The following is a 225,362-nucleotide window of genomic DNA, read 5'->3' as shown; positions in this document are numbered from 1 at the left end:
GAAGGATATCGATCAGACCATCCAGAACGTGTCGCAGATGGCAAACAAGTTGAACTCAGCCTCGACGCGTGTGGACGGCATTCTGATCAAGCTCGATGCACTGCTTGGAACTGACAACACGCAGTCACTCTTTGCGCAGGCGCGAGATACGCTTACCTCATTCAAGAAGGTTGCTGACAACCTGAATTCACGCATCGGTCCGATAGCGGACAATCTGCAGAGGTTTTCGAACGGCGGATTGCGCGATCTGCATTCGCTCATCGACGATACGCGCTCAACAGTTCAGAATCTCAACAGCGCGATCAGCGATTTCGACCGCAATCCGCAGCGGCTGATTTTCGGCGGGGACACGGTAAAGCAATATGACGGCCGGACGCGGCGATAAAAGAGATATTAGGGGAACGCATATGGCCGTATCGGATCTGTTGCAGCGTTGTTCGTGGCTATCCAGCACCGCGATCGCGCTGCCGCTATTGGTGGGCCTTGCTGGTTGCGGGACAGCCGCCAAGAACGATACGTTTGATCTATCGGGATCGGTGACCGGCACCGGGCCGGCGGCAAGAGGTCGTCAGATCCTCGTGCAGCAACCAACCGCGCTGAAGGCGCTCGACAGCGAACAGATCGTCGTACGGGTGGCTCCGTCGCAAATACAATACCTTTCGAGGGCGCAATGGGGCGACAAGCTCCCGCGTCTGGTTCAGTCGAAGCTCGTCGAAACCTATGAAAACTCCGGCAAGCTCGGCGGCGTCGGTGTCCCTGGCCAGGGGCTGGCCATCGACTATCAGCTCGTGACTGATATCCGTTCTTTCGAAATTGACACGAGCGGCGGCAGCCGCGCGGTTGTCGAGATTTCGGCAAAGATCGTCAATGATCGAAACGGTTCGGTACGGGCCCAGAAAGTGTTCCGACAAGTCGTTCCGGCCGGTGGATCGAATGAAGCCCTCGTCAAGGGGCTGGATCGTGCGTTCTCGAGCGTATCGGCCGAGATCGTCAACTGGACGCTGCAGACGATCTAATGCGCGATGCCGGGCAGGCGGTGTCTGAGGGGATCGCGCTGGCGATATCGCTTGGCACTACTCGGGCATTTTGAACGACGGCGCGTGCGCTTCCGCGATCGCCTTCTCGAGATCATCGATCGGCGTTGCATTCACCATCTTCTTGCCTTCCAACTCCTTCGGCATCTTCCAGCCGGGATCGATACCTTCCATGTTCGGAAGCTCGTGGGCGATGCCTTTGTGGCAGTCGATGCAGGTCGCCTGGCCCGACAGAAGATAGCGGGTATGTATCTCAGCGGCGCGCTGGGTCTGTTTCTGGAGATCCATCGCGACGGAAGAGTGGCAGTTGCGACATTCCAGGCTGTCGTTTGCCTTCATGCGGGCCCATTCATGCTGGGCAAGCTCCAGCCTCTTCTCCAGGAACTTTGATCGGGTATTGATGGTGCCGAATATCTTGCCCCAGACCTCCTTGGAAGCCTGCATCTTGCGGGCGATCTTGTCGGTCCATTGATGCGGCACATGGCAGTCGGGACAGGTCGCCCGTACGCCTGAGCGATTTGAGAAGTGGATAGTGCGTGAAAGCTCCTGGTACACGTTGTCGTGCATCTCGTGGCAGGACGTACAGAATTTTTCGGTATTGGTGATTTCAAGCGCGGTGTTGAACGCGCCCCAGAACATGACGCCGCCGATGAAGCCGCCGAGCGTCAGGACGCCGAGGCCGATGGTTGCCGCCGGCGTCGTCAATATCGACCATGCCCACAGAATCGCTTTCTTGGCCCATGCGATCATCGTCACTCGCTCCCGGCGGGTTTGAAGCCCAGCTCGCTCATATCCTTGAATTCACTGGGTACGAGCGGTGGAGTATCTGCCTGGGGAACATGGCAGGCAGTACAGAAGTAGCGACGCGGGGAGACGTCGGCGATCATCTGCCCGTCTCTGGTCATATAGTGCGTGACGCTGATCATTGGGGCGCCGCTGTCCTGCGTGAACTCACGCTTGTGGCAGGAGAGACAGCGGTTGGCGTTCACCGACAGCTCGTAGCCTTCGATGGAGTGCGGGATGATCGGCGGCTGGTCTGGATAGGCGCGCATCTTGCGCTTGTCGTCGACGATCCACTTTGGCAGGGGCATGGCGGCCCCTGTCTTCATCGAGGGTGTCGGTCCCTCCAGCTGAGGCACCGTCTGTTGTGCCATCTGAGCGAGGGAAGCTGTCGCGACAAATACCAGCAGACCTGCTGCGACTGCCTTCCATTCCGGTCGCCTTAGACGGCGGAAAGAATCTTGACCGCGCATTTTTTGAAATCCGTCTGTTTCGAGATGGGATCGGTTGCGTCGAGAGTGACCTTGTTGATCAATTGGCTGGCGTCGAACCACGGAACGAATATGACGCCGGCTGGCATACGGTTTCTGCCCCTGATGTCGACGCGGGAACGAATTTCACCGCGCCGCGAGACGATACGCACCTCGGCACCCTGATTGATGCCTCGCTTGCGGGCGTCTTCGGCGTTCATGAAACATCGCGCCCCGGGGAATGCTCGGTAGAGCTCTGGTACCCGCATGGTCATCGACCCGGAGTGCCAATGTTCGAGGACGCGGCCCGTTACCAGCCAGAAATCGAACTCGTCGTCGGGAGATTCGGCGGGCGGCTCGTAGGGGACTGCGAGGATGACAGCGCGCCCATCCGGCTGGCCGTAGAACTTGACGCCTTCGCCGGGCTTTACATAGGGGTCGTAGCCTTCGCGATAGCGCCAGCGCGTCTCCTGGCCGTTGACAACTGGCCAGCGCAGACCTCGAACCTCGTGATACATGTCGTACGGCGCGAGGTCGTGGCCATGACCCCGGCCGAAGGATGCATATTCTTCGAACAGACCTTTCTGGATGTAGAAGCCGAACTCCTTGGCTTCGACATTGTCATACTCGGCGTTGATTTCGCTCAGCGGAAAACGATCGACCTCGCCGTTCTTAAACAGCACGTCGAACAGGGTCTTGCCCCGATATTGCGGATTGGCGTCGAGAATCTCTTGCGGCCAGACCTCCTCGGTTGTGAACCGCTTGGAAAACTCGACGAGCTGCCAAAGGTCGGAACGTGCCTCGCCCTTTGCCTGGACCAGTTGGTGCCAGACGTGGGTTCGACGTTCCGCGTTTCCGTATGCGCCTTCCTTCTCGACCCACATGGCGGCCGGAAGAATGAGATCCGCGCTCATCGCCGTGATGGTCGGATAGGCGTCCGACACGACAATGAAGTTTTCTGGGTTCCGATAGCCTTGCCAAGTCTCGTTGCTCGTGTTGGGGCCGGCCTGAACGTTGTTATTGACCTGGACCCAATAGAAATTGAGCTTGCCATCCTTCAGCATGCGATCCTGCTGGACAGCATGAAAACCCGGCTTGTCCGGAATGATCCCGTGCGGAACGTGCCAGATTTCCTCGGCATGCTTGCGGTGCTCGGGGTTCGTCACGGTCATGTCGGCCGGGAGACGATGCGCGAAGGTGCCGACCTCGCGGGCGGTTCCGCAGGCAGAGGGCTGGCCGGTAAGCGAGAAGGGGCTGTTGCCCGGTTCGGATATCTTTCCTGTGAGCAGGTGGAGATTGTAGACCATCTGGTTCGCCCAGACGCCGCGGACGTGCTGGTTGAAACCCATCGTCCACAATGACATCACCTTGCGGTTCGGATCGGCATAGAGTTCTGCCAGCTGCTTCAGAAACGCCGGATCGACACCTGTCATTTTGGCCGTTTTTTCCAAGGTGTATTCGGCGACGAACTCCTTGAACGCGTTGAAATCCATCGGTTCGGTCTTGCCTGGATCCTTGGCGTTGGCAGCGTTGACTTCTACCGGATTGTCCGGACGCAGGCCGTAGCCGATATCGTCGACACCTTTTGCGAATTTCGTGTGATCCCGGACGAAGGCCTCGTTCACACGCCCAGTCTGGATGATGTGGTTCGCGATGTAGTTGAGGATCGCGAGATCGGTCCCCGGCTTGAATACAATCGGGATATCGGCGAGGTCCATGCTTCTATGCGTGAAGGTTGAAAGCACGGCGACGCGGACATGTGGCTGCCCGAGGCGACGGTCGGCGACGCGGGTCCACAGGATCGGATGCATTTCCGCCATGTTGGAACCCCAGAGCACGAAGGCATCGGCGTTCTCGAAGTCGTCGTAGCATCCCATCGGCTCATCCATACCGAAAGTCCGCATGAACCCGTAGGCGGCCGATGCCATGCAGTGCCGAGCGTTCGGGTCCAGGTTATTGGACCGGAAACCCGCGCGCATCAGCTTTGTGGCGGCGTAGCCTTCGAAGATCGTCCACTGACCGGAGCCGAACATGCCGACAGCGGTAGGACCCTTCTCCTTCAGAACCTTCTTGCATTGGGCGGCCATCACATCGAAGGCTTCGTCCCAGCTGACCGGCTCGAACTCGCCGTCCTTGGCATAGACGCCGTTTCGCTTGCGCAGCAGGGGGGTCTGCAGTCGATCTTCGCCGTACATGATCTTGGACAGGAAGTAGCCTTTGATGCAGTTCAGGCCGCGATTGACCTCTGCCTGCATGTCTCCATGTGTGGCAACGACCTGACCTTCCTTGACACCGACCATGACGCCACAGCCGGTTCCGCAAAATCGGCAGGGCGCCTTCGACCACTTGATTTCCAGTGCGCTGACACCCCCGGGCACCGGCTGTGCATTTACTGGAAGCGCGATCCCCGCTGCTGCGGCGGCAAATGCAGCGGCTTGCGCCTTGAGTACATCACGCCTCTTCACTTGCCCCGTCATGGTCCTGCATCTCCTCTTCGACATGCTCGAAAACCATGTTCGCCGCGATCACGCCATCGAGCAGCGAGATCTGCGACAGACGATCACCGAGCGCTCCTGTGCTCTGTCCTTCGATGACGACGACAATCTTGCCGCCGCCATGACCGTAGATTTCAACGTTCTCCATCCGCGCCAGTGCTTGAAGTACGGCCTCGGTGCTCGACGGGATGGTAGCGACAACTGCGCTTGAGACATGATAGTGCGATGGCGGTTCATGCATTGGCCATCTCCGTTGTGCGAGGAATCAGCGTGAGGGCGCCGACTGGGCAGATCGCAAGGCACGCGCCACAACCGCTGCAGACATCTCCGTTGAGATCTGGAACAAATGGACCGCCAATACGCGGGCGGAACCGAATTGCCTGCTCCGGGCACACCTCTCCACACGATTGGCAAGCAATGTTCTGCTTCGCGAGGCAGCCGTCGCTCACCGCCGCGATATGAGGAAATCGGTCAACGGGTTCTGACGCAAATACAGGTTCCGGGCATACGTTCTTGCATTCCCCGCAGAACGTGCACTCTCCCCGCATGAAATCCAGCGAGGGAAATCCGCCCGTCAGGCGGATTATGTTGGTCGGACATCGCTCCTCGCACCGTCCGCAGCCAGTGCAGGCCTCGATAAGCGCCTCGGCGGACGTTCCGGGCGGGCAAATCCCAGCGTAGCCCTCGGATCGATTGCCGGAAAGAAATTGGCGTCGAGAGAGGGATGGCTGGGACATGGCGATCCTCAATGCAGGGACGCAGGAGGCCCCGGAGGGCCGAAGACGATCTGGAACATCCATACGAGGAAGCCGTAGCCGCCGACGACACCGACAGCGACGAGTGGCCAGATCCCGAATGCCAGGATCAAAAAGGCAAGCAGCTCGATCCGTCGCCGCGAACGCGGATCATCACCCTTACGAGCATCGGCAAGCTCAGGCATGGTGGCCTCCCTTTGCAACCGACGATAACATAGCCACATCACCGTGGGTAGTGTGAGTTCGATTTAGCTGCAAAATGCGACGGCGAGAAAACGTGGCCGAAAAAATGAAAATGGCCGCCTTTCGGCAGCCATTTCGTTCTGTCTTAGCTCAGTCGTCCTGCGGCGTGAGCAAGCATCGTATAAACCTTGCCCGTATCGGAGGTCAGATAGGATTGCGTAATCGACTTGTCGCGATCGCCGCGTGAGACGTCTGCGAGCAACTTCTCGAAATCGGCGATGTAACGATCGACTGCGGTACGGAACTCCGGCTCGCGATCATACTTGCGCTTGATCTCGTCGAAGGTCTGCTGCCCCTTCAGGGTATAGAGACGGCGGGTAAACACATCCCGTTCGCCGCGCTGATAGCGGCGCCACAGGTCGACGGATGCATCGTGATCGATTGCGCGGGCGATATCGACCGAAAGCGAATTCAGCGACTCGACGACGTGGCGCGGGTTGCGGCTGTCTGCGGCGCGGGCAGGGGTCGGCGCGGCGGTCTCTGCGCGTGGTGCCGGTTGCCGTGCCGGTGCTTCTTCGGCGGCTTCCTCGCGCGATGCGCCACGCAGGAGGTCGCTGATCCAGCCGCCGCCTGCCGGCGTTGCCGGCGCGGCAACGGGCGCGCGCTGCGGTGCCGCGGCTGTAGGCGCGGACGAGCCCAGCGAGCCGCGCAGACCGACGTTTTCAATTGGCGCGGGCGTTATGGCGGTCGTCACTGAAGGAGCCGGTTGCGGCACTTGCTGGGTGACGGCCGGTTGGGCAGGACGAGGCGCAGGCTGGGGCTGCGGAATGGCCCGGGGTGCGGGCTCCGAAATCTCCAGCTGTTGCGTCGAGCGGCCGACGATGTGCGAGATGTCCTGCAGCGCCTTGATCTGCTCGGCGACGGCGCGGCGCATGGCGGCGGCGCTTTCCTTGGCCTCTTCGGGAAGATCGAATGCACCGCGCTTCAGCTCGCTGCGGGTCATATCGAGTTCCTTGCGGATGTCGCCAGCGGAGCGGCGGATCTCCTCGGTCGCGCCGGAGAAGCGGGCAACCGCCTCCTCGACTGCCTCGCGAAGCGACTCGCGCATTGTCTGGGCAGCGCCGTCCGATGCACGACCTGCCTCGCCCAACATACGCTCGACCTCCGACAGCGAAGCCGTCAGGCCGCCGCGCAGCCTGTTTGAAAGCTCGCTGGAGCGACGCTCGGCATTGCCGAATGCGCCGTCAATCGTCGCGTTGGCGTCTTCGCCGGCCTTGACGAGTGCGGCACGCATGGTCGCCGCTGCTTCTTCCGCACGCTTCTCGGTTTCGGTGAGAACCCGGCCGATATCGGAGAACGAGGACTGTACGCTCTCGCGGAGTGTACCGCTGACCTGGTTCGAACGCTGTTCAGCACGATCGAAGGCTGACTCAACCATGCCGCCCAGAGAACGCATGGTCTTTTCAATTTCCTCGGAGCGCTGCACGAGACCGACGGAAAGGTTCTGAAGCGCGGTTTCGCGATCTTCGAGCGTCGAGACGAGGTTCGACTGCGCCGCCGCAAGCAGGCCCGATGCCTGGCTCAGCACCTTGGAATGCTCGTCGAAGCGACCGATGATGCCGCCGACCTGAGCGAGCGTCTGACCCGAAATGTCGGACAGGCGATCGACCTTGCCTTCGAGCAGGCGCGTCGAGGCGGAAACCATTTCTGCGGCCTTGGATGCGGATTCCGTGAAGCGCGAGGTCGTGTCGCCGAGGCGGCCATCTACTGCCGCCAGATCCTCGGCCGCACGGCTCATCATCTGGCCCATCGCGGAGCTGTTGTCCGACAGACGCTCGATCAGCTTGTTGACGTTGGCAAGCAGGCTGCTCTCCATAGCGTCGACGGCCGAAGACGCACTCTCGGTGCGTGCGGCGATCGCATTGACGAGAGCCTCGTTCTCGCTGCGCAGCCGTTCGGTGCTGTGCGCGGTCGCTGCTGTAATGCGCGCGGCTGCTTCCTTGCCAGCCTCGGCGTAGCGGTCGATCAACGGGCGCGCGGTCTCGTCGAGGATGCGCGACAGTTCCGTATTGCGGCCCGCAAGCATCGAGTTGAGTTCGCGTGTGCGATCGTCAAGTGTCGCCCGAATGGCGCTGCCGCGCGCCTCGAGTGCCTTCTCCACATCGGTCAGAGTGGAGTCGATCTCGCGTGTGCGGTCCTCGAGGCTTGAGCGGATCGCGTCGCCACGAGCTTCGAGCGCACGTTCCACTTCCGCCATGGTCGAAGCGATTTCCTGGCTTGCATCGGAAATCGTTGTGCGGATGCCTGCACCATGGTTTTCGAAGGTAGTCTGGGCGTCGCCCAGCGCACGCGAAATGGCACCAACCTGCCCACTCACCAGAGTTTCGGCTTCGGCAACCTTCTTGACGATCGCGTTGCCAGCCTCGGAGAAGGTCTGAGCAACGGCCGCCGCCTGGCCAGCCAAGCGGTTCTGCGCTTCGGAGACGCGCCCGACGATCTGTTCGGAACGCTCTTCGATGGCGCGGTTGAACTCGGTGCTCTTGGCTTCGAGGTTTTCGGCAAACTGCTGTCCGGTGCGGCCCAGGTTCTCCGCAGCGCGGGTCGCTTCGTCGTCCATGCCCTGTGTCGTTTCGGCAACGGCGCTGCGCAGTGAGGCGGCGAGGCCGGCGGCCTTGCCTTCGATCGTGCGATTGACCGCATCGAGACCGACAGTGAGAGCCCGGTCCATTGTCGACAGGCGTTCTTCGATGCGGGCGCTGCCACGCTCCATCGCCTCGCCGATGCTTGCCGTGCGGGTGTCAATGCCCGAGGTCAGATCGGACGTCCGGCCGTCGATCGTTTCGGCAAACTTTGTAGCGCTTTCGTCAAGTGCTGCTGCAATGCGGCCTGTCGCTTCTTCGCCGAGCGTGCCAATGCGCGATATGCCATCGGACAATGTGTTGGAGAGGCGGCTGCCCGCGGCATCGACCTGCTCGGCCACGCCGCCGACGCCGTCGCGGATGCGGTTTTCAAGGGCGGTAAGACCGGCTTCGACACGAGAACCGGTTTCTGCAAAGCGGCCCGTCATGCCCTCGATCGACTGATCGAGCTGCGAGGAGAACGTCTCTGCCGAGCGCGAGATTTCGCCGGCAGCCTCCTGGAAGCGACCGGCAATATGGCCGGTGCTGTCGCGAAGGCGATCTTCCAGTGCCCGGCCGCTGTTGTCGATGGTCTGGCGGAGGGAGGCTTCGTGATCTTCGAGCGACATTTCCAGCATGCCGACGCTGGTCGCGATTGACGCTCCGATGGTCGTCGCCTGGTCGGACAGTGTATCACTGATACGTGTGTGAGCATCGGCAAGTGCGAGATTGATCGCCTGTTCGCGATCAGCCAGCGTCGAACGAATGCGTTCGTGAGCCGAATCCAGGCCGCCTTCGATGCGTGTGGCCGCATTGCCGGTTAGAGCTTCAAAGCGATCATGCGCCGCGGCAAGGCCACCTTCGATGCGCGATGCTGCATCGCCGTGCAATGTCTCCAGCCGCTCATGAGCGTTGCTCAGGCTGTATTCGATGCGGGAAGCCGCATTGCCGGTCAGTTGCTCGATACGGTCTCCACCACTGGCCAGCGTGCCGGCAAGCGTCGATGCGTGATCACTCAGCGAGCGCTCGAGGCGGTCCTGGCTCTCTGTGTAGGCGTTGCGGATTGCGTCGGACTTGTCGACGAGGGCGCCGGCGACGCGAGATTCCGCGCCGGCCACGGTATCGAGCAAGGCGTTCGTACGCGCCTCCAGCGCATCATCAAAGCGGCTCTGGCTTTCGCTGAAGGAAACAGCGAGCGCCATTGCCTTCTCGTCGAGCGTATCCGAAAGGCGGTCCTGGACCGTGGCAATCGAATTCGCGATCGTGTCCACACGTCGGCTGAGTGCGTCCTCGATCCGGCTATGACCCTCGTTCAGCGATACGGCGAGCGCCATGACGCGATCGTCCAGCGCCTCGTTGATCCGATCATGTCCGCCAGTGAGCGCGTTGCCGATCGCTTCGGAATGGTGACCGAGCGTGTCTTCAAGGCGAGTCTGGCTTTCGTTTAGGGAGATGGCGAGTGCCATGGCCCGGTCGTCGAGAGCTTCGGTGAGCTTGTCGTGGCCACCAGCGATCTGGCTCGCGATGGTTTCGACATGATGACCGAGCGTGTCGGCGAGACGAGACTGTCCCTCGCTAAGGGAAATAGCCAGCGCCATCGCCTTGTCATCGAGAACTTCGTTGAGTTTCTCATGCGTGCCGGCGAGCTGATTTGCAACCGCGTCGACATGAAGGCCGAGCGTATCGGAAAGGCGCGACTGGCTCTCGTTGAGGGAGATGGCAAGCGCCATCGCCTTGTCATCAAGCGTATCTGCCAGCTTGTCGTGGCCGTTGGCGATCGAGGCGGCAATCGCTTCGGCTCGCTTGGAAATCGTATCCTCAAAGCGGTTCTGGCTCTCATCGAGGGAAATGGCCAGCGTCATCGCCTTGTCGTCAAGCGTGTCGGCGAGCCGCTCATGGCTGCCGGAGACGGCGCTGATGATTGCCTCGGAGCGGCTTGCAAGCGTGCTCTCGAAGCGGTCCTGGCTGTCGGCGAGTGCAGCGGTGAGGGCGCCGCCGCGATCGGTCATTACCCCGTCGATCCGCTCATGCGCGGAATCGAGCGCCTGCGTGATATCGGCAGCGCGCCTGGAGATCATCGAGTTCAGTTCATCGGCACGGCCGAAGGCTGAGGTAATCTGCTCGGTTCCGGCGGAAACAGCAGAGCTCAAGTCAGATGTCGTCGACAGCAGCGTGTTGCGGAACTCGCTGGCCCGTGCAGAGAGATTGTTGTGGAGTTCCGACGTGCCAGATGCGAGCGCCAGCGACACTTCGGAGGTCGCATGGCTCAGCGCCGAGGTCATTTCCGCGGTGTGCGTATGGATCGCCTCCGTCACTTCGGACACCTTGCCCGCCAGCGAACTCTCCATCACTTCCTGGCTGGTGGCGAGTGCAGTGGCCAGTGCAAAGGACTGATCGGTCAGAGACGAGCCGATCCGTTCGATGCTCGAGCTCAGGATGCCGTTCAGCGAATCCGAGCCGCCGGTCAGCGTCTCGTTGATGCGGTTGAGGCTCTCGATAAGCTTTGTATCAAGCGAGCCGGCGCGCTGGTCGAAGGCATTTGCGAATTCCGCGACGCGCTCATCGAACGAGGTCGAGAGTTGCGCAACGGTCGCCTGCAGCCTTTCGTCAAAGAAGCCGGAGCGCAGATCGAGATCCATGATGGTGTCGTCGACGCTCGATTGCAGGCTATGGCGGAAGCTCGAGCCCTTTTCGTCGAGTGCGCTGTTCAGCTTCGAGAGAACGTCGTCCAGCGTGGTGCTGATGGTGCGTTCACCACCAGTCAGGCTCTCGTTGATTTCACGTGTGCGGGCGATCAGGATTTCGTTCAGCTGACGAGCCCGGTCGTTCAGGGCCGCATTCAGCTTCTCGGCGTTGCTGTCCATCGTCGAGGCGCGCGTCTCGAACTGCCGGAGGATCTGTTCCCCATGGTCGCTCAGGCTAGACGTGAGGGAATCAAGCCGCGTGTCGAACTCGTTGGTGAGCGCAAATCCAGAGGAAGTCAGCGTTTGCAGCAACGAATCCGTCTTGGCAGCAAGTAGCGTACCCAGCGACTGGATCGCCGATTCCGACTTCTCGGTGATGGCCGCAGCACGCGTGTCGATCATTGAGGCGAAAGCTTCGCCCGAAGTCGCCAGGCGCACGGCGATCTCTTCCGTCGCCAGCGAAAGGTCTTCCTTAAGCTGATCGTGGACGCCGGCAATCGAGGTGCGGATACGCTCGGCGTGATTGACGATCGCTTCGCGCTCGGAGCCGAGCTCGTGTACGAGACCACGCACTCGCAGTTCATTGTCGGCGTAGCTGCGCTCGAGCGCATTGACCTCGGAGTGGACGAGGGTTTCGAGTTCCGAAGCGCGCGCAATGGTACGCTCGATGCCTTCGTTCATCGCCGACACTTCACGACGAACGGCCTGGCCGACAGTCATGATGCGCTCGGAGGCAACGGTCTCCGGTTCGGAGAGGCGAAGTGCGACTTCCGCCATCGAGCGAGCTGCATTGCGCATGTCCTGGGCGCGGGCCATCATGACGGCGAAGGCATAGAACAGCAGCACCGGCACGATAATGCCAATGAAGCCGGCGATGACGCCCGGAAGCGCCAAAAGATCGGAAAGGGAGCGGATCTCCCAGATCTGGGGCGAATAGAGCAGGGCCATCAGGCCAAGCCCTGCGACGATCCAGAGAAGCGACACGATGGTTGCGTTGCGGATAGCTGATCGGCTGGATCCGTTCTCCAAGGACTTCAGCAGCGAAGCTGGAGATATCCGGTTAGCGTCGTTGGCGGCGAAGGACGGCGCGCGGGACGGCTGCTCGGGCTGGCGAGGCGTGTTGGCGGGGCGCGCGCGCTTGGCTTCCTTGGAGGTCTGTTGACCGCGGGCACTAGGTGTTTCAGGCAATTTGGCCTCCGGGGCGTCGGTCTTGCCGTTGCGAGACAGCGTATCGTCTTCTCCGAAGTCGATCTGGAGCGCTTCGTCCAATGCCTTGAACGCCTTGTCCTCGATCGACTCGTTGTACTTGTTGTTCGCCATTTACGTTACGCCTCGTTACATCCCAGCCGGTTCAACAACGCATCCGGGCCTTTCCGCCGAGCCCGAACAAAACCTTAGCCTCTGAGCCCGCCCGCCTACATTGCCGAAGGCGGATAAGCATATCATTTCAGAGTGGATAGCTGCTTTTTCATACAGACGGTATCAAAACATTACCATTATCCACTTGGCGAGCAAAGGCAGGTACCGGAGAGCTCGCCCAGTAGTACCGTAGTGACACATCCGGGACTGCTAGACAATTAACGCAACCGGTCAAATCCCCTGATATTAATGTCTTGTTAACATCATTTAATAAACGCTCGCCATTAAAAACCAAGGGGTTAACGACGTTTGGTGGATGTTAACCATATCTTGAGAAATCCGCCCTGAATGCGCCGGAATTTAACGCGATGCCCACCCGGTGCCCGCACGATGATGAAACGGCGGGATAGACGACGGGAGAATTGGCACATGGCAGCAGTCAGTATTGCGTTTGCGGCACCCGACAATTGCAAAGGACCACGCCCTTCGCAGGAGCGTCCGGTGGATCTGGTGCACCTTGCGAACCAGACAATGGGCGACAAAAGCCTGGAAATCGAAGTTCTGCAGATGTTTGCGCGGCAGGCGCGGGCTTGTCTTCAGGAGTTATCGTCCGGCGATGCCAAGGTAATTGAAGCTACGGCGCACCGTCTCAAAGGTGCAGCTGGGACCGTAGGCGCGTTTCGCGTTCATGCGGCCGCCGAAGCGCTTGAGTGCAATTGCGGCGACGCTGCCAGCATGGCGGCGGTCGGCATTGCGGTAATCGAAGCCGAGAACTTCATCCTCAAGCTTTGCCGCTGAGCGACAGGATTCCGGCTGGATACGAGGCCCGCTGGCCCATTTCGGGACGGCGGGTCTTTTTGTGACTGTCGGCATGGCGCATTTTGACAAGCGCGTCGCTTCTCAATCTGGAATTAAAAGCATGAAGCAGTCGATGTTGACTGCCTCACCGATTTGATGGAAGAAAAATCCACACCCTCCTATTGACGACTACCGGAAATCATCATGCCCAAACTGACCATTGTCGCCTTCGACGGCACGCGCTTCGATCTTGATGTCGATCAGGGGTCGACTGTTATGGAAAATGCCGTGCGCAATTCGGTGCCGGGCATCGAAGCCGAATGCGGCGGCGCATGCGCTTGCGCGACCTGTCATGTCTACATCGACGAAGAGTGGACGGAGCGCGTCGGTCCGCCTGAGGCCATGGAAGAAGACATGCTCGATTTCGCGTTTGACGTGCGTCCGACGTCGCGCCTCTCCTGTCAGATCAGGATGAAGGCAGCACTGGACGGTCTGACCGTCCACGTGCCCGAGCGGCAAGCCTGATCCTTGAACTCCCCAAAAAAAGCCTCGCTGGCCGTGAGACGAGCGAGGCGAGGTAGGCGCATTACCTACGGACGAGGGAGGATCATCCGCGGCTTCGCAACGCGCCAGGAGAACCCAGGAGCGAAAGTTCGGGCTTACGAACCTGAACTTTCGAATATTTGAATATTACCGCGTTGTGGTTGATTTAGCTAGACTGAGAAATAACCACTAAATCACTGGGGCGACTGCAGTTTCGCACAAGTTTTGTTACGCGGCTAAATTTCTGTGATCGTTTTTGAGGTGAGAATCGGCTATCTTGCGCCGCCCGATGCTTTGAACTTGTGGTCAAGCAATCTCATCATGCGATTCTGAAAATTGACGGCTTCGACTCGGTCGAATTGTGCTTGCAGCCGGTCATGCTCCTCGATGCCGCGAGTCGAAACCTCCGTGACCAATTCCTGCATGCGCTCGCAGCTATATTGGGGAGGAAGGGCGAGGATCTGCTTTTCCATCGCGCGTGCCTGGTTTCGGGCTATTTCGGCGTGGCGCTCCTCATGCCGCTTGATGTCGCTCGAGAGAGCATCCCAGATCATCGAGAGCTGCTTGCTGGCGCCCTTGCGATTGATCCAGCGCGGCAGGATGATTTGCGTGTGGACTGTGACCTTGGCGCTGCCAACCTTGCAGCGTCCTGCCGCCTGGATATAGGTGGCGTCGCCACCGAAACGTATCTTGGTCGCGCCGGGGTGGCGGGCGGATGAGCCATTGGCAGTCGGGCCGCGCGTACTCAACTGCTCATCGAGTTGATCTGCGGTTTTGCCCCTGATGGTGAAATAGGAGTAACTCTTCGTCGCGATGACGGCAGCGGAGACGGGATTGCCCGCCGAGATGGCTATGGAAAAGCCGAGGAGCAGGGGCATATAACGCGGTACGGAAGGCATTCTGCAGACACTCATGTTGAAGTTTGCCGGAGCTTGGGGCATAGCCACGGCCAGCGCAATATCGTTGGCGCTTTTTTCGATAGTTAGGATGAATGCCAGTGGCACAGCTTGAGAGCCGTTTCTGGCGCGTGGGGCATGGTCGTCAGATCGAGCTTGGCACACGCTCAGTGATCATGGCGATCGTCAACGTTACGCCGGACTCCTTCTCGGATGGCGGCCGATACCAGACGGTGGATGCTGCTGTGACGCAGGGGCTCAAGGCGGCCAGCGAGGGTGCCGCAATCATTGACGTTGGCGGTGAGTCCACGCGCCCGGGGGCGGACATCGTGAGCCCGTCGGAAGAGCAGGCCCGAGTGTTGCCTGTTATCGAGGCCTTGCGCGGGAGGACGGACGCGCTGATTTCCATAGACACCTACCGCGCCGAGACGGCGCGACTGGCCGTCAGCGTGGGAGCGCATATCATCAACGACGTCTTCGGCCTTCAGAAAGAGCCCGAGATTGCTGGAATTGCTGCCGAGACCGGCGCTGGGTTGTGCCTGATGCACACGGGGCGCGACCGGGACAAGCTTCCAGATGTAGTCGCCGACCAGGTCCTGTTCCTACAGCGTTCGCTCGAAATCGCTTCGGCAGCGGGCGTCTTGAGGGATCGCATCGTGCTTGATCCGGGCTTCGGGTTTGCCAAGGATACGGAAGAAAACATGGAACTGATGGCACGTTTCAGCGAGCTGCACCGGCTCGGACTGCCACTGCTTGCAGGTACTTCGCGCAAACGTTTCGTCGGTGCCATCACCGGCAGGGAGGCGCCTGACCGAGACGCCGGGACGGCCGCGACGAGCGCGTTGCTGCGCCTAGCGGGCGCGGTCATTTTTCGCGTACACGATGTCGCAATCAACAGGGACGCTCTAGCCATCGCCGATGCTATGCTCGCGGCGCGCTGCAGCTTCGAGCGGAGAGACTTGGCATGAGCACCACATACACCATCACACTTCAGAACTGTGCCTTCTTTGCCAGACACGGCGTTCACGATGAGGAGGAATTCCTCGGCCAGCGCTTCTTCGTGGATGCGGAACTCGATGTCGTCGCCGGTGATGCGCTGGAGAGCGATTCGATCGACGACACCGTCAACTATGGCATTGCTTTCACGGTGATCGAGGAGATCGTTACGGGCAAGCGTCGATATCTGATCGAGGCGCTTGCGCTGGATATTGCAAAGGGGCTCTGCCTGAAATTCCCGCAGATCAAGCGTGCAAAAATCACGGTTCGCAAGCCTAATGCGCCGGTTCCCGGTGTTCTTGATTTCGTTCAGGTGAGCGTCGAACACTTTGCCTGATCTCATTTTCAAGTCCGCAACGCTCGGCCTCGGGGGCAATCTCGGCGAGCCTGTTCATGCGATGGCCGTCGCGCTGAGGGCGCTTGACCAGCGGCCGGACTGCAGGGTTGTCGCGGTATCGCGTCTCTATCGTACGCCGCCCTGGGGGAAGACCGACCAGTCCTACTTCTTCAATGCTTGTGCTGCCGTCGAGACGACCCTTGCTCCGGAGGCTCTTCTCGATGTCTGCCTGGGGATTGAAAAGGGGATGAAACGCGAGCGTATCGAGAGATGGGGGCCGCGCACACTTGATATCGACATTCTGACCTATGCCGATGTCGTTCAGTCGGCACCACGCCTCGAGCTTCCGCACCCTCGCATGACGGATCGCGGCTTCGTGCTGATGCCGCTTGCCGATTTTGCCGCGGAATTGCTCGTCAATGGTGCGACCGTTCGCGAGTGGCTTGATAAGGCCGATGTTCAAGGCATTGAAGTGGCCGATCAGCGCGGCGACTGGTGGTGTAGGGCCTGAAGCACAGAGGCGGCAAAAATTCCGCCGCCCTGAAATCAGAGTGTTTGGTATCTATTCGACTGAACCGACTGTCATTTCGTCAACCTGACGCGTTAGCGTCAGACCGATGACCGGGATCATCTGGCTTTCGACCTTGACCGAGACGGTGACATTCATGGTCTTGTCGTCACGGACTCTCGCGATCATCGCGCCGTTGAGCTTTGCGCGGTTGAGGCCAACAACCACCGTATCCTGCGTGACTGCACCAGAGACCACGTCGAGGCCCTTGCCGTCGGCGCCATCGAGGAACTTGCCCTTGTAGGAGCTGCCCGACTGGGTGATCAGTGCAGTCATCGGCTGCTTGAAGACGCCGACCCTGCAGCTTCCATCGAGCTTGATACCGGTGCCGCCTGAGCTCACCGGCTCACCGACGAGGCTGCAGGTGAATTTCGTGCCCTTGTACTTCCCGGCGACGATCTCGCCGGGGCCTCTCCAGGTGCCGGCGACCGAGTCGAAAAAGGCCTTGTCGCGCGTCGCCGCTGTTGCGGACGGCGCCATGTCTGCGGCCGGTGACAGCGCCACTGCCGCGAGCCCGAAGAGAAGAAGAAACTTGCGCGAATACATGGATTTTCCCTGGCGACACCATCGCTTAACTAGGTCCAAGTTTTGCGGGAAAATGGTTAATGGTTGGTTTCTTGCGAGTTGAAAAGCACCGGGTCGCAGAGTTGCTTAGAACGACCTTTCACCGAACAAAGTCGCTTAGCGCTTTGAAATCACGGCAAGTATTTCGATCGTCTATTCATGCTTCTCGCGTACGGCAAAACTGCCAACTCCTAGGAATTTTTGTCGCGCGATCCCATGGATGGGGTGAGATCGCCAATGAAGTCACCGATTCCCGGACGCTTCAGAGCGCGGAAGGCAAGGGGACGGCAAAGGTCCATGGCAGCGATTCCGATGCGGGCGGTCATCAGACCGTTGATGACGCCCTCGCCAAGCCTCGCCGACAGCTTCGACGCCAATCCATGGCCGAGTACCTGCTGCACCAGGCTATCACCAACGGCGATCGAACCGGTAACGGCAAGATGCGCGAGAACGTCCCGCATGAGCCTGATCATGCCGAGTGTGCCTGGTCGGCCGCCGTAAAGCTCCGCCATTGCCCGCACGAGCCGGGCGGCCTCATAGAGTACGTACAACAGGTCGACGATCGCGCGCGGGCTGACGGCCGTTACGATTGAGACTCGTTTCGAGGCATTGACGATCAAAGCGCGAGCTTGCCGGTCAAGGGGCGCCAGGAGTTCTCGCTCAGCCAGAGCGATGAGATGGGGCGCGTCTATGATGTCGTTCTCTGCCGCCTCCAACGTCGCGCGCCCTTTTGCGGTCTCGGGCTTGCCGGAGAGCATGCCCTCGAGGCGCTTGACCAGTGCGCGCGCCTTGGCCGGCTTCGTTTCCACCAGGGCGTCCTCGGCCTCCGCCTTGATCGCCTGCACCGCTGCCAGTCGCATCATCCCGGCTGTTTCGCGCACGACGATGGCGATGACAGCCAGGATGCCAATTGCGAGTGCTGCGAGGGCGGTATAGCCAAGCCAGTCAGCTCGGGTGAAGAGGTCGCGTATAAGGCTATCGGTCCAAAGGCCGAAGGCCAGCGAAAAGAGCATGCCGAATGCCGCCGCTGCGATTTTTGCAAAGGACGTGCCGCGCTTGCGCGGGATGGCCACCGGCACGGCGGGAACATCCTTTTCAGGGTTGAGGAACGGATCATCCTCGTCGGCGGTCAGCACTATGTCGTCGCTGAAACTGCCCGGCTTTCGCTGAACGTGTCGGATTTCGGCAGCTGCTTGTGCCGGAACATCTTCCTCGAAGGCGAAGGCTGCTGGAGTGCGCTTCGGTTGTTCGGACGGTGGCTTGATCATGCGAGGCGATCTCCGAACAGGAACTGCATGGCGCGGTCGAGGCGAATATGCGGGACGGAGAGCTTTATGCCGCCACCTGTTTCTTCGAGGTGCGGCGGGCGAAAGCGCACAACGCTCACCTCAGGTAGCGAGACATCTTGATCTCCCGCTTCGATGCGTTCGAAGAGGCTTTCCGGATCCACCGGCAGGTCACCCGGGAATATGGCCGTCTTCTTCAAGCCGTCGAAACGCTCTCCGGCTATCGTTTCGCCTTCCATTGGTGTTCCGACGATGACGGGGAGGTCGTGACCATCGCGTTTGACCGTCGCTTCGCGTGTGGCGCGGACCGAAGCTAGTGCCATGACGTCGATGCCGGCGCCTGCCATGCCGATGCGATGTACTGCGCGATCGACGAGGCGGCGGGTGAGCGTATCGAGCCGGTCGTGGCTCTCGTGGTGCAGGTGGTCGGCCTTGGTCGCGGCCACAAGGACGCGGTCGATCCGGCGACCAAGCAAAGAGGAGAGCCAGGAGTTTGTTCCCGGACGGAAGCAGGCCAGTACGTCCGTGAGGGCTCGTTCGAGGTCCTGAACCGCTTCCGGTCCGCGGTTGATGGCCTGCAGCGCGTCGACGAGCACGATCTGCCTGTCGAGGCGCGCGAAGTGCTCACGAAAGAAAGGCTTCACGACGACCGATTTGTAGGCCTCGTACCTGCGTTCCATCATCGCCCATAGCGATCCCTTGTGCTGCCTGCCTTCCCTTGGAAGGGCCAGCGGGGCGAAGGTCAGCGCAGGTGAGCCTTCGAGATCGCCGGGCAGCAGAAAGCGACCAGGTGGAAGCGTGGACAACGAGCGTTCGTCCGCTTTGCAAGCCTTGAGGTAGTCTGCAAAGGAGTGCGCCAGATCGCGCGCGTGCATCTCGTCAGCGGGCGCATCGATGTCCGTGGCGTGGGTAAGGGCAAGCCATCGGCGCGAAAGCTCTGCACGGATGCCCGTGCCGGCCAGCGCGATCGTTTCCTCGCTGAAGGCACGAAAGTCTTTTCCGAGAAGCGGCAGGTCGAGAAGCCATTCACCGGGATAATCGACGATGTCGATCGACAGACGACCCGGCGAGAATAGCCGGTTCCAGCCGCTGGCACTTTGATAATCCAACGTGATGCGCAATTCGGAGATCGCCCGGGTGGAGTCCGGCCAAACACGATCCTTTACCAGGGAGCGGATGTGATCTTCGTACTGGAACCGGGGCACCGCGTCATCCGGCTGCTGCTCCAGCCGTACTTTCGAGACGCGACCGGACTGCACGGGCTCGAATAGCGGCAGTCGGCCGCCGTGCAAGAGATTGTGAACCAGCGAAGAGATGAAAACCGTCTTGCCGGAGCGCGAGAGGCCGGTGACGCCGAGGCGCACCGTAGGATTGATCAGACCCGATGCCCGGTCGGCAAGATTGTCCAGGGCAATGCGCGCGTCGTCGGAAATTGAGGTCAGGCTGGGCGGCAAGGCGGAATTCCGTTCTAGTCGTGGAAAGCCATATAGGAACCGCAGGTCTGCGCGAAAAGACGTTCCGCGAAAAGACCTTAGTCGATCACGAAATCCACGAGCCGCCAGCGGGCGGTGATTCTGTCATAGTCGAGAACCGCGAGGCCGGCGGTTGGAAAGCCGCCCGGAAGTGCCCGGCAAAGGGCGTCATGGCCAATCAGCGCTTCCAGTGTCTGTTCCATCGTCGGGTTGTGACCGACGAGCATAACCGAGTTGACGGCCTCTTGTGCGTCGATGATCTCAAGGTAGCTGTCCGCCGAGGCATTATAAAGTTCGTCGACGAATCGGACATCAAGCGTGGCACCCATCGCCCGGCGCAAGGCCTCAGCAGTATCTCGGCAGCGCACGGCAGTCGAACTTACAACGAGATCCGGCCGATAGCCCTTGTCGGCGGCCTTGTCGGCGACGATTTCGGCGTCGGCGTAGCCCTTGTCGTTCAAGGGACGATCGAAATCACGTTGCCCCGGTGTCGCCCAGGCAGCTTCGGCGTGCCGCAGCAGATAGATCCGGGAGGGCGGAGGCGTGATTGCGGCCATAGGAAAAATCCACATCGAAGAGACTTTTTCAGTAGCGGGTCGGCGGCCCGCACGTCAACCGTAGCTGCAGGTGTCACCCCAAATCCCAGGTAGGAAAGTGAGGGGTTACCGGCCGGCAAATGTGCGTAACGGGGAATAACGGTGAGAAAATAGCCTGTTAGCTTAAAAATGTGACAGATTTAAAAAACTGTTTACCTAGCGTATTTGGCTTGAATCAACCGTGGTGCTCGCGATATACACCCGCCAGATGAGATGTTCTTCAGGAGAATCGCGTTGAGTGAGAAGATCGATCTTAGCAACTACATACCCTCGGAAGAGGAAGAGTTCATGAACGGCAATCAGCGGGCTTACTTTAGAGCCAAGCTGGTCGCCTGGAAGAACGACATCCTCAGAGAGGCGCGTGAAACCCTCGACCACTTGGCCGAGGAAAGCGCAAATCACCCGGACCTTGCTGATAGGGCATCGTCCGAAACCGACCGGGCTATCGAACTGCGTGCCCGCGACCGCCAGAGAAAGCTGATTTCCAAGATCGACGCAGCACTGCAACGTATCGAAGACGGCACTTACGGCTATTGTGAAGAAACCGGTGAGCCGATTGGCCTGAAGCGCCTTGACGCCCGTCCGATTGCAACGCTTTCCATCGAAGCTCAAGAGCGACACGAGCGTCGGGAAAAGGTCTACCGGGACGAATAGTTTCGGCACTGTTGAAAACAAAGAAGGCACCGGGGAGACCGCGGTGCCTTCTTTTTTGCTCGTCAGGTGCTTACTTGTCGCGGTTGACGCTCATCTCACCGAAGATGCGTGCGACCTCGTTCTGCAGCGCTGCGTCGGCGCCAGTCAGCGGTGCCATTTCCGGGTCGCGGCGCGGCAGGCTGCCGGGCGTAGAAGCGGGCCTTGCGGCCGGTGCCTGCGGTCCGGGCACAATGCGCTCGGCTGCGAGCGTACTTGTCATCTCTTCCTCAAGAATACGTTGGAAGTCGCTCGGCTGCGCGGCGGGAGCGAGTGTGCCGACCTCGACAAATGCAGCCGCTGGCGGCTGTACGGGAACGGGTGCAACTGGTGGTGGGGCGACCTGCGGTTCGATTCGCTGTTGTGGCAGAACGCGCTGGCGGGCAGAATCGAGAATGTCAGCCGCCATCGAGGCCTCCATCGGAGCAGCGACGGGCCTCGGCTCTGGTCGTGCTTCGGGACGCGGTTCGAAAGAGGGTGCGGTGCGCGGTGCGCGCTCGCGCTCGGCTACAGCCGGTGCAGATGGCTGGGGAGCTGGGATAGCCGGCTCGGGCCGGGCTTCGATCGGTGCGCGCTGCGCGACCAGAACTTCCGCGGGAGTATGGCTTCGGGCAGGTGGCGCGCTCTGCGGTTCAGCCGGAATGGACCGAGCAGGGGGCGCCAGTGCCGGTGCTTCAGGCGTCGCCTCGATCTGCGGCGCGATCTCCGGTCGCGGCGCCGGAATCGGAGCCGGCTGATCCACGGCCTCGAGTGGTAGCGCTTTCCCGGCAGCTTCGCCAATTCGGCTTTCGATGACGATATCGGTCGGACCACCGATCATGATCAGGTGTTCGATGTCGTCTCGGCGGACGAGTACGAGGCGCCGGCGCGCATCGACAGCTGCCGCGTCAAGGACCTGTAGTCGCGGCTGGCGATTGCGACCACCCCGGACGAAAGGGGAAGGCGCGCGACTGCGCATGATCCACAGCACGACAACCAGCAGCAATAGGGCTAGGGCAACGCCGCCGGCAGCAATAAGGAAGCGACTCCCATAGGCTCCCATGAGATCATCGAACATGTTGACGTACTCCCTTCGCGGTTTTCAACCACATCGCGGCTTTTCCCACTTCGTAGACAAGTCGGGATGGGCTTGTCCAGTCGTCCCAACCCGAAGTGGAATTCGAACATGTTTTCTTAACAACGCATTTTAATGGCGAAATTGGCGCTCTTCGCTGTGAATTCAATCAGTCTTCACAGAGAGCGGTGTTTTTGCGGAGACTGCAAATTGCTAAGAAGGAAGCGACGCCTGATTCCTGCTTTGTCTCCCTGTTACGAGTGAAGCCCGGCAGGCCATACGAGGGAATAGATGACGAAACCGCGTCAGGCCGAGGATTTCAGCGAACCGCTCGTGGACCGTGGGGGCCGCACGGGGACGGCGTTACGCATCATCCTGCTCGCGCTTGTCCTGATCGGGGCGGCTGCCGCCTTTGTCGTTTTCAAGCGTTCGCTCGACAATGAAATGGTCCTGGGCGTGCTCGGCGTCCTGGCGATGGTTGGGATTTTCTTCCTGGTGTCGTCGGTAATCGGCTTCATCGAGGTGATGCCGCAGCGACAGTCCGACAGCTTGGCGCGCGCATTTCTGAACAGCCACCCGGATGGATCGCTCATCACCGACGAGAAGGGCCGTATCGTCTATGCGAATGCGGCCTATGGCGAGCTCACCGGCGCCCGCAAGTCGATGGAGGTTCAGACGCTCGAAGCGCTGCTGTCGCGCCATCGGGAATCGAACGAGGCGCTCTATCGTCTCTCGAATGGCCTGCGCGAGGGCCGGGAGGGCAGCGAGGAATTCCGTTTGCTGAGGTCGCTTGGTCCGACGACGAGCGGAGCGGGCGCGCGGTGGTATCGCCTGAAAGCGCGCACCCTGCAGAGCGAGGAGATGGGGCGCAAGCCGCTCCACATCTGGCAGATCAGTGATATCACGCTGGAGCGTGACGATCAGGAGCGTTTCTTCAAGGAATTGCAGAATGCGATCGACTATCTCGACCATGCGCCAGCCGGATTTTTTTCGGCCGGGCGCAAGGGAGAGATTTTCTACCTCAATGCCACGCTGGCGGAATGGCTGGGCATTGACCTGACCAAATTTGTTCCCGGTTCGGTCATGATTGGTGATCTGGTCGCAGGCGAGGGGCTCGCGCTTATCCAATCGGTCCAGGCCGACCCCGGACTGAAAAAAACCGTTACGCTTGATCTCGATCTGAAGAAAATGAACGGGCAGAGCCTGCCTGTTCAGATCGTCCACAGCGTTACGTCCATGCGTGACGGCGCGCCCGGCGAAAGCCGGACGATTGTGCTTGCTCGCCAGAAGAGCGGCGAGGCCGATCAGTCCGGTTCGGCCGCGGCAATGCGCTTCAATCGCTTCTTCAACAATACGCCGATGGCCATTGCCTCGGTGGACGGTGAAGGCCGTATCCTGCGCACCAATGCACCATTCCTCAAGCTGTTTGCAGGAATTGTATCGCGCAATGACCTAGAGAGCGGTGCGCTCCTTGAGGTCATCGTTCAGGACAGCGACAAGCCGAAGCTGCAGCACGCGCTTGAGGCGGCCAGGGATCGGCAGGGCGATATCCCACCGATCGACTCGCGCACGCCGACGGATGAGGCTCGCCACTTCCGGTTCTATGTCAATGCGGTGATCGATCAGAGCGACGAGGCGCCGGAAGAGGCGGCGATTGTCTACGCTGTCGAAGTGACAGAGCAAAAAGCTCTCGAAGCGCAGATGGCGCAAACGCAGAAGATGAACGCGGTCGGCACGCTGGCAGGCGGCATCGCGCACGATTTCAACAACGTGCTGACGGCGATCCTGCTGTCCTCCGACCATCTGCTGCTGCAGGCAAGGCCTGCCGATCCCGGTTTTGCCGACCTGATGGAGATCAAGCGCAACGCCAATCGCGCGGCGGTGCTCGTCCGCCAGTTGCTGGCATTCTCACGCAAGCAGACGATGCGACCGACGGTGCTCAATCTGACGGACGTGGTCGGCGACCTCAGGATGCTGGTCGATCGGTTGCTTTCCGGTACGAACGTCAAGCTCGATGTCGAGTATGGTCGCGATCTCTGGCCCGTGAAGACGGACCTGTCGCAGTTCGAGCAGGTGCTGATCAACCTTTGCGTCAACGCGCGCGATGCGATGCCTCAGGGTGGCAAGCTGACGCTGCGGACGAAGAACGTGACGGCAGAAGAGGTGGCGGCATTCAACTACTCCTTTATGCCGCATGAGGACATGGTTCTCGTCGAGGTCGCTGACAACGGCACCGGTATCGCGCCCGAAATCATGGACAAGATCTTCGAACCCTTTTTCACGACCAAGGAAGTCGGAAAGGGCACCGGGCTTGGCTTGGCCATGGTTTACGGCATCGTCAAGCAGTCGGGCGGCTACATTCAGCCGGAGTCGGAAGTCGGCAAGGGCACGACCTTCCGCGTCTTCCTGCCGCGCCACATCGTCGAGCCGGCACTTGTCGTGGAAGCGGACGCAGTCACGCCAGCGCTCGGAGCGCCGGTCGAACAGGCGCCCGCTCAGCCGGAGCCCCCCGAGGATCTGACGGGATCCGCCGTCATCCTGCTGGTCGAGGATGAGGAAGCGGTGCGCCGCGGCGGCAAGCGCATGCTCGAGACGCGCGGCTATACGGTGCATGAGGCCGGCTCAGGCGTCGAGGCTCTCGACATCATGGATGAGCTTGAAGGCAAGGTCGACATCGTCGTTTCGGACGTGGTGATGCCGGAGATGGATGGCCCGTCGCTGTTGCGCGAGTTGCGGAAGAAATATCCCGACCTGAAGTTCATTTTCGTTTCGGGATATGCCGAAGACGCGTTTGCGCGCAATCTTCCGCCGGAATCGAAATTCGGCTTCCTTCCGAAGCCGTTCTCGCTGAAACAGCTTGCTGTCGTCGTCAAGGAGACGCTGGACAGCTAAGGGGCGCCGATATGCAGCGCCCCATTTCCGTTTGATCATCCTGCCAGCGCGACGGCAATTTCCGCTGCCAGTCGGGCGTTGTTTTCCACCAGCGCGATGTTGGTCTTCAAGCTCCGGCCGTCCGTCAGGTCAAAGATGGTGCTGAGCAGGTACGGGGTCACTGCCTTGCCGCTGATTTCCTCGCGTTCGGCACTATCGAGCGCGCGCTCGATGTAGATTTCCATCTCCTCGCGTGGGATCTCGTCGGCTTCAGGCACGGGGTTGGCAATCAGCATGCCGCCGTCAATGCCGAGCTGCTCGCGCACCGTCTGGAAGTTGGCGATTGCGGCCGGGCTGTTCAGGGTCAACGGGCTGGGCAGTCCCGAGGCACGCGACCAGAAGGCGGGGAACTCTTCGCTCTCGTACGTAACGACTGGAACGCCCGCCGTTTCCAGAACTTCAAGAGTTTTCGGAATATCCAGAATTGCCTTGGCGCCGGCGCAGACGACGATAACGCCGGTGCGGCCGAGCTCCTCGAGGTCAGCGGAGATATCAAAGCTTTCCTCGGCGCCGCGGTGAACACCACCGATACCGCCGGTAGCAAAGACCTTGATGCCGGCGCGTTCCGCAGCAATCATCGTTGCTGCCACCGTTGTCGCACCATGACGGCGCTCGGCGATCGCAAAGGCGAGATCGGCACGCGAGACTTTCAGGACATCCTTTGCTTGCGCCAGCTGTTCCAGCTGTTCGGCTTCCAGCCCGATATGAAGCGTTCCGTGAATGATCGCGATCGTTGCCGGAACCGCACCCTGATCACGAATGATCGACTCGACGCTGCGCGCCATCTCGATGTTGCCGGGATAGGGCATGCCATGGGTGATGATGGTTGATTCCAGCGCAACGATCGGAGCGCCGCGCTGCTGGGCGCTTGCGACTTCCTTGGAGTAGGCGATCGGCAGAAGGGGGGAGATCGGTTTGGTCATTGTCTCTTCCATTTCATCGGGTATGGCTTCAATGTAGAATTCTCGCCGGTGGAACAAGGGCAAGCGTCTGCCTCACCAAATCCGGAGAGAGGTTTTCGTTTACTGCGTGCGGGGATTGTACAGTCAGCGCTGCTGCAGCAACGCCTTCGCGCGCCGCATCGGCAAGGGAAAGCCCGCGCATCAACGCGGAAATCACACCCGCGGCAAGAGAGTCACCGGCGCCCGTCACGTCAGCGACGTTTTCGACGTTGGCGGGCTCCAGGGCAACGACATGGCGATCCGCAAAGGCGATCAGGTCGCGCTGACCGCGCGTTACGACACCGCCACGAAGGCCGATGTCACCAAGTAGTGATGGCCAATGCGATGGATCGTTCGGCCGCTCGCCCGTCAGCGCGACAGCCTCTGCCTCATTGAGAAAGAGGTAGTCGATCCCGTCCAGGCACGCCTTGAGCTTGACGGCCTTTGCCGGCGAGATTGCGATCGCGCCCACCGGCTTGCCGAGGCCGCTGGCCCGTTCGACGATAGATGTCAGCGTTTCCGCCGGCAAATTGGCGTCCATTAGAATGAAGTCAGTCGCGGCAAACGCATCACGGACGGCGCGGATCGAGAGTCGGCGCGGTACGAACATGCGATATAGATCCATGTCCGCAAGCGCGATCACCAGATTTCCATCGTTTTCCAGGATCGCCGTATAGCTCGGCGTCTTCCGATCGAGGAAGACGAATGGGCGATCCTGAACGCCGGCAAAGTCAGCGGCTTCGCTCACCAGTTCTCCGGTGGGATCGCCGCCACGCGGCGAAATCATCGTCACATCGAAGCCAAGCCGCGCAAGGTTGCGCGCCGCGTTGAAGCCGCCTCCACCCGGCTCCTCGACCCATGTGCCCGGATTGCTGGCGCCTGCTACCGTGTCGCCCCAGATGCGTCCGCGCCTATCGATGTGCGCGCCGCCGAGGACAAGAATCTTCTGCTTCATTTCATCGTCCCGCGTAGGCGAAAGTTACGAATCGTGGCACCGCGCCTGTCTGTCCAGCGACAGGCGCGCTATCCCTAAGCCGTTGCTTTCCATCACTAAAACAAATGTAGAACACAGGGCGTTTTACCTTTTTCTTTCAATTATTTGTACGCATCTTGCGAAACGAGAACAAATCCGGTACAAAATCGACATCGGCGGCGACATTGCTTGAGCGGCTTCAATAACCTAAAGGTGGATCGAATGTCACAGAATACATTGCGGCTTGTAGAGGACAAATCGGTGGACAAAAGCAAGGCACTTGAAGCGGCACTCTCACAGATCGAGCGGTCGTTCGGCAAGGGCTCAATCATGAAGCTCGGCTCGAACGAGAATGTCGTCGAGATCGAAACGGTTTCGACGGGTTCTCTCGGGTTGGATATTGCGCTCGGCATTGGCGGCCTTCCGAAGGGTCGTATCATTGAAATTTACGGGCCGGAAAGCTCCGGCAAGACAACCTTGGCGCTGCAGACGATTGCGGAATCGCAGAAGAAGGGCGGCATCTGCGCCTTCGTCGATGCGGAGCACGCCCTTGATCCGGTTTACGCCCGCAAGCTCGGTGTTGATCTCCAGAACCTCCTGATTTCGCAGCCGGACACAGGTGAGCAGGCACTTGAGATCACCGATACGCTGGTGCGTTCCGGCGCCGTCGACGTTCTTGTTGTCGACTCGGTCGCTGCGCTGACGCCGCGTGCCGAAATCGAAGGCGAGATGGGCGACAATCTGCCCGGTCTCCAGGCACGCCTGATGAGCCAAGCGCTGCGCAAGCTGACTGCTTCGATCTCGAAGTCGAATACCATGGTCATCTTCATCAACCAGATCCGCATGAAGATCGGCGTCATGTTTGGTTCGCCGGAAACGACGACCGGCGGTAACGCGCTGAAGTTCTATGCTTCTGTTCGCCTGGACATTCGCCGCATCGGCGCCGTCAAGGAGCGCGAAGAAGTCATCGGCAACCAGACCCGCGTCAAGGTCGTCAAGAACAAGATGGCACCTCCCTTCAAGCAGGTCGAGTTCGACATCATGTACGGCGAGGGCGTTTCGAAGACGGGCGAGCTGGTCGATCTTGGCGTCAAGGCCGGGATCGTCGAGAAGTCGGGCGCCTGGTTCTCCTATAACAGTCAGCGCCTCGGACAGGGACGTGAGAATGCGAAGCTTTTCCTGCGCGACAACCCGGACCTCCTGCGCGAGATCGAGACGGCACTTCGTCAGAATGCCGGTCTGATCGCGGATCGCTTCCTGCAGAATGGCGGCCCTGATGCCAATGATGGCGACGAGGCAGCGGACGGCTAATTCGCCCGAAGGTTCAACAGTTCAAAACCGGCCGCATTCTTTGATGAGAATGCGGCCGGTTTTGTTTGTCTGCTGGACAGTGGTTAAGGCGAGCGATAAAAGCCACTGAATTTGAGATTTGACCTGCCTGCCGGCAGCATTGAAGGGCATAGCATGAGCGGTGTGAATGATATCCGGTCGACCTTCCTCGACTACTTCAAGAAGAACGGCCACGAAATCGTTCCGTCGAGCCCGTTGGTTCCCCGTAACGATCCGACACTGATGTTCACCAATGCTGGCATGGTGCAGTTCAAGAACGTCTTCACCGGCCTCGAGCAGCGTCCCTACAAGACAGCATCGACCGCGCAGAAGTGTGTGCGCGCCGGCGGCAAGCACAACGACCTCGATAATGTCGGCTATACGGCGCGCCACCATACCTTCTTCGAAATGCTCGGCAATTTCTCCTTTGGCGATTACTTCAAGGAGCAGGCGATCGAGCATGCCTGGACGCTGATCACCAAGGAATTCGGCCTCGACGCCAAGCGGCTGCTGGTCACCGTCTATCACACCGACGACGAAGCTTTTAATCTCTGGAAGAAGATCGCGGGCCTTTCCGACGACCGGATCATCCGCATCGCCACCAGCGACAATTTCTGGGCGATGGGCGATACCGGCCCATGCGGTCCCTGTTCGGAGATCTTCTACGACCACGGCGACCATATCTGGGGCGGCCCTCCCGGCTCTCCGGAAGAGGACGGCGATCGCTTCATCGAGATCTGGAACCTCGTCTTCATGCAGTACGAGCAGATCACGAAGGAAGAGCGCGTCGACCTGCCGCGTCCGTCGATCGATACTGGAATGGGTCTCGAGCGCGTCGCGGCGGTCCTGCAAGGCAAGCATGACAACTACGATATCGACCTTTTCCGCGCCCTGATCGAGGCCTCTGAAGAAGCAACCGGCGTCAAGGCCGAAGGTGAGCAGCGCGCGAGCCACCGGGTCATCGCCGACCATCTGCGCTCGTCGGCCTTCCTGATCGCCGACGGCGTTCTGCCGTCGGCCGAAGGTCGCGGTTATGTTCTGCGCCGCATCATGCGTCGCGCCATGCGTCATGCCGAACTGCTCGGAGCTCGCGAGCCGCTGATGTGGAAGCTCCTCCCGGCGCTGATCCAGCAGATGGGTCGCGCCTATCCCGAGCTCGTGCGCGCCGAAGCGCTGATTACCGAGACGTTGAAGCTTGAGGAAACGAAGTTCCGCACGACGCTGAAGCGCGGCCTGTCGCTGCTGTCGGACGCGACGACGACGCTCGGCAAGGGCGACATGCTCGACGGCGAAACAGCGTTCAAGCTCTACGACACCTATGGCTTCCCGCTCGACCTGACGCAGGACGCGCTGCGCGCCCGCGAGATCAGCGTCGACCTGGCCGGCTTCACCGATGCGATGGAGCGCCAGAAGGCGGAAGCCCGCTCACACTGGGCCGGCTCCGGCGACAAGGCCACAGAAACCATCTGGTTCGAGCTGCGGGACAAGCACGGCGCAACCGAATTCCTCGGCTATGACACCGAGACGGCCGAAGGCGTGGTGCAGGCAATTGTCAAGGATGGTGTTGCCGTCGATGCCGCCACCAAGGGCGATAAAGTGCAGATCGTCGTTAACCAGACCCCGTTCTACGGCGAGTCTGGCGGCCAGATGGGCGATACCGGCATCATTTCCTCCGACACCGCGAAGATCGAAATCTCCGATACGCAGAAGCGTGGCGAGGGCCTGTTCGTCCACACCGGCACTGTTGTCGAGGGCAGCGTCAAGGCCGGTGACGCGGTTGCCATGACCGTCGATCACGCCCGCCGTTCGCGCATCCGTGCCAACCACTCGGCGACGCACCTGCTGCATGAAGCGCTGCGCGAGGTTCTCGGCACGCACGTCGCGCAGAAGGGTTCGTTGGTCGCGCCCGAGCGCCTGCGTTTCGACGTCTCGCATCCGAAGCCGATGACGGCGGAAGAGCTGAAGCGCGTCGAGGACATGGCCAACGAGATCATCCTGCAGAATTCGCCTGTGACGACGCGCCTGATGAGCGTCGACGACGCGATCGCGGAGGGAGCGATGGCGCTGTTCGGCGAAAAGTACGGCGAGGAAGTGCGCGTGGTCTCGATGGGCCGCGGGCTGCATGGCGCCAAGGCGGGTAAGGCCTACTCGGTCGAGCTCTGCGGCGGTACGCATGTGTCGGCGACCGGTGACATCGGCCTCGTGCGCATTCTTGGCGACAGCGCGGTCAGCTCCGGCGTGCGCCGCCTCGAGGCGGTGACCGGCGAGCCGGCGCGTGCCTATCTGGCCGAGCAGGACGAACGCGTGAAGGCACTTGCCGGCGCGCTCAAGGTCCAGCCGGGCGAGGTGCTGTCGCGCGTCGAGGCGCTGATGGACGAGCGCCGCAAGCTCGAGAAGGAACTGGCCGATGCCAGGCGCAAGCTCGCCATGGGCGGCGGGCAGGGCGGCTCCGATGATGCGGTCCGCGAGGTCGGTGGCGTGAAATTCCTCGGCAAGGCGATCTCCGGTGTGGATCCCAAGGACCTCAAGGGTCTCGCGGATGACGGCAAGGCAAGCCTCGGGTCCGGCGTCGTCGCGCTTATTGGCGTGGCCGAGGACGGCAAGGCGAGCGCAGTCGTTGCAGTGACCCCGGACCTGACGGGTCGGTTCAGTGCTGTCGATCTGGTTCGTGTCGCTTCGGCTGCTCTTGGCGGCAAGGGTGGCGGCGGTCGTCCTGATATGGCTCAAGCCGGTGGCCCCGATGGGGCAAAAGCCGACGAGGCCATTGAGGCCGTCGCGGTCGCGCTGGCAAGCTAGCCAACGGGCACTGGCACGAAGGTTTTGGAAGGCGGGGCTGGGCCCCGCCTTTTTGTTTGCTCTTCGCTAAAGTCCGCAGGATTTGTCAAATCGCGGTATGGTTTTCTGCAGCCGATCGATTTGCGCGAGGTTCAGACATGAATGGCGAAACGGCTTGGGCACTCTACGAGAACCGTCTTCGGCGGGTATCCGCCTATATCCATGACCATCTCGATGAAGAGCTCGACATGGATAAGCTTGCCGAAATCGCCTGTATGTCGAGCTATCACTGGCACAGGGTCTATCGTGCGGTTCACGGCGAGACACTTGCGGCAACTGTGAAGCGGTTGCGGCTGCACCGCGCCGCGGGCGACATCGTCCGCACGGGCCTTTCTGTCGGGGAAATAGCAAAGCGATCCGGCTATCCCAACCTCCAGTCATTCAACCGTATTTTCAAATCGGTCTATGGCATGCCGCCAGGTCAATACCGGAAAGAGGGAAGTCACAAAGCCTTTGATCCTTCACCTAACGGAAAGACTGCAGCCATGTTTGAGGTGACCCTACGTAAGATTGAACCGATTCAATTGCTTGGCGTGCCTCATGTAGGCTCGTACATGCAGATCGGCCGGGCATTCGAGATGTTGTTCGGCACACTCCACGCACGTGGACTCGCCAAGTCAACGATGCGGATGATCGGTGTTTATCTTGATGATCCGGATATTGTGCCGGCCGAAAAGCTGCGCTCGATCGCCTGCGTGACCGTCGAAGGGGAGATTGCTGCGGCGCCTCCGTTCGAGCGCCACTCGGTGGATGGCGGCGAGTACGCAGTGCTGCGCCACAAAGGCCCTTATGCCGACATGCACAAGGCCTACCAGTGGCTTTATGCGGAATGGCTTCCCACCTCCGGCCGGCAGCTTCGCGACAGCGTGATGTTCGAGGAGTATCTCAACAACCCACGTGACGTGCCGCCGCCCGAACTCTTGACCGACATCTACATGCCGCTTGTCTGAGCTGGCCTGCTTTGGCTTGCCAGCCCACTCGTGGGTCACGCGGCCTGCATCGTTCTGGCCGCCTCGTCATCGATGACGTTCGCCCGCTTGTAGGCTTCGCGCTGGCTGATGCGGGCGAAGTAATCGACGAAGGCCTGGCGTTTTTCGATGCCGCCAAACCCGAGGCCCCAGCCGATATGCGAACCGACATAGACATCGGCGGCCGTGAAGCGGTCGCCGGCAATGTAGGGAGTGCGCGATACCGCCTTCTCCAACGTGCCCATGACGTCTCCGTAGCTTCCGCAGCCCGCCATTCGTAGCTGTTCGCTGGGAATCTCGAAGCCGAGTGCCTTCAGCGTTACACTTGCCTCGAGCGGGCCTGCTGCAAAGAACATCCAGCGGTAATAGTCGCCACGCTCACTTGCTTCCGGGGCAAGTCCAGCATCCGGAAATGTCTCTGCAAGATAGGCACAGATCGCAGCACATTCGGTGACAACAGTGCTGCCGTGCCGGATCGCCGGGACCTTGCCCATCGGATTGACCGTCAGGTAATCGGGCGCCTTCATGGTCTCGCCGAATGTCAGGAGTTCGGTTCGGTAGGGAACGCCGGTCTCCTCGAGCATCCAGCGAGCAATTCGTCCCCGCGACATCGGGTTCGTATAGAATACTAGGTCTTCAGCCATCATTACCTCCGGCATTTCCTGGGGAAGTAGAGCCCGAACTTCGCTCTTCCAGAGCGCCAGCAATGGGACGAAGCCTAGAGCGCCTTTCGGTACTGGATGAATCCGGAGCGTTCCGCGATACGGTCATATAGCCGGCGCGCAGTCGCATTTGTTTCGTGGGTCATCCAGTAGAGCCGGCCAGCACCATGCTCGCGGGCAAGGTCAGCAACGGCCTCGATCAGGGCCGCACCCGTGCCAAGGCCGCGCTGGGTGTCGTCGACATAGAGATCCTGCAGGTAGCATGTCCATTTGGGTAGCCACGTCGAACGGTGGAATATGGCATGGACGACACCGACAAGACGACCTTCGTCGTCGAAAGCGCCAAGTGCGTGCATGTCCTCGGCGGGATCGTGGAAACGACTCCAGGTCAGATCCGTCGTTTCGGGTGGAATGACAACTTCGTAGAAGCACTGATAGCCGGCCCAAAGCGGCTCCCAGGCAGCTCGGTCGGATGGCTGCAGCGGACGGATCGTTGTGGTCATTTTTCCTCCCTTGATGTCGCTGAAATGAAAACGGCGGGGAAATCCCCGCCGTCCACTCTGATATTTGCGTCTGGCTTATGCCATCGCCTTCTGAAGGTTCTGATCGATCTTGTCGAGGAAGGCGGTGGTGGAGAGCCACGGCTGATCCGGACCGATGAGCAGCGCCAGATCCTTTGTCATGAATCCGGATTCAACGGTGTCGACGCAAACCTTCTCCAACGTGGAAGCGAACTTTGCAAGTTCGGCATTGTCGTCGAGCTTGGCACGATGAGCGAGGCCACGGGTCCAGGCGAAGATCGAAGCGATCGAGTTCGTCGAAGTTTCCTGACCCTTCTGGTGCTGGCGGTAGTGACGGGTAACCGTGCCGTGTGCAGCTTCGGCTTCAACCGTCTTGCCATCCGGCGTCAAGAGAACCGAGGTCATCAGGCCGAGCGAGCCGAAGCCCTGAGCAACCGTGTCGGACTGAACGTCGCCGTCGTAGTTCTTGCACGCCCAGACGTAACCACCCGACCACTTCAGGGCGGAGGCGACCATGTCGTCGATCAGGCGGTGTTCGTAGGTGATGCCGAGTTCCTTGAACTGATCCTGGAATTCAGCTTCGTAGACTTCCTGGAAAATGTCCTTGAAGCGGCCGTCATAGGCCTTGAGGATGGTGTTCTTGGTCGACAGGTAGACCGGCCACTTGCGCATCAGGCCGTACATCATCGAGGCGCGCGCGAATTCGCGGATCGACTCGTCGAGGTTATACATGGCCATGGCCACGCCGGCGCCGGGAGCGTCGAAGACTTCCTTTTCGATGACCTGGCCGTCTTCACCGACGAACTTGATGGTCAGCTTGCCCTTGCCCGGGAACTTGAAATCGGTGGCGCGGTACTGGTCGCCGAAGGCGTGACGGCCGACGACGATCGGCTTGGTCCAGCCGGGAACAAGGCGCGGAACGTTCTGGCAGATGATCGGCTCGCGGAAGATGACGCCGCCGAGGATGTTGCGGATCGTGCCGTTCGGGCTCTTCCACATCTGCTTGAGGTTGAATTCCTTGACGCGATCTTCGTCGGGAGTGATCGTCGCGCACTTGATGCCGACGCCGTGCTTCTTGATGGCGTTGGCGGCATCAACAGTCACCTGGTCGTTGGTGGCGTCGCGGTTTTCGACGGAGAGGTCGAAGTAGTCGATGTCGAGGTCGAGATACGGATGGATCAGCTTATCCTTGATGAGCTGCCAAATGATGCGAGTCATTTCATCGCCGTCGAGATCGGCGACGGGATTGGCGACCTTGATCTTTTTCATGTATCTGCCTCGTTAAGCTTTTGAGGGACAGCTGTCCCGGGTGGGTGATGTCAAATCCCGTGCGCTATAGCATTGTGCGCCGGGAGTGCAAAGCCGGAAGGACAGCCGGATGGTCTTTTTGCCGCCATTGCCAAGCCGGTGAAAATGGCTAGTCTCCGCCGCGAAACCATTGCCCGGATGTTCGTCATGAAGAAGATTTCACTCGCCCTAGCGGTCCTTCTCGGCTCGACCGCGCCTATCCTTGCCGCCGACGTTACGGAACCGGTCAAGGAGGTCATGGATGCAACGATGAAGAACTGGTCCGGCGCGGACGGCGACTGGATCGATATTTTCGATCCGAGCAAGCTCTCACGGCTGTACAGCAAGGATTTTGTCGCGAAGTATCAGGCGGCAATCCAGAATCCGGCTGCCGACGAGGACGGCGTTTCGCCTTTCGCTTACGACGTTATCGTCAACGGCGAGGATGCCTGTCCTCTTGAGGATTTGACCTATTCGCCGAAGGCGGTCGCCGACGGAACCACGGAAGTGGTCGTCACGTTCAAGAAGGCGACATGCATGGACGACGGATCGGACAAACAGGCTTTGACGACCGTGAAGTTCGAGATGCTCGATGAGGGCGGCAAGCCTGTGATCGATGATATCGTCACAGAAGGCGATCCTGGGCAGCCACCGAATTCGCTAAAGAATACGATGGTACAGATCGCCAAGGGTCAGTGACGGCTGGTATCAGCGAGCCACGTTGTTGCGCTCCGGCTTGCACCGGAAGTGTTTTAGCGACGTAGTCGTCGAGGGATGGGTCACCGCCCTGCGGCTCGATCTGCCTCGGTCGATGGCTTCGAGGGCGAAAATGAGGGGCGAGGGCAGCTTGCTTTCCGGTTTTGACTTCCGTGACTGGTTACTCGCTCACGATCCGGCGCTGTCGCGTCTGCGGATGGCGTCTCGCGTCACGCTGACGATCGCGCTCTCGTTTGGGGCGCTGCTTGCAATTCACCACCTGCTGGTTCCGTTGCCTATGGCCGCCTATGGCCTTGGCATCGTTCTTTCGATTGAAGGCGGCGTCGCGGTCAAGGACAAGGGGAGCGCGCCGCAGCTTGTGACGCGGTTGCTTGCGTGTGCGGCAAGCGTTCTCGTTGTCGGACTTGCTGCGGTGCTTGAAGCAAATCGCTACGTGTCCGACGGCGTTTTCCTGCTCATTATCTTTCTTGCCACGGCTGGGCGGGTGTTCGGACCGCGAGGGCATGCGATCGGCATGTTCGCATTCACATCCTATTTCCTGGGGGCTTATTTCCGCCCTCCCATCACAGACCTTCCACTGATCGCGATCGGTCCCATTGCGCCGGCGTTTATCGGACATGTCGTGCGTTCACTTGTCCTTCCCGATGATTGGCGCCGTGATCTTCTTCGTTCTCTGGAGAGCGTCCGCGGCCGCATCAACCAGATCCTGTTCAAGATTGCCGCGCTCGCTTCCGCCGGGCAGGTGACTGAGAAGGATGCGCAGGAATTGCGCCAGCTGGAGGAGCGGTTGAAGGAAGTCGTGCTGATGGCAGAGAGCTTCATTCCGCGACCGCCGACGGGAATGTTCGACGCCGACGACGAGCCGGCTGCAGAGTTGGCGATCCGCTTGTTTGATGCTCACCTTGCCGCCGAGAGCGCGATCGTTCTCAGTTCGCAAAGCTTGCCGCCGTTTGCTCTCGTCCACGCAGTCATCGATGGTGCACCAGTACCCGAGGCGTTGGCAACGCTTGATGAATTGCAGGCCGAGACCAGGCAGGCCCTCATCCGCCTCGGTGAGGCCCGCGCGTTGCTCGACCGGACGATCGAGAAGGGCTACGCAACCGGATTCGCTGAAGTTGCAGCCGTCGAGGAAACGGCTTCTGTTCCCGCCAAGATCGACTTTTCGCTGGCCAATCCCCTGATCCGTACGGCGCTGCAGGTAACCCTGGCATCCACCATCGCAATGACGTTTGGCCTCATGCTGTCGCGTGAGCGCTGGTTCTGGGCCGTGCTCGCTTCGTTTCTCGTCTTCACCAACACCAATTCCCGTGGTGATACTGCGATCAAGGCGCTGCAGCGTTCGCTCGGCACGCTCCTTGGGATTGCGATGGGGCTAATCCTGGCGACGCTGCTTACAGCGCACATGGCGGCAGCGCTGGCGGTGGCGACGATTGCTATTTTCCTTGCCTTCTATTTCCTGCAGACGTCCTACGCGACGATGACTTTCTTCGTGTCAATCGCGCTCTGTATCGTCTACGGATTGATCGGGGCGTTGACGCCCGATCTCCTCAGATTGCGTATCGAGGAAACGATGCTTGGTGCGGCGGCGGGTACGCTGGTTGCATTTGTTGTCTTTCCTGCACGGACAAGGGGGGCGCTCGATGTCGCCCTTGGTAAGTGGTTCACTGCGCTGGAGGAGCTGCTTTCGGCTGCCTTCGCCAGGGAGCTCACACTGATCACTCGATCACAGAAGCTCGACGCCGCCTATCGCGACATAGCTGCAGCCGCCCGCCCTCTTGGTTCGTCGTGGTCCGTTGTCACCAGGCCGGGACACATCAGACAGACGCTGGCCATTTTCCTTGCTGCGACCTACTGGGCGCGGATCATGGCCAAGGACTACAATGGGACCACCTGCGATGCGGAGAGCATGAAGCTGATCGACACGGAGCGCCAACGGGTGGGGATTTTGATGGCCCGGCAGTCGGAGTGCTTTTTCGTCGACCGCAAGAGCAAAGGTGGACCCGGGCGACACTTGCCGCTGTCCCATGCCGACGCGCGCCTTGGCGTGGAAATGATTGCCTCGACGCTGGACAGACTCTACCCGAACGCTTGACCCTTGCCGTTTCGGCCCGGCTTGGCTATTCCGCCCATAACAAAAGGATCCAGCGTCATGGCAGGCACGAACAGCGAGCGGCAGCTTCTCAGAGAAGGCCCGGTTATCATTCTCGTCGAACCCCAGATGGGGGAAAACATCGGCATGGTGGCGCGCGCGATGGCCAATTTCGGCCTTGCGGAATTGCGGCTCGTCAATCCGCGTGACGGCTGGCCGAATGACAAGGCGCAGGCGGCCGCCTCGAAGGCGGATCATGTCATCGAAGGCACGAAGGTCTTTGAAACGCTGGAACAGGCGATCGCAGACCTGAACTTCGTCTACGCGACGACAGCGCGCGAGCGGGACGGTTTCAAGCCGGTTCGCTCGCCTGTGGTGGCGGCGAAGACGCTGCGGACAAAGTTCCGAGCGGGCGAGGGCACCGGCATCCTGTTCGGCCGCGAACGTTGGGGCTTGACGAACGAGGAAGTGGCGCTTGCCGACGAGATCGTGACGTTTCCGGTCAACCCGGCTTTCGCATCGCTGAATATCGCTCAGGCGGTATTGCTGATGTCCTATGAGTGGATGAAGTCGGGCATGGAGGATGTGGGAACGGTTCCTTTCCAGGCGATGTCGCAGACACAATCCACGAAGGAGCAGCTCTTCGGCCTCTACGATCAGTTGGAAGAAGCGCTCGAAGCTCGCAATTATTTCCATCCGCCCGCGAAAAAGCCGAAAATGGTAGACAACCTGCGGGCAGTCCTTTCCCGCCGCGCCTTCACGGAGCAGGAAATCAGCGTGTTGCGCGGCGTGATCTCCTCCCTGGACCGCTTCTCGCGGAAATATCCGCGCGGGAGCCGGCCACCCGTCGACGTCAAGGAACATCAGGAAGATGACAGCAGCGCAGAATGAGCTGAAACCGGTTCTGGTCTTCGATTCCGGCATCGGAGGGCTGACCGTGCTTCGCGAAGCGCGGGTGCTGATGCCGGAGCGCGGCTTCATCTATATTGCCGATGATGCCGGGTTTCCCTATGGCGGCTGGGAAGAGCAGGCGCTGAGGGAGCGGGTTATCGGCCTTTTCGCCAAGCTGCTTGCCGATCACGATCCTGAGGTCTGCATCATAGCCTGCAATACGGCGTTCACGCTTGTCGGCGCCGATCTGCGTGCAGCGTTTCCACAGATGACGTTCGTTGGCACTGTGCCGGCGATCAAGCCGGCGGCCGAGCGCACACGCTCGGGGCTCGTTTCGGTCCTGGCGACGCCGGGCACCGTGAAGCGCGCCTATACGCGCGACCTCATCCAATCCTTCGCACAGCAGTGCTATGTGCGCCTCGTCGGATCCGAAAACCTCGCCCGAATGGCGGAGGCTTACATCCGTGGCGATGTTGTCTCCGATGAGGCGGTGCTTTCCGAGATAAATCAGTGTTTCGTGGAAAAAGACGGTTCGAAAACCGATATCGTTGTCCTCGCCTGCACGCATTATCCCTTCATGGCCAACGTCTTTCGGCGGCTGGCACCCTGGCCGGTCGATTGGCTGGATCCGGCGGAAGCCATTGCGCGGCGTGCCCGCAGCCTCGTGCCGCAGGTCGCCGATGCGGTGCACCCGGATAATTTCGACTTCGCGGTCTTTACGTCGGGCAATCCCGACTTTGCCACGCGGCGGCTGATGCAGGGATTTGGGCTCAAGGCTTAGGCACGTTGGGCAGACATTTGCCGGCGGCTCAAATGCGTCGAGCATCGATGCGATAGGGACTATCGCAAAGCTTGATGACTGCGCAGACTGGGGTTGTGATTCGCATCCGTCCCGCCAGGCTTTCGCATGTCCTTCCAGAAACTTGTAATGGCTATTTTTTTCCTGCAGCCGATCGCGTTCGGCAGCTGGTTGCCGCGCATTCCGGAAATCCAGGCTCGCCTTGAGCTCGGGCCGGCCGATCTTGCGCTGGCCTTGCTCGGCATGCCCGTCGGAATTTTGACGACACTGCCTTTCGCCGGGCGCGTGGTGGCTCGCATCGGCGGCAAGACCACTGTTATCGCGGGGTTCTTTGTCTTCTCGGTGATCGTTTGCCTTCCGGCATTCTCGCGCACGCCGCTCGAACTTTTCATCGCACTCGCACTGCTTGGCGTTGCCATGTCGACGCTGGAACTCGGCCTGAATGTCGAAGCCGACCGCGCTGAAAAGGATACAGGCTCCGTCATCATGAACCGCTGCCATGGCTTCTGGAGCCTGGGTATCATGGCGGGCAGCCTGCTTGGTTCGGGCATGGTGGCGATTGCCGCGCCCGCCGAATGGGCAATCATGGCGGCTGCCTTCGTCGTTCTGCCGTTTGCTATTGCTGCAAGTCTCCGCTTGCCGCCCGATCGCGAGGCGGGTGCAGCGCCTCCACATATGCCGTTCAAGCTGCCAAGCAGCGCGCTCCTCGGCATTTGCGCCTTCGTCTTCGGGATCACCATGACCGAAGGCGCGATCGCCGACTGGTCTGCTGTCTATCTCAAGGACGTCTTTCAGACGGATGGCATGATGACCGGCATAGGCTACACGACCTTCGCCATGATGGTTGCAGCTGGCCGTTTCAGTGGGGATCATCTGAAACAACGTTTCGGGCCGATCCGGCTTGCACGTGGTTGTGGGGTGGCGGCTTTGGCCGGCATGCTCATCGTCGTCTTTGCCTGGCATAGTATGGTGACGCTGGCGGGGTTTGCGTTGCTTGGCATCGGCGTCTCGGTCGGTTTTCCGCTGGCTGTTACCGCGGCGGCAAGTCTCCGGGATCGACCGGCGGCCGCCAATGTCGCGATCCTGTCCTTCATGGCGCTCACCGGTTTTCTAGTCGGACCGCCTCTGATCGGCTTCATCGCCGAGGTGTCGGGGTTGCGCGTCGGGTTGGCGGTCTTGCTGGTTCCGCTCGCGATCAGCCTGGTGTTCACGCGGATGCTGAAGCCCAGATTTTGACGTTTTCTCTGTGGGTTTATGCGGGCGTGTTGCCAAAGACACGACCAAATCTGCTAGGACGCCGTGTTCGAATTGAAAGAGGAATGTGACATTGCAGGTTGGTATCGATATGGGAACGGCGTCGGGAGGTAATCCGGCCACGCTCGATATCGAGGAGCTTCTGGCTACCCGTCTTCTGGTGCAGGGGAATTCCGGGTCCGGCAAGTCGCATCTGCTTCGCCGCCTACTGGAGCAATCGGCCCAGTGGGTGCAGCAGATCATCATCGATCCTGAAGGCGATTTCGTAACTCTGTCTGACAAGTTCGGCCACGTCGTGGTCGACGGCGAGCGGACGGAAGCTGAATTGGCCGGCATTGCCAATCGTATCCGCCAGCACCGCGTCTCGTGCGTTCTGACGCTTGAGGGGCTCGATATCGAGCAGCAGATGCGCGCGGCCGCCGCGTTCCTCAACGGCATGTTCGATGCCGACCGCGAATACTGGTACCCGGTTCTCGTCGTGGTCGACGAGGCGCAGATGTTTGCGCCTTCTGTCGGCGGCGATGTTTCGGAAGATGCCCGCAAGATGTCGCTTGGCGCCATGACGAACCTGATGTGCCGAGGCCGTAAGCGTGGTCTTGCCGGCGTGATCGCGACCCAACGCCTGGCAAAGCTTGCCAAGAACGTCGCCGCGGAAGCCTCGAACTTCCTGATGGGGCGCACTTTCCTCGATATCGACATGGCGCGCGCTGCCGATCTCCTCGGGATGGATCGCCGCCAGGCGGAAATGTTCCGCGATCTGAAGCGCGGCAATTTCGTTGCGCTCGGGCCGGCGCTGTCGCGCCGCCCGCTGCCGATCCAGATCGGCAATGTGGAGACATCAGCGCGTTCTTCGAGCCCGAAGCTGATGCCGTTGCCGGATGCGCCTCAGGACGTCGAAGATCTGATCTTCACGCCTGATCCGGAGGAGTTCCAGCGTCCGATCATCCGTCGTGCCCCACCTGCGCCGCGGCCGACCACAGATATTCTGGCTGAACTGTCGCGATCGGCGCCTGCTGCCTCCGCTCCGCCCTCGGAGACGCGTGCGACGCAGCCCGAGCTATCTGCGGAGGAGCGAGAAGAGCGGCTGACGGCGGTGCTGAACGAGATCCTGGACGACCCGAGCTCCGGGTTTCGAACGGATTCGGTGTTGTATCAGGACTTCCTCGTGCGGCTTCGTATGCGCCGGGTTCCGGGCCCGCCAATGTCTCTGCCGGAGTTCCGGCGCCGCGTCGCGATATCACGCTCGGGTGTGGATGCCGCGACGGCCGAGACAGAAGCTTGGGCGACAGCTCTATCGCTCTCCACAGGTGTCACCGACGACCTTCAGGGTGTTTTCCTGATGATGGCGAAGGCCGCCGTCTGCGGTGAGCCGTGCCCATCGGACGCCCGGATTGCGCGCGCCTACGGCACCCATTCGGCACGGCGGGCACGGCGTCTACTCGGGTATTTCGAGGAGCAAGGGACCATCGTGGTGCATGCGGATTTCTCGGGTAAGCGTATCGTCGCCTTTCCCGATATGAACTGCCAAACGGCCCCTGGCGATGCAAACGCACCCGACGTCGATGACATCCGTCCCGCTGCGGAATAGCGGCGTAGCCTGTGATGAGACGTTCCGCCGGCTCCAGAACGAGCTGGTTTCACCTGCGGGTGTGGAATTGTGATTGACATTCCAGCAACTTCGCCCTAAAGACCGCGCCAGCACCGGGCAGAGATGTCCGGTGTTTCATTTGACATGTCCCGTGGATTTGTCCTGTTCGCGTAATGGGATGATCCTGTCGGATCCTCGAAAGAAGATCAAAGGAGGGCGTGTTTCCTTCACGCGGTTTGGCAACAAACCGTTTTAACTTTCTGAAAGGAAATACGATGAGCAAGCGCGAATCGTCCAAGTACAAGATTGACCGCCGTATGGGCGAGAACATCTGGGGCCGTCCGAAGTCCCCGGTGAACCGCCGCGAATACGGCCCGGGCCAGCATGGTCAGCGCCGCAAGGGTAAGCTCTCTGACTTCGGTGTGCAGCTGCGCGCCAAGCAGAAGCTGAAGGGTTACTACGGTGACCTGCGCGAAAAGCAGTTCCGTGCAATCTTCGCTGAAGCCGCACGCCGCAAGGGTGACACCTCCGAAAACCTGATCGGTCTTCTGGAGTCCCGTCTGGACGCAGTCGTTTATCGCGCCAAGTTCGTTCCGACCGTTTTCGCTGCCCGCCAGTTCGTGAACCACGGCCACGTGACCGTGAACGGCGTCCGCGTCAACATCGGTTCCTACCGTTGCAAGGCTGGCGATGTCATCGAAGTTCGTCAGAAGTCGAAGCAGCTGGTTACGGTTCTCGAAGCCGTCAGCCTGGCTGAACGCGACGTTCCGGACTACATCGAAGTCGACCATAACAAGATGGTTGCTACCTTCGCACGCGTTCCGGCGCTCGGCGACGTACCGTATCCGGTCGTCATGGAGCCGCATCTGGTGGTCGAATTCTATTCGCGTTAACGCATAACCCCGACAATCGAATTTCGATTGTCGGAAAGGCTTATGCGTCTCTCTAAGGGACTACTGCGTCCTTTACGCGTCTTCGACGCGCGGCGCAGTAGGACGCGAGGCGTTTTCGCATACGGAAAAGCCGCCTCTTGGGGCGGCTTTTTTGTTATCTGGGGAGATACGATGACGGACTTGCAGGCAGTTCTCAACAGCATCCACAAAGAGCTGGAACCCCGTATCGGCGAAGGGAAGGTTGCGGACTATATTCCGGAACTCGCCAAGGTCGATGCGAACCAATTCGGTTTGAGCGTGGTGACGGTAGACGGCAAGGTCTACAGCGTTGGCCATGCGGATGTCCCGTTCTCGATCCAGAGCATCTCGAAGGTCTTCATGCTGACGCTGGCGCTCGGCAAGGTCGGCGAGGGCCTGTGGAAGCGGGTCGGGCGCGAACCTTCGGGCTCTGCGTTCAATTCGATCGTCCAGCTCGAGCACGAGCAGGGCATTCCGCGTAATCCGTTCATCAATGCGGGCGCGATCGCTGTCACTGATGTCGTTATGGCCGGCCATGCGCCGCGCGAAGCTATTGGTGAGTTGCTGCGGTTTGTCCGCTATCTCGCGGATGACGAGTCGGTCACCATCGATGATCGCGTTGCAAAGTCCGAGACGCAGACGGGATACCGCAACTTTGCGCTCGCAAACTTCATGCGGGCCTATCGTAACCTCGACCATCCGGTTGATCACGTGCTCGGCGTCTATTTCCATCAATGCGCCTTGTCGATGACCTGCGAACAATTGGCGAGGGCCGGCCTGTTCCTGGCTGCTCGCGGCACCAATCCGATGACGGGCCACTCCGTTGTGTCGCCTAAGCGGGCGCGGCGTATCAACGCGCTAATGCTGACCTGCGGCCACTATGACGGCTCCGGCGACTTCGCTTATCACGTCGGTCTTCCCGGCAAGAGCGGTGTCGGTGGCGGTATTTTTGCAGTGGCGCCCGGCATTGCCTCTATTGCGGTATGGTCGCCTGGACTCAACGAGGTCGGCAACTCGCAGCTCGGTGCTGTCGCGCTGGAAATGCTGGCGGCCCGCACCGGCTGGTCTGTTTTCGGTGATTGATGCTGGGTTGTCGTGACGCTTTCTGCTAAGGCGGAAGCAGTGACTGATTGGACGAGAGAATGAACATCGCAGCCAACATTGCCGATGAGCTGGAGACGCCGAACGCGGATGGCGCCATTGCGCACGCGCTCTTTGCCGATGCTCCGAACTCGGTCTCGTTCAATAAGCTGCGCAAGCGGTTACTGCGGAACGTCAGGCAGGCATTCGACGATTTTGCGATGCTGAAGGGGCAGAAGCGTTGGCTGATTGGTCTCTCCGGCGGCAAGGACTCTTATGGGTTGCTCGCCCTTCTCCTCGAACTGCAGTGGCGTGGTCTTCTGCCGGTGGAGCTGATCGCCTGCAACCTCGACCAGGGCCAGCCGAACTTCCCAAAGCATATCCTGCCTGAGTATCTCACCAAGGTCGGCGTCAAGCACCGCATCGAGTATCGCGATACCTATTCGATCGTGAAGGAGAAGGTTCCGGAGGGAGCGACCTATTGCTCGCTCTGTTCGCGCCTGCGCCGCGGCAATCTCTACCGGATTGCCAGGGAGGAGGGCTGCGACGCATTGGTGCTCGGCCACCACCGCGAGGACATTCTCGAGACCTTCTTCATGAACTTCTTCCATGGCGGGCGTCTCGCCTCGATGCCGGCGAAGCTGCTCAATGACGAGGGCAACCTGATGGTGCTGCGGCCGCTCGCCTATTGCGCGGAAGATGATATGGCGAAGTTCGCGGCTGCCATGCAGTTTCCTATCATTCCATGCGATCTCTGCGGCTCCCAGGACGGGCTGCAGCGCAATGCAATGAAGGACATGCTCGCCGATATCGAGCGGCGCATGCCGGGCCGCAAGGATACGATGCTGAGGGCGCTTTCGCATGTGAACCCATCGCACCTGCTTGATCCAAAGCTTTTCGATTTCGCCGGCCTGATGGCCGGAGAGACCGCGCCGACGAGTGAATAGTCGGCGCTCACGCCAAAGAAGGAAAGTCCATGAGTTCCACGATAGATGTAACGTCGCTTGCCGATCTCCTGAGGCGGGCGGCGAAGGCAGAGATATTGCCGCGTTTCCGTCGACTTGGGAGCGATGACGTGCGCGCCAAGAGTGAGGCGACCGATCTGGTGACGGAAGCCGACCTGCAGGCGGAGCGGATGATCAAGGCGGAAGCCGCCGCGTTGTGGCCGGATGCGGTGTTCGTGGGAGAGGAGTCGGTCGCGGCGGATCCCGATCTCCTCGGCAAGATCGAGGGAGCGGATCTTGCCATCGTCGTGGACCCTGTCGACGGCACGTTCAACTTCGCCTCGGGCATTCCGGCCTTCGGCGTGATGGCCTCGGTTATATCCAAGGGGGAAACGGTTGCCGGCATCATCTACGACCCGATGGGCGACGACTGGGTGATCGGAGAGAAGGGCGGCGGCTCATGGCTTCGGCGTCCTGGCGGAGAAGCGGAGCGGCTATCGGTTGCGGCACCTGTCGCGCTTGAAGAGATGGTCGGCATGGCATCGACAGGTTTCCTGCCGAAGCCGAAGCGCAGCGAGATTCTTGCCAATCTGGCCAAGGTTCGGTTCCTTGCCAACTATCGCTGCGCAGCCCATGAGTACCGCGCCTTTGCTGGCGGTCACGTGCACTACCTGATGTATAACAAGCTCATGCCGTGGGATCATCTCGCCGGCACGCTGATCAGCATCGAGGCTGGCGCCCATGCGGCCCGTTTTGACGGCTCGCCTTACCTGCCTCATCACACCAGTGGCGGCTTGCTGATTGCGCCCGACAAGGACTGTTGGGACATTCTGCGGCGTGAAGTCTTCACGATCTGACACCTCTGCGCAACGCAGTGCGCACAGACGTACAATACGAGCAGGCACGCCAGTCGTAAATACTCTCTCATCTTTCGAAATGACGAGGAGGGAGAGATGGATACCTCGCAGGCGCTGGCATTCCTGCTGTTTGCATTTATCGCGGCGGTTACACCGGGACCCAGTAACACCATGATGCTGTCTACCGGTGCCGCTGTCGGCGCCTTGAGAGGCATCGGTTGTCCGCTCGGTGCGTCGCTGGGGATGGGCGTGATGATTGTTCTGAGCGCCCTCGGTGTCGGAGAAATAGTCGCTGCGGCGCCGGCCATCGTAGTAGCAACGAAGCTGGCGGGATCTCTGTTTCTGCTGTGGCTCGCCTGGAAGATCGCCAACTCAGGCGCGGTCGATGCTGGCGGACAGACGCAGGCGGTCGGATTTCGGCAGGCCTTTTTGTTCCAGTGGCTGAACCCGAAAGGCTGGCTGGTTGCGCTGAGTGCAGGCAGCACCTTTCTTGTGTCCTCGCATCACGCGGAGGCCAGCGGCGCGTTGTGGATGGGCGCGCTGTTTGCAGCTGCTGCGTTTCCGGCGGGATTTATCTGGCTTGTCCTGGGCGTTCTCGTTGCCCAGCTTCTGCGTACCCCGCGTTCGGCGAGGTTCTTCAATATCGGCATGGGGTTTGCGCTGGCTCTGTCGGTCGCCCTTGTGTGGCACTAGAGCCTTTCAGGGTTAAATTGAAGCGTTCTGCCGGAGCAGGTTTTCGTCAGGGCAAAGGCGATTGGCGAGGGGCATACCCCTTGGTACGTCCGAGCCGATCGCGTTTTGATCCTGGCGGAAAGATGCCCCGGCCCTTCGGGTTGGCTGAAACGGGCCGTCTGATCGACCGGCCGGCTTGGCCGTAGAACGTGGCTACGACGCGCGCCGGCCGGTCGACCATTCGACTCCGTTTGAGCCAACAGAACGCTTCAATTTAACCCTGAAAGGCTCTAACGCTGAAAAAGCTTCGCCCGCAACGATGTGTTGCGGGCGACAAGGAACGTCATGCAGGTGTACTAGAAATGCCCGGCGCCTGGATCGATCTGCGGGCTGTCACCCGGATGTGTGAACAGCTTGCCGCCTTCGGCCCAGAGCGTTGCCGCGATGCTGATTGCCCCGAACACCGCGAAGCCGCCGAAGAGCGGCTGCACAGTCCCGTTGAACAGTTGTCCGACGGTGCCGCCGAGGATCGCGCCGAACGTCGTCGATACGAAGCCGGTAATGGCTGTCGCGGTGCCCGCGAGGTTGCCCATGGGTTCCAGGCTGATTGCGGTAAAATTGGTGGCAATGACGGCAAACATCATCAACAGGATCGTGAACAGCGCATAGGCGAAGGCGAAATCCGGACGGCCGCCGAGAGCTTTGAGGAAACCGATCGCGGAGACGATCGTGAACAGGATCATGGCAACGTGCGAAATGCGGCGCATGCCGAACTTGCGGACGAAGAAGCCGTTGGCGAAGTTCGCCACCGCGATACCGCCTGCTGTTGCCGCAAATGCTATCGGCAGCCAATCGCCGAGGCCGTAGACCTCGCCGAAAACCTGCTGGACCGAGATCACATAGGCGCTGATGACGGCGGTGAACATGGTGAGGCCGATCATGTAGCCGCACGTTATCTTGTTGGTCAGAACGGTCTTGAAACCGTCGACAACGGAGCCGACCGACAGGGGGATACGCTCGTCCTTTGGCAGGGACTCCTTCAAACGCAGTGCTGCCCAGACGAACAGGATGGCTCCGACGATGCCAAGCAGGATGAAAATCCAGTGCCAGTTGGCGTAGGTGATGATCAACTGACCGACGGAAGGCGCCACGATCGGAACGATCATGAAGACGATCATCACATAGGACATGACGCGCGCCATCTCGCGGCCGCCGAAGCAGTCGCGAACGATCGCCATGGTGGTGATGCGAACAGCTGCACCGCCGAGGCCTTGGACGAAGCGCATGATCAGCAGCATTTCGAAGCTGCCGGTGGCGGCAGCAGCGAACATGGCGAGCACATAGACGGCAAGGCCGCCAAGCAGGATGTTCCGGCGGCCGAAGGTATCAGACAGGCTGCCGAAGATGATCTGCGACACGCCGAAGCCGAGGAAAAAGACGCCAATCACCAGCTGCGTATCGTTGGCGTTGGTGACACCGAGCGAATGACCGATCGCGGGCAGGGAGGGCAACATGCTGTCGATCGCCATCGCGACACTGGCGGTCATGATGGCGATGGTGATGACAAATTCAACGAAGCCCATGCCTATTCGGCGGGAGCCCTGATTCTCAACATGAGGTTTATGTGGTGGCGTCATAATGGAAATCCTGAAATACGAGGCGGGCGTCCCCTTCAGACCGCGGGATTATGCGGTTGGAAGAGGCGCCCTTTTTCTGCGATCAAAACGAAGATCAGACCGATGATCGAGACGGTGAAATAGCCTGCGACCATCGGGAGTGCGGTGCCGTTGAAGGCCTGTCCGATGCCGGCGCCGATCAGGGCGCCGCCGACGGTGCTCATGAAGCCGAGCACGGACGAGGCCGTTCCCGCAACATGACCGAGCGGCTCCATGGCAAGCGAATTGAAGTTCGAGCCGATCCAGCCGAACTGGAACATCGCCAGGCCGAAGAAACTGATAAAGAGGAAGAATGGCATCGGGTGCGGCCCGAGGAGGAGCGCTGTGAGCCAAATGGTGTTGACGGCGATGAAGCCGGTAAGTGCACCATGCGACAGGCGCCGCATCCCGAACTTGCCGACGAGCCGCGAGTTAAGGAACGACGACAGCGACATGAAGACGGCGACACCGGCGAAAGCGAGCGGAAAGTAGGCGCCGAGATCATAGATCCCTACGTAGATCTGCTGGGCCGAATTGATGAACCCGAACAGCGATCCGAAGATGAAGGTGGTCGCGATCGTGTAGCAGAGCGCGATGCGGTTCGTGAGAACTAGCTTGAAGCCGCCGATGACGGAGCGCGCCGTGAACGGCCGCACGTTCGAAGGATGCAATGTCTCGGGAAGGCGCATGTAGGCCCAACCCGAAATCAACGCTGCCATCACGGCGATAAAGACGAAGATCAGGTGCCAACTGCCGAAAAACATGATGATCTGACCGCTCCCCGGCGCGATGACGGGGACGATCATGAAGACCATCATGATAAGCGACATGACCTCTGCCATCTGGCGACCGCCGTAGACGTCTCGCACGATGGAGATGGTGATGACGCGTGTAGCTGCGGAACCAATACCCTGGATGAAGCGAAGCACGAGGAGACCGGTGAAAGTCGGCACGAGTGCGATCCCAAGGGCGGAACAGATATAAATCGCAAGGCCGATCAAAAGCGGCAGGCGGCGGCCGAAGCGATCGGAGAGGGGGCCGTAGAACAGTTGCGCCGAGCCAAAGCCGAGGAGATACGCAGAAACGACAAACTGGCGATGATTTTCACTCTCAACGCCAAGGCTCGCACCGATTTGCTGGAGCGCCGGAAGCATGATGTCGATCGCGAGCGAGTTGACCGCCATCAGAAAGGCGGCGAGCGCAATGAATTCCCCTTTGCCCATGGGCAATCGGCCCGCGTGCACGGCTTGTGATGAATCTGTCACAATGAAATTCCCATAAACGGGCCAAGGCGCTGTTCAGCACAGCGCCTCGGACTCAAAATACAAGATTTGGAAACCGGGCGAAGCGTCCGGTGACCGGGCAGGTCAGGCTGCGCCGCGAACGGTGACGCCGTGTTCCTGCAGGTGTTGCTGCAACTCGCCGGCCTGGAACATTTCCCGGACGATGTCGCAGCCGCCGATGAACTCGCCCTTCACGTAGAGCTGCGGGATCGTCGGCCAGTTGGAATAATCCTTGATGCCCTGGCGGATTTCAGAGTCAGCGAGCACGTTGATGCCCTTGTAGTCGACGCCGATGTAATCGAGAATCTGCACGACCTGGCCGGAGAATCCACACTGCGGAAACTGCGGCGTGCCCTTCATGAAGAGGACGACGTCGTTGCTCTTGATCTCGTTGTCGATGAATTCGTTGATACCGCTCATAGGGACCTAATCCTTTCCACAGGCGAGTTAAAGGCCCGCCGTTTCAATCGTTAAGCTTAGATAGCATGTGATCGACGGAATTCCAGCAGGGCAGGCCAAAAAAAGAGCACCCTATCGGTTTGCGAGTGACGGATTGTTGCGCTTGCGTTACGCCCTCTCCCAACTGACCCGACCGATCGCGAGTGAAGGCCGCGCAAGCGGAACCCACCCGGATTTCGCCACATTTCTTCGCGATTGCGGCGCAGCAATTATTCGCCGCGCCCGCGGCCAAGAAAGACAATAATGACATTGATTTCCAAAAGGGTCGTGCTCCATTTTCCGGGGTTCGAGCCACTTGATGGGCGTGCTCACAGAGCACGATACGAACGTTCGGCGAAGCAGAGCGCTGCCACCTGGAACTTCTCAGCACTGACAGGCGAGGCGGAACACAAGCCGGACTCAACGAGCTTTACGGTGCAGACGCGTGCGGATGGCTGGGAAGCCAGCAGCCACATACATGTCTTCGACCACAATACGCTTGTCGAAAAACTTAGAACGGGCAGCCGGACGACCCAGATTCTCTTAGGTTATTGGAGCGCACTGCAGATCATTGTCTATGGCGGGGCTGCCGGCTATTTCCGGCACGCTTGGCGGTTCGGACTTTTCTTCATCTTTCCGTTCCTGATGATGATTCTCGGCTTCGCGCTGAGTGCGACGATCGCCGCCATCCCGATCGGACTGGAGTTGCCCGCACTTCATCTTCTTTGGAGCGTGGCCATCGCGGCGTTCTTCTTTGTGTTGGTGTTCCTGCCGTTTGCCGAGCGTTTCTACACACTGCATCTCTTTGCGGACTGGCGCATGTCGATTGCTCTCGCCCGAATGAGTGATCCGGAGTTCAACCTATGGCTCGAGCGCTGCGTCGTGGCCGCGCGGACGGCATTGTCAGAGCCTGCGGACGAGTATGTGATTTCGTCTCACAGCATGGGCTCGAGCGTTGCCACCCATGTGGTCGGCATGCTCATCGAGCGGGATCCGGCGATATTCGAGGGTAAGCGGATTGTGTTTGCGACGCTCGGAGCGGCGATCCTGCAATGCGCGCTGCTGCGCCCTGCGCGGAAATTACGGTTACGTGTCGGCCTCATTGCCCGATGCCGCAACATCAGGTGGCTGGATGTCCAGTATCTGACGGACGCAATACACTTCTACAAGGTACCGGTAGTGGCAGTCTGCGGGCATAGGGACGCGCCGGCTGCCAAGATGATATTCATCCGCGTGAAGCAGATGCTGACCACCGAGCACTACCGGAAGATCAAGAAGGACTTTCTGCGCGTTCACAGGCAGTATGTGCTCGGACCCGACTTGCAGGCACCCTTCGATTTCACGCTTTTGACGGCTGGCCCATACCCTGCGTCGGTGCTCAGCGAAACCGGCTATAGCAAAATGCCCGGCTTATGACCGGGCATCTCGCGTTCGATATCAGTCGGGTGCCGATGTCTGCAGCGCCAGGGCATGCAATATGCCGCCCATGTTCCCCTTGAGTGCCTCATAGACCATCTGATGCTGCTGCACGCGGCTCTTGCCGCGAAACGCCTCCGCGACGACTTCAGCTGCATAGTGATCGCCGTCGCCCGCAAGATCGCGAATGGTCACCTTGGCACCGGGGATGCCGGCCTTGATCATGTCTTCGATGTCACCGGGTTTCATAGGCATGATCGTTTACTCCTTGCGCATTATTCCGTGGCAGCGAGCGTGCCATGGCCTTCCATGTAATCAGGGAACCATGATTCATGGGCGTCGCGCAATTGCTGAATCGGCAGCGACAGAAGATCGTCGACGACAAGGCTTTCGCCTTCGACCGTGCCGAGGCGACGGAACGGGACGCCGGCACCTTCGGCGTTGGCGCAGACGAAGTTCGCCACGTCAGCCGGCACCGTCAGGACATAACGGGCCTGATCTTCACCGAACAGCAGCGCGTGTGGGGCGCCCTTGCCTTCGCCGAGGCCAATCTTGAGGCCCTTGCCTGACGACATCGCCATTTCGGCAAGAGCAATCGCAAGACCACCGGACGAGATATCGTGGCAGGCCGTTGCCTGGCCGTTGCGAATGACCGAGCGGACGAAGTCGCCGTTGCGGCGTTCTGCAAAAAGGTCCACCTCGGGTGCCGGGCCATCGGTGTTGCCGACGATGTCACGCAGGTAGATCGACGAGCCGAGATGGCTGCCGTCCGTACCGATCATTATGACCTTGTCGCCATTCGAGGCGCCGCCAATGCGGGCCATGTGCTTCCAATCGGGCAGAAGGCCGACACCGGCGATCGTCGGCGTCGGCAGGATCGCGACACCGTTGGTTTCGTTGTAGAGAGAGACGTTGCCCGAGACGATCGGGAAATCGAGCGCCCGGCAAGCTTCGCCAATGCCTTTCACGGCCTGAACGAACTGCCCCATGATTTCGGGCTTCTCCGGATTGCCGAAGTTCAGGTTGTCGGTGGCCGCGAGCGGTTCCGCGCCGGTTGCGGTGATGTTGCGCCAGCACTCCGCGACCGCCTGCTTGCCGCCTTCGAACGGATCGGCCTCGACATAACGCGGCGTCACGTCGGACGAGAACGCAAGCGCCTTGGTCGGATGGTTTTCGACGCGAACGACGCCGGCATCACCGCCCGGGAGCTGGAGCGAATTGCCCTGGATCAGTGTATCGTACTGCTCGTAGACCCAACGGCGGCTGGATTGGTTCGGCGAACCCACGAGCTGGAGCAGTGCCTGACCATAGTCGGCCGGCGCAGCGACAAGGTTTGCCGGCAATGGAGCACGCTTGTCCGACTCGCGCCACGGACGATCATATTCCGGCGCCTGGTCGCCGAGATCCTTGATCGGCAGGTTGGCGACTTCTTCGCCCTGATGAATGATGCGGAAGCGCAGGTCGTCGGTCGTCTTGCCCACGATCGCAAAATCGAGGCCCCACTTGACGAAGATTGCCTTTGCGACGGCTTCCTTTTCCGGTTCAAGAACCATGAGCATGCGCTCCTGGCTCTCGGACAGCATCATTTCATAAGCCGTCATCTGCTCTTCACGCACAGGCACGGTATCGAGATCGAGCACGATTCCAAGGTCGCCCTTGGCGCCCATTTCGACCGCAGAGCAGGTGAGGCCGGCAGCTCCCATGTCCTGGATCGCGATGACGGCACCGGTCTGCATCAGTTCAAGGCAGGCTTCCAGCAGGCACTTTTCGGTGAAGGGGTCGCCGACCTGAACCGTCGGGCGCTTCTCTTCGATTGACTCATCGAATTCGGCCGAGGCCATCGTCGCACCGCCGACACCGTCGCGGCCGGTCTTTGCGCCGAGATAAACCACCGGCAGGCCGACGCCCTTGGCTTCCGAGAGGAAGATGGCGTTCGACTTGGCAAGACCTGCGGCAAAAGCGTTCACCAGAATGTTGCCATTGTAGCGGGCGTCGAACTCTACTTCGCCGCCGACCGTCGGTACGCCGAAGGAATTGCCGTAGCCACCGACGCCCGAGACAACGCCGGACACGAGGTGACGGGTTTTCGGATGGTCCGGCTCGCCAAAGCGGAGCGCATTCATAGCCGCAATCGGACGGGCGCCCATAGTGAAAACGTCGCGCAGAATACCGCCGACGCCCGTTGCCGCACCCTGATAGGGCTCAATGTAGGACGGGTGGTTGTGGCTCTCCATCTTGAAGACGACGCAATCACCGTCGTCGATGTCGACGACACCGGCATTCTCACCCGGTCCCTGAATGACGCGCGGGCCCTTGGTCGGCAGGGTGCGCAGCCACTTCTTGGAGGACTTGTAGGAGCAGTGCTCGTTCCACATGGCCGAAAAGATGCCGAGCTCCGTGAAGGTCGGCTCGCGACCGATCAGGTCCAATATCCGCTGATACTCGTCCGGCTTCAGGCCGTGGGCAGCGATGAGTTCGGAGGTGATCGGGCGGGTATTAGAAATGGTCATGAGCTCTCGGAAGTCCCTGCCGTTGCGCGATTGCGGTGTCTTTAGCCTAACTGAATGAAACGCGCGACAGGAAAATGCCGCCTTTTAACAGACGGCAGATATCGAAAGGCGACACTTGCAGCGAGTTAGAATTTGTAACCGACCTGCGGCTCTTCTGACGCAGTCTTAAATCTCGCCGTCGTAGCCCGCGCCGCCGCTTTCCAGCAGGCGTCGCAATGTCATCAATCCCGCAACCAAATCTTCGCGGTTGCGCGGCGAGGAGAATCCGGTCCGTACGCGATGATAGACTTTCTCAGCGCGAGCTGCCTTGAACTCATCCTCGTCGTCGATCAGGACGCCATCTCTGTATGCGGCGTTCTTGAAGGTTCCGGAGAGCCAGGGATCGGGCAGCTTCAGCCAGAGGAATGGCACATGCGGATGCGATACGAAGTCGTAGCCCTGCAATTGCTCCCTGGCGAGCCGTTCACGTAACGTGAGCTCCGCTGCACTTGCCTTGCGGATGTCGTGTGCCTGCCCGCTCAAAACGAGGCGGGCGCAAGCCTCGGCCAGGATGAAAGGCAGACCGCCAGTGATCATCTTGTGCGTCACCTTGATCCGCTGTGCAAAATGTGGCGGGCAGGCGACCCAGCCGCCGCGCACGCCGGCAGCCACCGACTTCGAAAGGCCGCTGATCAGGAACGTGCGATCGGGTGCGAGCGATGCAAGCAGGGGATTTTCGTCTCCGGTCATTCCGCCGTAGAGATCGTCCTCGATCAGCCAGACCCCGTGCCGGCGGGCAATTTCGGCAATTCGAGCCCGGCGTTCATAAGGCATGGTTGCCAGTGTCGGATTGTGCGCAGTCGGCATCAGGAACGCGAGTTTGGGATGCTGCTGAAGGCAGAGGCGTTCGAAGTCATCCGGCAGCACGCCGTTCTCGTCGGACTCCACTGTAATGGTGCGACGACCCAGAATACGCGCGCTGCGGCTGACCTGCGTATAGCTCAGGTCTTCGAAGACGATCTTGTCACCCGGCGATGACACGGCCGAGATGACGGACACAGCTGCCGCGTGAGCCCCGAGTGTCGGGACGATGTTTTCAGTTTCAGGCGTCCAATCATTTCTGGCCAGCCAACGCCGCCCGGCTTCGTACCAGTTTTGGGGGAACACTCGCGAATAGGACGAGATCTCGGAAAGCTGCTCCTCACCGATTGCAGCAAGGACGCTGCCGATGATCTTGCCTTGCCCAAGATCCGGGGCAGCAGTGGTATCGAAGCGAATCTTGCCGGCCGGCGCATCGATCGGGCGCGTGCCGCCGAGTGCAATGGTCAGCGGATCGGGCTGGTTACCAGGCGCCGTCTCGGCGCGATCCAGCACGTAGGTCCCGCGGCCGACTTCTCCCGCCACAAGGCCGCGCTCATGCACCAATGCATATGCTCGCCCGATTGTCCCGATTGTCACGCCGATATCGTAGGCGAGGTTTCGTTGTGGCGGCAATTTGCTGCCGGCGGGCAGCGTCCCACTGGCAATGGCTGATTCAATACTGTCCGCAATGCGGAGATACACCGGGCCGGAACCGCGGGAAACGTCTGGGAGCCAAGTTGTCATGATGACAATTCTCTATATTGTCACCCTATGGCTGTCAACATTATCTCCATTGCAGATACAATTCCGCTTGGAGAGTTACATGTCTGTTGTGTCAGATGACGAGCCTCGGATTGCACCTTTATCTTCTCAGGTGCAATCGATTCAATACCGTGCTTCGCAAAACTCACGCGCTACCCTCAACATCCAGACAATGCTGCGATCCGCTTGGGGACGGTTATCGCTGTGGCATCAGAAACGGGCGAGCCGCAGGGCCTTGCGCGATCTGACTGATGACGAATTGTTGGACATCGGCGTCACTCGCGCGGAAGCGCGCAAGGAGGCTGGTAAATCGTTCTTCTGGGACTGATTAGCCGCAGGCCTTGCCGCCGGAAGCCCAGCGGGTAACGTCCTTGGCGATCCGCGGCCCGGTTGGGCTCTGCATCATGGGGCCAAATGCGTCGAGCTTGGAGGGGTTGCCTTCGGCCTGAACGACCAGCAACGGACGGCTTTCGGGGCTTCCCTTGTGCACGACGAGAATGCGTGGACGACCGGAGAAGGAATTTAGTTCCAGCGCCAACTTGTAGGCCGCAAAAGCAGCGTCGCCCGATTTGAACCAGCAAGCATTCGCGCCAAGCGCAACGCGCTCCATTGTCGACAACGCACTGCGATCAGGACCCTTGACCGGCGTGTTCGATTGGCATGACGCGACCAGCGCCGCTGTCGCGGCAATGGCGAAAACACGTGTCGTCGAAAGGCGAGGGCGCATCAATCTTGCTCCAATGGACCGGATGAATGGCCTCTTACGTGCCGAAGGTTAAGCAGCGATTACCTCGAGAGCCGAAGCGAACAGGCCACGGCCGTCGGAACCGCCATGTGCTGCTTCGATGAGGTTTTCGGGATGCGGCATCATGCCGAGGACATTGCCCTTGTCGTTCATGACGGCGGCAATGTCATTCAACGAGCCGTTCGGATTGGTGCCTTCGGCGTAGCGGAAGACCACCTGGCCATTGCCTTCAATCTTCGTCAGGGTCTCGGCGTCGGCGAAATAGTTGCCGTCGTGATGAGCCACAGGGCTGCGAATGATCTGGCCCTTGGAATAGGCGCGGGTGAAATCCGTATCGGCGTTTATGACTTCGAGCTTGATCTCACGGCAGACAAACTTGAGCGAGGCATTGCGCATCAGCGCGCCGGGCAGCAGACCCGCTTCAAGCAGGATCTGAAAGCCGTTGCATACGCCCAGAACCTTGACGCCCTTGTTCGCCTTCTCGATGATCGCCTGCATGACCGGCATCCGCGCCGCGATCGCGCCGCAACGGAGGTAGTCGCCGTAGGAAAAGCCGCCGGGAATGACAATCAGGTCGACATCCGGAATATCAGTCTCCGTTTGCCAGATCGTCACCGGCGCGTGACCGGAAATTTTCGTCAGTGCTGCGATCATGTCTCGATCGCGATTGAGACCCGGAAGTTGAACGACGGCTGATTTCATGACTGCGGCTAAAACCTTGTTTGTGCTTCTGCAAGTTCTCTGAGTACGAGACGCTTTTCAATTCGCTCCAGCCGGCCTTCATGCCGACCGAGGACACCGTAGATACTGTGTATTTCCTGCTGCATCGAGGTCATCGTGTCGCGCATGCAATGCATTTCGCTCCTGATCTCACCCAGCGACGCATCCAGCGTATCGATGTGCTCGTGCATTTTCGTCAACAACTCAAGCATGAGCTCCTGCGTCAATTCAGCCATCGAGTGCGCTCCACGAGCAGATTAGTCGACGGAAATATTATAGTTCTCGATCACGGTATTTGCGAGGAGTTTCTCGCACATTGCCTTGAGGTCGCTCTCCGCTTTCGCCTTGTCGGCGCCTTCGAGTTCGACGTCAAACACCTTGCCCTGACGGACATGGCCGACGCCATCGAATCCGAGAGCACTGAGTGCGCCTTCGATTGCCTTGCCCTGCGGATCGAGAACGCCGTTTTTCAGCGTGACGGTTACACGAGCCTTAATCACTTTGTTTTCCCTGTCTTGCTTGGCCTGAAAGTTTACTTCACGAGTACCGGACCGGTGCCACGCACGGGTTCGTTCTCATTGATGATGCCGAGGCGACGCGCAACTTCCGAATAGGCTTCGAGAAGTCCACCCATGTCGCGGCGGAACCGGTCCTTGTCCATCTTCTCGCGAGTGTCGATATCCCACAGACGGCAGGAGTCCGGCGAAATCTCGTCGGCCAGGATGATGCGCATCATGTCGCCTTCATAGAGGCGACCGCACTCGATCTTGAAATCCACAAGCTGGATGCCGACGCCGAGGAAAAGACCAGTCATGAAGTCGTTGACGCGAATGGCGAGCGCCATGATGTCATCGAGCTCGGCGGGATTTGCCCAGCCGAATGCAGTGATGTGCTCTTCGGAAACCATAGGGTCGTCGAGCGCGTCGGACTTGTAGTAGAACTCGATGATCGAACGTGGCAGCACCACGCCTTCCTCAATGCCCAGGCGCTTGGACAGGGAACCCGCGGCAACGTTGCGGACAACGATCTCGAGCGGGATCATCTCCACTTCGCGGATCAGCTGCTCGCGCATGTTGAGACGGCGGATGAAGTGGGTCGGAATGCCGATCTTGTTCAGATGGCTGAAGATGTATTCCGAAATGCGGTTGTTCAGAACGCCTTTGCCATCGATGACTTCGTGCTTTTTCTTGTTGAAGGCGGTGGCATCGTCTTTGAAGAACTGGATCAGCGTGCCCGGCTCCGGGCCCTCATACAGAATCTTTGCCTTGCCCTCGTAAATACGGCGGCGACGGTTCATTGCAATTGTTCTCTATCGTTGGCGCTCTTGGGATAGCGCGAGTGGATCGATCTCGTGGCGTCCCCTTAAAGGAAAAGCGAGGGTTTCACAATCCGCCTGTCACTCCTTCCCCGGAATCCGGGAGTTCCGGAGTGCCGCTAAGAGAATCGAAGACTTTCTGGGAAGTAGTTTACAGGTTTTTCGCGGCTAACGGAATGTGACGCAACCCGAGTGGCTGCGTCATGCAAGCCTTTATCTGGCGCCCGACTTGCGCAGGTCATGCTGCAGGCTTCGTCCCTCCGCGCTGCGCCACGAGGCGGCGCGTACAAATGGAGGGATCTGCAGAGCTGGCATTGGACGGGCCAGGGCGTAGCCCTGAAGCATGTCGCAGCCCAGATCACCGAGGATGCGGACATGATCCATCGTCTCGACGCCCTCCGCGGTGACGAGGATGTTGAGTGAACGACCGATGTCGATGATGGAGCGAACCAGCTTTCGCTGCTCCGCAGAATGGGGCAGCATCCGGATGAGTTCGCGGTCGATCTTCAACGTCTTCGGGCTCAGCTTCAGCAGGCTGACGATGGACGCGTGACCGGTGCCGAAATCATCAATCTCAATGTCGATGCCAAGGCGGCGCAACTGCCTTAGGTTGCCGATGACGGCATCGTCACAGTCGTCGAGGGAGATCGATTCAAGCAGCTCGAACGAGATCGACCCTGGCTCGATCTTCAAGCTGCGAAGCTTTTTCGCGAGGTTTGGGTCACCAAGACGGCGTGCAGAGACATTGACGGCGATCTTCGGGATAAATAGCCCCTCCTTCTCCCATCGGGCGCGGTCGACCAGCGCCTGATCGAGAATAAGGCCGTCGATGGTGGACACCGCATCCAAGTCTTCTGCGATCGTCAGGAACCTGTCCGGCGCAAGCAGGCCGTGTTCCCGGTGCTGCCAACGCGCCAGCGTCTCGACGCCGGCCACGTCAAGCGTTTGGGCGTCGAACTGCAATTGGTAGAATGGGATGAATTCTCCCCGCTCGAGACCGAGCAAAATCTCGTCGGCCAGACGTTTGCTGGCAATGATCCGTCGGCGCTCATCGGTCGAGAAGAACTCGTGACGATTGCGTCCACCGCTCTTTGCGCGGTAGAGCGCGATATCGGCATTCAACAGGAGTTGCTTGGCGTCCAGCGCCGGACCGCTGTCCGTGGCGATCCCGATGCTCCCGCCAAAGCGGCAATCGTGACCTTCGTAGCGGATCGGCTTGCACAATTCACGTATGATGCGCTCTGCCAGATTCGAGATTTTCCTCGGCGTGACGTCTAGAGTGCACAAGACGACGAATTCGTCGCCGCCAATGCGAGCAACGAAATCGGTGGAGCGGACACTACCCCTCAAGACCTGGGCGGCGTGCTTGAGCATTGCGTCGCCAGCGCGGTGGCCGAGCGTGTCGTTGATCTGCTTGAAGCGGTCTAGATCGATGTGGAGGATGGCGAGAGAGAGCCCCGTTCGGCGGCACTCGGCAGAACATTCGTCCAGCTTGCGGTCCAGGTATCGGCGGTTTGGCAGCCCGGTGAGATAGTCATGCAGCGCCAGGTGCTCGATATTCTCCTTGGCGCTCTCGAGTTCCTTGTTCCGAGCCTCCGCAAGATCCTTGGCGCGCTGCAGTTCGTTATTGAGCCTCACTTCCGCGGTAACATCCCAATTCGCGCCAATGAGCTTGCGACGCCCGTCACTGTCGACAAAGAAGGCGGCCTTTGCGCGAATGACGCGCTCGATACCGTCCTGCCTGATAATGCGGAACTCATGCTGGAAGTCGGTGTTGGTGGCGACGCTCTCCTCGAGCGTTGCCAGGACGCGGTCCCGGTCGTCGGGATGGAGCGAAGCCTCCCAAGTGCTGCTCGTGTTGGCAGGCGAGGTGTCGGTCATGCCGTAGATTGCCAGAAGGCGGTCGTCCCAATCCACAGTACCGTTCTCAATATCAGCCTCGAAGACGCCGATATCGGAAATGTCGAGGGCGAGATCGAGCCGCCGGGACACATGCGCAAGCCGTTCGGCGGCCTCCTTCCGCTCGGTAATGTCGGTATCGGTGCCGACGAGCCGGGCAGGGGCGCCGTCCTCATCCCATTCCACGCAAGCGCCACGGCATTCGATCCAAATCCAATGACCGTTCCTATGTCGCTCGCGGTACTCGAAAATCTGATAGCCGGGATCGCCGGCGTTCTGCCGTTCGATGGCTTTTACAACGAAATCGCGATCGTCCGGGTGAATAAGTTCGATCCACGCGTCGTAGTCGCCGTCGGCTTCCTCGTCGGGAGCCATACCCCGCATGATCTTCCACGTATCGGAGTAGTAGCGCTTGCCCAGACGAAGATTGTGGTCCCAGACGCCAAGGCCGGATCCGACGAGGGCATAGTTCCAACGGCTTTCACGTTCCGAGAGATCGGCACCACTTAGGGTGGCCGCGTTACCGTCGTAGGGCTCGGCTCCGGACTTTGTTTTTGACCCGACCAATTTGTCCGGATTTACTTGCTTCAATCTGCATACTCGCTCTTTTAGCGTGTATGCATCTTGCCATTCATTGAATTAAACAGCCATTAACGGACGAAAAATAATAATCGTTAAAAAACAAACGCTTATACACATCAAGTACTTGAGATCACTGGCTTGCGCGACGTTATCCCCATATCGCGTTGATTGATTCTTGTGTCCGAGTGCCGGAGCGAGTTGCAGCAAATGTGTTGCAGCTGATAATTTTTCTGTAATGTGCATGCACTTTCTTGATGGCGCCCTATATCGCACCAATCGCGGAGGGAATGGGTCATGTCTCCAGAATGGCCGATGTTCATACTGCAATGCATCGTGCTCGTGGGCTTGGCGGGCGTCTTCTTCATTCGCGGAGAGGGCGACTAGGCACACTGATATCGACGGTAAAGGGCGGGAAACGTAGCACTGCTGTCGTCGCCGGCAGCGGTCGCCGAGGGTCAGGGTTTCAGACGGCTCAAGAACTGGGCAAACACCATGGTTCCCTCCGGCCAGGGTCCATGACCGGATTCGCTGTTGATGTGCCCGGATTCGCCTGCATCGATCAAAAGCGATCCCCAACTCGCCGCTATGTCATCGGCATGCTCGTAGCTGCCGAACGGATCGTTGCGGCTGGCGATCGTGATCGTCGGAAAGGGCAAGGGATCGCGCGGGTAGGGGCCGAACGTCATCAGGTGCTTCGGACGGATGGCCGGGTTGGCGACATCCGGGGGCGCGACGAAGAACGCGCCCGCTACCTTGTTGCGAAACAGGGGAATGGCGTGCACCGTCGACGGGATACCGAGCGAATGCGCGACCAATACAACTGGTCGCGTTGCCGCATTCACCTCTTCGGCGATGCGGGCTACCCAATCGTCACGAACCGGCTTCGACCATTCCGCCTGCTCGACACGGCGAGCAGTGCTGAGCTTTGCCTCCCAGCGGCTTTGCCAATGGTCGGGGCCGGAATTCGTATAGCCGGGAATGATGAGGATTTCTGCGTCTGAGGCTTTCATGATGGCGCGGATGTGAGAGAGCTTAGCGGTGATGTCAAGGGAGGGTGGGACAAGCCCGACGAAATTTGTTATGTTTTCGGCAGTGCCGGTTGCGTCTCGTATCGGCGTTTTCGCCGATGCCTTCGCTGCCGGTTATCTTGGCTGAGGAGGAGAAAGCCATGACGGCATTCCATGTTATGTCGGGTGCTAGCGACGTTTACACACGTCCGGTCGTCAACAAGATCAGCGTTGCGGATGTCTTCGATGCGCTTCGGCGCGGGCTCGACGATTTTCGAGAAAAACCATCCCACTATGTGTTTCTGTGTCTGATGTATCCGATTGCCGGCGTCTTTCTTGCTCTCGCGACCTCGAGTGCCAACCTTTTGCCGATGATCTTTCCACTGATCTCAGGCTTTGCGCTCATCGGCCCCATCGCCGCGATCGGACTCTATGAGATCAGCCGCAGGCGCGAAGCCGGTGAAGACACTTCCTGGAGGCATGCCCTGGATGTTACGAGATCGCCAGCTTTCCCCTCGATCATTGCAGGCGGGCTGCTCTTGTTCGGCTTCTTCGTCGTATGGCTCGTCGCCGCGCAGACGCTCTATACAGGCGTCTTCGGGGACGTTTTCCCACGATCGATTTCCGTATTTCTGTCCGAGATTTTCGGTACACCTGAGGGAGTGCAGCTGATCATCTGGGGACATGTGCTTGGTCTGGGGTTTGCAATAATCGTCCTTGCAACGACCGTCGTAACCTTCCCGCTGCTGCTCGATCGGGATGTCGGCCTCGTCTGCGCAATGGAAACATCGGTCAGAGCGACGGTCGCCAATCCGATCCCGGTTTTCTGCTGGGGACTGATCATTGCCGTCAGCCTTATCGTCGGCACGATTCCACTGTTTGTCGGACTTGCACTCGTCATGCCGATCCTCGGCCACGCAAGCTGGCATCTCTATCGGAAGATGGTTGCACCGCCCGTCGTCTGACGGAGCAAGGTTGGAACTACCTCACCTCCCTTGGAGTTTCGCTCGAACGAACGCCTGAGGGAGGTGATCATGGCCAAGCAACAACATCTGTTCACTCGCTTCGCCAGCACGACCTCAGAATGGGCAGGCAAACCGGTGACATTTGTACTGGCTGTGCTGCTCGTCGTGATATGGGCCGCAACAGGCCCGCTCTTCGGTTTCTCGGAGACTTGGCAGCTTGTTATCAATACAGGAACGACGATCATCACGTTTCTGATGGTCTTCGTGTTGCAGAACGCCCAAACAAGGGATGCGCGTGCTGTTCAGGCGAAACTCGACGAAATCATACTCACGAGCCACGCAGAAAACCGCTTCATCGGTATCGAACATCTCGACGAAGAGGATTTGAAACATTTGGATCGTATCGTCGCCAAGGCTGCGAGGGGCGTACATGAAGGCCGCGGCCCGAACCGATCGCAAGCTCCTGGCAAAACGGCCAGCGAGAGCGTTGGTAAAGAGAAACCGGCAAAGCCACGAAAGCCAAAACGGAAAACGGCGCCCCTGTAGGCGCCGTTCCGATGTTCAACTCATGCCGTGCCGAATACGCGCTTGAAGATCGTATCGACGTGCTTGGTATGATAGCCCAGATCGAACTTCTCGCGGATCGCCTCTTCGGGAAGCGCCGCACGGACTTCCGCGTCAGCCAGCAGTTCCTCGAGGAAGTCCTTGCCCTGTTCCCACACCTTCATCGCGTTGCGCTGGACGAGCCGATACGCGTCCTCTCGGGAAACGCCCGCCTGCGTCAGCGCCAGAAGCACGCGCTGCGAATGCACGAGACCACGGAACTTATCCAGGTTCTTCACCATGTTGTCGGGATAGACCACGAGCTTTTCGATGACGCCGGCCAGCCTGTTCAAAGCGAAGTCGAGCGTGATCGTCGTGTCGGGACCGATGGCACGCTCGACGCTCGAATGGCTGATGTCGCGCTCATGCCAGAGGGCGACGTTCTCCATCGCCGGAACGACCGACATGCGCACCAGGCGGGCAAGACCGGTCAGGTTCTCGGTCAGAACCGGATTGCGCTTGTGCGGCATGGCGGACGAGCCCTTCTGGCCAGGCGAGAAGTATTCCTCGGCTTCCAGTACTTCCGTGCGCTGCATGTGGCGGATTTCGATTGCGACGTTTTCGATCGAGGAGCCGATGACACCGAGGATGGCGAAGAACATGGCATGGCGATCGCGCGGAATGACCTGCGTCGAAACAGGCTCCGGCACCAGGCCGAGCTTGGCGCAAACGTGTTCCTCGACACGCGGGTCGATGTTGGCAAACGTACCGACAGCGCCGGAAATGGCGCCGGTTGCAATTTCTGCGCGCGCGGCCACAAGGCGCGCCCGGTTGCGGCTCATCTCGGCATAGAAGCGGGCCAGCGTCAGACCCATCGTCGTCGGCTCGGCGTGAATGCCATGACTGCGTCCGATGCGGACCGTGTCCTTGTGCTCGAAAGCGCGTGCCTTGAGCGCCGCAAGCAGGCGGTCCATATCGGCAAGGAGAATGTCTGCAGCACGGACGAGCTGTATGTTGAGCGTGGTGTCGAGAACGTCCGATGACGTCATGCCCTGGTGGACGAAACGTGCGTCGGGGCCGACGATTTCCGAAAGATGCGTCAGAAAGGCGATGACGTCGTGCTTGGTCACGGCCTCGATCTCATCGATGCGTGCGACGTCAAACGTCGCAGCGCCGCCGCGTTCCCAGATCGTCTTTGCAGCGGACTTCGGAATGACTCCAAGTTCGGCAAGGGCATCGCAGGCGTGAGCCTCGATTTCGAACCAGATGCGGAATTTGGTCTCGGGCGACCAGATGGCGACCATCTCAGGCCGGGAATAGCGCGGGATCATGGCTTCCTGCTTTCGTTCGTAAAAGGAATGCTGGCGCCCCTGTAGCAAAGACAGGCGGCAATCTCAACGCATGCGTTTTGCAAGCGCGATACTTGTTCCGAAAAGGCAGAGCAGCCCTAGCGGAAGGAAAAGACGGATGCCCAGCACGGCAAACTGATAGACGGCACTGGCGCCGGTAAAGAGGAACTGAAACACCCAGGTAAGGGAGCCGAAAGGAGCGTGCCAGGCGGAGTAGAACACCCGATAGTCCATCGCAAAGAGAAAGGCCGTCATGAGGATGGTCCCGCCGGCGAGCGCCGTGAAGAATGCAGCAAAGCGAGTTTCCAGGGATCTGCCATGCGCAAAGAAGCGCCCTAAAGGCAAGATGAACGGCCAGGCGAGCAGGCCGCCGGTAAAGTAGAGCAAAGCCAGATCGCGGACATGGGCCGTCTCCATCCCGTTTCGGAGATAGAGTGCTGCCATGGAGGATGCCAGCATCTGCGCGCCCCAGAGAACGGCGCCCAGGAGGAGGTCGGAAAGCGGCGGGCGGGCCGCCTTGAGCCGCTCGGAGATCAAGGACGGCCTACTTTCATCACGACTTCGATTTGCCTTCTGCAGCGCTACGCAGCGCGCTGATGGCTGCCTTGTAGGCGTCGACGGAGCCACCCTTGAATACGGCCGAACCGGCGACGAGGACGTTCCCGCCGGCCTTACCGATGATCGGTGCAGTCTCGACGGTCACTCCGCCATCGACTTCAAGGTCGATAGGTCTGTCACCGATGAGTGACCGAGCGGCCGCGATCTTGTCCGCCATCGCGGGAATGAATTTCTGGCCGCCAAAGCCGGGGTTCACCGACATGATGAGGATCAGGTCGATGTCATCGAGGACATTTTCGATAGCCGAGAGCGGCGTGGCGGGATTGATGGTGACGCCGACTTTCTTGCCGAGGCTGCGCACCGTCTGGAGCGAGCGGTGAAGATGTGGCCCGGCTTCGGCGTGGACTGTGATGCGGTCGCAGCCCGCCTTGGCGAAGGCCTCGAGATACGGGTCAACAGGCGCGATCATCAGGTGGCAATCGAACACGGCGTCCGTGTAGGATCGCAGTGACTTGATCACGTCAGGGCCAAAGGAAATGTTCGGAACAAAGTGACCGTCCATGACGTCGAGATGAATCCAATCGGCTCCGGCTGCCGTAACGTCACGCACTTCCTGCCCGAGTTTGGCGAAATCGGCCGCGAGGACGGATGGCGCGATGCGAATGGGCGTGGTCATTGAAGTCTCTCCGTAGAAGGCAGGCCGCAGCAGTGTCAAATCTATTCGACCGGAGTGCTTGGCGGCACAAACGAACCCGCATGCCACTGCAGCAGGCGGTAGGGGTTTTCGGCCAGTTCATGGCCGGCGTTGAAAGCGATCTTGCCAATTACCGTTTCGAAGGAGGTCCCGCCGATGTGCTGCGCGACTGGCCTGTCATCCGCACCTGCATCATGGGCTGCCTTCGTCGCTATTTCAGCCGCAGCGTAGGCGGGTAGGACATACCCCTCCGGTTCCACGCCCTTGGCCCGGAACGCATCGACCACCGGCTTTGCCTCAGGACGCGCAGCATCGTCGGGCAGGGCAACAGCGAGAACGCCGTCCGCGAGTGCAAGCGGTTGATTGGCAGCACGCATTGCATCGCCGCCGAGAATATCGAGCTGAACCTTTTCTGCAGCCGCGTCCCGCGCAATAACGGCGACATCGCTGCGATCCCCGCCGACGAAGACCTTTGTCGCCCCCGCTCTCTTCAACCTTCGCACGAGCGCGATCTGTTGCTCCTGGCCCGGTCGATAGGTGTCGGTGAAGACGGGTTTGAGGCCTTTTTCCTCAAGTGCATTGCGGATTGCTTCCGTAAGCTCGCGACCATGGATCGTGCCGTCCTCGATCAGAGCGATTGGCGCGGCTGTCCAATCGCGCAGGATCACATCGATGATCTTTTCGGCTTCGGCTCCATCGGCCGGCGCCAGACGATACAATGGCCAACCATTCTTGAGCGCGTCTTCCATGAGGATCCGAGAGCGCACCGAAACGGTGATCGCCGGGATGTTCGCGTCCTTCAGCTTCGGCAGCGCGCCTTCCAGCGTCTCGCTGCAGAGAAACCCTATGGCTACCTGAACATTGGCATTGATCAATGCGTCAGCGATCGCCGCGCCGCTATTTTCCGCGCAAGTTTCTCCGATGGTGACGATGGTGTCGCCGTCCTGCTGGATCTTTGCTGAGGCGCCCGCGATGATCTGCGCCCCAATTGGCGCAAGGTTACCTTCTTGTGGCGCAACGACACCAATCGTCAGGCCGGCGGCATGGCATTCTGCGGCCGCAAAGAGCAGCATCGGCAGAAGTGCTAGGCCACGCAAAGTACTCATTAAGACGAAGGTCCCTCTCGTTTATCCTGCTCTTTTATCCGTCCGACATCGATCGTCAAAGAAAAACGCGCAATCAGGAGGCCTTTCGCCTACGTTTTGTAGAAAATATGTAGGAAGCATGATTTCAATGGGTTAGGTTTTGGGAGTTTTAGGAACCGTCCCCTATGTTCTCATTGATCCGAGCTTTTGGGATCGGTTGCGTGGCCTTACAAGCGGTTGAATTCATAGGCATCCATAAGTGCTTGTAGAAAAGGTAACCGATCACCTTCATATTAGAGAAAACAGCAAGCCGGCGATGCCGGATGGAGAATGCCTTTGTTGAACAAGCAACCAATCGACCCGCGCCTTTACCGCGATGCGATGAGCCGCTTTGGAGGTCATGTGCAACTGGTGACGACGACGATTGGCGAAGAGCGTCGCGGCGTCACGATCACTGCGGCCTGCTCGGTATCCGATAGTCCAGCCACGGTTCTGGTCTGCCTGAACAACAGCAACCCAAAGAACGAAATCTTTTTCCGCAGCGGTGTGTTTGCTTTGAATACGCTGGCAGCGCATCACCAGACCCTTGCCGACGCTTTCTCCGGCCGCATACAACTCTCCAACGAGGAGCGTTTTGCGACCGGCCGTTTCGACAAGCTGGTCACAGGCGCGCCGGTCCTTCACGACGCGCTTGCTTCCTTTGATTGTCGGGTTATGGAAATCAAGGAAATGTCGACCCACCACATCATTTTCGGTGAGGTCGTGGCGGTACGCTACAATGAAGCGAAGCCCGCGCTTCTCTATATGAACCGCGACTATCATTCGCTATAACTTCCTGAAAAAGGGAGGAGATATGGCGGATCAAGTGCATCGACCGCTGCCATCGTCGATCGATGAGACGATCGCGATGCTGGGTGATCATGACTACCTGGCTGGGCGATCGCTTGGCACGGTGCTCTTCCTCGCACTGAAGATGAAGCGTCCTCTCTTCCTGGAGGGCGAGGCGGGTGTCGGGAAGACAGAGATTGCCAAGGTGCTCTCGAAGGCCCTTGGGCGGCCGCTGATCCGTCTTCAATGTTACGAGGGGCTGGACATCGCCTCGGCCGTCTACGAATGGAACTATCCGGCCCAGATGCTGGAAATCCGTCTGGCGGAGGCGTCCGGGCTTACAGACCGGGGCCGGATCGAGTCAGATATCTTCTCCGAGCGCTACTTGATCCGACGACCCGTGCTACAGTCGTTGTCTAGCACGGACGGGCGAGCCCCCGTCTTCCTCATCGATGAACTTGATCGTACGGACGAGGCGTTCGAAGCCTTCCTTCTGGAGGTTCTTTCCGATTTCCAGGTGACCATCCCTGAACTCGGCACGATTCGAGCGGCCGAACCGCCGATCGTCATCATCACCACGAACCGGACGCGCGAGGTTCATGACGCTCTCAAACGGCGCTGTCTCTATCACTGGGTCGATTATCCCGACGCACCGCAAGAACTCGAGATCATTCGCCGGAAAGTTCCTGGCTGCAACGCGGCACTATCGGCCCAGATCGTGGCCTACGTGCAGAGACTACGGACACTGGACCTTTTCAAGAACCCAGGCGTTGCCGAAACGATCGACTGGGCGACAGCGCTCACCGAGCTGGACCGACTGGCGCTCGATCCGGCAACGATCTCCGATACGATCGGAACCCTGCTGAAATACCAGGACGATATTGCACGCATCCAGAGCAGCGAGGGTGCCAAGGTGCTGGACGACGTGAAGAGCGAGTTGCAGGCGGCGGGGTAGCGCATGGACCCGACAACCGGACAGGGCGGGATCGTCGTTTCAGCTCCGTCGGCCGACGACGGTCGATTTGGCGACAATATCGTCTTTTTTGCCAGAACGTTACGCAAGGCCGGGATGAAGATCGGCCCCGGGGCGATCGTTGATGCGATCGAGGCTGTCGGGACGATAGGTGTCGGCTCGCGCGAGGAATTTCACGCCGCGCTGGTTGCCGTCTTCGTCAAGCGACATGAGGACAAGCCGGTCTTTGACGAGGCGTTCCGGCTTTTCTGGCGGTCCCGCGACCTTGTCGAAAAGATGATCGCGATGATGTCGCCGCGCGCGCCGGACACGCGCACGAGGGAAAAGGCAAAACCCGGCGAGAGCCGGGCTGCGGACGCTTTGCTCGGCAAGGACAACAAGCCTCCACGCGATGAACCCGATATAGAGATCGATGCCCGCTTCACCATGTCGGGCAATGAGGTCTTCCGGCGGATGGATTTTGCGCAGATGTCCGCCATGGAGATTGCCGCCGCCAAGAAGGCGCTTTCAAAGCTTCAACTGCCTCTCGACAAAGTACGCACCCGTCGCTTCCGGGCGTCGCATGTTCACAATCAGGTGGATCCCCGCGCAACGATGCGGGCGGCATTGCGCAGCGGGGCGGGACTGATCCTGCCACGCTACCGGGAGATCAAGGAGATGCAGCCGCCATTGGTCGTTCTTGCTGATATCTCGGGTTCAATGAGCCAGTACACGCGCATCTTCCTGCATTTCCTCCATGTGCTCTCCGAAAAGCGCCGTCGCGTCCACACCTTTCTGTTCGGAACGCGGCTCACCAATGTCACCCGCCAGATGCGGCACAAAGATCCCGACGAGGCGATGGATGAATGCGCCGCTGCAGTGAAGGACTGGTCGGGCGGTACGCGGATCGGCGAAACGCTGCAGGAGTTCAATCGCTTATGGGCTCGGCGCGTACTTGGGCAGGGCGCAGTCGTGCTTCTTATCACTGATGGCCTGGAGCGCGAGGGAACAGACTTGCTCGAAGCCGAGATGGATCGGCTGCACCGCTCCTGCCGACGACTGATCTGGCTCAATCCGCTGCTGCGCTTCGAGGGCTTCGAACCGCGGGCGCGTGGCGTGCGCGCAATGCTGCCCCATGTTGACGAATTCCGTCCGGTTCACAATCTATCATCCTTGAGCGACCTCGCAGAAGCACTCGGCGCCACCCGGTCCACAATGTACGACCCGCGCCGGTACATCGGAGCATTGAAAGGCATCGCATGACAGGGACATCCTATGACCTTGATCCGTTGATGACGGCCGAAGCCTGGAAGAAGGGCGGTCGAGACGTCGCCGTCGCCACTGTGATCGAGACTTGGGGATCGGCACCAAGACCGGTGGGGAGCCACCTGGTGATCGATCGGGACGGCAATTTCGAAGGATCCGTTTCGGGAGGCTGTGTCGAAGGTGCCGTTATAGCCGAAGCACTGGACGTGATTTCCGATGGCAAGACAAAGATGCTTGAGTTCGGTGTTGCCGATGAGACGGCGTGGCGCGTTGGGCTTTCCTGCGGCGGTCGCATTCGCGTCTACGTCGAAAGGCTCGATTGATGGATGCTGCAAATCTCGCGCGGCTTAACGACGCCCGGCGGGGCCGTAGAGCCGCCATACTGCTGACCGACCTCGATAGCGGCCGCGATATCGTCATTTTCGAAGGGGAGCCGCTCTCGCCGTCCTTACGCCCGGCTGTCGATGCTGCGTTTCGCTCGGGCAGGTCGACGTCCATCGATGCCGATGGGAAACGATGCTTTCTCAATGTCCATTTGCCGCCGGCGCAAATCGTGATCATCGGCGCGGTCCACATTAGCCAGGTTCTGGCTCAGATGGCGTCGCTTGTCGGCTTCGATGTTCGCATTATCGATCCGCGTACGGCATTCGCCACGTCCGAACGGTTCCTCGGCATCGATCTGATGGCTGATTGGCCTGTCGACGTCCTCAAGGATCGTCCACTTGACGCCTACACGGCGCTCGTTGCCGTTACGCACGATCCGAAGATCGACGACTTCCCAATCACCGAGGCATTGCGGATCGGCTGCTTCTATGTTGGTGCGCTCGGCAGCCGGAAGACGCACGCGGCGCGCCTGGAAAGATTGCGCACTGGCGGCATGGACGAGGCGGCGCTTGCTAGAATCAGTGCGCCGATCGGGCTTGATATCGGCGCGGCGAGCCCCGCAGAAATCGCGGTCGCCATTCTCGCTGAGATCGTCCAGACATTGCGGACGCGCGCCATATCTCCGGCTGGTGACAACAAATGAAGTTCGGGTCGTTTTCTATCGATGATGCTCAGGGCGTCATCCTCGCGCATGCAGTGAAAATGGCAGGCGGCAGCCTGCCGAAAGGACACAGGCTCGACGGCGTCGATGTCGACCGCCTGCGCGGCGAGGGCATCGAACAGGTCATTGCGGCGCGCCTGGAGCCCGGTGATATCGGCGAAGACGAGGCGGCTGGACGGCTTGCGCAGGCAATAGCGCCTGACCACCTGCGTTTCTCGGAGGCCTCCACCGGGCGTGTGAACGTGTATTCGGTTGTTGACGGGCTGTTCGTCGCAAATCGCAGCGCCGTCGACCGGCTGAACAGGATCGATCCTGCCATAACGCTTGCCTGCCTCAACGATCGTGTCCCTGTTCGCAAGGGCGATATGGTCGCCACATTCAAGATCATTCCGCTCGCTGTTCCCGGCGCCAAGCTCGACGTCGCGTGCGAATTGCTAGGGGCGACTTCCGCGTTCGAGGTGAAACCCTTTGCCAGCCACTCTGTGTCCTTGATTGCAACTGAGCTGCCTTCGCTAAAACAGGCTGTGATGGACAAGACGGCACGTGTACTTACCCGTCGGCTCGTTGCTTCAGGCAGTCATCTCGTTAGAGAAGCGCGTGTTGCCCATCGCGTGGAGCCTGTTGCGACGGCTCTCCGAGATGCAGCTGGCGTGCGGGATATCGGGCCAAAGTTGATCATCCTTTTCGGCGCGTCCGCGGTAATCGACGAAGCGGATGTCATTCCCGAGGCAATCCGGCAGGCCGGCGGAGAGGTGGTGCAGGTCGGTATGCCCGTCGATCCTGGAAACCTGCTCGTCCTCGGGCGAATCGGCGATATTCCAGTAATTGGAGCGCCAGGATGCGCGCGCAGTCCCAAGGAGAATGGCTTCGACTGGGTGCTCGATCGCATTCTCTCGGGCGAGCAGCCGGGCGCCATCGATATCAGCGGCATGGGCGTGGGAGGTCTCTTGATGGAAATCCAGGCACGCCCAAGCCTGCGTGAAGCAGAGGCTCAACCAACTCCTGCCGCGAGGGTCGTGACCGTGCTTCTTGCTGCGGGCAAGGCCAGCCGAATGGGCGAGGGCGGGCCACACAAGCTGCTCGCCGAATTTGAAGGCGTACCACTTGTCCGGCGATCGGTAGTGACGGCGATCGGCAGCCGGGCGTCATCGGTCATCGTCGTCACGGGACACCGCAAAGACGATATAGAAGCGACTTTGGCAGGGTTGAACGCGCTAACAGTTCACAATCCGGATTACGCTTCCGGCATGGCGTCGTCGCTCGCGACGGGTTTTTCCGTCGAGCAAGCGCGGGACGCCGATGGCATCCTTGTCATGCTGGCCGATATGCCGGGCGTTTCCAGTGGCGATCTCGATGCACTGATCGTAGCGTTCCGGCGATCGAACGGCCAGTCGATCATTCGCGCGGTATCACGTGGGAAGCGCGGCAATCCGGTGATCATACCAAAATCGTTGTACGATGCGGTGATGCGACTGGAGGGCGACGTCGGCGCGCGGCACATCATCGAAACATCGGGATTGCCTGTGGTAGATATCGACATCGGCGATGCGGCTCATCTGGACGTGGATACGCCCGAAGCCGTCGTTGCCGCAGGCGGAGTTTTGAAGGACTGAGGAATGGACGCGGCAGCGATCGAGGAAATGTTTCAGGGGCTTGGCCCCGTCACGATCAAACGCATGTTCGGCGGCAAAGGGATCTACCATATGGGCCGGATCGTTGCGGTCGAAGTGCGCGGTGAGATGCTGCTCAAGGCCGACGAGCGGAGTGCCCCTGAATTCGCCGCAGCCGGCGCGACGCAATGGGCCTACGAAGGTAAGAAGGGAAGCCCTGTGAAGATGCCTTACTGGTCGATCCCGGACGATGCATATGACGATCCCGACATCATGGCTCGATGGGTGCGGCTTGCCTATGAGGCAGCGCTTCGGGCGGAATGAACGCTCAGAGGAGTTCGTCCGCCTTCAGCCTCTCCATCGCGGCGGCCGCGAACTCGGAGAGGGGATGTGGAAGATCGGAACGGTTGAACCAGCCGAAGTCCGAGAGCTTGTTGGGTTCCGTAAGCTTCGGTTCGCCCTCAAATTCCGACGCTATATAGAGCAATGAGATCCAATGCTGCGCATCGGCGTCGCTAATGAGTTCCGTGGTGCCGAGGAGATTGACGCGACCGATCGATAGGCCGGTCTCCTCCTCTGCTTCGCGGCGAGCAGCCTGCTCGGCCGGCTCCATATGATCCACCTTGCCGCCCACGATGCTCCAGTGGCCGGCCTCAGGGGCGCGCATGCGCTTGTAGAGAAGGATCTTGCCGTCGCGCAAAATCACAAGGCCAACGCCGAGGCCCGGAAAATCGATACCCGGCGTTCCCATGCGCGTCAGATCTTGGCGTTAGCCGTGATCAGCATGAAGGCCGGAATTTCATCGCCGAAGCCAACGGGCGTCGGGCCGTCGTCGTGGTCGCGGTAGCGGCGGCGATCGCGATTGTCGTCGTTTGCCGGATAAGGACGAGCGGCGCGGGCATTGTGCTGCGGCTTCTGTTGTTCTGCTTTGCGCTCTTGCTTCACGCTTTCGACCTTTGCTGGTGCTACAGTTTCCATCGTCTCGACGTCATTATCCGTGACGGCGATATCAGATTTATGACCTCCACGGCCCTTGCCGCGGCCGCGATCCTTATCCCGGTCACGACCCTTTCGGCGCGAGCGATCGTCGTCGCGGCTAGGTTCGGGAGGAGGTAAGGCGGTAAGGTCGCCGTTCAACCACTCGACCTTCTCGCCGATCAGCTTTTCGATTGCGTCGGCATGTTTCTGGTCGTGGCGGGTGACGATGGTGAAGGCAGCGCCGGAACGGCCTGCGCGGCCGGTGCGGCCGATACGGTGCACATAATCCTCTGAATGGATCGGCACATCGAAATTGAAGACGTGGCTGACATCAGGAATGTCGAGTCCGCGAGCGGCGACATCGGAAGCCACCAGGAGCTGGAGGTTGCCATCCTTGAAGTTCTGTAGCATCGTCATGCGCGAACGCTGGTCCATGTCTCCGTGCAGTGCGCCGACCGAAAAGCCGTGGCGGTCAAGCGAGCGGAAGAGTTCGGAAACGTCCTTCTTGCGGTTGCAGAAGATGATCGCGTTCTTCAGCTCGTCCTGGGCCTTGATAAGATCACGAAGCACGGAGCGTTTTTCGTAATCCTTCCCGTGCGAGGCGACGAAGCGCTGGGTGATCGTCTTCGAGGCGGTTGCGGGCTTCGCAACTTCGACGCGTTCCGGGTTCTGAAGGAAGCGGTCTGCCAGCTTCTGGATCTCAGGCGGCATGGTCGCCGAGAAGAACAGTGTCTGACGTGTAAACGGAATGAGCTTTGCGATGCGTTCGATATCAGGGATGAAGCCCATGTCGAGCATACGGTCGGCTTCGTCGATGACGAAGATTTCGACGGCGCTCATCAGCAGCTTTCCGCGCTCGAAATGATCGAGCAGACGGCCGGGCGTGCAGATGAGAACATCGGCGCCACGCTCAAGCTTGCGATCCTGATCTTCGAAGGAGACGCCGCCGATCAACAGCGCGACGTTCAGCCGGTGATTCTTGCCGTACTTCTCGAAATTCTCGGCGACCTGCGCAGCCAATTCGCGGGTGGGTTCGAGGATCAGCGTGCGCGGCATTCGGGCGCGGGCACGCCCCTTCTCCAGAAGCGAAAGCATCGGCAGGACGAACGAGGCCGTCTTGCCCGTGCCAGTCTGGGCGATGCCGCAAATATCGCGGCGCTGAAGCGCAAAGGGAATGGCACCAGCCTGAATGGGGGTTGGTGTCGTGTAACCCGCATCGGTCACAGCGGAAAGCACTTTTTGGCTCAAGCCAAGATCAGCAAATGTCGTCAAAGGGAAAACTGTTTCCGTTCCGGTTCGGCCGCACTCTGGTTGAGTCGGCGTGATTGCATGCCGCAATGCAGCGCGACATAAGCCGAAACCGCCCTTAAGTCAAGGAATACAGGCTTTGCAGCTAGTGCAGAGGTAAAGACGTGGTTAGTGTACGTAGTTACTTTATGTAACCCGCAAGCTTCAAGCCTGCATTCATGAAATAAATCGGGTCGACGGCACGACCATCCTGCCGGACCTCATAGTGCAAATGCGTACCTGTGGACCGGCCGGTGCTGCCCGCAAGACCAATCACTTCACCGCGATCGACCTTGTCGCCGACCCGCACCAATATTTCCGACATGTGGCCATAGCGGGTGGAGATGCCGTTGCCGTGATCCACCTCGACCATGTTTCCATAGCCGCCTGTCCAGCCGGCCGCAATCACCTTGCCTGGCGCGGTCGGTCGAACCTTCTCGCCGGGCGCGAAACGGAAGTCGATCCCCGAGTGCAGTGCCAGACGACCGAGGAACGGATCGCGTCTGTTGCCGAACGAGCTGGTGATCTCCTTACCAACGGCAGGGTTTTGGAAGGGCAGGGATTCCGCTGTGTTTCGCACCGTTTCCAGGCGAGTGAGGGCATCATCAAGCTGCGAAAGCGAATTGTCGAAATCGTCAGCGCCTTCCGGTTCGACATAGGGGCCGCCGACCGCAGTGTCGTCCTGCTTTGTGCGCTCTGCCGGCACTGAAATTCGAAAGCGCGTCAGAACCTTGGATATGGCATCGGCTGCGCCACCTGCGTCGCTCGTCAGTTGGGCAATGCGGCTGCGCTGCTTCTGCTCGATATCCTTCAGGGAGAGAGTCACCTTCGAAAAGACCCGATCAGCACGATCGCCGACGGTTTCCTGGGCGGACGTATAGGCGGGGGTGGCGTTATCAGACGTCGCGTCGACCGGTTCTTCCGTTCCGGCGAGCTGATTTTCTATTGCCTGGACAGCACCTGAAAGCGAGGCGCGCTTGTCTTTCACCTCGGGAGCATAGGAATGGGCTGGTGTCGTTTCGTTGCCTCCCAGCCCGGAACTCTCGGCGCGGTCGAGAAGCGATCCGAGCTTGCCGTGGCGCGAGGTAAGCGCCAGTTGCTGTTCCATCAGCTTATCGACTTTGTCTTCAACCACTTGTTGATCGAGCAGTTGACGCGAGGTGACTCGGTCGACTTGGGCCCGCAGCGCCGCAATGCGATCTTCGTAGTCGTGTTGCATCCGCGCCTGCCTTGCCATCGTCGCGCCGATCAGGTCGTCGCGCAGGACGAGATAGGAGGTGGCAAGCAGGTAGCCGATCGCGAAGACACCGACGAAACAGAACGCCAGTGCCGCCATCCATGGTCTGACGGTAATGTGGCGAACCCGGTCTCCACTCGCCAGGATCAGGATATGCTCTTGTTTTCGCTGACCGAATACGCGGCTATGCTGTGCATGCGTCACGGAGAATCTCCCAATTGACGGCGAATGCCTCAATTGCCGCAATTACGCATGATTATGGTTAATATTTACTTAGGTCAGGGTTGCTGTCCCGATGGGATCAGGCATTGCTCGTCGACGTCAGCGACCTGTAGAAGGACGGCGTGAGCCCTGCCTCCGCACGCGCGAGGTCGTTGAAGGGAGGCTTTAGCGGGCCGCGGAAATTCGCGCGCACCAGTTCGTGAAATGTTCGTGCGGGGTCGCGCTTTTCCCTGGCGCAGAGAAAGCGGAACCATTTGGCGCCAATCGCAACATGTCCTTTCTCGTCATTGTAGATAACATCGAGAACGGCTGCACTTTCCAGATCGCCGGTTTCGCGCATCTTGGCCTGCAACGCAGGCGTCACGTCCAGGCCGCGTGCCTCAAGGATGAGCGGGACAACGGCGAGCCGCGCCGTCAGGTCGTTTCTGGTCGAATGAGCGGCCTGCCACAGGCCATCGTGGGCAGGCAAATCCCCATAGTCAGCGCCGAGATCCCTGAGGCGGGTGCGAACCATGCGGAAATGTTTCGCCTCCTCGAAAGCGACCTGCATCCAGCCGTCGAAGAAGGAGTTCGGAACGGGTTCGGTGGCGAATCGCGCCACGATATCGAGAGCTAGGTCGACTGCGTTGAGTTCGATGTGGGCGATGGCGTGTAGCAGCGCAACACGGCCCCTGACTGTATGCAGCGAGCGTTTCTCGACCTGAGTCGGCGGTATAAGTTCCGGCTTGTCAGGGCGACCCGGCCTGCTCGGCAAATGCGCGTCGAGCGGCGAACGCAGCGACAGCTTGCGAGCGAACCATCGCGTTGCCGTTTCCTGCGCGAGCGTGGTCTTCGCATCTAAGTCGGTCGCGCGGATAGCGTCGATCGCGCCGCCGCGCAGGGATGTAATGGTAGAGGCAGGGGTCATCGCGCCAGGTTCTGCACTGCCGCCAGAACCGTTTCCGCGTGGCCTGGCACCTTCACCTTGTGCCAGATCGTGCCGATCGTCCCGTCGTCGCGAATGAGGAAGGTCGTACGCTCGACGCCCATGAAGTTGCGGCCGTACATGGTCTTCTGCTTCCAGACGCCATAGGCCTGAAGCGTCGTCTTCTCCTCATCGGAAGCAAGGACGACGGAGAGACTGTGCTTTTTTATGAACTTGTCGTGGCATGTTACGGAATCCGGCGACATACCAACGACGCCAGTGCCCGCTTTCTCGAACTCGCTCGCGAGGGCTGTGAACGCAAGCGATTCGGCGGTGCAGCCTGTCGTGTCGTCCTTGGGGTAAAAGAAGAGCACCAACGGCTTGCCGCGAAAATCGGCTAGCGAAACGCGACCGCCGCCATCGCGGGGAAGATCGAAGTCCGGCGCCGTGTTTCCGATGCTGATATCCGCCATGGAGGGACCTTTCTTTTGCCGGGTTTATGGATAACAGGTGATTTGCCAGATATATATTGGACGAACAATCGTCCAGCCAGTCTGGTCCACGCACAAGTTACGGAGTTAGGCGAGGCGCATGTCGGCGATCCGCGGCGATAAGGTTACATTTCGCAAGAGAGATATCGTCGCACTGCATGAGCTACCCTCCGCGCAGGCCGAAGATCCCATCATCGTCGATTGCCCGCCGGGGCGTTCGCGCATGCGCAGAACCGCCGGCGTCACCGGCGGCTGTATCGCGATCATTCTGTTTGTGCTCGCGGCGATTGTCTTGACGGTGGAAGGGGGCGTGTTCGACGCGCCGCTTTCCCAGCGGGCGCAAGCGGCGCTCAACTCTGCCATCGGACCGCGCTACCGCGCCGAGGTCGGCTCCACGGTCATTCGCTTTACATCGAACATGCGCCTCGCGCTCGAGGCACGCAACGTCAGTATGATTGACGAAGAGAGCGGCCAACATCTGTCGACCACGCATGAGATGCGAATGGCGCTCGACCCGCTGCAGCTTTTTCGCGGACGGATAGCGATCGCACAGATCGAGGCTGAAGATATCGCGCTGGATACCGCGCTGCTGCCATCCGGCAAACCGCTCAAGCTCGATGATGTCAGGGTCGACGAAATCCCGGCTTCGATGGAGGCTGTATTCAACCAGCTAGACATTGTTGATCGTTTCGTCGAGCGTGGCGGCACACAGTCGGTCAAACTTTCGGGCATCGACATCAAGTTGGCCGACACTGCAAATGGGCCACTCTCGATTGTCGTTGACAGCCTGGCGTTCTCCAGGACGCAAGAAGGCGCCCTGGCGCTGGACGGCGAAGTCGCCATCAACGGCAAGCCGGCAACGCTCAGTGTCGTCACAGAAAGAGCCAATGGACGCACGTCGAAATTGACGGGGCAAGTGGCGGGGTTCGATTTCGCACCGTTCACGCTCAAGCGAAACGCCGAAGGTGAAATCCGGCAAGGCATCAACGGCTTTGGCGACCTGACGATTTCTGCGGTCCGCACCGGCGAGCAGGCCACACCCGCACTCGGCGCGTCAATCGAACTAAAGCCCGGGCAGCTTTATATGGATGGTGACCAGCAGGAGTTGAGCGGAGGACGCCTCAACCTTGCTTATGACTTCTCCAAGCAGACGCTCGAGATCGCAAAGTCACGCATTCAATTCGGCGCAACGTCAATCCCGCTCAACGGAGCTATCATCGACCTGGACAAGATCGATGCGTCGGCGGGAAAAGGGTTCGGGATCGATCTGCTCGTCAGTGGTGGTACGGCGGCCCCGGGAGGCTCCGGCGAGCAACCTCTCGCTTTCGACATCAAGGCGACGGGTCGGTATGTTGTCGCTGCGCGCGAGCTGCAATTCCCGAGCATGCAGGTCTCCAGCCCGGCGGGAGGACTATTTGGCTCCCTGCACGTGCGTTTCGCGGACATGTCTCCGGAGATCAGCTTCGCCGGTCAGTCGGAGCAGTTGCAGACAACGGCCGTCAAGCAATTGTGGCCATTCTGGATGGCGCCAAAGGCCCGCGAATGGGTTCTGCGCAGCCTTTTCGGTGGAACGGTTACAAACGCCTCGATCTCCGTTTTCATTCCTCAGGGACGCCTCGACCAAGCCGTCGGCAAGGGCTTGAGGCTCGACGAGAACCAGATCAAGATCGCCTTTGACGTTGCCGGTACCAGAATGAACGTCGCCGGCGACATCCCGCCCATCAGAGATACGAATGCGCATTTCGATCTGAGTGGCCCTCGGGCGACGATTTCGATCAAGAGCGCAACGTCTTTCTTTCCCTCGGGACGTTCGGTCAACGTCGGAGCAGGGACCTTCGTGCTACCGTCCACGTACGACAAGCCGCTTATGGCGGAACTTGACCTTCCCATTTCGGGGAATGCCGATGCGGTAGGCGAGTTGCTCACCTACAAGCCCATCCAGGTCCTGCAGAGGGCGGGCTTTGTGCCGGAAGATCTCAAGGGCAAGGTGTCGGCGAACGTTCAGGCACGATTTGGTCTGATCGCGTCGCAGAAACCGCCGCCAGCTGAATGGAAGGCTGTTCTTCAGTTGCAGGACCTTGATGTTGCCAGGCCGTTTTCGGGGCGGAAGATCACGGCCCTCAATGGGGTACTCAATGCGGACCCGAAGCAGATCCGCCTTGATGGAAAGGGCCAGATCGACGGCATTCGCGCTGGTATCAAGCTTGTCGAACCGACCGACAAAGCTTCCGACGTGCAGCCGCAGCAGACCGTTACCGCGACGCTTGATAGCGATCAGCGGGAAAAGCTGCTGCCCGGCCTCAACGACATTATCGACGGCAGCATCGATATCGAGCTCAATCGCATCGACCAGGATCGACAGGCGGTGTCGATCGATCTTGGAAAGGCCCGCCTGTCCTTCCCATGGATCGGCTGGTCGAAGGGAAGTGGTATCGCTGCGACCGCTACATTCGAAGCCTCCGGCCCTGCTGACAACACCCAATTGAAGAACTTTGCCCTCAAGGGTGACGGTTTTGGCGTGAACGGTGCTCTCGTCATCGGCAAGGGCAATCTCGTGAAGGCGGATTTCGACAGCGTCAAGCTGTCATCCCTGGATGATTTTGCGGTTTCGGTGAAACGCAGCAAGGGCGGGCTCGAGGTCACCGTATCCGGCGACAGCGCCGATGCCCGTCCGATCGTAGCGCGGTTGAAAGCCAACGGCGGCAGCGCGAGCGACTCCGACCGGAACGGCAGCGTTTCACTTCGCGCCAAGCTCGGTAGCGTTGTCGGCTTCAATGACGAGAAGATACGTAACGCCGAGGTGCTTTACGTTTCGGCAGATGGCAGGCTGCAGGCCTTGAACTTCAGCGGCGTGACCGACAGTGGTGAAGCCTTCGTTGCTCAGACCAAGGGCAATAACGTCATCAATGTCACGAGCGGAGACGCGGGCTCTGTATCTCGTTTCGCCGACCTCTACCGGCATATGATGGGGGGCTTGCTCAATATGCAAATCCGCCTCGGCGCGGGCGATAGCTGGGACGGCTCGATCGACATCCGCCGCTTTTCGCTGGTCAATGAACAGCGACTGCACTCGATCGTATCCACGCCGGTCGGAAGTGAGCAGCGAAGCCTCAACTCGGCAGTCAAGCGGAACATCGATACCTCGGCACAGCGCTTCCAGCGCGGCTTTGCACGCATTGTCTCTCAGAACGGCGTCATCGGCGTTGAGAATGGTGTCGTGCGTGGGGATCAGGTCGGCGCTGTATTTCAGGGCATCGTCCGCGACCAGCGCGGCAGGATGGACATGACGGGCACCTTCATGCCCGCCTACGGCCTCAACAGGCTGTTTGCCGAATTGCCCCTGATCGGAATCATCCTCGGCAACGGCACGGATCGCGGCCTGATCGGCATCACGTTCAAGCTGACGGGGAAGTTGGAAGCGCCCGATCTGATCATCAATCCGTTGTCGATCATTGCTCCCGGCGTCTTCCGGAACATCTTCGAATTTCAATGAAAAAAGCCGGCGCAAGGCCGGCTTTTCATCTCACGCCGTGACCGCGCTTATGCCGCGCGGCGGATCAGGATGTGCTTCTTCTTGCCGAGCGAGAGCTTGATGACGCCGTCGGCGGTGATCTCGCCACTGCCGATGACCTTGCGCTCGTCGCTGACGGCTTCGTCGTTGATGCGAACCGCACCGCCCTGAACGTGGCGGCGTGCTTCGCCGTTGGAGGCGGCGAGGCCGGCGCGGACGATCAGCGATAGCAGGCCGATACCGTCGTCGAGTTCGGCAGCCGGGACGTCGACCGACGGAAGGTTCTCGGCAAGGCCGCCTTCCTCGAAGGTCTTGCGGGCGGTTTCGGCTGCCTGTTCGGCGTTTTCCCGACCGTGCAGCATCGCGGTGACTTCAGTCGCGAGGATCTTCTTGACCTCGTTGATCTCCGAGCCGCCGAGCGCCGAAAGGCGGGCGATCTCGTCCATCGGCAGCGTCGTGTAGAGCTTCAGGAAGCGCGAGACATCGGCGTCCTCCGTGTTGCGCCAGTACTGCCAGAAGTCGTAGGCCGACAGCATGTCCGGGTTCAGCCAGACGGCACCGTTCAGCGACTTGCCCATCTTGGCGCCGGATGCGGTCGTTAACAGCGGCGAGGTCAGCGCGTAGAGCTGCTCTGTCCCCATGCGGTGACCGAGATCGATGCCGTTGACGATGTTGCCCCACTGGTCTGAACCACCCATCTGCAGGCGGCAGCCGTAGCGCTTGTTCAGTTCCACGAAATCGTAGGCCTGCAGGATCATGTAGTTGAATTCTAGGAAGGACAGCGACTGCTCGCGATCGAGGCGCGTCTTGACGCTGTCAAAGGAAAGCATGCGGTTGACCGAGAAGTGACGGCCGACGTCGCGCAGGAACTCGAGGTAATTGATCTCCCGCAGCCAATCGCCATTGTTGATCATCATCGCGTCCTTCGGACCCTCACCGTAGGAGAGGTAGTTGGCGAACACGCGCTTGATCGAGGCAATGTTGCTTTCGATGGTCTCGATGGTCATCAGCTGGCGGGCATCATCCTTAAAGGACGGGTCGCCGACCATGCCGGTCCCACCGCCCATCAGCGAGATCGGCCGGTGGCCGGTCTTTTGCATCCAGTGGAGCATCATGATCTGGATCAGGCCGCCCGCATGCAGCGAGGGCGCGGTCGGGTCGAAGCCGATATAGGCCGTTACCGTTTCCTTGGCGAAGAGTTCGTCGAGGCCCGATTCATCGGAAATCTGATGAATGAAGCCGCGCTCTTTCAGCGTGCGGAGGAAATCGGATTTGAACTCGGACATGACCTTTTGCTCTCGGGTGCGGATTTTCGGATTGGCTATTGTTGAAGTGACGCGGCGCGTTTAGCACTGTTTTGCCGAACAGTCACCATTTGGCAGGAATCTTCCAGCGAGGCTTGATGGAGAAGATCAGAACCGCGATCGGCTTGATGAGCGGAACATCGATGGATGGCATCGATGTGGCGCTGCTGCGCACGGATGGCCGTGCCGTTGTCGAGCGTGGACCATTTCTCGGGGTTCCCTATGAGCCAGCCTTTCGAGATCGGTTGAAGCTGGCGCTGGAGCAGGCAAAAGTCATCACGCAACGTGACCAGCGGCCCGGCGATTTGGCCTCGATCGAACGGGAATTGACGTTACGTCATGCAATTGCCGTTAGGGAATTTCTTGCTGCGAATGCGCTGGATATATCCTCGATCGACGTGATCGGCTTCCATGGGCAGACAGTGCTGCATCGACCGGACGCGGCACTGACCGTCCAGATCGGCGATGGAGCTCTCCTGGCACGCGAGACAGGCATTCCTGTTGCCTACGACCTTCGCGCCAACGATATGGTCCATGGTGGCCAGGGTGCCCCCTTGGTTCCGGTCTATCATGCCGCGCTTGCCGCCAACGTCACTGATGCGACCTTGCCGGTCTGCTTCGTGAACATCGGTGGGATTTCCAACCTGACCTATATCGGCGCGGATGGTGTCATCGTCGGCTACGATAGCGGACCCGGCAATACGTTGATCGACCAGTGGGTCGAGACGCATGCGGGTGTTCCGTTCGATCAAGGCGGCATGATCGCCTCGGAGGGGCGGGTTATCGGAGACCTCGCCGATCGCTATTTGAATAGCCCGTTCTTTTCGGCTGAGAAACGACGTTCGCTTGACCGCAACGACTTTCCTCCGCCATCGGGCGCAGATGCAGAACTTGCTGACGGTGCAAGGACGCTCGCCTATGTCGCAGCCGCCTCGATCATCAAATCCGCCAGTCACCTGCCAGTGACGCCGACGCTTTATGTTGTTTGCGGCGGCGGTCGGCTCAATCGCGTATTGATGCAGGATCTGGCGGATTTGGCAGGCAATCATCGCGCCCGAGTGATCTCGGCCGAGGAGGCGGGGTTCAACGGGGACTCCATGGAGGCAGAGGCCTGGGCTTATCTTGCTGTGCGATCGCTGGATGGCCTGCCGCTAACCTTTCCGGGAACTACGGGTGTGCGTGGGCCTGTGAGCGGGGGAGTTCTGGCGTCCTCCAATTCGTAAGGCGCCTTAATATTTTGTTCTCACAGTCGACATAGAGTTTGCTGGCGCAACTTTCGCTGTTTTTGTAATCCATCGCATTTTATTGATCCCTCATGTCTGCTGCCGTTTCCTTCCTGGTGGTGAATTTTTTTATCGGCTTATGCTTCAGCGCCGTGTTCGCTGTCGTATCGATTTACAGCCGATGGCGCTCTGCGGCTCTGCTGTTTTCTGCAGGTCTGTTCATCGCATCTCTGACGATGCTTTTTGAACTCGCTGTTGCTTACGCGAACAACCCAAGACCCTGGTCGATCGCGGTCTATGGTACCGTCCTCGCCGGATTGGTTCTTTTGCACAAGGGCATCTCAACGCTCTACGGCAAGCCGTTTCCGATCTGGCTCGCTGTTTCGACGTTTTTGGCTGGCATGGTGGTCTATATGATGGTGCGCGATATTCCGCGTTCCTGGTGGGGCTACGGTTTCTTCTACCAGGGCCCCTATGCGTTAGTGACCCTTTCCGCCGCCGCCAGTGTTTTCGCGTCCGAGCGTCGGGCGCCGATGGACAAGTCGCTCGCCGTTGTATTGGTGCTGAGCGGTTTGCATTTCTTTCTCAAAGCTGCGCTCGCAGCCGCCATGGGGCCGGGAGCAACACCGAGCACTTATATATCGACCAGTTACGCCGTTATGTCCCAGAGCATTACGGCTGTGCTGATCGTTGCCGTCGGGCTGATGCTGCTGGCCGTGCTGACGCTCGACATCATGGCCGTGGAGAGAGGACGGGCCGAGCGTGACAGTCTTTCGGGCCTTGCCAACCGACGAGGTTTCGAGAGAGCCGTGAAGAAGGCGGTCGCGAGGTCTGGCGAGCGTCAGCATGCGGTCATCCTGTGTGATCTCGACCATTTCAAAGCGATCAACGATACATACGGCCATCATGCCGGCGATATGGTGATCAGCGCTTTTGGAACAATGATCGAGGTTCAGGCGGGGGCAGGCACCATCGTCGGGCGGATCGGGGGCGAGGAGTTCGCGGTGTTTCTGCCCGATACGTCGCCGGCTATCGCGCTTGCGGTGGCCGAAACGCTCAGGGTCGGTGCCCGCAAGATGATGGTTCCCGGTTTGCCTGGAGGCTTTGTCGTGACGGCCAGCTTTGGTGTCGCGGCGCTACAGCCGAGGGGTGGCCTGGAATCGGCGCTGCGTCAGGCCGACGCGGCCCTGTACGATGCGAAGCGCCATGGTCGGGACTGCGTCCATCAAGCCCGCGTAGCGTGATCTTCGATTGGGCTATCGGATAGCCTGGAAAACAGTACGGCAGATATGCGAACGGCCGCCCGAGAGGCGGCCGTAGCGTTACTGGTCACGTTCGCCTAGCGGATGCGCTTGGCGGCCGGCTCAGGCACCAGTTCGCCGTTCAGGCGGCGATCGAGGTAATCCTCGCATTCGCCCATCAGCGTCTCGACCTGGCCGTTGAAGAAGTGGTTGGCGCCCGGCACCGTGCGGTGCGTGATCAGGATACCCTTCTGCGTCTTCAGCTTCTCGACGAGACCGTTGACGTCCTTTTCGGGCGCGACCTTGTCGGCTTCGCCATTGATGATGAGGCCGGAAGACGGGCATGGCGCAAGGAACGAGAAGTCGTAGGTGTTCGGCTGCGGCGCAATCGACATGAAGCCTTCGATCTCGGGGCGGCGCATCAGAAGCTGCATGCCGATCCAGGAGCCGAAGGAATATCCCGCAACCCAGCAGGTCTTCGAATCAGGATGCAGGCTCTGCACCCAGTCGAGGGCCGAGGCTGCATCGGAAAGCTCGCCGGCGCCGTGGTCGAATTCGCCCTGGCTACGACCGATTCCCCGGAAGTTGAAGCGCAATGTCGTGAACCCGCGCTTCTGGAACATGTAGAAGAGCTGGTAGACGATCTGGTTGTTCATCGTGCCGCCGAACTGGGGGTGCGGGTGCAAAATGAGGGCAATCGGCGCGCTTTTTTCCTTGGAGGGCTGGTAGCGGCCTTCAAGGCGGCCTGCGGGGCCGTTGAAAATGACTTCGGGCATCGGTACTCCGGCGTTTATTTCTTCGCGTTCACGCTGCGCAGACTTGACGGACGTTGTCAGCTTTTCTAAAACGCAGTTTAGAACAATTCGAAACTTGCATGGCGATCCACGCATTGTGGGATGTGTCATAAGGCAAGCCCGGCCGAAATTTCAAGGAAAATGAGCCGAGGCGTCATGCAAGGTTAAAGCGCAGGACAAAGATCATGGCGCCGCCACGCCTTTATCTCGACTGGAACGCGACTTCGCCGCTGCATCCGCACGCACGCGACGCAGTTCTGCGCGCTATGGATCTCTTCGGAAATCCGAACTCGGTGCATGGCGAAGGCCGGGCTGTGCGAGCTGCGATCGAGCAGGCTCGCCGGCAGGTCGCAACGCTTGTCGGTGCTGACCCTGCGCATGTGATCTTCACGAGCGGCGCAACCGAAGCAGCCAACATGGTCCTGACGCCTGATTTCAAGATGGGGCGGACACCACTTGCAATCGGCCAACTTTACTATTCTGCCGTCGAGCATCCGGCGGTGCGCGAGGGTGGCAGGTTCCTGAAGGAGCAGACGACGGAAATTCCGGTGACCGCGGCGGGCGTCATCGATCTCGATGCGCTTGGTACTTTGCTTGCGGATCATGACAAGTCGGCCGGGTTGCCGATGGTCGCAGTCATGCTGGTCAACAACGAGACGGGTATTGTTCAGCCGATCGCCGATATTGCGAAGATCGTGCAGGCGCAGGGCGGGCTGCTCGTCGTCGATGCCGTGCAGGCTGCGGGCCGGCTGAAGCTCGATATCAACGCGCTTGGCGCGGATTTCATGATCGTATCGTCGCACAAGATCGGCGGCCCCAAAGGCGCCGGCGCGCTGGTGACGCGCGGTGAAGTGCTGATGCCGCGGCCACTGATACGTGGCGGAGGCCAGGAAAAAGGTCACCGCTCGGGGACAGAGAACTCACTCGCGGTGATTGGCTTTGGCGCTGCCGCGGAAGCTGCTGTCGTGGAACTCGAGCCACGCAACGCGGCGATTTCGGCGCTGCGTGATCGGTTGGAAATCGGAATGCGAGGCGCGGCACCTGATGTCGTCGTGTACGGGGTCGAGGGTCAGCGCGTTTCGAACACGACTTTCTTTACCCTTCCGGGGCTGAAGGCCGAAACGGGCCAGATCGCCTTCGATCTCGAAGGCGTTGCGCTCTCCGCAGGGTCGGCGTGCTCATCGGGGAAGGTCGGCGAAAGCCATGTTCTAGTCGCCATGGGGCGCGACCCGAAGCTCGGTGCTTTGCGTATTTCGTTGGGCTTTGCCACGACCGAAGAAGAGATCGACAAGGCGATTTCCGTCTTCGCGAAAATAGCCGCTCGGCGCAAGCCGGCCGGAGAAGCGGCGTGACTGCTTCATAAATTTGCGGAAACGCAAATTTCCGCTTGCCATTCGGGCTGAAAAGTCCCTTTTGGCCACTTACATACGGGGCAAAAGAACTGCCCGAACGACAAGCTGCCGGACCTTTTCTCCGGCGAGATTGGAGACTGACATGCCCGCCGTCCAGGAAACGGTTGATCGCGTCCGCGAGATTGACGTCGATCAGTACAAATACGGTTTCGAGACCATCATCGAAATGGACAAGGCGCCCAAGGGCCTGTCCGAAGACATTATCCGTTTCATCTCCGCCAAGAAGCAGGAGCCGGAATGGATGCTCGAATGGCGTCTGGAAGCCTACAAGCGCTGGCTGACGCTGGAAGAGCCCACCTGGGCGCGCGTCGACTATCCCAAGATCGATTTCAACGACATCTACTACTATGCCGCGCCGAAAAGCACGCCCGGCCCGAAATCGCTTGACGAAGTCGATCCCGAAATCCTCAAGGTCTACGAGAAGCTCGGTATTCCGCTCAAGGAGCAGGAAATCCTGGCTGGCGTGGAGAAGCCGAAGATCGCCGTTGATGCCGTTTTCGACTCCGTCTCGGTCGTCACGACCTTCAAGGAAGAGCTGAAGAAGGCCGGCGTGATCTTCATGTCGATCTCGGAAGCAATCCGCGAGCATCCGGAACTGGTGCAGAAGTACCTCGGCTCCGTGGTTCCGACGTCCGACAACTACTATGCGACGCTGAACTCGGCTGTCTTCACCGATGGGTCGTTCGTGTTCGTTCCGAAGGGCGTTCGTTGCCCGATGGAGCTGTCCACCTACTTCCGCATCAATGAGAAGAACACCGGCCAGTTCGAGCGCACGCTGATCATCGCGGAAGAAGGCGCCTACGTCTCCTACCTCGAAGGCTGCACCGCGCCGCAGCGCGACGAAAACCAGCTGCATGCGGCTGTTGTTGAACTGGTCGCGCTCGACGATGCCGAGATCAAGTATTCGACTGTCCAGAACTGGTATCCCGGCGATGCACAGGGCAAGGGCGGCATCTACAACTTCGTCACCAAGCGCGGCGATTGCCGTGGCGACCGGTCGAAGATCTCCTGGACGCAGGTCGAAACCGGCTCGGCTATCACCTGGAAGTATCCGTCCTGCATCCTGCGCGGCGACGACTCCAGAGGCGAGTTCTACTCGATCGCCGTATCGAACGGTCACCAGCAGATCGACTCGGGCACCAAGATGATCCATCTCGGCAAGAACACGTCGAGCCGCATCGTCTCCAAGGGCATTGCCGCCGGCGTGTCGCAGAACACCTATCGCGGCCAGGTCTCGGCCCACCGCAAGGCGTCGAACGCGCGCAACTTCACGCAGTGTGACTCGCTGCTGATCGGCGACAAGTGCGGCGCGCATACGGTGCCTTACATCGAGGCGAAGAATTCGACGGCGCAGTTCGAGCACGAAGCCACGACCTCGAAAATTTCCGAGGACCAGCTGTTCTATTGCCTGCAGCGCGGCATCCCGACCGAAGCGGCGATCGCCCTGATCGTCAACGGCTTCGTCAAGGAAGTCCTGCAGGAACTGCCGATGGAATTTGCCGTCGAGGCGCAGAAGCTCATCAGCATCTCGCTCGAAGGCAGCGTCGGCTGACGCAACACGACATGAATGCGCGAGGGCGCGTAGATCGCGCCTTTCTCCGATTGCTTTTTATGGGACAAGACCATGCTTGAGATTAAGAACCTGCACGCCCGCATCGCCGAAGACGGCACCGAAATCATCCGCGGCCTGAACCTCACCGTGAAGGCCGGCGAAGTTGCTGCCATCATGGGCCCGAACGGCTCCGGCAAGTCGACGCTTTCCTACATCCTGTCGGGCCGCGAAGACTACGAAGTCACCGAAGGCGACATCCTCTATAACGGCGAGAGCATCCTGGAGCTCGACGCTGCCGAGCGCGCCGCCAAGGGCATCTTCCTGGCCTTCCAGTACCCCGTCGAAATTCCGGGCGTTGCCACCATGCAGTTCCTCAAGGTTGCGATGAACGAGCAGCGCAAGGCGCGCGGCGAGGAAGAACTGAAGACCCCTGACTTCATGCGCCTCGTCAAGGACGCTGCCGGCAAGCTGCAGATCAACACCGAAATGCTGAAGCGCCCGCTGAACGTCGGCTTCTCCGGTGGTGAGAAGAAGCGCGCCGAGATCCTGCAGATGGCACTGCTGCAGCCGCAGCTTTGCGTGCTCGACGAAACCGACTCCGGTCTCGACATCGACGCGCTGAAGATCGTTGCCGATGGCGTCAACGCGCTGCGTTCGCCGGATCGCGCCGTCATCGTCATCACGCACTACCAGCGCCTGCTCGACTACATTGTCCCGGATACGGTTCACGTTCTCTACAAGGGGCAGGTGATCAAGTCGGGCGACAAGACGCTGGCGCATGAGCTGGAAGCCAATGGCTACGCCGATATCATCGGTGCGGCAGCCTGATTACGGCGGAAAGGACGAGTCTCATGAACATGCAGACGACGAGCCGCCGGACCGCCGCGGAAGCGGCGCTCATCGAGGCTTTCAACAATCAGATCGGCGAACTGCCGGGCGACGGCTCGGTTATCGCCATCCGTGACCGCCTGCTTGACGACCTGAAGAAGGCCGGCTTGCCGACGCGTCGCGTCGAGGCCTGGCACTACACCGACCTCAAGACCCTGTTGCGCGCCATTCCGGAACAGGCTGGCGACGCCGGCTCCGAAGCGCGTGATCCGCTGGTCGAGGAATGCTCGGTTCTGTCGGTCATTCAGGGCGTTCCCGATCTCAAGCGCTCGGTCGATGGCCTTGATATTTCTGGCTATGCGGCTCAGCTCTCCAATGGCACGGCTGCCACGAGCCTCGGTGCGCTCGGCAGCGACGACGCGATTGGCCGCATCAACGGCAGCTTCGTTCGCGACGGATACGTCATCGACGTTGCCACTGATACGGCGCTTGAAGAACCGCTCGAGATCCAGTTCGTTCACGCTGGCGGCCAGGCGCATACGCGCCTGCCGGTCAGCTTCGGCGCCAACGTCAAGGCTGTTGTCATCGAGCGTCACCTGGCAGTGACGTCGGATGCCGCCTTCGTGTCGCATGTCAGTGACATCACGGTCGGAGAGGGCGCCGAGCTTACCTGGATCATCGTCCAGCAGCAGGGCGCCGAGGATACGCACCTCGGCCAGATCCGCGTCGACCTCGGCGCTGATGCCAAACTGAAGCTCTTCGTCATCAACGCCGGTGGCAAGCTGGTTCGCCAGGAACTGCACGTCAAGGTGACGGGCGAGGGTGCCGATCTGACGCTGCGCGGCATCAATCTGCTGGGCGCCGAAACGCATACCGACGTGACCATGGTCCTTGGCCACAATGTTCCGCATACGGGTTCCACGGAAGTGATCCGCAACGTGGTCTTCGACCGCGCCAAGGGTGTTTTCCAGGGGATGATCCGCGTTGCGCCTGATGCGCAGAAGACCGACGCGAAGATGGCGTGCAACACGCTGCTGATGTCCGACGACGCCGAATTCTCGGTGAAGCCGGAACTCGAAATCTTCGCTGACGACGTTCAGTGCGGCCACGGCGCGACTGTTGCCGACATCGACGACAACCATCTCTACTACCTGATGGCTCGTGGTATTCCTGAGAACAAGGCGCGCGCCATGCTCGTCAATGCCTTCGTTGCCGAGATCGTCGAAGAACTGGAAGACGAAGCCCTGGTCGAGTCGCTGGAAAGCGTCATCTCGGCCTGGCTCGAAAAGCACGCCTGATCGGATAGCGTCATGGACAAGATAGTTCCGGCCACAGCATACGACGTCGAAGCCATTCGCAAGGATTTCCCGATCCTTGCGAAGGAAGTCTATGGCAAGCCGCTGGTCTATCTCGACAACGGCGCCTCCGCTCAGAAGCCGCAGGTCGTGATCGATGCAATCTCGCATGCCTATTCGAACGAGTATGCGAACGTTCATCGCGGCCTGCATTTTCTCTCGAATGCGGCAACGGACGCCTATGAGGGCGCACGCGAGAAGGTGGGGCGCTTCCTCAATGCGCCCGATGTCAACGACATCATCTTCACGAAGTCTTCGACGGAAGCGATCAACACCGTCGCCTATGGCTGGGGCATGCCCAAGATCGGCGACGGCGACGAGATCGTCATCTCGATCATGGAGCATCACTCCAACATCGTGCCGTGGCATTTCATCCGCGAGCGGCAGGGCGCCAAGCTGGTCTGGGTACCTGTTGACGACGAGGGTGCGTTCCACATCGAGGATTTCGAAAAGAGCCTGACGGAGCGGACGAAGCTCGTCGCCATCACGCATATGTCGAATGCGCTTGGCACCGTGGTCCCGGTCAAGGAAATCTGCCGTATCGCCCATGAGCGCGGCATCCCGGTACTGGTCGATGGTTCGCAGGGCGCCGTCCACATGCCTGTCGACGTGCAGGATATCGATTGCGACTGGTACGTGATGACCGGCCACAAGCTCTACGGGCCGTCGGGCATCGGCGTGCTCTACGGTAAGAAGGATCGGCTTCGCGAGATGCGGCCCTTCCAGGGCGGCGGTGAGATGATCTTCGAGGTGACGGAGGATGCGGTGACCTACAATGATCCTCCGCATCGCTTCGAAGCCGGAACGCCGCCGATCGTACAGGCGATCGGGCTCGGCTATGCGCTTGACTACATGGAGAAGGTCGGCCGCGAGGCGATTGCACGCCATGAAGCTGATCTCGCTGCCTACGCGGCGGAGCGGCTGCAGGCGGTGAACTCGTTAAAAGTGTTCGGCACGGCGCCGGGCAAGGGCGGCATCTTCTCGTTCGAGCTTGCCGGTCTGCATGCTCATGACGTCTCGATGGTGATCGACCGCCAGGGTGTTGCTGTTCGCGCCGGCACACATTGCGCCATGCCGCTCTTGAAACGCTTCGGCGTCACCTCCACATGCCGCGCGTCCTTCGGGATGTATAATACACGGGCCGAGGTCGACGCCTTGGCTGATGCGCTTGATTATGCGCGCAAGTTCTTTGCCTAGAGCGATACGCTCTAGGTCATTGTTTTTACGCAATTCCGGACGGAAAACCGCTTCGCACTTTTCCTGGAATTGCTTTAAGGAGTGCTCAATATGAGCCTGGACGAAAGCGAACAGAAGATCGACGTGCGCGAAGGCATCGTGCATTCCAGCATTCCGGCCGATGAACTGGCGCGCCTCAGTGACGACGTGATTTCGGCGCTGAAGACGGTCTATGACCCTGAAATTCCGGCTGACATCTTCGAACTCGGGCTGGTCTACAAGATCGATATCGAAGACGATCGCATGGTGAAGATCATGATGACACTGACGGCGCCGGGCTGCCCGGTTGCCGGCGAGATGCCGGGCTGGGTCGAAAATGCCGTCGGCGCAGTCGAGGGTGTTTCTGGCGTCGAGGTCGAAATGACCTTCGATCCGCCGTGGACGCCTGACCGGATGTCCGAAGAGGCGCAGGTCGCCGTCGGCTGGTACTGATCCGATCATGTCGCGCGGCTGGTATTGATCGGTTAAGCTGCTGGCACTACATTGGAATCATGAAACGCCGGACCTTTAATCCGTGCGCGGAAGGAGAAGAGGCCGATGGGCTTTGCAATAATGAGCATGACGGAGGCCGCCGCGAACCGCGTGAAGGCGATCGTGGAGAACTCCGGACCAGAGGCCAAGGGCATCCGGGTCGGGATCAAGAAGGGCGGCTGCGCAGGGATGGAATACACCATCGACCTCGTCACCGCACCGAATGCGAAAGATGACTTGATCGAACGCGATGGCGCGAGGGTCTGGGTCGAGCCGTCGGCCGTGCTCTACCTTCTCGGGACTGAAATGGGATTTGAAAGCACGACGCTGCGTTCGGGCTTCATCTTCACCAACCCGAACCAGACCTCGGCCTGCGGCTGCGGCGAATCCGTCGAGCTGAAGCCGGCGGATCTGGCAGCGCTTGCCGCGCAGGGCAATGCCGTCGTGCCGGCGCACTGATTGTCGCAATCCCTCGAATTCTTGATGGAGCCGCCGGTTTTGGCGGCTTTTTTCATTTTACGTGCTGGCCGCTGCACTTTAAGGCCCGGTATCGAGAGACTGGAAACCGTGCCTGCGGAAGGGAAACGACGAAGAGATGCTACTGCTGTTCCTGAAAGGCGCTCTGCTGGGGGTCATCATCACCGCGCCACTCGGACCAATCGGGATGCTGTGCATCAACCGTACACTCGAGCGCGGCTTCCTGGCCGGTTTCTCTTGCGGGCTGGGGACGGCCGTCGGCGACGCCAGCTATGCGCTTGTCGCGGTGACCGGCATTGCTGTTTTCGAGGAGTTGATGTCGGCCGCTACCCTGCCATTGGCATTTGGTGGAGGACTGCTACTGCTCGGTCTCGGTTATCGCGGATTGGCCCACGATCCAGTTCAGGCGGCCGATGTGAGGGCAGGCGGGCTGATCGGTACGACGCTGGCGACCTTCTTGCTGACGATCTCCAACCCTGCGACCATTCTCTCCTTCGGTGCCTTGTTTGCCGGCTTTGGGCTAACCGAGGAGACACGGCGCTTCAGTTCGGCGGCGATCGTCGGAGGAGTGTTCTGCGGATCGCTCGCATGGTGGTTTTTTCTCAGCGGCGCGGTAAACCTTGCCAGGGAAAAGCTGCCCAGGGATTTCACAACCAAGGTCATGCGAGGAACGAGCTATCTGCTGATCCTCTTCGGCCTTGTCGCGCTCGCTTCCGCTGTCTATTCGCTCCTGTAGCATCGTTTCCGCGAGCTAGTCGCGCTTGATGCTTCCCAGAATTTCCCAGAGGTCGGCGCCGGTCTCGAAGACGGTGGCGTTGGCCTTGTAGATCTGCGCGACCTCGACGAGGTCCGTCAGTTGCGTACCCAGGTCGACATCGGTCGAAGCGGTTGCCACGATGGATGCATTGCCGTTCGCAATGTTTCCGGCGATTTCGGATAGTCGATTCGTTTGTTTCGACATTCCCGACAGGGCGGTATGAGTGATCCCTGAGATGTTCATTCAACTGTCCCTCGCGCTAGAACAGTGCCCTTTTATCGCCAAGGACTTAGAGAGTGGTGAAAGGCCGTGATTAGCGAGAGGTTGCCACAGATTGACACTGGTCGTTTGCTTGCTTCATTTCGATACAGCTGCTCGGCTATCCTGCGTGAACTCGCTGAAACCCAGGCAATGCCCTATGGTCGTGACTGGCAGGCATTGGGCACAGGTGGCGCGTCTGCGCCATTGCTTGCCTGAGCGCGTGCGCTCCTTAACCGACAGCGATGCTTGCGACCGCCTGCAGAGGCTCCCGCCAGGCGCCGGCGGCAATGACCACTCCCAGGCCGAAAATGCTCAGCACGCCGCTGGGACCGGTTGCTGGAGGGCGAACCCCGAGATCCTTCAGGTTATGCCGTATCGAATCGATGGTTTCGAACGTGCCCTTTTTCATAAGCTCGTCAGGGAATTCGATATCAAAGACCTCTTCGAGGCGCATCATGAGCTGGACGCACGCGAATGAGGTCATGCCGACATCGAACAAGTTCTGAGTGACCGAAACCGCTCCGGCGTCCACGTCAAGCTTCGCATGGGTGGCGAGAGCCTTACGAATCTTCTGTTCCATAGCAGCGATCTCCGACTAGATACAATCCGGGCAAACTTACCGGAAATGCTCCACGAATTTCAACTACGCAAAAAGTCGGACGCGGCTCTTGCACAAGGGCGCAAGCCCTGTTGCGGGCGAACGACAACGCCGAAATTGCGGCGTAAGTGACCATGCCGCCGGTTGAAGAACGGGGCGTCACGCGATAAGCGCGCAGGCTACAGAGGGACTGGTGCAAGCCACTATGAATAAACGTATTCTTGTTACCGGCGGGGCGGGATTCGTCGGCTCGAACATCTGCGCGCGCTTGCTCGAACAAGGGCATCACGTTGTCTGCATGGACAATTTTTCGACAGGGGCCGAGCAGAATGTTGCGGCCTTGCTCGACAACGCGCGTTTCAGCCTGCTGAGGCAGGACATTACCCAAGCGATCGCTGTTGATGTCGACCAAATTTACAATCTGGCCTGTCCAGCTTCGCCCATCCACTATCAGGCCGACCCGATCGGGACCCTCAAGACCAACGTCGTCGGAGCGCTGAACATCCTCGAACTATCCCGCCAGAGAAATATCCCGGTCCTGCAGGCTTCCACATCGGAGGTCTACGGCGATCCGCATGTCCATCCGCAGTCTGAGAGCTACTGGGGCAACGTTAACCCGATTGGTCCACGCGCCTGCTACGACGAAGGCAAGCGTAGTGCCGAGACCTTGTTTTTCGACTATCGACGCCAGTTCGGGCTGCCGGTGAAGGTGGCACGCATATTCAATACGTATGGTCCTCGCATGCATCCGAGCGATGGCCGCGTGGTCGCGAATTTCGTGGTTCAGGCGCTATCTGGCCGCGATCTGACAATCTATGGCGACGGCACGCAGACCCGGTCGTTCTGCTATGTGGATGATCTCGTAGCAGGCCTCATCGCCATGATGAACAGCGGGCCCGAGGTCACCGGCCCCCTCAATCTCGGCAATCCCGAAGAATTTACGATTCGCGAGCTGGCGGACATTGTTCTCGAACTGACAAATTCGAGTTCACGCATCGTCCATCAGCCATTGCCTACGGACGATCCGCGCCAGCGGTTGCCGGATATAGCCAAAGCAAGAAGGCTGTTGGGCTGGGCGCCGACGATACGGCTTCGCGAGGGGTTGGTTCGCACGATTGCCTATTTTGAAACGGTGGTTGCGAAGCAGTCGCTCGTGACGGCATACGTCAGCGATCCCAGTGTTCCTCGATAAGGCGAGCGGCACGCCGAGCCTGGCTCTCGAAAGTGAGTGTGCGCGATAGCGCCTGGCCGCGCTCGGCGATGGCTCTTGCTTCCGTGTCGTGGCTGCGCACCCATTCGATCTTCTCGTGCAGGTCCGACATGTCGGAAGCCACCGGTACATAGTGTTCGAAGGGCCTGAGTTCGTCGTAGTACCACTGGCGGAAGCCAAACTGCGATGAAACCTTGAGTACGCAGCATCCATAGAGCATGCGAACGAGTAGGTTCGACCAGGTGTTCGTATAGCCGTCGATGTCGACGGCGAACTTCCTCCCGAGCCAGGTCTCTGCAGCAACCGGCTGCCCCAGGAACCCTTCATTATGTGCAAACGTGCCGTAGTCGTCGGCAGTGGGGTGAAGATCGACGAAGCGGGCGTCGGTCTGCGCAACGCCCCTGAGCCGCTGGACCATCCGTATTCTTTGCATGACGGCGGGATTGTCGATGTCTTCAGGCGCGAAGCTTGCCCAACCGCAGCCATTCATGCCGCCACGCCAAACTATTTCGCTTGAGCGATCGTCCCAAGGCGGCGCCATCCTGCCACGCTCCACCTCTGCTGCGAATCCGTTGTTCTGGAAGAAATGAGGATCGGGCAACCCGACATGATGACGAAGCCGTACGGAGGCTGCGAATCGCGCGTTGGAAACCGTCTCGCCATCTGAGGCATTGACGGTGATCTGCCTGACCTCCGGCGAACTCAGGCTGAGCCAGTAGGCAAAGGCGCAGACCTTGTATCGCATGTAGCCGGAAAACCACCGCGTCGCAGCGCTCTCCAGAACGAGTGTCAACTGTTGTCCACGCCGCTCGATCAGGACATCTCGAGGAGGATTGCCGGCATCCGTGTAGCCGATGCGTACTCGCAGCGGTCTGGCGCCGACCCGTTTGAACTCTCGGCTGAAATAGGGGCCAACCCGACGCGTACTGTAGAGGCGAAATGGATTGAGAGTGTAAGAGTACGTCATCATATTTCCAGGCTTGGGGGATGGCACTCATGGGCATCGCTGACACGAACACGCGCCAATCAATATGGCGGCTTGAAGCCAAAAGCGAGATCGCGCGAAGCTTGCAGAAACGAGATGTTCGCTCGTTTTCGATTCCGTTATTGAAGCCTACGCTGGCAGCCGCAGGCCTTGCAGATGGGCGGCGATCCATTGCCTAGCGCGCCCTATACGTATGTCTAGGGCGTGGCCGATTGACCGGCAAGCGCATCATGATAGATTCCTCTGCAACGGTCGGTCTTGCAAAAAGACACTGCACGCCTGATGGCAACCAGCCGTTTGTAAGGCTCTCGGCGGCGAAGCCGGAGCAACAACTACAGCCACCTGAATTGAGTTTCGCAGGCCGCATGGATGCATGCGCAGCCACAGTTGACGCGCGCGATCCAAAGATTGTCCAACCTTCAGGGAGTATCGATTCATGATGATGACCCGACGCACCTTTTCAGCAGCGCTTGTTGCGGGCGCTGCTGCTTCCCTCATTACGACCCGTGGCATGGCCGCGCCGGCTGCGCCAGTGAAGGCGCGCAACGTCGTCCTCGCACATGGCTTATTTGCCGACGGCTCATGCTGGACCGAGGTCATCGCCCGCCTTCAGGCGGCTGGCCTTAATGCCACGGCGGTGCAGAACCCTCTGACGACACTGCCGGATGCCGTTGCCTCGGTAAAACGCGTCCTGGACCGGCAGGATGGTGCAACGGTTCTCGTTGGACACTCGTTCTCCGGCATGCTCGTCACGGAGGCTGGCTTGCACCCCAGCGTATCGGCGCTTGTCTATGTTGCCGCACGTGCGCCCGACGCTGGCGAGGACTACACCGCGCTTGCCAAGACATTTCCGACGCCGCCGGCTTCCGCAGGGATCGTCTTCGATGGGGACGAAGGAAGGCTGACGGAGGATGCATTCCTGCGGGATTTCGCTGGAGACTTGCCCGAGGCGAAGGCGAAGGTGCTCTATGCAGTGCAGGAGCCGTTCCAGAAGGCCTTGCTCGCCGGCAGGACCACAGTTGCCGCGTGGCGTTCGAAGCCGAGCTGGTATGCCGTTTCGACGGAAGACCGGACGATAAATCCCGACCTCGAGCGTTTCATGGCCAAGCGCATGGGCGCCAAGACGATCGAGCTGAAATCCAGCCATCTGTCGCTGATTTCCCACCCGGACGAGATTGCCGGGTTGATCCTCGATGCTGCTGGTCAGCACGGGGCATAGCGGCGCCGGCGAAAGCTGGATTTGGTATCAGGTGCGCTCAATCAGCGCTGAATGTCGATACCAGCTTCAACTGCGGCATCGATGAAGGCGCGGCGCGCCTCTTCATTCGTGCGCTTGCCCTTGACGACATCTGCGCAAATCAGCAGCGCACGGTCGAGTGCGGGACCATCTTCCGTCGGCCAATCCTCAATCATGGCCCAGGACGCAGCCTGCGTGGTTGCTATCGTCACGTATTGGCCGGGTTCCTCCAGTGCCAAGAGCACCGGCTCCGGCCATGGTATCTGAGTGAGATCGCCGTCGGATTTTGCCATGGAGTGGTCGCCTGTTCTCTTGAAAGGTTTTGCGTTCCTTAGCGACGGTACCCGTCTGCGACAAGCAGAAAGAACGTGCTCTCGCTCGTGGAGCGAGATGTGGCTGACGACGCTGGCGCTCTCGGACTGCGACACCACCCGGATCGCGCCTGCGGTGTCAGAGCTGGGGGAAGAGCCCGAGCTTGACCGCAGGAAGAAAAACGCCCGGACGCGGCCGGGCGTTTCATTACTTGATACTTACTCCGCAGCCTCGGCGTAGGCTTCGAGCGGCGGGCAGGTGCAGATCAGGTTGCGGTCGCCGAAGACGTTGTCAACGCGGTTGACCGGCGACCAGTACTTGTCGACGCGGAAGGCGCCGGGCGGGAAGCAGGCCTGTTCTCTGCTGTAGGGGCGGTCCCATTCGCCGACGAGGTCTTCGACCGTGTGCGGGGCATTCTTCAGCGGGTTGTTGGCCTTGTCCGAACGGCCTTCCTCGATGTCGCGGGCTTCCTGGCGGATCGCCAGCATGGCTTCGCAGAAGCGGTCGAGCTCGGCTTTGGTTTCCGATTCCGTCGGCTCGATCATCAGCGTGCCGGCAACCGGCCAGCTCATGGTCGGGGCGTGGAAGCCGCAGTCGATCAGGCGCTTGGCGACGTCATCGACGGTCACGCCTGAACTGTCGACCAGCGGGCGGGTGTCGATGATGCACTCGTGCGCGACGCGGCCGGCTTCGGACTTGTAGAGCACGTCATAGGCGCCCTTCAGGCGGGCGGCGATGTAGTTGGCGTTGAGGATCGCCACCTTGGTCGCCTGCGTCAGGCCTTCGCCGCCCATCATCAGGCAGTAGCTCCAGGAGATCGGCAGGATCGAGGCCGAGCCGAAGGCTGCCGCCGATACCGCGCCCGAGCGTCCGTCGCTCTCAGGATGGCCGGGGAGGAAGGGGGCGAGGTGCGCCTTGACGCCGATCGGACCCATGCCGGGACCGCCGCCGCCATGCGGGATGCAGAAGGTCTTGTGCAGGTTGAGGTGGGAGACGTCGGAGCCGATGTCACCGGGGCGGGACAGGCCGACCATGGCGTTCATGTTGGCGCCGTCGAGATAGACCTGACCGCCATGCGCGTGCACGAGATCGCAGATTTCCTTGACCGTTTCCTCGAACACGCCATGCGTCGACGGGTAGGTGATCATGCAGCAGGAGAGGTTGTCCGAATACTGCTCGGCCTTGGCGCGGAAATCGTCGAGGTCGATGTCGCCGTTCTCGCGAACCTTCACGACCACGACCTTCATGCCGACCATCTGTGCCGAGGCCGGGTTGGTACCGTGCGCTGATGTCGGGATCAGGCAGACGTCGCGGTGACCATTGCCGTTGGCGATATGGTAGTTGCGGATCGTCAGTAGGCCCGCATATTCGCCCTGCGCACCGGAGTTCGGCTGCATGGAGAAGGCGTCGTAGCCGGTCACGGCGCAGAGTTTTTCGGTGAGATCGTCGATCATCTCGCGATAGCCGAGTGCCTGGTCTGCCGGGACATACGGATGGATGTCCGAGAATTCCGGCCAGGTGATCGGCAGCATTTCGGCTGTGGCGTTCAGCTTCATGGTGCAGGAGCCGAGCGGGATCATGGAGCGGTCGAGCGCCAGATCGCGGTCCGAAAGACGGCGGATGTAGCGGGTCATCTCGCTCTCGGCGCGGTTCATGTGGAAGATCGGATGCGTCAGATACTCGCTCGTGCGCGCGAGGCCCTTCGGCAGGCGGTAGCCGGGCTCGAAGTCACCGACCTCGAAATTGCCGCCGAAGGCGCGCCAGACGGCTTCCAGCGTCGCCGGGCGGGTGCGCTCGTCGAGCGACATGCCGATCTTCGTAGCGCCGACCTTGCGCAGGTTGACGCCCTCGGCGACAGCGGCGCGCAGGATGACGCCCTGCATGTGGCCGACGTCGACGGTGATGGTGTCGAAGAAGGTCTCGGGCTCGATGGTGTAGCCGAGCTTTTCCAGCCCCTTGGCCATCAGCACGGCCTTCTGATGAACCTGCTGGGCGATCGCCTTGATGCCCTTCGGACCATGGAAGACGGCGTACATCGAGGCCATGACGGCGAGCAGCACCTGCGCGGTGCAGATGTTCGACGTCGCCTTCTCGCGGCGGATGTGCTGTTCTCGGGTCTGCAGCGACAGGCGGTAGGCGCGGTTGCCGCGGGCATCGACCGAGACGCCGACGAGGCGGCCAGGCATGGAGCGCTTGTGGGCGTCCTTGACCGACATGTAGGCCGCGTGCGGGCCGCCGTAACCAACAGGAACGCCGAAGCGCTGCGACGAGCCGATGGCGATGTCGGCGCCCATTTCTCCAGGCGACTTCAGCAGCGTCAGCGCCAGGATGTCGGCTGCGACGATGGCGACGGCGCCTGTCTGGTGGAGGCGCGAGATCAGGCCAGTGAAATCATGCACGTGGCCATGCGTGCCCGGATACTGGAAGATGGCGCCGAAGACGTCGACCGGATCCAGATCGGTGAAGGGGTTGCCGATGATGACACTCCAGCCGAGCGGCTCGGCGCGGGTCTTGATCAGCTCGATGGTCTGCGGATGGCAGGCGGCGTCGACGAAGAATGCCTTGGCCTTCGACTTGGAGACGCGCTCGGCCATCGCCATGCCTTCGGCGGCGGCGGTGGCTTCGTCGAGCAGCGAGGCGTTGGCGACGTCGAGGCCCGTCAGGTCGCAGATCATCGTCTGGTAGTTGAGGAGGGCTTCCAGACGACCCTGGGAGATTTCCGGCTGGTAGGGCGTGTAGGCCGTGTACCAGGCAGGGTTTTCCAGGATCGTGCGCTGGATGACCGGCGGCGTGATGGTGCCGTAATAGCCCTGGCCGATCAGCGAGGTCATGAGCTTGTTCTTGTTGGCGGTCTCGCGCAGCTTGTCGAGCGCTTCGCGCTCCGTCATCGGCGCGCCCCAGGCGAGCGGCGCCTTCTGGCGGATGGCGGGCGGCACAGTGGCGTCGATCAGAGCGTCAAGGCTCTTGTAGCCGATGACCTTCAACATATCCGCCATTTCGGCCGGTGAGGGGCCGATATGGCGACGGTTGGCGAAGTCGTAGGGCTGGTAGTCGGTAAACTGGAATTCTGTCGGCGTCGTCATTACGCGGTGAGCTCCTTGTAGGCCGCCTCGTCGAGCAGACCGTCTGCATCTGCGGCATTGGCGAGCTTCAGCTTGAAGAACCAGCCGGCGCCCTGAGGATCGGAATTGACGAGCGAGGGGTCGGCGACGATGGCCGGGTTCACTTCTGTGATCTCGCCATCCAGTGGACAATAGACGTCGGAAGCAGCCTTCACGGATTCAACTGTCGCGGCGTTGTCGTTCTTGGAGAAAGTGGCGCCAACTTCGGGCAATTCGACGAAGACGAGGTCGCCGAGCTGTTCAACGGCGTAGGTGGTAATACCGACCGTGGCAACGCCGCCTTCGATCTTCAGCCACTCGTGTTCTTCAGTAAACTTCAACATGATTGTTCTCTCCGGAAAATGGTTCAGCGTTTGTAGGTCGGTGTAATAAAGGGGAGGGCGCTGACGGTGACGGGCAGGAACTTGCCGCGCACTTCGGCGTAGACCTGCGTACCGACGGCCGCCTCTGCAACCGTGACGTAGCCCATTGCGACCGGATGCTCGACGGAGGGGCCAAAGCCACCCGATGTCACTTCACCGATCTCGGTCTTGCCCTCGGAATCCGCAAAAAGCTTGGAATGACCGCGAACCGGTGCCTTGCCCTCGGGCTTAAGGCCGACGCGACGGCGGACTGCACCCTTTTCAAGTTCTGCCAGGATGCGGTCGGCACCAGGGAACCCACCGGCGCGGGCACCACCTGTCTTGCGGGCCTTCTGCATGCCCCACTCGAGCGCAGCTTCGACCGGCGTCGTGGTCGTGTCGATGTCATTGCCGTAAAGGCAGAGACCGGCTTCCAGGCGCAGGCTGTCGCGAGCGCCGAGCCCGATCGGCTCAACGTCCGGATGCTCAAGCAACCGCTTGGTGACATCCTCCGCCTTGTCCGCCGGGATCGAGATTTCGAAGCCGTCTTCGCCGCTGTAGCCGGAGCGCGAGACAAGACAGGAAACGTCGTGCAGACGGCAGTGGCGCACGTCCATGAACTTCATCGCGGCAACGTCGGCCCAGAGTTCGGCCAGCACTTCTACTGCGCGCGGCCCCTGCAGTGCGATCAACGCGCGATCGAGAAGGGTGATATCGCAGGTGTCGCCCAGATGCTTCTGCAGGTGAGCAAGGTCGGCATCCTTGCAGGCAGCGTTGACGACGACGAACAGGTGATCGTCGAGGTGGGTAATCATCAGGTCGTCAAGGATGCCGCCGTTCTCGTCGGTGAAGAAACCGTAGCGCTGGCGACCTTCCGCGAGACCGAGAATATCAACCGGAACCAGACTTTCGAGCGCAAGTGCTGCGTCTTCATATTTACCGGACTTTGCCTTGATGATGACCTGGCCCATATGCGAGACGTCGAAGACGCCGGCGGATGTACGGGTCTGGATGTGCTCCTTCATGACGCCGGCCGGATATTGCACCGGCATGTCGTAGCCTGCGAACGGAACCATGCGGGCGCCAAGCGACAGATGCAGCGCGTGAAGCGGAGTTTTCTTGAGGGCAGCAGTATCGTCCAACGACGCCTCCGGGGTTTGCGCCTGGAATTCCATGCGCGGGCTCAAATCTTCAGACGCAGTTGCGCCTTGCATTTAGAGCCCCCTCTGTCCCTGTGCCTGAGATTGTTATCCCTTCGGCGAGCGTTTCGAGAACGCTTCTCTCCAGAGTTCCGTCTGCCCCTTGCTGGTCCTTTGGCCTGAGAGTTTCCGGGGCGGTTGCTCCTTCGGCACTGGTCGCGGACGACCAGCTTCTCCCAACAAGGTCGAGGGCAATTATCTGGCCAAGGCTGTACTTGGCAAGTGGGAATGTCGCCTCCGAACAAATTTTTGTCGCGTGGATTTGAATACGGTGCTGCGGGGAGAGGATGCGGCGATGCTCAACTATCGCTGTACAGCTCGAGCGCCTGCTTCAATCCGGCCTGTGGCTGCCGTTGTCCCATCGTCATCAGATCCAACGCGACTTCCGTCGACTGAATGATATTCGCTGGTTCTTCGACGTCCTGGCCGCTGGCAGCCCGGGTCTGGCGGTCTGCTGCGCGGCGCGCTTCCTTGGCAGCCGTACTCGCGGACACGCGCTGCGGAATCCGGAGCGTTTCAAACGCTGCGGCGGCCGTGCTCGCGGATATCGTGCCTACCAAGACTGTCATAGTGCCAGAATAACGTGCCCGACGTTCTTAACTGGCTAAATTAATCGCCGGCATTTTATGCATCTTGATCTTCGACAGAGATGGTTGGAATGTTCGGCGCGATAGAAAGAGACGACTCATGGTTCAAGCCCTCCTTGTCGCCGGCGGCGGCGCAATCGGTTCCCTTCTCAGATACTACGTCGGCCAGTGGGCTCTCAGGCTCGCCGGACCGGCTTTTCCGTGGGGAACGCTAACCGTCAACGTCGTTGGCTGCTTTGTCATTGGGGTGTTCGCGGAACTGATCATTCGGCGCTTCGATGCATCGCCGGAATTGCGCCTGCTGTTGATCACCGGCTTCCTTGGCGGCTTTACCACTTTCTCGGCATTCTCGCTCGATGCCATTTCGCTCTTCGAGCGCGGCGCTGCCGTTTCCGGCGCCGTCTACATTCTCGCCAGCGTCGGCCTGTCGATGGCCGCGGTCACCGCCGGCCTGGCTCTTATGCGCGCAATCTTGTGAGATTACGGTTTCCGTTTTCGGCAAAAATGCTCTAAAGCCAGCCGCAAAGGCCGCGCAGGGCGCGGAAGACCATTTTCCGAAAGAGCACGTATGGCTGGGATTGAACATATAACGGTGGGACCCGATGAGGCCGGCATGCGGCTGGATCGCTGGTTCAAGATCCACTACCCCGGACTCGGTTTTGGCCCGCTTCAGAAGCTCATGCGCTCCGGGCAAGTCCGTGTCGACGGCGGGCGCGTGAAAACGGATGCGCGGGTACAGCCGGGGCAGGTGGTACGCGTGCCGCCGCTCGATGTCGATGCCAAGTCAAAAAACACGCCAATCGCTGCCCACGATCTGAAACACGGGGGCGACTACGAGCTTCTGCAGCGCATGGTCCTGCATGAAGACGACAAGGTGATCGTCTTGAACAAGCCAGCCGGTCTTGCTGTGCAGGGTGGGTCCGGTGTGACACGGAACATCGACAAGATGCTCGAAGCGTGGACCAATCCGAAAGGCGAAAAGCCGCGGCTCGTGCATCGCCTTGACCGCGACACTTCAGGCGTTCTGGTCATCGCCCGTACCCGCGGCGCTGCACAAAAGCTGACGGCAGCGTTTCGCGAGCGCGATACCAAGAAGACCTATTGGTCGCTGGTGAAAGGCGTTCCGCGCAAGCATGAGGACAAGATCTCGACCTGGTTGGTCAAGGAAGCCACCCCCGATGGTGACCGGATGCGTGTCGCCAAACATGGCGAAGATGGTGCCGATCACGCGGTATCCTACTATCGCGTCTTGGAAACGGCGGCGCAGAACCTCGCGTGGCTTGAAATGGAGCCCTACACCGGACGAACGCACCAACTGCGCGTCCATGCGCTTCACATCGGCCACCCGATTATTGGCGACCCCAAATATTTCATCGAGGATCCGAACTGGGATTTTCCGGGCGGCATCCAAAAGCGGTTGCACCTGCATGCGCACAAGATCGACATCCCCCATCCCAATGGCGGTCGACTTCGCATAAGCGCGCCGTTGCCACCTCATATGGTGCAGACGTGGAACCTGCTTGGCCTCGATCTCGCATCCCAGGAGAGGGATGACGAAGAATGAGGCTCGCACTTTTCGATTGCGATGGGACGCTGGTCGACAGCGCCGCGCTGATCCATGAGGTGATGGCACGGACGTTCGTGCATTTCGGCTACGACAGGCCTGATGTTTCGTTGACGAAGTCGATCATTGGACTAACCTTGGATATCGCGATCGCGCGGATGCAGGGAAAGCCTCACGTTGATGATGAAGCGATCGCGATGACGGCGCACTATAAGGCGATCTATGCGGGAGTTCGCGACGAACCGGGAATGGATGTGCCGCTTTTCAACGGCATCAAGCCGCTGATCGATAAGTTGGCGCAGCATGATGACATCCTGATTGGCGCGGTAACCGGCAAATCGCGTCGCGGCCTTGTCCATATTCTCGATACGCATGGTTTTTCACCACATTTTATTGTGTCTCGCACAGCAGACGACTGCCCATCGAAGCCACATCCGGCTATGGTAATGGAGTGCTGCAGCGAGACTGGCATGGATCCCGTCGATGCAATTGTCATCGGCGATGCCATTTACGACATGCAGATGGCGAAGGCGGCCGGGGCTAAGGCGATAGGCGTTTCGTGGGGGTATGCCAGCGTCGACGACCTGATGGCTGCCGGAGCAGACAGCATTGTTCGCGACCCGAGTGACATTATGAAGCATTTCTCCTGAGGTGAAGCATGCGTGATCTGTTGAACGATCTATCCGACGGATTGAGTCATCCGGACCCGATCCGCCGTGCCCAGATCCAGATGAAGAAGCCGTTGCCGAAGCGCTTCTACAAGGATGTGACGATCGGAGAGCTCGACGAAGGCTTTGCTATCGAACTAGACGGCAAGGCGATCCGGACGCCGGCCCGCAAACTCCTCGTGGTCGCAACGAAGCCCTTGGCAGAACTGGTGGTGCGCGAATGGGAAGCGCAGACCGAACTGATCGATCCCGGCACCATGCCCGTCACGCGCCTCGTCAATACTGCCATCGATGGCGTGGCAACAGATAAAGAAGCCGTTTTCGAAGACATCCTGCGCTTTTCCTCGAGCGATCTCCTTTGCTACCGAGCGGATGGGCCGCAGGCGCTCGTAGAACGTCAGATCGAGCTTTGGGACCCCGTGCTTGACTGGGCCTCGAACTCACTTGGCGCCCGGTTCATCCTGATCGAGGGGGTGATGCATCACGATCAGCCGCCCGAAGCTATCTCGGCGTTTTCCACCGCGCTACGACGGCACGACCAGGCGACCGCGCTGGCGGCTCTACACACCATCACGACGTTGACGGGGTCCGCACTCCTGGCGCTCGCATTTGCCGAAGGAGTGCTGCCTGCAAAGAAGGTCTGGTCCCTTGCTCACCTCGATGAAGACTGGACAATCGAGCATTGGGGAAGTGACGAGGAGGCCGAAGAAAGACGTGAAAGGCGCTTCGAGGATTTCAAAGCTGCTACGGACGTTTTTTTGGCATTAAGAGGCTGATTCATATTGATTTGACGCCAATTATGGCGAAAATCTGCGACTCTATCGGGGACGGGTGCGGATTTTCTGAATGAACGGGCTCAAGTCGTGCTTTTTTTGGGTTGCGCTTATCTGCATGCCGCTCGCGGCATGCTCCATGTTTACGAAGCCGCAACCGAGCCCCATTTACGACGTTCGCAGCGCCGTCGTTGTCAGCCCGCAGAGGATACCAGCAACAATCCTTTCCGGCGTCGGCGACCGGGTAAACGCGGCTATCAACGCAACAGTGCGCACCGAAGTCTATCCGCGCGTCGTCCTGACGATCCGGATCCTTTACGTCGAGAAAGGGCAGGGCTTGGACAAGAGCCGGAACGTCGCCAAGGTCAGCATCGACGCGGCGTCCGTCGACGACGGATCGGTCATTGCCGTCACGTCGTTTGAAGTCACCAGCTTTTCCAGCAATCCCGCGACCGCCGACGAGATCATGGCAGAAGACATCGCCGCCCGCATTCGTTCCACTTTCTCGCTGCGCGCCGGACGCGCTTGAACCGGCCGCGGCGTCCGCGGTGGAGGAGTATCCATGAAGGAAATTCTCGAAGAGCTCGAACGTCGCCGCGGCATTGCACGCCTCGGTGGGGGTACGGCGCGCATCGATGCCCAGCACAAGCGTGGCAAGCTGACCGCGCGGGAGCGAATCGACCTATTTCTCGATGAGGACTCCTTCGAAGAATTCGACATGTTCGTCGAGCATCGGTCGAGCGATTTCGGAATGGAGAAGTCCCGGATCGCCGGCGACGGTGTCGTGACCGGCTGGGGGACGGTCAACGGGCGGACAGTCTTCGTCTTCGCCAAGGATTTCACGGTGTTCGGCGGCTCGCTTTCAGAGGCGCACGCCGAGAAGATCATGAAGGTGCAGGACATGGCGCTCAAGAACCGGGCGCCTATCGTCGGCATCTATGATGCCGGCGGTGCCCGCATCCAGGAGGGAGTTGCTGCCCTCGGTGGCTATGCCGAGGTATTCCAGCGCAATGTGCTGGCGTCCGGCGTCATTCCGCAAATCTCGGTCATCATGGGACCGTGCGCCGGTGGAGACGTCTATTCACCGGCCATGACGGACTTCATCTTCATGGTCCGCGACACATCCTACATGTTCGTCACAGGCCCTGACGTCGTGAAGACTGTGACGAACGAGACCGTGACGGCTGAAGAGCTTGGCGGAGCGTCTGTCCACACGACCAAATCGTCGATTGCTGACGGGGCCTACGACAATGATGTCGAAGCGCTGCTGCAGGTTCGCCGCCTGATCGATCTTCTGCCCCAGTCGAACACGTCGCCAGTGCCTGAGATCGAATGTTACCAGTCGGTGACGGATACAGACGCGTCACTGGATACGCTGGTGCCGGCAAATGCCAACAAGCCCTATGACATCAAGGAGTTGATCCTCAAGACGGTGGACGAGGGCGACTTCTTCGAGATTCAGGCTAGCTTCGCCAAGAATATCGTCTGTGGCTTCGGGCGGATCGAGGGATCTACGGTGGGATTCGTGGCGAACCAACCAATGGTGCTTGCCGGCGTCCTCGACAGCGACGCGTCGCGGAAGGCAGCGCGGTTCGTCCGGTTCTGCGACTGCTTCAATATTCCGGTCGTTACTTTCGTCGACGTGCCTGGTTTTCTGCCAGGCACTGCGCAAGAGTATGGCGGCCTGATCAAGCACGGCGCCAAACTACTCTTCGCGTACGCCGAGGCGACAGTCCCGAAGCTGACAGTAATTACCCGCAAGGCATTCGGCGGTGCCTATGATGTCATGGCATCGAAGCATCTGAGGGGCGATCTGAACTATGCCTGGCCGACGGCGCAGATCGCGGTCATGGGTGCCAAGGGGGCTGTCGAGATAATCTTCCGGAAGGATGTAGCCGATCCGGAGAAGATCGCCGCGCACACCAAGATGTACGAGGATCGATTCCTGTCGCCATTCGTGGCCGCCGAGCGCGGCTATGTGGACGAGGTGATCATGCCGCACTCCACCCGCAGGCGGCTCGCTCGAGGCCTGAAGATGCTTCGCAACAAAGATCTCAGCAATCCCTGGAAGAAACACGACAATATTCCGCTTTAAGGAGACTGAAGTGGGGAAAGCCAAGGAAAATCAAGAGGAAGTGATCGCCTGTCGGGCATCAGTGTCTTCAATCCTTTTGGAGAAGCAGCTAACGCTCCGCTGTCTTTACTCAAAAGGAGAGTCTACATGGAACGACTGAGCGCATTTCAGCCTTACGCACTTGCCGCTTTGCGGATCATTACAGCATTGCTGTTCATCGAGCATGGCACGATGAAGCTTTTCGCATTTCCAGCCGCGCAGATGGAGGGCCCGCTGCCGCCATTGTTGCTGGTTGCCGCCTTGCTTGAAGTTGTCGGCGGCCTTCTCGTGCTGATCGGCCTGTTCACGCGACCAGTCGCCTTCATCCTTTCCGGCCAGATGGCAGTCGCCTATTTCATGGCGCATGGATCGAAGGGCTTCTGGCCGGCCCTGAACGGAGGCGAGGCAGCAATCCTGTTCTGCTTCATCTTCCTGTTCATCTTCTTCGCGGGAGCCGGCGCCCTGTCGGTTGACCAGCGCAAGGCCGCTGCCTAGTAACAAAAAAACAGCCGTGGCCGGCTACACCGGCCGCGGCTGTGATTCATCCGTGACCTTCAGCAGCAGCAGCGCCATCGTTGGTCTCCACTCAGAGAGCAAAGGCTTTCCGTGCGCGGGAGACAGATCCCTGAGAACCGCTGCACCCGTTTCTTGCGCGCGTTAGGAAAGCCGCTCGGCATGCCACTTCAGGTGATCGTCCATGAAGGTCGAAATGAAGTAGTAGGAATGGTCATAGCGCTCGTGCAGCCGGAGCGTGAGCTTAATGTCGGTGTTCTTGACGGCCTCTTCGAAGAGCCAGGGGCGTAGGCCAGTTTCCAGGAAGCCATCCGCCTTTCCTTGGTCAACCAGGAATTCGGGGAAGCGCGCACCGTCGCTTACCAACGCGCAGGCATCGTAGTTACGCCAGGCTGCGCGGTCCGCACCAAGATATTTTTCCAGCGCCGGCGCCGACCAGTCTGCTGTCGACGGTTCGACGATCGGGGCAAAGGCCGAGCAACTCTTGAAACGATCAGGATTCTTGAGTGCGATGGTCATCGCTCCATGGCCGCCCATCGAGTGCCCGAAGATCCCTTGGCGGCTCATGTCCATGCGGAAGTGCTGGCTGACATAAGCTGGTAGCTCTTCAGTAATGTAAGTGTACATCTGGTAGTTTTCAGACCAGGGCTTTTCGGTCGCATCGAGGTAGAATCCCGCACCTTTGCCCATCTGCCAATTGGTGAGCTCATCAGGCACATCATTGCCGCGCGGGCTGGTGTCCGGGCAGACTATGATAAGCCCGAGCTCGGCGGCCATGCGTCGATACTCGCCCTTCTCCATAACATTCGCGTGCGTGCAGGTAAGCCCCGAGAGGTACCAGAGAACCGGGCAGGGCTCCTTGATTGCCTTCGGCGGCACGAACACTGCGAAGGTCATATCGCACTTGCAGGCCTCGGATTCATGCGTGAAAACACCCTGCATACCGCCAAAGGCAGTCGTCTGGGAAATGACGTTCATTCTTTGTCATCCGTTTGTGGAGCAAGCGCCTTGGCTCGACGGCACAGGCGATCGAAGGTTTCGAGGAAACGAGAGCGGTCTTTCGGACTGAAAGCGGCGTTGTAGCCCTTGCTTTCGCCAGTCTCCCGCAGGTGGGCACCGAGATCGCGCATGGCGCTTGCCATGCCGATATTCGTATCGTCGAAGACCCGACCTGTCGGGCCACTTACCAGCGCACCGGTCGCCACGCAGCGGACCGCGAGCGGGACATCGGCGGTGACGACAACGTCACCAGGCTCTGCGTGCTCGGCAATCCAATTGTCGGCGGCGTCAAACGAAGCGGAGACAATGACATTGTGCACCATCGGATCGCGCGACGGGCGCAGACCGGAATTCGCCACGAAGGTCACCTCGATGCCGTGTCGTTCGGCAACCTTGAGGATTTCCGGTTTTACGGGGCAGGCGTCTGCGTCGACATAAATCATGAACTTCAATCTGCTCTGGCTGAAACGCTGCGCGGCACTCCGGGCGCGCAGCGGCGTTTCGTTCCGGTCTCATAGTCCGACTGCTGCCACTCGTTCAAGACGTCAGGCTTCCTTCAGCGTGCCTGCCTTCTTCGCCACCCATGTTGCTATGACGTCCATCAGCGTCGGGTTGAGGCAGTCATAGGGCGTGAGGCCGAGTTCGTTCAGACGAGTGCGAACGCCTGTCATCGCCGAAGGTGGCGTGCCCGATTCGATGATCGACGAGACGAAAGCCGCAAATGTCGGCTCCGGCCAGCCACCTTCCTGAAAACGTTCAGGATGGATGAAGGCTAGTCCCTTGAACGCATGCTCACGCTCCACCGGTCCGTACATGTGAACACCGCACGCCTTGCAGGCATGTCGCTGGATCAGCGCATCAGGATCCACGACCTGCAGCTTGTCGCCATTCTCCAGCACGGTAATGTTTTCGCGCGGACTCACGGCGACCACCGAAAAAGCCGCTCCCTTCGGCTTCCAGCATTTTGTGCAACCGCAGGCATGATTGTGAGCGATGGTACCCTTGATCGCGACCTTCACAACGCGGTCCGCACAAGCACATACGAGCGTGCCGCCATTGAAATTTGTCTGGCCCTTCTTCACCCCGCCATCGAGGGCGGGGTGTATCGATACTTGACTTGGCATGTTCAGCTCCTCCTCCTCAGCTGCCCACGGCTCCCAAATCAGGATCAATTTGCGAAAAAGCCGAAGGCCATTTCAAAGTCGCGCCGCATTCCGTCGTCTACTCCTCAATAAACTACCACGCCGCGGATACTTTCGCCCGAGTGCATTAGCTCGAAACCCTTGTTGATGTCTTCGAGCGGCATGGTGTGGGTGATCATCGGATCGATCTGGATTTTTCCGTCCATATACCAGTCGACGATCTTCGGTACGTCGGTACGCCCGCGCGCGCCGCCGAAAGCCGTGCCCATCCAGTTGCGTCCGGTAACCAGCTGGAACGGACGGGTGGAGATTTCCTGGCCGGCTCCGGCAACGCCGATGATCACGGACTTGCCCCAGCCGCGGTGCGAGGATTCGAGCGCCTGGCGCATGACCTTGGTGTTGCCGGTGCAGTCGAAGGTGTAGTCAGCGCCGCCGATCAGATCGCCGTGGCGTTTCGTCATGTTGACGAGGTAGGGCACTATGTCGTCGCCGACTTCCTTCGGGTTGACGAAGTGTGTCATCCCGAACTTCTCGCCCCAGGCCTTGCGGTCCGGATTGATGTCAACGCCGATGATCATGTCGGCGCCGGCAAGGCGCAGGCCCTGCAGCACGTTGAGGCCGATGCCGCCGAGGCCGAAGACGATCGCCGTCGAGCCGATCTCTACCTTGGCAGTGTTGATGACAGCGCCGATGCCTGTGGTGACGCCACAGCCAATGTAGCAGATCTTGTCAAACGGGGCGTCGGGGTTGACCTTGGCGACCGCGATTTCAGGCAGCACGGTGAAGTTCGAAAACGTCGAGCAACCCATGTAGTGATGGATCTTGTCCTTGCCGATCGAGAAGCGGCTGGTGCCGTCAGGCATCAGGCCCTGGCCCTGGGTCGCGCGGATCGAGGTGCAAAGGTTGGTCTTGCGTGAGGTGCAGGAATAGCACTCGCGGCACTCCGGCGTATAGAGCGGAATGACATGGTCGCCCTTCTTCACCGAGGTGACACCCGGACCGACATCGACGACGATGCCGGCACCCTCATGGCCGAGGATGGCTGGGAACAGGCCTTCAGGATCGGCACCCGACAAGGTGAAGTCGTCGGTGTGGCAGATGCCGGTCGCCTTGACCTCGATCAGCACTTCGCCGGCCCGCGGCCCCTCCAACTGCACGGTCATCACTTCAAGCGGCTTGCCAGCTTGTACGGCAACGGCGGCGCGAACGTCCATCTCGGTCTCTCCTGCTGATTTGGTGTGCGCGGACCTTTGCACGCCCTGTGTCTGCGGCTCAAGGAAAAACCGCCCGACGGCGCGAATTTCCGCGCCTACAACACTGATTGCGCCAAGTGTTGTGCGGCTTGCGTCAAAAGAGCTTTTCGGTTGCGAAAATAATGGCATAGCCGTGCATGGCTAGAGCGGCGTAGAACCCAAAAGCGACCAGCATTCGTTCGCCGTCCTTCATTTCCTCGAGCATCTGGCGCGGCTTGGCCGAACCGCCACTGATGAAGCTTAAAAGTGTGAAGACGAGAAGGCCTGCCGTCAATATTTTCGCGGGGATCCCGACCTGAAATCCAATGCCGAGAATGCAGAGCGTTACCACGAAACTGGCTGCAATCTGCGAGCCCCGCGTGCGGAAAACCTGACGCAGGATCTGACCTCCGTCGAAGCGATGCATCGGCAACAAGTTCAGCAGGTTGAAGGCGCCAAGAATCAACATGAAAATGAGCAGAGGCTCGCGCGATGCCGAGGGCAGCCACTCCGCGTCCGCAAGCTGCGTGGCGACGGTGAAAATCGGTATCAGGAAGGCCGACATTCCCGCGCCCATCAGCGCGCAGGTCGCGACTTCGAACAGCGACCGATAGGGCCTGCCACCGATGGCGATGCCACCAAGCAGCGGCACGAAGATCATCCTGACATGTGCGTGCCCGAACATGCGATAGGCCGCCATATGTCCCAGCTCATGCAGTGCAATGACGAGCGTCAGGAAGGTCGAGAGCATCAAGCCGGCGGCATCGAAGCCAAGGAAGGGCCAGAGCAACAAGGTCGACAGAACCGCAAGTCCGCCTTGGACGAGCGGTCGCTCGAAGTGGCCCTGCGGCAAGGATTTCCCCGTCTTCAACCATCCGTCGAGCGCCTGCATTTCACGCCGCAGCACGAAGTAGCGGAATAGCAGGAAGGCCAGCCCGCGGTAGCGATCGGTCTGCTCGATCTCGAGCAATGCACTGTCGCCTGCCGGTCGAATGATACGCCGCTCGCGGTAGCTGCTCCAAAATGCGGGATCTAGCGCGCTGTCATCTATGATCCGCGATTGGAATCCGTGAGCGTTCCTTGCAACGTGTGGCGACGATTCGAGCGCCAAAAGACGGCGGCAGGGCGCGCCGTTCTTGTCCAGATGCCGATAGGTTTGCTCGATGAGGCCCTGGCGGTCGGCAACCGGCTGGCTGCTCAGGACTGAATGGTGCCAGGACGCGTCAGGACCGCCCGGATTTATCGCACTCCACAGGACGTCAGGTGAGCATGAGTAAGTTCGGCTGAGACGGATGGTTCTGCGCCCAAGTGGAGCTCGCATCAAAAGCCAGAGAAGGCCGAGATTTATGACGAGCAAGAGGATCGCTGATTGCAGCGTCGTCATGTGCTACCTCCACCAGGCATCCCGCCAGGCGGCTCAGCATAGGCGGGCGGCAGTTAACAAAACTTAACCGCCGCCGGTCGCCGTCAGGCAAACTCGATGATCACGGCATCGACGGCCAGGCTCTCTCCGGGCTTGGCATTTATCTTGCTGACGACGAGATCGCGTTCGGCGCGGAGCACGTTCTCCATCTTCATCGCCTCAACCACGGCAAGCGTTTCGCCCGCCTTGACTTCCTGTCCCTCGACCACAGCAATGGAGACGACCAAGCCCGGCATCGGGCAAAGGAGCAGCTTCGATGTATCCGGCGGGAGCTTGACCGGCATCAGCTTGTCAAGCGCGGCATGGCGCGGCGTCAACACCTTGGCTTTCAGGGATATTCCCTGCCAGTCCAGCCGAAGCCCGTTGAGAATAGGGCGGATCTGCGTGATCACGCTCTCGCCCGCGACCTTGCCGCGCCATACGGCATCGCCAGGTCTCCAGTCGGTGATGACGTTGAAACTCTTGCCGCCGATCTCGATGTCCATGTCGAAGGGGATCGTGACAAACCCCTCCAGCAAACGCGCACCCACATAGTCATCACCAAGCCGGATCGTCCACTCCTCCCGTGTCGCGCCGCCATTGGGGCGCAGTCGGTCAGCGAAGCGCTCCCGACGGTTGCCGTCGATGAGCGATACCGAGAGCGCGACTGCCGCGAGCACTGCCTGTTCTGCCGGAGCGGGGGCCATCGGTGCAAACCCGTCCGGATACTCCTCTGCTATGAACCCGGTCGACAGGCGACCTTCACGCCAGCGCCGGTGCTTCATCAGTGCGGCCAGGAAGGGGACGTTGTGTTCGATCCCATCGACAACGAAACCGTCGAGCGCCTGGCCCATCGCATCGATCGCCTCCAGACGAGTCGGCGCCCAGGTGCACAGTTTCGCAATCATCGGGTCGTAATACATCGAAATCTCGGCACCCTCGAAGACACCGGTGTCATTGCGGACAACGGCAACCCCGGACTTACCTTCAGACGGCGGTCGATACCGCGTCAGCCTCCCGATCGACGGCAGGAAGTTGCGGTAGGGATCCTCGGCATACAACCGGCTTTCGATCGCCCAGCCATTCAGCTTTACGTCGTTCTGCGCGAACGAAAGCCTTTCACCGGCAGCAACGCGGATCATCTGCTCGACGAGGTCGATACCGGTGATCAGTTCGGTAACCGGATGTTCGACCTGCAGCCGCGTGTTCATTTCCAGAAAATAGAAATTGCGGTCGCGATCGACGATGAATTCCACGGTTCCCGCGCTTTGGTAGTCCACAGCGCGGGCGAGCGCAACTGATTGCTCACCCATTGCAGCGCGCGTCTTCGCGTCGAGGAAAGGCGAGGGCGCCTCTTCGACGACCTTCTGGTTGCGGCGCTGGATCGAGCACTCACGTTCGCCGAGATAGACCACGTTGCCGTGTCCGTCCGCGAGCACCTGAATCTCGATGTGGCGGGGCTCAACGACATACTTCTCGATGAAGACGCGATCGTCGCCAAAGGAACTCTTCGCCTCGGAACGCGCCCGGTCGAAGCCATCGCGCACTTCCGATTCGTTCCAGGCGATGCGCATACCCTTTCCACCGCCACCGGCCGAGGCCTTGATCATGACGGGATAGCCGATCTCGGCGGCGATCTTTTCGGCGTGCGAGGCGTCCTCGATCACACCGAGATAGCCCGGGACGGTCGAGACATTGGCCGCGTTGGCGAATTTCTTCGACTCGATCTTGTCGCCCATGGCCATGATGGCTTTCGGCTTCGGACCGATGAATACAATCCCTTCCTTCTCGAGCGCTTCGCAAAATGAAGCACGCTCGGACAGGAAGCCATAGCCAGGATGGACAGCCTCAGCGCCTGTCTGTTTGCAGGCGGCGATGATCTTTTCGGCCACGAGGTAGCTCTCGGCAGCCGCTGCCGGACCAATATGAACGGCCTCATCAGCCATTTCGACGTGGAGTGCATCCCGATCCGCGTCCGAATAGACCGCTACCGTAGCAATTCCCATACGGCGCGCAGTCTTGATAACGCGGCAAGCGATCTCGCCGCGATTCGCGATCAGGATTTTCTTGAACATGAAGACTCCACCCAAAATATGCGTCCCGGAGTTTTACGCATAAACACCGGAACGCACAATCAGCCGAAAGAATATCGACGGGTGTCAGGCGACCGCAGTCTCGCTGTCTGGAGTGTCATCGACGATCCTCAGCCAGCGGCTGCGGCGCGACGGCGCGGCATATTCCACCAGCTGAAGGGCGCCAAGGATATCGGCCCATCGCGGATGATTCGCTGCGGGCAGCGTTTCCTCGGCGATCCGCATGAGGACGTTCCAGGTGAGGGGTGGTGCGTTGATCACGCCGGCATCGCTTACGCTGCGCAGAACACGCATTACATAGTCGATATCCTGGCGGGTGATGCCTTTTCGATCCACGGGGCGGCATGGCTTGTAGCCGCCGATGTTCTCGGTCAGCGCAAGCCGCAGCTGCTCGAGCGCAAAGGCGCGCAGATCGTCCGGTACGTTTGCTGAGATCTCGATGACATGCAGAACGAGTTCGAGCTCGAGCGCCGAATTGACGACGCCGTCGGTTGCGACCATCCGCATCAGCCAGGCGACATTTATCTCGTCGAGCGAGCCTTGTGGGTAGGTGTAGTTGACGATGAAATCGGCAAGGTGCTCCACGAAGAACGAGCTCCATTCCGGGCACTTTTCTGGGCAGGAATTATTCAGCGCAAGCATGACGACCACGTCGTCCGAGGTCCGGATACCTTCCGGGAAGGTATGCTTGCGCAACAGACCGATATCTTCGGCCGTCAGCCGATGCTTTCCGGCGATGACACATGCCGGAAAAGCGAGACGGAATTCGCTCATCTTTTATCTCCAGACCTCATCATGAGGCCGAAGGTCCTTCTAGCGCGAGCGAATTTATGATCCCTCAAGAAGCAGTGTTAACAGCGTACTCAGGCGGTCACGACGTTTTTAACGATCGGGCCTGTACGCGTTCCCGCCAGATGATGAAGAGACCGGAAGCAACGATGATCAGGATGCCGATCCACTTCGAGAAGTTCGGGAAATCGCCGAAAAGCGCGTAGCCGAGCACGGTTGCGGAAATGATCTCGAAATACTGGAAGGGCGCCAGCAGCGACAGCGGAGCCAGCCGGAATGCCCGGACGATGATCATATGCGCGTAACCGGAAATCGTCCCCAGGATCAGCAACAATATCAACCCCAGCGACGACGAGGGCAAAGAGGGATGGAAGTCGCTAATGCCGAGGCCGTTGCCGGCGACAAGGGCGACCGCCATGAACGCGGTGCCGCCGATGCCCGCCATGGTCTGCATCGTCAGCGGAGAGTCGGCATCGCCGATCGCCCGGTTGAGAAAGAGGTAGAGCGAGTAGAGGAAGGCGCAGAAGACGGGCAGGAGTGCCTTCAACCCAAAAATCTCGTAGCTTGGCTGGATGACGATCATTGCTCCGCCGAAGCCGACGGCAATCGCCGTCCATCTCCGCCAGCCGACCTTGTCGCCAAGGAAGAGCGCTGAGAGTGCCGTCAGCATGAACGGCTCGACGAAGTAGATCGCGAACACGTCAGCAAGCGGCATGTACTTAACGGCGACGAAGAAGAGCAGGCTGGCTGCCCCATGCAACGCCCCGCGCAGCAGGTTCATCCATGGGCGTTTGGCGCGAAGTGCATTGCGGCCGAAGATCGCAAAGAGGAACGGCAAAGTGCAGACGAGCTGGAAGAAAAATCGATAGAACGTCACCTGGCCGGGTGACATTCCCTCGAAGGTCGCCATGTACTTGGCGATCGCATCCATCGCAGGCAGCACGAACATTGCGCCTGCCATCAAGGCCATGCCCTGTAAGGGATTCTGGTGTTCCGGAGGATTGCGCATGGATGGGATTCGGTTTTCGGTTCAACGGCCTATACCGAAGATCACCCGTCTGGTGAAGAGGACAATCAGCCAAAGAGACGAATGACGTCGTGCACCTTGCCCGGTTTCGCGGGAGGGTCACCCTCTTGGTGGCAAGATGATAAAAAGAATCGCTGGCCCTGCCTGGAACTGAAGCGATCGCAACCGCAATCGGAGACAAGAAGTGACCCGGCGTGGACCTAGCGTGTCCCCTATCATGGACACCGATAGCGTACTCGTCCGAAAGCCCTAGAGTGATTTCTTCAACAAGAGGATGAGGAGACGATTTTATCTCTAAATGACCACTGTAGAGATGGTTGGTGCGGTCGAGAAGACTCGAACTTCCACGGGTTGCCCCACAGCGACCTCAACGCTGCGCGTCTACCAATTCCGCCACGACCGCATCGTGGTAGGTGCCGATTTGTGCCGGCGGGGCAGCATGTAGCAAAAGCGTTTCGGGTACACAAGTGCGATGTGACAGATTTTTTCAAAAGAAGTCACAGCATTTGAATCGCTCATAAAACGGGGCCATATAGGCCTACGCAATGCTGCCTCCCAAGCAGCGACAAGGAACGGCCATGCTACGCACAGATCTTCAATTATCCATGTTTCCCCGTGAAGGCTCGCGGCCGGTTCGATGGCGGATCGCCGACAGCCTCGTGCCCTATGAGGAGGCTGTGGAAAACATGGAGCGCGAGGTCGCGTCGATTGCGGACGGCGGCGACGAACTCGTCTGGCTCGTCGAGCATCCACCTCTCTATACGGCAGGAACCAGTGCAGACACCAAGGACCTGGTGCAGCCCGATCGCTTCCCCGTATTCGCAACGGGACGAGGCGGCGAATATACCTATCATGGCCCGGGTCAGCGCGTTGCCTATGTCATGCTGGATCTGAAGCGCAGGCGACAGGACGTACGGGCCTTCGTCGCAGCGCTCGAAGAGGTGATCATTCGGACGCTCGATTCGATGAATGTTCGCGGGGAACGCCGTGAGGACCGTGTTGGCGTTTGGGTGCGCAGGCCTGACAAGCCGCCTCTGCCTGATGGCACTATGGCTGAGGACAAGATCGCCGCACTCGGCATCCGGTTGCGAAAGTGGGTGACATTTCACGGTCTGTCGCTGAATGTCGAGCCCGATCTTGAGCACTTCAGCGGAATCGTTCCGTGCGGAATTTCCACTCATGGCGTTACGAGCCTGGTCGATCTCGGCCTTCCGGTGATGATGCCCGATGTCGACATACGACTTCGGCAGGCATTCGAAACAGTCTTTGGTGAAACAATCAGCGATAGCTGACAGCGATCACTCGAAGATTTGGAAGCAGAGGGTCGGGCAACCGGCCCTCTGCCTCAGATTCGCTATTTATCGCCGATGTCGCGGCAGGCGTCCGTATGGGAGGCCCCGCTGTCCCCACCGGCCGTATGCACCTTGGAGTTCGTCTTCATGTAATCGCAGTCGGGCAAGGGCTTGATACTGGCTGTCGTCGTCTTGTCGACCGGAGGCGACATGCGGACTGGAGCAAAACCGTCGCTGTCATTCGTATAGTCCGACGAGTACTCCGGAGCCTTCCGATGCGTGTAATGGATCGGCTTGGGCGGAGCCACTTGGACCGGTGCAAAGCCGTCGCTGTCATTGCTGTAGTCGTTCGAGTACTGCGGTTGAGCGAACGCCGTACCTGCAAGGCCGAGGGCAAGGATGGAGGCGGCGGCGGCAAATTTGAAGCGCATTGAGAATCTCCTCAATTCATCGTTGTAGCAACAACGAAACCAAACCCTCGGCGAAAGCAGTTTCGCGCTCGAATTGCGGCAGGAATGTGGGCGTACCATCACGTCCGATTGTCAATTTTTTCAAATGAAATCACGGTTCCGCGACCGAGATTTGACAGTTTTGTGATGGAACACTTCCGACACCCCATGACGGGGTGCGGCAGGAGACATGCAATCTTTGAGGGTGTTTAATGCCTCATTGAACAAGGGTTAATCGCGCAGCTTCTGCCAGCGCTTGACTAGCCGCTCCCGCTTCAACCGGGACAGTCTCTGAATCCAGAAGATACCATCAAGCTGGTCTATCTCGTGCTGTATGCAGACCGCCAGGAAGCCCTCCGCCACTTCCTCGTGCTCGGCGCCGGCCGTATCGCTGTAGCGAACACGAATCACATTTGGTCTTTCGACCTCGTCGGTCATGCCGGGCATCGAGACGCTACCCTCAACCTGGCGAATCGTCTCGTCTGAAGCAGAGATGATCTCAGGATTGACAAAGTAGCGCACTGGTTCGGCGCCGAGTTCGATCACGACGACCCGAAGGGCGACACCAATATGCGCAGCTGTGATACCAACTCCGGGGGCGGCCCGCATGGTGTCCAGCAAGTCGTCGGCAAGTTCGCGCAGCTTTTCATCGAAGACTTCGACAGGTTTGCAGACAGTTCTGAGGCCGACGTCGGGAAAGCGCAATATGGGGCGGATAGCCACGGTCCAGGCTCCTGATTCCAGATGCGGGGAAACTATCGTCACGCATGCGCATTGTCATCCATACGAGGCGTTTGCGGCTGGACGGACCTCGAGCTTTGAGCTAGCAGGAAACCATGCATTTCAGCGCTTAGTCGTTGAACTTCAAACGAGATGCGAGGGCGGCAGATCATGACGAACGATGCAGAAGAGCTCGTCCGCCCGCGGCCGGAGAGCGGTGACGCCGACATCTATGATGAGGACGGCAACGTTCGCGGCGATTTCCTTGCACTGGTGGGTGCCGCGATCGCGGATCGTGACACGATCTTCCTGCGTCAGCACGTCGCCCGCCTGCACGAATCGGAAATAGGCGACCTTCTCGAATCGCTGCAGCCAGACCAGCGGCTCGCCCTGGTGCATCTGCTCGGCGACCAGTTCGACATGACGGCGCTGACCGAGGTCGATGAAACGATTCGGCGCGAGATCGTCGACCAGCTGCCGAACGAGCAGATTGCCGCGGCAATCGGCGAACTCGATTCCGACGACGCCGTCTACATTCTTGAGGACCTCGACACCGAGGACCGGGAAGAAATCCTCGCGCAACTTCCGTTTACCGAGCGTGTACGACTGCGACGGGCGCTCGACTATCCCGAAAGCTCGGCTGGACGCCGCATGCAGACGGAATTCGTCGCAGTGCCGCCATTCTGGACGGTTGGTCAAACCATCGACTACATGCGTGACGAGGAAGACCTGCCGTATTCCTTCTCGCAGATTTTCGTCATCGACCCGACATTCCGGCTGTTGGGCGCCGTCGACCTGGACAAGATCCTGCGTACGAAGCGACAGACGAAGGTCGAATCGATCATGCGGGAGACGAACCATCCGATTCCCGCGGAGATGGACCAGGAAGAGGCCGCCCAGCTTTTCGAGCAATATGACCTTCTTTCAGCCGCCGTCGTCGACGAGAACGACAGGCTGGTGGGTGTCCTTACGATCGACGACGTCGTGGATGTCATTCACGAAGAAGCGGACGAGGACATCAAGCGCCTCGGCGGCGTCGGCGACGAAGAATTGTCCGACAATGTTTTCTCGACGGTGCGCTCGCGCTTTCTGTGGCTGCTGATCAATCTTGGAACAGCTTTGCTGTCAGCCAGCGTTATCGGCCTTTTCGACGAGTCGATCGAGAAGATGATCGCGCTCGCAGTGCTGATGCCTATCGTGGCATCCATGGGCGGTAACGCGGGCACGCAAACGATGACGGTTACCGTACGCGCGCTCGCAACCGGCGATATCGATATTTACAATGCCGGCCGCATCATCCGCAGAGAGGCTGGGGTTGGCATTGCCAATGGCGCGCTTTTCTCGGTCATCATGGGCGCGATTGCTGCGACATGGTTCCACGACTACCAACTGGGCTTCGTGATCGGCGCGGCCATGGTTATCAACCTGTTTGCCGCGGCACTTGCTGGAATCCTGCTGCCACTGCTATTGGACAAAGTCGGCGCGGATCCCGCGATTGCGTCCTCGGTCTTCGTCACGACGGTGACTGACTGCACAGGCTTTTTTGCTTTTCTTGGCATTGCCACCTGGTGGTTTGGAATTTAGCCGGCTCGAAAATTAGCTTGCACAAATTGACTATTACGTAAAAGTCAATATTATTGCTTCTCACAATGGTGGGGAGCCCATGCCGGTTAGCAAATACTATAGCATAACGGAGTTGACGCGCGAATTTGGCGTATCGACTCGTACGCTCAGGTTCTACGAAGACGAAGGGCTTATCCATCCGGAGCGGCGCGGACGCACGCGGCTGTTCCGGCCGGCGGATCGTCGTCTGATCCAGGAAATCCTGCGCGGTCGGCGCATCGGCTTCACCATCGCGGAAATCCGCGAGATTATCCAGGTCTACAAGGAACCGCCAGGCGAACTGGGCCAGTTGAAGCTCCTTATGAAGCGCGTTGACGAAAAGCGCGAAGATCTTCGTCAGAAGCGCAAGGATATCGACGACACCTTGGCCGAACTCGACAATATCGAAGAGGCTTGCCTCGGTCGTCTGGCCGACATCGGTGTCGGCACCTGACTATTGCGCGTTGACACTGCACTCGCTTGCCAACGCCAATATTCGCCCGTCATCCGGCTTGACGGCGCCAGACTGGAATTCAGTGAACAAGCCCTCAGTCTGCAGCTTGCCGAGCGTGCACTGGCAGAAGCTGCGGCATAGCGCTTCGCCTTCCTGCATCACGCACGAGGCGTTGCATTGCTTCAGGTAGGTTTCAACCGGATCCGGTTTCGCGGGTGGCATGAGCACGGATAGTCCGTAGGCAACAGCAATCAGCACTGGCTGGTGGATGAGGTAGAAAGCGAGGCTGTGTCTCCCGGCCTTTGTCAGCAGAGTTGAACCGGTGCCGAAAGCGGCAAGTCTGTCGAGTAGCGTCGTCCTCATGGCAAGAAGCGCAGCCGTCATGCCAAACAGGAACGGCACTGCCCAAGGGAAGATCGGGACGAAATCGTTCGATCGCGGCGGCATTTCGGCCAAACCGATCCAGGCCAGGTAGCGCGGATTGAAGACCGGCGCGCGCAGGAGATCCGGCGCAATCCAGGTGTCTACGACCCAAGCCGCGGTTACGACCGCCGTCACGATGATTGTCATCGGCAACGGCATGCGCAGGAAGACAAGGCCGAGCAGGCTGAGTACCGCGATGGAATGCAGGATACCAAAGAATATCCATCCGTCAGGAAAGACGAAGCGCGTAGCCACGGAGATCGCCAGCGCGGCCGCTGCGATCATGGCAAACCGCTTCCAGAACGACTGCCAGCGGATCTCCGGTTTGTTGGCAAGGACGAGACTGATTCCGACGATGAAGAGGAATGTGGACGCGATGGCGCGCGCATAGAGCTTCAGCCAACCGGTTTCGGCGGTTCCCGGGGCAAGGTAGCCCATAAACTCCATATCCCATGTGAAGTGGTAGGTCGCCATCGCCAGCAGTGCAACACCACGTGCGGTATCCAGCAGGCCAATGCGCGGGAGCTTGGCGCTCGCATATGTTCCCGTCGCCGGAGACATCATTCACAATCCCTCGGATGATTGATCACCATCGTTTGCTCTGCCGCGGGAAACAGGCGAAAGGTGGAGATTTGATGGCGGTTGAGTGTCCATGATTGCCAGCCGCGCCTCGGAGAAGAACTGCCGCCTCGTCAAGACAACGATAACGACTGTCGTCGTCAGCATGAAGACATAGGGGTTGATGAACCAACCAAGGTAGCCGATCGAGAGGAAGATGGCGCGTAGGCCTTCGTTGAAATGACCTGCAGCAATGATGTTCATGCGGATAACGCGCTCCGCGGCCCGCTCGGCGGCAATCACGTCCTGCTCAGTGTCGCGCATCATCGGGATCGAACCGAAGAGAATGGTGCAATAGTTGAAGAGGCGATACGACCAGCCGAACTTGAAGAAGGCATATCCAAAAAGCGCGGCAAGGCCGCCAACCTTCATCTCGAAGACGGCGTGTCCACTGTGAAGAACGAATGGGAGGTCAGCGAAAACCGCGTCCACCTTCTCAGTCGCGCCAAGCAAGGCAAAGCAACTGCCGACAGCAAAAATGGAAGTCGAGGCGAAAAAGGCCGTGCCGTTCTGCAGACCGGCCATGATCTGCGTATCGATCATCTTCAGATCGCGACGCAACGAATTGTATATCCACTCGCGCCGGCGCTCCCGCATCGCATGGGTGAGACTGGTCCGGCCGAAGAAGTTCGCCCCCTGCAACAGGCGCGCATAGCAGAACCAAGCCGCTGCAAAGAATCCGAGTGCAATGTAATCCGCTGTCGTCATCATTATATTGAATCAGTCCCATCGCCGCGCGCCACTCTACAGATGCAGGCGCACGCTGCAATGACTGGCAAGACGCCGCGCTTCGTTTTACTGATGTCGCACGCGTGAAATGCCATGTCGGTCCATCGCGGGAATCTTATTGGGCGTTGACGTAGCTTCAGGCAGCAACATTACAGGACGCAGTCATGTTCCTTTCCGTTTTCGACGTGTTCAAAATCGGGGTCGGTCCCTCAAGCTCGCATACCATGGGTCCGATGACCGCAGCCAATCGGTTTCTCGACCTCATCATGTCGAACGACTGGCCACGCCCGACGTCTGGCGCTGCAGTCGCCTCGATAAAGGTGAGCCTGCATGGGTCGCTGGCACACACCGGGATCGGCCATGGAACGGGCAGGGCGGTTATTCTCGGACTGATGGGTCAACAGCCCGACAGTGTCGATCCGGACGAGATGGACAGCATCATCGACAAGGTCGAGCGTAGCGGACGTATCTCACCGCCCGGCCACCCAGCTTATGGCTTCCAGCCGAAGAGCGACCTGATTTTCGACAAGAAGCAACCCTTGCCTGGCCACGCCAACGGCATGTCCTTTTCCGCCTTCGACAAGGATGGGCGGATGCTCATCAAGCGAATCTACTATTCCGTCGGCGGCGGCTTCGTCGTTACCGACACGGAACTCGAACAGATGCGCGCGAAGAAGAAAACATCTTCCGAGACGCTCAGGGTTCCGTATCCCTTCGCTTCAGCCAAGCAGATGCTTGACATGGCGGCGCGCTCCGGCCTCTCGATCGCGCAAATGAAGCGCGCCAATGAGGAGACACAACGCAGCCGTGAGGAGTTGGACGCCGGCCTCGATCGTATCTGGGAAGCCATGCGCTCCTGCATCGAGCGAGGCCTCAAGGTTGACGGTATCATGCCCGGCGGATTGAACGTCCGCCGTCGGGCCAGGGCGATCCACGACAAGCTTCAGGAAGAATGGCGCAGCAACCGGATAAACCCGCTTCTCGCGAACGACTGGCTCAGCGTCTACGCCATGGCCGTCAACGAGGAGAATGCAGCCGGCGGGCGCGTCGTCACGGCGCCGACAAACGGTGCGGCAGGGGTCATTCCAGCGACGATTCGCTACTACGAGCATTTTCACGACGACTGGGACCAGAACGGTATCCGCGATTACCTGCTTACCGCCGGGGCAATCGGCGGAATCATCAAGCACAATGCTTCGATCTCCGGTGCGGAGGTCGGCTGTCAGGGCGAGGTGGGATCTGCGGCTGCGATGGCAGCGGCGGGCCTCGCCGCGGTCATGGGCGGCACGCCCGAGCAGATCGAGAATGCCGCCGAAATTGCGCTTGAGCATCATCTCGGCATGAGCTGTGATCCTGTCGCCGGCCTGGTGCAAGTTCCATGCATCGAGCGAAACGCGCTGGGTGCAGTCAAGGCGGTGACGGCGGCTTCGCTCGCGATCAAGGGCGACGGCAAGCATTTCGTTCCGTTGGATGCCTGCATCGAGACCATGCGCCAGACCGGGAACGATATGAGCGACAAATATAAGGAGACATCCACAGGCGGGCTTGCCGTTAACGTCGTGGAATGTTGACTTTGTGGACATGCGACTTGCCGCTTGACGCTGCCTGATAAAAGGCATTCAACGGCGGCATGGCATTGCATCTCATCAAATTGTGCGTGGGCGCAGACTCCATCGACGATCTGCGCGAATGGGTCGCTGAACGTTCCTTACGCGCTATCGCCGCCGGTCACGAGCCGCATTCCGTGCATACGACGAGGATGGTACCCAAGCGCGTCGAGGACTTGCTCGACGGCGGTTCGCTCTATTGGGTTATCAAAGGGCAGGTGCAGGCGCGCCAGAAACTGCTCGACATCCAGACATTCACCGATGGCGAAGGGATCTCACGTTGCCATCTGGTCCTCGGTCCTGAGGTCATCGAGACCGCGGTGCAGCCAAAGCGAGCTTTCCAGGGATGGCGTTACTATCCGCAGGAAGACGTGCCGCGGGATTTGACGAGTCTGGGCGAGGGAATTGCAGAAATGCCCGCGGACCTTCGCCGCGAGCTTTCGGAACTTGGTTTGCTCTGATCAACGCAAACGCAGCGTAACCGGTGTCCGGCCTTCCGGGCAGGTGACGTGAAGATGGATGTTGGCCTCAGGCTGCGAGTAACGCCAGGCACGCGCGCCGTGGCTGAGCAACAGATTTATAAGATCTTTCGTCTTCGCAGATTTCGGCTTCTGCCGATGCAACCCTATTTCCGCCAGCCGCAACGCCGCCTCGTGAAGCGGGTGAAGCCCTGCTCGCGGATTTTTGCCGGTCACCCGGCCGTGTGCCGGAAACTCCGGAACATTCTCGTTGATCGCCATTCTCATCCCCGTACGCATTACAAACCGAGTCTCAGAATTCCGTCGGATCAAACACACCGATCACGACGCTTTGGAGTCGCCGCCGGCACCGGCAGGCGGCGAACCGCAAACTATTGGGCAGTTGCCCAGCATTTCACACCTGCACGCTTGAGCGCGGTGCAGGCATTGACCGCGGAACGCTGGTCCTCGAACCCACCAAAGCGAGCGCGGTAGCTTCCGGCGTTTGCAACAGCAAAGGGCTTGGCGAAACGCAGCACCTTGCCACCCTTGCTCTTGGCGCCATCCAGGAGATCCATTGCGCCTTCCTTGCTGGCGGACACGCCAATCTGGACGGCCCAGCCAGTTGGCTGTGTTTCTTTCGTCGAAGCGGTCGTCACTTCGTCCACCGAAACATCACCCTGTTCAGGCGGCACATAGGCAGGCGCCGGCGTCGGAGTGGCGATCGACGCCTGCTTGATCGACTGCGTCTTGACCTTCGTCGGAGCCGGCATTTCCTGCAGCAGCGGATTGTCGGACTTCGGCTTGGCGACATCAGAGTAGGCGACCTGTGTCGAAGCCGGCTGGTAGCGAGTGTCGGGAGCCGGCGCAGTGCGCGGCAAGCTCACATCAGGAGCCGCCGAGGCAACACGCGTTTCGGCTACAGGCGCCGGCTGCGGTGGCGTTTGCGCGATCAGCTCGGAGGAACCACGACGGCTGGAGGCCTTTGGCAGATAGGTCGCGATAAGCTTGCGCATCTGGTTGTCGCGCGCAGGAGTGGAGGCGCCACCCAGAACAACACCGACGATCGACTTGCCATCGACCTCTACCGAGCTGACGAGATTGAAACCGGCGGCACGCGTATAGCCTGTCTTGATGCCATCAACACCGCGGACCGACCCGACGAGGCGGTTGTGGCTGCGGATAACGCGCTGGCCAAACTTGAAGCTCTGCGTGGAGAAATAGCCGTAATACTGAGGAAAGTGCTGACGAAGCGCGATACCCAAGCGGGCTTGATCGCGGGCCGTCGTCATCTGCGCGGTGTTCGGCAGACCGTTCGCGTTGCGATAGGTCGTGCGGGTCATGCCGAGTGCATGCGCCTTGGCCGTCATCACCTGCGCAAAGCGACCTTCCGTACCCGCAAGCAGTTCACCCAGTGCGGTCGACGCGTCGTTAGCCGAGAGCGTCACGAGCCCCAAAATCGCCTGCTCCACGGTAATCGTGCCACCAGGCCGGACACCAAGCTTGGTCGGTTGCTGAGCGGAGGCGAAAGCGGAGAACGGAACAGGCGTATCCAGACGAATGCGGCCTTGCTCGAGCGCCTCGAATGTCAGGTAGAGCGTCATCATCTTTGTCAGCGATGCCGGGTACTGCAGGCGATCGGCGTTCTCGCTGTAGAGAACGTTGCCAGTCTTCGCATCAACAACGATGCCGGCATATTTCGAGTTCGCAGCCTCCGCATCTGCATTGACCGAGTCGGCCATGACGATACTCGCGGCCAAGGAAAGCGCCGTGATCGCCCTAACTACAAGACTGCGGTATCGTGATGGGAATACGGAGGAGGCTGACCTTGACACTATTATACTCTTCGCTTGCATTTCTGATGTTCAGGGAGATCGCCGCACGATCGTTCTCTCGCCAAGTTATTCGTGCGGGGTTACCAATCCGTTTATGATTAATCGTTTCTTTCGCCACATCGGATCATTCTAGCGGCTTGTCTCAGAAGCGCTCACAAGCCGCGCCTCCACAAAATGGCGAATAGCGGCATCAATATGGTCCCAATCAGGCAGGTGGCTGCTAGAGAATCGGTAAAGCACAGTTAAGTCGCGACCGACCTTGATATCGCGCTGGCAGTCGCCGCTTGTTGCCATTTTCGGGATCGACGGCAAAGCACAACGGACGGCGTAATCCGAGCCGCCGGGACGTGGCGCCGTCAACAGGACCTCGCCGGCATAGCCCGCGTCGGCTCTCAGGTGGTGCAGCGTCATCCCGTTGGCGAATGGCACTCCATCCCCTTCGATGAGATGCGAATAGATCGGCCCCAATCGACCGGACATATCGCGCGACATGGTGCTCTGCGCGACCTGAAGGAAGATAAGCCCGGACGTTTGGGTTATATTGTCGAAGCGGTCGCGATGCTCCTTGCTGTACCCCTGCATTTCCGGCCAGGTCAGATAGAGGTCGACTCGTTCTAACCCGCCATCGCGCCGTTGATTGGAGAAACGCAGTGTGTTCGCCGGGAGGCGCAGCGTATCGCGCCCAATCGTCAACGTTACCTGTTTCGTCGAGTCGGTATTGCCAGCCATGGATATACGTGCGCCGAACCAGCGGCCGCCCAAACTGATCGCAAGGGTCAACGCCGCAAGGCACGCTATGACGGCGGTAAGGCGGATAAGGAAGCTCGTCGAAAGGAGCGGGGTTTCGTCGCGTTGGTGGGCACGGTGCGCGGTGTGGCTCATGGCGGCTTTCGAATGTCAGACCGCCGCAATAGGAAACACGAGCCGCCGGTGCCGAGTGATTGGAGAAACAATCCGGCCGACACGGTTAATAGGCGGTTAACCAGCCATGCTGAGGACCAAAAAAACGAACCGCCCCCGGGACAGCGGGAGCGGTTCTGTGGCACCGGTCAGGGACGGGGACGCGGGGGAGACCGGGGCCGCGTATCTCGCCGGGATGTTCCGGCGATTGACCTATTTCACGCTACCGACCGCAACGGCACGGCCGTCCTGCAACTTGACCCAACGGGTTGGATCGGCAGAGGATTGGCGCTTGAGGAAGGTGTATTCGGTATCGGCCCAAAGCATGACCTTGTTGCGCATGTTGTCGAGCACGAAGTCGCCGCGGTCGGTCCGGACGGTCAACACCGCGTGGCCCTCGCCATTCGGCTGCAGGACGACCGTCATCAGCAGATCGGAGGGCGAGAAGCCCGCGTCGATCAGCATCTTGCGCTTCAGCAGCGCGTAGTCTTCGCAATCGCCAACGGTACGGGGATAGGCCCAGCGCTCCTCGACACCATAGATCTCCTTGTCGGTCATCGGAGTAATCGTCGAATTGACCTGATAGTTGATCTTGAGGATGGTTTTCCAGCGCTCCTCGGTCAGGACAAGCTCGCCCTCGTCGCCAGCCGGGTTCGTGCAGTCTGCCGGCATCTCCTTGCAGAATTGATAGGCGCCGATCGGCGGGCTGGCATTTCCGAGTACAGTCGTATTCAGCGGTGTGGCCTGTCCCGAACCGATCATCGCTATCAGCATCACACCGGCGGCCAGCCCTGCCTTGATGAAAGTTGCCATTGTCATTTGTCGTGTCCCCGTTGTGAGGAGAACATGACATGGACATTTTTATTCGACGCAAAATTACGCAGTTAAATTAAAGGCTTAGTTGATTCAAACACGCGGAGAAATCGACTAAAAACAAAGTCGAATGCAGATAAAATTCGAAACGTTTTTGCGCTAAATTTGATTAAATTTTTCACTTCCACTGAAAGGTCTCCTATGTACCAACCGGCGCATTTTGGGACAGAGTCTTAACAGCAATGGCCGTCGCGATCTTTTGTTAGGCGGTTCTTTACCATCCGGGATCGCTGGAAGCCTGTCGCGTACCTCGGCGCGCGACTTAGATCAGGTCGTGAAATCGGCCTGCTGGCAGGCCAATTTCAGTCCGATCAGCAAAATTATTTTTCTAGATTTCGCGAAATTTGTCGGTCGCGTCCACAATGGCGCGCGCCAAGCCGTCGTGCGATATTGAGTGAGCGGCATTCTCGACAATAACCAGTTGGCTTTGAGGCCATGCTCTGGAGAGTTCCCAGGCCGTGACGAGCGGAGCCTCCAAATCCAGGCGCCCCTGAACGAGTATTCCAGGTATCGACGCCAGCAGTCCTGCGTTGCGCAAGAGAGCGCCATCATCAAGCCATGCGCGATTTCGGAAGTAGTGCGTGATAATGCGCGCCCGTGTCAGCAGGTAAATCGGATCCCGCCAGCGACGTGGAAGCCCACCCGGGTCCGCGAGGAGGATCGATGCGGCTTCCCATTTATGCCAATCGCGAGCAGCTTCGATGCGAGTTGCAAGATTGGGTGAATTGAGCAGCCGGTGATAGCCTTCGAGGACGCCGGCCTCTCTGAGGTTGGCGGGGAGGGCGTCCAACAGCAGGTCCCACTCCGCGGGAAAGAGCCTGGCCATTCCATCTGTCAGCCATTCAATTCCTGAGGGGCGCGTGGTGGTGACGCCCGAAAGTACGATCGCGCGGGTGAATTCCCGATACGTTTCAGCATAAGCAAGCGCCAGCGTCGATCCCCAGGACGTGCCAAGCAAGAGCCATGATGTCACCCGCAGGTGATGTCTCAGTTTCTCGATGTCTTCGACGAGATGCCAGGTCGTATTGGTTTCAAGGTCAGTCTCCATCTCGGCGGCATTGGGCACGCTTCGCCCGCAATTGCGTTGATCGAAGAGGACAGTGCGGTAGACCGATGGATCGAAGTAGCGTCTAGCGAATGCCGAACAGCCGGAACCCGGACCGCCGTGAAGGTAGAGCGCTGGCCGACCGTTTGGATTCCCGCAAGCCTCCCAGTAGAGGCTGTGGCCGTCGCCCACATCGAGGAAACCGCTCTCGTAAGGTTCTATTTCAGGATAAAGAATCGTCAGGTGCCGCCTGCTTTGGCAGCCTCATGCATCATGGGCGCGACGCGCTTGTGACAGTACTCAGAGAAACTCGCGGAGCGTTTCGCGCGACTGGAGAGACAGGAACTCGATCGCGACGCCTTCCACGAAATGGCGGACAACCCGACCGCGCATGTTGCCGAGACGAAGGGGGGTGCCGATCGGCGGACGCACTTCGACATCGATTGCGGCGCCAGAAAGCGACAAATCCATGATGCGGCAGGTATAACGAGCGCCGTCCTCCAGCATGATCTCCGTCTTGGTCTCCCGCGGCGTCAAGCGGTCGTGGCGACGGTCCTCAGGAAGGCCGAGTTCATGCTTGTTGGCAAGCCAGGTGAGCTGCGCCGCAAGCTTTTCGCGCTTACGCTCGGTCGCGTGGATCGACATAACGAAACCACCGCCGTCCACCGCCTGCACGTAACCTTCGACCCGACCGAGATGGTCAATGTAGGCAACGACGCGTTCATTGGCTCGAGGACGCCCCTGGCAGGTCACGTACATATCGCCCGGCGACATATCGACAACGAGGCACTCATATTCCTCGTAGCTCGCCAGCATTAGCCGACCCTGCATGTTGATTGGGACGCGTTGAAATGCACCTTGTTCGAGGCGGGGCGCAGTCCGTTGCGTCTGAACTTGCTGGAACGCGTGCATCAAAGGGCTTCTTCATGAAATACTACCGTGCGATCATTACCCGTAATCCCTTAACAGAAGGTTGTTCAGGTTTGCCCTCTACACGCATAATCAGTTGTGTCGAAACGGTAGGCCGGAAGCGCCACCTTCGTTGAAGAGGTCGGACACGACCCGGCGTATCGTGTCGCCGATCGATGGCGGGCGCGCGCAAGAGGCGTCCTCCATGGGCTCCGCATCGCTGAGTTCCCAATCCGCGCCCGGCCGTTCGCGCAGCAGGTGGCTGTGGTCAAGCGTGAGAACCTGCAGCGGTACGACTTCAAGCCAGCTGGGACTCGCGTCGGGAGCGAGGGCGCCAAGGATCTTGTCGCAGCGGCCGTTGTCTGAACGGAGCGGAAGGAGGATCATCTCAAAGCAGGCACGGTGGCCGGCAGAACTGCAGCCAGTAACACTCAACAGGGCGGGAGCCGCATGCTCCATCACGCCAGCCGCAATGGTCTCGATATCGTCATGACTGTGCGCCCACAGTTCAGTCAGCGCAGCGCCGCCGAGGTCGCGGTTGAAAAAATCGCAAATGCGCGTTCCGGCAAGACGAAAGACCACGCGCCCCGCATCACTTGTTTCAAGCAGAAACACACTCGACAGTATCTGCCGCAGGTCCGTTGGCTCGACCTGCGATCTCAACGGCGCACGATCCTGGCCGCGGATGCGATCCCAATATTCGAACAGGCCGATTGTCATTTTGAGACGCATTGCAGTACCAACTGTTTCAGTTCAGATCAGAACAAGGCCATCATGGCCATGCTGCTAGGTGCTGTGCGTTTTTCATGCCAACTCGGGGCGGTTAAGGTTAAAGAAGAGTTTCGGTTGAGCAGACAGGCGTGCCGTGGCAATGTCTGCACATCGCTTCCTGCTTAGGGAAGTTCAGCACAAATTGTCGGGCAAGGGGGCATCCCCGATAGACGCTCGAAGGCCGTCCGGTCTTTTCCGGGCGGCTTCTTTTTTTTCCTTTCGTCCTGTAAGGCTGTCGCAGACACTAGCGAGGACGAAGATGAACGAGCAATCGGTCGAGCCGCAAGCGGCCATGGAGCCCCCGGCGACCCCACCGCGATCACCCGTTTTCAACGTTCCCGGCCCGGTGCTCGCGGCACTTGCGATCCTGGGGCTGCTATACCTCGTCCAGTCGCTGTTCCTTTCTGGCAGCGACATCGACTGGCTGTTCTTCAATCTCGGCTTTATTCCACTGCGCTACATCACGCCGCTGTCGGAACAGGGACCGCAGCTCTTCTGGACACCGGTCACCTACTCATTTCTTCATGGCAGCATCGAGCACATCGTCTTTAACGGACTGTGGCTCATGGCTTTCGGCGCTCCCGTGGCGCGGCGGATTGGCACGTTTCGTTTCGTCGTTTTCTGGGCGCTTTCCGCGATTGCCTCAGCCGCGCTCCATGCGGTGTTGAATTGGGGAGACGCTACGTTGCTCATCGGGGCGTCGGGTGTGGTATCGGGGCTGATGGGAGCTGCCTGCCGCTTCGCTTTCCCGCCGGAACAGCGCATCATCCGGCCGGCGCATCTAAATGCACGTCTTTCCATGATTGAAGCGTTTCGCAGCCGCACTGTGGTTGCGTTCATTCTCTTCTGGTTCGTAGGAAACATCCTGATCGCGGTTGGAGTGCCCTTGATCGGCGACGGATCGCAAGCGATTGCATGGGATGCCCACATCGGAGGGTTCCTGTTCGGCTTCCTTCTCTTCGGCCTTTTCGACAGGACGCCGCCCGAGCCGCCGTTAACTTCAGAGACATCGGATATATTGCAATCTTGAGGATTGGAGTGCACCATTCGAACTGATCCGCGATGGGAGGAGAGATACCGACGCGGATGCCTGTGATCAGTTGAAGTGTTTCACTTTCGACATAGGAGGTTCAAAATGTCCAATACTGTCAAAGCTATACTTGACGCAAAGGGCAGGAATGTCGTCACTGCCGGTCCAGATACGACCGTTTCCGAAGCTGCCGTACTTCTAAGCAAGAAGAAGATCGGCGCTGTCGTCATCGTCGGGATGGAAAACAAGATTTCCGGTATTTTCACGGAACGCGACGTCGTGCATGCGATCGCCAAAGCGGGCGCTGCCTGTCTCGACCAGCCGATTTCTTCGCTGATGACAGCGAAGGTCTACCGCTGTCATGAAGATTCGACCGTCAACGACCTCATGGAGCTTATGACAAGCCGACGCTTCCGCCACGTTCCCGTTGAAACGAACGGCAAGCTAGTAGGTATCATCTCCATCGGTGACGTCGTGAAGACGCGTATCGCCGAAGTCGAACTGGAAGCCGAACAGATCAAGGCCTACATCGCCGGCTGAAACACTTCGCCGGCCTAAACAGAGCCGGCGAACAACTCCTGCATCCGCTTCAGCTCCGGAAGCCTCAGCTTGGCCTCCTCGTAACCGCGCTCGATTGCTTCGCCAGCGCGGTGGAATTCCGAAAGGCCGATATCGCCGAGACGCGGCTGAAGCGATAGGTCCGGTGGATCTCCCGCAAGGCGCGCTCGCGCAATTCTGTCCTGGATAATGTTGAACGCCTGAACCATCACGCCGGTCATGCCGAGCTTGGCGTAAGGTGCTTCCTCGCGCCGTTGCACTTCCGACGGAGAGAGGGTGGCATTGTGCCGGACCACAGCCGACCGACCGTAGAGATCGTAATTCAGGTTGACGGCCACGACGAGCGGCTGCTCATAGGCCCGGCAGACGGAAACAGGGACGGGATTCACCAAAGCACCGTCAACGAGCGTGCGTTGGTTGCTGCGAATGGGCTCGAATATGCCGGGCAATGCATAAGAGGCCCGAAGCGCCGTGATCAGCGAGCCATTTGCGATCCAGACCTCGTGGCCGGTATTCACTTCCGCAGCGACCGCGACGAAAGGTCTGTCGAGGTCTTCGACATTCAGGCCTTCCAGATGCTCCTGCATCCGCTTGGTGAGCCGCATACCGCCGAACAGGCCGCTGCCGCCGATCGTCAGGTCAAGCAGACTGGCGATCCGGCGCATCGTCAACGATCGAGCAAATGCCTCCAGCTCATCGAGCTTTCCCGCCAGATAGCATCCGCCGACCAGCGCGCCGATCGAGGTCCCTGCAACCATGCCGATCTCGATGCCTTCCTCGTCGAGGGCGCGAAGGACACCAATATGCGCCCAGCCGCGGGCGGCTCCTCCGCCTAGCGCTAGCGCCAGCTTGGTTCTCTTCGGGGCAGGGGCGGGGGCGGGAGGAGCATTCGTATCCGGTGTCGTTGGCGTGCTGTTGTTGGATGTACCGGCTTCGGCGCTTTGGCGGTACAAACCCCAATTCAGCATGGCTCGTCTCCCTCCCGGCAGAACACTCATATGACTATAATAGTGTCCCGTCTCCCTTTCCAATTCGTATATAGGTGTAGGTTTTGGCCCAATAAGAGGCAATTGCCGGCTTTTAAGTCTCTTTTCCGTAAACTTGTGTCGGATCAAACTGCAGCTCGTCATCGACGATTTCGAGCATCGGCTTGCCGTCTTCGAGGTTCACCGTTCTGTAAAAGCAGGACCGGCGGCCAGTATGACAGGTAGCATCATGGCCGGCGACCTCGACTTTCAACCAAATGGCATCCTGATCGCAATCCGTCCGGATTTCCTTGACCATCTGGGTGTTGCCCGACGTTTCGCCCTTGATCCAGAGCTTGCCACGCGAGCGGCTGAAGTAGTGAGCTTTTCGGGTCTGTATGGTCAAGGCGAGAGCCTGCGCATTCATATGCGCCACCATCAGTAGTTCACCGTCCTTGGCATCAGTCACGATCGCAGTGATCAGGCCACGGTCATCGAACCGCGGTGTGAAATCACCTGCGTCCTCGAGTTCGGATTTGTCGTCGGACGGTGCATTAAAGGCAAAGGGCATCATCGCGGCTTTCTTAATGGAAGCCGTGTTCAGCGGCTCCGGACCATGGTCATGAATCGGGCTTGATCAGCCGGCTCAGTTTTGAACGTTCCGGTAAAAGTTGTCGTCAATGTGGTCGAGCCTTGCTTTTGCACGCCGCGCATTGCCATGCACATGTGTTCGGCTTCGATCAGGACGGCAACGCCCCGCGGCGCCAGCGTATCATCGATGGCCTTGGCTATCTGGGCGGTCATGGTTTCCTGCGTTTGCAGGCGACGGCCGTAGATTTCGACGACGCGAGCAATCTTGGAGAGCCCCAGGACCTTGCCATCCGGCATATAGGCGACGTGTGCCTTGCCGATGATCGGCACCATGTGGTGTTCGCAATGAGAGAAGAAGGGGATGTCCCTGACCAGGACCATGTCGTCATAGCCGGCAACCTCTTCGAAGGTGCGTCCAAGCACATCTTCCGGGTCCATATCGTAGCCGGCAAAAAGCTCACGATAGGCCTTGGCGACGCGAGCCGGCGTATCCAATAAACCCTCGCGCGACGGATCATCCCCCGCCCAGCGCAGGAGCGTACGAACAGCGTCCTCGGCCTCTTTCTGACTTGGCCGATCGGCCTCGAGATCGGCAGGCGTCTGCGGAAAATTCTTGATGATGGCGTCCATATGTAACAGTCTCCTGATCCGCTTTTGCGGATCGTCTTTCGGACTAGCCACTGGCAATTCCACTCAAGGGAATTCATGCACCTTTGGCAGGCTCCGGGGCTTTCAGGGCTTCAAATGGCCGCCCTTCCGGCACGGTTTCCCAATCAAACTTAGCCGAGGCCATTGCATTTTCATGGCCTTCGAACGACATACATATAGGAGAATGGCGTCCTTATGTAAGTCTCCCGGCGCGACACGCTGTGTTTTTCTTTTGTGCTACAATGAGTTTTGAGGCGCCAATCCGCCTGAATTCGGGAGCCGAATCCGCGATGGATGATATCTACAACAGCAAAATCCTCGAGTTCGCGGGGAATATTCCGCTGATCGGCAGCCTGCTCGACGCGGACGCGAGCGCCCAGGCACACTCGAAGCTCTGTGGCTCCAAGGTCAGGATATGGCTGAAGATGGATGGCGATACGGTTACCGCATTTGCGCATGACGTCAAAGCCTGCGCACTTGGTCAGGCTTCTTCATCAATCATGGCACGCCACGTCGTCGGCGCAAATACGACCGAACTGCGGAAGGCGCGCGAGGATATGCTGGCGATGCTGAAAGCCGACGGCGAAGGGCCGGACGGCCGCTTCGAGGACATGCGCTATCTTCGCCCCGTGAAGGACTACAAGGCACGACATGCCTCAACGATGCTGACCTTCGATGCCGTCGTAGACGCGATCGGCCAGATCGAGGCCAAACGCTCAGAAACCGTTGAGGCCTAGGCGGATAAGCCGATGTGCGAATTCTGCTCAGCAAACCGCGATGACGACGACGAGGGTGGTGCCGCGCCGCCTCGCAAGCGAACCGGCTCCTACTCCCGCAACTATGCCGGGCCGTTTCCAAAGACCCCCGGCAGACTGTTCGGCATGGCGCTCATCCGCCTCTACCAACTGACACTCTCCGGCTTCATCGGCAATTCCTGCCGACACATCCCGACATGCTCGGAATATGGCTACGAAGCGGTCGCGCGCCACGGTCTGTGGAGTGGTGGATGGATGACGCTGTTCCGGGTCGCGCGCTGTGGACCGGGCGGCACCAGCGGGCTCGACCCGGTTCCGGACCAACTCGGTGAAAGCTTTCGCTGGTGGACGCCGTGGCGCTATCTTGCGCTCGGCCGCAAGCCCGGCTGAAACATGACCGCGTCGCTCGAGTGCCGAAACGTATCTGCCGAATTCAGGTATGCCTGGCATCCGGCCGACGTCTAGGAGCGGAGTTGAGGAGAAAATGATATATGTAGCTCTGCTCCACAGCATCGTGCTTGCGCCCGGTCGACGCGTCGTGATGTCCGACCTCCGCGACCTCGCCGTCGACATCGGATACCGAAATCCAAGAACGCTGGTATCGACAGGCAACCTCGTCTTCGAGGCCGACGTCACGCAGCCAGGCGAGACCGAGACAAGACTGGAGGCTGCTTTCAAGGCGCGCTTCGGAAAGCCGGTCGATATCATCGTGCGCAGGGGCACCGACTGGCTGGGCCTCGCAAAATCGAACCCGTTTCCGGACGGCGAGGGCAGCCAGGTGATCGTCCGTGTGATGCGCAAACCGCTTGCGCCGTCAGCCATCGAGACGCTGCGGCCTCACGCTGATGCGAAGCAGCGCCTGGCGATCACCGGTGGCGACCTCTGGATCGATTTCGCCGGCAAGCCGAGCGAATGGAAGCTGCTTTCCGCACTGACGACGAAGCGGATGGGCATCGGCACGTTGCGAAACTGGAACACCGTTCGCGGCCTTGCCGAAATGATCGGTTGAGCTGCCTTTTTCTTTACTCAATCAGCAAATCTCGGTATCAGGCGGCGGCGCATTCGTGCGGACGAAGCGTTTCATTGCAACCACCCGCATTCGTTGGCGGGACTGGACAAGGAGAATTCTAGATGTCCCAATCCGTTTCCCTGACATTCCCCGATGGTTCCGTGCGCAGCTACGATGCTGGCGCAACCGGCAAGGATGTCGCAGAATCCATTTCAAAGTCGCTTGCCAAGAAAGCAGTCGCGATCGCGATCGACGGTCAGGTTCGCGACCTTTCCGATCCGGTCACAGCAGGCACGATTGAAATCATTACCCGCACAGATGGCCGCGCGCTGGAGCTGATCCGGCATGACGCAGCCCACGTGATGGCAGAAGCCGTGCAGGAGCTCTGGCCTGGCACACAGGTAACAATCGGGCCGGTCATCGAGAACGGCTTCTACTACGACTTTGCCAAGAACGAGCCCTTCACCCCGGACGATCTGCCGAAGATCGAAAAGAAGATGAAGGAAATCATTGCCCGCAACGCGCCCTTTACCAAGGAAGTCTGGTCGCGGGAGAAGGCCAAAGAAGTGTTCACGGCCAAGGGTGAGAGCTACAAGGTGGAACTCGTCGACGCGATTCCTCCGGGCCAGGATCTGAAGATCTACTATCAGGGCGACTGGTTCGACCTGTGCCGTGGGCCGCATATGGCGTCCACCGGCCAGATCGGCACGGCGTTCAAGCTGATGAAGGTGGCTGGCGCCTACTGGCGTGGGGACAGCAACAATCCGATGCTGACCCGCATCTATGGCACCGCATTCGCCGAGCAGGCTGATCTCGACAACTACCTGCATGTACTTGCCGAAGCCGAGAAGCGCGACCATCGTCGCCTCGGTCGCGAAATGGATCTCTTCCACTTCCAGGAAGAAGGGCCGGGCGTCGTCTTCTGGCATGGCAAGGGCTGGCGTATGTTCCAGACGCTGGTCGCCTATATGCGCCGCCGTCTCGCCGAAGACTACCAGGAGGTCAATGCGCCGCAGGTGCTCGACAAGTCGCTCTGGGAAACCTCCGGTCACTGGGGCTGGTACCGCGACAACATGTTCAAGGTTACGGTTGCCGGCGACGACACGGATGACGATCGTGTCTTCGCGCTGAAGCCTATGAACTGCCCCGGTCACGTGCAGATCTTCAAGCATGGTCTGAAGTCCTACCGTGAACTGCCGATTCGCCTTGCCGAATTTGGCACCGTTCACCGCTACGAGCCGTCAGGCGCTCTGCATGGCCTGATGCGCGTGCGGGGCTTCACACAGGACGACGCGCACATCTTCTGCACCGACGAGCAGATGGCCGCCGAGTGCCTGAAGATCAACGAGCTGATCCTCTCGGTCTACAAGGACTTCGGCTTCGACGAGATCACCATCAAGCTTTCAACGCGTCCGGAAAAGCGCGTCGGTTCGGACGACCTTTGGGATCGCGCCGAAAGCGTGATGACTGAGGTGCTTGAGACGATCCAGCAGCAGTCGAACAACATCAAGACCGGGATCCTGCCGGGCGAGGGCGCGTTCTACGGTCCAAAGTTCGAATATACGCTGAAGGACGCGATCGGCCGCGAATGGCAGTGCGGCACCACGCAGGTCGACTTCAACCTGCCGGAGCGCTTTGGCGCCTTCTACATCGACAGCAACTCGGAAAAGACGCAGCCGGTGATGATCCACCGCGCTATCTGCGGCTCGATGGAACGCTTCCTCGGCATCCTGATCGAGAACTTCGCAGGACACCTGCCGCTGTGGGTATCGCCCCAGCAGGTCGTTGTCGCGACGATCACCTCCGAGGCCGACGGCTATGGCGCCGAAGTTGCAGCAGCGCTGCGCGACGCCGGCCTGACGGTCGAAACCGACTTCCGTAACGAGAAGATCAACTACAAGATCCGCGAGCATTCCGTTACGAAAGTTCCCGTCATCATCGTCTGCGGCAAGAAGGAAGCCGAGGAGCGTACGGTCAACATCCGTCGCCTCGGAAGCCAGGAACAGACCTCGATGTCGCTTGACGAGGCGATCGCAAGCCTCGGGCTCGAAGCCACCCCGCCGGATATCCGGCGCAAGGCCGAGGCGAAGAAGGCAAAGGCTGCCTGATCGACGTCCGGCGCTCAACAAAAGAAACCGCCCGGTCTCAGGACGAAACCGGGCGGTTTTTCATTGTCTTGCATTTCCCTAAACCGCTCAGTCGGCGTCCCCTGCGTTGGCGCCACCTTGCAATTGATCAAAAGAGGGCAGCGGGGCGTGCTGATCCGGCTGGACCTGCACTGTCTTGGCCGCCTCGGTCGGCTCTTCCGGTTGCACGTCCTTCATCAGGACTTCGACGTCGATGTTCTTGCCAGCCTCGACCTTGAAATCGCGCTGGTAGATCTTGTCCTTGTTTCGAGCGACCGCAGAATACTCACCTTCGGCAAGCACCATCGTCGGAAATGCGCTGACACTTTCGCCGACGCTGTCGCCAGCGGCCGTAAGGATGGACCAGGCGGTATCGGCAATTGCTTCGCCACCGGCATCGGACACGAGTTTGAAGGTAATTTGCGCGGCCTTGTGCTGGATCGTCGCTTCCGTGAGCTTACCTGCCTCTACCTGGATGTCGGCCCGGATCGAGGCGTTCGTTTCGCCGTATTCCGAGACAATGTGGTACGTACCCGCGTTGAGGCGAACCACCGTATTCGGCGGCACATCGGCCATGACGAGGCCGCGCTCTCCGTCCTCACGCACCTCAGCGGAATAGATCGAGAAGCTGAGCTGATCCGGGCGAATGCGAACATCCGAACCCGACACTGCGTTGAGCAACAGTCCACCGGCTTCCAGAACCATCGTCTGCTTGTCGACTTGGCCGCTCTCGGGAACCGTCAGCCTGCGCGTGACGCCGGCGCGACCGAAGGAGACGTTGACGAAGTAGTCTCCAGCCGCGAGCTGGAAGTCAGCGGAACCGCCCTGCGAAGACGCAATCAGCGGAAGCTTGCCGTCCGCGCCCGCGATCGGGCTGAATACGTACCAGGAGAGCCCGTCCTGAACGGCGTCACCATTTGTGGTCAGCTTCGCCTCAAGGGCGACTGCATGCAGGTTCGAGCCCTGCGTCGCTGCACCTGGCGCGATAAAAGCATTCAGCTTCGGCATCTTCGCCGTCGTGTCCAGTTGCTTGAAGGTCTGGAAAGCCTCCTGCGCCTGGCTGCCGAAAGGCAGCAGAGCCGCGAAGGCGAGGGCGAGGCTTATACGTCCGTATGGCGAAATGCCAACCATGTGTCGTGCGAACCAATTGACATCTGAAATCACAGAGGCCACTTCAAGACCAACCCGATGGCAAATTCAAGACCCATCCCGAATGCTGTCATGAAAATGGAAGTCTCCCTGCATGAAATCCGATATCAAGCTCATCGACTACCTCGGCGTGCGCCGTTCTATTCCTGCTTTTCAGATGTCCGAACCCGGGCCCGACAAGGCTGAGATCGAAGAGATACTCCGCCTGGCTTCTCGCGTTCCGGATCATGGCAAGCTCGCGCCTTGGCGGTTCATCGTCTATCGGGGTGAAGAGCGCGTCCGGATCGGCGAGGAACTTCTGAAACTTGCGCTTGCGGCCAAGCCTGACCTCTCTGATGAGATGATCCAGGTGGAGCGGACGCGTTTCACCCGCGCACCGGTCGTTGTTGCCGTCGTCAGCAAGGCCGGCCCGCACATCAAGATTCCTGAGTGGGAACAGCTCATGTCCGCGGGCGCGGTGTGCCTCAACATCATCTTTGCAGCCAATGCCCACGGATGGGTCGCGAACTGGCTGACCGAATGGTTCGCCTATGATGAGCGCGCCTATGGCCTGCTGGGTGTAGGGCCGGGCGAGAAGGTTGCCGGCTTCATTCACATGGGCTCCACAACATTTCCCGCCATCGAGCGCCCGCGTCCGGAGCTTACCGAGACGGTTACCTGGGTCGGCGGAGAGGACTGATGTTCTATACAACGGACACGAACAAACACGGCCTGGCGCATGATCCCTTCAAGGCGATCGTCGCGCCGCGCCCAATCGGCTGGATCGGCAGCAAGGGCAACGACGGTTCGATCAATCTCGCGCCGTATTCCTTTTTCAACGCGATTTCCGACCGCCCGAAGCTCGTGATGTTCTCTTCGGCCGGTCGCAAGCATAGTCAGCGAAATGCGGCCGAGACTGGCGAATTCACATGCAACTTCGTGAGCCGGCATCTGGCTGAGAAGATGAATGTGTCCTCGGCGACAGTGGATTATGGCGTTGACGAGTTTGCGCTCGCGGGACTGACGGCAAAGCGTGGTGAGCTCGTCGATGCGCCCTATGTGGCGGAAGCTTTTGCTGTGCTTGAATGCAAGGTGACCGAAATCATTGTGCCGAAGTCACTCTCCGGTGAAGACACCGAGAACGTCATGGTCGTAGGCCAGGTTGTAGGCATTCACATCGATGAATCGATCCTTCGCGATGGCCGCCTTGATATGGCGATTGCTCGGCCGGTCGCACGCATGGGATACATGGACTACAGCGAAGGCAGTGACGTGTTCGAGATGTTGCGGCCCCAGCTTTGACGGCCGGGACCAAGACTTAACGAACATGGTGAACCAATCATAAACTTTTTAAGCATACCGTAATCCCACTGATTGGAATGCGAGGGAATCGCATTCGGGCATGGGGCACACGGGTGATCGTAGAAGCATTTCTTCGTTGGGTGGAAACAGCCAAGGCCGGAGACCGGGCCCGCGCGGCAAACGCCCTTGGCAGAGCCTATCTGCAGTCCGAAATGGCTGCAGAGGAACGTGCGGCTGCCGAGATGGCGATGACGTTCCTCCTCGACGATCCATCTCCGAAAGTGAGGCTGGCGCTCGCCGAGGCGATCTCCTGGTCACCGGACGCACCGAGAACAGTTATTCTTTCGCTGGCATCCGATCAGCCGGAAATTGCGTGTCATCCCGTCACATGTTCCCCGTTGCTGTCGGATGCTGACCTTGTGGACCTTGCGGCCAATGGAAGCAGCGTCACACGAATGCTGATAGCGGCGCGTGCCGCAATCTCTCGGGCAGTCGCCGCTGCGCTAGCCGAAATCGGCGAAGAAGAGAGCGTACTGTGTCTTCTCGAAAATGAAGGCGCGACGATTGCACCTTACTCGCTTCGGAGGATTGCTGAGCGCCTGGGGCAGCAGTGCGAAATCCGCAACGCACTTCTGGACCGCGCGGACCTACCAGCAGATGCACGGCACTTGCTGACTCAACATGTCAGCGTTGCGCTGCTGGATCTGCCGCTGGCGAGGGCCACAATTGATCATGGCCGATTGCTTCGAATCAGCCGGGAAGCGAATGAGGCAGCCGTCGTGTCGATTGCCGGTGAGATTGCTCCGCGCGAGATCTCAGACCTTGTAGAGCACTTGCGTGTAGGCGGTCACCTGACGCCGTCTTTCCTGATGCACGCTCTGTGCTCCGGCAAGGTGGAGTTTTTCGCAGGCGCCATGGTCAACCTGACTGGGTGCGACGAGCGCCGGGTGCGTTCCATCCTCGCGACCGGTCGCATGCACGCCGTGCGTGCGCTCTATGAATCGTCCGGCCTTTCCCGCGATATCAGCATTGTCTTCGTCGAGGCGACGCTGCTGTGGAGAGCGGCATCGAAAAACCTTGCGGGTGCGATGCTCGCCGATATTTGCGGCAAGCTGCTTGAGAAATTCCGCGCACAACAAGCGCACGGTGCCGTCCAGGAACTTCTGGAAATGGTTGAACGGTTGCAAATCGCCGAACAGCGGCAGCATGCGCGCACCTACGCGCAGCTGACCTCTCTCGCCGCAGCCTAGTAGTGAAGCCGCTTAGCGACCCAGGAATAGCTGTCCGAGGCGAAATGGACCGGTGAAGCAAGCACCGACTTCATGCCGCGACCGGAGGGCAGATGCGCTCGCACCTGGGACGCAATACGATCGGCAAAGGCTGCCAAAGCACCTTGCGTTTCAGTTGGCACCGGCGGTGAGGGTGCGTTTTCCACCACTGCCTTTGGCTTAGCTGGGATAGCAGGTTTTGGCGGCTCACAGACGGCAATCACTGTAGGATAGCTGACGTTTGAATAGCGTTTCAGCTGCTTTTCCGAATCGGCGTCGCACATCGCAACTGTTTGCCACTGCTGCTCGACGGTAGCGAGATAGTTGCATTGAGTAACAGAGTCGTTGCACCCCAGGATGGTCATCGCGACCAGAACCGCTTGCATATTCTCGCCTTTTCAATATTGAACCTATCGCTCTTAGAGGCAGCAATTCCAACATAATGAAGGCGCGCCAGTATTAACTTTTCGTCATGCGGGAGCGCCCCGGAAGACAGGAAGATCTCGTGCCCATCACAATCGCTCTGGAATCGCCACGCCAGGAAGGCGTTCTCCGCTTGCTTGACTTGTCAGACGCATACGCCCAGTCCCTCTACCCGCCAGAGAGCAACCACCTCGTCGATGTCTCCATGTTGGAGAAAGCTGGCGTCAGCTTCTTCGTTGCTCGCAATGAAGGCTCCATCGTCGGATGCTGTGCGCTCGTCGAGGCCGGCGACGGGACGGCAGAGATCAAGCGCATGTTCGTTGACCCCGATACACGCGGCTTGAAGGTGGCGAGCAAACTGATGGCTGCGCTCGAGGCCGCAGCCGCCGAAAAGGAACTCCGCGCCGTCCGGCTTGAAACCGGTATCTACCAGCCGGAAGCGATCAGCCTCTACCGCAAGTACGGCTATCTCGAAATCGAACCGTTCGGCAGCTATCTGCCCGATCCGCTCAGCCGCTTCATGGAAAAGCGACTGACCTGATCATTCAGCCGCGCGAGAGGATGGTGGGGCCTGCTCGTCGATCATGACTTGCGGGCCTGTTTCCGCATTGCGGACCTCGTGCATCCACTCCCGCCAGATGGCGACGATGAGTGCCATCAGCACCGGGCCGATGAAGAGACCGAGGAAGCCCATTGTTTTCACACCGCCGACGAGGCCGAAGAACGTCGGCAGGAAAGGCAGCTTGATCGGACCGCCGACGAGCTTGGGGCGCAGGGTCTTGTCGACGATGAACAGCTCGACGGTTCCCCAAACGAAAAGACTGACGCCTGCGATGTGCGAACCGCTGGCAACGAGGTAGATGGACACGAGCGTGAAGGACAACGGCGCGCCGCCCGGGATCAGCGCCATAATGCCGGTCAGAACACCGAGCGTCACAGGCGAGGGGACACCCGCGATCCAGTAGGCAACACCAAGTACGATGCCTTCGCCGATCGCTATCAGCGTCATGCCCATGACGGTCGAGCTGATGGTTGCCGGTACGACGCGCGAAATCCGCTCCCAACGGTTCGGAAGAATGCGCTCGCCGAGCATGTCGATCTGCTGCGAGAACGCGGAACCATCGCGATAGACGAAGAACAGCGCAATCAGCATGAAAAGCAGCGTCAGCAGAAGGTGGAAAGCGCCGCCGCCTGCGGCCAGAACCGCCCGGTAGATATTGCCGATATTGGCACCGCTGATCGCCTGGATCACCTCGCCCATGGAACCGGGGCTGCCGATATATTTTCCCCACAATTCGTCAAGATAGGGGCCGGCGAAGGGCAGGGCGACAATCCACTCAGGCGTCGGTGCGCCCGCTCTGTTTGCATGGATCGCCCAGGCGACCCACTCTCGGACCTCGCCGGTCGTGTAGGTGACGGCAAAAACGATCGGGATGACGAGGAACGTAATGATCAGAATAATTGCAATTGTGGCGGCGATCGTGGTGTTGCCGCCGACGCGAACAAGCAGCCGACGGTAAAGCGGCCAGCTTGCAAAGCCGATGACCAGCGCGGCAAGCACGGGAACAGCAAAGCCATAGAAGAAATAGACGCCGGCGGCGACAACAAGGATCAGCAGCCAGCGTGCTGCCGAGATCGAGGGAATCAGTGGTGTGCGGGCAGGGCCGGAAGGACCGAGCCACCGCGACTCTCGCTGAAGATTGTTGTTCCGAAGGCTCACGTCGTTCTTTTCCCCCTTATTTTGACTAGGATATGGGCCATGCTTCCCGCCGGCGCAAGCATAATGACCAATTATTGCCGCCGATCTGCGTCTCCCAGATATCGACGACCACAATACGCTCCTTAAACCCATTCTCCGCAACCAATATGACAAAAATCCTTCCGCAAACTTGCCAAATTTCACTCAACCGAATACTTTGGATCCATGGATACAAATGAAATAGCTGCAACGCTTCGGCGCCAGATTGAAGGCGGCACTCTGCCGCCCGGCACTGTCCTGAAGCAGGAGGTTCTGGCGGAGAGATTTGGGGTCAGTCGGCAACCCGTTCGCCAAGCGCTCGATCGACTTCTGGCATCGGGACTGCTCAACCGGCGACCGGATCGAAGCCTTGCGGTGTCCGGCCTGACAGAGGAGGAATCCCGCGAGCTCGCCGAAATCCGCGCAGCGCTGGAGAGTACAGCGCTACGCGCGTCGCTGCCCATGCTTGGCGATAGTGAGCTGCGCAAGGCACGCCGTATCAACGAGGACCTTGTTGAGGAGGAGGACTCCGCGATCCTAGAAGAACTGGATATCGCTTTCCATCGCACGCTTTACGGGCGATGCGGGAACGACCGCCTTCTTTCGATGATCGATGGTTTGCGGCGCGAATCGCGGCGCGCTTATGCGAGGCAGCCGAAGGGTTCAGACGAGCGTGTCGTCCTTCATGCCGAGCATCGAGCCATCGTCGACGCTTGTGAACTCCGCGACGAGGCGGCGGCGTTGCAGGCCTTGTCAAACCATTTGCAGATGACGACAGCGCGCCTGACGCGTGAAGGAGAATAGAGAGATGACGACATTTTCCGCGAAAGTCGCGTGGGAGCGAGGCGAGGCGACATTTATAGACGGGCGGTACAGCCGCGGACACGAATGGAGCTTCGACGGCGGCGCAACGGTCGCGGCCTCGGCCTCGCCGCACAATGTCCCGCTTCCTTTCGCCATCTCCGAGAATGTGGATCCGGAAGAGGCATATGTTGCCGCGCTATCGAGCTGCCACATGCTCTTCTACCTCTGGCTCGCCTCCAAGAAAAAGATCACGATCGACAGCTATGTCGATGCGGCAACTGGCGTCATGGAGACCGTCGACGGCAAGACCATGGTCAGCCGTGTCGAGCTTTATCCAAAGGTCGCCTACACCGGCGACAGACCGAGCCGAGAGATCGAACAAAAGCTTCACCACGAAGCACATGAATTGTGCTTCCTCGCCAACTCCGTGAAGACGGAGATCACGGTGCGGATAGACTAACGCGTTCAGATATCCAGGTTTTCCGCGAAGGCCGCACGATCCTGGATGAACCGGAAGCGCGCTTCCGGCTTCGTTCCCATAAGGTCGTCGACCGCTGTCCTGGTACCCTCGAAATCCACCTCGTCAATCAGCACGCGCAGTAGTGTGCGCTTGCTTGGGTCCATCGTGGTTTCCTTCAGCTGGCCAGGCAGCATTTCGCCAAGACCTTTGAAGCGACTGACCTCTACCTTCGCCTTGCCCTTGAACTCCGTCTCCATCAGCTCGGCACGATGGGCATCATCACGAGCGTAAGCGGATTTTGCACCTTGGGAAATCTTGTAGAGCGGCGGGACTGCAAGGAAGAGGTGCCCGCCACGGACAAGCTCCGGCATCTCCTGATAGAAGAATGTGATCAGCAGCGATGCGATATGAGCGCCGTCGACATCGGCGTCGGTCATGACGATGATGCGCTCGTAGCGAAGGTCTTCCTCGCGGTACTTCGAGCGCGTGCCGCAGCCGAGCGCCTGGACCAGATCGGCCAACTGCTGGTTAGCCCCAAGCTTTTCCCGTCCCGCGCTGGCAACGTTCAAGATCTTGCCGCGCAACGGAAGGATCGCCTGGTTGGCACGATTGCGCGCCTGCTTGGCCGAGCCACCTGCCGAGTCACCTTCGACGATGAAGAGTTCGGCACCCTCGGCCGTGTTCTGAGCGCAATCGGCGAGCTTTCCAGGCAGCCGCAACTTCCGGACGGCCGTCTTGCGATTGACTTCCTTTTCCTTGCGGCGACGCAGGCGCTCTTCGGCTCGTTCAATGACCCAATCGAGCAGTTTGGCAGCTTCGTTCGGGTTGTCCGCAAGATAGTGGTCGAACGGGTCACGCAGCGCATTCTCGACGATGCGCTGAGCCTCCACGGTCGCTAGCTTGTCCTTGGTCTGCCCCACGAACTCCGGTTCGCGGATGAAAACCGACAGCATGCCGACAGCGGAGATCATCACGTCGTCCGTTGTGATCTGCGCAGCGCGCTTGTTCTGCGTGAGCTCTGCATAATTCTTCAGGCCCTTGGTGAGCGCTATGCGCAGGCCTGCCTCATGCGTACCGCCTTCCGGTGTCGGAATGGTGTTGCAATAGGAATGAACCTGCGGATCGCCGCCATACCAGGTGATTGCCCATTCCAGCGAGCCATGGCCGCTTGCCTTCTCGGTCTTGCCGGCAAAAATCTCGCGGGTGACCGTGAATTCCTTGCCCATCGTCGCCTGCAGGTAATCCTTCAGGCCCCCGGGGAAATGGAAGACTGCCTTGTCAGGTATCTCTGAACCCTGCGGCAGCACACCTTCCTCGCAGCTCCAGCGGATTTCCACGCCACCGAAGAGGTAAGCCTTCGAGCGAGCCATCCGGAAGACGCGGGCAGCGTCGAACTTGGCATGCTCACCGAAAATCTGCGCGTCGGGATGGAAGCGGACGCGGGTGCCCCGCCGGTTATGGACGTCGCCGAGCTCCTCCAGACCGCCCTGCGGGAGACCGCGTGAAAAGCGCTGGCGATAGAGCTTGCGATTGCGGGCCACCTCGACTTCCATGAAATCGGACAGTGCGTTGACGACTGAGACGCCAACGCCGTGAAGGCCGCCTGAGGTTTCGTAGGCCTTACCATCGAATTTGCCGCCCGCGTGCAACTTGGTCATGATGACTTCAAGTGTCGATTTGCCGGGGACCTGCGGGTGGTTTTCGACCGGGATACCGCGGCCGTTATCGCTGACAGTGAGATAACCCTGCAGGTCAAGGTGAACGTCGATGAAGTTGGCATGGCCGGCAACGGCTTCGTCCATCGAGTTGTCAATGACTTCAGCGAACAGGTGGTGGAGGGCCTTTTCGTCGGTACCGCCGATGTACATGCCTGGACGCATGCGCACAGGCTCGAGCCCCTCGAGAACACGGATCGAGGACGCGCCATAGTCGTCCGAGGTCGAACTCACCGGTGCCGGGCGTGACGTAGGAGGAACATCGCCAGCCGCCGTAGACGTCGGCTTCGGCAGCTCGGCAGGTTTCGGCGTCTCCTCCTGCTTCTGGGTCAGGGGCATGCCGGAAAAGAGGTCGTTGCTATCGTCCATGGGGCCGTTCAGATCTTCATCCTGTTCGAGGCAGGCGGCTGGTGCCAAGCCTGACCCAAAATCACCGCATTTGATGTCACGTTTACGAATCAGGCAGATTCTGCCAGAAAGCGCCTTCATACGCGACGCCGCCTGATCCGGCGGACTTTCTCAGGAAATGGTTTGCGTTGGCGGACGTGGAATGGCAAGCGGCCAAAGGGCTCGAGGAACCACGCGCATGCGAATGTCCACAGGTCATTGCAGGATTATCGCCGTAATTACGGCCTTTTTTCTGATGGCGACAGCAAGCGGCCAAGCGACGGAGCTCCTGCCGCCCTACAAAGACGAACTTTTCTCCCAACAGGACGTGCTGCAGACCAGCAACGACGGCGCCTTCGATGTCATCGGGTACGACGAAATGCGAGACATCAACGGTCGCGACCAGATACCGCAGAAGCGGGCACGGCAGAAATATGTGTCGCTCGGTATCAAGAGGCAACAGTCGGACGAGACGCTGCAGCTAGGAGCCCAAAGACTCGATGTCACCAGGGTGGGACAGAGCGTGGGTGCCGCATTTACAGTCATCTTCATTCATGGACGCGATGGCGACCGTCGCCTCGGCGCGAACGATTACAGCTTCGGCGGAAACTTCAACCGCCTCAAAAATCTGGTCGCCGGCAATGGCGGCGTCTACTACTCACCATCAGTCAGGAGCTTCGACAGCGACGGCGTGACGGCCATCGAAGGTCTGATCCGTTATGCCTCGGAGCAATCGCCAGGCAAGCCGATCATTCTGGCGTGTGCGTCAATGGGCAACCAGATTTGCTGGGGCGTCAGCCGTGAACCGGATAGCGTAAAGCGTCTGGCGGGGATGGTGATCATGAGCGGCGTTGCCGATCCGGACTTCGCGAAAAGTGCCTTTTACAAGGCCAGACTGCCGCTCTGGTTCGCGCATGGCAGCAAGGACCCCGTCTATGCGGCGACCGACCAGCAAGCGTTTTTCAAGAAGCTGCTGAAAGCGGGTTATCCAACGCATTTCACGCTGTATGAAACCGGCAATCATGGAACTCCGATCCGCATGATCGACTGGCGCCGGACATTGAACTGGATCCTCGCTGCCGGATAACTGCTCCAGCAGCGTCGAGCTACGATTTTCAGCAACATGCGCTCCAAATTTTAAGCATTTGCGCGACAAATCGCCCTGATTTTCCCTTAGGTAAGGTCCCTGAACCTTTTCATCGATCCGCGCTTTTGCTAAGGCCGCTCGGTACGAGAAAGATTGGAAGGCTGGCATGACACCTGACGTGCGCCCGCTGGTGGCGGGAAACTGGAAAATGAACGGCACGCGTGCCTCCCTCGATCAGATCAAGGCGATCGCGGAAGGCGTACAAGGGCCACTTTCCGCCAAGATCGAGGCACTGATCTGCCCGCCTGCGACGCTGCTTTACGTGGCTACGGCGCTTTGCACCGACAGCCCGCTCGCGATCGGCGCGCAGGATTGCCACCAGAAGCCTTCGGGCGCTCATACCGGCGATATCTCCGCGGAGATGATTGCCGATTGCTTTGGCACCCACGTTATCGTCGGTCATTCGGAGCGGCGCACCGACCATGCCGAGACCGACCATCTCGTTCGCGCCAAGGCTGAAGCTGCGTTTGCTGCCGAACTGACGGCGATCGTCTGCATCGGCGAAACGGCTGACGAGCGCAAGGCTGGACAGACACTCGACATCATCAAGCGCCAACTTTCGGCCTCGGTTCCAGATAGCGCGACGCCAGACAACACGGTCATCGCTTACGAACCTGTGTGGGCGATTGGCACCGGCGTCACGCCAACCGTGGAAGACGTCGAGAAGGCGCATGCGTTCATGCGTTCCGAGCTCGTCGCCCGATTTGGAGAGGCGGGCAAGAAGATCCGGATCCTCTATGGCGGTTCGGTGAAACCCAGTAACGCCAAGGAGCTGATGGGGGTCGCGAATGTCGATGGTGCCCTTATTGGTGGCGCAAGCTTGAAAGCGACCGATTTCCTCGCCATTTACGGGGCATACGGGGCCTTGCTCGCTTAGACCCGTGTATATTCCGAGCCGAAGGGCTTGGAATAGCCGATCACCTCATGTAAAGAGCGCCAGATTTTTGCTTTTATGCCCGCCGCGCGTGTGGGCAGGACTGGACCCATGCAGACCGTTTTGATTGTCATTCATCTCATGATCGTGCTGGCACTTGTCGGCGTTGTGCTTATCCAGCGCTCGGAAGGCGGTGGTCTCGGCATCGGCGGCGGCTCGGGCTTCATGTCTGCGCGTGGTACGGCCAATGCGCTGACGCGTACGACCGCAATCCTGGCGACGCTGTTCTTCATAACCTCGCTGGGCCTGGGCATCCTCACCCGCTACGAGAGCCGCCCGACGGATATTCTGAACCGTATCCCCGCGACGAGCGGGCAGGGCAACGGCATCCTTGATTCGCTCGGTGGCCAGAATGGCACCACCGCTCCTGCTGCCCCAGCGGCTCCACAGAGCAACAACGGCGTTCCGACCGGCGGCGCATCCGCGCCGGCCCCGGCAGCAACGACACCTGCTGCGACAACTCCTGCGGCGACGGCACCCGCGGCTCCCGCTGCGCCGGCACCTGCATCCACTGAAACAGCTCCGGCAGCGCCAGCCGCTCCGGCGCCCGCAACCGTCCCAAGCGGACAGTAAGCGGCACACAGCATAAACCGCCGGCAGGCCCTCGGGTCTGCCGGTTTTCTTTTGTTCAGATTTCGCGCTGGCACCAAAAGTTCACGAAATGAATTTTTGGGCTGGTGGAATCGTTTTTGAAAAGGTATCCGGTGACTCCCATGGCGCGATACGTATTCATCACTGGCGGCGTGGTTTCCTCTCTCGGTAAAGGAATTGCGGCCGCGGCTCTCGGAGCGTTGCTGCAAGCCCGTGGTTATCGGGTGCGGCTTCGCAAACTCGACCCCTATCTGAACGTGGATCCGGGCACTATGAGCCCGACCCAGCACGGCGAAGTCTTCGTCACCGACGACGGTGCCGAAACCGACCTTGATCTTGGCCACTATGAGCGCTTCACCGGGCGTTCGGCGACCAAGACCGACAACATCACCACCGGTCGGATCTACAAGAACATCATCGACAAGGAACGCCGCGGCGACTATCTCGGCGCAACCGTCCAGGTCATCCCGCACGTCACCAACGAGATCAAGGATTTCGTTATCGAAGGTAATGACGACTACGACTTCGTGATCTGCGAGATCGGCGGCACGGTCGGTGATATCGAGGCGATGCCGTTCATGGAAGCGATCCGCCAGCTCGGCAACGATCTGCCGCGCGGCACCGCGATCTACGTTCATCTGACGCTCATGCCCTATATTCCGGCAGCCGGCGAACTGAAGACCAAGCCGACGCAGCATTCCGTCAAGGAACTGCAGGCGCTCGGGATTCACCCTGACATCCTGCTCGTTCGCGCTGACCGCGAAATTCCCGAAGCCGAGCGCCGCAAGCTCTCGCTCTTCTGTAACGTACGCCCGTCCGCCGTCATCCAGGCGCTCGACGTCGCGAACATCTATGACGTGCCGATGGCTTACCACAAGGAAGGCCTCGACAACGAAGTTCTGGCCGCCTTCGGCATCGAACCCGCCCCGAAGCCGCGCCTCGACCAGTGGGAAGAGGTCTGCAACCGTATCCGTACGCCCGAGGGCGAAGTTACGATCGCTATCGTCGGGAAGTACACCGGACTTAAGGATGCCTATAAGTCGCTGATTGAAGCGCTGCATCACGGTGGTATTGCCAATCGCGTCAAGGTCAACCTCGAGTGGATCGAATCGGAAGTCTTCGAAAAGGAAGATCCGGCGCCGTACCTTGAAAAGGTTCATGGCATTCTCGTTCCCGGCGGCTTTGGCGAGCGCGGCTCTGAAGGCAAGATCCATGCGGCCCGTTTTGCGCGCGAACGCAAGGTGCCGTATTTCGGCATCTGCTTCGGCATGCAGATGGCTGTTATCGAAGCTGCCCGCAACCTTGCCGGCGTGGAAAGCGCGTCGTCGACCGAGTTCGGCCCTACGAAGGAGCCCGTCGTCGGCCTGATGACCGAATGGGTGAAGGGCAATGAGCTGCAGAAGCGCACGGCGGCCGGCGATCTCGGCGGAACGATGCGCCTCGGCGCCTACAAGGCCGCGCTGAAGAAGGATACGAAGATCTCCGGGATCTACGGTTCGACGGATATTTCCGAGCGCCATCGCCATCGCTACGAAGTCAACATCGACTACAAGGACCGTTTGGAAGACTGCGGTCTCGTCTTTTCGGGAATGTCGCCAGACGGTGTACTGCCCGAGACGATCGAGTATCCTGACCATCCCTGGTTTATCGGCGTCCAGTATCATCCGGAACTGAAGAGCCGTCCGCTCGATCCGCATCCACTCTTTGCAAGCTTTATCGAGGCTGCGACCGAGCAGAGTCGCCTAGTCTAAGACACGTGAAGCAATCGCTTGATGGGAGGCCGCTTTAACAAGCGGCCTCTTGCTATTTTGTGACTATCGCGGGCCCGCGCGCTGAAGCTGCGGACGGCTGCGCACGAACGGACAAGACGGCGAGATTCGGCTGTCATTGACGGGCAGGGAACAAAAAGCCGCCAGCATCTGCCGATGCGGCGGCTTTATGCGTTGGCTGTCAGGCCGTCAGGCGGCTTTCTGCGGGCGAGAGGTCGTAGTCTCCTGTTGGCCCGGCTCGCGTATCGCGCTGCGCCGATTGAGCTTGAAGTGGTTGACCAGTTCGGCCAGCAGGGCTGCACCAGAGGCGAGTTCCGAGCTGATCCCCGAAGTGCGCTCCACCATGCCTGCGTTCTGCTGCGTCATGCGATCGATCTGGGAGACGGCGTTGTTGATCTCCGACAGGCCTGCCGATTGCTCGGCCGCTGCCGTGGCGAGGGCACTCATGTTGGTGTCGATCGATTCGACGAAGGTCTCGATTTCGTTCAACGCCGATCCGGTAGCATCGACGAGGCGAACGCCTTCATCGACCTCCTTACCGGAATTCTCGATCAGGCCCTTGATCTCCTTGGCGGCCTTGGCGGAGCGCTGTGCGAGTTCGCGAACCTCCTGGGCGACCACGGCAAAGCCCTTGCCGGCTTCGCCGGCGCGCGCCGCCTCGACGCCGGCGTTCAGCGCCAGCAGGTTGGTTTGGAACGCGATCTCGTCGATGACGCCGATGATCTGGCCGATCTCCTTGGAGGCGGACGCGATCCGCTGCATCGCCGTGATCGTCTCGCGGACCACGGCGGACGAGGTCGATGCCGAGGCGCGAGCACTCTGGACCAGCTTGCGTGTGTCCTGCGTGTTCTGTGTCGACGATTTGACGGTCGCCGTTACCTCTTCCAGCGCCGCCGACGTCTCTTCGAGCGAGACTGCCTGCTCCTTGGTCCGCTCCGACAGCTGTTCGGCCGCCTGGCGCATTTCCTGACTGTTGCCATTCAGCGCGTTGGTCTGCTGCAACACCTTCACCAGCGTCGCCTGGAAAGCACCGATGGAGGTGTTGAAGTCGCGGCGAAGTGTTTCAAATTCGCCGACGAAAGGCTCGTCGATTGTCTGGCGAATATTGCATTCCGACAGGCGGGCGAGGCCGGCGCCAAGATCGTTGACCACCTTCATGCGCTCGGTGACGTCGGTTGCGAACTTCACGACCTTGAACACCCGGCCAGAGTCATCGAGGATCGGATTGTAGGAGGCCTGAATGTAAATCTCGCGGCCGCCTTTGGCGATGCGCTTGAACTGGTTGCTCGCGAAGTTGCCGGCAGCAAGATCGGCCCAGAACGCCTTGTAGGCGGACGAGCGTGTGTATTCCGCGTCGCAGAACATGGCGTGATGCTTGCCCACGATTTCTCCGAGCGAGTAGCCCAGCGCCGTCAGGAAATTCTCGTTGGCGGTAACAATCTCGCCGGTGGGAGTGAATTCGATCACCGCCTGAGCGCGTGACAATGCTTCGAGCTTGCCCTTGTCCTCGGCGGCCTGTTTCTTGGCGGCAGTGATGTCGGTCGCGAACTTTACGACCTTGAACGGTTTCTTGCCGCGAAGGATCGGGTTGTAGGTTGCCTCGATCCAGATCTCGCGCCCGCCCTTCGCGATACGCTTGTACTGACGTTGATCGAACTGGCCTTCGCCGAGGCGAGCCCAGAAATCAGCATAGTCCTTTGAGGCAGCTTCCGCCGGGTCGACAAACATGCGGTGGTGCTTGCCGACAATCTCGCTTAGTTCGTAGCCAACGGCCCGGCAAAAGTTCTCGTTGGCAGTGAGAATCCTGCCTGAAAGGTCGAATTCTATGATTGCCTGCGACTTGTTCAATGCGTCCAGCACGGCGCCGCTGGAAGAGCCAATGCTTGATAGAATTCCGACCATTGCCAAACCTCGATAATCGATCCAGTGCTCAACGCTACTGCGAGCAAATCTACGAGACTTGAGTAAATATTCGCTAAATGTTTATTTATGTTTCGTTTTTTTGATCTATCCAACTTCGGAAGACATTGAGACAACAGCCCGACCTTGGTGACCGGGCTGCTTCGTTGGCGATCGTCATGCCGCTTGCGGCAATGGCCCGACATAGACGGAGCGAGGACGAATCAGCCGACCTTCCAGGCTCTGCTCGCGGGCATGCGCAATCCAGCCCACGGTTCGACCGATCGCGAAAACGCCGGTAAAAGACTCGCGCGGAAAGCCCAGCGCATCGAGCAGCAGCGCCGTGTAGAACTCGACATTGACGTCTAGCGCTCGACCGGGCTTGCGCTGCCTGAGGATGGCAAGCGCAGCCTCTTCGACGGCTTCGGCAAGCGCGATGCGCCGGTGATCGACCTGACCGGCAGAAACCAGCGGCCGCAGAGCTCGCTTTAGGGCATCGGCACGCGGATCACGCACGCGGTAGATCCGATGGCCGAAACCCATGAGACGTTCACCGTGATCGAGCGCCCGGGTAAGCCAGTCCCGTGCGTTCTCGCTGTTCCCGATCGCGTCGAGCATATCGAGAACAGGGCCGGGTGCGCCGCCGTGCAATGGCCCCTTGAGGGCACTCAGTGCCGCGAGCACGGATGACGTCAGGCCAGCACGCGTCGAGGCGATAACACGCGAGGCGAAGGTCGAGGCGTTGAGACCATGGTCGGATATCGTCACAAGATAGGCGTTGAGTGCGGCCGTTTGCTCCGCACTTGGCAACTGGCCGGTGAGCATCCACAGGATGTCTGCGGCCTGCGACAGAGAACCGGCCGGCGCCACTGGCTCCTTGCGCGCCTGCAGACGAAGTATTGCCGGCAGGAAAACCGCCGGCGCAGCAAGCAACCGAAGCGCCGCCTCGAAGTCCTCGCCATCCGGCAGGCGGGCAATGAGAGCGCGCATCGCGTCAACCGGCGGCAAGGCCAGCAACTCCGGACCAAGCGAAGCCACATGGGCGAACAAGCGCACACGCATTTCTCCCAATAACCTGGTCAGTTCAGTGGGCTCAAAATGGCGCTCCATCAATCCCTCCAGCAACAGGGCTGCAACGCTCTCGTAGGTCGCCGTAGACACAAGATGATCGAGCGAAACGCCGCGAATGATCAGGCGGCCCGCTTCGCCGTCCACGTCGGAGAGCTGCGTTTCAGCTGCGATGACATCTTCCAAACCGTTCTTCATGGTAGTTCTCCTTTACGCACGGCAGGATCGGGCTTAGATTTATTGACGTCAATCTTGACGCAATTGATCAATGTAAGAGGACAAGATGTCATGGCTGACCGCCGAGCAGGCGCTTGAGAAACTCGGCACCAAGCCGCAGACGCTTTATGCCAATGTGAGCCGCGGCCGTATCCGAGCCAAACCCGATGTCACTGACCCGCGACGCAGTCTCTACAGCGCGGCAGATGTCATGCGGCTGGCTGAGCGGCATGCAGGCCGACGCAAGACCGAGGTGGTCGCCGCCGACGCTATTCAATGGGGCGACCCAGTGTTGCCGTCCGCCATTTCCACTATTCGGGATGGCCGCCTCTACTATCGCGGCCGCGATGCGGCTGCCTGGGCGGAGCAAGCGACGCTGGAAGAAACCGCGAGCTTTCTTTGGAATTGCCTGCCAATCACAATAGCGGCAGATGCAGATCTCGACACGTCACCCTCCCTGGAGCGAGCGTTTGTGGCATTGGCACAGCGAGTTACCCGCGATCTGCCGACACTCGGCCGGTCGTCGAAGGTGCTGATAGCGGAAGCGCAAAGCATCTTGTCGACGGTGGCTGCAGCCTTGGCACCAGATACGACTGCTTCGCCATTACATCTGCGGCTCGCCACGAGTTGGCGCAGGCCCGAGGCCGCCGACTGCATAAGGCGCTCGCTTGTGCTTCTTGCAGATCATGAACTCAACGCGTCAACGTTCGCTGCGCGCGTGGCAGCCTCTTCAGGTGCGACACTATCGGCTACCGCGCTTTCGGGCCTCTCGACCTTGACGGGACCGCTCCACGGCGGTGCTTGGCGGGGCGTCGTCTCTTTGATCGAGGACGTGGATGCAGCTGGCGCGGACGCGGCCATTCGGCAGGCCCTTGCGCAAGGAAGAGCTCTCCCGGCTTTCGGTCACCCTCTGTATCCTGATGGCGATGTCAGGGCGACTGCGCTGATGTCACAATTCTCGTTGCCATCGAGCTATGCCGAACTGGCTACTGTGGGGCAGGAGATGATTGGAGAATACGTCAACATAGATTTCGCGCTCGCCGCCATGTCAGCCGTCTTTGATCTTCCCCACGATGCACCGCTTGTGATCTTCGCGCTCGCGCGATCAGTCGGCTGGCTCGCGCATGCCATCGAACAGGTCGAAAGCGGCCATTTGATCCGCCCGAGGGCACGCTACGTCGGCCCGCCAGTCGAAGCACCCGGCAAACAGACGACTACACCGGAAAGCCGTTGACGTTTTGACCCGCGTGCTGCAGCAATCGGACTATGATGGCCGCGGTACGCAAAGGTGTCCGATCGCGTAGTACAGGTAGGGACGGATATGCTGGTAAACTCGAGAGTGCTTTTGGCGTTGGTCGCGTTGGCTGGCGCTGCCTGGCTGTTCGCGCCGGATGGCGCATTGGCACAGGCCGGCGGATGCACCATGGAGCGTGTGGCGGGCACTTCGCGGCAAATCATGCGCTGTGCGGATGGCGTCACGATAACCGCCGAAGGCGGGGCGCGTTTCAACCTCGTCGATCGAAACCGAGACGGTCGGCCAGACGCCGTTTCCTTGCGAAACAAAGCCGTCCTCGTGGACGTAGACCGCGCTCGGCGTCCGGACGGCTTCCAGGTCATTACGCCACAAGCGATAGCCGCCGTGCGTGGTACGCGCTGGGCTGTCGATGTCAAGAATGGCACAACGTCCGTCTTCGTTGTGCGCGGGAGCGTCGCCGTCGGTCGTCCTTCGGCAGGAGGGCGCGTTGTATTGAACGTGGGCGAGGGCGTCGACGTCACGCGGGGCAGTGGACCGCTCACGGTCCGCCGGTGGCCACCTGCGCGCGCGGCCGCCCTGCTTGCCCGACTTGGCCAATAGCGCCAATGCAGGCCAAACGGCTCCTGATAACGATCTCGCTGTTGCTCTCCGCACTTTGGGGCGGCGTTCTTGGCTACATGCACCTTTCGGGAAGCGTCGGCTTTCTCGACCGGCTCGAATCCTCTTTGACCGACCTGCGGAGCACGGTCATCGGTGCCAGGGAGCCACCACCTGTCACCACCATTGTTGCGATCGACGACCAGACGGCAGCCGGCAACGGCTACCCGCTGAATCGTGCGACGCTAGCGCGCGTGGTCGCTGCCGTCAGCGCCATGAAGCCGAAGGTCATAGCGCTGGATCTCTTGCTGGTTGATCCCGGGCCGGAGGAGGGCGATGCCGCACTCGTGGCGGCGCTCCAGCACACCCCAAGCGTCATCGCGGCCGCCGGTGTCTTCCCGACCGATACGCAGGTCGTGGAACACGACGCCAACGATCCACTGGCCGACATACCCACAGCGAGCCAGATGTTGCTCCCTCAGGCCCGCTTTTCCGATGTCGCAGCGATCGGCGTAGTCAACGTCGCGACAGATGAAACCGGCACGCCGCGCTTCATTCCGCTGATCTCGCGAGGGGCAGGCCGCGTCGATCCGGCATTTCCGTTGCGGGTCGCGTCGCTTGCGCTGGGCATCAATCCGGCGTTTTCGCCCGGCGCACTTGCTCTTGGCGACCGGCATCTGCCAACCGACAGCGGCCAGCGATTGCCGATTACCTTTTATGGCCCGCGTGGCAGCATCCCGACGTTCAGCGCGGCGGATGCCCTGACAGGCAAGCTCCCCGCCAAGGCCGTTGAAGACAGGATTGTCGTGATCGGCTCTACGGTCACCGGTGGCGGCGACGTTTTCCCGACGCCGTTCGATCCGGTTCTGCCGGGCGTTGAGGTCATGGCGACGGCGGCCACACATCTGATCGCGGGCGACAGTCTCGTGAGGGACCGCAACGTGCGCTTGCTCGATTCGCTGGTAGCCGTGGCTCTGCCGCTGCTCCTCATCAGCCTGCTTGCGTGGCGGCGCAGCGCCATCGGCTACGCGGTCATCGCCTCCGTGGCCCTGGCATGGGCCGCCCTGAACATTGTCGCTTTCGCACATGGGTACTGGTTCAGTGCGGCACTGCCAATCGCGGCAACGCTGCCGCCCGTACTGCTCTTCGGCGCCGCCGAGATCTGGATCGACAGGCGCCAAGCCGCACAATTCGCGGCGCAGAGCGACCTTCTCCAGCGAATCGAAGCGCCTGGACTGGGGGAATGGCTGGCCCGCGATGCGAACTTTCTCGCCGAACCGGTTCGGCAGGACGCTGCCGTGGTTTTCATTGACCTTTCCGGTTTCACTGGTCTGAGCGAAGCAATCGGCGCGACAAATGTGCGAGAGATCCTGAGTGAGTTCTTCGAGCTGATCGAGGAGGAGGCTCGCTCGCACGGCGGCGCGATTACCAGCTTTATGGGCGATGGCGCGATGATCCTCTTCGGTCTGCCGAAACCTAGCGAGGATGACGCGGCGCGGGCCGCAGCCTGTGCCGTTCGGCTGTGCGATCGGATGAGGCTCTGGCTAGCAGCCCATCCGGCATTGAGCGCAAGCAAGATCGGCTTCAAGGTGGGCGCTCATTGCGGTCCGGTTGTTGCTTCGCGGCTCGGCACCGGAAACCGGCAACAAATCACTGCAACGGGCGACACTGTGAATGTCGCGAGTCGCCTCATGGAGGTTGCCGCCAAGCGCGATGTGGAGTTGGCACTAAGCGCGGCACTTATGAGCGCGGCAGGCGCAGACAGCGCGCCGCTTCGTTCTGGCCGCCTCGAAGGCCCCACGCAAACACAGCTTCGCGGGAGGAGCGAAGGCATCGACGTGTGGCTCTGGCGAGGATATGCGCTTTGACATTTGCCGCCTGACCGAGTAGGAACGGCCAACTTCTCTGCTGGCCGCTGCCGGCCAGGGCGCAGCATGCGCGTGAGACTTCCGAAAGATAGACAACATGACAGATTTTAGCGGCGTCGTTCCGGCGATCGCCAAGGCATTGGTCAAGCGCGGCTATACCGAGCTGACGCCGGTCCAACAGTCCATGCTCGACCCGGCGCTTGCCGCGTCGGACGCTCTTGTTTCAGCCAAGACAGGCTCCGGAAAGACCGTCGCCTTCGGTCTGGCGCTCGCGCCGACGTTGCTCGAGAACGCGGATCGTTTTGGGCCCGCAGCCGAACCGCTCGCCCTCGTGATCGCACCGACGCGAGAGTTGGCACTTCAGGTCAAGCGCGAACTCGAATGGCTCTACGAGGCGACCGGCGCGCTCATCGTCAGCTGCGTCGGCGGCATGGACATCCGCAGCGAGCGCCGTGCGCTGGAACGTGGCGCCCATATCGTCGTCGGGACGCCTGGTCGCCTTTGCGATCATATCCGCCGTCGTGCGCTGGACATATCCTCGCTTAAGGCCGTTGTGCTCGACGAAGCCGATGAAATGCTGGACCTAGGATTCCGCGAGGATCTCGAGTTCATTCTGGATTCTTCGCCGGACGACCGTCGGACGCTTATGTTTTCCGCGACGGTTCCGGCAGCTATCGCCAAGCTGGCAAAAAGCTATCAGAAGAACGCGGTGCGGATCGCGACCGCAACCGAAGAAAAGCAGCACGGGGACATCGAGTACCGGGCTCTGATGGTGTCGCCAAGCGACCGCGAAAACGCGATCATCAATGTTCTGCGCTACTACGAAGCAACGAATGCCATCGTGTTCTGTTCGACACGAGCCGCAGTCAACCATCTGACTGCTCGCTTTCACAATCGCAACTTCAGCGTCGTCGCCTTGTCTGGCGAACTGACGCAGAACGAACGCAGCCACGCGCTGCAGGCGATGCGTGACGGACGTGCTCGTGTCTGCATCGCGACCGATGTTGCAGCGCGCGGTATCGATCTTCCGGGCCTCGAGCTCGTCATTCACGCCGACCTGCCTACAAATCCCGAGACACTCCTTCACCGCAGTGGCCGCACCGGTCGCGCCGGGCGCAAGGGCGTCAGTGCACTGATCGTGCCGCTGAACGTTCGCCGCAAGGCTGAACGTCTTCTCGACAATGCCGGCATCTCGGCCGCATGGGCTCGCCCGCCATCAGCGGAAGAGGTCTCGGAGCGCGACGAAGCCCGCCTGCTTGCCGACCCCATCTTCGAGGAAGCCGCGAGTGAGGAAGCCCAGGATCTGGTCAAGCGGCTTCTTGATACGCATGGCGCCGAAAAGCTAGCGGCGGCCTTCGTCAACCTTTACCGTTCCAACCAGTCGGCGCCCGAGGACCTCATCGAGATCTCGATCCAGGACGACCGTAGTCGCAAGCGGCGCGACCAACCCGACGGACCACGCGAACCGTATCAGAAAGGTCCGCGGGATGAGTTTGGGCCGAGCGTCTGGTTTTCGCTCTCCGTCGGACGGAAGCAGAACGCCGAACCACGCTGGCTGATCCCGATGCTCTGCCGAAACGGCAATCTGACAAAGCGGGAAATCGGCGCGATCAAGATGCAGCCAGAAGAGACCTATGTCGAGATTTCAGCCGAAAGCGCCGACGCGTTCCTGCAATCAATCGGTGCGAACAAGACGATGGAACGCGGAATCCGCGTCACGCCCCTAAACGGCACGCCTGATTTCAGCAGGCCCGCCACTTCCAAGCCATATGCTGGCAAGAAGACTTTTGGCGAGCGTCGGGAATTCAATGACGAACGCCCGAAGGATAAGTTCCGTAAGGAAGCCCGCAGTGAGGGCGAACGCGACGACCGTCGCGATGCGAAGCCTTGGGGAAAGAAACCGGACAAGCCTAAGTTCGAGGGCAAAGGCAACGGTGGCCCGAAGGCCAAGTTCTCGAAAAAGAAGAGCTAAACCATCGCGCCGGCGCGGCAGTGAGCATCGCCGGCGGATATCGCGGAGAGGACTATGGCAGATACGATCGTTTTGGCGGCCCCTGTTTTCAGCACTCTTTGCAACGAAGCGTTCAAGCTCCGGCGCGCCGTCTTTGTCGTCGAACAGAACGTACCTGGTGATGAAGAGTTCGATGCTTTTGACCTCGCCGCACATCATGTCGTCGCGATAACCGACGGCGAGGTTTCGGGGACGCTCCGGGTCATTCATGACGAGCACCATGTCAAGATCGGCCGCGTTGCAGTCGGCGAAGCATGGCGCGGACGTGGTGTCGCCAGCGCAATGTTGACGTTCGCTATGAACGAACATCGATCGGCCCGGCAAAACCGTTTCTATCTAACGGCACAAAGTGACAAGGTAGCGCTCTACGAGCGCTTCGGCTTCGTCGCCATCGGGGACGAATTTCCGGATGGCGGAATGCCGCATCTGGCGATGAAAAACTATTGATCGTTGGCGGCGTAGAAGGGAATGGCGGGACGGCGTAGTCGCAAGGAAAGCCTCGGGAGCCTCGTTCCGGTGGATGTCCGTACATTCATTGCCGAAAACCTGCATCTCAGACCAGCGCCTGGCGTCCCGGAGATACGTCTTTATACGGCACATCCCGGGAGCGGCTTGGCGCGTCTTCGAACCGATGCTCCAGAAGACCTGCCACCCTATTGGGCCTATAGCTGGGCCGGCGGAATCCTGCTTGCCAAGCATCTTTTCAGGGATCCTGACATTGTTCGTGGTCGTCGCGTCCTCGATCTTGGCGCGGGGTCGGGGATCGTCGGCATCGCGGCCCGCAAATGCGGCGCGTCCAGCGTAATTGCTACCGAGATCGACGCAAACGCGATTGCCGCGATCGACCTCAATGCCGCAGCGAACAATGTCACGATTGAAGTACTCGAGACCGACATTCTCTCCGGCGACCGAGCACCAAATGTTGACATCATTCTTGCTGGCGACGTTTTCTACGATGCCGAGCTTGCGGGCAGGGTTCTGCCGTTCCTAGCCGCTTGCCTGAGCGCCGGCGTCGAAGTTCTGATCGGCGATCCACGCAGGCGATCGCTCCCGCTCGCGTCCCTGCGGCTAATCGCCGAATATGCCGTGCCAGATTTTGGCGACGGGGGAGCGCAGTCGGTCACTGGCGGCGTATTCACCCTGGAGGCATAAGGAGAGCAAAGGCTCAGGAGGACGACGCTTCCTGCAGCTGCCGCAGAATCTCCAGCGCTGCCTCCGCCATCGAGGCCGGAACAAAGACATGGTCGTGATGATAAGCGGCGACCATGTTGCAAGGGATTGAATGCGCTGCAAGCGCAGCGGAAACCGCGGCCGTCAATCCCACCCCCTCCAGCGACGAGAAAACCTGGAGAACAATCCGGCGCATCGGCACATCGCAGTTGAAACCCAGTTCCGCTGCCTGACTTTTAGGAAGAATCAGCGAGGTTCCTTCGCGCTCACGAAACCAGCCTAGCGCATCGGGCGCGACGCGTCGGGCCATAGCCTCATCCGTGGTCGTACAAAATACGAACTCGTCATCGGCAAGGCTGGGCGTCATACCCGACAGCATCGCCTGCGTGCCTCGAACGGCTTGCTCCCCCATCTCGATCCTCCATAGTTGCATCGCCCGGACAATGGACAGGCTGACCGAGCTGTTCAAAGCCTAAGATCGGGCCGCAGCAGCATCACAGGGCAGGGGCTCCCCGCTTGCAGTTCAGGCGCCTGCGGTGGCCGGACGATCAGACAATCAGCCTGCGCGAATACCTTCATCATCGACGAGTCCTGCTTGCCAAAGGGCTTTGCAGCCATGGCACCGGACGGTGACAGCGAAAGCGTCGCTCGCATATAGTCCTGCCGCTGGTCGTTGGCGCGAAGCGTCGTCGCGGACTCTACGGTTGCCTCGCGCCTCACTGGTGGCAGCGAGGCGAGCTTGCGAATCAACGGCTCCAGGAAAAGCAATCCACAGACAAGGCTCGAAACGGGGTTGCCGGGCAGCCCAAGAACATGCGTCTCACCCAGGCTGCCGACCATCAACGGCTTGCCCGGGCGCATTGCGATGCGCCAGAAGTCGAGCGTCATGCCCGATGCGAGCAGCGTCGACTGCACAAGGTCGTGGTCTCCCACCGACGCCCCACCGAGCGTCACGATGACATCGACATCGGCTTGCCGAGCGCGCTCGACGGCAGCTGAGATCGCAGACTTCTCATCAGGAACGATCCCAAGATCCAGAACGTCGGCACCGGCCTTGCGCGCCAGCGCTGCAATGCCAAAAGTGCTTGAGGCAATGATCTGCGCGGGTGCAGGTGAGCTACCCGGCGGCAACAATTCATCGCCGGTGGCGAGTAATGCGACCACGGGCTTGCGCCGGACCTCCAGCGTCGCATGGTTCATTCCAGCCGCCACGGTAAGGCGGGAGAAGTCCAGTGCTGTTCCCGCCTTCAGCACCACTTCGCCTTCCAGAAAGTCCTGACCACGCGGTCGGACATGCTGGCCAAGACGAACCGGAAACGTCGTACGGATTCCGCCCTCGATTTTCTCCGCGTCTTCCTGAAGCAGCACGCTATCGGCGCCTTGCGGCACCGGAGCCCCGGTGAATATCCGGACTGTGTCCCCCTTGCCGACGACGCCATCAAAGCCGTGACCGGCTGACGACATGCCGATGAGCCTTAGCTCCGCGCCCGGATTGGGGGCATCGTCACCACGCAGCGCGTATCCGTCCATGGCGGACGCGTCGAAAGGCGGCTGCGTGAGCTTGGCTTCGAGATCAGCGGCGAGCACACGACCGTCGGCCTCCCGCAAAGAAACGATTTCGCTTGCCTGAACCGGCTTTGCGCGCGACAGCAAGCGATCCTGCGCCTCGGTCACCGGGAGCATGCTCATTTTCCGTACTCCGGATGGCGAAAGTCTCCGGACTTGCCGCCAGATTTTTCAAGCAGCCTGATGCCGCCGATTTCCATGGCCTTGTCCGCAGCCTTTGCCATGTCGTAGATCGTCAGGCACGCGACGGAAACGGCGGTCAGGGCTTCCATTTCCACGCCGGTTTTGCCCGTCAGCTTCGCCGTTGCAACGATGCGAAGGCCGGGAAGGGCCGGATCCTCCGTGATGTCCACGGAGACTTTCGTCAGCATCAGCGGATGGCAGAGCGGGATGAGATTGCTGGTCTGCTTGGCCGCCATGATGCCCGCAAGCCGCGCCGTGCCGATGACATCGCCTTTTTTCGCATTGCCTGCGCGAATGAGTTCGAGCGTCGCCGCTGCCATGCGCACGTGGCCTTCGGCCGTAGCAATCCTCGTGGTCTCGGCCTTGTCGCCGACGTCGACCATGTGAGCCTCGCCAGAGGCGTCGATATGAGTGAGACCGGATTGGCCGCCGCTCATGTCACTCGGCCGCCTGAGCGGCTTCGCCGAAGAGCAGTGCGCGTGTGGCGGACGTAACGTCGTCCTTGCGCATGAGGCTCTCGCCGACCAGGAAGGTATTGATGCCGACCGCCTGAAGACGCTTGCAGTCCGCGTTCGTGAAGATACCGCTTTCGCCGACCAACAGGCGATCCTCCGGCACCATTGGCGCCAGCTTCTCGCTGACATCAAGGCTGACTTCGAATGTCCGCAGATTGCGATTGTTGATCCCGACGAGCGGCGAGGAGAGCTTCAGCGCGCGCTCCATCTCCTCGGCATCGTGAACTTCAACCAGAACATCCATACCAAGCCCAAAGGCTTCGTCCTCTAGACGCTTGGCATCATCGTCCGAGAGTGAGGCCATGATCAGCAGGATGCAATCAGCGCCCCAGGCACGGGCTTCGTGCACCTGATAGGTCTCGAACATGAAATCCTTGCGCAGCGCCGGCAGCGAGCACGCTGCCCGCGCCGCCATAAGAAACTCCGGCGCCCCCTGGAAGCTTGGCGTGTCGGTCAGCACCGATAGGCACGCCGCACCTCCCAACTCGTAGGCCTTGGCCAACGAGGGCGGATCGAAATCGGGCCGGATCAATCCCTTTGACGGGCTGGCTTTCTTGATTTCGGCGATCAGGCCGTACTGGCCTGCATCACGCTTCGCAACCAGCGAGCGGTAGAAGCCGCGCGGCGCCGTTTGATCTGCCTGCATCGCCTTCAGATCGGCCAGCGACACTTTAACCTTGGCGGCCGCGATCTCTTCGCGCTTGTAAAGTTCGATCTTCTTCAGGATATCGGTCATGGCTTTATCCTAGTCGACGTCGTTCGACACGGCGACGAGTTTATCCAGTGCTGCGGCGGTCGCGCCGCTATCAAGGGACTCTGCAGCGATCCGCATGCCATCCTTGAGCATCTCGGCCTTGCCAGATATCACCAGCGAGGCAGCGGCATTGGCGAGCGCAATATCGCGATAGGCGTTCTTTGCCCCGCTCAAAACGTCGCGCAGGGCAGCAGCGTTGACCACACCATCGCCACCCTTGATGGCCTCGAGACGGCAGGGTTCGACACCGAAATCGGCAGGAGACAGTTCGAAAGTGCGGATTTTGCCGTCCTCAAGCGCCGCGACACTGGTCTTTCCCGTCGTCGTGATTTCGTCAAGACCGTTGCCGTGGACGACCCACACGCTTTCGGAGCCCAGATCGCGCATGACCTCTGCAATCGGCACCACCCACTGCGGGGCGTAGACGCCGAGCAGCTGCCGGCGCACACCGGCCGGGTTGGAGAGGGGGCCAAGCAGGTTGAAGATCGTGCGCGTGCCGAGTTCGACGCGCGACGGACCGACATGGCGCATGGCCGAGTGATGCTGCTGTGCAAACATGAAGCCGACGCCAGCTTCGCGGATACACCGGGAAATCACCTCAGGGGTGACATCAAGCTTGACGCCGAGGGCCGCGAGGCTGTCTGCCGCACCCGACTTGGAGCTCAAAGCCCGGTTGCCGTGCTTGGCCACGGGAACGCCGGCGCCGGCGACGATAAGGGCAGCCAGCGTCGAGATATTGTAGGTCCCACTGGCGTCACCGCCTGTCCCAACGATATCGATCGCATCATCAGGCGCGTCAACAGTCAGCATCTTGGATCGCATTGTCGTTACCGCGCCAACGATCTCGTCGACTGTTTCTCCGCGAACGCGCAACGCCATCAGGAAGCCACCGATCTGCGAAGGGGTCGCCTGACCGGACATCAGAATGTCGAAGGCCTCGCGGGCCTCCTCGCGCGTCAGCGGCTCGCGGCTTGCGGCCTTTGCCAAAAGCGGCTTCAGATCGGTCATGCGACTATCTTTCCCTTAGCGAACTGCCGCCTGTTCGGCGAGAGGCTGGTTGATCGATGCACCGTACTGCGTCTGCAGCAGGTTCACCATCTGATCGAGAATGTCATCTCCCGCAGCGTTAGCCATTGCTGTGATCTGCTGGTCCTGATTGTTCAGCACGTCGCCTGTCGGTTCCGTATTCACTTCAGTGACCTTCAGGAGAATTTGCGTCGTTGGATCAGCGCCAACGGCATTGGCAACGGTGTCGATCGGACCTGAGAAGGCAGCGTTCGCACCGGCGCGACCGAGAACAGCATCGTCGGTTCCGCGCGTTATGCCGCTCTTGCTTTCCACGGTGATGCCAAGCGGCGCAGCGACGTCAGCCAGCGAGGTCCCCTTCTGAACCTGCTGCTTCAGTTCCTCGGTCTTCTTGGCAAGTTCGATCTTCTGCTGTTCGGCAGTCCAGTCAGCAACCGCCTTGTCATGGACTTCGCTCAGCGGACGGTCCCGCTCAGGCATAACGTCGCGGACGTCAAACCAGAGATAGCCGTCGGTGCCGATTGAAAGGGAAGGGGCGTCGCCGCCCGCGTCCGTCCTGAAGGCAGCGCCAAGTACCTGCTGCTTGGCCGGGATATCCTTGACCTCGTTGCCATCCTTGTCGAGACCGGTGGCATCGACCGCATCGATGACGACAGCCTTCAGCTTGAGCTGCGTGGCAATCTGTTCCAGCGTAGAGCCGGAACCGCGCAGATCCTCGATCTGATCGTGTACGCTGATGAGCTCCTGCGAAGCGTTCGAGATGGCCAGCTGCTTGCGGATCTCTTCCTTCACCTCGTCAAGGCTCTTGACGCTTTCCGGCTTGATGTTGCTGACACGGAGGATGACCGGGCCGAAGCTGCCGTCAACGACAGCCGTCGTTCCACCGTTCCTGGCAACGGCGAAGGCGGCGTCGGCGACGGCCTGATCCGGAACCTTATCCTTGGAGAACTCGCCCAGGAACACGTCAGCAGCAGTCTTGCCCTGATCGGTCACCAGCTGGTCGAACGTCGTGCCTGTTTTCAACGCGGCTTCGGCCGCGTTTGCCAGATCCTTGTTCTGGAAGGTCAGCTGCTCGATCGTGCGGGTCTCGGGCGTACGATAGCTATCCTTACGCTTGTCGAAGTCCTCGCGGATCTGCTCGTCCGTGACGGAACCGGCATCGGCGATGTCCTCGGGCTGAAGCTTGAGGAAGGCGATCTTGCGGAATTCGGGTGCGCGATAGCGTGTCTTCGCGCCTTCGAACCACTTCGCGAGCACGTCCTCGGCCGGCGTCTTGATCGGCTCGATATTGGCATTCGTCAACAGCAGGTACTCGATGCCACGGCTTTCCTGGCGGTAGGCCTTGAGAGCGTCGACAAGCGTTTTCGGCGCGGTGAAGCCATTTGAGATGGCATCGACGATCTGGCTGCGGACGGCAACCTTGCTGCGTTCCTTGATGTAGTCATCCTCCCGGATGCCCGCATTGCGCAGCCGCGACGTGAAGAGGGTACGATCAAACTGGCCGTTTACGGCCTTGAAGGCCGGGTCGTCGCCGATCAGCTGCGCGAGCCGGTCCTGCGACAAGCCAAGATTCATATCTTCCGCCAACTGATCCAGAGACGCGCCAGCAACCAGCTGCGCCAGGACCTGCTGTTCAACGCCGAAGGCACGAGCCTGGTCCGGCGTGAGGCGCATGCCGAACTGCTGGCTTAGGTTTGCGACCTGCCGCTGGTAAGCCAGGCGGAACTCGTTGACGTCTACGTGCTGGTCTCCGACGCTCACGACCGTAGTGCTGTTGCCACCGGTCATCAGCGAGTGTGACACACCCCAGATACCGAAGGAGGCGACCAAAAGCAGCATGAGGAGCTTGGCAGCCCAGGTGTGTGCAGCTCTTCTCAGTAGATCGAACATCGAAACGCAAACCTCGCATTATATTCGCCCGTTCGCGGGCAAAGCATTCGACGTTCCTTAGAACAAAGCCGGCAGGAAATGAAGGGTTATCGCACGAAAACATCTGCGCTATATCTCCGGCAATGCATCAGCGCCTTGCGCAGCGAAAGATACCCGTTGCCGGAACCTTTCCCGGGGCTAATTCGTTGACCAACATCCGGAAAAAGAGGAGCAGACCATGGCCGATATGAAAACCGCCTCCGCCCAGTCAGCAACAGCGCGTGTGAAGGCGGAGATCGCGGCAGACGATCTTTCCGCACAGGTCGCCGCATTGCGAGAAGACCTTGCACGCCTGTCAGAAAGCGTTGTCGCGCTTGGGCACGGCGCCAAGACCGCCGTAGCCGACGAAGCTTCGGTCATGACAGAACGGCTGCGCGACAAGGTCAGGGAGGAGCCGATCTTCGCGCTCGCCGTTACTGCCGGGGTCGCCTATCTTTTCGGATTGATGAGCCGTCGATAAACCGACCGGCTGGCACAGCGGGCCGGGCGTGTGGAGCGCCCGGCTATCGCTATGGGGCCGGCTAACGGCGGATGACGCGACCAACCGCAATGAGCAGGCAGGCGCCAATAAAGCCGGCGATAAGATAGCCGAGCCATCCGGTCAGCCCGAACCCCAGCCCGGCAAGTATGGCATTTGCAACAATCGCGCCCACGATGCCGAGAATGATGTTCATCAACAGCCCCATATTGCTGTTCATGAACTTTTCGGCCAGCCATCCGGCAATTCCACCGATAATGATGGCGGCCACCCAACCTACGCCTGCATCTTCCATATGATTTCCTTCCAGAGAAACAATGAAATCAAGCCTAGAGGCAGAAACTGAGACCTAGTCAAAACGCGGCAATACACGACAGTATTGTAGATCAATAACCTTGCGATAAGCCCACAGGGCAAATGACGACACAAAACTGATGTCGGCACCCGGACTCAATTCTCCTCACATGAAGAAGATAGGCGATCCGCTTGATTGCGCAACGTCAATATTCGCTGCGCGACAGGCTTCAGGGGTCAACGCAGCGGTCCCAGACCACGTTCGTCATAACGGCACACGGTATCGGCGATTAACGCCGAAGGGAGCCAGCCACAACCATTGAGCGTTTTTATCGACATCACTCGACGCTGTGTCGAGTACGATTTTGGCAGGAGGGAGCATTCCGAACACGTTCATCCTTTTACGAGCGCGCTGGCCGGACCCGAATTGGACGATAAGGCCGCAACATAGAGGGCACGATCAGGTGAGGTCGTGGTGAGCGCCGCGTCAAAATGCATACCAATCGTCATACATTCTCGTATTTCAAATACCTAATAACAATACCAATATGAACTGGTCTTACCTCGATGCGCGCCGCATACATTGTTTGCCGACGAGCCCGTCTGAGGGATCGACACGCTGCGCGAGGTCGATTTTCTACGTGATTATGCCGCGAAGCGTTTTACCGAAGCCGCTTGTGCGATCGAAAAGGCTCATTCCCGACGAAATAGAACCATTCCTTAAGCATTTGCTTGCTCAACCTCCAATCTATGTCATGGTAACTCCCTTCACATGAGGGGTTCCAGTCATGATCAATCTTCAGTCAGTTCGCAATGACACTGCCCATGATCAACGCCTGCTCGATTGCCGGGCTGACGTTGAGCCCGCACTCCATCAGATCATCCGCGATGCGCAGCAAAAAGGGTGGGCGCCCGCGGAAGTAGCGATGGCCATAGCGGATGCGGCAGATGACTACATTCTGTTGCTGGCCAGCCGAAAGGCGACCGCGCATTGAGAATGGGCGCAAAGTTCAAAACGATTCTGCGGACGAATGGCTCAAAGGGACAATGTCATTTTACCCGCAGATGAACATCCGCATGGCCTCCATTGAGGCATGGCAAGGCTTTGCTTGTCCCATAGAAACCTGTTGTTGGTGAGAGCGTCGGGGTTCGAACCCGAGACCTACTGATTAAAAGTCAGTTGCTCTACCGGCTGAGCTACGCTCTCCCAATGGCTGGGCAGTCCGCCCGGCTGGAAGTGCGCGGAACATATGCAGGTGCCCCATCGCGGTCAACCGAAAAATCACCGTTCGCTGTGCATTAGGCACATTTCTTGCGAGCGAGCCTGAGATGGCGGTCGGTATCCTCGCTGTGGCCTGTGAAACGGGCCAAGGGGTGGCGTTGCCAGCGACATCTGCGTGTTTCGAAGACGCATCTCCCGGAAGTCCAGGTGACGCGATGACGCGTAGGAATTGCCTACACCCAACATTCAGTGTGCTACGAATCAAAAGAAAAGCGCCCGCAGGCGCTTTGTCAAAGTTGGGGGCAACGAGAGCGCAAGCCGGACGGACGAAAGCTCAGTGCCATTTCGCTGGCCGCCCGGAAAAAGCGGAAAATCCGGGCATCCTTTCGTACCGCCGCGTCCGCTTGGCGCGGCTCGCGATCTCAGCTCATAAATGCACGAAAGGCCAGAAGGTTCCCAAAAAATATTTAATTGAATCAATCTCTTCCAAGCAGTGTTCAACACCTACACAAACTTTTCCAGCGCTCTAGCTAACTCCTTATGCGATCAAGGAGAACGCCATGACCAGCATCATTGCACACCCACCCACCACCCGGAAGGTGCTTCGGGGGCGCCCGTATAGCCTCGGCGAATTTGCCAGGAAATATCGCCTGGAGGAGATCGAGGCAAAGCGGCTCTATGAAAAGTTCGGTCCATCCGCAACGGAACTCGATCTGCTGATGGCTGCCAAACGGCGGCTGCCCATTCACTCATGATATTGTCGACGCGCATCCGGAGCGGGGCGCCTCCGGAGGGCATCGCACTGCCGATGGCCAAGGGCCCCCTGGCGATCATCATGCGAGGCAATGCTCCGTTGCGGTGCCTCAAGAGCGCGCAATGAGGGCGTTCAATCGATCGCACTGAAAACTGAACTCTCATTACCAAGATTTCATTTCATTCCGCCGCTATTTCATGCCAATCCGGGCTTAATGCTAATCGCCCGTTCAGCTTCGACATGTTCATTTGAGGACGGCTGCGTTGGCAGTGTGTTGATCGAGGCCGGAATGAACGACGTCAAGAAAGTAACCGAAAGCAACCCCACAGGGGCTCCCGCCGATCTGGCAGCCGTCCTTGCTGCCTCACGCAAGCGATCCAAGGGCCGCTGGCGCGGGCGCTTGTTGCTTTCGATTCCACTGATTCTTGCTGGCGTCGCAGCCGCCTATGTCTATTCCGGGCGTGAGGATCGCCAGTACAGCTACACCACTCAGCCGATCAAACGCGGCGACCTGACCGTGCTGGTGACGGCAACGGGATCGGTGCAACCGACCGAGCAGGTGGATATATCAAGCGAGCTGTCAGGAACGGTGCGCGAGGTCAGCGTCGACTACAACAGCGATGTCAAGGCAGGCGACGTTCTCGCGGTGCTTGATACGAATAAGCTTGAGGCTGACGTGAAGAGTTCACGCGCAAAGCTCGATTCTGCCAGAGCAAACGTGGTGAAGGCGACGGCTGATCTCGAGTCGGCCCAAAGTTCGCTCGAGCGCCTGCGCAACCTGGTGCAAAGCAACGTTTCGACACAGCAGAGCCTCGAGGATGCGCGCTACAAGTTTGACTCTGCCGTCGCCGCCAAAGACATCAACGTTGCCGCGGTACTGTCCGCGGAAGCCGACCTGCGGCTGGCCGAAGTCAACCTTTCCAAGGCAAAGATCGTCTCTCCGATCAATGGGGTCATTCTGACACGTTCGGTCGACCCCGGTGCGACCGTGGCCGCGTCGCTTTCAGCACCTGTGCTCTTCGTCATCGCCGGCGACCTCAAGAAGATGGAGCTTCAGGTCGATGTCGACGAGGCAGATGTCGGCCAGATCGCCGTCGGACAGAAGGCGACTTTCACGGTTGACGCCTACCCGAACCGGACCTTCCCGGCCGAGATCAAGCAGATCCGGTTTGCCTCAGAAACCACCAACAATGTTGTAACCTACAAGGCAATCCTGTCGGTCGACAATGCGGACCTGTTGCTCCGTCCCGGCATGACCGCGACGGCCGACGTAACCGTCGAGGCAGTGAAGAACACACTGATGGTTCCCAACTCGGCGCTTCGCTACGCGCCACCCATCGCTGAATCGCCTCGTGGTCGTGGCTTGTTCGGCCTCCTCAGACCGCCGCGCATGGGTCCGCGGACCAGCAATCAGGGCGAGGCGCTGACAGGCGCGAAGCGACGTGTTTGGGTGCTGAAAGCAGACAAGCCTGCACCCGTTGTCGTTCAGGTCGGTTCGTCAGACGGCCAATTCACTCAGATCGTGTCGGGCGACCTCAAGGAAAGCGACTCAGTGATTACCGACGCCTCGCAGGCGAAGTAAGCCAGATGTCGAGCCCGCCACTCATCGAATTCAAGCAGGTTTCGAAGATCTATGGTCAGGGAGAGGCCGCAATTCGCGCCCTCGATCAGGTCGATCTGTCGATTCGCGAACATGAGTTCGTCGCCATCATGGGGCCATCAGGTTCCGGCAAGTCGACGGCGATGAACATTCTTGGCTGTCTCGATGTGCCAAGCGCCGGCGACTACGTGTTCCAGGGTCTCTCGACGCAGGGTTTCGACCGCAGCCAATTGACATTGCTACGCCGCCACATGCTTGGCTTTGTGTTCCAAGGATTTAACCTGCTGCCGCGCACATCGGCACTTGAAAACGTCGAACTCCCGCTCGTCTATCGTGGCATGCACGCGAGCGAGCGTCACCGTAAGGCGAGGGAGGCCCTCGGGCTTGTCGGCCTCTCAGGGCGCGAGCATCACAAAACACAGGAACTGTCCGGCGGGCAGCAACAACGCGTTGCCATCGCCCGGGCGATTGTGACCGAGCCCTCGTTGCTGCTCGCAGACGAGCCAACCGGCAATCTCGACACCAAGACCAGCATAGAGATCATGGATCTGATGACACGGCTCAACCGGCAACAGGGCATCACGATCGTCATGGTGACGCACGAGCCGGATATCGCAGCTTATGCCCAGCGCCTGCTGCGGTTCATCGACGGCAGGCTCGAGACGGAAGTCGAGCATCGCGGGAGGACGGATCATGTTCTTTGAGACGCTGAAACTCGCATTGCGCGCAATCAGCCGAAACATGCTCCGCTCATTTCTTACGGTGCTCGGCGTTGTGATCGGCGTGGCTGCCGTCATCGCTCTTGTGACCATCGGCAACGGTACCACCGCCCAGGTCACCGCGGATCTTTCGCGGCTTGGAACCAACATGCTGTTTGCACGTCCAGGTCAGTTCGGTCCAGGGCGAGCAAGTTCGGAGGCGCGCCGCTTTACCGTCCAGGATGTCGATGCCATACGTGATCAGGTAAGCGGTCTTCGCGCCGTTGCGCCGCTCAACCAGACGACGGCAACGGTTATCTATGGTGGACAAAGTCGCTCGACGACGGTCATGGGGACCAGCAACGACTATTTCATCGCACAGGACTGGGACATGGCTATCGGCCGCACCTTCGACGCGGCGGAAGAGCGTGGTCGCCCGCGTTGCATTCTTGGTGAGACCGCACGCTCGCAACTTTTCGGCGCTGCCGATCCGACCGGCCAGCAGATTCGTGTCGGCAAGGTGTCGTGCAGCGTCATCGGCGTCCTTGCGAAGCGCGGTCAATCCGGCATGGGCAACGACCAGGATGACGTTGTTGTCATGCCCCTCAAGGTCTATCAGCGCCGCATCGGCGGCAAGGCAAATGCCAATGTCCAGATGATCGTCATCTCGGCGCGCGACGGCGTATCGACATCCAAGATTCAGGGTGAAACGGAGAACCTGCTCCGTGAGCGGCGTAAAATCATTCCGGGCCGAGAGGACGACTTCAGCGTCAACGACATGACCCAGATTGCCGAGGCGATGACGGGAACCACCACGCTGCTCACCAGTCTTTTGGGAGCGGTTGCTGCCATCAGCCTGCTCGTCGGCGGGATCGGCATCATGAACATCATGCTGGTGTCGGTGACCGAGAGAACGCGAGAGATCGGCATACGCCTTGCGATCGGCGCGCTGGAGAATCAGGTGCTGCTCCAGTTTCTCGTCGAAGCAGTCGCACTGTCGGTGTTCGGCGGTGTGGCCGGCATTTTGCTGGGGGTCGGTCTAGGCTATGGGGCGGTCCTTGCCCTCAAGGTTCCTTTTGTCATCAGCCCCGCAATGATCACATTGGCCTTCGTGTTTTCCGCGGCGATCGGAATGGTTTTCGGCTTTTTCCCCGCACGGCGAGCAGCGCAGCTCAATCCAATAGATGCCTTGCGGCACGAATAGACAACTGGCGGGGCGGTATTCGGTATCGCGTTCGTGTCCAACTTGCCGAGCGAGAATGCGCTGATATATCATTGGCGCATTCGCAGCCGCGATGCGGCGTGTTCGATACTCGGGAACGGCCAGACGATGCAGAATTCACTAAGCCATCTTGCCTACCTTACGCTTGAGCATGCGATCGTAACGCTGGCCTTGCAACCAGGCGCCATGGTTACCGAGAAGGATCTGATTGATCTTGCCGGACATGGGCGGACGCCGGTGCGGGAGGCAATCCAGAAACTCGCCTGGCAGGGCCTGATTGTGGTGAAGCCGCGCGTGGGACTGCAAGTGGCGGAGATCAAGCCGACGGACCATGAAAATGTGATGCAGGTCCGCCGAGAGCTCGAGCCCCTTGCGGCAGCACTTGCGGCCGACTTCTCGACAATCGAGCAGCGTAGCGAGCTTTGCAAATGCGCAGAGGCAATGGAGAAATGCGCCGTATCCGGGGATCTGGCGGCCTTCTTCGCCGCAGACAAGGCCTTCGACGAGTTGCTGGAGGAAGCCTGCCCGAACAGCTTCATAACGTCTGCGCTTGGACCGGTTCAAACCCACTCGCGTCGGCTCTGGTCGGCTTCGGCCAAGCCCGATCGAATGGATCAGTCAATTTTGCTGCATGTTGAGGTGATGCGGGCAATAGAGCAGGGCAGACCCGCCGATGCAGGCCAATCGATGACACGCCTGATCGACTATCTCAGTGGCCACAAATGAAAACGGCCCCTTCATAGGGGCCGTGAATCTAAGCGTCTTCCGTGCTTAGCCGACGAACGCGCGTTCGATCACGAACTCCGCTGGCTTGCTGTTGGCACCTTCATTAAGGCCGGCCCTTTCCAGGAGATCCTTGGTGTCCTTCAGCATCGCCGAAGAACCGCAGATCATGCCGCGATCGATCGTCGGATCGAGCGGCGGGACGCCAAGATCGGAAAAGAGCTTGCCTGACGAAATCAGGTCCGTGATACGGCCGCGATAGTCGAAGTCCTCGCGTGTGACCGTCGCATAGTGGCGCAGCTTGTCACCGACAACCTCCTGCAGCAGTTCGTCGCTCTTGATTTCATCGACGAGATCGAAGCCGTACTTCAGTTCGGCGACGTCGCGAGTCGTGTGGGTAAGGATGACTTCCTCGTACTTCTCATAGGTTTCCGGATCGCGGATCAGGCTCGCGAAAGGAGCGATCCCGGTGCCGGTCGAGAACATATAGAGACGGCGGCCGGGCGTCAGCGCGTCGAGAACCAGCGTTCCTGTCGGCTTCTTGCGCATCAGGACCTGATCGCCAGGCTTGATCGCCTGCAGGTGCGAGGTCAGCGGCCCGTCCGGAACCTTGATCGAGAAGAATTCGAGCTCTTCCGCCCAGGCGGGGCTTGCGATCGAATACGCGCGGAAGATCGGCTTGCCCTCGACCATCAATCCGATCATCGCGAACTCGCCGGAGCGGAAACGGAAGCCCTGAGGACGCGTCATCGTAAACCGGAACAGGCGATCCGTGTAATGGGTCACGCTAAGTACGGTTTCGGCATAGACTCCAGCCGGAATCGGTGAGGCGAAGTCTTCGGTCTTTGCAGGGGCGTTCATTTCGGTATCGGATCCCGTATTCGTCGCACAATGTTTTCGATGCCAGCGAGATATTACAAATAGTGTCTCGATTAAAGGTATTCCATTCTTTCTCGGGCGACTTGAACGAAATATGCGTGCCGCGGTCAGGATTCCGGAGCCGTCCGAGGTTTCATCGCTTTTGCGCTGGCGAAGACAAGCAAAGGATGCATATTAGGCAAAAACCGCGTCTGCCGGGCGCGGCTGCCATAAGATGCTCGGGGAAACATGAAGATTTTCAATTACAAGCGTGTGCCGTACGCGGAAATGCGCGCCTTTTCCGTCCATATCCTGACGGCATCTGGATCCTTTCTCGCGTTTCTCGGCGTGGTCGCCGCTGCCGAGCATCGTTTCATCGACATGTTCTGGTGGCTCGGGCTTGCGCTTCTGGTCGACGGCATTGATGGACCAATCGCCCGCAAAGTTAGTGTCAAGGAAGTGCTGCCGAACTGGTCGGGCGATACGCTCGACAATATCATCGACTATGTGACCTATGTCCTGCTGCCGGCTTTCGCGCTCTATCAGAGCGGCATGATTGGCGAACCGTGGTCTTTCGTGGCGGCTGGGATGATCGTGGTATCGAGCGCCATCTACTACGCCGATACCGGCATGAAGACGGATGAATACTTCTTCTCGGGCTTCCCTGTGGTCTGGAACATGATCGTCTTCACGCTGTTCGTTATCGATGCCAGTGCCGTCACCGCCCTTGCAGTCGTGATTGTTTCAGTCGTCTTGACCTTCCTGCCGATCAACTTTCTGCACCCCGTCCGGGTTGAGCGTTTGCGACCGGTCAACCTCGGCGTCTTTTTCCTTTGGTCCGCGCTCGGAATGTATGCGCTTCTGATGCATTTCGTGGTGCCGCAATGGGCGCTTGTCCTCTTTATCCTTAGCGGTATCTACCTCTATTGCATCGGCGCCGTGCTGCAGTTCTTCCCGGCGCTTGGACGGCGCGGCTAGGAGAAGGCAATGGCAAGAACACAGGCGGTTTCATTCAGCAAGACCGGCGGACCTGAAGTTCTCGACTACATTGAGATCGACCTGCCGCCTCCGGGTGCAGGAGAAGTTCAGATCAGACACGCGGCCATCGGCCTGAACTTCATCGACGTTTATTTCCGGACCGGGCTCTACAAAGCGCCGCATATGCCTTTCGTAACGGGCAAGGAGGCGGCTGGCACGGTTACTGCAGTCGGCCCAGATGTGGGAGAATTCGAGGTCGGCGATCGCGTCGCCTATGCGGGCTCGGATGGCGCCTACAGCGTCGAGCGCAATATCGAAACGAAGCACCTCGTCAAAGTTCCGGATGGAATTCCCCTGGAAACGGCGGCGTCGATGATGCTGAAGGGAATGACTGCGGAATACCTCCTCAATCGGACCTACAAGGTGGGTCCCGATACCACGATCCTGTTTCATGCCGCAGCCGGCGGTGTCGGCCTTATCGCCGGCCAATGGGCCCAGGCGCTTGGCGCAACCGTGATCGGGACCGCGGGATCGGACAGCAAGGTACGTTTAGCCCTCGAGCATGGATATGACCACGTCATCAACTACAACACCGAGAATTTCGCCGAACGTGTGCACGAGATCACAGGCGGTGCAGGCGTTCACGTGGTCTACGACTCGATTGGCCGGGACACGTTTCCCCAATCGCTCGACTGCCTGAAACGGCTCGGCATGTTCGTCTCGTTTGGCCAGTCGTCGGGACCGATCGAGAACTTCACCCTCGCCATGCTCGCGCAGAAGGGGTCACTGTTTGCAACAAGGCCGACCCTTTTCACCTACATCGCGACGCGAGAAGAGCTAACCAATTGTGCAAACGCGTTATTTGATGTTGTTTTGAGCAACAAAGTGCGTATCAATGTCAACCAAACCTATCCATTGCATGAGGTCGGGCGGGCCCACATGGATCTGGAGTCCAGGAAAACTACCGGAACTACGCTGCTGATTCCATAATGACCCGAACGGGCCGGTCGGCAGAGGGAAATGAGGGGAACGTGTCGTTATCTGATGTGCCGGGTCCCGGTGCGTTACTGTCGGTCCAGCAACTGACGAAACTTTTCGGCAGCTTTGCCGCCTGCAACCACATTGACCTCGATATCGCGCCCGGCGAAATCCATGCTCTCCTGGGTGAAAACGGCGCCGGCAAGTCGACGCTGGTCAAAATGCTTTTTGGCGTGCTCGAACCGACCGAGGGCCGTATCCTTTGGGAGGGACAGCCGGTGGCAATCGCCTCACCAAGCGACGCCCGCAAGCTCGGCATCGGTATGGTCTTCCAGCACTTTTCGCTCTTCGAGGCGCTGACCGTCGCCGAGAATATTGCGCTTTCGCTTGATGACAGCATTCCGATCGGCAGGATTGCGGAAGAGGCGAGGGCGCTTTCCCGCGCCTACGGCCTGCCGCTCGACCCCCATGCCCATGTCGCGGATCTTTCTGTCGGCGAACGCCAGCGCATCGAAATCGTGCGCGCGCTGCTGCAGAACCCCAAGCTCATCATCCTTGACGAGCCGACGTCGGTTCTGACGCCTCAGGAGGCTGACAAGCTTTTCGAGACACTTTTCAAGCTCAAGGCGGAAGGCAAGTCTGTTCTCTACATCAGCCACCGGCTCGAAGAAGTGCAACGCATTTGCGATCGTGCGACGGTGCTGCGTAATGGCAGGGTCACCGGTGCCTGTGATCCGCGCCAGGAGACGCCGGCTTCGTTGGCCCGCATGATGGTCGGGAGTGACGTCGCGACTGTCACGCACCCCGATCGCGGCAACAAGGGGGATGTGCAGCTTGCTGTTACCAAGCTATCGGTTGCCGCACGCACTCCGTTTGCGATGCCTCTGAAGGACGTCTCGCTGACAGTCCGGTCGGGCGAGATTCTGGCGATCGCTGGTGTTGCCGGCAATGGGCAGGGGGAGCTGTTCGATGCGCTCTCGGGGGAGTATCCCGTTAATTCTCCCGATGCGATCACAATCCGCAAGAAGGCCGTGGGTACTCAGGGCATCACGGCCCGGCGCCTGCTTGGCGCCGGCTTTGTGCCGGAAGAGCGCCATGGCCATGCTGCCGTCTCGGCCATGAAGCTCTCCGACAATCTCGTGCTGGCGCGCAGCCAATCCGACCGAAAAGCCTTTATCGGCGGCGGTTTTCTGAAAGTGATCCGCCGCGGCGCCGTCAAGACCGCGACAACGCGGATCGCGGAAGCGATGGATGTGCGCAAGAGCGGCGAGGATCCGGCTGCCGGCTCGCTTTCGGGCGGAAACCTGCAAAAATTCATCGTTGGCCGCGAATTGGATCGTCAGCCGGCGGTTCTCGTTGTCAATCAGCCGACATGGGGCGTCGACGCGGGAGCGGCGAGCCGCATTCGCCAGGCGCTCGTCGACCTGGCACGCAATGGTTCCGCGGTCGTCGTCATCAGCCAGGATCTTGACGAGATATTCGAAGTGGCGACGGAGATTGCCGTGATTTCCGAGGGGCGACTTTCGCAACCCTTCCCGGCGGGAGAACTCTCTCGCGAGAGGATCGGCCTTTTGATGGGCGGGCTGCATGCCGGTGAGCCCGCGTCGGAGGCTGCCAATGCGCATTGAACTGGAAAAGCGGCCGCAGGCGTCCAAGCTCTATGGCCTTGTCTCACCGTTGCTGGCGCTCGGCCTGACATTGATCGCTGGCGCGATCATGTTCGCGTTGCTTGGCAAGAACCCCATCGAAGCGCTCGACGCCTTCTTTGTCGAGCCTCTGATGGAGGTCTGGTCGCTCCATGAACTGGCCGTGAAAGCGGGACCGCTGATCCTGATCGCGGTTGGCCTTTCCGTCTGCTATCGGTCGAACAACTGGAATATCGGTGCCGAAGGCCAGTTCACGATGGGCGCGATCGCGGGATCTATCTTGCCGATCGTCTTCTACGATTGGCATTCACCCATGGTCCTCCCGCTGATGCTCATCATGGGAGCGATCGGCGGGGCCTTGTTTGCCGCCATACCGGCGCTCCTCAAGGCGCATTTCAACACCAACGAGATCCTGACCTCGCTGATGCTGGTCTACATTGCCCAGCTGTTTCTCGATTGGCTGGTTCGCGGCGCCTGGAGAGATCCTCAGGGCCTGAATTTTCCGGTCTCACGGGACTTTGCGCCCGAAGCCGTCCTTCCCGCCATATGGGAGGAATCAGGACGCGCCCATTGGGCGTTCGTCTTTGCGATTGCGGCCGCGGTCCTCGTCTGGTTCATGATGAAGTACACGCTGCGCGGCTTCGAAATCGTGGTGCTTGGCCAGGCCGAAAGAGCCGGCCGTTTTGCCGGGTTCTCGTCGCGGAAGATGATCTGGTTCAGCTTCCTGCTCTCTGGTGCATTTGCGGGTCTCGCAGGGATCTCGGAAGTATCGGGCTCGATTGGGCATCTGCAGCCAGCAATCTCGCCGGGATACGGTTTCACAGCGATCATCGTCGCCTTCCTGGGGCGTCTCAATCCGCTCGGCATCATCGCTTCGGGCCTTGTACTTGCCCTGACCTATCTTGGCGGCGAAGCCGCACAGCTGTCGATCGGCGTGTCGGACAAGGTGACACGCATGTTTCAGGGGCTGCTGCTGTTCTTCGTGCTCTCCTGCGACACCTTGATCTACTACAAGATCAGGATCCTCTGGTCGCGGGCGCATTCGGCCGTTGGAAAGACTGCACAATGATTTTCGAAGCGATCCTTCTGACGGTCATCACGGCTGCGACCCCGTTGGTCATCGCCGCGCTCGGCGAACTGGTGACCGAGCGCGCCGGCGTGCTGAACCTCGGCGTCGAGGGGATGATGATCATGGGCGCCGTCGGCGCCTTTGCGGCTGCCCAGGCGACCGGCTCGCCCTATATAGGCCTCCTGGCCGGAATTGCCGTAGGTGCGCTCTTTTCGCTTCTCTTCGGTTTCCTGACGCTGACGCTCGTGACCAATCAGGTCGCCACAGGACTTGCGCTGACGATCCTGGGGCTCGGCGCGTCCGGCATGTTGGGCGAAAGCTATGTCGGCATTCCGGGCATCAAGGTGCCGCAGATCTATATCCCCTATCTTTCCGATATTCCCTTTTTCGGTGCGGTGCTCTTTCGCCAGGATCTTGTCTTCTACCTGTCGATCGCATTGGTGATCGGCATCAACTGGTTCCTGTTCAGGAGCCGCGCCGGCCTCAAGTTGCGGGCGATTGGCGACAATCACGGCTCGGCACATGCGCTTGGCATCGGTGTTATCCGGACGCGCTATCTGGCGGTTATGTTTGGCGGCGCGTGCGCAGGGCTCGCTGGCGCGCAACTGTCGCTCGTCTATACGCCGCAATGGGTCGAGAACATGTCCGCCGGCCGTGGCTGGATAGCGTTGGCGCTTGTCGTCTTCGCCTCATGGCGTCCATGGCGGGTTCTGGCTGGCGGTTATCTCTTTGGGGCGGTGTCGATCGGCCAGCTGCACGCGCAGGCCTTCGGTATTGGCATTCCCTCGCAGTTTCTTTCGATGCTGCCTTACGCCGCGACTATTGTCGTCCTCATCATCATTTCCCATAATCGGCGCACGACGTTGATCAACACGCCGGCATCACTCGGCAAGGCCTTCGTGCCTGATCGGTGACGAACAAGAACAACAGGTTTCAAGGCTTCCAACCACAGGGGTTAAAATGAAGAAACTAGCACTCGCACTCGCGGCAACTGCCGCACTGGTCATGAGCGTCGGTTCTGCTGCGCAAGCTGCCGACAAGACCAAAGTCTGCTTCATCTACGTCGGCACTCGCACGGACGGCGGCTGGACGCAGGCGCACGACATCGGTCGCCAAGCTCTGGAGAAGGAACTCGGCGACAAGGTCGAAACGCCATTCCTGGAAAGCGTTCCGGAAGGTCCGGACGCCGAGCGTGCCATCGAGCGCATGGCTCGCTCCGGCTGCGCCCTGATCTACACGACGTCATTCGGCTTCATGGATGCAACCGTGAAGGTCGCCCAGAAATTCCCGAAGGTGAAGTTCGAACATGCCACCGGCTTCAAGGCCGCGGAGAACGTCTCGACCTACAACTCTCGTTTCTATGAGGGCCGGTATATTCAGGGCCAGATCGCAGCGAAAATGTCCAAGAAGGGGCTTGCCGGCTACATTGCGTCGTTCCCGATCCCGGAAGTCGTGATGGGCATCAACGCCTTCGAACTCGGTGCGAAGTCAGTCAATCCTGACTTCAAGCTCAAGGTCGTATGGGCCAACACCTGGTTCGATCCAGGCAAGGAAGCCGATGCCGCCAAGGCGCTGATTGACCAGGGTGTAGACATCCTGACGCAACACACCGACACCACTGCGCCTATGCAGGTGGCAGCCGAACGCGGCATCCCGGCTTTCGGCCAGGCGTCCGACATGATCGCGGCAGGTCCGAAGACCCAGCTGACGGCGATCGTCGACACCTGGGGCGCTTACTACATCAAGCGTACCAAGGAACTGCTGGACGGCAGCTGGAAGTCTGAACAGATCTGGGACGGCCTCAAGGACGGCATTCTGACGATGGCGCCCTATACCAACATGCCTGACGACGTGAAGACGATGGCTGAGGCGACGGAAGCGAAGATCAAGTCTGGCGAACTGCATCCGTTCACCGGCCCGATCAACAAACAGGACGGATCTGCCTGGCTGAAGGCCGGGGAGAAGGCTGACGACAAGACGCTGCTCGGCATGAACTTCTACGTCGAAGGCGTCGACGACAAGCTGCCGCAATAAACGGCGACCTGCAATTTGCAGGTGCGAAGGGCGCTCGGTTTTCGAGCGCCCTTTTTGCTGCGCTGCATTCTAGAAAGTGCATTTACAAAAGTAATACTATATGATTTTTTCCACTCAGCCGCGAGGAGGCGGCATTGGGAGGAAATCATGAAATTGAAGACTGCACTCTTGAGTGCCACGGTTTTGGCTGCCTGCATGTTCGGTTCTGCATCGGCTGCAGAGCTCGTTGTCGGTTTTTCTCAGATCGGTTCTGAATCCGGCTGGCGCGCTGCCGAGACCACCGTCACCAAGGAAGAAGCGAAAAAGCGCGGCGTCGACCTGAAGTTTGCTGATGCCCAGCAGAAGCAGGAAAACCAGATCAAGGCCATCCGTTCCTTCATCGCACAGGGCGTCAACGCCATCTTCCTGGCCCCGGTCGTAGAGACCGGCTGGGACGCCGTGCTGAAGGAAGCGAAGGAGTCGGAAATCCCGGTGATCCTGCTCGACCGCACGATCAAGGCGCCTGAGGACCTCTACCTGACCGCCGTTACCTCGGATCAGGTTCATGAAGGCAAGGTTGCCGGCGACTGGCTCGTAAAGACCGTTGGCGACAAGGCCTGCAACATCGTCGAGCTTCAGGGCACGACTGGCTCTTCGCCGGCTATCGCGCGCAAGAAGGGCTTCGAAGAAGCCATTGCAGGCAAGGCGAACTTCAAGATCGTTCGCAGCCAGACGGGCGACTTCACGCGTACCAAGGGCAAGGAAGTCATGGAAAGCTTCCTGAAGGCCGAGAATGGCGGCAAGGAAATCTGCGCGCTCTATGCCCACAACGACGACATGGCTGTCGGCGGTATCCAGGCGATCAAGGAAGCCGGCCTGAAGCCGGGCAAGGACATCCTCGTCGTCTCGATCGATGCCGTGCCTGATATCTTCAAGGCCATGGCTGACGGAGAGGCAAACGCCACTGTCGAACTGACCCCGAACATGGCGGGCCCGGCGTTCGACGTTCTCGATGCCTACCTCAAGGACAAGAAGGCTCCTGCGAAGTGGATCCAGACGGAATCGAAGCTCTACACACCGGCTGACGATCCGATGAAGGTCTACGAGTCGAAGAAGAACCTCGGCTACTGATTTTTGCCGCTGGAACCGCACCGGCCCGTCATGGACCGGTGCGGAACTGCCGAATGCCGGTCGGGACATCATGTCCGTCCACGGCGCGGCATCGTCGGTCCATATCAGGAAAAGCCACTTCCATGATTCACGATTTCGAGAACCGTCTGACCGCCTCCGGGATATCAAAATTCTTTCCGGGCGCTATTGCACTCGACAAGGTCGATTTCTCGCTGCGCAAGGGCGAGGTGCACGCGCTCCTGGGCGAAAATGGTGCCGGCAAGTCGACGCTCATCAAATGCATTACCGGCGCCTATCATCGCGACCAGGGCAGACTTACGCTCGACGGTGCCGAGATCAATCCAGCTGATACCCTTGCGGCCCAGAAGCTGGGGATCGGCACGGTGTATCAGGAGGTCAATCTCCTGCCCAACCTCAGCGTCGCCGAGAACCTGTTTCTCGGACGCCAACCAAAACGCCTCGGCATGATCGATGTGCGCGCGATGAATCGGCAGGCCCGCGCGTTACTCGAGCAGTACGGCATGGACATCGACGTGACTGCACAGCTCGACCGGTTTTCGGTCGCCGTGCAGCAGGTCGTTGCGATCGCGCGCGCGGTCGATCTGTCCGGCAAGGTGCTCATTCTTGACGAGCCGACCGCCAGTCTCGACACCCAAGAAGTCGCCATGCTCTTCCGCATCATGCGTAACTTGAAAGAGCGCGGCCTTGGCATTGTTTTTATAACTCATTTTCTTGAGCAGGTTTATGAGATCAGCGATCGGATAACGGTCCTGCGAAACGGCAAATTGGTCGGTACGCGAGAAACAGCGGAGTTGCCCCGGCAGAACCTGATTTCGATGATGCTTGGCCATGAACTGGCAAGTGCCGAAGCTGCCGCGCGCACCCATACAGTCACCGCAGGCCCAGTCCGATATAGTTTCCGGGGCTACGGCAAACGCGGCAAGGTGAAGCCTTTCGACCTGGACGTTCGGGTCGGCGAAGTTGTGGGCATTGCGGGACTGCTCGGGTCCGGGCGCACGGAGACCGCCGAACTTCTGTTCGGCATTGAACAGGCAGATAGCGGAACGGCCGCGGTCGACGGCACTCAGGTTTCGCTGTCGAGCCCGCGGGCGGCGATCCGCAACGGCTTCGGCTTTTGCCCTGAAGATCGCAAGACAGATGGCATCATCGGCGACCTGTCCATTCGCGAGAACATAGCCCTCGCGCTGCAGGCGCGCCGGGGTTGGGCGCGACCGATCTCCCGCGCGGATCAGAATGCGCTGGCCGACCGCTATATCAGCGCGCTCGACATCCGCACGACGGATCGGGAAAAGCCGATCCGTCTGCTGTCAGGGGGCAATCAGCAAAAAGCGATCCTTGCGCGCTGGCTAGCGACCAATCCGGACTTCCTGATCCTGGATGAGCCGACCCGCGGCATCGACGTAGGCGCACACGCAGAGATCATCCGCCTGATCGAAGACCTATGCGCGAATGGCATGTCACTAATCGTTATTTCCTCGGAATTAGAAGAGCTTATCGCCTACAGCTCACGTATCCTCGTACTTCGTGATCGGGAGCATATAGCGGAACTGACCGGCGACCATATCAGCACCGCGCGCATAGTCGATGCAATTGCGGCCGCTCAAGAGAAGACGGAGGACGCATGAAGTCGTCACTCAATGCGCTACTGATCCGCCTCGCACCGCAACTCATCGCGTTGGCGGTCATCCTTCTGTTGAACTTCATAATGTTCCCGCAATTCTTTAATGTCGTAGTTCAAAATGATCGGCTCTATGGCAGCTTGATTGATGTGCTGAACCGGGGGGCTCCGGTAGCATTGCTGGCAATCGGCATGACGCTCGTGATAGCGACGAAGGGGATTGACCTCTCGGTCGGCGCGGTGATCGCCATTTGCGGCGCCGTCGCTGCATCGTCCACCGTCGCCGGTCACTCACTTGCCGTGACGCTGCTGGTCACAGTTGGGGTCGGATTGCTTTGCGGTGTCTGGAACGGATTTCTGGTCGCCGTGCTCAATATCCAACCAATCATCGCTACGCTTGTGCTCATGGTTGCGGGACGCGGGATTGCTCAGCTCATCACCGAAGGCGTCATCATGACCTTCAACGATGAAGGCTTGATCGCGTTCGGTAGCGGCTCGTTTGCGTTCTTGCCGATGCCCGTCGTCATCTGGCTGGTCATGGGCGCCTTGGTGATCCTGCTTGTGAGGCGCACGGCGCTTGGCATGCTGATCGAGGCGACCGGCATCAATCGGCGCGCCAGCATGCTCTCCGGCGTGCGCACGCCTGTGCTGCTGATGGCGGTGTATATGCTGAGCAGCCTTTGCGCCTCCATTGCCGGCATCATCGTTGCCGCTGACATCAAGGGGGCCGATGCGAACAATGCCGGCCTCTGGCTGGAACTCGACGCGATCCTGGCTGTCGTGGTTGGAGGAAACTCGCTGCTTGGCGGTCGCTTCAGCATCCTGGGATCGTTGATCGGTGCGATGATCATTCAGGCTGTGAACACCGGTATTCTGCTCTCGGGATTCCCACCGGAATTCAACCTGATCATCAAGGCGGTAATCGTCATCGTAATCCTCATCATTCAGTCGCCGGCGGTTCAATCCGCCGCCGTCATCCTGAGCCGGCGATCCAGCGGCGGCGCCAGGGGAGAACAGGTTCAATGAACTCGAAATATCTGCCCCTGCTGGCCACCGTCGTGATCTTCGTGCTCTCCTATGCGATCTGCACGCTGCAATATCCCAACATTCTGTCGACGCGCGTGATCGGCAACCTGATGACTGATAACGCGTTTCTGGGGATAGCAGCAGTCGGCATGACGTTCGTGATCATCTCCGGCGGCATTGACTTGTCGATCGGCTCGGTGATCGCGTTCACGGGCGTCTTCCTTGCCGTCGTCCTGCAGAACACCGCAATCCATCCGCTCGTTGCCTTTGTGTTGGTGCTTATCATCACGACCGGCTTCGGTGCAGCAATGGGCGCGATCATTCACTACCTCCAGATGCCGGCGTTCATCGTTACGCTCGCGGGCATGTTCCTTGCGCGGGGCATGGCCTTCGTGCTGTCGATCGATAGTATTCCGATCAATCACGACTACTACGCGACTTTGACCGGCCTCTACTACAGGATGCCGGGCGGTGGACGCCTGACTCTTCTTGGCGGCATCATGCTTCTCGTGTTTGTCGGGGGCATATTCCTGGCGCACCGCACGCGCTTCGGCACCAACGTCTACGCACTCGGTGGCGGCTCGCAGACCGCACAGCTAATGGGCGTCCCGGTTGGCCGCACGACGATACAGATCTATGCGCTATCCGGCTTTCTCGCCGGCCTATCCGGAATCGTTTTTTCGCTCTATACGTCGGCCGGTTATTCTCTGGCAGCCGTCGGCGTCGAGCTGGACGCCATCGCAGCAGTCGTCATTGGGGGGACGCTGTTGACCGGAGGGGCGGGATTTGTGGCAGGTACCTTCATCGGTATCCTGATACAGGGCCTAATCCAGACCTACATCACCTTCGACGGGACGCTCTCGAGCTGGTGGACGAAGATCTTGATTGGCTTGTTGCTTTTTGCATTCATTCTAATGCAGAAAGTTATTCTCTTCCTTTCTAGTTTGAACAAGAGGTATGCCTAACACGGGGGAGGTATTCTAGTTGCGTAGCAGATTGCTTGAGACAGGAAAGACAGGACGGAAATCGCGTACGAGCCACGCGCAGGTCGTGGATGAGCTCGGCAGGGCGATCGTTGCTGGAAGCTATCCTGTCGGGAGCATTCTGCCTGGCGATGCCGAGCTTGCTCAACGCTTCAAGGTCTCGCGCACAGTCCTTCGGGAAACGATGAAGACGCTCGCCGCAAAAGGCATGATCGTGGCCAAGGCCCGCGTCGGAACACGCGTGACAGAGAAGAACCTCTGGAACATGTTCGACAGCGAGATCATAGCCTGGCACTTCGACAGCGGGGTGACAGAAGAATTCCTGTTGCAGCTTTACGATATCCGCCTGGCCTTTGAACCCTTTGCCGCCGGTCTCGTCGCCGAGCGCGCGAGCAAGGAAGACATCGAAAACCTGCGTACGCTGGCGATGGAAATGGCCTCCATGGGTCATACCAGCGAAAGCCTTGCCTTGGCCGACCTGCATTTTCACCTCGCTATAGCCGAGGCGTCGCACAACCCCTTCATGCGAACGCTGGGAAGCCTGATCGAAGCCGCGCTGGTGGGTATGTTCCGCATCAGTACACCACCATCGCAGAACGGATTTTCCGACATCGCCGACACGCATATGCGCATCGTCGAGGCGATCGTGGCAGGCGATTCCGACGCTGCCCGAAAGGCGATGGAGCTCGTGATCATAGACGGTCGCGAACATGTCCGCGAAGCCTACGCAGCCATGGCGAAGGCCTCCGCCTGATTCCATTTTGACCTTTGTTCCGGGCTTGTCTTGCTGCTATGAGGCAGCGAAAGGCCGCAATCAACGGATTCTCGGAGCAAATCATGGAACGCACTTGTCTCGCCGTCATTCTCGCTGCGGGTGACAGCACGCGAATGAAGTCGTCGAAATCGAAGGTGCTGCATCCGGTCGCAAATCGTCCGATGATTGCCCACGTTGTGGATGCCGTCGCAAAGAGCGATATTTCCGCAGTTGCGCTTGTGCTGGGACGCGATGCCGAGGAGGTGGCAAAGGCTGCCCAGGTCGGTAGTGTCAAGATTGAGACGTACCTTCAGAAGGAACGTCTAGGCACCGGCCATGCCGTTCTCGCGGCGCGCGAGGCAATCGCACGCGGATACGACGATATTATCGTCACCTACGGCGATGTAGCCCTCCAGACCGAAGGACCACTCAAGGCAGCACGTCAGGGGCTTGCCGAGGGCAGCGATGTGGTCGTGATCGGCTTCCACACCGACCGGCCTACAGGCTACGGTCGCCTGCTCGTTAAGGATGGCGAACTGATTGCCATTCGGGAGGAACGGGATGCCAGTGATGCCGAGCGTGCCGTGAAATGGTGCAACAGCGGCCTCATGGCGATCAACGGTCGCAAGGCACTTGATTTGCTATCCCGGATCGGCAACGCCAATGCCAAGGGTGAATACTACCTGACCGACCTGGTCGAAATCGCCCGTTCTGTCGGTGGCCGCGTTACCGCCGTCGACGCACCCGAGATCGAGATGACCGGTTGCAACAATCGCGCCGAGCTGGCGGTCATCGAGCGGTTCTGGCAGGAGCGCAGACGCCATGAGATGATGATCGCAGGGGTGACGATGATTGCTCCCGAGACCGTATTTCTCTCGTATGACACCGTGATCGGACAGGACGCACTGATCGAGCCGAATGTCGTGTTCGGCCCCGGCGCAACGATTGATAGCGGCGCGATCATTCACGCCTTCTCGCATATCGAAGGCGCGCATGTCAGCGCCGGAGCAACGGTTGGCCCGTTCGCACGATTGCGTCCCGGTGCCGATCTTGCCAATGGCTCCAAGGTCGGCAATTTCTGCGAGGTCAAGAACGGCAAGATCGGTGAGGGCGCCAAGGTCAATCATCTGACCTACATCGGCGACGCAACCGTGGGAGCCGGGACCAACATCGGTGCGGGTACGATCACCTGCAACTATGACGGCGTCAACAAGCACGAGACTCTCATTGGCGCGAATGCCTTCATTGGATCGAACTCCTCGCTTGTGGCGCCGGTCAGCATCGGCGACAACGCCTATATTGCCTCCGGCAGCGTCATTACGGCCGACGTTCCAGCCGATGCACTCGCTCTTGGGCGTGCGCGCCAGGAACTGAAGCCGGATAGAGCCACGTTACTGCGTGAACGCGCGCTGGCGATCAAGGCTGCGAAGAAGCCCAAGGCATAGGCTTCGCGTAACGCGCGGAAACTGAAAGTGACCGCCGAGGCCATTGAGAAAAAAGACAGAATCGTTACGAGTGGCCTCCGAAACGGAAGGCTTTGGGGACTTTTATGTGCGGAATTGTTGGAATCGTTGGAAACAGCCCGGTAGCAGGACGCCTCGTGGATGCCCTGAAGCGCCTCGAGTATCGCGGTTATGACTCTGCTGGTGTCGCGACCATTCATAACGGCGAAATGGATCGGCGCCGCGCCGAGGGCAAACTCTTCAATCTCGAAAAGCGCCTTGATGGCGAGCCCTTGCCTGGAACGATCGGCATCGCACACACGCGCTGGGCCACTCACGGCATTCCCAACGAGACCAATGCGCATCCACACTTCGTCGACGGAGTCGCGGTCGTCCACAACGGCATCATCGAGAATTTCTCCGAGCTACGCGACGAACTGACGGGCGAGGGCGCAGTCTTCCAGACTCAGACGGACACCGAGGTCGTTGCCCATTTGATGGCGAAGTACCTCCGCGAAGGCTTCGAGCCGCGCGCAGCAATGCTCAAGATGCTGAACCGGGTAACCGGCGCCTATGCGCTGGCGATCATGCTGCAGAATGACCCCAGCACGATCATGGCGGCCCGCTCCGGACCGCCGCTCGCCGTCGGCTATGGCTCGGGCGAGATGTTCCTCGGATCGGATGCCATTGCGCTGTCGCCCTTTACCAACGAGATCACCTATCTGGTCGATGGCGATTGGGCCGTGCTGACACGAGATGGCGCGACGATCCTCGACTTTTCCGGCAACGAAGTGCAGCGCCCGAGGCAGATCTCGCAGACGACCGCCTATGTCGTCGACAAAGGCAATCATCGGCATTTTATGGAGAAGGAGATCTACGAACAGCCGGAGGTCATTTCGCATGCCCTTAGCCACTACGTCGACTTCGCCAGCAAGACGATTAGCGACAGCGCCAACGCGATCGATTTCAAGGCGGCGAGTGGCTTGGCCATCTCTGCCTGTGGAACGGCATACCTCGCCGGCCTCGTCGGCAAGTACTGGTTCGAGCGCTATGCCCGTCTGCCCGTGGAAATCGATGTCGCATCCGAATTCCGTTATCGCGAAATGCCGCTGTCGCCTTCGCAGGCGGCACTCTTCATTTCCCAATCGGGCGAAACCGCAGACACGCTGGCATCGCTTCGCTATTGCAAGGACCACGGGCTGAAGATCGGTGCCGTCGTCAACGTACGGGAATCGACCATCGCTCGCGAGTCCGATGCCGTCTTTCCGATCATGGCAGGTCCGGAAATCGGCGTGGCCTCGACGAAGGCGTTTACATGCCAGCTCGCAGTGCTGGCGTCGCTGGCGCTTGGCGCAGGCAAGGCGAGGGGAACGATCAACGCGGAGCAGGAACGCGAACTGGTCCGTCATCTCACGGAAATGCCGCGCATCATGAGCCGGGTACTGAACCTCATCCAGCCACAGATGGAAAGCCTTTCGCGCGAGCTTTCGAAATGCCGCGATGTTCTCTATCTCGGCCGGGGCACAAGCTTCCCACTCGCAATGGAAGGGGCGCTCAAGCTCAAGGAGATCTCCTACATCCATGCCGAAGGATATGCCGCGGGCGAACTGAAGCATGGGCCGATTGCATTGATCGACGAGAACATGCCCGTTATCGTGATCGCGCCGTTCGATCGGTTTTTCGACAAGACCGTATCGAACATGCAGGAGGTTGCCGCGCGCGGCGGTCGCATCATCTTCATCACTGACGAGGCAGGTGCAGCGGCGTCGAAGCTGCAGACAATGGCGACGATCGTGCTGCCGAATGTCGATGAAATCATTGCCCCTATGATCTTCTCGCTGCCGATCCAGTTGCTCGCCTATCACACGGCCGTTTTCATGGGCACGGATGTCGATCAGCCGCGCAATCTGGCGAAGTCGGTCACGGTGGAGTGACCGACCGTTAGATGCCTGAAGACTTGTACGGCAAGGCAATTTCTGGCAGTTTTTCCATCAGGAAAGCATGGGGGAGCTGATTTCCGATAGCCGGCCTGCTCAACGGAGTTATCAGCACGCGATGACGGAAAAACTGCCCCGATTGCCGATAGCAACTCGCATCAGGAACAACTTCCTGGCGGGGTTGATTATTTGTGCACCGGTCGCGATCACGCTGTGGCTCACATGGTCTGTCGTGCGCTGGGCGGACAGTTGGGTGAAGCCATATCTGCCGGCACGCTATGACCCAGACAACTACTTGAATTTCGCTGTGCCGGGCTCGGGACTGCTGATCGCGCTCATCGCGATCACGCTCATTGGCTTCCTCGGCAAAAATCTGATCGGCCAGAGCATCGTTCAGTTCAGCGAATCCCTTGTGCGCCGCGTGCCGCTCGTGCGCAGCATCTACCACAGCGTCAAGCAGATTTTCGAAACAGTGCTGAAGGACAAGACGAACTCCTTCAAGAAGGTCGGCCTCATCGAGTATCCGAGCCCGGGTCTTTGGGCCCTGGTCTTCATCTCAACAGACGCCAAGGGCGAGATTGCATCGAAGTTCAACGCAATGGGCCACGACATGGTCTGCGTGTTTCTGCCCCCGACACCGGTCCCGACTGCCGGCTTCCTGATCTTCACGCCACGCGAGAAGATCGTTCCGCTCGATATGTCGCCGGAGGACGCCGCCAAGCTACTGATCTCAGGCGGTCTGGTCGCGCCTGAGGAACTCGCAGCGCGCATGCTGAAACAGGAGCGGACGCGCAAGCCGTTGCCGGCCCCGATCGAGATGTAGTTCCGAACGCGTCCCGCTCAGCCGGCGTGCAGGAAGCGTATCGCCTCGTCGCGGCGAAACAGGTAGAGCAGGGTGCGCACAGCCTTGCCGCGCTCGCTGGTCAGATCTGGATCGCGCTCGATCAGATAGGCGGCGTCGCGGCGGGCAATTTCCAGAAGATCGGCATGTGCTTCGAGGCTTGCGATGCGAAAGCCGGGCGTTCCCGACTGACGCGTGCCGAGCAATTCGCCTTCGCCGCGCAGTTTCAGGTCTTCCTCAGCGATCCGAAATCCGTCTTCCGTTTCACGCATGATCGACAGGCGCGCATGACCAGTTTCGCCCAGTGGTCCCTTGTAGAGCAGGATGCAGGTCGAAGCCTCGTCACCGCGCCCTACGCGTCCACGAAGCTGGTGAAGCTGAGCCAAGCCGAAGCGCTCGGCATGTTCGATCACCATGATCGTCGCATCGGGAACATCGACGCCGACTTCCACCACGGTCGTTGCGACCAAGAGGCGAATTTCACCGTTCTTGAACGCCATCATCACGGCATCCTTCTCCGGGCCGCTCATGCGGCCGTGGATGAGGCCGATACCGGATCCGAGCGACGAAACGAGGGTTGCATGACGCTCCTCGACTGACATCAGGTCGCTTTCCTCGGACTCCTCGACCAGCGGGCAGATCCAGTAGGCTTTCTTGCCCTCCGCCAAAGCACTCCTCATACGTCCAACGATCTCGCCGGTGCGCTCGGTCGGGATTGTGATCGTCTGTATCGGTTTCCGACCGGCGGGCTTCTCTGTCAGCTTGGAGACGGCCATGTCGCCGAAGGCGGCAAGTACCAGCGTACGCGGAATGGGGGTGGCCGTCATGACGAGCATGTGCGGCGTTATCCCCTTTGCTGTCAGTCTGAGGCGCTGGTGGACGCCAAAGCGGTGCTGCTCGTCGACCACGGCCAGCATGAGATTGCGATAGTTGACGCTGTCCTGAAAGAGGGCGTGGGTGCCGATGATGATCTGCGCCTCGCCCGATGCGATCCTCTCCAGGATGTCTTCCCGTTCGCGACCCTTGGTGCGGCCGGTGAGAACCTCGATTCCGAGACCCGCGGAAGCGGCAAACTTCGAGATTGTCGCGTGGTGTTGGCGGGCGAGAATTTCTGTCGGCGCCATGAGGACGGCTTGGCCGCCGCTTTCGATCACTGCGACCATCGACATGAGAGCGACCAGCGTCTTGCCGGAACCGACGTCGCCTTGGAGCAGGCGCAACATGCGATCTTCGCCTGCCATGCCTTTCAGGATGTCGGCAACCGCGGCACTCTGGCTTGATGTCGGCGAGAACGGCAAAGCCTGCAGGATCCGGGCGCTGATATGGCCTGTCGGATGAACAGGCTGGCCAGCCACCTTGCGCAGCCGCTGGCGCACCAGGCTGAGGGACAACTGACCGGCCAGGAACTCGTCGTAGGCTAGGCGGCGGCGGGCAGGTGCCTGGGGGTCGATATCGGAGGGATCGCGCGGTTCATGCAGCCCGTGAAAGGCATCTGCTATCGACGGCAGACCCTGCTTCTGCGCGAGAGCCAAATCGATCCATTCCGGCAGCTCCGGCGTGCGTGGTAGTGCAGCTTCAATGATCTTGCGCAGTGTCTTGGGCGAAAGACCTGCAGTGAGGGGATAGATCGGCTCGACCAGGGGCAGGTTTTCGGCTTCGCTGGCTTTCACGACATAATCTGGGTGAACCATAGAGGCGCGCCCATTGAACCAGTCGATCTTGCCGCTGACGATCACTTCCTCGTCGAGCGGCAACTGCTTTTCAAGCCATGCAGCCTGCCCGCGAAAGAACACAAGTGTGAGCTCACCCGTCTCGTCGTGCAGGACGACGCGATAGGGAATGTTGCTCTTGCCGCGCGGCGGTGCCTGATGACGATCCACGCGCGCCGTGACAGTAACGATGGCGCCTTGCGGCGCGCGGGCTATCCCCGGCTGGTTTCTGCGATCGATCAGGGAATGCGGTGCATGAAACAGCAGATCGACGACGCGTGTCTCATCAGGCGTCTCGCGCCCAAGCAGCTTGACCAGCAACTCGGCGATCTTGGGACCGACGCCGGGCAAGGCGGAAACAGGCGAAAACAGCGGATCGAGAATGGCTGGGCGCATGGCGGCAAAATGCGATGAACAATGCGGCCTTGGCAAGGCTGACAAGCCGCTTTCGAGGGTCTATAGAGGCGCATCAACAGGAAGGTAAAGCCATGACGGGTGTGTCACTCTCGAGCGCCGATCTTGATCCGCGCCGCCGCCGAATCCTCTTTCGCTGCTGGCATCGCGGTATCCGCGAAATGGATCTCGTCTTCGGGCAGTTCGCCGAGAAGGAAATCGCCACCCTGTCCGAAACCGAACTCGACGAGCTCGAGACGATCATGGCCGAAGAGGACAACGATCTCGTGCGATGGATCATGGGAACATGGCCTGTACCTGAGCGTTTCCAAACGCCGATGTTTACGCGGCTTGCGGCCTACAAGCCCGATTTCGAATATCCCGCAGACGCCCTGTCCAGGAATGCCTAATGACCTCAGGTTTTGACGCAAGGAAGCTGTCAGCCATCGCCGAACCGCTGACGATCGGCAACGTGCCGACCGGTATGGAGGCTCTGTTGCTGGCCGATCTGGCACGCGCGGGCGAGCCGGTTGCCTATGTGCTTTCCGACGGGCAGCGGATGGTGGACCTCGAGCAGATGCTAGGCTTCGTTGCGCCAGAGATTCCGGTGCTTACTCTGCCTGCCTGGGACTGTCTTCCCTACGACCGCGTTTCGCCGAGCGCCGACACATCGGCGCGCCGTCTTGCGGCGCTGGGCGGGCTGATCGCCCATCACAGGAAACCGCACGCCGCGATCGTGCTGGTGACCGTTAATGCGATGCTGCAGAAGGTCGCTCCGCAAGAGGTCATCGAAAGTCTTGCCTTCTCGGCACGCCCGGGAAACACCGTGCGCATGGACGATGTTGCCGGGCGCCTTGAACGCAACGGCTTCGACCGCGTCGCAACAGTTCGCGAGGTCGGCGAATATGCGGTGCGCGGCGGCATTCTTGATGTTTTCGTGCCCGGCTCCGAAGAGCCCGTTCGCCTCGATTTCTTCGGCGACACGCTGGAAAGCATCCGAAGCTTCGACCCGGCAAGTCAGCGCACCACAGGGCAGGTGCGCTCCCTCGACCTCAACCCGATGAGCGAGGTCACACTGACGCCCGATACGATCAGCCGTTTCCGCAAGAATTACCTCTCTTCCTTCGGCGCGGCGACGCGCGACGATGCTCTTTACCTCGCCATATCGGAGGGCCGGCGCTATCCCGGCATGGAGCATTGGCTGCCGCTTTTCTACGAGAAACTGGAAACGGTATTCGACTATCTGAAGGGCTTCCGGATGGTCACCGATCATACGGTGCGCCAGGCCGCCGAAGAGCGTTCCAAGCTTGTCTTCGACTACTATGATGCCCGCCTCAATTCCGGACAGCCCGGCAAGGGCCAGATGGCGCAAGGGACACCCTACAAGCCCGTGACGCCCGGCCAACTGTACTTGGACGGCAAGACGTTCGCCAGCACGCTCGATGCGTTCAATGTGATGCGTATTTCGCCCTTTAACGAGCACGAGGGAGAAGCGCGACGTGTGATCAATCTCGACGCGCGGCAAGGCGAGCGTTGGGCACGATCAAACGCCGAGGGCGGCGGCAACGCCGAACGCATCAATGTGTTCGACGCTGTCGTGAAGCACATCGCCGACAAGCGCTCGTCAGGCGCAAAAGTTCTGATTACAGCCTGGACGGAAGGCTCGCTGGAGCGCCTGCTGCAGGTGCTGAACGAGCACGGGCTCGAGCGGGTTAAGCCGGTCGGTGCGCTGAAGGAAATCGACAGCCTTGCCAAAGGCGAAGCGGCGGCCGGTGTACTCAGTCTCGAAACCGGATTTGAAGTCGGCAATCTCGTCGTCATCGGCGAACAGGACATTCTCGGCGACCGTATGGTGCGGCGCTCGAAGCGACGCAAGCGCGCTGCCGATTTCATCTCGGAAGTTGCGGGCCTCGATGAGGGGTCGGTCGTCGTCCACGCACAGCACGGCATCGGCCGGTTTGTGGGCCTGCGGACTATCGAAGCGGCCGGCGCACCGCATGCCTGCCTCGAGCTGCAGTACGCTGATGAGGCGAAGCTGTTCCTGCCGGTCGAAAACATTGACCTTCTATCGCGCTATGGCGGTGAGGGGACGGAAGCGCAGCTCGACAAGCTCGGCGGCGGCGCATGGCAGATGCGCAAGGCCAAGCTCAAGAAGCGGCTGCTCGACATGGCGGACGCTCTGATCCGCATTGCCGCCGAACGCCTGACGCGCCATGCGCCTGTGCTGACGACACCCGAAGGGCTCTATGACGAATTCGCCGCCCGCTTCCCCTATGACGAAACGGAAGACCAGGACAACGCCATCGAGGCTGTCCGCTCCGATCTTGGAGCCGGTCGACCGATGGATCGCCTCGTTTGCGGTGACGTCGGCTTCGGCAAGACTGAGGTGGCGCTTCGCGCTGCTTTCGTAGCGGCGATGAACGGCATTCAGGTTGCAGTCGTCGTGCCGACCACGTTGCTCGCCCGCCAGCACTTCAAGACCTTCTCGGAACGCTTCCGCGGCCTGCCGGTTCGCGTTCAGCAGGCCTCACGCCTCGTCGGATCGAAGGAATTGGCGCTAACGAAGAAGGAAGTGGCAGAGGGCAAGACGGATATCGTCGTCGGCACGCATGCGCTTCTTGGCGCCGGGATCAAGTTCGCCAATCTGGGTCTGCTGATTATCGACGAAGAGCAGCATTTCGGCGTCAAGCACAAGGAACGCCTGAAGGAGTTGAAGAGCGACGTGCATGTGCTGACGCTCTCGGCGACACCCATCCCGCGCACGCTGCAGCTTGCGATGACCGGGGTGCGCGAGCTGTCGCTGATCACAACGCCGCCAGTCGACCGCATGGCGGTTCGCACCTTCATTTCGCCGTTCGATTCGCTCGTCATCCGCGAAACGCTGATGCGCGAGCATTATCGTGGCGGCCAGAGCTTCTATGTCTGCCCGCGCCTCGCCGACCTCGAAGATGTGCATGCCTTCCTAAGGTCGGATGTGCCGGAGCTGAAGGTCGCGGTCGCGCACGGCCAGATGCCGGCCGGCGAACTCGAAGACATCATGAATGCCTTCTACGAGGGCCGTTACGACGTGCTGCTGTCGACGACGATCGTGGAATCCGGCCTCGACGTACCAACGGCCAACACGCTGATCGTGCACCGCGCCGACATGTTCGGCCTGGCGCAGCTCTATCAGTTGCGCGGTCGCGTCGGACGTTCGAAGGTTCGCGCCTTTGCACTCTTCACGCTGCCGGTAAACAAGGTGCTGACGGCGACGGCGGAGCGCCGCCTCAAGGTGCTGCAGTCGCTCGATACGCTCGGCGCCGGCTTCCAGCTTGCCAGCCACGATCTTGACATCCGTGGCGCCGGAAACCTGCTCGGCGAAGAGCAGTCCGGCCATATCAAGGAAGTCGGTTTCGAACTCTACCAGCAGATGCTCGAAGAGGCAGTTGCCGAAGTGAAGGGCGTGGACGAGATCCAGGATACCGGCTGGTCGCCGCAGATCTCGGTCGGCACGTCAGTCATGATCCCGGATGGCTATGTGCCTGATTTGCATCTGCGCATGGCGCTCTATCGCCGCCTCGGCGAGATCACGGAGCTGAAGGAAATCGACGCCTTCGGCGCCGAGATGATCGACCGCTTCGGCCCGATGCCGATCGAAGTCCAGCACCTGCTGAAAATCGTCTACGTGAAGTCGCTCTGCCGCGTGGCGAACGTGGAGAAACTGGATGCTGGCCCCAAGGGAATTGTCATCCAGTTCCGCAACAAGGAGTTTCCGAATCCAGCAAACCTGGTTGGCTATATCGCCAAGCAGGGAACGATGGCGAAGATCCGGCCGGACCAGAGCGTATTCCTTACGCGCGACCTGCCGACGCCGGAAAAACGGCTGCAGGGTGCAGCCGTTATCATGACGCAGCTCGCTGAAATGGCGAAGTCGTAGCGGCTCAGTTCATACCGGTGCGCGCTTCCGCCTTCGCCTTGGCGATGTCACGAAGCGCGCCCGCCAGAACGTCTGGGGTCTGAGCGCCACTGACAGCATACTGCTGGTCGAAGATGAAGAACGGCACGCCGTTGACGCCCATTTTCTGTGCCGACTCGATCTCTTCGACCACCAGGACCTTATCGGCATCGGAGGCGAGCAGCGACGCAGTGACCGCGCGGTCGAGGCCTGCCTTCTCGGCAACATCGAGCAGCACGGCATGATCGCCGACATTGCGGCCTTCCTCGAAGTTCGCCTTGAACAAGCCGTTGACGACCTTGTCCGCCTTGTCGCGGTCCTCAACCATTGCCCAATGGATCAGTCGATGCGCATCCAGCGTATTCGGGCCGATCTTGATCGCGTCAAAATCGAACTTGATGCCGACCTCACGCCCAAGCTCACTCAACATCTTGTGCCCCTGAGCGACGCGTTCGGCGCCGCCGAGCTTCTGCTCCAGCGCCTTCTTCTGGTCGACGCCCTCAGGCGGGTAATCGGGGTTGAGGCGGTAGGGGCGCCAGTTGATGTCCACACCAACCTCATCCTGAACCTCGGCAATCGCAAGCTCCAGCCTCGCCTTGCCGAGATAGCACCACGGGCAGACGACGTCAGAGACAACGTCGATGGTAATGCGTTCCATGGGCTTTTCCTTTTTCTTCCTGAAATCGAAACCTTCCCGCCATCTAGGCCCTGTGGCGGGCGACTTCAACCAGGCAGGAAAAGGGAACTGTCTATTGCACGCTCTGATCCCACCACGCCGGCAACTGATAGCCATAGAGCGGGGCGGTGTCCGGATGACCGATGCGCTTGCTACGCGCAACCCATTGCTTATCAACATGATAGAGCGGCAGGACATAGTGCCCAGACAACAGCATTCGATCGTGCGAGCGCACCGCAGCGGTAAAGTCCTCCGCCGAACGGGCGGTGAGGATATGCTGGATCAGCGTATCAACGTCAGGGTCGGCAACGCCGGCGAAATTGTCAGTGCCATCCCGTTCCTTGGCAGCGGAAGACCAACGTCCGAGCTGTTCGATGCCGGGAGACAGGGATGAGGTGTAGGACTTCACGATAACATCATAATCGAAACTGCTCGTGCGGCTCTGATACTGAGAATCGTCCACCGTGCGGATTGTGGCAGCAATGCCGAGCAGTTGCAGCGAACGTTGATAGGAAACCGCGAGCTTCTCCTGGTCGGTGTTCTGCGTCATGATTTCGAAGGCGAGCGGACGTCCGTTGGCGTCGCTCATCTTGCCATTCTTGATCGTGTAACCTGCTTCCTTCAGGAGCGCGGCTGCCTGTTTCAGAACATTGCGATCACGGCCCGACCCGTCCGTCACCGGGAGCTTGTAGGTGCCGTTCAGGATCGCGGGATCGATTCGATCCTTGATCGGGCCGAGAAGCTTCAGTTCGCGTTCGTCAGCCGGCACGCCGAAGCTCGACAGATCGGAGTTCTGCCAGAAGCTCTGGGTGCGGATATAGGCGTTCGAGAAGAGGTTCTTGTTCGCCCATTCGAAATCGAAGATCAGCGACAGTCCCTCGCGAAGCTTCGCGTTGGCAAAGACCGGCCGCCGCGTGTTGAAGACGAAGCCGAACATGCCGCTCGGCAGCTTCGGTTCGAACATATCCTTGACAACGTTGCCTGAGGTGACCGCGGGGAAGTTGTAGGCGCTTGCCCAATGGCCGGGGCTACCGTCGGGATAGATGTCGATATCACCCTTCTTGAAGGACTCGAAGAGGGTCGTGTCCTGCAGGAAATACTGGACCGATATCTGGTCGTAGTTGTCGAGGCCGACCTTGGCCGGAATATCCTTGCCCCAGTAGTTGGGGTTGCGCTCGAAGGTGATGCTTTCGCCGGGCTTCAACGACTTGATCTTGTAAGGGCCGGAACCGACCGGCGGCGTAAGCGACGAACGATCGAATGTCTCCGGATCGATCGCATGCTTCGGCAGGATCGGCGTCGAGCCGGCCAGAATCAGCGGGAATTCGCGATCGGCCTTGTCGTTGAAAGTGAAGCGAACGCTGTGATCGCCGACCTTCTCCATCTTCTCGACGGCATTCAATCGCGTGCTGAAGGGAACGCGGCCCTTCTCCTTGAGAAGATTGAGTGTGAAAATCACGTCATCGGGCGTCACCGGCTGACCGTCAGACCACTTTGCGGCCGGGTTGAGATTGAACTGGATGAAGGTCCGGTCCTCATCCCATTCGACCGACTCGGCCAGCAGCCCATAGAGCGTGAAAGGCTCGTCACGCGAACGCAGCATCAGCGTCTCGAAAACAAGGTTTCCGTATTCGGGATCCCACATGCCACGCGCCGTCGTCCGCATGCTTTTCAGGATGAAGGGATTGAGGTTGTCGAAGGTCCCGACGACGCCATAGCTGATCTTTCCGCCCTTCTTCACATCGGGATTGACGTAGGGAAGGTGCTTGAAATCGGCGGGCAGGGCAGGTGCGCCGTGCATCGCAATGCCATGCACGGGCTCGGCCAGCGCTGCGCTGCCAACAAGCGTGAAAATGACGGGAAAAACGATCCGGAGCATCGTTGAGGTCCTTTCCGGGAACGGCACGATTCGGCGCAAGACTATCACGCGACCGCAGCAATTCACCATCCGCGCCGAATTCTTTCGGATCACCCTGAAAAGGGCAAAGAAACACTGGATATCTAGCCCGACGCGATGTAACAGGGGAACCCGAAGTCGGGGGGTCATGCATTTGCCTCATTGTTTTAAGAGGTGGAGTGCGAACAACCCCGTTGGTGAGGATGGCACGTTGTCGTCCCTAGGGGATTTCAGGAGACGGAATTCGTTATGATGTTCAAGGCTGAAAACAAAACGCGGGCAGCCCTGTCCGTTCTGGCAGTGATGCTCGGTGCTGCAGCAGCTCCGGTATCGTCCTTCGCGCAGGATGCAGCGGCTTCCGCAGACGCTCCCGCCACGGCTGCTGGCGCTCCGCGTCTCGGCTGGTACAAGACCTGCAGCAAGCAGGAAGACAATGACGTCTGCGTCGTCCAGAACGTCGTTCTCGCAGGTGGCGGTCAGCTCGTTACCGGCGTCGGCCTCATCAGCGTCTCCGGCAAAATCAACAACAAGAGCCTCCAGGTTTCGGTGCCTCCGGCACGTCTGATCCCGCCAGGTGTTGCGATGCAAATCGACGGCGGCAAGGCTCAGAAGATCGACTACCTGATGTGCATGCCCGACCGTTGCGTCGCCCAGATCCCGCTGACCGATGCGATGGTCGCCAGCCTGAAGAAGGGCACCGATCTGGTTCTGACCTCGATCAACTTCCGTCGTGCACCTAACCCGATCAAGATCTCGCTCGAAGGCTTCACCGGCGCATTCGATGGCGAGGCGGTTTCCGCCTCCAAGCTCGCCGAAAGCCAGAAGAGCCTGCAGGACAGCATGCAGAAGAAGGCTGACGAAGCGCGCAAGAAGCTCGAAGAAGCCCAGAAGGCTGCCAAGGCTCAGTAATCTGGGCCTATCGGAATTCTCGAAGAACCCGGCCTCGCGCCGGGTTTTTTGTTGCCCAATCCAGACAAAGAAAAACCCCGCGGCAAGCGGGGTTTTGAATTATGGCAGTGGACGTTAGTGGGCGAAGCTCATCTTGGGTTTGAACTGCCCCGTCGGTGCCATATCGAAAATCTGATAGACCTGTTCGTTGCGAAGCGGGACGCCACTCTCGTCGTTCACCAGGTTCTGCTCGGATACGTAGGCAACGTATTCGTTTTCATCATTCTCGGCTAGCAGGTGGTAGAAGGGCTGATCCTTGCTGGGGCGCACTTCGGCGGGAATGGAGTTCCACCATTCTTCCGTGTTCGCGAATTCCGGATCGACATCGAAGATGACGCCGCGAAACGGAAATACCTTGTGCCGAACCACTTCACCGATACTGAACTTAGCTACTCTTTCTTTCATGGTACGACTTCCTTTCATCACCTGATTTGGTGATTGGGCCCGCTCAAATCAAGATTTGTGCGAGATCTCGTCACATGAGTGTCACATCAACCATCAAACACCTGTGACATCGCAGGAAAAGCCCCGGCGAACCGGGGCTTTCATTTCTATCACGCAGAGTAGTACATGTCGTATTCGACCGGATGCGGGGTCATGTCGTAGCGCATGACTTCGATCATCTTCAGTTCGATGAAGCTGTCGATCTGGTCGTCGTCGAAGACGCCGCCAGCGGTCAGGAACTTACGGTCCTTGTCGAGGCTTTCGAGGGCTTCGCGCAGCGAACCGCAGACCGTCGGGATCTTCTTCAGTTCCTTCGGCGGCAGATCGTAGAGATCCTTGTCCATGGCTTTGCCAGGATGGATCTTGTTCTTGATGCCGTCGAGACCGGCCATCAGCATTGCTGCGAAGGCGAGGTAGGGGTTCGCCATCGGATCCGGGAAACGGACTTCGACGCGCTTTGCCTTCGGGTTGCTGCCGAACGGAATACGGCACGAAGCCGATCGGTTGCGCGCCGAATAGGCGAGCAGAACCGGTGCTTCATAGCCCGGAACGAGACGCTTGTAGGAGTTCGTCGACGGGTTGGTGAAAGCATTCAGCGCCTTGGCGTGCTTGATGATGCCACCGATGAAGTAGAGGCAGGTTTCAGAAAGACCTGCGTATTCGTCGCCGGCGAAGCCTGGCTTGCCGCCCTTCCAGATCGAAAGGTGGACGTGCATGCCCGAGCCGTTGTCGCCGAAGATCGGCTTCGGCATGAAGGTCGCCGTCTTGCCGTAGGCATTGGCGACCTGGTGCACGACGTACTTGTAGATCTGCATCTTGTCGGCGTTGCGAACGAGCGTGTCGAACTTGATGCCGAGCTCGTGCTGGGCAGCTGCCACTTCGTGGTGGTGCTTCTCGACGACAACGCCCATTTCCGACAGAACGGTCAGCATTTCGGAACGCATGTCCTGGCAGCTATCGATCGGCGGAACCGGGAAGTAGCCGCCCTTGACGCGTGGACGGTGACCGAGGTTGCCGGTCTCGTATTCCGTGTCGTCGTTGGACGGCAGTTCCGTGGAGTCCAGCTTGAAGCCAGTGTTGTAAGGGTCGGCCTTGTAGCGAACGTCGTCGAAGACGAAGAATTCTGCTTCTGGACCAACGAAGACAGTGTCGCCGATACCGGATGCCTTCAGATAAGCCTCAGCCTTCTTTGCAGTGCCGCGCGGATCACGGTTGTAGGCTTCACCGGAAACCGGGTCGAGAATATCGCAAAGGATGACCATGGTGGACTGGGCGAAGAACGGATCCATGTGAACCGTTTCCGGGTCCGGCATCAGCACCATGTCGGATTCGTTGATGGCCTTCCAGCCAGCGATCGAGGAGCCGTCGAACATGACGCCATCAGCGAACATGTCCTCGTCGACACAGACGACGTCCATCGTGACGTGCTGCAACTTTCCCTTCGGGTCAGTGAAGCGCAGGTCAACGAACTTGACATCGTTTTCCTTGATTTGCTTGAGAATTTCGCTTGCGGTCGCCATTAAATAGTTCCTTTATTTGAGATGACGATACTTTGGCTCGCCGGAAGGCGATAAGATTAGATTGCGTCGATACCGGTTTCGCCGGTACGAATGCGGATAACTTCTTCCACATTTGAGACGAAAATCTTGCCGTCGCCGATGCGTCCGGTTTGGGCGGCCTTGCGGATTGCATCAATGACAGCTTCCGCGTTTTCGTCCGCAAGGACGACCTCGACCTTCACCTTCGGCAGGAAATCGACGACATACTCCGCGCCACGGTAAAGTTCCGTATGGCCTTTCTGACGACCGAAGCCCTTCGCTTCCGTAACTGTAATGCCCTGCAGGCCAACTTCCTGAAGGGCTTCCTTCACTTCGTCGAGCTTGAAGGGCTTAATGATCGCTTCGATCTTTTTCATGAGAAAATGACTCTCCGCTTCTCCCGTTAATCGCAGGCTCAGACCTGCTTGCCATCATGATGCAGTTATCGTGCCAGTTGGAAAGCGGATTTTTCGAAAAACGAGACTGATCGCGCATAAAACGCAGCATTCTGGGGAATTATCGACGATTTTTGGCTGAAAATTTTCGAAAAACGATCTGCCAAACGCAAATTTCGGTCATTTTCCGGAATATTCGACCTTACTAACAGTCTCTGACAACACACATTGTACGCACTTATTTTGTGCATTTGCATATTTTTCAATCCCACCAACAACGAACGAACCGGTTGTTATTTAGGCGATTTCTGTTTGAATGCCGCTATGACAGACGGAATCTCCGAGCTACTCCTCACGCCAGCGGAAATGACAGCAGTCGATGCCGCAGCAGCGGCATCCGGCATCGACAGCTACTCCCTTATGGAGCGAGCGGGTGCCGCCGTCGCCGCTTTGTTGTTGCGCGATTTTCCTGACGTGCTTCGCGCGGCTGTTCTTTGCGGACCTGGCAACAACGGCGGCGACGGCTATGTTGCGGCGCGCCACCTGGCTGACAGTGGCATCACGGTAGAGATCTTCCAGATGGGAGACGCAGCAGCGCTCAAGGGAGATGCCGCTCGAGCTAGGAGCAATTTTCCGACCGCCGCACGGCCACTTGAATCCTATCAGCCGCGAACTGGAGATGTGGTAGTCGATGCCCTCTTCGGCGCTGGCCTTGCCCGTGATGTTCCGGCGGCTGTTCGAGACGTGATTCAGCGGGTCAACGGGGCACCAGTGCCGGTGATTGCCGTCGATCTGCCATCCGGCGTAGACGGCAGTACCGGGTTGGTTCGAGGGGCGGCATTTGCGGCGGATCGAACCGTCACTTTCATGACGCGAAAACCCGGGCATCTCCTGGTACCGGGGCGCGAACTTTGCGGGACGTTGGAAGTCTTCGATATCGGCATACCCGGGCGCATCATCCGCGCCGGGAAGAAGCAGCCGATTGCCGAGAACCGGCCGGCAGTTTGGCGCGACATGCTGCCTTCCAGTGGACTGGAAACCCACAAGTACAGGCGTGGTCATCTTGTCGTTTTCTCCGGCGAAGCGAGCAAGACCGGCGCCGCGAGAATGTCGGCAATGGCGGGCCTGAAAGCCGGGGCAGGGCTCGTGACGATCGCTGCGCCACAGGATGCGGTCGAAGAGAATGCGGCACATCTGACGGCGATCATGCTGCATGCAGTCAACGACGAGGCAGCACTCCGGGATTGGCTGCGCGACGAGCGCCTCCAGGCATTCGTACTCGGCCCTGGTTTCGGTGTCGGTGATAGGGCGCGTCAGTTCGTCGCCGCCGTGTCCGCGCGACATCTGGTGTTGGATGCCGACGGACTCTCCTCGTTCAAAGACGCTCCGGACGAGCTGTTTTCACAGTTTTCCGGAAAGCCTCGGCTCGTGCTTACGCCACACGAAGGCGAGTTCGGCCGATTGTTTCCCGATATCGCCGCCGATGCAACCATGGGGAAGGTTGAAAAGGCGTGCACAGCAGCGGCGCGGGCAAACGCAGCAATCGTCTATAAAGGCGCGGATACCGTCATCGCCGCACCCGACGGCAGAGCCTGCATAAACACCAACGCACCGGTTTGGCTCGCGACCGCAGGCTCCGGTGATGTTCTGGCCGGGATCATCGGAGCGTTGATGGCCCAAGGCGTTCCCGCTTTCGAAGCGGCGGCTGCCGGCGTCTACATGCACGGAGAGGCAGGCATGCGGGCGGGCAAGGGGCTAACGGCGGAAGAGCTGGCGACGCAGGTTCGCCCGCTCTGACAACAAGCTACCGGGACGCAGCTTCCTGCAATGCCATTGCCCCAAAGGGCGCGTTGACCTTGCCCTCGTGGATCATGAAGGCAAAGACATCCCGCGGTTCCGACGCAACCTTACGGTCGGCATCGACCAGGGGCAGATCGTCGGGTACCTTGCCGTCCGCCCAGGTTTCGAGGCGGGTGGCCCAAGACTTCAAATCGGAGGGCGAATAACACGTCCTGATGTCGTCTGAGCCCTTCTGGAGACGCGCATAGACGAAGTCGGCCGTCACGTCCGCGATCATCGGGTAGTCGAAGTGCTCTGCGCAGACCGGCGCAACCCCGTACTTCGCCAGCAAGGCCACGAATTCAGGCACCTTGAACGAGTCATGGCGCACCTCGACGACATGCTTCAGGGGCAAGCCGTCCTGCTTGCCCGGGAGCAACTTAAGGAACCCCTCGAAGTCATCCGGGTCGAACTTCTTCGTCGGCGCGAACTGCCAGAGAATTGGGCCGAGATGTGGGCCGAGTTCCGTCAGACCTTGAGTCAGAAAGCGCTCCATAGACTCGCCAGCTTCCGCCAATACGCGGCGATTGGTGACGAAGCGACTGGCCTTGAGCGAAAAGATAAAGCCATCAGGCACATCTGCTGCCCATTTCGCGAAGGTCTCCGGCTTCTGCGAACTGTAGTAGGTGCCGTTGATCTCGATGACCTTCAGCTTGCGGCTTGCATAGTGCAGTTCTTCCTTCTGCTTCAGGTCCGCCGGGTAAAAATGATCCCGCCACGCCTCGAAGGTCCAGCCGCCGATGCCGACGCGAATATTGCCGGATTTCGTCATTCCTTCCTCCTCTGATTATGTCTGGACGCCGACTTGCTTCGCCATATCGACGATCACCCATCCTGGCCTATGCGGATTTTCACGACGACCCGTTTCCTGAAAGCCAAACGCTCCGTAGAGCGCAATATTCCGCTCCATGCGTTCGTTCGTGTAGAGGCGAACCTCCGGAAGCCTCCAGTCCCGCGCCATATTTTCCACCCATCTCAGAATGGAAAGGCCGTGACCGCCGCCCTGAAATCTCGGGGAAACGGCAATGCTGAAAAGCATCACATGGTCTGCGTGGCGCTCAACGACAGCCAGGCCGGCAAGCCCACCTTGCACGTTCAGCAGCCAGACTTCACCGCGTTCAATGCGTGGCGCGTAGTCCTCGGTGACAGGGATCGGCGGGCGCCCAAGAAGACGCGTATAGGGAGCATAGGCTTCGGCGGTCAGCGCTTCGACCGCCTGCAGATCATCGAGCGAGGCCGCTCTCAGCATCACTCGGCTGCCACTACGGCTTTTCGAGCAGGACGCCGCTCAAGCAACTCCTTCAGGAACTGCCCGGTATAGGACCGCTTCTCCTTGACGATCGCCTCCGGCGTACCGACAGCCACGATCTCGCCGCCGCCATCGCCGCCTTCCGGGCCGAAATCGAGAATCCAGTCCGCTGTCTTGATGACCTCGAGATTGTGCTCGATGACGACGACCGAATTCCCCTGGTTGACCAGCTCCTGCAGCATCTCCAGTAGCTTGGCGACATCGTGGAAATGCAGGCCGGTTGTCGGCTCGTCAAGGATATAGAGCGTGCGCCCCGTCGACCTCTTCGACAGCTCCTTTGCGAGCTTGACGCGCTGCGCCTCGCCGCCGGACAGCGTATTGGCTTGCTGTCCGACCTTGATGTATCCGAGGCCGACATCCTTCAATGCCTGCAGCTTGTCGCGGACAGCCGGTACGGCGGCAAAGAAATCGACGCCTTCCTCTACGGTCATATCAAGGACGTCGGCAATCGACTTATGCTTGAACGTAACGTCGAGCGTCTCCCGGTTGTAACGCTTGCCATGGCAGACATCGCAGGTGACGTAGACGTCAGGCAGGAAGTGCATCTCGATCTTGATGACGCCGTCGCCCTGGCAGGCTTCGCAGCGACCGCCCTTGACGTTGAACGAGAAGCGTCCGGGCTGATAGCCTCGCGCCTTCGCCTCCGGAAGACCGGCGAACCAGTCGCGGATAGGCGTGAAAGCGCCCGTATAGGTCGCCGGGTTGGAACGCGGTGTGCGGCCGATCGGCGACTGATCGATATCGATGACCTTGTCGATGTGCTCGAAACCGTCAATGCGATCGTGATCGGCCGGGATCTCGCGAGCGCCCATGACACGCCGGGCCGCCGACTTATAGAGCGTCTCAATCAGGAAGGTCGATTTTCCGCCGCCCGATACACCGGTGACCGCCGTGAAGACGCCGAGCGGGATAGAGGCAGTGACATTCTTCAGGTTGTTGCCGCGGGCACCGACGACCTTGATTTCCTTGCCCTTCTTGGGCTTGCGGCGCTCATCCGGAACAGGAACGCCCAACTCACCGGACAGATATTTCCCAGTCAGCGACTTCGGGTTTGCCATGACCTCCTGCGGCGTACCGTGGGCTATCACCTGGCCACCGTGGATGCCAGCCGCCGGGCCGATGTCGACGACGTCGTCGGCGGTCAGGATTGCGTCCTCGTCATGCTCGACCACGATCACGGTGTTGCCGATATCGCGAAGGTGCTTCAGCGTGTCGAGCAGCCGAGCGTTGTCGCGCTGATGCAGGCCGATCGATGGCTCGTCGAGGACGTACAACACGCCAGTCAGACCGGAACCGATCTGCGACGCCAATCGGATACGCTGGCTCTCGCCGCCCGACAGGGTGCCTGAGTTTCGCGAGAGACTGAGGTAATCCAGGCCGACATCATTAAGGAAGCGCAGGCGGTCGCGGATCTCTTTGAGAATGCGCACAGCGATCTCGTTCTGCTTTGCGCTCAGCGACTGCGGCAGGACTTCGAACCAGTCGCGGGCAACGCGGATCGACATATCGGTCACCTGGCCGATGTGCAAGGCGTTGATCTTGACGGCAAGTGCTTCCGGCTTGAGGCGGAAACCGCCGCAAGACGGGCAGGGGGCAGCCGACATGAAGCGCTCGATCTCCTCGCGCGCCCAGGCGGAGTCCGTCTCCTTCCAGCGGCGCTCGAGATTGGTGATGATGCCTTCAAAGTTCTTGTGCGTCGTGTATGAGCGCGCACCATCGGCATAATGGAACTCGATCTTCTCGTCGGTGCCGTTCAGGATGACATCCTTGGCCTTCTCGGATAGATCGCTCCAACGGGCGCCGAGCTTGAAGCCGTAGTGCTTGCCGAGGGCTTCAAGCGTCTGATTGTAGTAGGGAGAGGTCGACTTCGCCCAAGGTGCAATGGCGCCATCGCGCAGCGTGCGCTCCGGCTCGGGTACGATCAGATTGGCGTCGATCTTCTGCTGCGCGCCAAGACCGTCGCAGGTTGGGCAGGCACCGGCTGGATTGTTGAACGAAAAAAGCCTCGGCTCGATCTCGGGAATGGTGAAACCCGATACCGGGCAGGCGAACTTCTCGGAGAAGAGAACGCGTTCGTGCGTTTCGTTGAGCGACTTGTTGGCGGAGCCGCCGGCGGCGGTTTCTTCCGGCGGCAGCGGCTTGTCGGCAAATTCCGCAACGGCCAGGCCGTCGGCAAGCTTCAGTGAAGTCTCGAAGCTGTCGGCAAGGCGTGAAGCCGTATCCGGACGAACGACGATACGGTCGACGACGACGTCGATGTCGTGCTTGTACTTCTTGTCGAGGGCCGGAACGTCTGCGATCTCGTAGAACTGACCGTCGACCTTGACGCGCTGGAAGCCCTTTTTCATCAGGTCGGCGAGTTCTTTCTTGTACTCGCCCTTTCGTCCGCGCACGAGCGGCGCGAGAATATAGAGGCGCGTGCCTTCTCCGAAATCAAGCACGCGGTCGACCATCTGGCTGACCGTCTGGCTTTCGATCGGCAGGCCCGTCGCCGGCGAATAAGGCACGCCGACACGGGCAAAGAGCAGGCGCATATAGTCGTAGATCTCGGTCACCGTGCCGACCGTCGAGCGCGGATTGCGCGATGTCGTTTTCTGCTCGATCGAAATCGCTGGCGACAGGCCGTCGATCTGGTCGACGTCGGGCTTCTGCATCATTTCGAGGAACTGGCGCGCATAAGCCGAAAGGCTTTCGACATAGCGCCGCTGCCCTTCGGCATAGATCGTATCGAAGGCAAGCGACGATTTGCCGGAGCCCGAAAGGCCGGTCATGACGATAAGCTTGTTTCGCGGCAGATCGAGATCGATGCCCTTCAAATTGTGCTCGCGCGCGCCGCGGATGGAAATCGTCTTCATTTCGCTCATCGTCTTCTGCTTCTGTGCTGGAACAAGCCCCTTATTTAGTGATGCCGGCTGGCGAGTCGAGGCTGAATGTCCATCTGCTGCAAGGTTTTCGATTCGGTTGACAGGATCATAGGGATAAACTAGAACAAATAAAGAACAAAATTCCTTGTGGATGAACCAGCGATGGACGCCCATCGCTGGTGCTCTATAGTTTAAGGTGAGCCGATTGGTTCAAGCGCCGCCGGGCAGGGCGGCAGGTAAGGTGAAAGTATGGCTGGCAGCGTAAACAAGGTAATTCTGATCGGGAACGTGGGCGCTGACCCCGAAATCCGGCGGACCCAGGATGGCCGGCCGATCGCCAACCTTCGCATCGCGACTTCCGAGACCTGGCGCGACCGCAACTCCGGCGAACGCCGCGAGAAGACGGAATGGCATACGGTCGTGGTTTTCAACGAAGGCCTCTGCAAGGTCGTCGAGCAGTATGTGAAGAAGGGCGCCAAGCTCTATATCGAAGGTGCGCTGCAGACCCGCAAGTGGCAGGACCAGAATGGCCAGGACCGCTATTCGACGGAAGTCGTTCTGCAGGGCTTCGGCTCGACGCTGACGATGCTCGACGGTCGCGGCGAGGGTGGCGGGGCAAGCTCCGGCTTCGGCGGTGGTCGCGGCAGCAATGCCGGCGGCAATGATTTCGGTGGCGGCGGTGGCTACGGCGACGACTACGGCGCACCTTCGCAATCGTCTGGCCGCAGCAGCGGTGGCGGCGGTGGAAATTTCTCGCGCGATCTCGACGACGACATCCCGTTCTGATCGCAACGCGTACCTTATGACATCAGTTCGACGGCGTGCCGAAAGGTGCGCCGTCTTCCTTTTGAGTTATACGCTTGACGCCCACCGGGCCTCCCTGCCGCGCGGCGCGATGCGTTTCCGTCCGCGGAAATTGTCTTGCAGTCGGGCAGGGAAGGAAAATGTGAGTCTTCGTCGCAAATCGACCTCGCATTACAGCGTAAACCGGTTCAATTTCCGCGCCTTAGCCGAATTGGCTAACAAATTACCGGGTATTGTAGGGTGTTCTAATCAAAGTGACAGCGCTTCCCTCTCCGAAAGGATAGCTGTGGCAGGGTTTCCAAACTGCCGGGCTCGCCCGATATTCGTGGCATGAGAGAAATAGGCTCCCAGTTTGGATTGCTTACAACCAGCGCGGCGCGGCGCATGGTCGGCGAAGATCTGCTGGAGCTTGGCTTGGATCTCGACCGCCTGAGCGAGGACCACCTGCGGAGGCTCTGGGCCGAATTCAATTCCATTCGTGCGCAAGAGCCGCATATCAGGGCGATCGCAATCCGGATTTTTGTTTGGTACATCGTTGAAAGCAAGCTGTTCAGTTCGTCCGCCATGCGTAGCGCAGTGGGCAGATCAATCGCAACCATGCGGGCATGGGCCGCCAGCGATCCGGTCCTGGAGCCAGTCGTTGCGCGCGAAGCCGAGGCCATCAAGCTCTTCCTCTACCAGATATTTGAAAACGCCGCGGCCCCGCGCGGGACGATCGTGGAAGCCCAAACGCGTTTGCTGAAGGCATAGAGCACTGCGCACTCGATCATGCTCGGCAGTTGACAATACAAGTCTCAGCGCAAGCGACTTGGGCTAGCCAACCGGCATTGTCCCGAGCGTGGACTTCAAGCCGTCGACGACGAACTGCGTGGCGAGGGCTGCCAGGATGACACCGAGGAGGCGCGTAAGAATTGCGCGCCCCGTCACGCCGAGGAAACGATCGAGCCGATCGGCAATGAGCAGCGCCAGAAAGAGCAGCAGCAAGCTCGATGCAATGACGATGATCAACTGGGCACGCTCGAGTGAGCCCTGCATCGATCCGGCGATCAGGATCGTTGCTGAAATGGCGCCGGGACCGGCGATCAGCGGGATTGCCAACGGAAAGACCGAGATGTTGTGAATATGGTCCTTGGTGATCGCGTCCGTGCTGGTCTTCTCCTTGCGGTCCTGTCGCTTCTCGAACACCATTTCAAACGCGATCCAGAACAAGAGCAGACCGCCGGCGATGCGGAAGGCACCGATCGAGATACCAAGTACCCCGAGCACGCTTGCCCCGAACAGGGCGAAAACAGCGAGAATGACAAAGGCGATGACCGTGCCGCGTAGCGCCACCTGCTTACGCTGGCCGCGGCTCATGCCTGTGGTGAGCCCCAGGAAGATCGGCGCAAGGCCAGGCGGATCGATCGTGACAAGCAGCGTCGTAAAAGCGTTGATCAGTTGGTCGGCGCTTGCCATTGTCTCTCCATGAGCCCATATAAACGCTTGGGTTTCGGGTGATTGTGATGCGGAGAAATCAATTTGGCAAATGGCGCTGCCCCGACGGCGTAAATAGCTGCCCCAAACGACCCGGTTGCCCTCATAACACCGCAAAAGACTGTTCAAAACCCTTGCCAAAATTGGCTTAAGAACAGCCTTTCCGCTATAAATCTTCAAGTGATTCTAGAAGAGATCGTGATCCGTTTTGACTGAGCAAACACCCCCCGGCGGCGGGAAGCTCCCGCCAGGCATTGAGCCCATCTCCATCATGGAGGAAATGCAGCGGTCGTACCTCGATTACGCGATGAGCGTTATCGTCAGCCGCGCTTTGCCCGATGTGCGCGACGGCCTGAAGCCCGTGCATCGGCGCATCCTCTACGGCATGTCGGAACTCGGCATCGACTGGAACAAGAAATACGTCAAATGCGCCCGCGTTACCGGGGACGTGATGGGTAAATACCATCCGCACGGCAACTCGGCGATCTACGACGCTCTTGCCCGAATGGCGCAGGACTGGTCTCTTCGCCTGCCGCTGATCGACGGTCAGGGCAACTTCGGCTCCGTCGACGGCGACCCGCCGGCGGCTGAACGTTACACCGAATGCCGCCTGGAAAAGGCCGCGCATTCGCTGCTTGACGATCTCGACAAGGAAACGGTCGATTTCCGCGACAACTACGACGGCACGCTGTCCGAGCCGGTGGTTGTTCCCGCGAAATTCCCGAACCTCCTGGTCAACGGCGCGGGCGGTATCGCCGTCGGTATGGCGACGAATATTCCTCCGCACAATCTCGGCGAAGTGATCGACGGCTGTATCGCACTGATCGACAACCCGGCAATCGAGCTGCCTGACATCATGCAGATCATTCCGGGCCCAGACTTCCCGACGGGCGCCAAGATCCTTGGCCGCGCCGGCATCCGCTCGGCCTACGAGACCGGTCGTGGTTCGGTAATCATGCGTGGCGTCGCCGCCATCGAGCCGATGCGCGGCGATCGCGAACAGATAATCATCACCGAGATCCCGTATCAGGTGAACAAGTCGACGATGATCGAGAAGATGGCCGAACTGGTGCGCGACAAGCGCATCGAAGGCATCTCTGACCTCCGCGATGAATCCGACCGCCAAGGCTATCGTGTTGTCGTCGAGCTGAAGCGTGACGCCAATGCCGACGTCATCCTGAACCAGCTCTACCGTTACACGCCGCTGCAGACCTCGTTTGGCTGCAACATGGTGGCTTTGAACGGCGGCAAGCCGGAGCAGCTGACGCTGCTCGATATGCTCCGCGCTTTCGTTTCCTTCCGAGAGGAAGTTGTTAGCCGGAGAACGAAATTCCTGCTGCGCAAGGCGCGCGAACGTGCCCACGTCTTGGTTGGCCTTGCAATTGCTGTTGCCAATATCGACGAGATCATCCGCACTATCCGCCAGGCGCCTGATCCGCAAACGGCACGCGAGCAGCTGATGACGCGCCGTTGGCCGGCAGCCGACGTCGAAAGCCTGATCCGCCTGATCGACGACCCGCGTCACCGTATCAACGAAGACCTCACATACAACCTCTCGGAAGAGCAGGCGCGCGCCATCCTCGAACTGCGTTTGGCTCGCCTGACCGCTCTCGGTCGCGACGAAATCGGCGACGAACTCAACAAGATCGGCGAAGAAATCAAGGATTACCTTGAAATTCTGTCTTCGCGGATCCGCATCCAGACGATCGTCAAGGAAGAGCTTGCAGCTGTCCGCGACGAATTCGGCACGCCGCGCCGCACCGAAATCATGGACGGCGGCCTTGAAATGGACGATGAGGATCTCATCGCCCGCGAAGATATGGTCGTGACCGTCTCCCATCTTGGCTACATCAAGCGCGTGCCTCTTACGACCTATCGTGCCCAGCGCCGGGGCGGCAAGGGCCGTTCTGGCATGACCACGCGTGACGAGGATTTTGTTAGCCAGCTATTCGTTCTGAACACGCATACGCCGGTCCTGTTCTTTTCCTCGCGTGGTATCGTCTACAAGGAGAAGGTCTACCGTCTGCCGATCGGGACGCCAACTTCACGTGGCAAGGCGCTCATCAACATGCTGCCGCTGGAGCCCGGCGAACGCATCACGACGATCCTGCCATTGCCCGAGGATGAGGATAGCTGGGACAAGCTCGACGTCATGTTCTCGACGACGCGCGGGACGGTTCGCCGTAACAAGCTGTCCGACTTCGTTCAGGTCAACCGCAACGGCAAGATCGCTATGAAGCTGGAGGAAGAGGGTGATGAAATCCTCTCCGTCGAGACCTGCACGGAACATGACGACGTGCTTCTGACGACCGCGCTCGGCCAGTGCATTCGCTTCCCGGTCGATGATGTCCGTGTCTTTGCTGGCCGCAACTCGATCGGCGTTCGCGGCATCAACCTCGGCGATGGCGACCGGATCATCTCGATGACAATCGTAGGGCATGTGGACGCTGAGCCTTGGGAGCGCGCAGCCTACCTGAAGCGTGCAGCAAGCGAGCGGCGCCTCGCGACAGGTGACGCCGAGGAAATCTCGCTCGTCGGCGAGGAGGTGACCGAGGAAGGCCAGTTGAGCGACGAACGCTACGAAGAACTGAAGGCGCGTGAACAGTACGTCCTGACGGTTTCCGAAAAGGGCTTCGGCAAGCGCTCCTCGTCTTACGACTTCCGGATTTCCGGCCGAGGCGGCAAGGGCATTCGCGCCACCGATACGTCGAAGACCGCCGAGATCGGCGAACTCGTCGCGGCTTTCCCGGTCAACGAAGGCGACCAGATCATGCTGGTTTCCGACGGTGGCCAGCTGATCCGCGTTCCGGTCGGCGGCATTCGCATCGCAAGCCGTGCAACGAAGGGTGTTACGATCTTCTCGACGGCAAAGGATGAGAAGGTGGTATCTGTCGAGCGTATCAGCGAGCCGGAGGAAGAAGCCGAAGATGTTGTCGAGAATGGCGACGACGTTGCCTCGGTGCCGGAGAGCGAGCCCGACGCGGAAGCTTGATGTTCGAACATCCTGATCTTGAAAACCGGGCAACTGCCCGGTTTTCTTTTTGGGCATCTCATCTGATCTGGCCCCATTCGCAGCGCAGCCGACGGAGACACTATGATCCGGACTCTCGGTATTGATGATCTTGCCACCTTCAAGGCTATTCGCCTGGAAGCACTGCGGACCGAACCTGCGGCCTTCGCCAGCAGCGTCAATGACTGGGAAGCGCTGCCCGACGAGGAGTGGCGCAAGCGACTAGTCGATGGACCGGTTTTCGTGGCTTTCAAGGATGAGGAGCCGGTTGGCATTCTGGGCTTGATCAGACAGCGCGCCAGCAAGATGGCGCATCGCGCGACGCTGATCATGGTCTACATGCGCAGCAGCGAAAGAGGAAAAGGTCGCTCCAGCGCATTGCTGGATACCGCGGTGGCTTATGCGCGCGAGAACGGAATCCGCCAACTAGAACTCGCTGTCAGCGCCGAGAATGGAGCCGCTTTGCAGTTCTATCGACGCGAAGGTTTCCACGAGGCCGGACGTATTCCGGCTGGCTTTCTCCATGACAACAGAGAGATCGATGAGGTGGTCATGGTTCGACGCATCAATGATGAAGAGCAGCTGCGCTGATACCATCGATCCGCAAACCATCTTCAGGCATACAAAAGGCCGGACAACAATGCTGTCCGGCCTCAGGCGGTCGAAATACTCATTCCCAGGTTTGCGACAGCGGCTAGAACCAGCTGTGCTTCCCATCGATCTTTTTCACCTCTTCGCTTTCACGGCGAAGGGCAGAAATGGTGGAGGCCACGGACACGACAAACATGATGCTGATAAGGGCGGTAAGCACAGTCAATATCGTGAACATGAACAGTCCTCCTGGGGCTTTGCGTTCAGTTCCTCAGTACTGGCTCATTACCGCGGTCCGCGCGGACGCATAGGGGCCATATACCTTGGACGCATCTCCTTTGTGATCGTAGAGCGCGACAGTCGCTGCAAGCATACCGGTCATCATTACCATCCAGACAGCATTAATCATGGTAATCTTATTGGGCATATTTTCTTCCTTGTGCGGCGTATCGCGTTACGCTCGGTTGAATGAACGCATGCGTGCGGAAATGGTTCCAGGGGTATTGACCGGTCGTTTACCAAGGCCGATCTGAAGCGACTTTGAATGCGTCGTTCATCTGGCGTTCAGAATTCTTAATCGGTTTAAATGCCACGGTTCCCGTCGCCCGCACGATTGCGTAGTGTTCCCGTACGCTTGGCCGAACCCAACTTGCATCCTGGAGATCTCGCACGTAGCCGTAGAGAAATTCGGCGATGAGCGAGACAACGACAGCAATTGCAACAAGGATGATCAGCATAAGCGTTTTCCGGGGAGGGACCGGTGCCGGAATGGCATCGGCTGTTGACGCTCTCTTTCATAGTGAGCCCGTCTGAAGCCGGCTTGAATGCCGCATTCATCGGCCGTTCAGCGACGGGCAAATGACTTGCGGACGCCCTCCATCCATGACAAAAGGTCGTCGAAACAAATGGCTAGGCCCAATGACGACAGCTTTTTATCCGGGGTCATTCGACCCGATCACAAACGGACATCTGGATGTTCTTATCCAGGCGCTGAGCGTTGCATCCAAAGTTATCGTCGCAATCGGCATTCACCCCGGCAAGACACCGCTCTTTTCCTTCGATGAGAAAGCGGATCTCATTCGTCAGTCGCTTGCGGATGCACTGCCCGAGAAGGCGGGCGGTATCTCCGTCGTGGCTTTCGACAATCTCGTTGTCGACGCGGCGCGTTCCCATGGCGCCGCGCTTCTGATCCGCGGTCTGCGTGATGGTACCGACCTCGACTACGAAATGCAGATGGCCGGCATGAACCGCCAGATGGCGCCTGACATTCAAACCATCTTTCTACCTGCCGGAACGGCCTCGCGGCCCATAACCGCCACATTGGTCCGGCAAATCGCTGCCATGGGAGGCGATGTCAGCGCCTTTGTGCCGGCTGCCGTCTTGAACGCCCTTCAATCCAAGCGCAAATCCTAGGCGACATTTTCGCCGCAACGGAGCCAACATGAAACTCTTCTATCTCGCATTTGCAGGCGTGCTTTATCTTGCTTCGTTCGCCGGCGACGCGTTCGCGCAGTCCAGTGACACGCTCACGATCCAGCTGAAGGACGGTCCGGTCGTCATCCAGCTTATGCCCGACGTCGCGCCGAAGCACGTCGCGCAGATCGAAGCGCTCGCCAAGAAGGGCGCATATGACAACGTGGCCTTCCATCGCGTCATCGAAGGGTTCATGGCCCAGACTGGCGACGTGAAGTTCGGCAACATGGAAAAGGGCTTTGATGCAAGCCTTGCCGGTACAGGCGGCTCCGACCTGCCTGATCTGCCTGCAGAATTTTCGAAGACGCCTTTCGTTCGCGGCACGGTCGGCATGGCCCGCTCGCAGGACCCGAACTCGGCCAACTCGCAGTTTTTCATCATGTTCGCTGATGGATCCTTCCTCAACGGCCAGTATACGGTCGTCGGCAAGGTCATCTCCGGCATGGAGAACGTCGACAAGATCAAGCGCGGCGAAGGCCAGAACGGCGAAGTCAGCAGTCCCGACCGGATGATCAAAGTCACCGTCGGCAAGAAGTAAGTTTCAAGACAAGTAGGAGAAGAAGAATGGCCGAGATCAAGGATCCCGAAAACACCATCATCCTGGAAACCACCAAGGGCAAGGTTGTCATCCAGTTGCTGCCGGAAGTGGCGCCAGAGCACGTCGCCCGCATCAAGGAACTCGCTCGCGAGAAGGCCTATGACGGCGTTGTCTTCCATCGCGTCATCAACGACTTCATGGCGCAGACCGGCGACGTGAAGTTCGGCAAGAAGGGTGGCGAGAGCTTCAACCCTGGCCGCGCAGGCATGGGCGGCTCCGAGAAGCCGGACCTGAAGGCTGAATTCTCGGCCATCAGCCACATCCGCGGCACCTGCTCGATGGCCCGTTCGCAGAACCCGAATTCCGCCAACTCGCAGTTCTTCATCTGCTTCACGGATGCTCCCTGGCTGAACAAGCAGTACTCCGTCTGGGGTCAGGTCATCGAAGGCATGGACAACATCGACAAGATCAAGAAGGGCGAGCCGGTCACCGATCCAGACTCGATCGTCTCGATGCGGGTTGCCGCTGACGTCTGATTGTGATTTCTGCTGAAACCCGCCCTTGCGCGAAAGCGTGGGGCGGGTTTCGCTTTGCCTGGATTTTAAGTGATGCGCGTAGACCTCTTCGATTTCGACCTGCCGGATGAACGGATCGCCTTGCGGCCAGCCGAGCCGCGCGACAGCGCGCGTTTGCTCGTCGTCGATCCAGCAGCCGGGGAGGCACAGCTGTCGGATCATCGGGTGAGCGATCTGCCCGGCTTTCTAAGGGCAGGGGACGCACTCGTCTTCAATGACACCAAGGTGATCCCGGCGCAGCTCGAGGGTATCCGGCATCGCGAAGGTGCAGGCGGTCAGCAGGTTTCGGCGACGCTGCACATGCGCATTGGCGCGAGCCGCTGGAAAGCCTTCGCCAAGCCCGGCAAGCGTATCAAGATCGGCGACCGTATGTCGTTCGGCCACGATGGCAGCAGCTGCCTTCTCGGCAAGCTCGAATGCACAGTCGAGGAAAAAGGCGAGGGTGGCGAAGTCACGCTTGCGTTCGATCTTTCCGGACCAATGCTCGACGAGGCGATCTATTCTGTCGGGCATATTCCACTGCCGCCCTATATTGCCGCGAAACGCGCTGAGGATGAGCGCGACCGCGCCGACTACCAGACGATTTATGCCCGCGAGGAGGGTGCCGTTGCGGCCCCGACGGCCGGGCTTCACTTCACACCGGATCTTTTCGAAGCCATCGACAAGGCAGGCGTCGAGCGGCATTTCGTGACGCTGCATGTCGGTGCCGGCACATTCCTGCCCATGAAGGTCGACGACACCGATGATCACAAGATGCATCTTGAAAGCGGCTATGTCAGCGCCGACACGGCTGCGAGCCTCAATGCCGTGAAGGCGAGGGGCGGGCGCATCATCTGCGTCGGCACGACGTCGCTGCGGCTGATCGAAAGTGCCGCCCAGGAAAATGGCGAAATCCGCGCCTGGGCCGGCGCCACCGGCATCTTCATCACGCCGGGCTACCGCTTCAAGGCGGTTGACATGCTGATGACGAACTTCCATCTGCCTCGTTCGACACTGTTCATGCTCGTTTCGGCCTTTGCCGGCTTCGAGACGATGCACGCAGCCTACAGCCACGCGATTTCCACGGGCTACCGCTTCTATTCCTATGGCGATTCCAGCCTCCTTTTCCGGAAAAACTAAATGACCGAGAACTTCCAGTTCACCCTCAAGAAGATCGACGCTGGTGCCCGCCTGGGCGAGGTCTCGATGCCGCGCGGCACGATCCGCACGCCTGCTTTCATGCCTGTCGGCACCGTCGGCACCGTCAAGGCGATGTATCTTGAACAGGTTCGCGATACCGGTGCCGACATCATTCTCGGCAATACCTACCATCTCATGCTGCGCCCGACGGCCGAGCGCGTTGCCCGCCTCGGCGGTCTTCACAAGCTGATCCGCTGGGACGGGCCGATCCTGACCGACTCCGGCGGGTTCCAGGTGATGTCGCTCTCGGGCCTGCGCAAGCTCGACGAGCAGGGCGTGACCTTCAAGTCGCATGTCGACGGCAGCTTGCATCACATGTCGCCGGAGCGCTCGATCGAGATCCAGGGATTGCTGGATTCCGATATTCAGATGCAGCTCGACGAGTGCGTGGCGCTGCCGGCGGAACCGCGCGAGATCGAGCGCGCGATGGAGCTGTCACTTCGCTGGGCGGAGCGATGCAAGGTCGCCTTCGGCAACCAGCCGGGGAAGGCCATGTTCGGGATCGTGCAGGGTGGGGATGTCCCTTCGCTCCGCATTCGGTCAGCCGCGGCACTTGCTGATCTCGATCTCAAGGGTTACGCGGTCGGCGGTCTTGCCGTCGGCGAACCGCAGGACGTCATGCTGAAGATGCTCGAGGAAACACTGCCTGTTCTTCCCACGGAGAAGCCGCGCTACCTCATGGGCGTCGGCACGCCCGACGATATCCTGAAGTCCGTCGCTCGCGGCATCGACATGTTCGACTGTGTGATGCCGACCCGTTCCGGCCGGCACGGGCTTGCATTCACCCGCCGCGGCAAGGTCAACATCCGCAACGCCCGCCACGCGGAGGATATGCGTCCGCTCGACGACCAGTCGAATTGCCCGGCTTCGCGCGACTACTCGCGCGCCTATCTGCATCACCTCGTCCGCGCCAATGAGGCGCTCGGCGGCATGCTGCTCTCCTGGCACAACCTCGCATACTATCAGGAACTGATGCAGGGGATCCGCAAGGCGATCGCAGAAGGCCGTTTTGCCGACTTCATGGCAGAAACGCAGGAAGAATGGGCGAGGGGCGACCTGGAGCCGGTTTGAGACACGGTCGGCTCCGGCGGTCCGTAGCACAGGCCGCCTCACCGCCTGTCAGATGCCCTTACTCTCGGTGTTCGGCACGATCTGCACACCGTTGATCTTGTATCCTCCATCAGGCTGACGAGCCAGCTGATAGATCGCCGTCCAATCCTTGCCGTCGCGGCCAGATATCAGGACTTCGTGGTAGATCATCGCACCGTTGTCGATTGTCCGGCTGCGTCCGAAGGCATAGTTGCCTGGATGATAGACTGGCTCGTAGCTCTTCTTGACCATGGCGAAGAACACATCCTTATCGGGATAGATCGCCTTGATGCCTGGCGCGGCGTAGGAATAGGCCGCGTCAGCGTCGTCATTCAGAAATGCCTTGATCTGAGCCTCGATCATTGTACGCGTCGCGTCGATCGGATCCTCCGCATGAGTAGCGGAAAAAATGGCGAGGGACGCAGCAAGCAGAATGAATATTGCGAGAATGGCGCGCATGGCAATGGCTCCGGCTATCCCAGAGAATTCTAGCGCAGTCTGCGCGCAAAGGAAGGGCATCGATCATAACGGGATAGGAGACGATGACCCCGCAGCGAAGGTGGACCGACGAGCGGCTTAATTCACGCGCGAATCTTGACTCATCCATCGCAATACATGTGGCGGCAAGGTTGAAATGTCCGCCGGTTTGCAAAGTAGAAATGTCACTTTGGTCTGCCGCTCGGCACCACGACCAGCCCCGATCTGACCGGCTGATCCGGTTGCAAGATCAGATCGGGGCGGGTGAGGAACACCCCTTCGGCTTTAGCTCTGAGCCCATGCGACGACGGGTTATCGGTGGCATCGAGCCTGGCCAGGGCAGCCTTGCGGCGTTCGATCACAGCCGGATCGTTCATGAAATCCTTGCCTCGCCCCGGCTTACGGCCGCGGGGCGTGTAACCCCGCTTCTCGCTGTTGGTCTTCACCTTTGGTACAGGCATCTGGTCCTGCCGTTCCTTGATGTAGCTCAGCACATCAGAAAGCCGCTTGTTCTCCGTGATCGCCGCATGCGTCACCCGCTGGTCTTTGTCGAACACCCGATACGGCAGTGAGTGTCCCTTCCAGCGTACGTCAAACCGGCCATCTGCATAGGCATAAGTCTCGACATGGCGGCCGACCAATCCACGCGTCACATCGTTCTCTTCCAGCATGATCCGCTTACGGTCGAACGACAGGGTAAGCTGTGCGCCAACATAGCGCTGCTCACGCTTGCACAGGATCTCCTGCAATCGATCCGGCGCCAGATTCATCGGCCGGTGCAGGTCTTCGGGCCGGGCAGGGGCAATCGCAAACCGCGCATTGTAATGCTCCACGAACGTTGGCAAGAAATCGTTGCCCGCCTCCATATCACCGATACCGGCCAGCCGCAGTTCCTTGACCAGCCGATCCTGCAATGTCCGGTTCATCCGCTCGACCCGGCCTTTGGCCTGACTCGAATTTGCGCAGAGAATCTCGATGTTTAGCTCGCAAAGCGCACGCCCAAACTGGGTTATGCCCTGGCCAGCCTTGGCATCCTTCTTCGCCACCCGGAACACCGAATGCTTGTCGGAATAAAAGGCAACGGGAGCACCGTGACGCTCGAGATAGAGCGCCAGTGCCCCGAAGTAGCTGAACGCACTTTCCGAGCGCACGAACCGCAGTTGCATCAACTTGCCGGTCGCATCATCGACGAACACCAACAGCGAGCACGATGGCCCACGATCCTCGAACCAGCGGTGTTCTGACCCGTCGATCTGCACCAGTTCACCATAGGCTTCGCGCCGCGGCCGTGGCTGGTGAAACGTCCGCCGCTGTTTGCGTGAGAACCAGATGCCGGCGCCCGACATCCATTTGCGCAATGTCTCGCGCGATACCGTCACACCGTGCTCTTCCAAAAGCTTCTCCGCCGCCAACGTCGGCCCGAAATCAGAATAGCGTTCCCGCACGATCGAAAGCACGTAATCGCGTACACCAGAGCTGATCCGATTGTTCGACGGTCGGCCGATCGCCTGGTGTCGGATCGATGCCGCGCCATCCGTCCGGATCCGATCCAGAAGTCGGCGCACCTGGCGTGTACTCAAATCCAGAACATGCGCCGCCGACACCAGCGTCGAACGGCCATCAATGATCTTCGACAAAACCTCGATCCGCTGCAAATCGCGTTCGCTCATCGCAATCAGTCCCATCCGCAATCTCCCAGGTCATCAAAACCCGGGGAGAAGAATGACATTCTTACTTTGCAGGATCAGGACACTTTAACTTTGCGGTGTGAGTTCATGCTGAACCGCGACTTTTGTGGCTCATCAAGCTAGCCGGCATGTCTGATCTGCGCGAGCAGTTTCTTGCGAAAGACTTCGGCCGGCGTGCGATAGCCAAGGCATTTGCGGGGTG

General features: G+C 59.7%; 215 protein-coding genes, 2 tRNA genes, 1 pseudogene and 1 riboswitch (1 of these 219 running past the window's edge). Of the genes and pseudogenes, 115 read left to right on the top strand and 103 right to left on the bottom strand.

Annotated features, from left to right (window positions below; genetic code table 11):
* A protein-coding gene (locus JNB88_RS15665; protein WP_220356251.1) for an MlaD family protein crosses the window boundary here: on the top strand, positions 1–385 show its final stretch. Its footprint begins 986 nt before the window's first position; 385 of the gene's 1,371 nt are visible here — the last part of the coding sequence; its start codon lies beyond the left edge, outside the window; it ends in the stop codon at positions 383–385.
* A gap of 22 nt (positions 386–407) precedes the next feature.
* Positions 408–1,016 (top strand): ABC-type transport auxiliary lipoprotein family protein, encoded by a 609-nt coding sequence (locus JNB88_RS15660; RefSeq protein ID WP_220356250.1) that lies wholly within the window; start codon positions 408–410, stop codon positions 1,014–1,016.
* A 57-nt stretch (positions 1,017–1,073) separates the two neighbouring features.
* Here the strand turns inward: JNB88_RS15660 and JNB88_RS15655 are convergent, their stop codons facing one another.
* The 7 genes from JNB88_RS15655 to JNB88_RS15625 form a co-directional block, all read right to left on the bottom strand.
* Positions 1,074–1,781, bottom strand: coding sequence for a NapC/NirT family cytochrome c (locus JNB88_RS15655; RefSeq protein WP_037129166.1), 708 nt, complete (start codon positions 1,779–1,781; stop codon positions 1,074–1,076).
* Between the two features lie 5 nt (positions 1,782–1,786).
* Positions 1,787–2,287, bottom strand: coding sequence for a nitrate reductase cytochrome c-type subunit (locus JNB88_RS15650; RefSeq protein WP_037128309.1), 501 nt, complete (start codon positions 2,285–2,287; stop codon positions 1,787–1,789).
* Positions 2,257–4,761 (bottom strand): periplasmic nitrate reductase subunit alpha, encoded by a 2,505-nt coding sequence (napA, locus tag JNB88_RS15645; RefSeq protein ID WP_220356249.1) that lies wholly within the window; start codon positions 4,759–4,761, stop codon positions 2,257–2,259. The genes JNB88_RS15650 and napA overlap by 31 nt, the downstream gene beginning before the upstream one ends.
* Positions 4,736–5,020, bottom strand: a complete 285-nt coding sequence (locus tag JNB88_RS15640; RefSeq protein WP_220356248.1) for a chaperone NapD — start codon at positions 5,018–5,020, stop codon at positions 4,736–4,738. The genes napA and JNB88_RS15640 overlap by 26 nt, the downstream gene beginning before the upstream one ends.
* Complete coding sequence (gene napF / locus JNB88_RS15635) at positions 5,013–5,516, bottom strand: ferredoxin-type protein NapF (RefSeq protein WP_220356247.1); 504 nt, start codon at positions 5,514–5,516, stop codon at positions 5,013–5,015. The genes JNB88_RS15640 and napF overlap by 8 nt, the downstream gene beginning before the upstream one ends.
* Before the next feature lie 8 nt (positions 5,517–5,524).
* Positions 5,525–5,719 carry a periplasmic nitrate reductase, NapE protein gene (napE, locus tag JNB88_RS15630; RefSeq protein ID WP_037128304.1) on the bottom strand — a complete coding sequence of 65 codons (195 nt, stop codon included), beginning with the start codon at positions 5,717–5,719 and terminating at the stop codon, positions 5,525–5,527.
* Between the two features lie 143 nt (positions 5,720–5,862).
* Positions 5,863–12,339: an apolipoprotein A-IV repeat region-like domain-containing protein gene (locus JNB88_RS15625; RefSeq protein ID WP_220356246.1), complete on the bottom strand. Its 6,477-nt coding sequence runs from the start codon at positions 12,337–12,339 to the stop codon at positions 5,863–5,865.
* Between the two features lie 468 nt (positions 12,340–12,807).
* On the opposite strand from JNB88_RS15625, the gene JNB88_RS15620 reads away from it, so the two are divergent.
* Together JNB88_RS15620 and JNB88_RS15615 are read left to right on the top strand one after the other, a co-directional pair.
* Positions 12,808–13,176 carry an Hpt domain-containing protein gene (locus JNB88_RS15620; RefSeq protein WP_220356245.1) on the top strand — a complete coding sequence of 123 codons (369 nt, stop codon included), beginning with the start codon at positions 12,808–12,810 and terminating at the stop codon, positions 13,174–13,176.
* Between the two features lie 204 nt (positions 13,177–13,380).
* Positions 13,381–13,701, top strand: coding sequence for a 2Fe-2S iron-sulfur cluster-binding protein (locus JNB88_RS15615; RefSeq protein ID WP_037128298.1), 321 nt, complete (start codon positions 13,381–13,383; stop codon positions 13,699–13,701).
* Positions 13,702–13,991: 290 nt separating this feature from the next.
* On the opposite strand, the gene JNB88_RS15610 is transcribed toward JNB88_RS15615, so the two are convergent.
* Positions 13,992–14,618 (bottom strand): DUF922 domain-containing Zn-dependent protease, encoded by a 627-nt coding sequence (locus JNB88_RS15610; protein WP_037129163.1) that lies wholly within the window; start codon positions 14,616–14,618, stop codon positions 13,992–13,994.
* A gap of 92 nt (positions 14,619–14,710) precedes the next feature.
* Between JNB88_RS15610 and folP the strand changes: the two genes are divergently transcribed.
* The 3 genes from folP to folK are packed head-to-tail and all read left to right on the top strand — an operon-like array spanning position 14,711 to position 16,459.
* Complete coding sequence (gene folP, locus JNB88_RS15605; RefSeq protein WP_220356244.1) at positions 14,711–15,583, top strand: dihydropteroate synthase; 873 nt, start codon at positions 14,711–14,713, stop codon at positions 15,581–15,583.
* On the top strand, positions 15,580–15,948 hold the full coding sequence (gene folB / locus JNB88_RS15600; RefSeq protein WP_037128295.1) for a dihydroneopterin aldolase: 369 nt from the start codon (positions 15,580–15,582) through the stop codon (positions 15,946–15,948). Before folP ends, folB begins: the two co-directional genes overlap by 4 nt.
* Positions 15,941–16,459 carry a 2-amino-4-hydroxy-6-hydroxymethyldihydropteridine diphosphokinase gene (gene folK, locus JNB88_RS15595; protein WP_220356243.1) on the top strand — a complete coding sequence of 173 codons (519 nt, stop codon included), beginning with the start codon at positions 15,941–15,943 and terminating at the stop codon, positions 16,457–16,459. Before folB ends, folK begins: the two co-directional genes overlap by 8 nt.
* Before the next feature lie 51 nt (positions 16,460–16,510).
* Here folK and JNB88_RS15590 read toward each other — a convergent pair whose 3' ends face one another.
* The 4 genes from JNB88_RS15590 to JNB88_RS15575 all read right to left on the bottom strand — a co-directional run bounded on the left by JNB88_RS15590 (position 16,511) and on the right by JNB88_RS15575 (position 20,395).
* Complete coding sequence (locus JNB88_RS15590) at positions 16,511–17,062, bottom strand: hypothetical protein (RefSeq protein WP_220356242.1); 552 nt, start codon at positions 17,060–17,062, stop codon at positions 16,511–16,513.
* Positions 17,063–17,271: 209 nt separating this feature from the next.
* Entirely contained in the window at positions 17,272–18,348 is a 1,077-nt protein-coding gene (locus JNB88_RS15585; RefSeq protein WP_220356241.1) for a YcjF family protein, read from the bottom strand.
* Positions 18,345–19,820 (bottom strand): YcjX family GTP-binding protein, encoded by a 1,476-nt coding sequence (locus tag JNB88_RS15580; protein ID WP_220356240.1) that lies wholly within the window; start codon positions 19,818–19,820, stop codon positions 18,345–18,347. The genes JNB88_RS15585 and JNB88_RS15580 overlap by 4 nt, the downstream gene beginning before the upstream one ends.
* Positions 19,821–19,897: 77 nt before the next feature.
* Positions 19,898–20,395 (bottom strand): SixA phosphatase family protein, encoded by a 498-nt coding sequence (locus JNB88_RS15575; protein WP_220356239.1) that lies wholly within the window; start codon positions 20,393–20,395, stop codon positions 19,898–19,900.
* Positions 20,396–20,668: 273 nt separating this feature from the next.
* Between JNB88_RS15575 and dksA the strand changes: the two genes are divergently transcribed.
* Positions 20,669–21,088 carry an RNA polymerase-binding protein DksA gene (dksA, locus tag JNB88_RS15570; protein WP_037128285.1) on the top strand — a complete coding sequence of 140 codons (420 nt, stop codon included), beginning with the start codon at positions 20,669–20,671 and terminating at the stop codon, positions 21,086–21,088.
* 70 nt (positions 21,089–21,158) lie between these two features.
* On the opposite strand, the gene JNB88_RS15565 is transcribed toward dksA, so the two are convergent.
* Complete coding sequence (locus JNB88_RS15565; RefSeq protein ID WP_220356238.1) at positions 21,159–22,181, bottom strand: flagellar biosynthetic protein FliO; 1,023 nt, start codon at positions 22,179–22,181, stop codon at positions 21,159–21,161.
* 288 nt (positions 22,182–22,469) lie between these two features.
* On the opposite strand from JNB88_RS15565, the gene cckA reads away from it, so the two are divergent.
* Positions 22,470–25,070 (top strand): cell cycle histidine kinase CckA, encoded by a 2,601-nt coding sequence (cckA, locus tag JNB88_RS15560; protein WP_220356237.1) that lies wholly within the window; start codon positions 22,470–22,472, stop codon positions 25,068–25,070.
* A 35-nt stretch (positions 25,071–25,105) separates the two neighbouring features.
* Here the strand turns inward: cckA and JNB88_RS15555 are convergent, their stop codons facing one another.
* Positions 25,106–26,032 (bottom strand): pseudouridine-5'-phosphate glycosidase, encoded by a 927-nt coding sequence (locus JNB88_RS15555; protein WP_220356236.1) that lies wholly within the window; start codon positions 26,030–26,032, stop codon positions 25,106–25,108.
* 28 nt (positions 26,033–26,060) lie between these two features.
* Entirely contained in the window at positions 26,061–27,005 is a 945-nt protein-coding gene (locus JNB88_RS15550; protein WP_220356235.1) for a carbohydrate kinase family protein, read from the bottom strand.
* A gap of 240 nt (positions 27,006–27,245) precedes the next feature.
* On the opposite strand from JNB88_RS15550, the gene recA reads away from it, so the two are divergent.
* From recA to JNB88_RS15535, 3 genes are all read left to right on the top strand, one after another.
* Entirely contained in the window at positions 27,246–28,334 is a 1,089-nt protein-coding gene (recA, locus tag JNB88_RS15545) for a recombinase RecA (protein ID WP_016554154.1), read from the top strand.
* Positions 28,335–28,487: 153 nt separating this feature from the next.
* Positions 28,488–31,148 (top strand): alanine--tRNA ligase, encoded by a 2,661-nt coding sequence (alaS, locus tag JNB88_RS15540; protein WP_220356234.1) that lies wholly within the window; start codon positions 28,488–28,490, stop codon positions 31,146–31,148.
* 137 nt (positions 31,149–31,285) lie between these two features.
* On the top strand, positions 31,286–32,137 hold the full coding sequence (locus tag JNB88_RS15535; protein WP_220356233.1) for an AraC family transcriptional regulator: 852 nt from the start codon (positions 31,286–31,288) through the stop codon (positions 32,135–32,137).
* Positions 32,138–32,172: 35 nt separating this feature from the next.
* Here JNB88_RS15535 and JNB88_RS15530 read toward each other — a convergent pair whose 3' ends face one another.
* The 3 genes from JNB88_RS15530 to JNB88_RS15520 all read right to left on the bottom strand — a co-directional run bounded on the left by JNB88_RS15530 (position 32,173) and on the right by JNB88_RS15520 (position 34,607).
* Positions 32,173–32,799 (bottom strand): glutathione S-transferase family protein, encoded by a 627-nt coding sequence (locus tag JNB88_RS15530; RefSeq protein ID WP_220356232.1) that lies wholly within the window; start codon positions 32,797–32,799, stop codon positions 32,173–32,175.
* Between the two features lie 74 nt (positions 32,800–32,873).
* Positions 32,874–33,320, bottom strand: coding sequence for a GNAT family N-acetyltransferase (locus JNB88_RS15525; protein WP_220356231.1), 447 nt, complete (start codon positions 33,318–33,320; stop codon positions 32,874–32,876).
* A 75-nt stretch (positions 33,321–33,395) separates the two neighbouring features.
* A complete protein-coding gene (locus JNB88_RS15520; RefSeq protein WP_037128269.1) occupies positions 33,396–34,607 on the bottom strand; it encodes an NADP-dependent isocitrate dehydrogenase in 1,212 nt (403 codons plus the stop codon).
* Between the two features lie 186 nt (positions 34,608–34,793).
* Between JNB88_RS15520 and JNB88_RS15515 the strand changes: the two genes are divergently transcribed.
* The 11 genes from JNB88_RS15515 to JNB88_RS15465 all read left to right on the top strand — a co-directional run bounded on the left by JNB88_RS15515 (position 34,794) and on the right by JNB88_RS15465 (position 46,448).
* Positions 34,794–35,324 (top strand): hypothetical protein, encoded by a 531-nt coding sequence (locus JNB88_RS15515; RefSeq protein WP_220356230.1) that lies wholly within the window; start codon positions 34,794–34,796, stop codon positions 35,322–35,324.
* 130 nt (positions 35,325–35,454) lie between these two features.
* The gene (locus JNB88_RS15510) at positions 35,455–37,434 is read left to right on the top strand and encodes an FUSC family protein (RefSeq protein WP_220356229.1); all 1,980 of its coding nucleotides are present in this window, start codon (positions 35,455–35,457) and stop codon (positions 37,432–37,434) included.
* A 57-nt stretch (positions 37,435–37,491) separates the two neighbouring features.
* Positions 37,492–38,322, top strand: a complete 831-nt coding sequence (locus JNB88_RS15505) for an RNA methyltransferase (protein ID WP_220356228.1) — start codon at positions 37,492–37,494, stop codon at positions 38,320–38,322.
* Positions 38,303–39,103 (top strand): glutamate racemase, encoded by an 801-nt coding sequence (gene murI, locus JNB88_RS15500; protein WP_220356227.1) that lies wholly within the window; start codon positions 38,303–38,305, stop codon positions 39,101–39,103. The genes JNB88_RS15505 and murI overlap by 20 nt, the downstream gene beginning before the upstream one ends.
* Before the next feature lie 126 nt (positions 39,104–39,229).
* Positions 39,230–40,357 carry an MFS transporter gene (locus tag JNB88_RS15495; RefSeq protein ID WP_220356226.1) on the top strand — a complete coding sequence of 376 codons (1,128 nt, stop codon included), beginning with the start codon at positions 39,230–39,232 and terminating at the stop codon, positions 40,355–40,357.
* Between the two features lie 91 nt (positions 40,358–40,448).
* Positions 40,449–41,963 (top strand): helicase HerA domain-containing protein, encoded by a 1,515-nt coding sequence (locus JNB88_RS15490; protein ID WP_220356225.1) that lies wholly within the window; start codon positions 40,449–40,451, stop codon positions 41,961–41,963.
* 275 nt (positions 41,964–42,238) lie between these two features.
* A complete protein-coding gene (rpsD, locus tag JNB88_RS15485; RefSeq protein ID WP_037128260.1) occupies positions 42,239–42,856 on the top strand; it encodes a 30S ribosomal protein S4 in 618 nt (205 codons plus the stop codon).
* 171 nt (positions 42,857–43,027) lie between these two features.
* Positions 43,028–43,957: a glutaminase gene (locus JNB88_RS15480; protein WP_220356224.1), complete on the top strand. Its 930-nt coding sequence runs from the start codon at positions 43,028–43,030 to the stop codon at positions 43,955–43,957.
* Positions 43,958–44,016: 59 nt separating this feature from the next.
* Positions 44,017–44,901 (top strand): tRNA 2-thiocytidine(32) synthetase TtcA, encoded by an 885-nt coding sequence (gene ttcA / locus JNB88_RS15475; protein WP_220356223.1) that lies wholly within the window; start codon positions 44,017–44,019, stop codon positions 44,899–44,901.
* A 29-nt stretch (positions 44,902–44,930) separates the two neighbouring features.
* Positions 44,931–45,755, top strand: coding sequence for an inositol monophosphatase family protein (locus JNB88_RS15470; protein ID WP_220356222.1), 825 nt, complete (start codon positions 44,931–44,933; stop codon positions 45,753–45,755).
* 96 nt (positions 45,756–45,851) lie between these two features.
* The gene (locus tag JNB88_RS15465; RefSeq protein WP_220356221.1) at positions 45,852–46,448 is read left to right on the top strand and encodes a LysE family translocator; all 597 of its coding nucleotides are present in this window, start codon (positions 45,852–45,854) and stop codon (positions 46,446–46,448) included.
* A 335-nt stretch (positions 46,449–46,783) separates the two neighbouring features.
* Here the strand turns inward: JNB88_RS15465 and JNB88_RS15460 are convergent, their stop codons facing one another.
* From JNB88_RS15460 to grxD, 3 genes are all read right to left on the bottom strand, one after another.
* Positions 46,784–48,064: a multidrug effflux MFS transporter gene (locus JNB88_RS15460; protein WP_220356220.1), complete on the bottom strand. Its 1,281-nt coding sequence runs from the start codon at positions 48,062–48,064 to the stop codon at positions 46,784–46,786.
* Positions 48,065–48,099: 35 nt separating this feature from the next.
* Complete coding sequence (locus JNB88_RS15455) at positions 48,100–49,305, bottom strand: multidrug effflux MFS transporter (RefSeq protein ID WP_220356219.1); 1,206 nt, start codon at positions 49,303–49,305, stop codon at positions 48,100–48,102.
* Positions 49,306–49,449: 144 nt separating this feature from the next.
* Positions 49,450–49,785, bottom strand: coding sequence for a Grx4 family monothiol glutaredoxin (gene grxD / locus JNB88_RS15450; protein ID WP_007532908.1), 336 nt, complete (start codon positions 49,783–49,785; stop codon positions 49,450–49,452).
* Positions 49,786–50,067: 282 nt separating this feature from the next.
* On the opposite strand from grxD, the gene JNB88_RS15445 reads away from it, so the two are divergent.
* Positions 50,068–51,219: a hypothetical protein gene (locus JNB88_RS15445; protein WP_220356218.1), complete on the top strand. Its 1,152-nt coding sequence runs from the start codon at positions 50,068–50,070 to the stop codon at positions 51,217–51,219.
* A gap of 21 nt (positions 51,220–51,240) precedes the next feature.
* Here the strand turns inward: JNB88_RS15445 and JNB88_RS15440 are convergent, their stop codons facing one another.
* The 3 genes from JNB88_RS15440 to JNB88_RS15430 form a co-directional block, all read right to left on the bottom strand.
* Entirely contained in the window at positions 51,241–51,474 is a 234-nt protein-coding gene (locus tag JNB88_RS15440) for a BolA/IbaG family iron-sulfur metabolism protein (RefSeq protein ID WP_007789538.1), read from the bottom strand.
* A 20-nt stretch (positions 51,475–51,494) separates the two neighbouring features.
* Positions 51,495–53,729 (bottom strand): phosphoribosylformylglycinamidine synthase subunit PurL, encoded by a 2,235-nt coding sequence (gene purL, locus JNB88_RS15435; protein ID WP_220356217.1) that lies wholly within the window; start codon positions 53,727–53,729, stop codon positions 51,495–51,497.
* Positions 53,730–53,894: 165 nt separating this feature from the next.
* Entirely contained in the window at positions 53,895–55,313 is a 1,419-nt protein-coding gene (locus JNB88_RS15430; RefSeq protein ID WP_220356216.1) for an aminotransferase-like domain-containing protein, read from the bottom strand.
* Here JNB88_RS15430 and JNB88_RS15425 point away from each other — a divergent pair.
* A complete protein-coding gene (locus JNB88_RS15425) occupies positions 55,312–55,659 on the top strand; it encodes a DUF1127 domain-containing protein (RefSeq protein WP_420832190.1) in 348 nt (115 codons plus the stop codon). The two genes, JNB88_RS15430 and JNB88_RS15425, sit on opposite strands and share 2 nt — an antisense overlap.
* Here JNB88_RS15425 and JNB88_RS15420 read toward each other — a convergent pair whose 3' ends face one another.
* The 7 genes from JNB88_RS15420 to JNB88_RS15390 form a co-directional block, all read right to left on the bottom strand.
* Complete coding sequence (locus JNB88_RS15420; protein ID WP_220356215.1) at positions 55,660–56,058, bottom strand: hypothetical protein; 399 nt, start codon at positions 56,056–56,058, stop codon at positions 55,660–55,662.
* A 48-nt stretch (positions 56,059–56,106) separates the two neighbouring features.
* Positions 56,107–56,778, bottom strand: coding sequence for a phosphoribosylformylglycinamidine synthase subunit PurQ (gene purQ / locus JNB88_RS15415; RefSeq protein WP_220356214.1), 672 nt, complete (start codon positions 56,776–56,778; stop codon positions 56,107–56,109).
* An 8-nt stretch (positions 56,779–56,786) separates the two neighbouring features.
* Entirely contained in the window at positions 56,787–57,032 is a 246-nt protein-coding gene (locus tag JNB88_RS15410; protein WP_037128142.1) for a hypothetical protein, read from the bottom strand.
* A gap of 21 nt (positions 57,033–57,053) precedes the next feature.
* The gene (gene purS / locus JNB88_RS15405; protein WP_220356213.1) at positions 57,054–57,296 is read right to left on the bottom strand and encodes a phosphoribosylformylglycinamidine synthase subunit PurS; all 243 of its coding nucleotides are present in this window, start codon (positions 57,294–57,296) and stop codon (positions 57,054–57,056) included.
* 32 nt (positions 57,297–57,328) lie between these two features.
* Entirely contained in the window at positions 57,329–58,093 is a 765-nt protein-coding gene (gene purC / locus JNB88_RS15400; RefSeq protein ID WP_007532892.1) for a phosphoribosylaminoimidazolesuccinocarboxamide synthase, read from the bottom strand.
* Positions 58,094–58,324: 231 nt separating this feature from the next.
* Positions 58,325–60,601, bottom strand: a complete 2,277-nt coding sequence (locus tag JNB88_RS15395; protein ID WP_220356212.1) for a putative bifunctional diguanylate cyclase/phosphodiesterase — start codon at positions 60,599–60,601, stop codon at positions 58,325–58,327.
* A 446-nt stretch (positions 60,602–61,047) separates the two neighbouring features.
* Entirely contained in the window at positions 61,048–61,602 is a 555-nt protein-coding gene (locus JNB88_RS15390) for an RBBP9/YdeN family alpha/beta hydrolase (RefSeq protein WP_220356211.1), read from the bottom strand.
* A gap of 158 nt (positions 61,603–61,760) precedes the next feature.
* Between JNB88_RS15390 and JNB88_RS15385 the strand changes: the two genes are divergently transcribed.
* Both JNB88_RS15385 and JNB88_RS15380 read left to right on the top strand, forming a co-directional pair.
* Complete coding sequence (locus JNB88_RS15385; protein WP_220356210.1) at positions 61,761–62,564, top strand: DUF2189 domain-containing protein; 804 nt, start codon at positions 61,761–61,763, stop codon at positions 62,562–62,564.
* Between the two features lie 69 nt (positions 62,565–62,633).
* Positions 62,634–63,110, top strand: coding sequence for a low affinity iron permease family protein (locus tag JNB88_RS15380; protein WP_220356209.1), 477 nt, complete (start codon positions 62,634–62,636; stop codon positions 63,108–63,110).
* A gap of 20 nt (positions 63,111–63,130) precedes the next feature.
* Here the strand turns inward: JNB88_RS15380 and purB are convergent, their stop codons facing one another.
* The 4 genes from purB to JNB88_RS15360 form a co-directional block, all read right to left on the bottom strand.
* On the bottom strand, positions 63,131–64,438 hold the full coding sequence (gene purB, locus JNB88_RS15375; protein ID WP_220356208.1) for an adenylosuccinate lyase: 1,308 nt from the start codon (positions 64,436–64,438) through the stop codon (positions 63,131–63,133).
* 63 nt (positions 64,439–64,501) lie between these two features.
* Positions 64,502–64,993, bottom strand: coding sequence for a hypothetical protein (locus JNB88_RS15370; RefSeq protein ID WP_220356207.1), 492 nt, complete (start codon positions 64,991–64,993; stop codon positions 64,502–64,504).
* 16 nt (positions 64,994–65,009) lie between these two features.
* A complete protein-coding gene (gene rpe, locus JNB88_RS15365; protein ID WP_220356206.1) occupies positions 65,010–65,690 on the bottom strand; it encodes a ribulose-phosphate 3-epimerase in 681 nt (226 codons plus the stop codon).
* Between the two features lie 41 nt (positions 65,691–65,731).
* A complete protein-coding gene (locus tag JNB88_RS15360; protein ID WP_220356205.1) occupies positions 65,732–66,814 on the bottom strand; it encodes a branched-chain amino acid ABC transporter substrate-binding protein in 1,083 nt (360 codons plus the stop codon).
* A 315-nt stretch (positions 66,815–67,129) separates the two neighbouring features.
* Here JNB88_RS15360 and JNB88_RS15355 point away from each other — a divergent pair, with 315 nt between their 5' ends.
* The 7 genes from JNB88_RS15355 to JNB88_RS15325 are packed head-to-tail and all read left to right on the top strand — an operon-like array spanning position 67,130 to position 72,818.
* Positions 67,130–67,624 carry a flavin reductase gene (locus tag JNB88_RS15355; RefSeq protein WP_220356204.1) on the top strand — a complete coding sequence of 165 codons (495 nt, stop codon included), beginning with the start codon at positions 67,130–67,132 and terminating at the stop codon, positions 67,622–67,624.
* A gap of 22 nt (positions 67,625–67,646) precedes the next feature.
* Positions 67,647–68,576, top strand: coding sequence for an AAA family ATPase (locus tag JNB88_RS15350; RefSeq protein WP_220356203.1), 930 nt, complete (start codon positions 67,647–67,649; stop codon positions 68,574–68,576).
* A gap of 3 nt (positions 68,577–68,579) precedes the next feature.
* On the top strand, positions 68,580–69,836 hold the full coding sequence (locus JNB88_RS15345; RefSeq protein ID WP_220356202.1) for a vWA domain-containing protein: 1,257 nt from the start codon (positions 68,580–68,582) through the stop codon (positions 69,834–69,836).
* The gene (locus tag JNB88_RS15340) at positions 69,833–70,162 is read left to right on the top strand and encodes an XdhC family protein (RefSeq protein WP_220356201.1); all 330 of its coding nucleotides are present in this window, start codon (positions 69,833–69,835) and stop codon (positions 70,160–70,162) included. Before JNB88_RS15345 ends, JNB88_RS15340 begins: the two co-directional genes overlap by 4 nt.
* The gene (locus JNB88_RS15335) at positions 70,162–70,866 is read left to right on the top strand and encodes an XdhC family protein (RefSeq protein WP_220356200.1); all 705 of its coding nucleotides are present in this window, start codon (positions 70,162–70,164) and stop codon (positions 70,864–70,866) included. Before JNB88_RS15340 ends, JNB88_RS15335 begins: the two co-directional genes overlap by 1 nt.
* Entirely contained in the window at positions 70,863–72,497 is a 1,635-nt protein-coding gene (locus JNB88_RS15330) for an NTP transferase domain-containing protein (protein WP_220356199.1), read from the top strand. The genes JNB88_RS15335 and JNB88_RS15330 overlap by 4 nt, the downstream gene beginning before the upstream one ends.
* Positions 72,498–72,500: 3 nt before the next feature.
* Positions 72,501–72,818: a TfoX/Sxy family protein gene (locus JNB88_RS15325; protein WP_037128114.1), complete on the top strand. Its 318-nt coding sequence runs from the start codon at positions 72,501–72,503 to the stop codon at positions 72,816–72,818.
* Positions 72,819–72,822: 4 nt separating this feature from the next.
* Here JNB88_RS15325 and JNB88_RS15320 read toward each other — a convergent pair whose 3' ends face one another.
* The 5 genes from JNB88_RS15320 to JNB88_RS15300 all read right to left on the bottom strand — a co-directional run bounded on the left by JNB88_RS15320 (position 72,823) and on the right by JNB88_RS15300 (position 77,595).
* Positions 72,823–73,245, bottom strand: coding sequence for an NUDIX domain-containing protein (locus JNB88_RS15320; RefSeq protein ID WP_220356198.1), 423 nt, complete (start codon positions 73,243–73,245; stop codon positions 72,823–72,825).
* Between the two features lie 5 nt (positions 73,246–73,250).
* Positions 73,251–74,744, bottom strand: a complete 1,494-nt coding sequence (locus tag JNB88_RS15315; protein ID WP_037128111.1) for a DEAD/DEAH box helicase — start codon at positions 74,742–74,744, stop codon at positions 73,251–73,253.
* A 157-nt stretch (positions 74,745–74,901) separates the two neighbouring features.
* Positions 74,902–76,200 carry a M23 family metallopeptidase gene (locus JNB88_RS15310; RefSeq protein WP_220356197.1) on the bottom strand — a complete coding sequence of 433 codons (1,299 nt, stop codon included), beginning with the start codon at positions 76,198–76,200 and terminating at the stop codon, positions 74,902–74,904.
* 97 nt (positions 76,201–76,297) lie between these two features.
* The gene (locus JNB88_RS15305; protein WP_220356196.1) at positions 76,298–77,125 is read right to left on the bottom strand and encodes a ferritin-like domain-containing protein; all 828 of its coding nucleotides are present in this window, start codon (positions 77,123–77,125) and stop codon (positions 76,298–76,300) included.
* Positions 77,122–77,595, bottom strand: coding sequence for a peroxiredoxin (locus tag JNB88_RS15300; protein ID WP_220356195.1), 474 nt, complete (start codon positions 77,593–77,595; stop codon positions 77,122–77,124). Before JNB88_RS15300 ends, JNB88_RS15305 begins: the two co-directional genes overlap by 4 nt.
* A 118-nt stretch (positions 77,596–77,713) precedes the next feature.
* Here JNB88_RS15300 and JNB88_RS15295 point away from each other — a divergent pair, with 118 nt between their 5' ends.
* Positions 77,714–81,106 carry a YhdP family protein gene (locus JNB88_RS15295; RefSeq protein ID WP_220356194.1) on the top strand — a complete coding sequence of 1,131 codons (3,393 nt, stop codon included), beginning with the start codon at positions 77,714–77,716 and terminating at the stop codon, positions 81,104–81,106.
* Positions 81,107–81,153: 47 nt separating this feature from the next.
* Here JNB88_RS15295 and tyrS read toward each other — a convergent pair whose 3' ends face one another.
* On the bottom strand, positions 81,154–82,410 hold the full coding sequence (gene tyrS, locus JNB88_RS15290) for a tyrosine--tRNA ligase (protein ID WP_220356193.1): 1,257 nt from the start codon (positions 82,408–82,410) through the stop codon (positions 81,154–81,156).
* A 116-nt stretch (positions 82,411–82,526) separates the two neighbouring features.
* Here tyrS and JNB88_RS15285 point away from each other — a divergent pair, with 116 nt between their 5' ends.
* Positions 82,527–83,651 carry an anhydro-N-acetylmuramic acid kinase gene (locus tag JNB88_RS15285; protein ID WP_220356192.1) on the top strand — a complete coding sequence of 375 codons (1,125 nt, stop codon included), beginning with the start codon at positions 82,527–82,529 and terminating at the stop codon, positions 83,649–83,651.
* A gap of 92 nt (positions 83,652–83,743) precedes the next feature.
* Positions 83,744–84,895: a GGDEF domain-containing protein gene (locus JNB88_RS15280; protein ID WP_220356191.1), complete on the top strand. Its 1,152-nt coding sequence runs from the start codon at positions 83,744–83,746 to the stop codon at positions 84,893–84,895.
* 95 nt (positions 84,896–84,990) lie between these two features.
* On the opposite strand, the gene JNB88_RS15275 is transcribed toward JNB88_RS15280, so the two are convergent.
* On the bottom strand, positions 84,991–85,668 hold the full coding sequence (locus JNB88_RS15275) for an alpha/beta hydrolase (RefSeq protein ID WP_016554101.1): 678 nt from the start codon (positions 85,666–85,668) through the stop codon (positions 84,991–84,993).
* Positions 85,669–85,871: 203 nt separating this feature from the next.
* On the opposite strand from JNB88_RS15275, the gene JNB88_RS15270 reads away from it, so the two are divergent.
* From JNB88_RS15270 to JNB88_RS15235, 8 genes are all read left to right on the top strand, one after another.
* Positions 85,872–87,038 carry a cysteine desulfurase family protein gene (locus tag JNB88_RS15270; protein WP_220356190.1) on the top strand — a complete coding sequence of 389 codons (1,167 nt, stop codon included), beginning with the start codon at positions 85,872–85,874 and terminating at the stop codon, positions 87,036–87,038.
* A 142-nt stretch (positions 87,039–87,180) separates the two neighbouring features.
* On the top strand, positions 87,181–88,650 hold the full coding sequence (gene sufB / locus JNB88_RS15265) for a Fe-S cluster assembly protein SufB (RefSeq protein ID WP_037128094.1): 1,470 nt from the start codon (positions 87,181–87,183) through the stop codon (positions 88,648–88,650).
* 72 nt (positions 88,651–88,722) lie between these two features.
* Complete coding sequence (sufC, locus tag JNB88_RS15260) at positions 88,723–89,478, top strand: Fe-S cluster assembly ATPase SufC (RefSeq protein WP_037128092.1); 756 nt, start codon at positions 88,723–88,725, stop codon at positions 89,476–89,478.
* Between the two features lie 23 nt (positions 89,479–89,501).
* A complete protein-coding gene (gene sufD, locus JNB88_RS15255) occupies positions 89,502–90,776 on the top strand; it encodes a Fe-S cluster assembly protein SufD (protein ID WP_220356189.1) in 1,275 nt (424 codons plus the stop codon).
* Between the two features lie 12 nt (positions 90,777–90,788).
* Complete coding sequence (locus JNB88_RS15250; RefSeq protein ID WP_220356188.1) at positions 90,789–92,030, top strand: cysteine desulfurase; 1,242 nt, start codon at positions 90,789–90,791, stop codon at positions 92,028–92,030.
* A gap of 90 nt (positions 92,031–92,120) precedes the next feature.
* On the top strand, positions 92,121–92,501 hold the full coding sequence (locus tag JNB88_RS15245; RefSeq protein WP_018854912.1) for an SUF system Fe-S cluster assembly protein: 381 nt from the start codon (positions 92,121–92,123) through the stop codon (positions 92,499–92,501).
* Positions 92,502–92,606: 105 nt separating this feature from the next.
* Entirely contained in the window at positions 92,607–92,999 is a 393-nt protein-coding gene (gene sufA / locus JNB88_RS15240; RefSeq protein ID WP_220356187.1) for a Fe-S cluster assembly scaffold SufA, read from the top strand.
* Positions 93,000–93,135: 136 nt separating this feature from the next.
* Positions 93,136–93,753 carry a LysE family transporter gene (locus JNB88_RS15235; protein ID WP_220356186.1) on the top strand — a complete coding sequence of 206 codons (618 nt, stop codon included), beginning with the start codon at positions 93,136–93,138 and terminating at the stop codon, positions 93,751–93,753.
* Positions 93,754–93,768: 15 nt separating this feature from the next.
* On the opposite strand, the gene JNB88_RS15230 is transcribed toward JNB88_RS15235, so the two are convergent.
* Both JNB88_RS15230 and JNB88_RS15225 read right to left on the bottom strand, forming a co-directional pair.
* On the bottom strand, positions 93,769–94,017 hold the full coding sequence (locus JNB88_RS15230; RefSeq protein WP_220356185.1) for a flagellar basal body rod protein: 249 nt from the start codon (positions 94,015–94,017) through the stop codon (positions 93,769–93,771).
* A 247-nt stretch (positions 94,018–94,264) separates the two neighbouring features.
* Complete coding sequence (locus JNB88_RS15225) at positions 94,265–94,615, bottom strand: acyl carrier protein (protein WP_081930704.1); 351 nt, start codon at positions 94,613–94,615, stop codon at positions 94,265–94,267.
* Between the two features lie 223 nt (positions 94,616–94,838).
* Between JNB88_RS15225 and JNB88_RS15220 the strand changes: the two genes are divergently transcribed.
* Positions 94,839–95,825 (top strand): UDP-glucuronic acid decarboxylase family protein, encoded by a 987-nt coding sequence (locus tag JNB88_RS15220; protein WP_220356184.1) that lies wholly within the window; start codon positions 94,839–94,841, stop codon positions 95,823–95,825.
* Here the strand turns inward: JNB88_RS15220 and JNB88_RS15215 are convergent.
* A complete protein-coding gene (locus JNB88_RS15215; protein ID WP_223217218.1) occupies positions 95,800–96,810 on the bottom strand; it encodes a glycosyl transferase family 90 in 1,011 nt (336 codons plus the stop codon). The genes JNB88_RS15220 and JNB88_RS15215 overlap by 26 nt on opposite strands.
* Before the next feature lie 454 nt (positions 96,811–97,264).
* Between JNB88_RS15215 and JNB88_RS15210 the strand changes: the two genes are divergently transcribed.
* Positions 97,265–98,047: an alpha/beta fold hydrolase gene (locus JNB88_RS15210; protein ID WP_220356182.1), complete on the top strand. Its 783-nt coding sequence runs from the start codon at positions 97,265–97,267 to the stop codon at positions 98,045–98,047.
* A gap of 41 nt (positions 98,048–98,088) precedes the next feature.
* Here JNB88_RS15210 and JNB88_RS15205 read toward each other — a convergent pair whose 3' ends face one another.
* The 5 genes from JNB88_RS15205 to JNB88_RS15185 form a co-directional block, all read right to left on the bottom strand.
* Positions 98,089–98,358, bottom strand: a complete 270-nt coding sequence (locus JNB88_RS15205; RefSeq protein WP_051976905.1) for a DUF982 domain-containing protein — start codon at positions 98,356–98,358, stop codon at positions 98,089–98,091.
* 237 nt (positions 98,359–98,595) lie between these two features.
* Positions 98,596–101,460 carry an aminomethyl-transferring glycine dehydrogenase gene (gcvP, locus tag JNB88_RS15200; RefSeq protein ID WP_220356181.1) on the bottom strand — a complete coding sequence of 955 codons (2,865 nt, stop codon included), beginning with the start codon at positions 101,458–101,460 and terminating at the stop codon, positions 98,596–98,598.
* Complete coding sequence (gene gcvH, locus JNB88_RS15195) at positions 101,460–101,822, bottom strand: glycine cleavage system protein GcvH (RefSeq protein ID WP_220356180.1); 363 nt, start codon at positions 101,820–101,822, stop codon at positions 101,460–101,462. The genes gcvP and gcvH overlap by 1 nt, the downstream gene beginning before the upstream one ends.
* Before the next feature lie 23 nt (positions 101,823–101,845).
* The gene (gcvT, locus tag JNB88_RS15190; protein ID WP_220356179.1) at positions 101,846–102,982 is read right to left on the bottom strand and encodes a glycine cleavage system aminomethyltransferase GcvT; all 1,137 of its coding nucleotides are present in this window, start codon (positions 102,980–102,982) and stop codon (positions 101,846–101,848) included.
* Between the two features lie 154 nt (positions 102,983–103,136).
* Positions 103,137–103,228, bottom strand: a riboswitch (glycine riboswitch).
* 110 nt (positions 103,229–103,338) lie between these two features.
* On the bottom strand, positions 103,339–103,608 hold the full coding sequence (locus JNB88_RS15185) for a hypothetical protein (protein ID WP_037128072.1): 270 nt from the start codon (positions 103,606–103,608) through the stop codon (positions 103,339–103,341).
* Positions 103,609–103,726: 118 nt separating this feature from the next.
* Between JNB88_RS15185 and crcB the strand changes: the two genes are divergently transcribed.
* The 7 genes from crcB to JNB88_RS15150 all read left to right on the top strand — a co-directional run bounded on the left by crcB (position 103,727) and on the right by JNB88_RS15150 (position 109,239).
* Positions 103,727–104,104, top strand: coding sequence for a fluoride efflux transporter CrcB (gene crcB, locus JNB88_RS15180; RefSeq protein ID WP_220356178.1), 378 nt, complete (start codon positions 103,727–103,729; stop codon positions 104,102–104,104).
* Between the two features lie 90 nt (positions 104,105–104,194).
* On the top strand, positions 104,195–105,190 hold the full coding sequence (locus JNB88_RS15175) for an RluA family pseudouridine synthase (RefSeq protein ID WP_220356177.1): 996 nt from the start codon (positions 104,195–104,197) through the stop codon (positions 105,188–105,190).
* Positions 105,187–105,840, top strand: a complete 654-nt coding sequence (locus JNB88_RS15170) for an HAD-IA family hydrolase (protein WP_220356176.1) — start codon at positions 105,187–105,189, stop codon at positions 105,838–105,840. The genes JNB88_RS15175 and JNB88_RS15170 overlap by 4 nt, the downstream gene beginning before the upstream one ends.
* A gap of 8 nt (positions 105,841–105,848) precedes the next feature.
* The gene (locus JNB88_RS15165; RefSeq protein WP_037128065.1) at positions 105,849–106,634 is read left to right on the top strand and encodes an ATP12 family chaperone protein; all 786 of its coding nucleotides are present in this window, start codon (positions 105,849–105,851) and stop codon (positions 106,632–106,634) included.
* A 70-nt stretch (positions 106,635–106,704) separates the two neighbouring features.
* Positions 106,705–107,160, top strand: a complete 456-nt coding sequence (locus JNB88_RS15160; protein ID WP_037128063.1) for a hypothetical protein — start codon at positions 106,705–106,707, stop codon at positions 107,158–107,160.
* Between the two features lie 33 nt (positions 107,161–107,193).
* On the top strand, positions 107,194–108,726 hold the full coding sequence (locus JNB88_RS15155) for an acyl-CoA carboxylase subunit beta (protein WP_220356175.1): 1,533 nt from the start codon (positions 107,194–107,196) through the stop codon (positions 108,724–108,726).
* Positions 108,727–108,852: 126 nt separating this feature from the next.
* Complete coding sequence (locus JNB88_RS15150) at positions 108,853–109,239, top strand: DoxX family protein (protein WP_037128059.1); 387 nt, start codon at positions 108,853–108,855, stop codon at positions 109,237–109,239.
* Between the two features lie 162 nt (positions 109,240–109,401).
* Here the strand turns inward: JNB88_RS15150 and fghA are convergent, their stop codons facing one another.
* From fghA to JNB88_RS15105, 9 genes are all read right to left on the bottom strand, one after another.
* Positions 109,402–110,235, bottom strand: a complete 834-nt coding sequence (fghA, locus tag JNB88_RS15145; RefSeq protein ID WP_220356174.1) for an S-formylglutathione hydrolase — start codon at positions 110,233–110,235, stop codon at positions 109,402–109,404.
* On the bottom strand, positions 110,232–110,699 hold the full coding sequence (locus JNB88_RS15140) for a YaiI/YqxD family protein (RefSeq protein ID WP_220356173.1): 468 nt from the start codon (positions 110,697–110,699) through the stop codon (positions 110,232–110,234). The genes fghA and JNB88_RS15140 overlap by 4 nt, the downstream gene beginning before the upstream one ends.
* Before the next feature lie 102 nt (positions 110,700–110,801).
* Positions 110,802–111,380 (bottom strand): S-(hydroxymethyl)glutathione synthase, encoded by a 579-nt coding sequence (gfa, locus tag JNB88_RS15135; protein WP_220356172.1) that lies wholly within the window; start codon positions 111,378–111,380, stop codon positions 110,802–110,804.
* Positions 111,381–111,484: 104 nt separating this feature from the next.
* The gene (locus JNB88_RS15130) at positions 111,485–112,612 is read right to left on the bottom strand and encodes an S-(hydroxymethyl)glutathione dehydrogenase/class III alcohol dehydrogenase (protein ID WP_037128051.1); all 1,128 of its coding nucleotides are present in this window, start codon (positions 112,610–112,612) and stop codon (positions 111,485–111,487) included.
* Between the two features lie 133 nt (positions 112,613–112,745).
* On the bottom strand, positions 112,746–114,014 hold the full coding sequence (locus JNB88_RS15125; protein ID WP_220356171.1) for a zinc metalloprotease: 1,269 nt from the start codon (positions 114,012–114,014) through the stop codon (positions 112,746–112,748).
* 83 nt (positions 114,015–114,097) lie between these two features.
* Positions 114,098–116,107, bottom strand: coding sequence for an acetyl-CoA carboxylase biotin carboxylase subunit (locus JNB88_RS15120; RefSeq protein ID WP_220356170.1), 2,010 nt, complete (start codon positions 116,105–116,107; stop codon positions 114,098–114,100).
* A gap of 84 nt (positions 116,108–116,191) precedes the next feature.
* A complete protein-coding gene (locus JNB88_RS15115) occupies positions 116,192–116,899 on the bottom strand; it encodes a hypothetical protein (protein WP_220356169.1) in 708 nt (235 codons plus the stop codon).
* Between the two features lie 97 nt (positions 116,900–116,996).
* Entirely contained in the window at positions 116,997–117,923 is a 927-nt protein-coding gene (locus JNB88_RS15110) for a DMT family transporter (RefSeq protein WP_220356168.1), read from the bottom strand.
* Positions 117,924–118,259: 336 nt separating this feature from the next.
* Positions 118,260–118,344 (bottom strand) — tRNA-Leu (locus tag JNB88_RS15105).
* A gap of 175 nt (positions 118,345–118,519) precedes the next feature.
* Here JNB88_RS15105 and lipB point away from each other — a divergent pair.
* Positions 118,520–119,233, top strand: coding sequence for a lipoyl(octanoyl) transferase LipB (gene lipB, locus JNB88_RS15100; protein WP_220356167.1), 714 nt, complete (start codon positions 118,520–118,522; stop codon positions 119,231–119,233).
* 62 nt (positions 119,234–119,295) lie between these two features.
* Here lipB and JNB88_RS15095 read toward each other — a convergent pair whose 3' ends face one another.
* Entirely contained in the window at positions 119,296–119,664 is a 369-nt protein-coding gene (locus tag JNB88_RS15095) for a hypothetical protein (RefSeq protein ID WP_220356166.1), read from the bottom strand.
* 249 nt (positions 119,665–119,913) lie between these two features.
* A complete protein-coding gene (locus JNB88_RS15090; protein WP_220356165.1) occupies positions 119,914–120,405 on the bottom strand; it encodes a peptide deformylase in 492 nt (163 codons plus the stop codon).
* A gap of 168 nt (positions 120,406–120,573) precedes the next feature.
* Here JNB88_RS15090 and mgtE point away from each other — a divergent pair, with 168 nt between their 5' ends.
* The gene (gene mgtE, locus JNB88_RS15085; protein ID WP_222858034.1) at positions 120,574–121,986 is read left to right on the top strand and encodes a magnesium transporter; all 1,413 of its coding nucleotides are present in this window, start codon (positions 120,574–120,576) and stop codon (positions 121,984–121,986) included.
* Between the two features lie 79 nt (positions 121,987–122,065).
* Positions 122,066–122,458 (top strand): MerR family transcriptional regulator, encoded by a 393-nt coding sequence (locus tag JNB88_RS15080; protein ID WP_016554043.1) that lies wholly within the window; start codon positions 122,066–122,068, stop codon positions 122,456–122,458.
* Here JNB88_RS15080 and JNB88_RS15075 read toward each other — a convergent pair whose 3' ends face one another.
* Positions 122,459–123,445: a heparan-alpha-glucosaminide N-acetyltransferase gene (locus JNB88_RS15075; protein ID WP_220356164.1), complete on the bottom strand. Its 987-nt coding sequence runs from the start codon at positions 123,443–123,445 to the stop codon at positions 122,459–122,461.
* Positions 123,446–124,207, bottom strand: a complete 762-nt coding sequence (locus JNB88_RS15070; protein ID WP_220356328.1) for a DUF599 domain-containing protein — start codon at positions 124,205–124,207, stop codon at positions 123,446–123,448. It abuts the gene before it with no gap.
* 185 nt (positions 124,208–124,392) lie between these two features.
* Between JNB88_RS15070 and JNB88_RS15065 the strand changes: the two genes are divergently transcribed.
* Together JNB88_RS15065 and JNB88_RS15060 are read left to right on the top strand one after the other, a co-directional pair.
* The gene (locus JNB88_RS15065) at positions 124,393–125,799 is read left to right on the top strand and encodes an L-serine ammonia-lyase (RefSeq protein WP_220356163.1); all 1,407 of its coding nucleotides are present in this window, start codon (positions 124,393–124,395) and stop codon (positions 125,797–125,799) included.
* 59 nt (positions 125,800–125,858) lie between these two features.
* A complete protein-coding gene (locus JNB88_RS15060; protein WP_037128032.1) occupies positions 125,859–126,296 on the top strand; it encodes a DUF1489 family protein in 438 nt (145 codons plus the stop codon).
* Here the strand turns inward: JNB88_RS15060 and JNB88_RS15055 are convergent, their stop codons facing one another.
* The 7 genes from JNB88_RS15055 to JNB88_RS15025 form a co-directional block, all read right to left on the bottom strand.
* The gene (locus JNB88_RS15055) at positions 126,297–126,575 is read right to left on the bottom strand and encodes a hypothetical protein (RefSeq protein ID WP_220356162.1); all 279 of its coding nucleotides are present in this window, start codon (positions 126,573–126,575) and stop codon (positions 126,297–126,299) included. It abuts the gene before it with no gap.
* Between the two features lie 110 nt (positions 126,576–126,685).
* Positions 126,686–128,149, bottom strand: a complete 1,464-nt coding sequence (locus JNB88_RS15050) for a D-alanyl-D-alanine carboxypeptidase (protein ID WP_220356161.1) — start codon at positions 128,147–128,149, stop codon at positions 126,686–126,688.
* A gap of 108 nt (positions 128,150–128,257) precedes the next feature.
* Positions 128,258–129,010 carry a hypothetical protein gene (locus tag JNB88_RS15045; RefSeq protein WP_220356160.1) on the bottom strand — a complete coding sequence of 251 codons (753 nt, stop codon included), beginning with the start codon at positions 129,008–129,010 and terminating at the stop codon, positions 128,258–128,260.
* Between the two features lie 231 nt (positions 129,011–129,241).
* Positions 129,242–129,847: a transglutaminase-like cysteine peptidase gene (locus JNB88_RS15040; RefSeq protein ID WP_220356159.1), complete on the bottom strand. Its 606-nt coding sequence runs from the start codon at positions 129,845–129,847 to the stop codon at positions 129,242–129,244.
* A 382-nt stretch (positions 129,848–130,229) separates the two neighbouring features.
* Positions 130,230–131,189 (bottom strand): prolyl aminopeptidase, encoded by a 960-nt coding sequence (gene pip, locus JNB88_RS15035; protein WP_220356327.1) that lies wholly within the window; start codon positions 131,187–131,189, stop codon positions 130,230–130,232.
* Positions 131,190–131,246: 57 nt separating this feature from the next.
* Entirely contained in the window at positions 131,247–131,858 is a 612-nt protein-coding gene (locus JNB88_RS15030) for a PilZ domain-containing protein (protein WP_037128020.1), read from the bottom strand.
* Positions 131,859–131,948: 90 nt separating this feature from the next.
* A complete protein-coding gene (locus JNB88_RS15025) occupies positions 131,949–132,587 on the bottom strand; it encodes a PAS domain-containing protein (RefSeq protein ID WP_220356158.1) in 639 nt (212 codons plus the stop codon).
* A 298-nt stretch (positions 132,588–132,885) separates the two neighbouring features.
* On the opposite strand from JNB88_RS15025, the gene JNB88_RS15020 reads away from it, so the two are divergent.
* Positions 132,886–133,656, top strand: coding sequence for a rhomboid family intramembrane serine protease (locus tag JNB88_RS15020; RefSeq protein WP_220356157.1), 771 nt, complete (start codon positions 132,886–132,888; stop codon positions 133,654–133,656).
* Between the two features lie 105 nt (positions 133,657–133,761).
* On the top strand, positions 133,762–134,196 hold the full coding sequence (locus JNB88_RS15015; RefSeq protein ID WP_037128014.1) for a CBS domain-containing protein: 435 nt from the start codon (positions 133,762–133,764) through the stop codon (positions 134,194–134,196).
* A 14-nt stretch (positions 134,197–134,210) separates the two neighbouring features.
* On the opposite strand, the gene JNB88_RS15010 is transcribed toward JNB88_RS15015, so the two are convergent.
* The 3 genes from JNB88_RS15010 to folE form a co-directional block, all read right to left on the bottom strand.
* Positions 134,211–135,182 (bottom strand): patatin-like phospholipase family protein, encoded by a 972-nt coding sequence (locus tag JNB88_RS15010; protein WP_220356156.1) that lies wholly within the window; start codon positions 135,180–135,182, stop codon positions 134,211–134,213.
* 112 nt (positions 135,183–135,294) lie between these two features.
* Positions 135,295–135,753 (bottom strand): phosphoribosyl-AMP cyclohydrolase, encoded by a 459-nt coding sequence (gene hisI / locus JNB88_RS15005; protein WP_220356155.1) that lies wholly within the window; start codon positions 135,751–135,753, stop codon positions 135,295–135,297.
* Between the two features lie 26 nt (positions 135,754–135,779).
* Positions 135,780–136,400 carry a GTP cyclohydrolase I FolE gene (gene folE / locus JNB88_RS15000; protein WP_037128009.1) on the bottom strand — a complete coding sequence of 207 codons (621 nt, stop codon included), beginning with the start codon at positions 136,398–136,400 and terminating at the stop codon, positions 135,780–135,782.
* A 308-nt stretch (positions 136,401–136,708) separates the two neighbouring features.
* Here folE and JNB88_RS14995 point away from each other — a divergent pair, with 308 nt between their 5' ends.
* The 4 genes from JNB88_RS14995 to thrS all read left to right on the top strand — a co-directional run bounded on the left by JNB88_RS14995 (position 136,709) and on the right by thrS (position 140,290).
* The gene (locus JNB88_RS14995; RefSeq protein ID WP_220356154.1) at positions 136,709–137,155 is read left to right on the top strand and encodes an iron-sulfur cluster assembly scaffold protein; all 447 of its coding nucleotides are present in this window, start codon (positions 136,709–136,711) and stop codon (positions 137,153–137,155) included.
* A 12-nt stretch (positions 137,156–137,167) separates the two neighbouring features.
* A complete protein-coding gene (gene yidD, locus JNB88_RS14990; RefSeq protein ID WP_037128007.1) occupies positions 137,168–137,563 on the top strand; it encodes a membrane protein insertion efficiency factor YidD in 396 nt (131 codons plus the stop codon).
* A 94-nt stretch (positions 137,564–137,657) separates the two neighbouring features.
* Positions 137,658–138,182, top strand: coding sequence for a DUF1697 domain-containing protein (locus JNB88_RS14985; RefSeq protein ID WP_220356153.1), 525 nt, complete (start codon positions 137,658–137,660; stop codon positions 138,180–138,182).
* 122 nt (positions 138,183–138,304) lie between these two features.
* Entirely contained in the window at positions 138,305–140,290 is a 1,986-nt protein-coding gene (gene thrS, locus JNB88_RS14980; RefSeq protein ID WP_220356152.1) for a threonine--tRNA ligase, read from the top strand.
* A gap of 87 nt (positions 140,291–140,377) precedes the next feature.
* Here thrS and JNB88_RS14975 read toward each other — a convergent pair whose 3' ends face one another.
* On the bottom strand, positions 140,378–141,439 hold the full coding sequence (locus tag JNB88_RS14975) for a hypothetical protein (protein WP_220356151.1): 1,062 nt from the start codon (positions 141,437–141,439) through the stop codon (positions 140,378–140,380).
* A 112-nt stretch (positions 141,440–141,551) separates the two neighbouring features.
* Between JNB88_RS14975 and JNB88_RS14970 the strand changes: the two genes are divergently transcribed.
* From JNB88_RS14970 to JNB88_RS14960, 3 genes are all read left to right on the top strand, one after another.
* A complete protein-coding gene (locus tag JNB88_RS14970; protein ID WP_220356150.1) occupies positions 141,552–142,136 on the top strand; it encodes a nitroreductase family protein in 585 nt (194 codons plus the stop codon).
* A complete protein-coding gene (locus tag JNB88_RS14965) occupies positions 142,136–142,738 on the top strand; it encodes a flavin reductase family protein (protein ID WP_220356149.1) in 603 nt (200 codons plus the stop codon). Before JNB88_RS14970 ends, JNB88_RS14965 begins: the two co-directional genes overlap by 1 nt.
* A 77-nt stretch (positions 142,739–142,815) precedes the next feature.
* A complete protein-coding gene (locus tag JNB88_RS14960) occupies positions 142,816–143,988 on the top strand; it encodes a DUF2336 domain-containing protein (protein ID WP_220356148.1) in 1,173 nt (390 codons plus the stop codon).
* On the opposite strand, the gene JNB88_RS14955 is transcribed toward JNB88_RS14960, so the two are convergent.
* Positions 143,985–144,392, bottom strand: a complete 408-nt coding sequence (locus JNB88_RS14955; RefSeq protein WP_220356147.1) for a hypothetical protein — start codon at positions 144,390–144,392, stop codon at positions 143,985–143,987. The two genes, JNB88_RS14960 and JNB88_RS14955, sit on opposite strands and share 4 nt — an antisense overlap.
* A gap of 119 nt (positions 144,393–144,511) precedes the next feature.
* Between JNB88_RS14955 and JNB88_RS14950 the strand changes: the two genes are divergently transcribed.
* Entirely contained in the window at positions 144,512–144,970 is a 459-nt protein-coding gene (locus JNB88_RS14950) for a GNAT family N-acetyltransferase (protein ID WP_220356146.1), read from the top strand.
* Here JNB88_RS14950 and JNB88_RS14945 read toward each other — a convergent pair whose 3' ends face one another.
* Positions 144,971–146,149: an AI-2E family transporter gene (locus JNB88_RS14945; RefSeq protein ID WP_220356145.1), complete on the bottom strand. Its 1,179-nt coding sequence runs from the start codon at positions 146,147–146,149 to the stop codon at positions 144,971–144,973.
* A gap of 204 nt (positions 146,150–146,353) precedes the next feature.
* Between JNB88_RS14945 and JNB88_RS14940 the strand changes: the two genes are divergently transcribed.
* Both JNB88_RS14940 and JNB88_RS14935 read left to right on the top strand, forming a co-directional pair.
* Positions 146,354–146,971, top strand: coding sequence for a GntR family transcriptional regulator (locus JNB88_RS14940; RefSeq protein WP_220356144.1), 618 nt, complete (start codon positions 146,354–146,356; stop codon positions 146,969–146,971).
* Positions 146,972–146,975: 4 nt separating this feature from the next.
* Positions 146,976–147,431 carry an OsmC family protein gene (locus JNB88_RS14935; protein WP_220356143.1) on the top strand — a complete coding sequence of 152 codons (456 nt, stop codon included), beginning with the start codon at positions 146,976–146,978 and terminating at the stop codon, positions 147,429–147,431.
* A gap of 5 nt (positions 147,432–147,436) precedes the next feature.
* On the opposite strand, the gene parE is transcribed toward JNB88_RS14935, so the two are convergent.
* A complete protein-coding gene (gene parE / locus JNB88_RS14930; protein ID WP_220356142.1) occupies positions 147,437–149,515 on the bottom strand; it encodes a DNA topoisomerase IV subunit B in 2,079 nt (692 codons plus the stop codon).
* Positions 149,516–149,732: 217 nt separating this feature from the next.
* Between parE and JNB88_RS14925 the strand changes: the two genes are divergently transcribed.
* From JNB88_RS14925 to JNB88_RS14910, 4 genes are all read left to right on the top strand, one after another.
* A complete protein-coding gene (locus tag JNB88_RS14925) occupies positions 149,733–150,620 on the top strand; it encodes a dienelactone hydrolase family protein (protein WP_220356141.1) in 888 nt (295 codons plus the stop codon).
* A gap of 166 nt (positions 150,621–150,786) precedes the next feature.
* Positions 150,787–151,557: a triose-phosphate isomerase gene (gene tpiA, locus JNB88_RS14920; RefSeq protein WP_220356140.1), complete on the top strand. Its 771-nt coding sequence runs from the start codon at positions 150,787–150,789 to the stop codon at positions 151,555–151,557.
* Positions 151,558–151,665: 108 nt separating this feature from the next.
* Complete coding sequence (secG, locus tag JNB88_RS14915; protein WP_220356139.1) at positions 151,666–152,187, top strand: preprotein translocase subunit SecG; 522 nt, start codon at positions 151,666–151,668, stop codon at positions 152,185–152,187.
* Between the two features lie 140 nt (positions 152,188–152,327).
* Positions 152,328–153,956 carry a CTP synthase gene (locus JNB88_RS14910; RefSeq protein ID WP_037127977.1) on the top strand — a complete coding sequence of 543 codons (1,629 nt, stop codon included), beginning with the start codon at positions 152,328–152,330 and terminating at the stop codon, positions 153,954–153,956.
* A gap of 207 nt (positions 153,957–154,163) precedes the next feature.
* Here JNB88_RS14910 and JNB88_RS14905 read toward each other — a convergent pair whose 3' ends face one another.
* Together JNB88_RS14905 and JNB88_RS14900 are read right to left on the bottom strand one after the other, a co-directional pair.
* The gene (locus JNB88_RS14905) at positions 154,164–155,876 is read right to left on the bottom strand and encodes a methyl-accepting chemotaxis protein (RefSeq protein WP_220356138.1); all 1,713 of its coding nucleotides are present in this window, start codon (positions 155,874–155,876) and stop codon (positions 154,164–154,166) included.
* A 174-nt stretch (positions 155,877–156,050) separates the two neighbouring features.
* A complete protein-coding gene (locus JNB88_RS14900; protein ID WP_220356137.1) occupies positions 156,051–157,139 on the bottom strand; it encodes a citrate synthase/methylcitrate synthase in 1,089 nt (362 codons plus the stop codon).
* An 85-nt stretch (positions 157,140–157,224) separates the two neighbouring features.
* On the opposite strand from JNB88_RS14900, the gene JNB88_RS14895 reads away from it, so the two are divergent.
* The 6 genes from JNB88_RS14895 to JNB88_RS14870 all read left to right on the top strand — a co-directional run bounded on the left by JNB88_RS14895 (position 157,225) and on the right by JNB88_RS14870 (position 164,040).
* Entirely contained in the window at positions 157,225–158,391 is a 1,167-nt protein-coding gene (locus JNB88_RS14895; RefSeq protein WP_220356136.1) for a citrate/2-methylcitrate synthase, read from the top strand.
* An 87-nt stretch (positions 158,392–158,478) separates the two neighbouring features.
* The gene (locus JNB88_RS14890; protein WP_220356135.1) at positions 158,479–159,012 is read left to right on the top strand and encodes a FecR domain-containing protein; all 534 of its coding nucleotides are present in this window, start codon (positions 158,479–158,481) and stop codon (positions 159,010–159,012) included.
* A gap of 5 nt (positions 159,013–159,017) precedes the next feature.
* Positions 159,018–160,877 (top strand): CHASE2 domain-containing protein, encoded by a 1,860-nt coding sequence (locus JNB88_RS14885; protein ID WP_220356134.1) that lies wholly within the window; start codon positions 159,018–159,020, stop codon positions 160,875–160,877.
* A 97-nt stretch (positions 160,878–160,974) separates the two neighbouring features.
* A complete protein-coding gene (locus tag JNB88_RS14880) occupies positions 160,975–162,849 on the top strand; it encodes a DEAD/DEAH box helicase (RefSeq protein WP_220356133.1) in 1,875 nt (624 codons plus the stop codon).
* A gap of 54 nt (positions 162,850–162,903) precedes the next feature.
* Positions 162,904–163,335 (top strand): GNAT family N-acetyltransferase, encoded by a 432-nt coding sequence (locus JNB88_RS14875; protein ID WP_220356132.1) that lies wholly within the window; start codon positions 162,904–162,906, stop codon positions 163,333–163,335.
* A 21-nt stretch (positions 163,336–163,356) separates the two neighbouring features.
* Positions 163,357–164,040 (top strand): class I SAM-dependent methyltransferase, encoded by a 684-nt coding sequence (locus JNB88_RS14870; protein ID WP_220356131.1) that lies wholly within the window; start codon positions 163,357–163,359, stop codon positions 164,038–164,040.
* Positions 164,041–164,053: 13 nt separating this feature from the next.
* Here JNB88_RS14870 and JNB88_RS14865 read toward each other — a convergent pair whose 3' ends face one another.
* The 6 genes from JNB88_RS14865 to JNB88_RS14840 are packed head-to-tail and all read right to left on the bottom strand — an operon-like array spanning position 164,054 to position 169,992.
* Positions 164,054–164,470, bottom strand: coding sequence for an ACT domain-containing protein (locus tag JNB88_RS14865; RefSeq protein ID WP_220356130.1), 417 nt, complete (start codon positions 164,468–164,470; stop codon positions 164,054–164,056).
* A 53-nt stretch (positions 164,471–164,523) separates the two neighbouring features.
* Complete coding sequence (locus JNB88_RS14860; protein ID WP_220356129.1) at positions 164,524–165,747, bottom strand: molybdopterin molybdotransferase MoeA; 1,224 nt, start codon at positions 165,745–165,747, stop codon at positions 164,524–164,526.
* The gene (moaC, locus tag JNB88_RS14855) at positions 165,744–166,244 is read right to left on the bottom strand and encodes a cyclic pyranopterin monophosphate synthase MoaC (RefSeq protein WP_037127954.1); all 501 of its coding nucleotides are present in this window, start codon (positions 166,242–166,244) and stop codon (positions 165,744–165,746) included. The genes JNB88_RS14860 and moaC overlap by 4 nt, the downstream gene beginning before the upstream one ends.
* 1 nt (position 166,245) lies before the next feature.
* A complete protein-coding gene (gene trpC / locus JNB88_RS14850; RefSeq protein WP_220356128.1) occupies positions 166,246–167,058 on the bottom strand; it encodes an indole-3-glycerol phosphate synthase TrpC in 813 nt (270 codons plus the stop codon).
* A gap of 9 nt (positions 167,059–167,067) precedes the next feature.
* Positions 167,068–168,084 carry an anthranilate phosphoribosyltransferase gene (gene trpD / locus JNB88_RS14845; protein ID WP_037127950.1) on the bottom strand — a complete coding sequence of 339 codons (1,017 nt, stop codon included), beginning with the start codon at positions 168,082–168,084 and terminating at the stop codon, positions 167,068–167,070.
* 15 nt (positions 168,085–168,099) lie between these two features.
* On the bottom strand, positions 168,100–169,992 hold the full coding sequence (locus JNB88_RS14840; RefSeq protein ID WP_220356127.1) for a peptidylprolyl isomerase: 1,893 nt from the start codon (positions 169,990–169,992) through the stop codon (positions 168,100–168,102).
* A gap of 217 nt (positions 169,993–170,209) precedes the next feature.
* On the opposite strand from JNB88_RS14840, the gene JNB88_RS14835 reads away from it, so the two are divergent.
* Positions 170,210–170,491 (top strand): hypothetical protein, encoded by a 282-nt coding sequence (locus JNB88_RS14835; protein WP_007793703.1) that lies wholly within the window; start codon positions 170,210–170,212, stop codon positions 170,489–170,491.
* A 61-nt stretch (positions 170,492–170,552) separates the two neighbouring features.
* Here the strand turns inward: JNB88_RS14835 and JNB88_RS14830 are convergent, their stop codons facing one another.
* Positions 170,553–170,804 (bottom strand): GlsB/YeaQ/YmgE family stress response membrane protein, encoded by a 252-nt coding sequence (locus JNB88_RS14830; RefSeq protein ID WP_220356126.1) that lies wholly within the window; start codon positions 170,802–170,804, stop codon positions 170,553–170,555.
* 787 nt (positions 170,805–171,591) lie between these two features.
* Here JNB88_RS14830 and JNB88_RS14825 point away from each other — a divergent pair.
* Entirely contained in the window at positions 171,592–171,798 is a 207-nt protein-coding gene (locus JNB88_RS14825) for a hypothetical protein (RefSeq protein WP_081930701.1), read from the top strand.
* 136 nt (positions 171,799–171,934) lie between these two features.
* On the opposite strand, the gene JNB88_RS14820 is transcribed toward JNB88_RS14825, so the two are convergent.
* Positions 171,935–172,010, bottom strand: a tRNA-Lys gene (locus JNB88_RS14820).
* 575 nt (positions 172,011–172,585) lie between these two features.
* On the opposite strand from JNB88_RS14820, the gene JNB88_RS14815 reads away from it, so the two are divergent.
* From JNB88_RS14815 to JNB88_RS14795, 5 genes are all read left to right on the top strand, one after another.
* Complete coding sequence (locus JNB88_RS14815) at positions 172,586–172,780, top strand: hypothetical protein (RefSeq protein ID WP_037127940.1); 195 nt, start codon at positions 172,586–172,588, stop codon at positions 172,778–172,780.
* Positions 172,781–173,068: 288 nt separating this feature from the next.
* Entirely contained in the window at positions 173,069–174,361 is a 1,293-nt protein-coding gene (locus JNB88_RS14810; protein WP_037127938.1) for an efflux RND transporter periplasmic adaptor subunit, read from the top strand.
* Between the two features lie 5 nt (positions 174,362–174,366).
* Positions 174,367–175,083 (top strand): ABC transporter ATP-binding protein, encoded by a 717-nt coding sequence (locus JNB88_RS14805; RefSeq protein WP_220356125.1) that lies wholly within the window; start codon positions 174,367–174,369, stop codon positions 175,081–175,083.
* Positions 175,073–176,281: an ABC transporter permease gene (locus tag JNB88_RS14800; protein WP_037127934.1), complete on the top strand. Its 1,209-nt coding sequence runs from the start codon at positions 175,073–175,075 to the stop codon at positions 176,279–176,281. Before JNB88_RS14805 ends, JNB88_RS14800 begins: the two co-directional genes overlap by 11 nt.
* 126 nt (positions 176,282–176,407) lie before the next feature.
* Positions 176,408–177,025, top strand: a complete 618-nt coding sequence (locus JNB88_RS14795) for a GntR family transcriptional regulator (protein WP_037127932.1) — start codon at positions 176,408–176,410, stop codon at positions 177,023–177,025.
* A 45-nt stretch (positions 177,026–177,070) separates the two neighbouring features.
* Here the strand turns inward: JNB88_RS14795 and JNB88_RS14790 are convergent, their stop codons facing one another.
* On the bottom strand, positions 177,071–177,883 hold the full coding sequence (locus JNB88_RS14790) for a ferredoxin--NADP reductase (protein ID WP_037127930.1): 813 nt from the start codon (positions 177,881–177,883) through the stop codon (positions 177,071–177,073).
* 246 nt (positions 177,884–178,129) lie between these two features.
* Between JNB88_RS14790 and pcsA the strand changes: the two genes are divergently transcribed.
* From pcsA to JNB88_RS14720, 14 genes are all read left to right on the top strand, one after another.
* Positions 178,130–178,858 carry a phosphatidylcholine synthase gene (gene pcsA / locus JNB88_RS14785; RefSeq protein WP_037127928.1) on the top strand — a complete coding sequence of 243 codons (729 nt, stop codon included), beginning with the start codon at positions 178,130–178,132 and terminating at the stop codon, positions 178,856–178,858.
* 9 nt (positions 178,859–178,867) lie between these two features.
* On the top strand, positions 178,868–179,848 hold the full coding sequence (locus tag JNB88_RS14780) for a quinone oxidoreductase family protein (RefSeq protein ID WP_220356124.1): 981 nt from the start codon (positions 178,868–178,870) through the stop codon (positions 179,846–179,848).
* The gene (locus JNB88_RS14775) at positions 179,848–181,464 is read left to right on the top strand and encodes an ABC transporter ATP-binding protein (RefSeq protein ID WP_220356123.1); all 1,617 of its coding nucleotides are present in this window, start codon (positions 179,848–179,850) and stop codon (positions 181,462–181,464) included. Before JNB88_RS14780 ends, JNB88_RS14775 begins: the two co-directional genes overlap by 1 nt.
* Entirely contained in the window at positions 181,454–182,551 is a 1,098-nt protein-coding gene (locus JNB88_RS14770) for an ABC transporter permease (protein ID WP_037127923.1), read from the top strand. The genes JNB88_RS14775 and JNB88_RS14770 overlap by 11 nt, the downstream gene beginning before the upstream one ends.
* Positions 182,548–183,465 (top strand): ABC transporter permease, encoded by a 918-nt coding sequence (locus JNB88_RS14765; RefSeq protein ID WP_220356122.1) that lies wholly within the window; start codon positions 182,548–182,550, stop codon positions 183,463–183,465. Before JNB88_RS14770 ends, JNB88_RS14765 begins: the two co-directional genes overlap by 4 nt.
* Before the next feature lie 46 nt (positions 183,466–183,511).
* Positions 183,512–184,585: a BMP family ABC transporter substrate-binding protein gene (locus JNB88_RS14760; protein ID WP_220356121.1), complete on the top strand. Its 1,074-nt coding sequence runs from the start codon at positions 183,512–183,514 to the stop codon at positions 184,583–184,585.
* A 147-nt stretch (positions 184,586–184,732) separates the two neighbouring features.
* A complete protein-coding gene (gene ytfQ / locus JNB88_RS14755; RefSeq protein WP_037127917.1) occupies positions 184,733–185,695 on the top strand; it encodes a galactofuranose ABC transporter, galactofuranose-binding protein YtfQ in 963 nt (320 codons plus the stop codon).
* Positions 185,696–185,817: 122 nt separating this feature from the next.
* Complete coding sequence (gene ytfR, locus JNB88_RS14750; protein WP_220356120.1) at positions 185,818–187,341, top strand: galactofuranose ABC transporter, ATP-binding protein YtfR; 1,524 nt, start codon at positions 185,818–185,820, stop codon at positions 187,339–187,341.
* Complete coding sequence (locus tag JNB88_RS14745) at positions 187,338–188,360, top strand: ABC transporter permease (RefSeq protein ID WP_220356119.1); 1,023 nt, start codon at positions 187,338–187,340, stop codon at positions 188,358–188,360. Before ytfR ends, JNB88_RS14745 begins: the two co-directional genes overlap by 4 nt.
* Positions 188,357–189,325 carry a galactofuranose ABC transporter, permease protein YjfF gene (gene yjfF, locus JNB88_RS14740; RefSeq protein ID WP_220356118.1) on the top strand — a complete coding sequence of 323 codons (969 nt, stop codon included), beginning with the start codon at positions 188,357–188,359 and terminating at the stop codon, positions 189,323–189,325. Before JNB88_RS14745 ends, yjfF begins: the two co-directional genes overlap by 4 nt.
* Before the next feature lie 19 nt (positions 189,326–189,344).
* Entirely contained in the window at positions 189,345–190,097 is a 753-nt protein-coding gene (locus JNB88_RS14735; RefSeq protein ID WP_220356117.1) for a FadR/GntR family transcriptional regulator, read from the top strand.
* An 83-nt stretch (positions 190,098–190,180) separates the two neighbouring features.
* A complete protein-coding gene (gene glmU, locus JNB88_RS14730; protein WP_220356116.1) occupies positions 190,181–191,542 on the top strand; it encodes a bifunctional UDP-N-acetylglucosamine diphosphorylase/glucosamine-1-phosphate N-acetyltransferase GlmU in 1,362 nt (453 codons plus the stop codon).
* A 104-nt stretch (positions 191,543–191,646) separates the two neighbouring features.
* Entirely contained in the window at positions 191,647–193,473 is a 1,827-nt protein-coding gene (glmS, locus tag JNB88_RS14725) for a glutamine--fructose-6-phosphate transaminase (isomerizing) (protein WP_220356115.1), read from the top strand.
* Positions 193,474–193,594: 121 nt separating this feature from the next.
* Entirely contained in the window at positions 193,595–194,299 is a 705-nt protein-coding gene (locus JNB88_RS14720) for a DUF502 domain-containing protein (RefSeq protein WP_037127903.1), read from the top strand.
* 17 nt (positions 194,300–194,316) lie between these two features.
* On the opposite strand, the gene recG is transcribed toward JNB88_RS14720, so the two are convergent.
* Complete coding sequence (gene recG / locus JNB88_RS14715) at positions 194,317–196,422, bottom strand: ATP-dependent DNA helicase RecG (protein ID WP_220356114.1); 2,106 nt, start codon at positions 196,420–196,422, stop codon at positions 194,317–194,319.
* A 92-nt stretch (positions 196,423–196,514) separates the two neighbouring features.
* Here recG and JNB88_RS14710 point away from each other — a divergent pair, with 92 nt between their 5' ends.
* Together JNB88_RS14710 and mfd are read left to right on the top strand one after the other, a co-directional pair.
* A complete protein-coding gene (locus tag JNB88_RS14710) occupies positions 196,515–196,829 on the top strand; it encodes an FAD assembly factor SdhE (protein WP_220356113.1) in 315 nt (104 codons plus the stop codon).
* A complete protein-coding gene (gene mfd, locus JNB88_RS14705; protein ID WP_220356112.1) occupies positions 196,829–200,335 on the top strand; it encodes a transcription-repair coupling factor in 3,507 nt (1,168 codons plus the stop codon). Before JNB88_RS14710 ends, mfd begins: the two co-directional genes overlap by 1 nt.
* A 4-nt stretch (positions 200,336–200,339) precedes the next feature.
* On the opposite strand, the gene JNB88_RS14700 is transcribed toward mfd, so the two are convergent.
* Both JNB88_RS14700 and JNB88_RS14695 read right to left on the bottom strand, forming a co-directional pair.
* Entirely contained in the window at positions 200,340–201,011 is a 672-nt protein-coding gene (locus tag JNB88_RS14700; RefSeq protein WP_220356111.1) for a DsbA family oxidoreductase, read from the bottom strand.
* A gap of 91 nt (positions 201,012–201,102) precedes the next feature.
* The gene (locus tag JNB88_RS14695; RefSeq protein ID WP_220356110.1) at positions 201,103–202,908 is read right to left on the bottom strand and encodes an extracellular solute-binding protein; all 1,806 of its coding nucleotides are present in this window, start codon (positions 202,906–202,908) and stop codon (positions 201,103–201,105) included.
* 267 nt (positions 202,909–203,175) lie between these two features.
* On the opposite strand from JNB88_RS14695, the gene JNB88_RS14690 reads away from it, so the two are divergent.
* Positions 203,176–203,835, top strand: a complete 660-nt coding sequence (locus JNB88_RS14690; RefSeq protein WP_007793597.1) for an invasion associated locus B family protein — start codon at positions 203,176–203,178, stop codon at positions 203,833–203,835.
* Positions 203,836–203,949: 114 nt separating this feature from the next.
* Here JNB88_RS14690 and hspQ read toward each other — a convergent pair whose 3' ends face one another.
* From hspQ to JNB88_RS14675, 3 genes are all read right to left on the bottom strand, one after another.
* Positions 203,950–204,279 (bottom strand): heat shock protein HspQ, encoded by a 330-nt coding sequence (hspQ, locus tag JNB88_RS14685; protein ID WP_016553964.1) that lies wholly within the window; start codon positions 204,277–204,279, stop codon positions 203,950–203,952.
* A 149-nt stretch (positions 204,280–204,428) separates the two neighbouring features.
* On the bottom strand, positions 204,429–205,838 hold the full coding sequence (gene glnA, locus JNB88_RS14680; protein ID WP_037127889.1) for a type I glutamate--ammonia ligase: 1,410 nt from the start codon (positions 205,836–205,838) through the stop codon (positions 204,429–204,431).
* Between the two features lie 56 nt (positions 205,839–205,894).
* Positions 205,895–206,233, bottom strand: a complete 339-nt coding sequence (locus JNB88_RS14675; RefSeq protein WP_003539626.1) for a P-II family nitrogen regulator — start codon at positions 206,231–206,233, stop codon at positions 205,895–205,897.
* 342 nt (positions 206,234–206,575) lie between these two features.
* On the opposite strand from JNB88_RS14675, the gene JNB88_RS14670 reads away from it, so the two are divergent.
* On the top strand, positions 206,576–208,048 hold the full coding sequence (locus JNB88_RS14670) for an NAD(P)H-hydrate dehydratase (RefSeq protein WP_220356109.1): 1,473 nt from the start codon (positions 206,576–206,578) through the stop codon (positions 208,046–208,048).
* A gap of 7 nt (positions 208,049–208,055) precedes the next feature.
* Here JNB88_RS14670 and JNB88_RS14665 read toward each other — a convergent pair whose 3' ends face one another.
* From JNB88_RS14665 to uvrA, 3 genes are read right to left on the bottom strand one after another with little or no spacing between them, the layout of a single operon-like run.
* The gene (locus tag JNB88_RS14665; protein WP_220356108.1) at positions 208,056–208,862 is read right to left on the bottom strand and encodes a DUF72 domain-containing protein; all 807 of its coding nucleotides are present in this window, start codon (positions 208,860–208,862) and stop codon (positions 208,056–208,058) included.
* A 15-nt stretch (positions 208,863–208,877) separates the two neighbouring features.
* Positions 208,878–209,342 carry a GNAT family N-acetyltransferase gene (locus JNB88_RS14660; RefSeq protein WP_220356107.1) on the bottom strand — a complete coding sequence of 155 codons (465 nt, stop codon included), beginning with the start codon at positions 209,340–209,342 and terminating at the stop codon, positions 208,878–208,880.
* The gene (gene uvrA, locus JNB88_RS14655; protein ID WP_220356106.1) at positions 209,339–212,263 is read right to left on the bottom strand and encodes an excinuclease ABC subunit UvrA; all 2,925 of its coding nucleotides are present in this window, start codon (positions 212,261–212,263) and stop codon (positions 209,339–209,341) included. The genes JNB88_RS14660 and uvrA overlap by 4 nt, the downstream gene beginning before the upstream one ends.
* A gap of 249 nt (positions 212,264–212,512) precedes the next feature.
* On the opposite strand from uvrA, the gene JNB88_RS14650 reads away from it, so the two are divergent.
* Both JNB88_RS14650 and JNB88_RS14645 read left to right on the top strand, forming a co-directional pair.
* A complete protein-coding gene (locus tag JNB88_RS14650) occupies positions 212,513–213,049 on the top strand; it encodes a single-stranded DNA-binding protein (RefSeq protein ID WP_062370976.1) in 537 nt (178 codons plus the stop codon).
* A gap of 402 nt (positions 213,050–213,451) precedes the next feature.
* Complete coding sequence (locus JNB88_RS14645; RefSeq protein WP_220356105.1) at positions 213,452–213,817, top strand: hypothetical protein; 366 nt, start codon at positions 213,452–213,454, stop codon at positions 213,815–213,817.
* A 63-nt stretch (positions 213,818–213,880) separates the two neighbouring features.
* Here the strand turns inward: JNB88_RS14645 and JNB88_RS14640 are convergent, their stop codons facing one another.
* On the bottom strand, positions 213,881–214,522 hold the full coding sequence (locus JNB88_RS14640) for a MarC family protein (RefSeq protein WP_037127877.1): 642 nt from the start codon (positions 214,520–214,522) through the stop codon (positions 213,881–213,883).
* 226 nt (positions 214,523–214,748) lie between these two features.
* Between JNB88_RS14640 and gyrA the strand changes: the two genes are divergently transcribed.
* The gene (gene gyrA, locus JNB88_RS14635) at positions 214,749–217,532 is read left to right on the top strand and encodes a DNA gyrase subunit A (RefSeq protein ID WP_220356104.1); all 2,784 of its coding nucleotides are present in this window, start codon (positions 214,749–214,751) and stop codon (positions 217,530–217,532) included.
* Between the two features lie 102 nt (positions 217,533–217,634).
* Entirely contained in the window at positions 217,635–218,141 is a 507-nt protein-coding gene (locus JNB88_RS14630; protein WP_220356103.1) for a GNAT family N-acetyltransferase, read from the top strand.
* A gap of 103 nt (positions 218,142–218,244) precedes the next feature.
* On the opposite strand, the gene JNB88_RS34150 is transcribed toward JNB88_RS14630, so the two are convergent.
* The 3 genes from JNB88_RS34150 to JNB88_RS14620 all read right to left on the bottom strand — a co-directional run bounded on the left by JNB88_RS34150 (position 218,245) and on the right by JNB88_RS14620 (position 218,878).
* On the bottom strand, positions 218,245–218,379 hold the full coding sequence (locus tag JNB88_RS34150; RefSeq protein ID WP_262928075.1) for a hypothetical protein: 135 nt from the start codon (positions 218,377–218,379) through the stop codon (positions 218,245–218,247).
* Positions 218,380–218,412: 33 nt separating this feature from the next.
* Positions 218,413–218,568: a hypothetical protein gene (locus JNB88_RS14625; protein WP_189638020.1), complete on the bottom strand. Its 156-nt coding sequence runs from the start codon at positions 218,566–218,568 to the stop codon at positions 218,413–218,415.
* 88 nt (positions 218,569–218,656) lie between these two features.
* Positions 218,657–218,878, bottom strand: a complete 222-nt coding sequence (locus JNB88_RS14620; protein ID WP_220356102.1) for a hypothetical protein — start codon at positions 218,876–218,878, stop codon at positions 218,657–218,659.
* Between the two features lie 181 nt (positions 218,879–219,059).
* On the opposite strand from JNB88_RS14620, the gene coaD reads away from it, so the two are divergent.
* From coaD to tgt, 5 genes are all read left to right on the top strand, one after another.
* The gene (gene coaD, locus JNB88_RS14615) at positions 219,060–219,554 is read left to right on the top strand and encodes a pantetheine-phosphate adenylyltransferase (protein WP_220356101.1); all 495 of its coding nucleotides are present in this window, start codon (positions 219,060–219,062) and stop codon (positions 219,552–219,554) included.
* A 28-nt stretch (positions 219,555–219,582) separates the two neighbouring features.
* Positions 219,583–220,152 carry a peptidylprolyl isomerase gene (locus JNB88_RS14610; protein ID WP_220356100.1) on the top strand — a complete coding sequence of 190 codons (570 nt, stop codon included), beginning with the start codon at positions 219,583–219,585 and terminating at the stop codon, positions 220,150–220,152.
* 26 nt (positions 220,153–220,178) lie between these two features.
* Positions 220,179–220,688 carry a peptidylprolyl isomerase gene (locus JNB88_RS14605; RefSeq protein ID WP_220356099.1) on the top strand — a complete coding sequence of 170 codons (510 nt, stop codon included), beginning with the start codon at positions 220,179–220,181 and terminating at the stop codon, positions 220,686–220,688.
* Between the two features lie 72 nt (positions 220,689–220,760).
* Entirely contained in the window at positions 220,761–221,846 is a 1,086-nt protein-coding gene (queA, locus tag JNB88_RS14600; RefSeq protein ID WP_220356098.1) for a tRNA preQ1(34) S-adenosylmethionine ribosyltransferase-isomerase QueA, read from the top strand.
* Complete coding sequence (gene tgt / locus JNB88_RS14595) at positions 221,847–222,977, top strand: tRNA guanosine(34) transglycosylase Tgt (protein ID WP_220356097.1); 1,131 nt, start codon at positions 221,847–221,849, stop codon at positions 222,975–222,977.
* A 48-nt stretch (positions 222,978–223,025) separates the two neighbouring features.
* Here tgt and JNB88_RS14590 read toward each other — a convergent pair whose 3' ends face one another.
* On the bottom strand, positions 223,026–223,454 hold the full coding sequence (locus tag JNB88_RS14590) for a DUF4864 domain-containing protein (protein ID WP_220356096.1): 429 nt from the start codon (positions 223,452–223,454) through the stop codon (positions 223,026–223,028).
* Positions 223,455–223,786: 332 nt separating this feature from the next.
* Positions 223,787–225,157, bottom strand: a pseudogene (locus JNB88_RS14585) (ISNCY family transposase); the annotation flags it as partial.
* Between the last annotated feature and the right edge of the window lie 205 nt (positions 225,158–225,362).

The organism is Rhizobium cauense (assembly GCF_019511525.1).
GTDB classification, from domain to species: Bacteria; Pseudomonadota; Alphaproteobacteria; order Rhizobiales; family Rhizobiaceae; genus Rhizobium; species Rhizobium cauense.
The sequence above is the reverse complement of the archived record's forward strand: the minus strand, read 5'-3'. Positions and strand labels throughout refer to the sequence as shown.

What these genes read in the sequence shown, in the direction of transcription:
- JNB88_RS15230 (WP_220356185.1), bottom strand. Translation starts at nt 94,017, where the DNA reads ATGAACATCTCAGGGATCACTCATACCGCCCTGTCGGGAATGTCGAAA.
- JNB88_RS14955 (WP_220356147.1), bottom strand. Translation starts at nt 144,392, where the DNA reads ATGCAAGCGGTTCTGGTCGCGATGACCATCCTGGGGTGCAACGACTCT.
- JNB88_RS14745 (WP_220356119.1), top strand. Translation starts at nt 187,338, where the DNA reads ATGAAGTCGTCACTCAATGCGCTACTGATCCGCCTCGCACCGCAACTC.
- JNB88_RS14760 (WP_220356121.1), top strand. Translation starts at nt 183,512, where the DNA reads ATGAAGAAACTAGCACTCGCACTCGCGGCAACTGCCGCACTGGTCATG.
- JNB88_RS15280 (WP_220356191.1), top strand. Translation starts at nt 83,744, where the DNA reads ATGTCTGCTGCCGTTTCCTTCCTGGTGGTGAATTTTTTTATCGGCTTA.
- purB (WP_220356208.1), bottom strand. Translation starts at nt 64,438, where the DNA reads ATGATCCCGCGCTATTCCCGGCCTGAGATGGTCGCCATCTGGTCGCCC.
- JNB88_RS14665 (WP_220356108.1), bottom strand. Translation starts at nt 208,862, where the DNA reads ATGACGAAATCCGGCAATATTCGCGTCGGCATCGGCGGCTGGACCTTC.
- JNB88_RS15550 (WP_220356235.1), bottom strand. Translation starts at nt 27,005, where the DNA reads ATGAAGCAGAAGATTCTTGTCCTCGGCGGCGCGCACATCGATAGGCGC.
- gcvH (WP_220356180.1), bottom strand. Translation starts at nt 101,822, where the DNA reads ATGTTGAAGTTTACTGAAGAACACGAGTGGCTGAAGATCGAAGGCGGC.
- trpC (WP_220356128.1), bottom strand. Translation starts at nt 167,058, where the DNA reads ATGACCGATATCCTGAAGAAGATCGAACTTTACAAGCGCGAAGAGATC.
- JNB88_RS15380 (WP_220356209.1), top strand. Translation starts at nt 62,634, where the DNA reads ATGGCCAAGCAACAACATCTGTTCACTCGCTTCGCCAGCACGACCTCA.
- rpe (WP_220356206.1), bottom strand. Translation starts at nt 65,690, where the DNA reads ATGACCACGCCCATTCGCATCGCGCCATCCGTCCTCGCGGCCGATTTC.
- JNB88_RS15340 (WP_220356201.1), top strand. Translation starts at nt 69,833, where the DNA reads ATGACAGGGACATCCTATGACCTTGATCCGTTGATGACGGCCGAAGCC.
- JNB88_RS14775 (WP_220356123.1), top strand. Translation starts at nt 179,848, where the DNA reads ATGACCCGAACGGGCCGGTCGGCAGAGGGAAATGAGGGGAACGTGTCG.
- JNB88_RS14695 (WP_220356110.1), bottom strand. Translation starts at nt 202,908, where the DNA reads ATGCTCCGGATCGTTTTTCCCGTCATTTTCACGCTTGTTGGCAGCGCA.
- JNB88_RS34150 (WP_262928075.1), bottom strand. Translation starts at nt 218,379, where the DNA reads ATGTTCACGATATTGACTGTGCTTACCGCCCTTATCAGCATCATGTTT.
- JNB88_RS15465 (WP_220356221.1), top strand. Translation starts at nt 45,852, where the DNA reads ATGGATACCTCGCAGGCGCTGGCATTCCTGCTGTTTGCATTTATCGCG.
- JNB88_RS15150 (WP_037128059.1), top strand. Translation starts at nt 108,853, where the DNA reads ATGGAACGACTGAGCGCATTTCAGCCTTACGCACTTGCCGCTTTGCGG.
- ytfR (WP_220356120.1), top strand. Translation starts at nt 185,818, where the DNA reads ATGATTCACGATTTCGAGAACCGTCTGACCGCCTCCGGGATATCAAAA.
- JNB88_RS15555 (WP_220356236.1), bottom strand. Translation starts at nt 26,032, where the DNA reads ATGACCAAACCGATCTCCCCCCTTCTGCCGATCGCCTACTCCAAGGAA.
- trpD (WP_037127950.1), bottom strand. Translation starts at nt 168,084, where the DNA reads ATGACCGATCTGAAGCCGCTTTTGGCAAAGGCCGCAAGCCGCGAGCCG.
- JNB88_RS15285 (WP_220356192.1), top strand. Translation starts at nt 82,527, where the DNA reads ATGGAGAAGATCAGAACCGCGATCGGCTTGATGAGCGGAACATCGATG.
- JNB88_RS15515 (WP_220356230.1), top strand. Translation starts at nt 34,794, where the DNA reads ATGAAGAAGATTTCACTCGCCCTAGCGGTCCTTCTCGGCTCGACCGCG.
- glnA (WP_037127889.1), bottom strand. Translation starts at nt 205,838, where the DNA reads ATGGCGACCGCAAGCGAAATTCTCAAGCAAATCAAGGAAAACGATGTC.
- coaD (WP_220356101.1), top strand. Translation starts at nt 219,060, where the DNA reads ATGACGACAGCTTTTTATCCGGGGTCATTCGACCCGATCACAAACGGA.
- JNB88_RS14925 (WP_220356141.1), top strand. Translation starts at nt 149,733, where the DNA reads ATGCGAATGTCCACAGGTCATTGCAGGATTATCGCCGTAATTACGGCC.
- JNB88_RS15455 (WP_220356219.1), bottom strand. Translation starts at nt 49,305, where the DNA reads ATGGGCAAAGGGGAATTCATTGCGCTCGCCGCCTTTCTGATGGCGGTC.
- napE (WP_037128304.1), bottom strand. Translation starts at nt 5,719, where the DNA reads ATGCCTGAGCTTGCCGATGCTCGTAAGGGTGATGATCCGCGTTCGCGG.
- recG (WP_220356114.1), bottom strand. Translation starts at nt 196,422, where the DNA reads ATGCGCCCAGCCATTCTCGATCCGCTGTTTTCGCCTGTTTCCGCCTTG.
- JNB88_RS15040 (WP_220356159.1), bottom strand. Translation starts at nt 129,847, where the DNA reads ATGACAATGGCAACTTTCATCAAGGCAGGGCTGGCCGCCGGTGTGATG.
- napF (WP_220356247.1), bottom strand. Translation starts at nt 5,516, where the DNA reads ATGTCCCAGCCATCCCTCTCTCGACGCCAATTTCTTTCCGGCAATCGA.
- JNB88_RS14935 (WP_220356143.1), top strand. Translation starts at nt 146,976, where the DNA reads ATGACGACATTTTCCGCGAAAGTCGCGTGGGAGCGAGGCGAGGCGACA.
- JNB88_RS15390 (WP_220356211.1), bottom strand. Translation starts at nt 61,602, where the DNA reads ATGAAAGCCTCAGACGCAGAAATCCTCATCATTCCCGGCTATACGAAT.
- JNB88_RS14890 (WP_220356135.1), top strand. Translation starts at nt 158,479, where the DNA reads ATGCTGGTAAACTCGAGAGTGCTTTTGGCGTTGGTCGCGTTGGCTGGC.
- JNB88_RS14780 (WP_220356124.1), top strand. Translation starts at nt 178,868, where the DNA reads ATGGCAAGAACACAGGCGGTTTCATTCAGCAAGACCGGCGGACCTGAA.
- ttcA (WP_220356223.1), top strand. Translation starts at nt 44,017, where the DNA reads ATGAACATCGCAGCCAACATTGCCGATGAGCTGGAGACGCCGAACGCG.
- sufA (WP_220356187.1), top strand. Translation starts at nt 92,607, where the DNA reads ATGGGCTTTGCAATAATGAGCATGACGGAGGCCGCCGCGAACCGCGTG.
- JNB88_RS15330 (WP_220356199.1), top strand. Translation starts at nt 70,863, where the DNA reads ATGAAGTTCGGGTCGTTTTCTATCGATGATGCTCAGGGCGTCATCCTC.
- cckA (WP_220356237.1), top strand. Translation starts at nt 22,470, where the DNA reads ATGACGAAACCGCGTCAGGCCGAGGATTTCAGCGAACCGCTCGTGGAC.
- JNB88_RS15425 (WP_420832190.1), top strand. Translation starts at nt 55,312, where the DNA reads ATGATGACAATTCTCTATATTGTCACCCTATGGCTGTCAACATTATCT.
- JNB88_RS15460 (WP_220356220.1), bottom strand. Translation starts at nt 48,064, where the DNA reads ATGACGCCACCACATAAACCTCATGTTGAGAATCAGGGCTCCCGCCGA.
- JNB88_RS14765 (WP_220356122.1), top strand. Translation starts at nt 182,548, where the DNA reads ATGATTTTCGAAGCGATCCTTCTGACGGTCATCACGGCTGCGACCCCG.
- yidD (WP_037128007.1), top strand. Translation starts at nt 137,168, where the DNA reads ATGTGCGAATTCTGCTCAGCAAACCGCGATGACGACGACGAGGGTGGT.
- sufC (WP_037128092.1), top strand. Translation starts at nt 88,723, where the DNA reads ATGCTTGAGATTAAGAACCTGCACGCCCGCATCGCCGAAGACGGCACC.
- JNB88_RS15440 (WP_007789538.1), bottom strand. Translation starts at nt 51,474, where the DNA reads ATGCCTATGAAACCCGGTGACATCGAAGACATGATCAAGGCCGGCATC.
- glmS (WP_220356115.1), top strand. Translation starts at nt 191,647, where the DNA reads ATGTGCGGAATTGTTGGAATCGTTGGAAACAGCCCGGTAGCAGGACGC.
- JNB88_RS15210 (WP_220356182.1), top strand. Translation starts at nt 97,265, where the DNA reads ATGATGATGACCCGACGCACCTTTTCAGCAGCGCTTGTTGCGGGCGCT.
- JNB88_RS15565 (WP_220356238.1), bottom strand. Translation starts at nt 22,181, where the DNA reads ATGTTCGATGATCTCATGGGAGCCTATGGGAGTCGCTTCCTTATTGCT.
- JNB88_RS15215 (WP_223217218.1), bottom strand. Translation starts at nt 96,810, where the DNA reads ATGACGTACTCTTACACTCTCAATCCATTTCGCCTCTACAGTACGCGT.
- secG (WP_220356139.1), top strand. Translation starts at nt 151,666, where the DNA reads ATGCAGACCGTTTTGATTGTCATTCATCTCATGATCGTGCTGGCACTT.
- purQ (WP_220356214.1), bottom strand. Translation starts at nt 56,778, where the DNA reads ATGAAATCAGCCGTCGTTCAACTTCCGGGTCTCAATCGCGATCGAGAC.
- uvrA (WP_220356106.1), bottom strand. Translation starts at nt 212,263, where the DNA reads ATGAGCGAAATGAAGACGATTTCCATCCGCGGCGCGCGCGAGCACAAT.
- JNB88_RS14690 (WP_007793597.1), top strand. Translation starts at nt 203,176, where the DNA reads ATGATGTTCAAGGCTGAAAACAAAACGCGGGCAGCCCTGTCCGTTCTG.
- JNB88_RS15120 (WP_220356170.1), bottom strand. Translation starts at nt 116,107, where the DNA reads ATGTTCAAGAAAATCCTGATCGCGAATCGCGGCGAGATCGCTTGCCGC.
- JNB88_RS14805 (WP_220356125.1), top strand. Translation starts at nt 174,367, where the DNA reads ATGTCGAGCCCGCCACTCATCGAATTCAAGCAGGTTTCGAAGATCTAT.
- gcvP (WP_220356181.1), bottom strand. Translation starts at nt 101,460, where the DNA reads ATGACGACGCCGACAGAATTCCAGTTTACCGACTACCAGCCCTACGAC.
- JNB88_RS14800 (WP_037127934.1), top strand. Translation starts at nt 175,073, where the DNA reads ATGTTCTTTGAGACGCTGAAACTCGCATTGCGCGCAATCAGCCGAAAC.
- JNB88_RS14880 (WP_220356133.1), top strand. Translation starts at nt 160,975, where the DNA reads ATGACAGATTTTAGCGGCGTCGTTCCGGCGATCGCCAAGGCATTGGTC.
- JNB88_RS14965 (WP_220356149.1), top strand. Translation starts at nt 142,136, where the DNA reads ATGTTCTATACAACGGACACGAACAAACACGGCCTGGCGCATGATCCC.
- JNB88_RS14995 (WP_220356154.1), top strand. Translation starts at nt 136,709, where the DNA reads ATGGATGATATCTACAACAGCAAAATCCTCGAGTTCGCGGGGAATATT.
- JNB88_RS14905 (WP_220356138.1), bottom strand. Translation starts at nt 155,876, where the DNA reads ATGGTCGGAATTCTATCAAGCATTGGCTCTTCCAGCGGCGCCGTGCTG.
- JNB88_RS14670 (WP_220356109.1), top strand. Translation starts at nt 206,576, where the DNA reads ATGACAGACGGAATCTCCGAGCTACTCCTCACGCCAGCGGAAATGACA.
- mgtE (WP_222858034.1), top strand. Translation starts at nt 120,574, where the DNA reads ATGACGAACGATGCAGAAGAGCTCGTCCGCCCGCGGCCGGAGAGCGGT.
- tyrS (WP_220356193.1), bottom strand. Translation starts at nt 82,410, where the DNA reads ATGTCCGAGTTCAAATCCGATTTCCTCCGCACGCTGAAAGAGCGCGGC.
- JNB88_RS15080 (WP_016554043.1), top strand. Translation starts at nt 122,066, where the DNA reads ATGCCGGTTAGCAAATACTATAGCATAACGGAGTTGACGCGCGAATTT.
- JNB88_RS15345 (WP_220356202.1), top strand. Translation starts at nt 68,580, where the DNA reads ATGGACCCGACAACCGGACAGGGCGGGATCGTCGTTTCAGCTCCGTCG.
- JNB88_RS14590 (WP_220356096.1), bottom strand. Translation starts at nt 223,454, where the DNA reads ATGCGCGCCATTCTCGCAATATTCATTCTGCTTGCTGCGTCCCTCGCC.
- purC (WP_007532892.1), bottom strand. Translation starts at nt 58,093, where the DNA reads ATGAACCGTCGCCGCCGTATTTACGAGGGCAAGGCAAAGATTCTGTAT.
- folE (WP_037128009.1), bottom strand. Translation starts at nt 136,400, where the DNA reads ATGGACGCCATCATCAAGAATTTTCCGCAGACGCCTGCCGATCTCGAG.
- JNB88_RS15245 (WP_018854912.1), top strand. Translation starts at nt 92,121, where the DNA reads ATGAGCCTGGACGAAAGCGAACAGAAGATCGACGTGCGCGAAGGCATC.
- JNB88_RS14875 (WP_220356132.1), top strand. Translation starts at nt 162,904, where the DNA reads ATGGCAGATACGATCGTTTTGGCGGCCCCTGTTTTCAGCACTCTTTGC.
- napA (WP_220356249.1), bottom strand. Translation starts at nt 4,761, where the DNA reads ATGACGGGGCAAGTGAAGAGGCGTGATGTACTCAAGGCGCAAGCCGCT.
- hisI (WP_220356155.1), bottom strand. Translation starts at nt 135,753, where the DNA reads ATGATGCCCTTTGCCTTTAATGCACCGTCCGACGACAAATCCGAACTC.
- JNB88_RS15030 (WP_037128020.1), bottom strand. Translation starts at nt 131,858, where the DNA reads ATGCACGCGTTCCAGCAAGTTCAGACGCAACGGACTGCGCCCCGCCTC.
- JNB88_RS15115 (WP_220356169.1), bottom strand. Translation starts at nt 116,899, where the DNA reads ATGAGCGAATTCCGTCTCGCTTTTCCGGCATGTGTCATCGCCGGAAAG.
- JNB88_RS14825 (WP_081930701.1), top strand. Translation starts at nt 171,592, where the DNA reads ATGATCAATCTTCAGTCAGTTCGCAATGACACTGCCCATGATCAACGC.
- JNB88_RS15495 (WP_220356226.1), top strand. Translation starts at nt 39,230, where the DNA reads ATGTCCTTCCAGAAACTTGTAATGGCTATTTTTTTCCTGCAGCCGATC.
- JNB88_RS15575 (WP_220356239.1), bottom strand. Translation starts at nt 20,395, where the DNA reads ATGGCCGCAATCACGCCTCCGCCCTCCCGGATCTATCTGCTGCGGCAC.
- JNB88_RS14970 (WP_220356150.1), top strand. Translation starts at nt 141,552, where the DNA reads ATGAAATCCGATATCAAGCTCATCGACTACCTCGGCGTGCGCCGTTCT.
- JNB88_RS15410 (WP_037128142.1), bottom strand. Translation starts at nt 57,032, where the DNA reads ATGGCTGAATTGACGCAGGAGCTCATGCTTGAGTTGTTGACGAAAATG.
- JNB88_RS15185 (WP_037128072.1), bottom strand. Translation starts at nt 103,608, where the DNA reads ATGACAGTCTTGGTAGGCACGATATCCGCGAGCACGGCCGCCGCAGCG.
- JNB88_RS15445 (WP_220356218.1), top strand. Translation starts at nt 50,068, where the DNA reads ATGACATTGATTTCCAAAAGGGTCGTGCTCCATTTTCCGGGGTTCGAG.
- JNB88_RS15055 (WP_220356162.1), bottom strand. Translation starts at nt 126,575, where the DNA reads ATGGCGATCAACGAGAATGTTCCGGAGTTTCCGGCACACGGCCGGGTG.
- JNB88_RS15270 (WP_220356190.1), top strand. Translation starts at nt 85,872, where the DNA reads ATGGCGCCGCCACGCCTTTATCTCGACTGGAACGCGACTTCGCCGCTG.
- tgt (WP_220356097.1), top strand. Translation starts at nt 221,847, where the DNA reads ATGACCGAGAACTTCCAGTTCACCCTCAAGAAGATCGACGCTGGTGCC.
- JNB88_RS15235 (WP_220356186.1), top strand. Translation starts at nt 93,136, where the DNA reads ATGCTACTGCTGTTCCTGAAAGGCGCTCTGCTGGGGGTCATCATCACC.
- JNB88_RS15350 (WP_220356203.1), top strand. Translation starts at nt 67,647, where the DNA reads ATGGCGGATCAAGTGCATCGACCGCTGCCATCGTCGATCGATGAGACG.
- alaS (WP_220356234.1), top strand. Translation starts at nt 28,488, where the DNA reads ATGAGCGGTGTGAATGATATCCGGTCGACCTTCCTCGACTACTTCAAG.
- JNB88_RS15530 (WP_220356232.1), bottom strand. Translation starts at nt 32,799, where the DNA reads ATGGCTGAAGACCTAGTATTCTATACGAACCCGATGTCGCGGGGACGA.
- JNB88_RS15125 (WP_220356171.1), bottom strand. Translation starts at nt 114,014, where the DNA reads ATGACGACGCTGCAATCAGCGATCCTCTTGCTCGTCATAAATCTCGGC.
- JNB88_RS15025 (WP_220356158.1), bottom strand. Translation starts at nt 132,587, where the DNA reads ATGCGTCTCAAAATGACAATCGGCCTGTTCGAATATTGGGATCGCATC.
- JNB88_RS15625 (WP_220356246.1), bottom strand. Translation starts at nt 12,339, where the DNA reads ATGGCGAACAACAAGTACAACGAGTCGATCGAGGACAAGGCGTTCAAG.
- JNB88_RS15010 (WP_220356156.1), bottom strand. Translation starts at nt 135,182, where the DNA reads ATGCTGAATTGGGGTTTGTACCGCCAAAGCGCCGAAGCCGGTACATCC.
- JNB88_RS15170 (WP_220356176.1), top strand. Translation starts at nt 105,187, where the DNA reads ATGAGGCTCGCACTTTTCGATTGCGATGGGACGCTGGTCGACAGCGCC.
- JNB88_RS15130 (WP_037128051.1), bottom strand. Translation starts at nt 112,612, where the DNA reads ATGGACGTTCGCGCCGCCGTTGCCGTACAAGCTGGCAAGCCGCTTGAA.
- JNB88_RS14700 (WP_220356111.1), bottom strand. Translation starts at nt 201,011, where the DNA reads ATGGAACGCATTACCATCGACGTTGTCTCTGACGTCGTCTGCCCGTGG.
- moaC (WP_037127954.1), bottom strand. Translation starts at nt 166,244, where the DNA reads ATGAGCGGCGGCCAATCCGGTCTCACTCATATCGACGCCTCTGGCGAG.
- JNB88_RS14835 (WP_007793703.1), top strand. Translation starts at nt 170,210, where the DNA reads ATGGCCGATATGAAAACCGCCTCCGCCCAGTCAGCAACAGCGCGTGTG.
- JNB88_RS14610 (WP_220356100.1), top strand. Translation starts at nt 219,583, where the DNA reads ATGAAACTCTTCTATCTCGCATTTGCAGGCGTGCTTTATCTTGCTTCG.
- JNB88_RS15015 (WP_037128014.1), top strand. Translation starts at nt 133,762, where the DNA reads ATGTCCAATACTGTCAAAGCTATACTTGACGCAAAGGGCAGGAATGTC.
- JNB88_RS15640 (WP_220356248.1), bottom strand. Translation starts at nt 5,020, where the DNA reads ATGCATGAACCGCCATCGCACTATCATGTCTCAAGCGCAGTTGTCGCT.
- JNB88_RS15660 (WP_220356250.1), top strand. Translation starts at nt 408, where the DNA reads ATGGCCGTATCGGATCTGTTGCAGCGTTGTTCGTGGCTATCCAGCACC.
- JNB88_RS14910 (WP_037127977.1), top strand. Translation starts at nt 152,328, where the DNA reads ATGGCGCGATACGTATTCATCACTGGCGGCGTGGTTTCCTCTCTCGGT.
- JNB88_RS14870 (WP_220356131.1), top strand. Translation starts at nt 163,357, where the DNA reads ATGGCGGGACGGCGTAGTCGCAAGGAAAGCCTCGGGAGCCTCGTTCCG.
- JNB88_RS15295 (WP_220356194.1), top strand. Translation starts at nt 77,714, where the DNA reads ATGTCGGCGATCCGCGGCGATAAGGTTACATTTCGCAAGAGAGATATC.
- JNB88_RS14985 (WP_220356153.1), top strand. Translation starts at nt 137,658, where the DNA reads ATGATATATGTAGCTCTGCTCCACAGCATCGTGCTTGCGCCCGGTCGA.
- JNB88_RS15480 (WP_220356224.1), top strand. Translation starts at nt 43,028, where the DNA reads ATGACGGACTTGCAGGCAGTTCTCAACAGCATCCACAAAGAGCTGGAA.
- JNB88_RS15325 (WP_037128114.1), top strand. Translation starts at nt 72,501, where the DNA reads ATGGACGCGGCAGCGATCGAGGAAATGTTTCAGGGGCTTGGCCCCGTC.
- JNB88_RS15520 (WP_037128269.1), bottom strand. Translation starts at nt 34,607, where the DNA reads ATGAAAAAGATCAAGGTCGCCAATCCCGTCGCCGATCTCGACGGCGAT.
- JNB88_RS14625 (WP_189638020.1), bottom strand. Translation starts at nt 218,568, where the DNA reads ATGCCCAATAAGATTACCATGATTAATGCTGTCTGGATGGTAATGATG.
- JNB88_RS15205 (WP_051976905.1), bottom strand. Translation starts at nt 98,358, where the DNA reads ATGGCAAAATCCGACGGCGATCTCACTCAGATACCATGGCCGGAGCCG.
- JNB88_RS14830 (WP_220356126.1), bottom strand. Translation starts at nt 170,804, where the DNA reads ATGGAAGATGCAGGCGTAGGTTGGGTGGCCGCCATCATTATCGGTGGA.
- JNB88_RS15590 (WP_220356242.1), bottom strand. Translation starts at nt 17,062, where the DNA reads ATGTATTCGCGCAAGTTTCTTCTTCTCTTCGGGCTCGCGGCAGTGGCG.
- JNB88_RS15155 (WP_220356175.1), top strand. Translation starts at nt 107,194, where the DNA reads ATGAAGGAAATTCTCGAAGAGCTCGAACGTCGCCGCGGCATTGCACGC.
- gfa (WP_220356172.1), bottom strand. Translation starts at nt 111,380, where the DNA reads ATGCCAAGTCAAGTATCGATACACCCCGCCCTCGATGGCGGGGTGAAG.
- folB (WP_037128295.1), top strand. Translation starts at nt 15,580, where the DNA reads ATGAGCACCACATACACCATCACACTTCAGAACTGTGCCTTCTTTGCC.
- folP (WP_220356244.1), top strand. Translation starts at nt 14,711, where the DNA reads ATGCCAGTGGCACAGCTTGAGAGCCGTTTCTGGCGCGTGGGGCATGGT.
- JNB88_RS15300 (WP_220356195.1), bottom strand. Translation starts at nt 77,595, where the DNA reads ATGGCGGATATCAGCATCGGAAACACGGCGCCGGACTTCGATCTTCCC.
- purL (WP_220356217.1), bottom strand. Translation starts at nt 53,729, where the DNA reads ATGACCATTTCTAATACCCGCCCGATCACCTCCGAACTCATCGCTGCC.
- JNB88_RS15335 (WP_220356200.1), top strand. Translation starts at nt 70,162, where the DNA reads ATGGATGCTGCAAATCTCGCGCGGCTTAACGACGCCCGGCGGGGCCGT.
- JNB88_RS15110 (WP_220356168.1), bottom strand. Translation starts at nt 117,923, where the DNA reads ATGCGCAATCCTCCGGAACACCAGAATCCCTTACAGGGCATGGCCTTG.
- JNB88_RS15420 (WP_220356215.1), bottom strand. Translation starts at nt 56,058, where the DNA reads ATGCGCCCTCGCCTTTCGACGACACGTGTTTTCGCCATTGCCGCGACA.
- fghA (WP_220356174.1), bottom strand. Translation starts at nt 110,235, where the DNA reads ATGAACGTCATTTCCCAGACGACTGCCTTTGGCGGTATGCAGGGTGTT.
- JNB88_RS15220 (WP_220356184.1), top strand. Translation starts at nt 94,839, where the DNA reads ATGAATAAACGTATTCTTGTTACCGGCGGGGCGGGATTCGTCGGCTCG.
- JNB88_RS15065 (WP_220356163.1), top strand. Translation starts at nt 124,393, where the DNA reads ATGTTCCTTTCCGTTTTCGACGTGTTCAAAATCGGGGTCGGTCCCTCA.
- JNB88_RS14860 (WP_220356129.1), bottom strand. Translation starts at nt 165,747, where the DNA reads ATGAGCATGCTCCCGGTGACCGAGGCGCAGGATCGCTTGCTGTCGCGC.
- queA (WP_220356098.1), top strand. Translation starts at nt 220,761, where the DNA reads ATGCGCGTAGACCTCTTCGATTTCGACCTGCCGGATGAACGGATCGCC.
- JNB88_RS15095 (WP_220356166.1), bottom strand. Translation starts at nt 119,664, where the DNA reads ATGCGCTTCAAATTTGCCGCCGCCGCCTCCATCCTTGCCCTCGGCCTT.
- JNB88_RS15430 (WP_220356216.1), bottom strand. Translation starts at nt 55,313, where the DNA reads ATGACAACTTGGCTCCCAGACGTTTCCCGCGGTTCCGGCCCGGTGTAT.
- JNB88_RS14810 (WP_037127938.1), top strand. Translation starts at nt 173,069, where the DNA reads ATGAACGACGTCAAGAAAGTAACCGAAAGCAACCCCACAGGGGCTCCC.
- JNB88_RS15060 (WP_037128032.1), top strand. Translation starts at nt 125,859, where the DNA reads ATGGCATTGCATCTCATCAAATTGTGCGTGGGCGCAGACTCCATCGAC.
- JNB88_RS15610 (WP_037129163.1), bottom strand. Translation starts at nt 14,618, where the DNA reads ATGCCTTCCGTACCGCGTTATATGCCCCTGCTCCTCGGCTTTTCCATA.
- JNB88_RS14885 (WP_220356134.1), top strand. Translation starts at nt 159,018, where the DNA reads ATGCAGGCCAAACGGCTCCTGATAACGATCTCGCTGTTGCTCTCCGCA.
- JNB88_RS15505 (WP_220356228.1), top strand. Translation starts at nt 37,492, where the DNA reads ATGGCAGGCACGAACAGCGAGCGGCAGCTTCTCAGAGAAGGCCCGGTT.
- JNB88_RS14960 (WP_220356148.1), top strand. Translation starts at nt 142,816, where the DNA reads ATGCGAGGGAATCGCATTCGGGCATGGGGCACACGGGTGATCGTAGAA.
- JNB88_RS15360 (WP_220356205.1), bottom strand. Translation starts at nt 66,814, where the DNA reads ATGAGTACTTTGCGTGGCCTAGCACTTCTGCCGATGCTGCTCTTTGCG.
- JNB88_RS15050 (WP_220356161.1), bottom strand. Translation starts at nt 128,149, where the DNA reads ATGCAAGCGAAGAGTATAATAGTGTCAAGGTCAGCCTCCTCCGTATTC.
- yjfF (WP_220356118.1), top strand. Translation starts at nt 188,357, where the DNA reads ATGAACTCGAAATATCTGCCCCTGCTGGCCACCGTCGTGATCTTCGTG.
- JNB88_RS15305 (WP_220356196.1), bottom strand. Translation starts at nt 77,125, where the DNA reads ATGACCCCTGCCTCTACCATTACATCCCTGCGCGGCGGCGCGATCGAC.
- JNB88_RS15650 (WP_037128309.1), bottom strand. Translation starts at nt 2,287, where the DNA reads ATGCGCGGTCAAGATTCTTTCCGCCGTCTAAGGCGACCGGAATGGAAG.
- JNB88_RS15070 (WP_220356328.1), bottom strand. Translation starts at nt 124,207, where the DNA reads ATGACGACAGCGGATTACATTGCACTCGGATTCTTTGCAGCGGCTTGG.
- tpiA (WP_220356140.1), top strand. Translation starts at nt 150,787, where the DNA reads ATGACACCTGACGTGCGCCCGCTGGTGGCGGGAAACTGGAAAATGAAC.
- JNB88_RS14650 (WP_062370976.1), top strand. Translation starts at nt 212,513, where the DNA reads ATGGCTGGCAGCGTAAACAAGGTAATTCTGATCGGGAACGTGGGCGCT.
- JNB88_RS14710 (WP_220356113.1), top strand. Translation starts at nt 196,515, where the DNA reads ATGACGGGTGTGTCACTCTCGAGCGCCGATCTTGATCCGCGCCGCCGC.
- sufB (WP_037128094.1), top strand. Translation starts at nt 87,181, where the DNA reads ATGCCCGCCGTCCAGGAAACGGTTGATCGCGTCCGCGAGATTGACGTC.
- JNB88_RS14640 (WP_037127877.1), bottom strand. Translation starts at nt 214,522, where the DNA reads ATGGCAAGCGCCGACCAACTGATCAACGCTTTTACGACGCTGCTTGTC.
- JNB88_RS15160 (WP_037128063.1), top strand. Translation starts at nt 106,705, where the DNA reads ATGAACGGGCTCAAGTCGTGCTTTTTTTGGGTTGCGCTTATCTGCATG.
- JNB88_RS15510 (WP_220356229.1), top strand. Translation starts at nt 35,455, where the DNA reads ATGAGGGGCGAGGGCAGCTTGCTTTCCGGTTTTGACTTCCGTGACTGG.
- JNB88_RS14675 (WP_003539626.1), bottom strand. Translation starts at nt 206,233, where the DNA reads ATGAAAAAGATCGAAGCGATCATTAAGCCCTTCAAGCTCGACGAAGTG.
- recA (WP_016554154.1), top strand. Translation starts at nt 27,246, where the DNA reads ATGTCACAGAATACATTGCGGCTTGTAGAGGACAAATCGGTGGACAAA.
- mfd (WP_220356112.1), top strand. Translation starts at nt 196,829, where the DNA reads ATGACCTCAGGTTTTGACGCAAGGAAGCTGTCAGCCATCGCCGAACCG.
- JNB88_RS15140 (WP_220356173.1), bottom strand. Translation starts at nt 110,699, where the DNA reads ATGATTTATGTCGACGCAGACGCCTGCCCCGTAAAACCGGAAATCCTC.
- JNB88_RS14900 (WP_220356137.1), bottom strand. Translation starts at nt 157,139, where the DNA reads ATGAAGAACGGTTTGGAAGATGTCATCGCAGCTGAAACGCAGCTCTCC.
- JNB88_RS15620 (WP_220356245.1), top strand. Translation starts at nt 12,808, where the DNA reads ATGGCAGCAGTCAGTATTGCGTTTGCGGCACCCGACAATTGCAAAGGA.
- JNB88_RS14605 (WP_220356099.1), top strand. Translation starts at nt 220,179, where the DNA reads ATGGCCGAGATCAAGGATCCCGAAAACACCATCATCCTGGAAACCACC.
- sufD (WP_220356189.1), top strand. Translation starts at nt 89,502, where the DNA reads ATGAACATGCAGACGACGAGCCGCCGGACCGCCGCGGAAGCGGCGCTC.
- JNB88_RS14630 (WP_220356103.1), top strand. Translation starts at nt 217,635, where the DNA reads ATGATCCGGACTCTCGGTATTGATGATCTTGCCACCTTCAAGGCTATT.
- JNB88_RS15225 (WP_081930704.1), bottom strand. Translation starts at nt 94,615, where the DNA reads ATGGAACAGAAGATTCGTAAGGCTCTCGCCACCCATGCGAAGCTTGAC.
- JNB88_RS15175 (WP_220356177.1), top strand. Translation starts at nt 104,195, where the DNA reads ATGGCTGGGATTGAACATATAACGGTGGGACCCGATGAGGCCGGCATG.
- thrS (WP_220356152.1), top strand. Translation starts at nt 138,305, where the DNA reads ATGTCCCAATCCGTTTCCCTGACATTCCCCGATGGTTCCGTGCGCAGC.
- murI (WP_220356227.1), top strand. Translation starts at nt 38,303, where the DNA reads ATGACAGCAGCGCAGAATGAGCTGAAACCGGTTCTGGTCTTCGATTCC.
- JNB88_RS15525 (WP_220356231.1), bottom strand. Translation starts at nt 33,320, where the DNA reads ATGACCACAACGATCCGTCCGCTGCAGCCATCCGACCGAGCTGCCTGG.
- JNB88_RS14975 (WP_220356151.1), bottom strand. Translation starts at nt 141,439, where the DNA reads ATGGTTGGCATTTCGCCATACGGACGTATAAGCCTCGCCCTCGCCTTC.
- JNB88_RS15615 (WP_037128298.1), top strand. Translation starts at nt 13,381, where the DNA reads ATGCCCAAACTGACCATTGTCGCCTTCGACGGCACGCGCTTCGATCTT.
- JNB88_RS14790 (WP_037127930.1), bottom strand. Translation starts at nt 177,883, where the DNA reads ATGAACGCCCCTGCAAAGACCGAAGACTTCGCCTCACCGATTCCGGCT.
- JNB88_RS15275 (WP_016554101.1), bottom strand. Translation starts at nt 85,668, where the DNA reads ATGCCCGAAGTCATTTTCAACGGCCCCGCAGGCCGCCTTGAAGGCCGC.
- rpsD (WP_037128260.1), top strand. Translation starts at nt 42,239, where the DNA reads ATGAGCAAGCGCGAATCGTCCAAGTACAAGATTGACCGCCGTATGGGC.
- lipB (WP_220356167.1), top strand. Translation starts at nt 118,520, where the DNA reads ATGCTACGCACAGATCTTCAATTATCCATGTTTCCCCGTGAAGGCTCG.
- glmU (WP_220356116.1), top strand. Translation starts at nt 190,181, where the DNA reads ATGGAACGCACTTGTCTCGCCGTCATTCTCGCTGCGGGTGACAGCACG.
- JNB88_RS15585 (WP_220356241.1), bottom strand. Translation starts at nt 18,348, where the DNA reads ATGATCAAGCCACCGTCCGAACAACCGAAGCGCACTCCAGCAGCCTTC.
- JNB88_RS15320 (WP_220356198.1), bottom strand. Translation starts at nt 73,245, where the DNA reads ATGGGAACGCCGGGTATCGATTTTCCGGGCCTCGGCGTTGGCCTTGTG.
- JNB88_RS14840 (WP_220356127.1), bottom strand. Translation starts at nt 169,992, where the DNA reads ATGTTCGATCTACTGAGAAGAGCTGCACACACCTGGGCTGCCAAGCTC.
- JNB88_RS15020 (WP_220356157.1), top strand. Translation starts at nt 132,886, where the DNA reads ATGAACGAGCAATCGGTCGAGCCGCAAGCGGCCATGGAGCCCCCGGCG.
- crcB (WP_220356178.1), top strand. Translation starts at nt 103,727, where the DNA reads ATGGTTCAAGCCCTCCTTGTCGCCGGCGGCGGCGCAATCGGTTCCCTT.
- JNB88_RS15165 (WP_037128065.1), top strand. Translation starts at nt 105,849, where the DNA reads ATGCGTGATCTGTTGAACGATCTATCCGACGGATTGAGTCATCCGGAC.
- pcsA (WP_037127928.1), top strand. Translation starts at nt 178,130, where the DNA reads ATGAAGATTTTCAATTACAAGCGTGTGCCGTACGCGGAAATGCGCGCC.
- hspQ (WP_016553964.1), bottom strand. Translation starts at nt 204,279, where the DNA reads ATGAAAGAAAGAGTAGCTAAGTTCAGTATCGGTGAAGTGGTTCGGCAC.
- JNB88_RS14795 (WP_037127932.1), top strand. Translation starts at nt 176,408, where the DNA reads ATGCAGAATTCACTAAGCCATCTTGCCTACCTTACGCTTGAGCATGCG.
- JNB88_RS14620 (WP_220356102.1), bottom strand. Translation starts at nt 218,878, where the DNA reads ATGCTGATCATCCTTGTTGCAATTGCTGTCGTTGTCTCGCTCATCGCC.
- JNB88_RS14940 (WP_220356144.1), top strand. Translation starts at nt 146,354, where the DNA reads ATGGATACAAATGAAATAGCTGCAACGCTTCGGCGCCAGATTGAAGGC.
- JNB88_RS14770 (WP_037127923.1), top strand. Translation starts at nt 181,454, where the DNA reads ATGCGCATTGAACTGGAAAAGCGGCCGCAGGCGTCCAAGCTCTATGGC.
- grxD (WP_007532908.1), bottom strand. Translation starts at nt 49,785, where the DNA reads ATGAGCGGTATCAACGAATTCATCGACAACGAGATCAAGAGCAACGAC.
- JNB88_RS14720 (WP_037127903.1), top strand. Translation starts at nt 193,595, where the DNA reads ATGACGGAAAAACTGCCCCGATTGCCGATAGCAACTCGCATCAGGAAC.
- JNB88_RS15045 (WP_220356160.1), bottom strand. Translation starts at nt 129,010, where the DNA reads ATGAGCCACACCGCGCACCGTGCCCACCAACGCGACGAAACCCCGCTC.
- JNB88_RS15385 (WP_220356210.1), top strand. Translation starts at nt 61,761, where the DNA reads ATGACGGCATTCCATGTTATGTCGGGTGCTAGCGACGTTTACACACGT.
- parE (WP_220356142.1), bottom strand. Translation starts at nt 149,515, where the DNA reads ATGGACGATAGCAACGACCTCTTTTCCGGCATGCCCCTGACCCAGAAG.
- JNB88_RS15535 (WP_220356233.1), top strand. Translation starts at nt 31,286, where the DNA reads ATGAATGGCGAAACGGCTTGGGCACTCTACGAGAACCGTCTTCGGCGG.
- JNB88_RS15075 (WP_220356164.1), bottom strand. Translation starts at nt 123,445, where the DNA reads ATGATGTCTCCGGCGACGGGAACATATGCGAGCGCCAAGCTCCCGCGC.
- ytfQ (WP_037127917.1), top strand. Translation starts at nt 184,733, where the DNA reads ATGAAATTGAAGACTGCACTCTTGAGTGCCACGGTTTTGGCTGCCTGC.
- JNB88_RS14645 (WP_220356105.1), top strand. Translation starts at nt 213,452, where the DNA reads ATGGTCGGCGAAGATCTGCTGGAGCTTGGCTTGGATCTCGACCGCCTG.
- JNB88_RS14815 (WP_037127940.1), top strand. Translation starts at nt 172,586, where the DNA reads ATGACCAGCATCATTGCACACCCACCCACCACCCGGAAGGTGCTTCGG.
- JNB88_RS15470 (WP_220356222.1), top strand. Translation starts at nt 44,931, where the DNA reads ATGAGTTCCACGATAGATGTAACGTCGCTTGCCGATCTCCTGAGGCGG.
- JNB88_RS14865 (WP_220356130.1), bottom strand. Translation starts at nt 164,470, where the DNA reads ATGGGGGAGCAAGCCGTTCGAGGCACGCAGGCGATGCTGTCGGGTATG.
- JNB88_RS15250 (WP_220356188.1), top strand. Translation starts at nt 90,789, where the DNA reads ATGGACAAGATAGTTCCGGCCACAGCATACGACGTCGAAGCCATTCGC.
- JNB88_RS14895 (WP_220356136.1), top strand. Translation starts at nt 157,225, where the DNA reads ATGTCATGGCTGACCGCCGAGCAGGCGCTTGAGAAACTCGGCACCAAG.